Source organism: Mycobacteroides franklinii, from assembly GCF_001853795.1.
Taxonomy (GTDB): domain Bacteria; phylum Actinomycetota; class Actinomycetes; order Mycobacteriales; family Mycobacteriaceae; genus Mycobacterium; species Mycobacterium franklinii.
In genome coordinates this window covers 2,003,653-2,234,338 of the sequence record NZ_MLIK01000019.1, presented here as the reverse complement: position 1 = coordinate 2,234,338, position 230,686 = coordinate 2,003,653, and the positions used below count along the sequence as shown (strand labels likewise).

The following is a 230,686-nucleotide window of genomic DNA, read 5'->3' as shown; positions in this document are numbered from 1 at the left end:
CATCACGGCGAAGCAAACCAACAGTGCAGCAACCGTATGGGAATGCGTATCCATACCCGCCTGTGCCCGGTAGCTCAGTTCCTGGCGGCCACCGAGCGGTTATGCACCGCCTGTTGCTACCAGATGGCGCGAGTGGCCGACTGTGCAACCAGTTCGCCGATCTCAACGATGTTGCCCGTCTTTGTGTACGGGGCTTGGACGGTCATAGCAGCGCCTTCGCGGTGCTGTAAGTGGATCTCGATGGCATCAGATCCCAACGCGGCGACGCGGGTGTCGTATGCCAAGGCGTAGGCCACGAGATGATCCTTCTGCGAAGCCAGTTCGCGTTCCAGGGTCGCGATGGTCTCCTTCGCGTCCTCGCCCGCGCCGGAGAGTAAAGAATACTCCTGTTGAGCGTTGACGGTGACGGCGAACGGAATGAAGCTGTCGACGTTCTGCAGATTCTGGACAGCCAAGTCAATAGCGGTGCTCAGCAGAGTATCCAGCGCCTCCTGCGCGCCAGCAGTTGCGTTTTCCCGCCAACTCATCTTTCGCTCTCCCGCTTCGGTTCGCATTGCGCCAGTGCCCGTTTCACCCTATCGCGCATCCACGAATTCGGAGTGTCCGCCATAACTTTCAGCGGTGCGTAGAGCCGTGGGTCGCGCAGTTTCCCCGCAGCGCCGACGGCGATACCAGCGGCAACTGGCGCTGGGTCATCAGGATTGTCATTGTTGGCCAGAGCCGATTCCAGCACTTCCTTGATCAACAAGACGGCACGTTCGCGTTGCTTCTTGGTCCGGGCAACCGCTGTCAACAAGAAATCCGCATCCAGCTTGTTGGGAAGTGCGTCGATAAGACCGAAGATCTCCTCGATCTGCTTCTCACTTACCGGGCCGTCGATGGCATCGGAGATGTACCACTGCATCCGAGTACCGCCACGGTCGTGGGCACCCGCGAAATCTCGGTACGCCTTGATCAGCGCGTCGACAGAATCTGGCCGATACTGCTTCTTGCCGAGCACGGATAGGATCCCGCATTGGAGATTCCTGCTTGGTATCCGATAAAGATACGAAGCCAGAACCGGAACGGCCTCCCGAGATCCGCCAACCTGTAAATCGTCCAGGCTCCGGGCTTCAGCACCAGTCATCGAATTGATGGTGTCGAACATCAAACTAAGCCAGGCGTCCTGTACGGGTATCGCCTTTTCCAGGGGTTGGAAATCTAGACGCGTGTAGTACTCGTCGTCATCGACTCCTACACGTGTGTGGTCGAGCTCAGTCATCGTCATATCACCTTATGGAGCGTTATCGCCCCGGAGTCCACCAGCGCCTGCAGCGGTCCCGTCAATGTTGTGCCATCACCTTGACGGACAAACAAATGGAATGTGAGCCCATTAGCTTGCGCGTAGGCAAGGTAGTCGCGGAGCTGGGCGGTCAGTGCCTGCTTGCTGACATTCTTGACCTCACCAATCATCCTTGCCTGGCGATCGAGAACGTCTGGGACACGATACGTCGCCTTGGACGGTGTGACCGGCGTTATCCGGGTGGTGTTCTGTCCAAGCCCCACCGCGTTGATTCCTTGCTTGCCGAGCTCGCCCGCTGTGGCCTTTGGCACATTGACCGCATCCCCCGGCGCGACCTGAGGTACCAGCCATCCCTGCAGATGACCGGGGGCGGTGCGCACAACATCACCCGTGGTCCACTCCAGCACGGCATCTTGGCGGAAGTTGATCTCGTCACCGTCACTGACATTCGGCAACGTCAGATTGAAAATGTTTCCGGACTGGGTGATCAGCGGATCCCCGACCCTCTGACCGTTCACCCACACATTCGTGGTCTGGCTTAATACGTTGGTAGGCCCGGCTCCCTGGTATGTCCAAGTGAAAATCGCCGGGCCGGAGTCTGTCCCGAAAATCGGCACGAACCTGCCATCCCCGACCGCGAGCAGGTCCGGGTTCTGCAGGCTCACACCATCCTTGATGTTGATGGGCTGCCCTTCGATCAACGGGACCCGCACATCATCAATCGGCACATCAGGTGAAGGCGGATCAGCCGGCGCGGGAAGCCCCGGCTGCGGGCCGCCGAAGGTAGCTGGCCCGCTGCCAGCTGGGCCGCTTGCTGAAGTCGCCCACCCAACCATCTCGGCTGGCGCTTCACCCGCCGCGTCCGTCGGCACTCCGCCCGAACCCATGCTGCTCACCGAATTCACCACACCGGAGAGCTGGGAGACGCCGCTGGCCACCTGCCCGACACCTTCAGTGCCTTTCGACACGGTGTCGTTGAGTTGCGTGAATTGCTCCGTCTGCGGTTTCAGCTGTGGGTTGGCGTCCCCGACCGCCTGGGCGATCTGGTCCGCTTCTCCCTGAGCGGTTTTCACAATCTGACTACCCGCATTCACCGCGTCGGCGGTGCCTTGAATGCCTTGCGAGACACCCTGCACCACCGTGACAGCGTCTTGCGGATTCACCGCTCCGGATTGCGCCGACGAGGCCAGCGAGACACCAGCCTGCGCGGCCGAACCAAAGCCCTGCGCGGCCTGCCCCGACGACTGCCCGATCTGCTGACCGGACTGCACATAGGTCTGCACATCACCCGGAAGGCCTTGCACCGCTTGGGATGCATCCTGACCGAGCGCCTGGGTGTCTGGGCTTTGTTCCTGCTTGTCCTGCTTGCGGCGCCGTGTCGATGCTGCACCAAGCAACAGCGCGGTTAGATCGTTGTCACCGGACTGCTTGTCGCGATCCTGCTGATCGTCCTTCTTCTTGTCCTTAGACGGGAACTTAGGCAGCTTCTGATTGCCGTTCTGCTTCTGCTGCCCCTGCTGGTTTTGCAGCTGCCTAGTCATGTCGTCGATGCGCTGACGATCCTGCGTGGATTGCTGCTGTTGATGCTGCAGCTGGCGAGTCAGGTCATCGATCTTCTGCTGATCCGACGACTGGTTCGGCTGCTGCCCAGCATCTTGTTGCGACGGTTGTTCAGGTGCCTGCTGCGGTTGTTGCGCAGGCTGCTGCACACCCTGATTCGATTGACCGCCTTGCGATCCGGGGTTGGCCTGTCCGCCGTTGAAATCTGGGTTCGGCTTGCCCGGCCCTTGCGTATACGGGGTGGCATTTTGATAGTCAGGGATCTGGGTGCCGTGTGCGGGCTGATCCCAACCCTGCTGCGGCCCCTGCTGCCCACTGGACCCCTGAACACCGTTGTTACTGACCGACGGAGCCTGAGTGTTGTAGATCGAGATACCCGAATTTTGATCTAGCGGGGCTTGATTGGAGCCGTAGTTACCGCCCTGATAGTCCGGCATCTGGTTGGGCATCTGCGGCGGCTGAAACTGGGAGGCATCCGGACCGTACGAGTTCGATCCATTCGACCCGCCCCCGCAATCGGGCGGGCACTGCGCATGCGCCTGCGGCACCGTAGCCGGAGTGAACCAACCCAACCCCAACCCCCCGGCCGAGAACATCAACAGCGCGACAACACCCGAGGTTGCGGCCGCCTTATGCGAGGCATCGGTAGCCCATTTCCACAGACCCGCAAGACCTTTCCACCAACCCAGGTTCGACCCGATAGCCCACGTCAGGACCGCGGCGATAGCGGCGACAGCGGGCAATACCTCCGGGCCGGTGATCCACACATACAACCGCGGGGTGATCCCAGCGGTCAGCAACACCAAACCCAAACCACCGCCAACAAGGGCGGCCACCAGGCCCGGATGCCACAACCCTTCTGGCGTGCGGCGCTTGCCGACCGTGCGGTCGCGCTCGATGAGCAGACCGGAGTCAGTGAGGGCTTGCTTGACCAAGCCGGTCAGGTACTGGCCGCTGGTGAACAGCGCAGCGCCAGCCAGCACCGCCACCAGCATCTGGCCGATCCCCAGCGACAATGACCATTGGCTTTCACCGGTCAGGTCCCGCCACCAGCTGGCGTAACCGCCGCGGAACGTCCACCACATGCCCAGCGCCCCAACGATGACCGCCCCCGACGCGGCCACCGCCAACACCGGCTCCGTCAAACGTTCCTTCGCCCCATCAAACAGCGCCGCGATGACCGGCCGGGCACCCCACATCGCGAGCTTGATTCCGCCGCCGAGGGCCGTCATACCCAGCAGCAACAACCCAGCCCAGCTGATCAGGTCTGCGGCACCATCACCACTGCGGTACAGGTTGTGCAGTGCAGCCACCGCGCCTACCACCAGGACGCCCCCGACAGCGAAGGCTGCCATGCGGCGCCAGGTGTCGTGTTCGAGTCTGGATTCGTGAGCACCATCACGTACGGGCAACTCCTGCGTCAGTGCAGCGGAATGCGCCAGATCACGGCATTCCGATACCGCAGTCAGCTGTTCAGTTGATCGTTCGTTCCCCGACACGTCGCCTCCGTCAACTTCCGCAAAGCCCGCAGGGAAGTGACACTACGCCCAGCCAGGAACAGCTGTCCACGCGGATAGCAAACATTCACCTTGCGACATGGACGCCGGTGCGCAAGAATCGCACAGCAACGACGAACGTGTATCCCTAGATGAGAGCACACCGCCCGGCAACAGCCACACTTCGCAGCTCAACCGACAGGGAGTCTCAATGAACCCACTCATCGAACACCTAGCCGCGGCGCCGGGCGTCCGACTTCCGCTATGACGGTCGTGTTTCTCGCAGCGACGCTGTTCATCCTGACGTGTGTTGGTTCGGCGCTGGTCGTTCACGGCACCGTCAAGAAGAACGACTGGGGCATCTGCTTGTCTGCACCCCGGTGCCCGAAGTGCGGCGTGCCGATGCCACAGATCCGGGCACCGAGATCTTTCCGACAAACGATGTGGGGTGGAAGCACCTGCAGCCAGTGCGATATTGAAGTGGATAAGTGGGGACGGGAACGCTCCTAGAGGAGTTCACCCAATACGGGCCGGCTCGTTAGTTTGTCATCAACGTCGATGGCGAATTTGATGTGATCACCCTCGAGTATTGTCGCGGTGACATTCACGCAATAGACCTGGCCCCCACTGTCGCTTATCCAGCATCGCTGGGTTACGCCCTTCTCGCCGCGCAGGGGCCACCGCATTTCGAGGAGGTCGGAGTGATCCGACCTTGGTGGTGAGGGCATTTGAGACACCGCTAGCCAGCTCCTCTGTCGAGATCTCTTTTGTCGTGTCCACATTGGCCGAGGCCGAGCAGCTAGTTAATGCGGTCGTTCCCAGCAGTGACGCACCAATTATCAAGCTAGCCTTCGCCTTTCCCATCCTTCTAGGCTTCCCGCTTGCCGGCGGCGTGTTGCCCCGTTGCTGCCGTGTAGACCTCGCCGAATGCACCATCGACAAGGATTTCCAGGATTTGGGTATCAGGATTGATGCGGGTGATGCATTGCGCGGTGCCGCGGTGCCAGAAATAGGTGTTATGGCTGACCGTACCGCCGGGCGCATCGTAGGCCTGGCGTAGGGTCGCTGACGCGAGCAAGCTCACAGCCTCCCCCGGCGCTGCGGAACCAACCGCGTGCAGCAACAACACGCTTCGGTACGGCACCCCGAAGAGGACCCCGAGCGGTGCACGGCCACCGAGCACCGTGTCAATCAGATGCGGCATGTTCAAGGCCTTGGACGCAATGAAGAACGAGTCGCCGGTCAACGCGAACACCTCGTGATCGAGGCGATCAATGGTCGTTGGCTCGGCATCGGTGTTGCGTTGCCCGACCTCGTACAGGAAATCCAGGTCGCGACCGGCGACATCGCTGTCGCTGACGGTGCGGACAGCGGTCGGTAGGTCACGGCTCAACTCTGCGACAAGCCCGCCAAATGCCGGCCGGGCGTAGTTCATCGACAACATGCCGGAGGTATCCGGTTGTTGCAGGCGGGTGCGCACCTGCGCGAGGAACTCGACATAAGCCAGGTCGCCCACTCGCGGAGCCTCACGGGCCGCGAACTGCTGCCGGAAGTGAAACTCGACTGCCCCAGCCCATTCAGATTCGGGCAGCTTGGCGCATTGAAGCTGAAGGTTATGCAGCCAGTACTGGTGCCCGGCATCATCGACCAGCCGATCGTCGCCGGATGCATCGTGAGCGGCCGATTGCACGCTCAGGCCGCGGCGGTCCAGGTCCTGTACCGCCAGGGCGCGGATAGCCCTACGCCGTCGCTCGTCTGCGACGGCGACAATTCCATCGGCGGCCGGTTCGTTACTGTCGCTGTTCACTTGCTCTACCTCATACCGAGTCGCCGGGGCTGGTCCTGATGGAACATCTGTAATTCTGATTCGCGGGCGCTAATGCGGTTGCGGCCGAGTGTCATTGATGAGTGCCGACGTCGCCGCCAATGGCGTCAAGTCGGTACGGCTCAGATGGAAACCGATGTCTTTGCCGTATTCAACGCAGGTCAAGCCGCCGGTATCCATCCGGCATTCTGTGTCGTCCGTCAGCCTGATCGTTGAGCCGTACGCCAGCACGTTCGACACCGCGTAGACGACCGGATCTGGTGCGGCGATGCCGTTTTGCAGGCTTTCAAACCCGAACGTGGTGACCGAGTCTTGCCAATTGCCCAGCAAATCAACGGGTTTTGGTGTCCGTGGATATGTTCCGCGTGGGACATCGCAGACGAGTATGTATTTACGCCAGGTGCACATGATCGCGCCGGTAGGCGATCGGAAGTGCAGATAATCTGGCGAGCTGGCGGTCGGGGAATCCTCGGGCAGGTAGCCGCCCATGTGAAAAGGCCCCGGGTCAACCAGTGTGCCTTGCGCAACGCGGGCCAGCTTCACCGTCGCATCGGCAGTGGGTTGGGGGAATTTCACGTCGCCGGGCGCTGGCGCAGTCAGTTCGGAAGGAGTTGGCATCGAGTCGGGGCCGGTTGCTCGAGTCTCGAATTTGGCGTGCCGTAGGTTCTCGACGCTCTGGCGCATCAGCTGGGTGTCCTGTTGACTGAAAGCAGGTTCTGCGATCACCAGCAGCCCGCGAACCCGCAACAGCGATACTGTCCGGCCGTTTGTATCGGTCCGATCGCCGGGAATGTGAAAGCTAGTGATGTTGATGCCGTCGAGCTGGGGGGCGGGCACGCTCGCGAAGTGACATTGGTTGGCCCACTTGATTGTTTCGTCGATTACCGAAGATCCAGAATGCTCAAGTCCCAGAGTCACGGTGTCGGTCGAGTATGTGTCCTTATCGGCCTTACGTGACATGGACACCGAAGCGATCTTGCGGAAATTCCGATGTGAATCGGAGCGGTTGCCGACTTCGTCCGCGAAGGGCAATCGGCTGCAGCCCGTGGCGCTCTCGCCGTCCTCGGTGCTGTACGGCACGATCGGCGAGCTCTGCAAGACAGTCCAGCCCGGAGGTGCGTCGACAATTGAGGGCAGCAACTGCTCAAGGTCCTTGTCGGTGCGTGTGGTCAGGGCACTGGCATCGGCCTTGTCGGACAATGGTCTTGATGCTGGCCGGTCCGATGAGAGCCGCCGGATAGTGGTCGCCAGAATCGCGTCGGCTTCACCGGCACGATCATGCCGGTATCCAACGACGACAACACCGCGCACCCGCGCCAGCGAAATCACGCTTTCCCGGGTGCCTTCGCCCTGATCGCGGTGATCCCGGTTGTCGGTGAGATGAAGCCGTGTGACCTCAACACCTTCCAGATTTCGAGGCGGGAGCACGCTGACAGCAGTGGGACTTCCCATCGAAGGGTCGCCAGGTGTTGCACCGGAGTATGTCTCGCGGTACTGGTGGCAGCCTTTGGCCCAGGCCAACGAGTCGGAGATCAGATCCGTGCCAAGGCGGTCACGCATGATGCGCACTGCCGCCTCCCCGGCGTTGCCGGCGATCCCGTTCTGCACGACGCCGGCCGAGCTGGCCGCCACCAGGTCGCTGCGCTGGAAGGGGATATCGGCGCAGCCCGAAGGCTCGACAGTGGTGTTTGGGCCGATGTACGGGCCCGGGATCCAGTCAGACGCTCCGGCAGTCAATGTGACGTCCCATGACGGGCCGGGATAGTCGGCCAGGACCGGAAGGAACCGGGCCAGCTCCACGTTCGAAGGGCGAACCGGGCCCGGGTCGATCGGACGCGGCTCGCTCGCCTGTCCGCACCCACCCATGACGACCACCAGCGCCACACAGGGCAACCCTCGCCTCATCCAAAACCCCTCCCTACCCATGACCGCCAGTGTGCCAGGCGGTGGGCAGCGAACTACAAACAAAGCCCAAGTCCGAAGCACTGCCTTCCCTGGCGTGGTCGGGGCAACCTAGGGGTACGACGAATTGGCGCCACAGCGCAAGTCTGGCCCCATAGTCGGACACTCGCCGGCTTCGATCGAGTTTTGCATTGCGAGTAGCTACGGGCGGCGTCGCCCATCAAGCGTAAAATTCGACTAGACCGAATGCCGACAACAAAGTGGGCCAGGGAGTGTTCTCCCTGGCCCACTTTGCTACCCGAAAACTCTTACAGCATGCAGGAAACGCAACCCTCGACCTCGGTGCCTTCCAGCGCCATCTGCCGTAGCCGGATGTAGTACAGCGTCTTGATTCCCTTGCGCCAGGCGTAGATCTGCGCCTTGTTCACGTCACGCGTGCTGGCGGTGTCCTTGAAGAACAGTGTTAGCGACAGACCCTGATCCACGTGCTGGGTGGCCGCGGCGTAGGTGTCGATGATCTTCTCGTAGCCGATCTCGTACGCGTCCTGGTAGTACTCCAGATTGTCGTTCGTCAGGTAAGGCGCCGGGTAGTAGGCCCGTCCGATCTTGCCTTCCTTACGGATCTCAATCTTCGAGGCAACCGGGTGAATCGACGACGTCGAGTGGTTGATGTAGGAGATCGATCCCGTCGGCGGCACCGCCTGCAGGTTCTGGTTGTAGATGCCGTGCTGCTGCACCGACTCCTTCAACCGCAACCAATCGTCCTGTGTCGGAATGCGAATCCCGGCGTCGGCGAAGAGCTGACGCACCTTCTCGGTCGCCGGTTCCCATACCTGTTCGGTGTACTTGTCGAAGAACTCGCCGCTGGCGTACTTCGACTTCTCGAAGCCACCGAACTTCGCGCCGCGCTCGACGGCGATGCGGTTCGACGCCTTCAGCGCGTGGTACAGCACCGTGTAGAAGTAGATGTTGGTGAAGTCCACACCTTCTTCGGAACCGTAGAAGATCCGCTCGCGCGCCAGGTAGCCGTGCAGGTTCATCTGTCCCAGGCCGATGGCATGAGAGTCGTTGTTGCCCTGCTCGATCGACGGCACCGACCAGATGTGCGTCTGATCCGACACCGCCGTCAGCCCGCGGATCGCCACCTCGATGGTCTGCGCGAAATCCGGCGAATCCATCGTCTTGGCGATGTTGAGTGAGCCAAGGTTGCACGAAATGTCCTTGCCCACCTTGGCGTAGGACAGATCGTCATTGAACAGCGACGGCGTCGACACCTGCAGGATCTCCGAGCACAGGTTCGAGTGGGTGATCTTGCCGTCAATGGGGTTGGCGCGGTTCACGGTGTCCTCGTACATGATGTACGGGTAGCCCGACTCGAACTGCAGCTCGGCGAGGGTCTGGAAGAACTCGCGCGCCTTGATCTTCGTCTTACGAATCTGGCCGTTATCGACCATCTCGTAATACTTTTCGGTGACGTTGATATCGGCGAACGGCACTCCGTAAGTGCGCTCGACATCGTAGGGCGAGAACAGGTACATGTCCTCGTTCTTCTTGGCCAGCTCGAAGGTGATGTCCGGGATCACCACACCCAGCGAGAGGGTCTTGATGCGGATCTTCTCGTCGGCGTTCTCACGCTTGGTGTCCAAGAAACGATAGATGTCCGGGTGGTGCGCGTGCAGGTACACCGCACCGGCACCCTGGCGCGCACCGAGCTGGTTGGCGTAGGAGAAGGAGTCCTCCAGCAGCTTCATGATCGGGATGACACCCGAGCTCTGGTTCTCAATGTTCTTAATCGGGGCGCCGTGCTCACGAATGTTGGTGAGCAGCAAGGCAACACCGCCACCACGCTTGGACAGCTGCAGTGCCGAGTTGATGGAACGCCCGATGGACTCCATGTTGTCCTCGATACGCAGCAGGAAGCAGGACACCGGCTCGCCGCGCTGCTTCTTGCCCGAGTTGAGGAACGTCGGGGTGGCCGGCTGGAACCGTCCGTCGATAATCTCATCGACCAACTTCTCGGCCAGCTGCAGATCACCGGCGGCCAGGGTCAGCGCCACCATGACAACACGATCCTCGAAGCGCTCCAGGTAGCGCTTTCCGTCGAATGTCTTCAGCGTGTACGAGGTGTAGTACTTGAACGCGCCGAGGAAGGTCGGGAACCGAAACTTCTTGGCGTAGGCCCGATCCAGCAGCGACTTCACGAAGTTACGCGAGTACTGGTCGAGCACCTCGCGCTCGTAGTACTCCTTCTCGATCAGGTAATCGAGCTTCTCGTCCTGATTGTGGAAGAAGACCGTGTTCTGGTTGACGTGCTGCAGGAAGTACTGCCTCGCAGCCGCCGCATCCTTGTCGAACTGGATCTTGCCCTCTGCGTCATACAGATTGAGCATCGCGTTGAGGGCGTGATAGTCCAGCTCGCCGTGAGCCGAGCCGTGCGCAGAGGTCACTGGTTCTGCAGTTGTCGCGGTTGGCGCCACGGTGTGTCCTTCCAAAATTCGTCGAGTCCGGCGAGCACCTGCTCCACATCGTCAGCGGTGCCCATGAGTTCAAAGCGATACAGATACGGCACGTCGCACTTGGCCGAGATGACCTTGCCCGCGTAGCAGTACTCGGCGCCGAAATTGGTGTTCCCGGCGGCGATGACCCCGCGGATCAGGGATCGGTTGTTTTCGTTGTTGAGAAACTTGATGACTTGCTTGGGAACGTATCCCCCGGCCTTACCGGGCACCGGATGCCCGCCGCCATAGGTCGGCACGATCAGAACGTAGGGGTCGCCAACTTCGATATCGCCGCGCAGCGGGATCCGGGTGGCGGGAACACCCAGCTTCTGGACGAAGCGGTGGGTGTTCTCCGACACGCTGGAGAAATAGACCAGATGGGCCATGCCCGGCTCCCGCACTACTTGCTTACTACTTATTAGGCAGAGACGGCGACGGCGCCGGCGAGCGCCTTGATGCGGTCCGGACGGAAACCCGACCAGTGATCGTCACCGGCCACGACCACGGGCGCCTGCAGGTAGCCGAGCGCCATCACGTAGTCACGTGCCTCGGGCACCTCGGTGATGTCCACGATGTTGTACTCGATGCCCTGCTTGTCGAGGGCCTTGTACGTCGCGTTGCACTGTACGCAGGCGGGCTTGGTGTAGACGGTGATGCTCATGCGTAGCTCCTCAGCGAATCGATCGTAGACATCTCAACAAAGTTTTCAGCAGTCCAGCGCCCGGGAAAATTCCGCGCCGCCCGTGGTGGCTGAGCGCCGGGATTGGCCACAATATCTGGCGAAAATCCGGGCCGGGCGGCCCGGATTCGTTCCCGGCCTTTCGGTGTTCCAGACACTACACCTAGTGTCCGACAATCGGAACTCATACAAGATGTTCGGAACAACATTCATGAAATTCCCTGGTCGTGAGACCTGCCACCCATGAAATTCCGGCGTGTCGCAACCGCCGCGTGTTCGGGCGCGCGGCGGTGGCTGGAACATATGGGGTGTCTACCACCAGGTACCGACACCGGCTAGCAGACCACCCACCGCCGGGCAAACGATTTCGCCCGGCGAGTCTGTGGAAACTGTGAAGTTCTGTGGACGAATCTGGGGACAGATCCGGATTCCGCGGAAGAGCCCCTGGTTGTCGGCCACCCACGACACGAAAGTGGTACCGGGGTACCTGGTCAGCCCGGCCGCCACTTTGTTCGCCGACGCCCAGAAAGCGGGCCGGAGCAGTATCGGCGCTCCCTGAACGGCCGACGTGGGCAGGCTAAGCTCCCACGCCAAGGACTGCCGGTTTACCCAACGGCGCGACAATCACCATCACCGGAGGTAGTCCCACGATGACGTCATCCCCCGCAGGACCACCGCAGCGGATGACGCACACAGACGTCAGCCCGCGCAGAGTGTTCATGGCAAGCGCGGTCGGCTCAGCCATCGAGTTCTACGACTTCTATATCTACGGCACGGCGGCCGCACTGGTCTTCCCCGCCGTCTTCTTCCCGAATCTGAGCCATTCCCTGGCGCTCTTCGCCTCCATAGCCACCTTCAGCACCGCTTTTCTGGCCCGGCCAATCGGCGCCGCGATATTCGGCCACTACGGCGACCGCTTCAGCCGCAAAGGCACCTTGGTGGTCACCCTGATCACCATGGGGCTGGCCACCATGGCGGTCGGCATGGTTCCCGGCGCCGCCTCGATCGGGGCGGCCGCACCGGCGGCCATTGTCTTGTTGCGACTCGTGCAAGGCATTGCGGTCGGCGGCGAGTGGAGCGGCGCGGCACTACTCTCCGCCGAGTACTCGCCAAGCCACGATCGCGGCCGCGCCGCGACCGCCGTGCCGATCGGAACCTCAACGGGGCTGTTGCTCAGCAGCCTGGTCTTCCTCATCGTCAGCGTGACGGTCGGGGAAGAAAGCCCCGCATTCCTGTCGTGGGGATGGCGGGTGCCCTTCATCGCCAGCGGACTCCTGGTGGCGGTGGGCCTGTACATCCGGCTCCATATCGCAGAGACACCAGAGTTCGTCGACGCGAAGGCTCACCACCAACTGGTCAAATCGCCACTGCGACAGGTGATGAAAGAGAACCCGCGCACCCTGGTACTGACCAGCGGCACCATGCTGATCATCTTCACGCTGTCTTTCATGACCAACACGTACTTCCCGGGATTCGCCCGGTCCGAATTGCACTTCTCCCGCGCGGCCATACTCACCGCCGGCGCGCTCGGGGCGATCGTTCTCATGGTGTCGGCAGCGGCCGGCGGAATCCTCAGCGACCGACTGGGCCGGCGCAGAGTGATATTGACCAGCATGGGCCTGATGCTCCCGTGGACGCTACTGGTCACTCCCCTGATGATCAGCGGCCCGTTCTGGGCCTACCTCGCAGCCATGGTGCTCACCTATGTGCTGTTCGGGCTCGCCTTTGGGCCCATGGCGAGCTTCTTGCCGGAGTCCTATCCCGTCGGTACCCGCTACAGCGGCACCGGAGTGGCGTTCAACGTGGCCGGTGTATTCGGCGGTGCCATCCCCCCACTGATCGCCGGTCCATTGCAGAACACTCTGGGCAGCTGGGCCGTCGGCCTGATGCTGCTGACGATCTGCGCCATCAGCGTCGCGTCCGTCTCCGGCATGAAAGAAACATGGGCCGGAGCTGAGCACTGAACCGCCCGCCAACGAAACGCGATGGCGGGCAACCAGCTTCCGTCAGTTATCCGCCGTCAACGCGTCCAACGCCTTGGTCAGCTCGGCGACCGTCTCGGCATGCTCGCGCGGGTGCTTGCCATCGAAGGCCGAGGACGGCACGGCGAGCTTGACCTCTTCGAGCACGTTGGCAGTCGCGATCCCGGCAGCCTTGCGGGTCTCGTCGATCGCCCAGATACCGCCGTAGCGGCCCGCCGAGGTGCCGATCACCACAGTCGGCTTGCCCTTGAAGACGCTGGAGCCAAAGGGACGCGAGAGCCAGTCGATCGCGTTCTTCAGCGAGCTGGAAATGGTGCCGTTGTTCTCGGGGCTGACCAGCAGTACCGCGTCAGCGCCCGCAACAGCGGCGCGCAGGGCCTCGGCGGCAGCGGGCGCGCTGCCACCGTCGGTGTCCTCGTTGTAGTGCGGAAGATCGGCCAGACCCTCGTAGATGCTCACACTCACCCCAGCCGGCGCGTTCTCCGCTGCCGCCTCCGCAAGCTGCCGATTGATCGATGCTTTGCGCAGGCTTCCGACGATTGCCAGCACGTTCTTCTCTGCCATGGGGAACACCTTTCATCAGAGCGGCGCGTTTGTCGCACCAACATCCTGTTTCTTTGTCATCTTTTATAATACGGACCGTGGTCCGTTTGATTCCCAACGGCTACTATCAATGTGTTATGCCTGGTCAAGAAATCCCCCTGCTTTCTGTCGACTCTGCGCAAAATCCAGCACAAGGACCCGTTCGCGAGCGAGCCATCGCAACCCGAAACCGCGCGCTACTGCTGGACGCCGCCCGCCAGCTTCTCGACGAGGTCGGCCCGGACGGCATGTCGATGGATGCCGTCGCCAACGCGGCAGGCGTGGGCAAGGGCACGCTGTTTCGTCGTTTCGGCAGCCGCACCGGACTGTTACTGGCACTGCTCGACCACGAAGAGCACATCGAGCAGCAGGCATTCATGTTCGGACCGCCCCCTCTTGGCCCCGATGCCCCACCACTCACCCGACTCATCGCGTTCGGGCGGGCCCGGCTCGCCTTCCTGGAACGGCACCTCGACCTCGCACGAGCCACCACCGCCGATGCCGACGCCTGGCACAACGCCCCGCCCACCCTGCTCGTCCGCGCACATATCCGGATGCTGCTGGCCCAGCTCGAATGCACCGGAGACCTCGATACACAGACCCATGCCCTGATGTCGATCATCGATCCCGGCTACGTGCACTTCGCCACCAGCGCCAACGGCCAGACACTGACAGGGCTCGGCGACGCGTGGGAGGACCTGGTGTGCAAGGTGTGCGCACGCTGACCGAGCGTTCTACAGTCGGGCAATGAGCAGCCTTCGCGAAGAGATCCGGTCCGCCCTCGACGTCTCCCCCACGATCGATCCGGCCGCCGAGGTGTCGCGACGGGTGGGGTTCCTCAAGGACTATCTAAGAGTCAGCGGGACAGCGGGATTCGTCCTCGGAATCTCCGGCGGGCAAGACAGCGCCCTGGCCGGGCGGCTGTGCCAGTTGGCGGCGCAGGAGTCAAGGCTCGAGGGGACGGAGGCCGAGTTCATCGCGGTGCGGTTGCCCTACGGTGTACAGGCCGACGAGAACGATGCCCAAGTGGCTCTTAGGTTTATCGACCCCGACCGCTCCATCGTCATCAACGTCAAAGACACCTCCGATGCCGCGGTGGATGCGGTGGCCGATGCACTCGGCGAGACACCATCGGACTTCGTGCGCGGCAACATCAAGGCCCGGGAACGCATGGTCGTCCAATACGCCGTCGCCGGTCAGCACCGGCTACTCGTGGTCGGCACCGACCACGCCGCCGAGGCCGTCACAGGATTCTTCACCAAGTTCGGCGATGGTGGCGTCGACGTCACCCCGCTCACGGGACTCACCAAACGTCAAGGTGCACAACTTCTTTCCCACCTCGGTGCTCCGGAGAGCATCTCACACAAGGTGCCCACCGCCGATCTAGAAGATGACCGGCCCGCGCTTCCCGACGAGGTCGCACTCGGCGTCACGTACGCACAGATCGACGATTACCTGGAGGGCAAGGCGGTCACCGTCGAGGCCGCCGACCGTATCGAACGCTGGTACCTGCAGACCCGGCACAAGCGGACCGTGCCGGTCACCCCGTTCGACGGCTGGTGGCGCTAAGAATCCGTCGACGGCGGATTCGTCCCGGCCCTCTGAAATCCGGGACGCAGTGCGTTGGTGAAGGCGTGATTGACCAGCCGCATCGCGACGCTGTAGGGCCACCACAGCGTGCGCTTGAACAGGTACAGCGCGCGGATGTCGACCCCGGTGTAGACGAGGTAGCGGTTGTGGCGGATGCCGTGCAGGATCCGGTCGGCCACCTTCTCGGGCGAGGTGGCATGCCCCACGAACCGGTTCACCCACTTACTGACGTCGGGGTTGTCGCGGTCCACTCCGGCGATGTCGACGGTGCGCACCAGTGGAGTGTTGACGGCGCCCGGCACCACCACGGTGACGCCGATCTTGTAGCGCGCCAGATCGAAGCGCAGAACCTCCGAGACGCCACGCAGCCCGTACTTGCTGGCACTGTAAGCCGCATGCCAGGGCAGCGCGACCAGCCCGGCCGCCGAGGACACGTTGACGATCTGACCACCGCTGCGGGCCTTGATCATCGCCGGCACGAAGCTCTCGATGACGTGGATGGGTCCCATCAGGTTGATATCGACCACCGAGCGCCATTGCTCATGGCTGAGCCTGTCGACGGACCCCCACACGGATATGCCCGCGATATTGAGCACAACATCCATGCTCGGGTGCGTCGCGAGGATGTCCGAGGCGAAGGCGGCCACCGCGTCATAGTCGGAGATATCGAGCGCCCGGTAGGCGCTGACCTTCCCTCCGGCAGCCTTGATCTCCTCGACCACGGACTCGAGTCCGTCCACGGCACGGTCGGTCAAAAACAGGTCGGCGCCCTCGCGGCCCAGACGCAGCGCGGTGGCCCGTCCGATCCCGCTGGCGGCCCCGGTGACGAAGCATCGCTTACCGGTGAAGTCGTATGCCATTACTGAACCGTACCGGCCGTCATTCTTAAATTTCTGCGCGGTCCAATAGCAAACGGTACCTTCGGAATATGACGGTTGATAGCACGCAATCTCGCCGCAGTTGGTTACCGTGGGCAACTACAATTGCAGTAGTGGTGATAGCTACCACGGCATGCGCGGGCGGAACCTCCACCCACCTTTTGCGAGGCACAGACGACGCCCCCGCCGCCGCCTCCACGTACACCCAGGCCCCGGCGGCCCCCATGCGCGACTCGATGCAACAGGCCCCGCAACACGGGCCGCCGACGGACGCCAAACGGGACATCGTCAAGACCGGGACCATGACGATCATCGTGTCCAATCCGTCCGATGCCGCCGACAAGGCGGCCGGGTTGGCCGAATCGGCCAACGGCCGAGTGGAGAGCCGCTCGGAGGACGCGGGATCGAGATCGGGCCGTGCGCAGACGTCGATCGTGCTGCGGATCCCGGCGGCTAAGCTCGACGGCGTACTGCGCGACCTCAAAGAACTCGGAAAGGTCAAGTCGGCCGACACCAAAAGCGATGACGTAACGTCACAGCGGGTCGACCTGGACGCGAGGATCGCGGCCCTGCAGACATCCGTCGACCGGCTGCTCGGGATCATGCGCGACTCCAAGGACACCGATGCCTTGATCAAGGCCGAAACCGAGCTATCCAAGCGTCAGGCCGACCTCGACAGTCTGCGGGCGCAACGCAACCAGCTCGGAGAGCAAGTCGCCTATAGCTCGGTCACCGTTACGTTCCTCGCCGAAGAAGTGGGCCTGCCGCCGACACCACCCAAGTACCAAGGGTTCTTCGGGCAGATCGAGCGCGGCTGGGATGGGCTCGTCGCGGCGAGCAACAACGTGCTGCTGCTCTTCGGACTGCTACTGCCCTGGCTCGGCGCGTTGGCCGTTCTCGGCGGAATCGGCTACGGCGTCCGCCGTGCGGTACTGCAACGCCGATCCGATACGGCGCCGCTAGCGACCCAAAAGACTGACACGCCATAGGGTTTCGATAGTCGCGATCGCCCGGGCCGGGTCGGTGTCACGCCCGACGAACGAGCTGTCACCCGAGACGGTGGACGCGGTGAGCGCCACGAGGGACCGCACCAAGGCGGGTAGATCGTCCGAGATCGGTTGCGCGCCGCGTTCATTCACCTCGATCTCGGCGATCTTGAGGATCTTTTCGATGACAACGTCGGTGAGGTCGTCGAGCAGCCCGGCGATGGTCGGGTCGGTGATCCGCGCCTCCTGGCACGCCTTCATCAACGGGTCGTTGTGCGCGAATGACGCGGCGGCGCTGCCCACCATGCGGTTGGCGAACTGCTCGGGGGTCTCGTCTTCTCCGCGCGGCGCGAAGTAGTGGGTCAGCTCGTCGAGTTCCGCGAACGCATTGCCGACCATCTGCGCAAGCACCGAGTACTTGCTGTCGAAGTAGAAATAAAACCCCGACCGGCCCACGCCGGCGCGCTCGCTGATCGCGCTGACCGAGAGGTCCGCGAAGCTGGGGTTTTCCGCGATCAGCTCGGCAACGGCCGTCATGATCGCGTCCCGCTGGCGATCACCACGGGTCTGCGTGCCACTGCGCGCTGGACTGACCACCTGCACAGTTTGCACTGAAACACGGTATGAACAGAACTTGACACCCGTCAAGTTCTGCGGCGAAGATGAGCTGGAGCACATTGACGTGCTTGCCGCGAGCGAAGGAGCGACGCCCAATGGCGACGATCAACAGCACCGATTACCTCATCGACCAGGCCAAACGCCGTCTTCCCACGATGAACACCCTTCCGGGGATGGGTTACGTCGAGAACTACCTCAACAATCGCGAATGGCCGCTCAAAGAGTTGGCCGCGCCGCCACCCGGAAGCGGTTTGAAGCCGGTGATGGGCGATCAGGGGCTGCCGCTGCTCGGCCACATGGTCGAGATGTTCCGCGGGGGCATCGACTGGGTGCTCAACATGTACCAGGAGCGCGGCCCGGTCAGCTGGTCACAGACCCCGATCGGCAAGATCGTCGCCGCGCTGGGTCCCGACGCCACCCAGGCGGTGTTCAGCAACGCGAACAAAGACTTCTCCCAGCAGGGCTGGGTTCCGGTGATCGGCCCCTTCTTCAGCCGTGGGCTGATGCTGCTGGATTTCCAGGAGCACCGCGAGCACCGGCTGATCATGCAGCAGGCCTTCCTGCGCAGCCGGCTGGCGGGCTATGTGGAGCAGATCGATTCGGTCGCAAGTGAGATCGTCGCCGAGTGGCCGACGAACGACAGCCGGTTCCTGTTCTATCCGGCCATCAAGGAATTGACCTTGGATGTCGCGTCCGTGGTGTTCATGGGCAACGAGCCGCATGCTCAGCATGAGCGGTTGGAGAAGGTCAACAAGGCATTCGTGGCGACCACTCGCGCCGGTGGCGCCATCTTCCGGTTCGGCCTGCCGCCCTTCAAGTGGTGGCAGGGGTTACAGGGCCGCAAGCTGCTCGAAGAGTACTTCGCCGAGCGGGTGGGCATTGCCCGCCGCAAGGATTCGGGTGCCGACATGCTGACGGCGTTGTGCCACGCCGAAACTGACGAGGGCGACGCCTTCTCCGACACCGACATCGTCAACCACATGATCTTCTTGATGATGGCCGCGCACGACACCACCACGTCGACCACCACGACCATGGCGTACTACCTGGCCGCCAATCCCGAATGGCAGGAACGGGTTCGAGATGAGTCGGACCGCCTGGGCGACGGCCCGCTGGACATCGACGCATTGGAGAAGCTGGAGAGCCTGGACCTGGTGATGAACGAGGCGCTGCGCCTCGTCACCCCGCTCCCGTTCAATATCCGCTCCGCGGTGCGCGATACCGATCTGCTCGGATTCCACATCCCGGCCGGGACCATGATCAACATCTGGCCCGGCATGAACCACCGGTTGCCCGAGTTGTGGACGGATCCGGACACATTCGATCCCGACCGCTTCTCCGAACCGCGCAACGAGCACAAGCGTCACCGCTACGCGTTCTCACCGTTCGGCGGGGGTGCGCACAAGTGCATCGGCATGGTGTTCGGTCAGCTGGAGATCAAGGCCATCATGCATCGACTACTCCGGCGGTACCGGTTTGAGCTGGCGCACCCCGACTACCAGGCCAAGTGGGACTACGCCGGCATGCCGCTGCCCATCGACGGCATGCCAATAGTCCTGCGTCCCTTGCACTGAGCGCGTGGCTCGCTAGCAGGCCAGACGGTTGGCACAGGCGGTGACCGCCTTCAGCGAGGACGTGGTGGCGTCGTGGGCGCGGCCCATCGCCCACGCGGTGCCGCTGCCGTTGGTGCCGTAGACGAAGGTGCACGTCTCATCGCCGTCGTGCATCTGGTGAAAGCTGAGCGTTTCCATCTGTATCCCACGCTCGGACAGCATGGCGGTCAGTGCCGCCATGGGCCCGCAGGCGCTGACCGTTGATGATTCGATGCACTCGTCGATCGCCAGCGTCGCCTGGTAGGTGCCGTTGGCCTCGGACCACTGGCCCAGCTTCAACGCGCCGCCACTGCGCTCATAGGTCTGACAGAACGAGGCCCAGGACATATCGCTGGCCTCCTCGCGCAGTCCGCGTGGCAGCGGGACGCCGAAGCGGGCCGTGAACGGATCGATCTGCGGGGAAATTGTTGTGTGGGAGAACATGTTCCGGTCTTTCATCCGAGCTGGAGGTGACCGACAGGTAGTAGCTTCGACCCACAGCGAGGGGTCGGTCTGGATCAGACCCCGCTGCGGGTTGCTACTACGAGATGACCGGAGAAGTACAACACGTAAACAACAGTAGACGCGGCGTCTGATTAGCGCAAATACTTTCCCAGGACCAGCATCGATCGTTCGTGGTCGGGATCGGGAGGATCGTCGACGAGGACGCGCAGACGTTCGGTGATCGTGTCGCCGTCCAGGTGGGTGCCGATGAGCACCAGACTCGCCCCCGACGAGAAATCGGTTCGTTTGGACACCTTGTCGATACTGATGTGGTCTCCCACGGTGTGCACGGCCAGCATCTTGTCACCCAACCGCACTAGGCCCTTGATCCGATAGACACCGGCGGGCTGGCTGTCGAGGAACTCGATGAGCCGCCGCGGATGCAGCGGCTGCTCGGTGGCGAACTCCACCGTCTCGTAGTGGTGGTGCGCGTGGTGCTCATGACCGTGGTCCTCGCGAATGAGGTCCTCAAGCGAGAGCTGACCGACCGGCGCGGGGCGTTCCTTCTTGTCGAACAACAGCCGGGGGTCCACATCGGCCCCGGCGGTCTCCACGATCGACGCACGCGGGTTACGTTCCTTGACGACGGCACGCAGGTGAGTGCGATCTCCCGCGTCGGCCAGGTCAATCTTGTTGAGAACCACCAGATCTGCCAAGTCCAGGTGCTGGACGATCTCGGGATGCCGGGCCGCGACGTCCTCGTACTGGGCGGTGTCGACGACGGTGACCAGCCCTCCGTAACCGATCCGGCGGTCCTCGGCCGTCGCGGCGAGCACCATCCGCACCAAGGGCAGTGGCTCGGCGAGCCCACTCGCCTCGATGACGATGGCGTCGATATCCCGGCCGGCGAGGGTGGCCAGCATGGCGCCCAGTTCGTCGTCCTCGGCGGCGCAGCACAGGCATCCGTTGGACATCGTCATGGTCGAGTCGACCTGACCGGCGACCAGCATGGCATCAATGTTGATGGTACCGAAGTCATTGACTACCACGCCGATTCGCACGCCCAGGGTGTTGCGCAACAGGTTGTTCAGCAGCGTTGTCTTACCGGCGCCCAAGAAGCCGGAGACGATGGTGACCGGGATCAAGCTATGTTCTCGACACTTCTCCGCACAGTGCCAGTGTAAGTAAGCCCGTCAACTAGTTGATGGTGGAGATGATGCCGCCGTTGACGAAAATCGTCTGGGCCGTGGTCCACCCCGATTCCGGAAGCACCAGCAGCCTGGCCACCGGCAGGATGTCATCGCCGCGACCGATCTGGCCGTTGATGCTCATCGACTCCAGCCATCCGATGTTCGCGTCGGATTCGGCGGGATAGAAGAAGCTCGTCTGCAAGGGGCCGGGCGCTATGCAGTTGACGGTGATCCCCCTGCCACCAACCTCTTTGGCCAGCGCCTTGGTGAAATGCTCCACGGGGGCCTTGGATCCGGCATAGGCACTGTAGGTGGGCGCCAGCGCCCCCACCATGGTCGTGACGAAGCTCAGGATCCGCCCGTTGTCGGCCATCCGGCGCGCCGCCTCGCGCATCATGAAGAACACCGTCTTGGCGTTGGCATTGAAAACACCGTCATATTCGTCTTCGGTGATATCCGCCAAGGGTTTCCGCACGATCATCCCCGCGGTGTTGATCAGGATGTCCCAGCGGCCGAACGCCGCGAAGGTGGCGTCGGCGAGCTTGGTGCAGTTCTCCGGAACGGAAAGGTCGGCCTGGAAGCTGACCGCCTCGCCGCCGGACTCCTGGATCTGCTGAACGACGTGCGCGGCCTTCGCTGCCTTGTCATCGCTGCGGTAGTGCACCACGATGTGAGCGCCGTCGTAGGCCAGCGTCTGTGCGAGTGCCGCACCCATGTTGGCCGAAGCCCCGGTAACCACCGCGACCTTCCCCGCCAGCGGCCGCTCCTGCGGCCGATAGGGCCGAACCGGATCGATTGTCTGTGGGATGTCGACCATGTCTACTCCTCGTAGCAGTCCGTCGCCCGTGCCGGGCAAGCTTCAACGCTATGGGGTCGCCCTAACCAAAGCCAACAAAAGATGATTGACAGCTAACAAGTGCACCTTGTGAGACTCCCCCGCCCGGGAGTGCCCGAACTACCGTCGGAGTTGTCGCTCGAGGGCTCACGAAGGGAACACCATGCCGCAGAAGGTCGTCATCGCCGGTGGTCACGGTCAGATCGCCGCGCATCTCATCCGCCTGCTGGCGGCACGCGGCCATACTGCCGTCGCGTTGATCCGCAACCCCGATCACGCCGCCGATGTCCGGGCATGGGGTGCAGAGCCGCTGGTTCTAGACCTGGAATCGGCCGACACAGAAACAGTTGCCGCGGCGCTGGCGGGGGCCGATGCGGCGGTCTTCGCCGCCGGTGCCGGACCGGGCAGCGGGCCGGCCCGTAAGGACACCGTCGACCGGGCCGCTGCCGTTCTCTTGGCCAGCGCATCAGAACACGCGCAGGTGCGCCGGTTCATACAGATCAGTGCGTTCGGCGCCGGGGAGCCCGCGCCGACCGAGGGCGACGAATCGTGGATCGCCTACGTGATCGCGAAGACGGCCGCCGAGGAAGACCTGCGCACACGCGACGACTTGGACTGGACGATCCTGCGCCCGGGCCTACTCACCGACGCGGCACCGACCGGTTCAGTTACGTTGTCGTCCAGCACGATCGAACGTGGGTCCGTCTCGCGGGCCGATGTTGCGACGGTGGTGGCAGGGCTGCTGACAGCTCCGAACACAACACACCAGGTGCTGTTCCTCACCGAAGGGCCCACACCGATCACCAGCGCGGTGGCCTCGCTCTAGAGCAACGCGAATAGCCGATCGAGGGTGCGTAGCTGCTCGTCGTACGGAGTGTCCAACTTGACCAGCAGCGTCGAGATGCCTACCGCGCGATAGCGTTCCAGTCGTTCGGCGATCATCTCGTCGGTGCCGACGAGGTTGGTCAGCCGACCCAGGTCCTCGGGAACAGCGTCTCGTGCCGCTTCCCGATCTCCGGCACGCCACAGCGATTCCACCGTTCGCACGCCATCGCCGTATCCGAGCCGGGTGAATGCCTCGTTGTAGAAGTTTCGCCCGGACCCGCCCATGGCGCCGATGGTGAAGGCATATCCGGAAGCGTGACGCTTGATCGCGACTGCGGCATCGGTTGCGGTATCGGCGAATTCGAGGGCAACCGGTGCCACCAAATCGATATCGCTCAGCGAGCGTCCGGCGGCCACCGCTGCCTCCCTGATGGGGCCGAGGAACACCTCGGAGAGTTCCGGGATGAACGAGTTACCGAGCCAGCCGTCGGCAAGTTCGCCGGTGAGTGCCAGATTCGCCGGGCCCATGGCCGCGATGTAGATGGGCACGCCCTGCGGTGCCACCATGGGCCGCAAGGGTTTTCCGGAACTGCCCGGCAACGGCAACGTGTACACCTGCCCCTCGTACTGAAGCCGCTCCCCCCGGGCCACCATCCGGACGATGTCGATGGTTTCCCGGGTGGTCTGCACCGGCTTGGTGAAGCGCACCCCGTGCCAGCCCTCCATCACCTGCGGGCCCGAGGCACCCATCCCGAGGATGAAGCGCCCGCCGGAGAGCTGTTGGACGCTCAGCGCCGACGTCGCCAGCAGCGCCGGTGACCGCGAGCCCAGCTGAACCACGAAGGTCCCCAGGCCGATGGTCTCGGTGTGGGCGGCCAGGTAGGCAAGGCCGGTCAGGGCGTCATACCCCCACACCTCGGGCACCCACAGCGAGGCCACACCCAGCCGCTCAGCCCGCCGCGCGAAGTCGGCAGCACCCGGCAACCTCGGCTCGATCGTCACGCCAATTCGCATCCGACCCTCCATCGCAGACGTAGGATCAGCCTATGCGATACCGCGACTGTCCCACTGTCGAAGTGTCACAACGGATGTCGGGAACAGTCGCCGAAGCGTGGGCTCTGGTCACCGATATTTCCTTCCCCACCTACTGCACGGGAGAGCTCATCGCCGTCCAGTGGCTGGACGGCGCCGACAAGGTCGCGGTGGGCGCGCGATTCAAGGGCACCAACGGCGGGGATGGCAGCCGGTGGGAAACCGTCTCGGAGATCACCGAGGTCGAGCCCGAGTCTCGCTGGGTGTGGAATGTGCTCTCCGAGGGCGGGACGTATGCGGCGAGTTGGGGTTTCGAGGTAGAACCGGCCAGTGACGGAGTGATCGTGCGGCAATGGGGGCGCCTCGGTCCGGGCCCCTCGGGATTGACACCCGCGCTCAAGGCCATGCCCGAGAAGGAAGCGCGCATCGTGTCACGCCGCCTGCAGGAATGGCAGGTGGGAATGGAGTCCAACCTCCGCGAGATCGCCGAGCGTCTGTCGCGCTAGCCGGTCAAATTCTCGGGCTCGGACCAGCCGATCAGCTCATCGCGGGCCCGGGCCACACGCGACCGGATGGTGCCGATCGCGCAGCCGCAGACATCCGCCGTCTCCGCATAGGACAGGCCCACAACCTGCGTGAGCACCAACGCCTCACGCCGGTCGTCGTCGAGCGCGGCCAGCAGCGACTTGAGCTCCACCAACTCCTCGAACCGATGCGTCGGGCGGCGCAGCGACGCTTCCTCGAGGTCGGCACCGTGCGCAATACGCGGCCGGGACTTCAGGTGACGAATATGGTCGGCGACCACGCGGCGCGCGATCGACAGCAGCCAGGTGCGCACCGTCGAGCGTCCGGCGAACCGCGGCAGCGCGCCGAGGGCCCTCAGGTATGTCTCCTGGGTGAGGTCGTCGGCGACACCGGTATCGGCCAGGTAGGCGACGAATCGCCACACGTCACCCTGGGTCGCCTTGACCAAAGATTCGAGGGCGGATTGGTCACCACGACCGGCGGACAGCGCAAGCTCAAGCAGCTGCTCGTCGTCGGTGCCGGTGGCCACGAGTCCTACTCTATGTCGTAGACGTTCACAGGTGAACAGCGGGAACTCTTTAACCGGTTCATCCGACCAATATTTCGTGACTTATACCGAGGACCGACCCGATGCTCGCGAGTCCCAGACGAACACCGTGTGGGGACGATTCGCACCGATCGTACTGCGCCTGCACTTCTACGCGGGGCTCCTCGTCGGCCCGTTCCTGCTGATCGCGGCGCTGACCGGACTCGCGTACGCGCTGGTGGGACAGGTCGATGCCGTGGTGTACCGCCATGAGCTCAAGGTCGATTCCGTCGGATCCCAGCAGCTGCCGCTATCGCAACAGCTGGCGGTCGCGACCGCGGCGCAGCCGTCCGGCACGGTCACCTCGATTCGCCCGCCGGCGGCGCCGGACGATACGACCCGCGTGGTGCTGGCCGTTCCCGAAGACAACACCGTTCCCGCCGACTACTCGCGCACGGTGTTCGTCGATCCGTACAGCGGGGAGATCCGCGGCACCTTGACCACGTACGGCGAATGGCTGCCGGTACGTGCCTGGTTCGACGAGCTGCACCGGAACCTGCATCTGGGCGCGTTCGGGCGCAACTACAGCGAACTTGCGGCCAGCTGGCTGTGGGTGGTCGCCCTGGGTGGGCTGTTGCTGTGGATCGGCTACCGCCGCCGTACCGGACGGCTGAGCAGGATCGCGCTCCCCGATCGGGACGCCACCCCGCGGCGGCGCAGATTGACCTGGCACGGCGCGGTCGGGGTCTGGATTGTTCTTGGGCTGCTGGCGCTTTCGGTTACCGGGCTCACCTGGTCGCGCTATGCCGGCACCAATATCGGTGATCTCACCCAGGCCATCCGCCCGGCGCTGTCCACCGAGCTCAACCCGGCTGCCGCCACGCCGATGACCGGACATGAGCATCATGGCGCCGCCGCGATGTCAGGTGGCGAGCCGCTGGCGGGTGTCAACACGGTGCTGCAGACGGTGCGTGAGGCCGGGCTGCGTGGCCCGCTGTGGATGACACCGCCGCCCGAGCCCAACACGGCATGGCTGGTCTCCGAGCGCAAGCGCAACATCCCCACGTATCTGGACGCCATCACCGTGAACGCCGCCAACGGGGAGATCACCGGGCGCAGTAATTTCTCGGAGTGGTCGCTACTGCAGAAGTCGACCGAGTGGGCGATCGACGGCCACATGGGCGTCCTGTTCGGCATCCCGAATCAGATTCTGGTCGCGCTCATCGTGATTGGTCTCATCACCGTCATCACCCGCGGCTATCTGATGTGGTGGCGTAGGCGCCCGACCAAGAGTGGCCGCTGGTCCGCCCCGCCGCGGCGGGGCGGCCTACTCGCGCTCAAACCGCTGGAATTGGCCGGGGTGGCGGCAGTTGTGATCGGAACCGGCTGGTTCATGCCGCTGCTGGGAATCTCACTGGCGGCGTTCCTCGCCGTCGACCTTGTCTGGGGGTTCGTGGCGAACCGCCGCGCCGGGGCGTCAAGCGGCTGAGTTGTCGGTGGAGCGCAGATGCCGCTCCCCCGCAGCCACCTCGTCGAGGAACACGGCACGATGCTGGTTCGGCGGGGTACGTCCGGCACGGTAGTCACGCAGGACCAGCAGCGCGAAAATCAACCCGAGCAGTACCGGCGAGTGGCTGATGATGCGCGCCAATGTCACCTGATCATTGACGGCGTCGTTGATCACGTACCCGGTGAGCACGAGCGCGAATGCGCCCAGCACCGTTGCCATTCCGGCCGCGGCGGCCGGGCGCACACCGGCGATCACCATGGCCACGCCGAGGGCCACCACCCAGGCGGTGGATTCGTTCATGAGATGCTCGCCGGTCATCGCACCGTGGTGATGCGACGACACCATCCCGAAGTCGATTCCGGCGACTTGCATCCCGGCCACACCTAGCTGAAGCAGCCCGATGAGCACCAGTGCGCACCGGTTGATGTTCTGACGCGCCCAGTGCGCGTACCGGGCCATTGGCGTGAGGGGTTCGACGGCCGCGGCTGCCAGGATCTGTCCGGTGAGGTCGCGCGTCGGGGCCGAACGCGCGTAGGCGAACTGACGATCCAGTCCGCGCGCCCGTCCCAGCCATTCCCGGCAGGACGCGCAGGAGAGCACATGCTCATCCAGACGCTTGCGCGCGACGCTCGCCTGCTCACCGTCGACCCACGCCGACAGCTGCTCGCGCACTTCCTGACAGTTCACCCCTCTATGGTCGCCTATCGCGTGGACTTAGGTGTGAAGACCCCCTGATCTGCGGACCTCTACAGCGCCGAGAGCAGCTCATCCGAGTCCGCGACGGCACCGAACACCCCGCCCTGCATGGTCACCATCTTGAGCGCGGCAGCGTGGTTTCCGGGATCGGTCGCACCGGTGCAATCGGACAAGATGAGGCATTCAAAGCCTCGATCGTTGGCCTCGCGCATGGTGGTGTGCACGCAGACATCTGTCGTGATGCCCGTCAGCACGATGTACCGAATGCCGCGGGTACGCAGCACCAAATCGAGATCGGTCGCGTAGAAGGCCCCCTTGCCCGGCTTGTCGATGACGGGCTCGCCCGGCAGCGGGGCCACCTCCGGCACAATTTCCCAACCTGGTTCCCCCTGAACCAGGATCCGCCCGCAAGGCCCCGCCACGCCGATCTCGGCGCCAATCCGGGCAGACCGCCACCGTTTGTTGGCCGGCAAGTCCGAGAGATCCGGTCGATGGCCCTCGCGAGTGTGAATGATGGTCATCCCTGCGGCCCGTGTCGCCGCGAGCACACGTGCCGTCGGTGCCAAACCTGCACGCGTCAGCGATAGGTCATAACCCATGGTGTCGACGTACCCGCCGGGACCGCAGAAATCGACCTGCCAATCGATGCACAGCACGGCGGTGTGCGCGGGGTCCACGGGGCCGTCAAACGGCCACGGGTACGGCTGTGCGTCCACCTGCCCCGTCATGCCGACACCCCGCGCCGCGCGTGGCGTATCGCGACATAGACAAGTGCGGCGGTCACCATTCCCACCAGAGCATCGGAAAACTGCGGCGCCCACAGATGTGCGGCCAACGCCGACGCCGCGCCCACGACCCAGGCCCCGAAGGACTCCCAACGAATCGCCGCGTCACCCGTCGTGAATCCGAAACGCGGCAGCACTAACTGGTCAAGGATGAGCACCGTCCCGATGGGCGGAACCACCACACCCAAGAGGGTCAGCCACTGCTCGAACTGCGACCACACACCCAGCACCGCCAACAACACCCCGACCGAGCCGAGCAGCACGGCCAGCAGCCGCATCTTCTGACCGGTGAGTTGGCTCCAGCCGACCGCGCCGTTGTACAGGCAATGCGTGCAGACCGACCCCAGGTTGACGAAAACAAACGCTATGGAGACCGGCACCAGCCAACCGCCCGCACCGATCAGCGCGCCAAGGAAATTGCCGCCGTCCGTACCGGGTGAAGGTGCGGCACCCAAGGCAACGATCAGGCCGCCGATCACCATGGCAATGGCGTTGCCGAGCGGGAAGGCCGCAAAAGAGGCCCAAAAGCCTTGGCGCCCACTGCGAGACCAGCGGGTGAAGTCCGCGGTCATGGTCCCGGAATCGATGAAACAGGCGACCACCAGGGTCACCGCGGCGCCCATGCTCATCGCGGCCCCGCCCGCTCCTCCGCCATAGCCGAAGGCGTCCGCAAGCGTCGAATTATGCAGGGCCAGAGCAATAGCCACCGTACCCAGCAGCAGATACAGCGGTGCGGCAACCAGGCCGATCACCGACAGCGCCCTGATGCCGAGCAGCGTCACCGCCACATAGCCGATGCCCGCGGCCAGAGCCGTCCACCGCGCGTCCCATCCTGCACTGCTGGCCAACACCGATCCGGTAAGACCCGTCTGGAACGCGAACCAGCCGATCACCACGGTGGCCAGGAAGCCAGAGACCACCCGGTATCCGAGCGTCCCGAATGTCCCGATCGCGATGAGCGCGAAGTTCTTTCCCGTCTTGCCTGCCAGGTAACTCAATGCACCGACGTAACCGGTCAGCACGGCGTTGCCCAATGCGATCGCCAACATCCCGCGCCCAAAGCCCAACGAGTAGACGACGAGCCCGCCAAATACGGCGCAGGTCAGGATCATCGGGAACCCGAGCCACACCGCGCCAACGGAGATCAGGCTTCGTCGCGCGTGTTGCGGAACCGGTTCGTTCTCGTACTCGGAGCTCCCCAATTCGGGGGTGCCAACGGCAGTGGCATCTGACGAGGCAGCGACTTCTGTGGCCATCGACGCACAGGATCTCGGCACGATGTTGCACGCGCGGTCCAGACCGGTTACGTGTGCGTGACGACACCTCCCGGTTCGATACCGAAGGACCTAGACGTGCGCGCCCCAGCCAAACACCCGTGATGTCAGTAGAACCAAGCCCAGGGACACCGCCGCCACGACCACCAGACCGATCACCGCGACCACGAGCGGGCGCCAGCCACTGCGAGCGATCTCCCGGAAATTGGTGTTCAGCCCCACTCCGGCGAAGGTCAGCAGAAATGCCCACTTGGACACATTGACCAGGTTGTTGACCTGCCCCTTTGTCAGCCACCCCAGGGTCACGACGGCGGATACGGCCAAGAAGCCGAGAACGAACTTGGGGAACTTGTCCCACACGAACGCGGCCCTGGCCTTCAGCCCGGGAGCGACGTTGTCCGCCTCGCCGCGCGCCGCCCAGTACAGCGCGAAACCGAGCACCACGAACCCGATGAGCGCGTTGCGGGTGGATTTGACGACCGTTGCGATGTCACCGGCATGTTCGGAGTAGAGGCGCCCCGTGGCGACCGTCTCGGCGGTGTTGTCGACGGCCAGGCCCGCCCACAAGCCGAACTCGTAGTCGGTCAGGCCAAGCCCGTGCCCGATCGCCGGCAGAGTGAACAATGCCACCGCGCCGAGCGCCAGAATGGATGCGATGGCATAGCTGACATCGGAATTGCGGGCCCTGATGGCGCCCTTGGCCGCGATGATCGCCGATACCCCGCAGATCGAGGTGCCGATGGCCAGCAGCGATCCCAACTTTCCGCTCAGCCCAAACCATCTGGCCGCCAACAAGATGATGGCACCGGCCACGGTCATGTCCACCAGGATCTGCACCAGGCTGGTGCCACCCAATTTGAGGACGTCGCCCAGCACGAATCGCGCACCGAGCGCCACGATGCCGATCTTGAGCCAGAACTCGTAGGTCTGCACCCCGGGCCGGAAGATGCGATGTAGCCCGATGGTGTTGGTGATCAGCAGGCCGATCACGATGGCCCACAAGACATATTCGATGTCGGGCACCGTCCAGTGCTGCGCCTTGGCCAGATCTTTCCACCAAATCTGCGCGTACTTGCCCAGGAGACCCACCCCGATGAGCAGCAGGATGCCGGGCACGTAGTCGAGTGGGCGGTGCGAGGTGAAACTCGCCTCAGGGTCTTCGTATGCCTCGTCGGCGGTTTGTGTCTCGGTCTTTGAAGTCATCGGGTCACCACGGAATCTTCGGCAGCACATTGGCCACGGCCAGTAGGACGATCACACCGGCGATGATGGTTGCCCACCAGTCGACGCCTATGCGCGCGATGAGAGATGTTGTGGGCTGGTCCGCGGCGGGTGCCGAGGCGCCGGACTGTTCGTCGGTCACGGACGGAGATCTTTCTGGTGCGCCACCAGGCCCGCAAGACATCCGCTCGTATTGAGTTGAGGCCGGGCCCCGGATCAAACTTGACACCCTGTCAAGTACAGTCGACGACGCCCGTAGACAACGCCGTCGGAAGGTCCTCGTCCCGTGTATCCAGGCACCCACGCAGCCCAGTTCCCTGACAAGCCCGCCGTCGTGATGGCAGGCTCCGGGGCCACGCTCACCTACGGAGAGTTGGACGAGCAGTCCCGGCGGTTGGCCCGTCACTGGTATGACAGCGGTCTGCGCAGAGGCGATCACGTCGCGCTGCTCAGCGACAACGTTCCCGAAGTATTCGTCGTGTACTGGGCCGCACTGCGGTCCGGGCTGTACATCACGTCGGTCAACCATCACCTGGCGCCCACGGAAGTCAGCTACATCGTCAACGATTCCGGCGCCACGGCACTCGTGGTCGCCGCCGGTGTGCGAGAGCAGGCCGAGGCGATCCTCGACGACATTCCGGCAGTCACGCTGCGCCTGGCATTCGGCGGCGAGGTGCCCGGGTACGACTCATACGAAGAGGCGCTCGAAAATGCCGCCGACGAGCCGCTCCCCTCACAGCCTGCCGGGTCGGACATGCTGTACTCCTCGGGAACGACCGGTCGGCCCAAGGGAATCAAGGTTCCGCTCATGGACCGGCAGATCGATGAGCCAAGTCCATTCGCGATGCTTTTTGCCCATCTGTACGGATTCAACGCCGACACCGTGTATCTGTCGCCGGCACCGATCTATCACGCTGCACCGCTGCGGTTTTGCGGCTTTGTGCAGTCGATGGGTGGCACCGCGGTGGTCATGGAACGCTTCGGCGCCGAAGAGGCGCTGGCGGCCATCGAGAGACACCGGATCACCCACAGCCAATGGGTGCCGACGATGTTTGTGCGAATGCTGAAGCTGCCCAAAGAAATCCGGGACCGATACGACGTTTCCTCACTCAAGGTCGCCGTGCATGCCGCCGCGCCATGCCCCATCGAGGTGAAACAGTCGATGATCGATTGGTGGGGCCCGATCCTGTACGAGTACTACTCCTCCACCGAGGGCAATGGTGTCACCTTCATCGACTGCGAGACCTGGCTCAAGCGGCCGGGTTCGGTCGGCAGCCCCGCACTCGGGGTACTGCACATCTGCGACGAAGAAGGCGTCGAGCTCCCCACCGGCGAGGCCGGGCTGGTGTATTTCGAGCGAGACGAGTTGCCGTTCGCCTATCACAACGACGATGAAAAGACGCGTAGCGCTTGCCATCCCAATCATGGGACGTGGACGACGACGGGCGATATCGGCTACGTCGACGACGAGGGCTTCCTGTTCTTGACCGACCGCAAGGCGTTCATGATTATTTCCGGGGGCGTGAACATCTACCCCCAGGAGATCGAAAATGCGCTGGCGCTGCACCCTGCCGTGTTGGATGTCGCCGTCATCGGGGTGCCCGATGCCGAGATGGGTGAATTGGCAAAGGCGGTGGTACAGCCCGAGGATCCCTCGGTGGATCGGGAGGCTCTCGCCGCCGAGCTCGCCGAATTTCTGCGTGAGCGCATCGCCCGGTACAAGGTGCCCCGTAGCTTTGACTTCACCGATACCCTTCCGCGCACCCCCACCGGTAAGCTCGCCAAAGGACTGGTGCGCCAGAAATATTGGGAGGGGGCTCAATGAGGACGGTGGCCGCGATCTGCGTTGCCGCGGGGTTACTGGCAGGGTGTTCGACATCCGCCACACAGGAGGGGCCATCGAGCGCGCCGAGTGTCACGGTGCCCACAGTTCAACCGGGTGTCATGCCCGATCTGGCCGGACTGCAGTGGAGTGACGTGAAGCCCCTGCTGCGCAAGTTGGGCAGGGTCAACGTGGCCACCAAGGAAGTTCCCGTCGACGACCCGAGTAAGAAATCCCGGATCTTCGCACAGGACCCCGCGGCAGGGGCTCACCTCGAACCGGGCGCGAAGATCACCCTGACTTTCGGAACCTAAGGCGCAGCAGCACCTTTCGAGCATTACCAGGCATTCTTTTCGCGAGGCCGCACCTGCGGACATCACCGCACAGCCGTCTTCCTGGCACGGACGCGGCGCGAATTCGATCGACTTGACCCAGGCCGGCTCCCCATGTCCCGGTCCGGCCTCGCGCCGCCATTCGCCCCCTCTTGACACGGCGACACTCCATTGAGATGCTCACAGCATTCGCATGTCAATAGAATTTGAATGCACCGAGTTCACTCATTGAGGAGGGTCATGGCCACGTATCCAGATCGCCCTATCGCCGGTTCCCGGATCGTCATCACCGGCGCGACCAACGGAATCGGGAAAGAGATTGCCCGGGCTCTGGTGCGGCGCGGGGCGCTGCTGACGCTGCTGGCCCGGGATCCCGACAAGGCCACCGAGACGGTCCGTGAACTGGCGGCCGAGAACGGCGCGATCACGGCGCCGGAGTACATCCAGGCCGACCTTGCCGACCTGGACTCGGTGCGGGCCGCAGCACGCGAGATCGCCGCGACACACTCCCGGATCGACACGCTGGTGAACAACGCCGGCATGCACTCCCTCACGGGCAAGCCCAGTGCGGACGGCTTTGACCTGATGACCGCGACCAATCACCTCGGGCCGTTTCTGCTGACCAACCTGCTGCTTGAGCCGATCATCGCCGCGGATCGTGCGCGCATCGTCATCACCGCTTCCGAGGCGCATCGGTCGTGGCCGCGTATCGACTTGGAGCGATTCGCAGAACCACGCCGCTACAACGCGATCCGCTCGGAGGTTCGGTACGGCCAGTCAAAGCTGATGAACATCTTGTTCACCCAGGAACTCGCGCGGCGCCTGGAGGGCACCGGCGTGACGGTCAACTGCTTCTGCCCCGGCATGGTGTCGACCGGACTGGTTCGGGACAGCCTCGTGCTCACCGCAGCGGCGGGCCTTGCCTCGCGCACACCATTCGTGCGACGGCCCGATCAGGGCGCCAAGATGGGAATCCGGTTGGTGCTCGATGAGGATCTCGCAAGTATCACCGGGCAGTTCTTCACCTCCACCCCGGGACTGGGCCTCTTGCCTGCCGTACGAATCCGTTCCAACCAGCAGGCGCAAGAAGAACTGTGGCGGCGCTCCGGCGAGCTGGTGAATCTGTAACACCGTGATCCGGATCTACTCGCGGCAGAAAACCCCCGCAGACTGCGCCCGCATCCCATCTTCCGGCCGGTTCACGGAGAGATCGAAGGCTGGGAGAAGGTGCTGCCGGATTACCCGGCGTGAGGTCTGACTACCCGGCCAATGTGGCCGCGTAGAGCGCGAGTTCGTCACCGACGTTGGCGATGGTCGCGGCACCGTCGGTCTCCATCGCTGCCCCGAATGTGTCGCGCACCTCTTCGATGGTGAGCTGAGCCGAGGTAACACCCTGCGCCTCGCCGAGGAAGACCCGCGCGAATCGCCCGCCGCCGGCGCTGAAGCTGACGCCCGAACACGGCACGTCATCGGATACCAGGAAGGCCGCCACCGGTGCCACAGCTGCGGCGGGGAAGGTATCGCGAAGCCAGCTGAGCGCCGGTTCGGGCATGTTCTCCACCATTCGGGTGAACCCCACCGGGAGCAGCGCGTTCACCTTGATGCCGTACGCCGGTCCCGCGAGGCCCAGATTGGTTGTCATGCCGATCATTCCGGCCTTTGCGGTCGGATAGGTGCAGGCCTCCCCCTGCCCGAACATGCTGCCCGACGAAATGTTCAGGATTCGCCCGTATCCCTGGTCAACCATCGCCTTCCACGCCGGGCGCAGCACGTTGAACGGCCCGCGCAGCTGAACACCGAGGACGGTGTCCACGTCCTCATCGGTGAGTTCGGCGAAAGCCTTGATGGGCCCGACGATTCCCGCATTGTTGATGACGATGTCGACCCGCCCCCAGGTGTCCAATGCGGCGCCGACGATGGCGCGTCCGCCGTCTCCGGTGGCGACGGTGTGCGTATCGGCGATGGCTTCACCGCCCAGCGCCAGAATTTCGGCCACCACCGAGCTGGCCGGGGCATCGGAGCTGCCGGTGCCCAGCAGCTCGTCCGGCGATCCGATGTCGTTGACCACGACCTTGGCGCCCCGGCTGGCCAGCAGCAGCGCGTACTCACGCCCGAGCCCGCCTCCCGCACCGGTGACGATGGCCACCCGCCCATCGAATCGGATGTCATTCATTGACTGCTCCCATCGGCTCGATCACTTCACGTGCGAATCGCTCCAAGAGCGAGACAATCTGCGCTGCCGAAAGATTCGACAGGGCAAGCATGGTGGCGTCGATGATCAGCTCGTCCACACCGGCGTCGGCGAATCGCTGCGCCTGCTGACGGCGTTCGTCCTGATTGCCGCTGAACGGCCATGCGTCGATGTCGACGGTCGGGTACCCCGCCATGTACCGCACCTGAACGTGCCCCCGTGGCCGTCCGGCGTCGCGGCAGGCCTGTTCGTACTGCGAAATCTCCGGTGGCGGTTCGGGGGTGCCCAGCACGATGGGATGCCAACCGTCGGCGTGCGCTGCCCGGCGGATGGCGCGCGGACCACCCCCGCCGAAGTAGACCGGTGGCCCATTTCTTCCGCCGTGTCCCGTGGGGAACATCCGCACATCGTGATAGCTGGTCCATCGACCGTCGAAGTTCGAGGTATCGGTGGTCCACAGGTCGTGCCATACGCGCAGGTCCTCATCGGTCCGCGACCACTTGTCCGCGAAAGCGACTCCCAGCGCCTCGAATTCGGGCTCCAGCCGCCCCACCCCGACCGCAACGGCGAGTCGCCCCTCGGCGAGAACGTCCAGTGTTGAGAGGTATTTGGCAGTGAACAGCGCGGGCCGGTAGGGGGCGACGAGAACGCTGGTCCCCAGCGTGAGCCGCGTGGTCTTACCCGCGAGATAGGCCAGGGTGGCCAGAATTTCGGTCAGCTCATCGGGCAGGAAGGGCGTTCCCGCAGGCACGATCACGTGATCGCTCGCCCACACCGAGTGGTACCCGTTGCCCTCTGCGGCACGGGTGATCTCGGTGATCGGACCGGGCGCGGCCAAATGCGCGAAGTGTGGCAGCGCGATACCGAAGCGCATGGATTCTCCGATCAGTCGAGGAAGCGGCGCAGGACGCCGAAGGAGTCGAGTGAGGTGACGGCGGCGACGGCTCGCTGCACACCGACACGGGCAATATCCCCCGCCTGCAGACGATCTCCGAAGGCTGCGGTGACGACGGCGCCGATGTAGAAATGGGTGGCGGCCGCTCGGTACATGTCCCACAACTCTCGGCTCTCGAGATCCGGACCGCCGCACTGGACCAGTCGGTGTTGATACTCGTCGAGCAACTCGCGTTCATGGGAGCGTGCGGCATCCGGGGACAGCGAGGAGATCAGGAAATAGGCGACGTCTCGTATCGCGGGACCGCGAGTGGCCACCTGCCAGTCGAAGAAACCGGCGCTGCCGTCCGGATTGAAGAAGATGTTGCCCAGGTGAGTGTCGCCGTGTGTCAAAGTGCCTGGCAGGCTTCCCCAGAAGGTGTCGACTGCGTCGCTACGGCGGTCCAGCACCCGGGCCGCACGGTGAACATCCTGCGGTACACCGTCTATGGAGCGTTTGAGCGCCGCAGCCTTCACCCGCTCGGCGATAGCGCGCTGGCCGCTTGAGTTGACGAGACATCGCAGGTCACCCTGAAAGCGGGGACTGTTCCAGTAGCGGGCATGCACCATCGCGAGGGTGGCAAGGACCCCACTGGCATCCTGCGGTGGGCAGGCGGAGCGAACATCGTTGAGCCGGCATCCGCGCGCGGTGAGATCCTCGATGACCAGAACTCCCCGGCCGTGCTGCCGATCCCACTGCGCAACATAGCCTTTCGGAGCAATGTGCGGAAGCTCGCCGAGCACCTTCCGGTAGACGCCGATTTCCCGCTCGCCGAGCCCGAGGGCATTCAGGAACAGCCGACCGACGAACGCGGTGGGCGCGAACTTGAGAAAGACCGTCTCCGGACCGAGGGCGGGCGTTCGGTAACCCAGGGAAAGGCGGGCGCGGCTCGCGGTGCCGTGATGCTCATCGGCGACCGTGACACGTTCGACGTCTCCGGAGCGCAGACCCAGCGCCGTCGCCATCCACTCCGGGGTGACATCGTGGGCCGTCTTTGGCATCGCGCGGTCGGGAAGCATGCGGTCCACGACGTACCGGGCGGTCTGGTGCACCAGCAAGCCCGCAGCATGGACAGCCTCAAACACGCACGCCTCCATCCGAATTCATCTCGACGTTGAGTTGAATCCTCGCCTCGTCAGATACGTTATCGGAAATAACGGATGTGGCGCAAGGGTGATCTTGGATGAGCGCGCGGGTAGCGCCGAGCGCCCGACCTAGGACAGCGCAAGCGCCTCGACGAGCGCCGGCAGTGCGTTGGCCGCGGTGGCCCGCCAGACCAGGTCCGCGCGATCGGACAGATCGGTCTCATGCGGGTTGATCTCGACGACGGTGGCGCCACGGCTCAATGCCAACTGCGGGAGTCCCGCCGCCGGGTACACGATCCCGGACGTGCCGATGAGCAGCATCAGGTCGCAGTTCTGCGAATGCGCGACGGCATGACCGAATTCGACCTCAGGAAGCATCTCCCCAAACCACACAATGCTGGGTCGGACCTTTCCGCCACAGCCGCATTCGGGCGGCGCGACCCGCTCGGACTCGGGGGCGGCGACCGTCGCCTCGAAACCGGTCTGGCAGGTGTCACAATGCGATTTGAGCAGGCTGCCGTGAACGTGAGTCACATCCGTGCTGCCCGCGCGCTCGTGAAGGTCATCGACATTCTGAGTGACGATCCGGATGTCGCGGTGAGATCCCCACCGCGCCAGCGCACGATGTCCGTCGTTCGGCTGCACGTCCAGCAGCTGGATACGCCGATTCTGGTACCAGGCCCAGACAAGCCCCGGGTCCTCGTTCCAGGCTTCCGGTGTCGCCAGCGTCATCGGGTCGTATTTCGACCACAGTCCCGTCTGAACATCACGGAATGTGGGCAGCCCACTCTCGGCGGACATGCCCGCGCCCGTGAGTACCGCGACGGTACGCGCCGTCGACGCGGCGGCGACGAGTTCCTCGGGGACCTTGGTCATGTGTCTCACCTTCCCACGGATTTGCCCCGCATTCGACCGACCTCAAGGTGCTCGTCAGACCTACGATGGAACGAGGCCCGCAGCTTCAGCGAGGAGAAACGATGATCGAAGTACTGTCCGATCTGCCTCAGGGAGTGGTTGGGTTCCGGGTGTCCGGCAAGGTGGCCGGCGATGAGCTACGCGAGCTCGCTCCGACCATAAAAGAGTCCCTGACGGGCGATGAGCTGCGGATCGTCGAGGTGATCGCGAGCGACTACGAGGGCTTTGGACCCGGCGGGCTCGCCGCAGACCTGAAACTGGGCTTCGGAATGCTATTCCAGCACCATTCGGCCTTCAAGAAGATCGCAGTGGTGACCGACAAGGAATGGGTGGCGCACACCCTGCACGCGCTCGCGTGGATGGTGCCCGGTGAGATCTCGTTGTTCGGTCTCGACGAGCTGGACCGCGCGAAAGCCTGGGCCGCCGATTAGGTGATCAATACTCCTGTCCCGGAATGACATCCATCAGGCGACGCGTACGATTCACACCGGCCGCGGGTCTGCGGCCCCCGCCAGAAATGCCTGTTCCAATAGCGCAAACAGCTCACATCGCTGTGTCGCACTCAGGGCGGACAGCACCCGACCCTCCGCTCCCCTGAGCGCCTCTACTAGCTCGGCGTTCCGGCGTTTACCGACCGGCGTCATAACCACATCGTGACGGCGACGGTCCTCCGGGGACCGCTGCCGCTCGACGAAGCCAACGGCTTCCAGGTCGTTCAAAAGCCCGACCATGGTGGTCTTGTCCACACGCAGGGCTTCCGCGAGGTCCGCCTGCGACTGCTTGCCGGCAGCAGTCAAGACGTTGAGCACACCCATATGCAGCAGCCGCAGTTCGTGCTTACCCAATACGGCAGCTACTTCGACATGCATGCGTCGCAGGAGGATCTCGAACAGAGGTCCGAATAACCCCGCTGGGCTGGGGTGATCCTCAGGCGGAAACTCGCTCATGGCCCCAATAGTACATACATCCGTATCATCTGCTTTAATCAAATCGTTAGTTCTACTCAAACTATTTGATTGGAGGAACCCACTGTGAACAGATCGAACCGGCCCGGCTTGATCGCCGGAGCAACCGTGGTGGCGATCGGCTTGGCCCTCACCACATCGGCAACCAGCTGGGCCGAGCCCGTCGAAATGGCTCCGCAATCCAGCCAACGCACCACCATCGATGGCTGGCACCTGTCGGTTGCCCTCTCGGGCGAGGTGATCAACGCGGTCCCCAATCTGGCCGGTGCGCAGAACTCTCGCGAGGCGTTCATGACGCTGTCCGCGCAAGCGAATATCGGTGGCAGCGGCAGCAATCCCGTCACCGCGGCCAATTTCGTCGCGGGCTACCAAGTCGGCTGCCAGGTCGACGTGTCACAGGGTCTTCAGATTGGCGGCACCGGTCAGCTGGCGGGATCGGTCGGCGCGACCATCAGCGGCCAGCCGGGGGTTCAGGTGGGCGGCACCGGCGCGATCGGCGGCTTTGTGCAGACCGACCTGCAGCCGGGCGTGATCACCACCATCGCGATGGGCACCATGCCCGTGACGGCAGGCATGGGGCGACTGGATATGCAAGACGTTCATGTGAAGGTGGATGCCTGTGGCGGACCGGTGACCGTGCGCTCTTACGCGACATTCGCCGTTGCCAGCGCCGTACAGCAGACGCAGTTGTCCGTATACGGCGATCCCTACGTCCTCAACTAGGAGCGACAAATGTTGCTGTTCAACAGAATTCCCCGATATCACGGTGCCGCCCTGCTCGTAGCCTCCATCCTGGCATTGTCCGTGGGTACGGGTATCGCACACGCCGACCCCGGCCCCGTAACACCCCCACCCCCGCCGGTGATCGGGCCATTGCAGTACGGGCCACCGGGATACCCCGCGGCGATCGGGGTTCCGCTGCTTCCCCCGGCACGCTCGGGCGTATCCGTATCGGCCGACGCACTGAGCCCCGTGGCACCACCTCCGGCTCCGCCCAACGCTCCCGGCGGCATCTCGGGAGTACGGACTTCGGCGGACGCCCTCAGTCCTGTCGCAGGGTCAGCGAGTCGGCCGTAGCACCACAATCCCCGGGACCGTAGCGAGGTACTCCCTCAGCGGTGTGTCCACAACTTGGTTGTTCACCTTCAACGACGAGGCGTTGCGCAATACCGGCCCGGTTGGCGTGTGCAAGAAAATCCCTACGTGCGTGACGTCGAGCCCGCCGGCCGTCGCGTAGGCGCCCAGGTAATCACCGTCGCGAAGATTCGCGATGACACCGTCGGAGACACGGGCACTCGGCACATAGACGATTGTGCGTGGCCGCGGCACAAGCCCAGGCAGGTAACTGCCACCGGAATCCTTCAGGTTGAGCATCTTGGCTACCTGCTCCGTGGGCGCCCCAAGACTCGCCGTCACGTCGGTGGCGTTGATGGGCGCATCGGCGGCCCAGTCGGTGAAAAAGTGGCGGCGCTGTGTGAAGCTGACTTCTCCTGCGCGATAACGGATCTGGGTCAGCTGCGCCAGGAAATCGGCACGGTTACTGGACCGCTTCAGTGCTTCGACATAGTCGGCGAATGTGAAGCAGTCCACGCGTGTGAGCTCGACAACCAATTGTTCCGGGACGGAAGAGGATCCAACCAGGGTGTCGGCTCCGTAGGGCACCTGCAGAAAGAAGGCCGATATCCCGGCGCTCAGCTGCGCGGGGTTCTCGGCCGCGAGGCGGTTTCGTTCGGTCAGCAGCTCTTGAAGCCGACGTTCATTCGCCGGGGAGATCTGAACGGTGTCCGCGGACGCGACAGGTGAAGCGCATAGCGCACATATCAGCGCCAGGACGACGAATAGGCCGTAGCGGGGTCGTTCCAGAACTCGACGCATCGTCGTGATGCCTTTCCCGTGCGATCCCAAATAGCCCATCAACCAACGCTACCGATTCGGTGCTCAAGCCCTAAGCCACTCATGCCCTGTCGTTTTGATCGCGGCCTCCTGGTCGCTGCCTCGTGTTGGTTGCACTACGACGACCGCACTGCCGGTCAGCTCGAGGAAGTACGCGAATGCGGCGTACTCCCTCGGATGACGTGCGAGCGCCTCCGGGTCCACATCGACAGGGCCATCGGGATACGTGAACGCGGCAATGTCGTAGATCGCATTGCGCTGCTCGATGCGCCATACCCCGTCGCGCCGCGAGATCCGATCAAAGAAGCGAGCGTGCGACACACAGCCCAGTCTCGCCTCTGGACTGTCGGCCACGATCATGATGTTCGTCTCGGCGAGCGCGCGATCCCCATGAAAGGTGACATACGGGCTAGCGATGAGATGCTTGTTGCGCGCATTGCCGGCGCCGTGATCACGCGAGGCAGCGACGAAATCCCGTGCCGCTCCGGAGAACCATGTCACCGATATTGTCGCGTCTTCGTGGAACAGTGCGGCGAGCTCATCCCACTGGCCATTGTCGCGGTGCAACCAGCCCGTCAACAGGTCGGCGATAGCGAGACGATCCTCTACGCGAGACATGGGGAGCTCCTTCACGAATACGCAGCGACTGAGCCTGACCATAACCTTCAGCGTGGGGAGTTAAGAGTGCCCGCGATCTACCAGGCGAGACGAAGACAAGGGTCTTGGCCCGAGTAACAAATAATCCCAGGCCCTCTCACCTGGGATTATTGTGGAGCTAAGGGGATTTGAACCCCTGACCGCGTCTGAGACGAGCTCGAGCGTATGTGCCGCAACATCATTCGCATCGTCAACCGACCCGCCCGAGCCCATGATCATCGGGCCATGCATCACTCACCCGGCACCCGACTCGGTGCTCGCTGAGCGGGGACGCCAGGGCGACAACGCGACCCGGTGCGGACACGCGCTCATGGCACCGAGTCACAGGCTACTGCTGCGCCTCAGTGCACACTGTGAACCGACGCTGCGGATGCTTATAGCCGCCGCTCGGACAACCATCAAGGCTTGTGGTGTCCAGAATGATCTTGAGCGGCTTGATCCGTTTGGGCGCGTTGGTGTCGGTACAGGCAACCTTCGATACAGGCTGCCCCAGACTGATGCAAGAGTCCTTGACCCACGCCAAGTCCAGGCACGCGGTGTACTGCCCGGTGGCTTCGGAGTCGTGGTAGAAGGATCGATCGGTGTCGCCGCATTCTTTCGGAACATTCACACGCTGAACGATCCGGTAGGTATTTCGGTCCGAGCCACAATCCACCACCGTCAACGACGCATTCACCAGCTCGCCGCCCAAATTCACACATCCACCCACCGGAGCCTCGGCCTGACCATTAGCCGTCAGCGACCCCGGCGACGGGAACTGGCCGGGAATGTTCGCAAAATCAGTCGACTCCTGGTGTGCGGCAGGTGACTTCGGTTGCGGCGTATCAGCGGCACTAGCGCATCCGGTGGCCACAAAAATGCACAAGCTTGCGACAACCCCGACCGTCTTTAGCAAAGAAGTTCCCCTGTTTTCAGACGCGGCGTGTTGCGGCGATACTTGTGTACCGCAGCACCTCGCACCGTTGCACTTTTCATCCATCTTCGGTTAGAAAGAAAATGACCCGGAGGGCTGCAACACAAACCCATTCTCGCCTATAGATCTATCGATACAGGCCACCGATCCACCGTCGCCGACCCCGCAGGTCTGATCGCCGTAGGAAATCTTCTGCCCCGGATTAAGCAGTTTTGACGAAGGTGGATACTTTTTGCATTCGTCCTTCTTATGGGATATGCCGTACGTGTTATCGCCATATTTGTTTACAAGACCCGTATCGCAGGGTCCCGAGCCGATGGCGTGAATATCTTGAAGCCCCGGCAACGGGCCCCAACAGCTGATGAGCTGATTCTGGCCAGCTGGATGCGGTGGGTGACTCATACTGCAGCTAACACCCTCCGCCGTCGAGAAACCGATGGCCGACGCTCCTCTGCTGGCCGCCTGGACATAGGAGTCCACTGACACTTGAGCGTACGTGTTTAGGTCGGGGAAGCCGGGGGGTTCGGCGGCCGCGGTAGTGGTTTGTTGGCATGCGGCTATTAGTGCGGCGCCGCACATTACCTGGGCTATACGGGTCCTTCGTGTTTGAGTCATCGCGGGCTCCTCCTATTGGATGGTGCAGGTGGTGTTGTAGACACGGGGGTCGTATGCGTGGGTGGCGTCTCCGGTTTTCCAGAACTGACTGACCCTGAGTCCGAAGTCGCCCGTACCGGTAGTTGAATTGAGGGCTTGGCTGGTGATAGTTGGCCCGTAGGGCCCAACGGCAGGGGCTGGACCGTGCTGGACCTGCATACTTCGGCGTCGCGCGAATTAGTGTCCCTTTGGGGTCCCCTTGGGGACATCTTGGCCCGAGCAACAAAAAATCCCAGGTCGTCTGACCTGGGATTATTGTGGAGCTAAGGGGATTCGAACCCCTGACCCCCACACTGCCAGTGTGGTGCGCTACCAACTGCGCCATAGCCCCATGTTTAGTTCTGCGTGCCCGCACGAAGTTACACCACGGCGACGGGCTCTCAAAATCTCAGCGCTCGGGACCGCCGACATCCTCTGCTACTTCCTGCATACTCCTAACCTGCGGTGACGCAAGTCTCCCCAGCGTCTCGGGGGCGAATACCCACGCCACGGCCGCGATCAGCGGCATCGCGCCGCCCACCACGAACGCCCACCCGTAGGACGTCTGCTCGGCGATAACCCCGGCCACGACGGGCCCGATCACCAGCCCGATATCGGAGGTCATCTGGAAGGTGGCCAGCGCCGTCCCCGCCCTGCCCCTGCTGCCCACCACATCGGCCACGGCGGCCTGCTGCGGAGACGCATACAAGCCCGCACCGATCCCGCCGATGAGCGAGAGCACGATGAGTACCGGCAGCGACGACACGAAGCCCATCGCGACCACGGTGGAACCGCACACCAGCAGCCCGGCGACCACCAGCGGCTTACGACCGATGTCATCGGACCACGACCCGGCCAGGAAGGCCGTGGACACATCCCCTGCCGCGAATGCGGCGAACACCAGCCCGGCCGCACCCGGCCGCTGATGCAGCACCTCGACCACCAGCAGCGGCAGCAGCGCCCCACGGATCCCGAAGATCGCCCATCCCGCACTGAAATTCGACATCAACGCGGCCAGGAATGTCCGGTGATGCAGCGCCGACGTCAACGTCACCGGGGTGATGTGATGCTCGTCGGCAACCTCCAGCAGTGTGGAGCGCCGCAGCCCGAAGTAGACCAGTGCCGCGACGATCACCAGCGCCGCCGAATAGATGATGAAGGGAGCAGAAAGACTCAGGCCCACAACAGCACTGCCCACCGCGGGCCCGGCCACCATCCCCAGCAGAAAGCTCGAGCCGTACAGCCCCTGGGCGCGGCCCCGGATCTGCTCGGGCGCGATGCGCACCAGCAGCGCGGCCGCGGACACGGTGAACATGGTCGAACCGATCCCACCGAGTGACCGGAACACCAACAGCTGCCAATAGCTGTGCACAAAGGCGCAGATGCCGGTGGACGTGGCGACGATCAGCAGGCCGGTCATGTAGACCCAGCGCTCCCCCAGTCGCTGCACCAGCGCTCCGGCCGCGGGTGCGAACACCAGCCGGAAGGCCGCGAAGGAACTGACTACCGCGGTCGCCGCGGTCACGCTCACCCCGAAGCTGCGGGCGTACTGCGGCAGCGCCGGCGCCACCACGCCGAATCCGAGCGCGATCACCAGGCTCGCGACAACCAGAACCCAGATCTCCCACGGCAGACGTGGCGTTACCGCCGCGTTGACCTCGTTGTAGTCGGGACAGCCACTCAACCGATCACCGCGGAGACAACCTCCCGTGCGGCGTCCTGTACCTGGCTCAAGTGCTCGGCACCCTTGAATGATTCTGCATAGATCTTGTATACATCCTCGGTGCCCGACGGCCGGGCCGCGAACCAGGCATTTTCGGTGACAACCTTGAGCCCACCGATCGGCGCCTCATTACCGGGCGCGTTGGTCAGCTTGGCGACGATGGGTTCGCCGGCCAGCTCGGTGGCGCTCACCTGCTCGGGTGAGAGCTTGCTCAGCACGGCCTTTTGCTCACGGCTCGCCGGCACATCAACGCGCGCATATGTTGGGGCGCCGTACTTCTCGGTCAGCTGCGCGTACCGCTGCGACGGCGTCAACCCGGTGACTGCCAGAATCTCCGAGGCCAGCAGGGCGGCGATGATGCCGTCCTTGTCGGTGGTCCACACCGAGCCGTCGCGACGTAAGAAGGATGCCCCGGCGCTCTCCTCACCACCGAAACCGATTGTCCCGTCGATCAACCCGTTCACAAACCATTTGAAGCCGACCGGCACCTCGATCAGGGTCCGGCCCAGCCCCGCCACCACCCGATCGATGATCGAGGAGCTCACCAGCGTCTTACCGACCGCCGTCTGCGCCGCCCAGCCATCGCGGTGACTGAACAAGTAATCGATGGCCACTGCCAGGTAGTGGTTGGGATTCATCAGTCCCGCATCGGGAGTCACGATGCCGTGCCGATCGGAGTCTGCGTCGTTCCCGGTCGCTATCTGGTACTTATCGCGCGACGCCACCAACGAGGCCATCGCATCCGGCGAGGAGCAGTCCATCCGGATCTTGCCGTCGTGATCGAGGGTCATGAACCGCCAGGTGGCATCCACCAGCGGGTTCACCACGGTCAGCTCCAGCGACCACCGGTCGGCGATCGCGGCCCAGTAGTCGACGCTGGCTCCACCGAGCGGATCGGCGCCGATCCGGATTCCGGCACCCGAGATGGCGTCCAGATCGACCACGTTGGCCAGATCGTCCACGTAGGTCTGCTGGAAGTCGTAGCGCTGCACCGATTTGAGTGCCTGCACCAACGGGATCCGCTTCACCGAACCCCAGCCCGAACGCAGAATCTCGTTGGCGCGCGCGGCGATCGCACCCGTGGCATCGGTGTCGGCGGGCCCGCCATGTGGTGGGTTGTACTTGAACCCACCATCCCGGGGCGGGTTGTGCGAGGGAGTCACCACGATCCCATCCGCCAACCCCGTCGTCTTACCGTGGTTGTGCCGCAGGATGGCGTGGCTCACCGCCGGAGTCGGCGTGTATCGGTCCCGCGAATCCACCGCGACCACAACACCGTTGGCCACCAACACCTCCAGCGCGCTGGTCCACGCAGGCTCGGAGAGCGCATGAGTATCACGACCGATGAACAGCGGACCGTCGATGCCCTGCGAGGCCCGATACTCGACGATCGCCGTGGTGGTCGCCAGGATATGCGCCTCGTTGAAGGCACCGTCGAGGCTGGACCCGCGGTGCCCGGAGGTCCCGAACACGACCTGCTGCGCCACATCCCCCGGATCGGGCTCTATCGCGTAGTAGGCGGTCACCACGTGGGCGATGTCGATGAGATCTTCCGGCTGGGCAGGCTGTCCGGCGCGCGCGTTGCTCACGCACCTGATTCTGCCTGGATCAGATGAACCGTGTCTTACTGAATGGCCGCTATTGGATCGGTTGAATGCCGACGGCCGTCCCGTACGCGCACACTTCGACACCCGTGTTGGCGTACTCGGTGGTCTCGAAACGGAACGCGACGACGGCATTGGCGCCCCTCGATTCCGCCTCGGCCGCCAGCCGGGACAGTGCCTCGCGGCGGCTCTCGTGCAGCAACTGGGTGATGCCCTTGAGCTCGCCACCGGCGATCGACTTGAACGAGGCCGCGAGGTTGGAGCCGATGTGCCGCGACCGCACGGTGAGGCCAAAGACCTCACCGAAAACCGCGCCGATCTTGTATCCGGGGATGTCGTTGCTCGTCACGATGATCATGACCCCAACGTACCGCCGCGGGTCGGCTAGGCGATGGAGGCGACGTCCTGCCACAGCGGGCGCCGATCCCCATCAGGATCGGCCTCCAAACGGGACGGGTTGTCGATGATCAACACCTGACGATCGGGCACCGTATGGGTGGGCCAACCGTCACCGGGCACCCCGGTGCGCGCGAATGACAGCCAGCGGCTTTGCATCTCATCGCTGACAGCGCGCGCTGTCGCCCGGTCCTTGCGGCCGGCGAGGAACGGCGCGGCGATAGTCCGGTACGTGCCGAAGACTGCGAGCAGTTCGATGGCATGGGTGGGTCCCAACCCGTAACGGCGCAATGCCTGCGTCGTGTAGTCGTACCGGTAGAAGTACGTGGGCGCGTGACGGCTATGTGCCTCGGCCACGCGCCACGCCGCCGAACCGAACGCCAGATCCCCTGCCAGCTTCAGCAGCGCCTTCGGCGCCGGATACCCGTCGTAGCCCGCGACAATGCGCTGGACGAAATCAGGTCCGCCCTTGGACAGCGAGTGCTCGAGGGCCTGCGGGGTGATCGGCAGAATCTTGAGGATCTTCGTGAACAGGGTCGCCTCTTCGGCGTTGTACCCGATGATGAGCGGAATACGATGCGCCTCACCGCGTTCCATGGCCTCGTTGGGATCCAGCGGCAGCACATCGCCGTCGATACTGGGCCCGATCCGCAACGACAGTCCCGGCACATGCTTGGCCGACCCAATCAGACGGAACAGCGCCTTCACCAAATCCTTCGGCTTCGCCGACAGCACAGTTTCGGCGGCGTTCGCGTCGGTAGCGCCCAGGTATTTCGCGAACTGACGAGCATTGATCGCGGCATCCTCGGGGTTGACCACCAGCCCGGTGGCGGTGCTCTGGCAGATCGCCCGGTGGAACAAGCCCCCCGCCGAAGGCACGGCGAGCAGCGTGTTCACCGCGTGTGATCCGGCGCTCTCCCCGAAAATCGTCACGTTGTTGGGATCGCCTCCGAAGGCACCGATGTTGTCGTGCACCCACTGCAACGCCAACACCAAGTCGCGCAGGTACAAGTTGCTGTCGATGGTGTGCTTGTCATCCGACAGCGACGAAAGATCTACGCAGCCAAGGGCACCCAGCCGGTAGTTGACGGAGACATACACGCAGCCCCGCCGCGCCAGGCTCGCCCCGTCGTAGAGCGGGGTGGCCGAGCTGCCCAAGAAATACCCGCCGCCGTGGATGAAGAACATGACCGGCAGCGGCCCGCTGATCGGCCCCTCGGGGGCGACGACGTTCAGGGTCAGGCAATCTTCGCTGAGCTTCTGCGGCTTGCCGGGCAGGATGATCGCGTAGCGCTGCTGCTGAATGGAGGCAGCGCCCCACGTACGGCACTTGCGCACCCCCGTCCACGGCTGAGCCGGGCGAGGTGCACGCAGGCGAAGCAGACCCACCGGCGGCTCGGCATAGGGAATCCCACGGAAACGATGTACACCGCCCCGGGTGAATCCTTCGACGGTGCCGTTGGCGGTATTGATGCGGATGGGCTTCTTTGCCATCGGCACATCCTAGGCAACCAACCGGTTGGCCCACAATGCCTGATTAGAGAGTGAGGCTGAATCCTTCCCATGCCGCGCGCCGGGTGGCCTCCGGGTCCAGCTCCACGCGGGTGGCGTGATCGAACACCATCACCGCACGATCCGGCGATTCATAGGTGGGCCAACCGTCACCGGGAATCCCGCTGCGCGCGAAGGCAAGCCATCGTCGTTGCACGTCATTGCTCACCCGCACGGCATCACGACGACCGATGGCGCCCGCCATCATGGTGCCCATGGCGCCACGATAACTATCGAACACGGCGAGCAGTTCTGTGGCGTGGGTGGCGCCCATCCCGGCCATCCGCAGCGCCCCGGGCGCGTAGTCGTAGCGATAGAAATACACCGGCGCATAGCGATGGTGAGCCTCGGCCATTTGCCAGGCGGCCGTGGAAAAGTTCATGTCACCGGCCAGCTTCACGCGAGCGGAGCGCTCCGGATACCCGGGATATGCCGCCACGATGCGATCGCGATGACCCGGTCCGCCTCGTGCCAGCATGCCTTCCAGCGCCGACTCGGACAGCGGCATCATCTTCAGTACCCGGGTGAAAAGCTTGGCCTCATCGGCATTGTGACCGACGATCAATGGGACCCGATGTGCCTCACCATGTTCCATTGCCTCGACGGGATGGCGTGGCAGGTAGTGCCCGTCGATGCATGGGCCTATCGCGAATGAGCCGCCCGGCATGTTGGTCACGATGTCGGCGATCAGCGCGTCCAGCGCCGCGCCGAGTTCGGCGGGGGTCGCCCGCAGCACCGCATCCGCAGCTGACTCCGTTGTCGCACCAAGAATTTCCGCGAACTTCTGGGCATACAGGGCAGCCGACTCGGCCGGCACTGCCATGCCACTGGCGGTGCTTTGGCAGATCGCACGGTGAAACAGACCCGCGGCAGCAGGGGTGGCCATCAGCGTCTCGACGCAGTGGGCCCCCGCGCTTTCCCCGAAGATCGTCACGTTGCCCGGGTCGCCGCCGAATGTCCTGATGTTCTCGCGCACCCACTGCAATGCCAGCACCACATCGCGCAGGAACAGATTCCCGTCGATGGTGTGATCGCGATCGGACAGCGACGACAAGTCCAGGGCGCCCAGTGCACCCACGCGGTAATTCACCGACACATAGACGCATCCACGCCGAGCCAGGGAGGCACCGTCGTACAGCGGGGTCGCCGAGCTGCCCAGCAGATAGCCGCCGCCGTAGATGAAGAACATGACGGGCAGCGGATCGTTGGATGGACGATCGGGTGTCACGACGTTGACCGTCAGGCAGTCCTCGCTTGCGCGCTGAACACGACCCGGTCCCAGCACGCGGTAGCGGCGTCGTTGTGGGGCCGCTGCGCCGAATTCGGTGCAGTCGCGCACTCCGTCCCACGGCAACACCGGCTGTGGTGCACGCAGACGCAGCAACCCGATCGGCGGACGGGCATAGGGAATGGACCGGAAGCGGCGCACACCTCCGCGCACGAATCCCTCGACGGTCCCGTTGGGAGTGGTGACACGGACAGTGGGCGTCTTCGACCCTGAAGCCATGGGAGTCAAGATAGCTGTCATCGACCTCAGATGCGGCGCCGATGCGGCAGATCCAGGTAATTCGCCAGCACCCGCACCATCAACAAGAGATAACTGATCATCACATCCAGAAATCGGACGGCGCCGACGCCCTCGGTTTCGGCCCGGTCACGGGAACGTACCTATCGATGCACCAATAGCCACATTGGCCTCACCTGCCACTATTGTCACGGGAGTCAATTGCTGACGTCGATGTGACGTCCTGCCCCGGGAAGGTCTGACATGTCGACGCGCCGCCGGATCTCCGTGGTTTTGATGACCTCGGCCGTTATCGGATCAAGCGTTGCGGTCGATATCGCCCCCTTGGCGTACGCCGACCCCTGCACCGGTCCCGCCGCAGGACTTCAGCCACCGACTCCGGTCCCCGACGACGGCATACCCGGTCAGGCTCCCCCGATCGGCCGCAGGCCCGCCGGCGCCAACGACAAGGCCCCACTACCAGAGCTGGGCAAGCTGCCCCTGGCAATCCTCAAACAGGTCCTGCCTCAACAGGGCGCGAAGAAGGCGTCCGGGTGGGCGCAGGAACTGGCGCACCCGGGCTTGCCCAACCCGCCGGAGCCGGGCTCTCCGAACGACCTGCAAGACCGGCAGGCCGCCGCCGTCGCTCCCGCTCCTCCGGCACCGGCCGTCGGCCCGGCCCCCGCAGCCGCCGTCTCCCCCTCGACATCAGTGGTCGGCTGGGTGACCGGTGTGGACACCGGCGCCAACACACTTCAAAAGTTCAGCATCTCCGGCACCGACCTCGGAATCATGTGGGACAACGGCGATAACGCCGGCCGCCAGGTATTGATGGCCTTCGGCGACACCTACGGATACTGCGGGATGCGCAGCCAACAGTGGCGCTACAACACCCTGCTGCGCACCCAGGACAAGTCGCTCTCCCACGGCCTTGCGGTGGCGGAGGGATCGACATCCAACCCGTACGCCGGTTCCCCGCAGTCCCGCCCGGGTTACTCCAAGCAGATCATCCCGCCCATCAAATGGGCCGCCCAAGAACGCGGCATCATCCCCACCGCCGCCATCTCCGTCGGCCGGTCCCAGTACATGAACTACATGTCCATCAAGAGCTGGGATAGCGCCGGCGAGTGGACCACCAACTACTCGGCTACCGCGGTGTCCAACGACAACGGCCAGAACTGGAAGACCTTCCCGCAGAGCATCCGCCCGGCATCTCCGGACGCCATCAGCCAGGTGCCGTTCACCCCCGGGAACGAAAACTTCCAACAGGCCGCCTACGTCAAGGGCAACGACGGATACATCTACATCTTCGGAACCCCTGCCGGGCGAAGCGGATCCGGCTTCGTGTCGCGCGCGCTGCCCGGAAACCTGCCCGACGCCCGCCAGCACGAGTTCTGGAACACCGACCGGGGAACCTGGGTGCCGGGAGATCCCAATGCCGCGACACCGATCCTCTCGGGTCCGGTGGGTGAGATGTCCGCGCAGTACAACACCTATCTGAAGAAGTATCTGGTGATGTATGGCGACAAGCAGGGAGACGTGCTGCTCTCCACCTCCCCCGCACCCCAAGGCCCCTGGAGCCCGCCGCAGGTCATCGTCACCGAGTCCCAAATGCCGGGCGGGCCTTACGCGCCGTACCTGCATCCGTGGACCACCGGCAAGGAGCTCTACTTCAACCTCTCACTGTGGTCTGCGTACAACGTGATGTTGATGCGCACGACCCTTCCGTGATCGGTTCCGCCCCCTACCTACAACCGCTCGATGATGGTGGCGTTGGCCAAACCGCCTGCCTCGCACATCGTTTGTAGGCCGTAGCGTCCGCCAGTCTGTTCCAACACCGACACCAGCGTCGTCATGAGCCGTCCGCCGCTGGCCCCCAGCGGATGCCCGATCGCGGTGGCTCCGCCGTTGATGTTGACCCTGGACAGGTCCGCGCCGGTCTCGGCCTGCCACGCCAGGACCACCGAGGCGAAGGCCTCGTTGACCTCGAAGGCATCGATATCTGCCAACGACAACCCGGCACGATCAAGGACTTTCGCGGTCGCCGGGATGATTCCGGTCAGCATGTACAACGGGTCGTCGCCCACTACCGCGACCGAATGCACGCGGGCGCGGGGTGTCAGGCCAAGACGTTGCGCGGTCTCACTGGACGTGATGAGCACAGCAGACGCACCGTCGTTGATCGGCGAGGAGTTGCCTGCCGTGACCTTCCAATCGATCTGTGGAAAGCGCTGCTCCCACAATTCATTACGGAACGCGGGCTTGAGGCCGGCCAGAACATCGACGGTGGTTGATGGCCGTACGGATTCGTCGGTGGTTACCTCGATCAGTTCACCATTCACGTTAGGGGCCTTGATCGGCGCCACATCACGCGCGAACCGCCCCTCGTCCCACGCCCGCGCGGCGCGGTGGTGGCTCTCGGCGGCGAAGGCATCCAACTGCTCGCGCGACAGCCCCCACTTCGCCGCGATCAACTCGGCGCTGATGCCCTGCGGGACAAGCCCATCCGGGTAGCGGGCGGCCACCTCGGTACCAAAGAAATCCTTACCCAGGCTCTGACTACCCATGGGCACCCGGCTCATCGACTCGATGCCAGAGGCAATCACCACATCATAGGCGCCGGCGATAACTCCTTGCGCGGCAAAGTGGATGGCCTGTTGACTACTGCCGCATTGGCGGTCGACGGTCACCGCGGGAACCGTCTCCGGAAGTCCGGCGGCCAAGGCCGCCCAGCGTGCCGTGTTGGAGCTCTGCTCGCCCACCTGTCCCACGGCACCGCTGATCACATCGTCGACAAGGGCAGGGTCAATTCCCGTCCGCTCGACGAGCGCCCGGATGGCATGCGCATGCAGATCGACGGGATGTACGCCCGAGAGTGACCCGCCCGGCTTGCCCTTGCCGACGGGTGTGCGCACCGCGTCGACGATCACTGCATCTCTCATGACCTACCTCCTGGATTCGCCGTTGAACTCCTGTTCTTCCGGTATACGCCCAGTTAGTTGGAAATCACAACTAACTGTGATCGACCGCATACCGTGCTAAGTTGGGTTTCACGACTATGAGAACCTGCTCAATAGCCAATGCCCTCGACGTCGTCGGGGAACGCTGGACCCTAGTGGCCCTGCGGGAGATCATGCTGGGCAATCGGCGCTTCGACGAGATCGTCCGCAATACCGGCGCCAGCCGCGACATCCTGGCGACTCGACTGCGCAAGCTCGTGGACGCGGGCGTTCTGGAGAAACGTCAGTACGAACAGCGCCCTCCCCGCTACGAATACCTGCTGACCGAATCGGGGCGCGCTCTTCGACCTGTGCTGTTCGCACTGATGGAGTGGGGTGACAAGTTCGTGACGCAGGGGCCCCCACCCAGCGTTTGGGAACACCAATGCGGATCGGCGCTGCATGTCCAGCCGACTTGCCAAAGTTGTGCAGAGCCAGTGACATTCGATGACCTCACCCCCCGCCGCATTGGACAGGTTCCATGAGTTCCGACGTATTGACCTACGAACCCGCAGGCGCGACACGCCCGGGTCACGAGAGGTGGCCCGCCACTCCCCCCGGGCTACGACGATTCGAACAGACCATCACCATCGGCCGCGGCGATGACTTCTGGCGTGCGGCCACCCATGCGGTTCTGAACTGGGAAGTCAAACAGCGCAGCGGGTTCCGCGTTGTCCCCGACATCGCGGTGAGCGACGGCGCCGAGTTCCAGATCAGCTTCGGCTGGGGGCCGCTCGCCGTCCACGAGCCCGTGCGCATTGTTGCCGTCGCGGACACCGACGTCCGGTGCGGATTCGCCTATGGCACCTTGCCGGGACACCCGGTGTCGGGCGAGGAGGCGTTCATCGTCCACCGCGACGCTGACGGCACCGTGTTTCTCACGCTTCGATCCCTGACGCAGGCCGCGCCATCCGGTCTCTGGCGGCAAGCGTTCCCGGTACTTCTAGTGGCACAGAAGGCCTTCCGCCGTCGCTACCTACGGTCACTGCAGTCCTAATCCGTCAGCGCCGCAAGGTCCACCAATGCCCGCGCCGGTCCCGTTGGCGGAGTGCCCGGCAGCCATACGGCACGGAATTGGCGGGTGAAGACGGTGCCGTCGGCAGGCGTGACCTCGATGAGTGTTCCTGCCGACAATTCAGGCGCCGCGATGAGGCGGCTGAGTACCGCCGGCGCCAATCCTGTTGCCGCGGCGGCCTTGATCGCGGCCGCGGAGCCCAGCTCGGCCGCCGGTGCCGCGGGCTGACACACCTCACTCAACACCTCCCACACGGTGTCGCGGGTGCCGGATCCGGGCTCGCGCATGAGCAGCGGGGTGATCGCAAGCTCGCGCAGCGTCACCGGCTTGCGCCGACGGGCCCATTTGTGTGTGGGTCCGACCACGATGACCAGTTCGTCAGCACCCAGCACTTCCCCGCCCAGGCCTGGCGGTGCATGCGGTCCCTCGATGAACCCCAGCGTCGCCCCGCCGCCCCGCACCAGCTCACACACCTGCTGTGTGTTTCCAACCTCGAGGGATACCGCGACATCGGCATGCCGTGCCCGAAGAGCGGTGAGCCACAACGGCATCCGATGGTCGGCAATGGTGCGCGACGCGGCGACAACCAAGCGCGGCGCTTGATCGGAGTGCAGCGCAGCCACCCCGGTGACGAACTCGCGTGCCGCGGCAAGCACCGGCGTGGCATAACCCACCACCGCCAGCCCAGCGTCCGTGAGCCGTGAACCTGTGGGGCCGCGTTCCAGCAGCACCAGCCGCAGGCGGCGTTCAAGCGCCCGGATTCGCATACTGGCGGCGGGCTGTGAAATACCGTGCTGACGTGCCGCCGCACCCAGGCTGCCCGCCTCGGCCACGGATACCAACAGGTCCAGCACACCGAGGTCGGGGGTGCCCGGAGGAAGAGCCATAAGACCAGTTTATGACGAACCGCCGAAATGCCTGCTACCGGGCTTAATCACCGGCGGGTAGTGAGGCCACCGGAGCTACGATGGGAAGATCATGGACGACAACGACATCCGACATCTGCGTCGCTGCGTCGAGCTTGCCGCCGAGGCGCTCGACGCCGGAGACGAGCCCTTCGGGTCGCTACTCACCGGGCCCGACGGAGCCGTACTGGCCGAGGATCGCAATCGTGTCGGCGCGGGAGACTCCACCCGTCACCCCGAATTCGAACTTGCTCGATGGTCCGCCGGGAATCTGTCGCCCACCGACCGCGCATCCTCCACGGTCTACACCTCCGGAGAGCATTGCCCCATGTGCTCGGCAGCGCACGCATGGGTGGGACTGGGGCGCATTGTGTACGCCAGTTCCTCTGCCCAGCTGACACAGTGGCTCACCGAGCTCGGCGCGCCCTCGAGCCCGGTTGCCTCGTTGTCCATCAATGAGGTGGCACCCGGCATCGAGACCGACGGTCCCGCACCGGATCTCGCCGACGACGTGCGCGCCTTGCACGTCCGGTTTCGTACGCAGCCGTGATCCGCACGCGAATCACTTAACGCATGGAACGCCGTTCGCGGTGAGCTGACTCAGGTCGGTAGGGGTGGGTGCCTGAATGCCGGTGCCCGTGGCGGCAACTGCGGTCATCTTGTCGGCGGGACTGGCGTCTGCCGACGAGCCACTCTTCGCCCCGGCGCTGTGATGCGCGATGTAGTCGTCCACGGGGAGTTGCGACCCCACGGTCAGTTGGACGGTTCCGGGTGCGACCGCACCGGATTCCGCCATCGGCAGGTGTAGTTGATCGGCGAGGGCCTGCGCTCCCTCTTGCGCATCCGATCCGTAGACAATGGAGCTCTCCGTTGACTGGGTTTCCGCCGTGGAGGCACGGCCACGGGTGAATCCACGCGCCGTGAAGGCATCCTCGACCGCGGCTGCCAGTCCGTCGCGCGATGTCGCGTTGACAACATTGAGCACCACGGGCGCCGCAAGCGGTGGCGGCGGGGAAGCCGCGCCGGCACTGGGCGCCTCGGGCGCGGCATCGGAAGAGAAGCGGTCGTGCACGATCTGCCGGACCGTCGGGAGATCGACGATGTTGACGTCCGAACCGTTCGAATCCTCGCCGAAGTCGGAGATGGGCAGCGTGTAGAAGGACGTCGGCCTCTTGGTCAATTCCGAGGCGCGCGCGGCGAAATCGACAATGTTCAGGCCGGAATCGATCGCGACATTGTCGTGTGCGACGTTCACGATGTTCCGTATCGCGCCGGGGTCCGACATCGCCCCGCCCTTGCGCACTGCGGCCAGAAGCGATACCAGGAATGCCTGCTGACGACGGGTTCGGTCCATATCAGTGAATGACCCGTCGTTTTCATCCCGTCGCTGCCTGACGAAGGCCATCGCCTGAGATGCGTCGATCTGTTGAACGCCTTCGTGGAAGTTGGCGCCGGAAAACTCATCGATCGTGTCGTGGTTGAGGCACACCGTGATCGGCTGCACAGTCTTGGCAATCTGAAAGAACGCGGCGAGTGTCACTTCAATGAAGTGATCGATCTGCACACCCAGGAAGTCACTCACGGTGTCGATCTCGGCCTTGCGCCCCGCCTCACGGGCGGCCTGTTCACGCGCGGTCAAATCTTTGGCGCCCGCGGCATCTGAGTTGCCGTTCGCCTGCGCATCCAGCGCCTGCTGGTAGGCAAATCCGTAGGCCTGCTTGACCTTGCCTTTGCAGACCGACCCGGGGCAGCCCGACAGATTCACATAGTCATCACGCGGGATCGATACCGCGCTGATGGGACCGCCGTTGCCGGGAATGTGCACCACAATCAGCACATTCGCGTTGTACCCACCCGATGTCTCGTCACCGGCGTGCAGTGCGTCGTACATTTCCTGTGGCAGCGGCTGCCCGTTCTGGTCAAGCCTGCTATCGAGCCCCATGAGCAGAATGTTCTGGTCCTGGCCGACGGGAGTGAGCACTCCAGGCAGCACATGCGAAGTGATGATCTGCCCCACCGTCGTGTTGTACCCAGCCCAGCCAAAACCCGTGATGGCCATGACAAATGCGGCAGCCGTACCGACAACCAGGCGGCCCTTCGACAGCACCCAGCGCTGCGACTGGTCAGACTGTAGCTTGCCCATAACAATTGACCATTGTTCTGCAATAGTCGTCCAAAACCCGACAACCGGGCATCGGATTCTCCGGCGAGTCCTCTAACTGTGAGGTGGTTGTGGATCCGGTACGGCCGCCCGCTAATCCGTGCGGGTGAGTCCCAGCACCCGGATTCACTCGGCTGGTCGTGCGTTCGTATTCGGTGGTACTACAACACGCCGGCAATGATATTGGCGTGAAATGTGAGTCTTATCGACATCATTTCAATCGACGCACGAAATCCCCGACCAGGCCGTCGAGGAAGGCGTCATCCACCGCTTCGCCAGTCACAATGACGCGGTAGTACAACGGCGCCACCAGCTGTTCAGCCAGGCGAGCAACATCCACGTCGGCAGGCAATTCCCCTCGCGCCACCGCACGGGCGAGCGGAATCTGGTCGCGAGCCTGCTGTTCGCGCAGATAGCGAGCCCGGAATGTATCCGCGAGCTGTGCGTCATGCTGTGACTGACCAATCAGGGCGCGGAACACCGCACCCGCATCGTCGGTCGTCAGAAATTGCGCGGTGGCGCCCAGATGGTGCCGCAGATCGGTAGCCAGGCCGCCAAGATCCGGTGGGTCCAGCTGGGACGCGGCGTCTTCGAGGAAGACATCCATCAGCACCTCGGCCTTTGAACTCCACCATCGGTAGACGGTCTGTTTGGCCACGCCCGCCGCCTTGGCGATGCCCTCCATGGTGACCCCGGCGTAGCCCTTGGCGACCAGCAGATCGTCGGCGGCGTGAATGACCGCCTCGCGTGCGGTCTCACTACGGCCATGCCGGTTGCCGAAGTGACGGCGCGAGTCGTCTACCCCCTGGGGCCTCGCCATCTCATTCACAACATCCATCGAATCACCACCCTAGACTAGACGATACGTTGCGTCTATTCTAGGAATCATGACCACAACACTTCACGAACCCGAATTCGCCACGATCGTCGACCGGCTCTTCCAGAACGCTTCGCACGATGCGGTTCCCGTGGACCGCGACACCTTCCACAAGAAGTCCGTCGAAGAACGTGCCGAGCTCTTCCAGAACGTCTACGTTCCGATCGCACCCGATGCCGGACGACTCCTCTACAGCCTGATCCGTGCCACCAAGCCGAAGACCATCGTCGAGTACGGACTCTCCTATGGGATCTCGACTCTGCATTCGGCCGCAGCCGTTCGCGACAACGGTTTTGGCCGCGTCATCACGACCGAGCTCAACAGGGCGAAAATCGCCGCTTCACGTGCGACCTTCGCCGACGCCGGGGTGTCCGACCTCATCACCATCTTGGAAGGCGACGCTCGTGAAACCCTGAAAGCCGTTGACGGACCGATCGAATTTCTGCTGCTGGATGGCTGGCCGGATCTTGACCTGCCGATCCTGAAGATCCTGGAAGACAAGTTGGCCCCGGGCGCGCTGGTGATCGCCGACAACGTTGGATTCGAAAGCAGCAAACCATATTTGGAGTACATCCGGACGCCGGAAAACGGCTATGTGAGCGTGGCCTCGCCGATCGGGGAATGCATGGAGCTCAGCTGCCGTTGTGCGTAGCGGTGAAATCTCACAGAAGCGTTGGCGGCGGTCGTCTCGCCAAAGTCTCCCGCCGCCAACGCCTTCAGAACCACTCCAGGAAGGTGTGGCATGTTCCAATCTACCCTCGGCTTGTCGGCCGCGGCGTGTACTTCTCTCGCGTTGCTGTGCGCGCCGCCCGCCTCCGCAGGACCTCAATCTCCTCAGAAACCCAGCGAACTCGGTGCTGAGCTCCAATCGCAGGGCTATAAAGTTCAGTACGAGCGAATTGGCAACTGCGCCTTGGATGCCGGATCGGTGGTCGGCACTCGGATAGGTCCGGCGGTATGGGCGGACACCACCACACAGACCAAGGCCGGTGGCGGCGTTGGTGATGGTCCCGGCACCCGCGGAGGCGTCACCTGGTCCCATGACATCGACCACCAGATCGCCTACATCACGGTGGCATGCAAGCGCGCAGCGAAATGAGCCACACGCACTGGAAACTCCGGGTGGCGAAGATCTTGCCGGAGGCCCGCAGGTAATCAGATGCGCCAGCTACCCTAGGCAAGTAGGGTGCGTTAAATCGGCAGTGACGCAAGGTAGCTGGCGATGCTCGATACACAGGACTTCACGTTCGGGATCCCGGCGGGATGGATGTCGCCGACGACGCCTTCGTGGCGGCGGCATTTGAGGTCTGACGGTTTCTATGCTGGCAACGTGAGCAGGAGCGAAACCATGCCGACCATACGGGTCAGTGCCGTCATACTGCGCGACGATCGAGGAGCGGTTCTGACCGTCCGTAAACGCGGGAGTAGTCGGTTCATGTTGCCCGGCGGGAAGCCCGACCCTGGTGAAAGCGCCGCGGAGACTGCCGTGCGCGAGGTCCGTGAAGAGCTCTCGATAGATCTGGAACCCGCCGCACTGCAACCGATTGGAGTCTTTCGGGCCGCGGCCGCGAACGAACCCGGATTCGATGTTGAGTCAACGGTGTTCGCGCATCCGCCGGTACCGGTCAGTCAACCCGCCGCCGAAATCGAAGAACTGCGCTGGCAGTTGCTCGACGAGCCATACCCGACAGATCTGGCGCCGCTGCTCACAGAACACGTGCTTCCCATCCTGTCCGGGAAGCAACCGCGACCATAGCCGCGACAGTTACTACAGCGTCGCGTCCAGTTGCCCCAGCCGGTCGGTAAGTCTCAGATTCTCTGAGTAGTCAACCGGGCAGGCGATCAGTGAAACGCCATCATCGTCAAGAGCGGCTTGCAACGTCGGCTGTAATTGGTCCGCGGCGGTAATGCGATAGCCCTTGGCTCCGAAGCTCTCCGCGTAGGAAACGATGTCGGGGTTGGTGAACGAGACATGATGGTGTTCGCCAAGTTCGAGGTCCATCTTCCATTCGATGAGCCCGTAGCCCCCGTCCTCCCAGATCAGCACCACCAGCGGAATCCGCTCGCGTACGGCAGTCTCGATTTCCTGCGAGTTCATCAGGAATGCCCCGTCACCCGCGACGGCGAGCACCTTCGCGTCGGGACGGGCCAGCTTGACACCGAGTGCTCCGGGCAACGCGAAACCCATGGTGGACAAGCCATTGGACACAAGACAGGTGTTGGGTTCGTAGGTCGGGTAAAGACGCGCCATCCACATCTTGGTGGCGCCGGTATCGACAAGCACGATGTCACTGCGCCCCAGGGTGGCCCGGATATCGGCCACGATCCGCTGTGGCGCCATGGGAAATCGTGAATCCTGCTGTCCCCGAGCGAATTCCTCGACCAGCAAGGCGGATCCGGGAGCGGACTTGCAGTCGAACCGATGTCCGGCGAGGTCGTCGGTGAGCGCGTTGACCGACGCGCTGATATCGCCGATGATTCCCACCGACACCGAGTAGTGTGCATCGACTTCGGCCGGGAACCTATGGATGTGGATGATCTCCTTGTCACCGAGCGGGTTGATACGGACGGGGTCGAACTCTTGCAGCTCATACCCCACCGCGACAATCACATCGGCGTGCTCAAAGCCGAAATTGGCGTAGTCGCGCCGCATGAAACCAACTGTCCCCATGCTATTGGGGTGATCATCGGGCATCGCGCCCTTACCGTGGAAGGTGTTGGCCACCGGCACGCCGAGCTCCTCGGAGAACCGGATGAGTGCTGCGGTCGCATTGCCACGGGCGGCGCCGTGACCGGCCAGCACCACCGGCCGATGCGCCCGCCGCAGGATATCGACCGCCCGTTGCACCTGGCCGGCCATCGGCGCCTCGGCGTGTACCACATTGCGCGGCAGCGGATTCAGTTCATAATCGGCGCCATCAGCGTCGATATTTTCCGGCACCGCCAGAAAGACGGCCGCCGGCCGTTCGGTCTCCGCGAGTTTGAAGGCCTTGCGGAACATTTCCGGAATCGCGCGGGCGGTGGGAACACCGTCCGCCCAGCGGGTAATCGGGCGGAACATCGCCACCAGGTCCACATACTGATGAGATTCCTTATAAGCCCGGTCCTGCCCCACCTGGGCTGAGATCGCGACTAGGGGCGTGCTGTTTGTCGATGCGTCGGCGACTCCCAGCTGCAGGTTGATTGCCCCGGGACCCAACGTGGCGGATACCACCCCGGCACGCCCGGTGACCCTGCCATACATTTCCGCCATGAATGCCGCGCCCTGCTCATGACGGGTAAGGATGTAGCGGATGTCCGATGCCGCGAGTGCCTGGATAAACCGGATGTTCTCCTCCCCCGGTATCCCGAAGACCACGGAGACACCCTCGTTTTCCAAACACTTCACCATTAATTGGGCAGCTGTGCTCATCTTTCCTACGGTAGTGGCACGCTAGAGACATGCCTATCGCAACGATCAACCCGGCCACCGGAGAGACGATCAAAACCTTCGTACCAGCGTCCGATGTGGAAATCGACGCTGCCATCGGACGCGCACACGAGCGGTTCAGGCAGTACCGCACAACAAGTTTCGCCGAACGCACGGCCTGGGCGGTAGCTACCGCCGGTCTCCTGGAGGCGGAGGCCGATGATGTTGCCGCCCTGATGACGCTGGAAATGGGCAAGACTTTGGCCTCGGCTAAGGCCGAGGTACTCAAGTGCGCCAAGGGATTCCGGTTCTACGCACAGCACGCGCAATCCATGCTCGCTCCGGAATCGGCAGACGCGTTTGCCGTCAAAGCATCACAAGCCTACGCCCAGTACCAACCCCTTGGGGTGGTACTGGCGGTGATGCCGTGGAACTTCCCCCTCTGGCAGGCGGTGAGGTTCGCGGCTCCGGCACTCATGGCGGGCAATGTGGGCCTGCTCAAACATGCGTCGAATGTGCCGCAGTCCGCGCTGTACCTCGCCGATGTGATCGCTCGCGGCGGTTTCCCCGACGGCTGCTTCCAGACGCTTCTGGTGCCGGCCGGTGCGGTTGAACGGATTCTGCGTGATCCGCGAGTGGCGGCCGCCACGCTCACCGGAAGCGAACCAGCGGGGCGCTCAGTGGCCGCGATTGCCGGCGATGAAGTGAAACCCACCGTGCTGGAACTGGGCGGCAGCGACCCGTTCATCGTGATGCCGTCGGCGGACCTTGAGCAGGCGGTATCGACCGCGGTCACGGCCAGAGTCCAAAACAACGGCCAATCCTGTATCTCCGCGAAGAGATTCATCGTCCATCGCGATATCTACGATGACTTCCTGTCGCGCTTTGTCGAGAAGATGGCTGCCTTACGCGTCGGCGACCCCACGGACCCGGCCACCGACGTCGGGCCCCTGGCCACCGAGCAGGGACGCGACGAGGTCGACAAGCAGGTCCAGCAGGCCGTCGCGGCCGGCGCCACCGTCCGCTGCGGCGGCGTACGCCCGGACGGCCCAGGGTGGTACTACCCACCGACCGTCATCACCGATATCACCCAGGACATGCCAATATTCGGCGAAGAGGTGTTCGGTCCGGTCGCCTCGGTCTACCGCGCAACCGACATCGACGAAGCGATCGAGATCGCCAACGCCACATCTTTCGGCCTGGGCTCCAACGCCTGGACACGCGAAGAAGCCGAGCAACAACGCTTCATCAACGAGCTCGACGCCGGACAGGTCTTCATCAACGGTATGACGGTGTCCTACCCGGAGGTCCCCTTCGGCGGCATCAAACGCTCGGGGTACGGCCGCGAACTCTCGGCCCATGGCATCCGCGAGTTCTGCAATATCAAGACGGTCTGGATCGCCTGAATCTGCCCGACGCTAAACAGAAGACCCCCCGAACATTCGGGGGGTCTTCTCCGAAGTACTTGAATTCGAATACATTTAGCGGCACGCCGACGGATCGACGATGAGGCCATCCGATCGAAGTCCGGCCGCACTCCAGACCGGTGCTACCAGCAGTTGAACCGGATCCTTGACGGCGGCGACGCGTTGAAAGATGACCCAATCACCGTCAAGAGGCCGCGCAGAATCGAGCTGCGAAACGGCCGTGAGTGATCTTCAAGTCATGTACATTCCCCTGGTCATTTCAAGATCGCGGGGAGGCGGGGGACATGAAGCCCACCATCTATGCAGTAGTCGAGACTCTGGCCACGGGAGTAACCCTCTCTGTGGCAACGCCTTTCGCCGCAAGCGCGGCGAAATTTGGCCACCGCGCCGCCAATCCTCGAGCCAGATGCGGGCGCTCAGTCCGACGATGTCACCTACCGCCAAGACATGCGCGCACCGAAGAAAGGGAACTGATGTGACCATCGGTATCAACCAGAGCAATCTGTGCCAGTTGTCGGCATCCAATCTGGCGACCACACTGGACGGCATTGCCGCGATGGGCTTTACCACGGTGCGATTCGCGGTCGACTGGGGTTATCTGAGCAACTTCCTCGGCCAGACCAACTACGCCCCCGTCCAGAATGTGAAGAACGCGCTGACCGCCCGCGGCCTGACCCCCATGCCTTGCCTGGGCATCCACTATCCGTTCACTCACAGCGCCAGCGCGTTCGGAAACTTCGTGAACAAATGCACGCAAATCTTCGGCAGCATTCCGTACTACGAGGTGTGGAACGAACCCAACCTCATCGCGTTCAACATCGGCAGCCCGGCGACCTACGTGGCGTACCTCAAGGCCGCGGCGCCGAAGATCAGGGCCGTTGGGGCACAGGTCATCTCAGGAGGTATGGCGGCCTACCCGACCTTCCAGTCGAACCGGTCCCCGGTGGACTGGCTCAACGGCATGTACGCGGGCGGCGAGAGCGGCGACTACGACCTGCTGGGCTACCACCCGTACAGCATCAAGGACGACCAGAACGCCACCTTCGTGGACCCGCGGACAACGCCGTTCGGCATCGCGCAGATCAGCGCGCTCAAGGCTGCGCAGGCGTCCAAGGGAGACTCCCGGCCGATGGCCTTCACCGAGGTCGGCTACATCACACCCGCCAAAGTCAGCCTGGCGGACGCGTCCGACTGGCTGACATGGCAACTGGCCAATGAGGATCCCACCAACCCGCCCACGTGGTTCTTCTGCTACCAGGACACGGCCGGCGATGGCGGTGGCTACGGGATCAGGGACAGCTCAGGCGCAGCCAAAGGCGTGTACTTCGACACGGTCGCTGCCATGGTGTAGCCCGGCCCGAGACGAGCGGGCATTGCGGCCGCCGTCGGACCCCTGAAAACAGAAGACCCCCCGAATATTCGGGGGGTCTTCTCTTGTGGAGCTGCCGGGAATTGAACCCGGGTCCAACGGCCGTTCATTAAGGCTTCTCCGTGCGCAGTTCGCTGTGTCTCTACTCGGATCTCTCAGTCACGCGAACAAGCCGAGATGACGATCCCAGCCGCTGTTTGATGTCCCGGTGACTTCCGCGGCCGAAGCCACCGGTTGATCCCGCTAGCTGATGCCAGGGTCCGGGCCGCGGGAGGTCCCGGTCTGACAGACACGCAGTCGCTTAGGCAGCGAGTGCGTAGTCGCGCTGATGAGAATCGGCGCTTAATTGGTTGCAATGACGCTTACGGTGGTCTCTTGCCTGCACCGGCACGCTTCCCTTAAGTCGAGACTCGCTGTCGAAACCTTTCAGCCCCGTCACCCCACCGACCTTCGGTGGGACACTCCATCGTACCGCCGTATATCCACGAAGCCACCGAATTACCCGCCCACCCCACGGTAGCGTCAGCCAAACGTCGCCAACTTCGGGAGTCATCACCATGCGCATGCTGCTGATCACCTGTGTCTCCGTTACGGCGGGCGCAACCGTATTCGCTGGTCAAGCCTCCGCGGATCCGCCGGTGCCCAACCTTGACGGCTACGCACCGGTCGAGGCCACCGCCTTTGAGACCTACTCCGCCTATGCGACCTCGGGTGTGCAGTTCCTCACTCCGGACGGACTGCACTGCCGCATCACCGCCAACTCCCGCGCCACCGGCGTCGACGGAGCCTGCTGGGGCAAGCTCCCCGGTGTGACGGGCGACGAGAACTTCGCCACGGTGTCGCTCAATACCTCTACCGCGAGCCTGAGCCACATGCCGGACCTGGGCCAGCAGGAGATCATCGCCCGACCCGACGCCTCCCCCGCCGGCCCGGCATCCATCGACCCCAGCGTCTATCGGCCGCTGGCGCCCGGACAGAAAATCACCTACGGCCTCAAGGGCACCGACAAGGTGATCACATGCGGCATCAGCGAGCAGCACGAGACGATCTGCGTACTGCCCAACAATTTCTCCGGCGGCGGTCCGCACGGATTCGTGCTGTCCCCCGCCGTCAGTCGCGCCTTCTAGCCTCGTCGTCGAAACCGACGTTGTGGCGACAAAATGCGAGACGAATCCGCCACAACGTCGGTCTCGACGAGAACGGAGAGGGCACGCAGGGAGCTAGCGCGCGTCCGCCAACACTTCCACCGCCGCGTTGTATCCGGGGATGAAGGAAATTGCCGGTCCTCCATGACATCCCGCGCTCCCCAGGTACAGGCCGCCGACAGGCAACGGTTGGTCGCGGTATCCGCGCGGCCCCGGCCTGTTGATACCGATCTGGTCCGCGTGCACCAGCCCGAAGCAATAGTCACCGCCCGGCGCACCGAACATGGCGCCCATGTGCCGCGGCGTGAACGTGGTGTGCCGCAGCACAACGTCCTCGAAATTGGGGGCCAGCCGGGAGATCTTATCGATCACCCGCTGCCCCATCTCCGCCTTCATCTCGCCATAGCTGGCATGCCCGGCCTCCACCGGAAACCACAGCGCGAATGCCGAGGCCGCGTACTTGCCCTCCGGCGCCAGCTGTACGTCATGCAAGGACGGAATCTGAAACACCACCGCAGGATCAGCGGGCACGATCCCCCGTCGACAGTCTTCCCATTGCGCCTGCAGCTCTTCCGGCGTGCTGTACATCCCTACCGTCGACAGCAACCCCGGATCGTTCAGGATCTCGTAGGGCGCGACGAACTCCGGTAGCGCGTCGAGCGCGAAGTGCATTTGTAGATAACTGCCACGGTGATCCACCCGCGCGAATCGGTCACGCTGATCTGATGGGACAGCCGAAGAATCCAACATCTCCACGACGGTGAGATCGGGTGCGACACACGAAACAACCACCGGCGCGGTAATTGTCGATCCATCTTCCAAGGCGACGCCGGTCACCCGACCGCCCGACGTGAGGATCTGGGTCACCTTGCTACGGAGTCGAACCTCACCGCCGTGCGCAACCAATCGAGCATGCAGATGCGATGTCAGTGCACCTATGCCACCACGCAGCTTCTTCATCTGCAGCGCGGTCGCGTCCGGCATGGCCAACCCGAACGCGAGCGCCGCGGCGCTACCCGGGGTTTCCGGGCCGCGGTAGGTCATGTTCAGCGCCAGGAACGCCAACATGCCGCGCAGCACACCGTGCTTCTCTTTGTCGGGGAAGTAACGGTCCAGCACGTCGGTCACCGATCCGAACAGCATCTCGTTGATGCTTGACCGCTCGAATTCGTTTGTCGCGCAGGCATACATCTCATCAAAAGTCTTTGGGGGCTGCCCCACCTCGAAACGCCCCAGCGCCCTGGTCGGCGCCTGACTCCAGGCCATGATCCCCGCCATGCCGTTGACCGCCTCGGCCCCGTGCACGTCATTGAGATGGGTCAACAACTTCATCGGGTCGCTGTAGTAGATCAGCGGATCGTCGCCAATCCCCCTGAGCGCCACCGAAACGACATCCAGGTCGACCGCCGGCAGGGTATCGAGGCCAAGGTCGCGACTCAAAACGGCGGACGTCGGAAACTGAACCGATCCGGCAATCTCGAATCGGTATCCGTCGAACAGCTCCACCGTCGAGGCCATACCGCCGGCATACAGCTTGGCGTCCAGGCACACCGTGTGTAGCCCTGACTGCTGCAGTTTCGCCGCGGCAGTCAGACCGTTGTGTCCGGCACCGATCACGATCGCTTCGAAGTCCGCCATCACCCCACGCTGGCACGGCTCGTCAAGTTTTGTCAATAGTGACAAAACTTGACGTCAGGAAATATCGCCGATTCCTGCCTTCAACGAGTCCAGCGCGGTGCGACTCAGCCGCGCAAGCTCATCGGGCGAGCGATCCTCGCCCAGCATCCACGCGTCCATGGCACCGAAAACCGCCGCCGCGATACAGCGCGCTGTCACGGTATTGCGCAGCCGCACATCAGGATCCGTATCGCCGCCACCATCACGCACGAGATGCTCCTCGATCACCTCGGCGAACTCGGCCTCCACCTGCCGGATGTGCCGCACGATGCGCGCCCGATCGAGTTCCTGGTTACGCAGCGTCGCGATCTTGACCACCGCATCGACGTCATAGGGAGCACTGAAGATCGCGGACTCCACCGATTCGAGGATGGGCTCACCCGGCGACCGCGCATCCAAGGCGTTGCGGAACCATTCCAGACCGAGGTCGTAGTCCATGAAGAGCAGATCGTGTTTGGACTCGAAATGGCGATAGAAGGTTCGCATCGAGACGCCCGCGTCCGCGGCGATCTGCTCCACCGAGGTGCCCTCTATGCCCTGGCCGAGAAAGCGAACCACCGCGGCCTGCCGAAGCGCCGCACGAGTCCGTTCGCTACGCACAGTCTGGGCAGGTCTGGCCATCCTCGAAAGGTACCCCACGTACGACCAGCCACAAGTTATGTCACTATTGACAAAACTTGATGCCACTGCGAGGCTCCCGACATGGTGTCGCTCATCGTCCACGCGATCCTGGGAATCGCCGTCATCGCGTTCATCGTTGCCGCGAACCGGTCGATATTCGCCCGGCCCGCAACGGGTCCCGCCGTATCGCTGCTGGAGGTCGTCTACTACGTCGTCGGCATCGCGTCGGTTGTGCTGGGGTGGTACTTCAACATCCGATACGTCGCCGAGTACCACGTGTCCAACCCCATAACGGGCTGGGTCGACTACATCAAATTGATGTTCGCCAATCCCGCGGCAGGCTCGGCCGGGCAGGATTACACGATCGGCAACGTGATCCTGTTGCCGCTCATGACGATCATCGACGGATATCGCCGCGGCATTCGGCGCCCATGGCTCTATTTCGTATCCAGTCTGTTCACCAGCTTTGCCTTTGCGTGGGCTTTCTACCTGGTCACGGTGGAACGGCAACGCAGACACCAGATGACGCGCGCCGTAGCCGCGTAATCCGTTCGGGTCACATGCCCTTGGCGCGCCGCCCCAGCTCACGGGTGATCTCGCGCGAGGCGTCCCGCTTGGCGATGTCCTGGCGTTTGTCGTGTGCCTGTTTACCGCGCGCCAAGGCCAGCTCCACCTTGACCTTGCCGTCCAGGAAGTACAGCGATAGCGGCACGAGCGTGAGGTTGCCGTCGCGGACCTTGCCGACCAGCTGATCGATCTGCGCCCTGTGCAGCAACAGCTTCCGGTTCCGCAGCGGTGCGTGGTTGGTCCAGGTTCCGTGGTCGTACTGCGGGATGTGTAGCGCGCGCAGCCAGACCTCGCCGTCATCGATGGTGGCGAAGGCGTCTACCAGGGATGCCTTGCCCTCACGAAGAGTCTTGACCTCGGTGCCCACCAGCTGCACCCCGGCCTCATAGACGTCGAGGATCGAATAGTTGTGCCGCGCCTTGCGATTGGACGCGATGATCTGGCGCCCGTCGGTCGGTTTCTTACTCATCGCCGGACATACAAACGAAGCGTCACATAGGCGGTCACACCGGCGAGCAGGATGCCCAGAGCCGCCATCTGGATGGCCGCGAGGAACACGTCACCGTAGGTGATCGGTGCCACCAGGTTGGCCTGAATGAACTGCTGCAGAGCCCCATTGAGAATGGTCACCCGTGCGATGATCAGGCCGATGACCGCAAGCGCCACGCCGGCGAGCGCCGCGATGACCGCCTCCAACAGGAACGGCAACTGGGTGTACCAGCGGGTGGCACCCACCAAACGCATGATGCCCACCTCCGTACGCCGGGTGTACGCGGCCACCTGAACCATGTTGGCAATCAACAAGACCGCACCCACGGCCTGAATCAGCGCGATCATGAACGCCGCGTCACGCAGGCTGTCCAGGACGGCGAACAGCCGGTCGATCAGGTCCTTCTGGTTGAGTACACCGCGGACACCGGGCTTGCCCACGAATGCCTCGTCGAAGTCGGCATGCTTCTCGGGGTCCTTGAGCTTGACGATGAACGAGGCCGGGAACGCGTCCTTGCTGACATCCTTCATCAGATCCTGGAACTGCGGCAGCCGCCGTCCCGCGTCCGCGTAGGCATCCTCACGGTTCACGAAGCGCACCGACTTGATATCGGAACGCTTTTCGATCTCGTCACGCAGACCCTTGCAGATATCACTGCTGCAATTGGTGTCGCTGGCCGACAGATCTTCGGTAAGGAAGATCTGCGTCTCGACGCGGTCCAGGTAGATGGCCTTCGAGTTTTTGGCCAGCGATATCACCAACAGACCACCGCCGAACAACCCGATCGCGATGGCAGTCGTGATGATCATCGCCACCGTCATCGTCACATTGCGGCGCAGGCCGGTGAGGACCTCGTTGAACAGGAATCCAAAACGCATTTATCGATCCACTCCGTAGACACCGCGCTGCTCGTCGCGGATCAGCTTGCCCAGTTCCAACTCGATCACACGCTGCCGCATCGAGTCGACGATGTGATGGTCGTGTGTCGCCATCAGCACGGTGGTGCCGGTGCGGTTGATCCGCTCCAGCAGCGCCATGATGTCCTCACTGGTCTCGGGGTCCAGGTTTCCGGTCGGCTCGTCGGCCAGCAGCACCAGCGGACGGTTCACGAAGGCCCGCGCGATACCGACGCGCTGCTGCTCACCACCGGAGAGCTCCGACGGCAGGCGGCTCGCCTTGCCGGTCAGGTTCACCATCTCCAGTACCTCGGGCACGATCCGGTTGATGATGTCGGTCTGCTTGCCGATCACCTCAAGTGCGAAGGCGACGTTTTCGTACACCGTCTTCTGCTGCAGCAGCCGGAAGTCCTGGAACACGCAGCCGATGGTCTGCCGCAGGTGCGGGATCTCCCGGCCCCGCAGCTTGTTGACGTGGAACTTGGAGACCCGGACCTCGCCCTTGGTCGGCAGCTCCTCACCCAGCAGCAGACGCATGAATGTCGACTTGCCTGAACCCGAAGGACCGATGAGGAACACAAACTCACCCTTGTCGATCTCGAGGCTCACGTTGTCCAACGCGGGCCGAGCCGACGATTTGTAGAGCTTGGTTACCTTTTCGAGGCTGATCACGGCACGCCAGTGTAGCCGGGAAAACCGTGATCACCGTGAGGACGCACTAGGGCACGGGGTTCGGAGCAGGCGGCGGAGGTGCGCCCGGCAGCGGCGGAAGCTGCGGCGGGACCAGCCAGGGCGGCAATATGCCCGGCGGCGGAGGCGTTGTCGTCGTCGGGGGTGTCGGCGGCGCGCCGCTGGGCGTCGACGTCGGGAACGTCGTCACGATCGTGTTCGTCTGCTCGGTCGACGTGGTGGTGGTCGGTGTGGTCGTCGTCGGACGCCTCGTGGTGGTCTGCACCGGCCTCGGCGTGGACGTCGTGACGCTGGGCGTCGGCACCCAGGTGTACCCCGGCGGCGGCTGCGGCGGCGCAGGCTCAGGCCGCGTGATGTCGTAGAGCCAGCTCGCGGCGATGAAAGCGAGGATCAGCACAACGGTCGACGTCCTGACCCGCACCTTCTCGCGGAGCTTTTTGGCGCGGGACAGCACCTTCTCCCAGAACGGCTCCTGGCGGGATTCGCTCATGTGAGCTCCTCCGCCTTCACAATCGGCTGCGGCTTGGTATCGACACCCTCTTTGTCGTTCTTGGCTTCGTCGCGCTTGGCGTCGCGTTTGAGCTCGCCCGAACTCGACGACGACATCGTCCGCACCGTCGGGCGGCTATCCCCTACCAGTGCGACACCTGCCTTCGCCAGCGCGGCGATCACCTTGGCCCGCATCCGGCGCCCCACCTCGAACTGCTTGCCCGGCAGTGTTCGCGCCACCATGCGCACGTTGACCCGGTCCACCTCGATGCTCTCCACACCCATGAGTGACGGGGCATCGAGCAGCAGCTGCGAAAGGTCGCGGTCCACCAGCGCCTGCTGGCACACGTCGTACAGCACATCATTGACCCGAGCCAGGTCGACGCTCGTCGGCACCGGGATGTCGACGACCGCGCGGGCCCAGTCCTTGGAGAGGTTGACCGCCTTGACGATCAACCCGTTGGGAATGGTGATCACCTCGCCGTCGCCCGAGCGCAATTTGGTGACCCGCAGCGTGACCTCCTCGACGGTCCCCCGCGACTCCGTGGTTTGCCCCTGCACGTACAACTCCACCAAATCACCAAAGCCGTACTGCTTTTCGGTGATGAGAAAGAATCCACTCAAGAGGTCCTGGACCACGCGCTGCGCACCGAAACCCAGTGCACCACCGAGCACCGCGGCCGGACCTGCCAAGCCGCCGATCGAAATACCCAGCACCCCAACGACGTGCACGGTCGTGATGACGACGACCAGCACCACAACGATCCAGGAAACCACCGAGGCCAGCGCCTGACGGTGCTTGCTGGCCTCCGAACGCACCAGCGCGTCGCTTTGCGTGAACGAGCGATCCAACCGTCGGGTGATCTTCTGAGCACCCCAATTGATGAAGCGGACCAGGATCATCGCACCGAGGATGGCGATGACGATGCGCAGCCCATTGTCGAGCAGCCAGCGTCCAATCTGGCTGGACCAGAAGGAATTCCAGCGTTCTGCTAGGCGAAGGCTCGCCGCACTGAATTCGGCGGCTTTAATCATCGCGCCTGTTGCGCCACCGGATCCCCGCCTCGAGGAATCCGTCGATGTCCCCGTCGAGCACTGCCGCGGGATTGCCCACCTCGTACTCAGTGCGGAGGTCCTTGACCATCTGATACGGCTGCAGCACGTAGGAGCGCATCTGCGTACCCCATGAGCTGCCGCCATCGCCCTTGAGCGCATCCATCTCGGCGCGCTCTTCCTGCCGTTTGCGCTCCAGCAGCCTGGCCTGCAGCACGCGCATCGCGGCGACCTTGTTCTGCAGCTGCGACTTCTCGTTCTGGCAGGTGACGACGATGCCAGTCGGGATGTGCGTGAGGCGAACCGCGGAGTCGGTGGTGTTCACCGACTGGCCGCCCGGGCCGCTCGATCGGTACACGTCAACGCGTAGATCGCCTTCGGGGATCTCGATGTGATCGGTCGTCTCCACCACCGGGAGTACCTCGACATCGGCGAACGAGGTCTGTCGCCGGCTTTGGTTATCGAACGGACTGATGCGCACCAGGCGGTGTGTGCCCTGCTCCACCGACAAGGTGCCGTAGGCGAAGGGGGCATGCACGGCGAAGGTCGCGCTCTTGATGCCCGCTTCTTCGGCATAGGAGGTGTCGAACACCTCGACCGGGTATTTGTGCGCCTCGGCCCAGCGGATGTACATGCGCATGAGCATTTCGGCCCAGTCCGCGGCGTCCACACCGCCGGCGCCAGACCGGATGGTGACCACGGCCTCACGCTCGTCGTACTCGCCGGACAGCAGGGTCCGGACCTCCATGGCCTCGATGTCCTCGCGCAGCTTGGCGCGGTCGGCATCGGCCTCCGCGACAACGGACGCGTCTTCGGATTCCTCCGCGAGCTCGTAGAGCACCGGCAGATCGTCGAGCCGCTGCCGCAGGGCCTCGACGCGCCGCAGCTCACCCTGTGCGTGCGAGAGCTGACTCGTCACCTGCTGGGCGCGCGCCTGGTCATCCCACAGGTTGGGGTCGGCGGCGGCTTCTTCGAGCGTCTTGATCCGGGCACGCAGGCCATCGACGTCGAGCACCCGCTCCACCGTGGTGAGAGTCGTGTCGAGGTCGGCGATGTCGGCTTGGCAGTCCAGATCCACAACTGTTCAGGCTACCGGGCAGAGCGTGGGTCCTATTGCCACCCGATGGCTAGGTGCCGGAGCCCTGCCTGCCGTGGGTGATCGAGGTGATGTGGTCGGCACAGAATCGCAGCTGATTTCCCGCGTCCGCGACCTCGGCTTCAGTGAGGTGGCTTGGTGTTCCCAGCACACTAAGCATCACCGCGACCTCGCCATTGCCGTCGAAGACGGGCGCGCCCAGAAAGCCGATGCGTCGCGGCTCACTGAAATCGATCGGCTCACCCATACGGGCGAGCAAGGCTGCCAACATGGATTGAATGGTGTCGAGTCGCTGGCCGACGGTGCCGTGGCCGGCCGGCTCACTGAGCTGCATATAGAACTTGTCGACACGGTCGCTCTGCACGGACGCGAAGTAGCCCCGCTCGCGGACCCCGGCCAGCATGGCCTGCATCCCGTCCCAGAGCTCATCGGTGATCGTCGGAGTCGCCCGCAGCAGCCAGCGCCGCACGTCCTCGTCCTGCGCCCATGCCATGAACACCAGACCAGCCGGCGCAGTGAGCCTGATCCGCTGACCCACCTGATAACTGCCGCCTGTCGGCGACCGACCGTGTGACGCGATGACCGCGACGTCCTCTCCCGCGATCATCGAGGCGGTGCATGCCGTTCCGAACCGGGTCGCGAGTCGCTTCACCTCGGTGTCCACCACCTCGGCGATCTCAAATCGCTGCCGCGCCGCATGCCCGGTAATCAGCATGGACGGGCCGATCGAGTACGTCTTGTGCCGGGGGTGCCGAACGAGGTAGCCCGCCTCGGTGAGTGCCTGAAGTATCGCGAGCGTGGATGCCGGATTGACCCCGACGGCCTCGGCGATTTCGGTCATCGACAACGGTTGAGTCGGTCGGCCCGCCAGATGGTCGAGGATCTGCGCGGCGCGCACCACAGCGGGTGCGGGCTTCGTCATTTACCCCCCAATCCAAACGTCTGGCTGCTAATATTTCAGTGAATTTGATATATCGAATTCGAACAAGAAATACAATACTTAACTACCTGGCTACCGGGGGTCCCGCTCGACATGTACTCCTTTGGCAAGCAGCTAGCCGCGCTACCAAGATCACGGTACGGCCCATGGGCGGTCATTGCCGCCGGAGAGACCGAAACCGCAACCGCATTCGCGCGCCACATCGCGGCAAACGGCATCAACATCGTCCTGGCGGCGCATGGCGGACGGGCCGACGCGTACACGTTGACCATGACTGCCGGCGTGAGCGTCCGGACCACCTCACCCGACGTCTTTACCGGTGAACTCGCCGCGGCGACAGACGATATCGAGGTGGGCCTACTGGTGTGCATCACCGACGAAGATGCCACCGGCGGCCGCTGTGGTGAATCTGCCCTGAATCGGTTGCGCACGCTCTACCTGACCCACCGATTCGGGCAACGAATCGCCGATCGCGGCGAGGGAGCCGTAATCATGGTGAAATCACTGGCCGCACAATCGATCTCCCAGGGCACACCACTACACCGCGCCGACTCGACATTCACGGCCGGCCTCCGCGACGGCCTGCTTCGGCAGGATGTCGAGGTTGCCCTGTTGGACGACTTTGTTCCACACCGCCCTGCGATGGACGCCGACGACCTCGCGCTCATGGCGCTGGCCCGCCTCGGGCGACAGCGTCACCGCCATTGCCTCCACGACGGAGACGTATCCGCCGTCCCACCGGCGCTCCGGGCCAACTGACGCGACCCGAACCGCTTGTGCACGTGGTGTTCAAATCCCCGTCCCTCCCTATCCAAACTGACGCGGTGGTAGGTTCCTGACCGTGAGTCAGGATACGAACGCCGCCCCCAAGACCGAACTGCTTCACCCCACTGCGGACGACTTCGCCGAATTCGACGGCGAAACGCGTCGGCTCCTCAAGGCAACCGTCGATTGGTTCGAGGAACGTGGAAAGACACGGCTGCTCCAGGACTACGTCGACAAGGTCTTCTACCAGGACTTCCTGGACTTCGCGGCGCGCGAAAAACTGTTCGCCACCTTCCTGACCCCCGCTGCCGACGGCGCCGGGAACGCCGAAAAGCGCTGGGACACCGCGCGAGTGGCCAAGCTCTCGGAGATCCTCGGCTTCTACGGCCTGAACTACTGGTATCCGTGGCAGGTCACCGTGCTGGGCCTGGGCCCGGTATGGCAGAGCGCCAACGCCGACCCGCGCAAGCGGGCCGCCGATCTGCTCGACGGTGGTGCCGTCGCCGCGTTTGGCCTGTCCGAGCAGGCCCATGGTGCCGACATCTACTCCTCCGACATGGTGCTGACCCCACTCGAAGGTGGCGGCTACAAGGCCTCGGGCCCCAAGTACTACATCGGCAACGGCAACTGTGCCCGCATCGTCTCGGTGTTCGGCCGGGTCCAGGGCCGTGACGGACTCGATCAGTACGTCTTCTTCCTCGCCGACAGCGAGCACCCGAATTACAAGGTGATCAAGAACGTCGTGCCGTCGCAGATGTACGTCGCCGAGTTCGCGCTCGATGAGTATCCGGTCAGCGAAGACGACATCCTGCACGTGGGCGCGGATGCCTTCAGCGCGGCACTGAACACCGTCAACATCGGCAAGTTCAACCTGTGCTTCGGCGGCATCGGCCTGTCCACTCACGCCTTCTACGAATCAATCACCCACGCCCACAACAGGATTCTCTACGGCAACCCGGTGACCAAGTTCGACCATGTGCGCCGCGAGTTCGTCGACGCGTACGCCCGCCTGCTGGCAATGAAGCTCTTCAGCGAGCGTGCGGTCGACTACTTCCGCACCGCCAATGCCGAGGACCGGCGCTACCTGCTGTTCAACCCCGTCACCAAGATGAAGGCCACCACCGAAGCCGAGAAGGTGCTGGCACTGCTCGCCGACGTCATGTCGGCCAAGGCCTTCGAGGCAGAGAGCTACACGACTGCCGCTCGCATCGATGTGGCCGGTCTGCCCAAGCTCGAAGGCACCGTCGCGGTGAACCTGGCACTGATCCTCAAGTTCATGCCCGCCTACCTGCATGATGCGCAGGACCTTCCGGTGCCCGGCGTCCAGCTGCAGCCCGGCGACGACGAGTTCCTGTTCCGTCAGGGACCGGCCAGCGGCCTGGGCAAAGTCCGCTTCCACGACTGGCGCAAGCCCTTCGCGGACAATGCCGGCATCCCGAACGTCGCGGCCTTCACCCAGCGTGCCGAGGCGTTGGCCACGCTTGTCGCCAGCGAGCGGGACGCGATCAAGAACGCCGGCCTGGACCTGCAGCTGAGCATCGGCGAGCTGTTCACCCTGGTGGTGTACGGCGGTCTGATCTTGGAGCAGGCGAAGCTGCGCGGCACCGACTCGGTGCTGATCGACCAGATCTTCGAGTTCCTCAACCGGGACTTCTCCACCTACGCGGTCGATCTACTGGGCAAGCGCGAGGCCACGGCCACCCAACGGCAGTGGGCCAAGGACGTCATTTCAGAACCGGTATTCAATTCCGAACGCTTCGATGAGATTTGGAATCGGATCGAGGCGCTCTCCGGTGCGTACGAAATGCGGGCCTAGTCCGCAGGTCTACCCGCGCACACTCGTTTCCGTCGCTAGCATCGGTGGGGTAACCCGTCCGGACAGGACCGCGGCCAGCCCCCTGTCGGCCAGCCCATAGCCGACGACAGCCGCTGCCCTGTCGGGCAGATAAGGATGTACGAGGGTGCGCGCCGTTCACGTCGCCATCGTCGGTGCGGGCCCCTCGGGGTTCTTTGCCGCCGGATCGCTGCTCAAACACACCGATTTCGACGTCCACGTGGACATGCTCGAAATGCTGCCGACTCCTTGGGGTTTGGTTCGGTCCGGGGTGGCCCCCGACCACCCCAAGATCAAGTCGGTCAGCGCGGTGTTCGAGAAGACGGCCACGCATCCGCGGTTCCGATTCTTCGGCAACATCGAGGTGGGAGTGCAGATCACCGCCGAGGAGCTGGCATCTCGCTACGACGCGGTGATCTACGCGGTCGGCGCCCAGTCCGACAAACCACTGGGCATCCCGGGTGATCAGCTGCCCGGCTGTATCGCCGCCGTCGACGTCGTGGGTTGGTATAACGCGAACCCCACCTACCAGAAGGTGGCGGTCGACCTGTCCGGTCAACGCGCCGTGGTCGTCGGCAACGGCAACGTCGCACTGGACGTCGCACGCATCCTCGGCATGGATCCGGAGTCGCTACACACCACCGATATTGCCGATCGGGCATTGGATTCCTTGGACCACAACGCGATCCGTGAGGTGGTAATCATCGGGCGGCGCGGACCACTACAGGCGACCTTCACTCCGCTGGAGCTGCGCGAGATGGGCGAGCTGCCCGGCGTCGACGTGGTGGTGGACCCCGAGGACTTGGCCGGCATCACCGACGAGCAGCTAGCGGCGGCCCCCAAGCCCACCCGCACCAACATCGACACCTTGCGCAAGTTCTCGGAGCGGCCGCATACCGATGGCCATCGCAGAGTGGTGTTCCGGTTCCGCACCTCCCCCATTGAATTGCACAGCAACGGTACTGGCGAGAACCAAGTCGAATCAATCACTGTGGGCCGTAACGAATTAGTCGAAGAAGACGGGTACCTGGTTGCCCGCGACACCGGCGAACGCGAAACACTGCCCACCCATCTGGTGGTGCGCGCCATCGGATATCGCGGGGTTCCGGTGCCGGGATTACCTTTCGACTCCCGGCGCGGGGTCATCCTCAATGATGCGGGGCGTATCGAGGGCCGCGACAACGAGTACGTGGTCGGCTGGATCAAGCGTGGCCCGGTTGGCGTTATCGGAACCAACAAGAGCGACTCGCAGGAGACGGTCGACACCCTGCTCGCCGATCTGGCAACCGCAGCACTGCGGGCCGCGCCCGATGTTGCGGCCCTTGAGGAATGGCTGTTGGGGCACGAGCCGCACATCGTGTCCCAATCCGATTGGCTCACCATCGATTCGCACGAACGGGCGACCGGTGAACCACAAGGACGCCCCCGGGTGAAGCTCGAAACGGTGCCCGAATTGTTGGCCGCGACGGGACGGCACGATCAGCCGTGACGTTGAGCTAGGCCGCAGACTCGGCACAGTTCAGCGAGTTGTTCATCTGCATCCAGCTATACACCGCAACCGGAATTCCGAACGCCGCACCGCCGACGATGGCTCCGACCGCACCTGCGGGCGCAGCACCTACGAGGCACCCGGCGGTGGCACCGAGACCGAGGCCGACGAGCCCGCCGACCACCGAACCAACACCTACGGCAAGTTCGAATCGGGTCAATGCAATGGACAGTTCGGTGTTGTAGTCGCTGCGCGGTGCCGCAACGGTGGTCACCTTCTCCGGAACACGGTTGCCGAAGTCGAGAAGGGACGTAGGGAAAGTCAATACGTTTGCCATGACGGAACTCCTTGATGGCTCAGGCTGTCCCGGTCAAACATGCACTCCCCTAGGGGTGCGCGCGTTGGCCAGAAGACGATGTACGAGGACTTCGATAAGGGCTACTGTCGCCAGTTCCCATGTGGTCCTCACCTCCTCCTAGCCAGGGCGCACACGCGCCACAACACCGTCATCAAGCGCTGGGAAGAAGAGCACACGTCGAATCACACGTGAGCCGCATCCCCTCGTCAAAGCTTTGGCACCACACGGCGTATCAGACTCGCTGAAGCCACTTGGGCTCAACCCTTAATCCGGGAAGAGCTGTCCTGACCCGGGGCGTCTCTCGACGTTCGGGGTCAGTGGCCTATATCCGTGCAGACGCCTCACCTATCGAGATGCTTGCAATAACAAGCGTGACACAGATTCACGGAACCGGTCAACCCGAAACCCGTTAAGAGAACGTCAGCGCCGGCAGTCCTTCACCACCCTCAGATCGCCGAGAGGGTACTGCCGCTGCCAGATACGGAGCGATTTCATGCCGAGAGACCAGGCAACCCGCACAACAGGCGTGCCGAATTGAATGGTGTGAATTGACTGTGTATTTGCTGTGCGCATTAAGCGGGCGATACGCGCCGGCACACGGCCAATATATCTGCGAAATCGCTTCCTAGTGATCCATACATGAACATCCCATGACCGGATGCTGCACAATTTAGGAAGAATCGAAGGAAATCTGTCAACTAGGGCTGGAGTGGTCGTGAGTTTTATCGGTCGCGTGGCGAAGAGCGTGGGCAAGGCCGCGGAGGCCACAACATCGGTGGCGGGTGCCATTGGCGGAGCGGCCATCAGCGGCACCATCGGTGCGGTTGCCGGTGCAGCCGCAGGGGTCCGTCGCGGTCTTAGCGAGGGTAGCCACTCAACACCGGCAGCAGCAGCCGTCATCGGGGCGCTCGCCGTCACCGGGCTCATCGAATGGCCGGTAGTTCTCGTAGTGGGCGGTGCCGCTCTCATATTGCGCCAGTTGAACAGCGATTCCGAAGTGGCACAGGCCTCCACGGAGCCGTCTACGGTTGTTCCCCTCGCACGACCTGCCGCGAAGCCCGCGAAGCCCGCGACATCCACGCCCACCACGTCGGCCGCCACGAAGGCAGCACGACCAAGGAAGTCTGCGGCGAAACAGCCCGCACGCCAGCCCCGGCCACACTCGTAATCGATTCAATTGACACCGCGAAAACCTGTACCTTCTCCCCTGCGTGCCGTCGCACTAGGGATCAAAACTGCTGCCACGCTTGCAGAAGCCTCAGCTCAATTCGTAGCTTCCGCCGCCGTCACGGCGACGAACGTCGGTATCAAGACCATCACGGCCCCGCTTCACGAGAGCGCACGGGCGGCCAACCGTCAGTGGTCCGAACTCGTGCTCGGCCGACAGTGCTCCTCCAACGACCGGCGCGTATGGATCGAAATCCGGGATCTGGACGGACCGCACGCGCCCCGACTCAGCACCGAAATACTCAAGGCGGCCCGCACGCACCCTGGAGTGATATCGGCGGTGCTCAACTACCCGCTGTCACGCCTGGTCGTGGAACTGGAAACAGATCCAGGTTCGGCTCCGACGCCACTTCGCACGCTCTGCGGAGTCCTCGACCAACTCGAGTCACGCTATGGCGGCGGCAAGACATCGCACCACCCGCTCACCGAAATACCTGGTGACGGAAAGCTGCTCGCTCAGAAGATCTTGACGACGGCAGCCAACGCGGCCGGCCTTGGGATTGCCACCGTCGGGCAGACACTCCTGTTCCCCCGACTGCCCGCGAGCCTCGTCGGAGTAGTGGTGGCGGTCGACTACCAGCCCTGGTTCAGGCGACTCCTCGAAGACAGACTCGGACAAACAACCGCAGACACCGTGATCGGTCTGCTGACCACCACCGCCAACACCGTCACGTTCTCCCAGCCCTCTCTGGCCGTAGATCTGGCGATGAACCTCCTGAAGTCCGCGGAATCTCTTGCCGGGGCTCGCGAATGGTCACGACGCGAGGAAGTGTTGGCACGCCACGCGGACTGCCCAGACAGCCACCAACGGGCGGCCCCGCGCCGCAAGGGATCGGTCGACCGACACGCCGAAGGTTCCGCGTGGGTACAGGCCCTGGGCTCGGCCACGCTGGGTGCGCTAACCCAGAATCCGGCGATAGCCGGCACTGCCGCCTCCGTCACGGCGCCGAAAGGTGCACGCGCTGCCCGCGAATCGTTCGCGGCCACGCTTGGCCGCGGGCTTGCCGATAGCCACTCGGCGTTACCGTTGCGTCCCGAGGGTCTACGCCGCCTCGACCAGATAGACACGCTAGTTCTCGATCCACGTGTGTTGTGCTCAAGCAACTTACGGCTGTCCCGGATTCGCGGAGTCGAGGGACCCGATATCGCGGCAGCGTGGCATGTCGCCCAGGAACGACTCGCTCGAGAAGATCTGGCACCCGGCTGGCACCGAGTCGGCGCACCACACAACCCTGCCGAGGTGCTGGTGCAGTACGCACACCTGCCCATGGCCGCTGCGGTGATCGCCGAAGCACGCAGCTCAGGGTTGGCAATTGTGTCCGTCGACGATTCCAGACTGGGCGAACTGCGTTCGGCCATGGACGAAATACTTCCGGTAGACGGTTCCGTGGATGACGCCATCGCACAGGCCACCGAAGATCTGCAACGTGACGGCAAATCAGTGGCCGTCCTGTCGTCGTCGGCAGCGAAAGCCCTGTCGATCGCGGACCTAGCACTCGGCATCATGCCCAGCACGGGCGAACTTCGGCCGCCCTGGAACAGCGACCTCATTCTCGACGATCTATCTGCCGCATGGCGGGTACTCCACGCTATGCCTGCCGCCCGTACCGCCAGTCGCCGTGGCATCGAAATAGCCACGGGCGCCTCCGCGTTGGGCGCCTTACTCATGCTTCCCGGAGTTCGCGGACGCGGCCCGGAGGCCGTGACCGCCGGTGCCGGAACCGGGTTGTTCACCGGGTACTGGTTGGCGCGCAAGGCTGTTCGCTCGGACGCACCGGAGCCGGAGATCGTCCACGAATGGCATGCCATGTCTGCCGACCAGGTGCGCGCACTCCTGCCGCAGCAGGACCTCGCCGCCCCGTCGCCCGGACTGTTCGAACGCGTGCCGAGTTTGGCGGCGGCTCCGGGCCGGGGACTTTGGCAGTTTGCGCAGGCGATCGGAACCGAGCTGGCCGATCCGCTGACACCCGTTCTTTCTGTCGGTGCCGCGGCGAGCGCCGTACTGGGCTCACCCGTTGATGCTGTGCTCGTGAGCTCGGTTTTGGTGGGCAACGCGCTGCTGGCCGCGGTGCAACGTCTGCACTCCGAGCAACTGCTGGATCGTCTTCTACACCAACAAGTTCCACCTGCTCGAACGGTCTCCGAGACGGATAGCGGGACACGCAAGTATCGCAGCGTCGACGCGAAGTCATTGCGTCCGGGTGATGTCATCGAGGTGCGGCCCGACGAGGTCGTGCCCGCCGACGCCAGGCTCATCGAGGTCTACGACGTGGAGGTTGATGAATCGTCCTTAACGGGTGAATCACTGCCCGTCGAGAAGCAGCTCAGTGCGACTCCCGGTACCGAACTGGCCGATCGGCGCTGCATGCTCTATGCGGGCACCACGGTGATGGCAGGGACCGCATTGGCGATCGTGACGGCCGTCGAGGACAAGACCGAGGCCCGGCGTGCCGCCGCGCTGGCCGGCGATGCCCACCAGAGCCTCGGCCTGCAGCACCAGCTGAGCAAGCTGACCAATCGGGCTTTGCCTGTCAGCTTGATCGGTGGCGGATTGGTCAGTGGTCTCGCGCTGTTCCGGCGTACAGGAATTCGCGAGGCCGTGTCCAGTGGAGTAGCGGTCGCGGTGGCGGCCGTCCCCGAAGGCCTGCCACTGGTGGCTACCCTCGCGCAGCAGGCCTCGGCCCGAAGACTCACGCGCACAGGGGTTCTAGTGCGTACACCACGATCGGTCGAGGCTCTTGGCCGAGTTGATGTGGTCTGTTTTGACAAGACCGGCACGTTGAGCGAGAACCGACTCAGAGTCACACAGGTCTACACGGCCACGGGCGTGTCCCGGGAGGCCGTGCTCCTGTATGCCGGGAACGCGACCCCGGCCGCCCACGACGGACGGCACGCCCACGCCACGGACGCCGCGATCGCCGAAGCCGCACATACCGCGGCCGACCACACCCCGACACCGTTGGTACATCTGCCCTTCCGGCCAGGCCGTCCATTCTCCGCTTCCGTCATCGGAGATGAACTGACCGTGAAAGGCGCACCGGAAGTCCTGCTGGCGGCGTGTCCCGATCCGGACTCAAGCATCGAACCAACTGTCGCGGAACTGGCCGCCAACGGTTTACGTGTCATCGCAGTCGCGCGCCGAAGCCTGACGCCGGAACAAGTGCGGGCGGTTCAAGAGGATTCGGACGCTGTCGCCGAATTGTGCACGGAGCAACTACAAGTCGCCGGACTGCTCGGGCTCTCCGACACTCCGCGTCCGGAGGCCGCGCGAATGCTCGCGGAGCTCACACAGCAGGACATCGCGGTACGCCTCATCACCGGTGACCACCCGATCACGGCGGCCGCCATCGCCCGTGAACTCGGCCTGCCCGTGACCCTGGACCAGGTGATCAGCGGAGCTCAGTGGGAAGCGTTGTCGCGCAAGGACCAGGAACAAGCCGTCGCCGATCGCATTGTTTTCGCCCGTATGTCGCCGGAGAACAAGGTGCAGATCGTACAAACGCTGGAGCGCACCGGCCGAGTCTGCGCCATGGTCGGCGACGGGGCCAACGACGCCGCCGCGATACGCGCCGCGACCGTCGGAATCGGTGTGGTCTCACGGGGTAGCGATCCCGCGCACTCCGCCGCGGATGTCGTCCTGCTCGACGGGCAGGTTCATTGCTTACTGGATGCGCTCGAAGAAGGGCGCCAGCTGTGGCAGCGGGTGCAGGCCGCGGTTTCGGTGCTGCTGGGAGGCAACGCCGGAGAGGTGCTGTTCGCAATCGCCGGGAGCGCGATCAGTGGTCGCGCACCACTGAACGCCCGACAGTTGTTGTTGGTCAACATGCTTACCGATGCCTTGCCGGCCGCTGCGCTGGCGGTGAGCCGACCACGGGTTACCGACAACGGTGGTATGCGCGGTCCGGACGAAGAAGCCTTGTGGCAAACCGTCGCCGTTCGGGGCGGCATTACCGCGACCGCCGCGACATCCGCGTGGTTGGCCGGCCGCTTCACCGGACGGCCGACGCGGGCCTCCACCGTGGGACTGGTCGCCCTGGTGTCTACGCAGTTGGGCCAAACCTTGCTTGATTCGCACAGCCCGCTGGTCATCGCAACCGCTGCCGGGTCCCTGGGAACGTTGGCGGTGCTGGTCAGTACGCCCGGGGTCAGTCAGCTGCTCGGCTGCACACCGCTGGGACCAGTCGGATGGTTCCAAGCGTTGGGCGCCGCCGCCGGTGCGACTGCCCTGGCGGCCTTTGCACCCGACTCGATCTCACGGTGGATACCGGTGGCCAAATTGTTGCCACTGCAGGAAGACCGCCCATCACCAGATCAATCGACGATTTTCACCACACCTACACGCCACAACAATGCGTACAACTGGCGAAATGGTGGAGTCAAGACTTCCGCGGCCAATCCGGTCAGTGGGTCAACAGCCGGAACATCGTTGCTCGACACGGTAACCACTGTGACAGGTGTGTCCGGCGAGACGGAGAACTGAAAGTTACGGAGAGGCAACCCATGGCTGAAAAGACGCGACACTCGACCACTCATCGCGAGGCCGTCGAACGGGTACAAGCGGCAAAGGATTTCGCGGTCGAGCTGCCCCTCGTAGGCCGAGTGCGCATCCCCCGCCCCGATCAGGTGGCGTACTTCGGCGGTTTGGTGGTTTTGGTCGCCTTGGAGATCATCGAATGGCCGGTAGCCGCTGCCATCGCCGCGGGACACATTTTGGCGAGCAATCACCACAACAAGGTCCTGGAGGAGATCGGCGAAGTCATCGAAGTCGCCGAGGGGTAGTCCACCTCTCGAGCATCTTGATTCCGCATTTCCACGGCGCCACGAGACACGTAGATGGGCTCGAAACAGTCTCGGGTTGACCGTGATACGTGGGTGGCTTACAGTTCGGCTGTTAGCACCTCGCTAGGCGAGGCTCCTGCGCGAACATAGGCCACTGATCCGACGACGTCGAGAGACGCCCAGGGTTAGGACAGATCTCCCCGGCCTAAGGGGTGATCCGAAGTGGCTTCCGGTGTAGCCGGATTACGTCGTGTAGTGCCGAAGCTCTGACGAGAGGGGTGTGAGCCGGTTCTTGATCACAAGATCGGTTTTCCTTCTTGTCGTGGGCGCACCTGGTGGTGTGGTGAAGATGACGCGATGCGTCCTGGCGTGAAGGAGGTGAGGGGACGATATGACGTCCGGCGGAAGTCCATATCACAGTACGTATTCCCTAACAGCCTCCTGGACCAGGCGTAGTTCGTAATCGGTTTCGTCGTCGAACGAACCGAGTGAGAGCTGCATGCCCGGTGTGCCTTGCGAGGCTGAATTTCCGTTTGAGAAAGCAGCTTCGCTATGAGCCTTGCCATGTCTCGTCACATCGTGATCACTCCACGGCGCCCCGCAGCGTCTGACGCGTTGCGGCGCGCGATCGGCTGGGTGGCGGCCCGCGTCAACGCCACACCCGAAGCACGCCTCAAGAGGCAGATCGCGAACAACCCACTGGCAGTTATCTGCGACCTGTAACGGTTCGCACCAAAGACTTTCCGAAAGGCAATACCCAAAGATGGCGTTCTTCAACGGCGTTCCACGCCTGTACTCAATGGTTGGCCGCGGCGCATCCGCGCCAGCCCCCGATCACATCACCGCATCCGGTGGCGCCGCCGCGGCTCATCCGCCGGGGGCAGTCATGGACAGCGCTCATGTTGGTGACATCGTGGGAGCCCTCGGCACTATTCGCCACGACGAAACGACGGCCGGCCGTACCCGCTGGCAGCGATTCCGAATGCTCCTGACCATCCTCGGCCCTGGCTTGATCGTCATGGTCGGCGACAATGACGCCGGCGGCGTCGCGACCTACGCCCAGGCCGGACAGAACTACGGCATGGCGCTGTTATGGACACTCGCACTGCTGATTCCGGTGCTGTACGTCAATCAGGAGATGGTGGTGAGGCTGGGCGCGGTGGCCGGCGTCGGCCACGCGCGCCTCATCTTCGCCCGGTTCGGAAAATTCTGGGGTGCGTTCAGCGTGGGCGATCTGTTCATCGTCAACGCTCTGACCATCGTCACCGAATTCATCGGAGTTGCACTGGCATTGAGCTACTTCGGACTTCCGAAATCGATCTCGGTGCCGCTGGCCGCCGTCTTGTTGTTCGCCGTGGTTGCCGGTGGGTCATTCCGTCGATGGGAACGATTCCTGTTCGCACTCATCGCAATCAACATCGTGATGATCCCGATGGCAATCATGGTGCACCCGTCCATCAGTGAAACCGCCAAGGGTGTGATCCCCTCATTCCCGGGCGGTCTGAACTCTGAGCTGCTGCTGCTGATCGTTGCGATCGTGGGCACCACTGTCGCGCCATGGCAACTGTTCTTCCAGCAGTCCAACATCGTGGACAAGCGGCTGACCCCGCGATGGATCCGGTACGAGCGCATCGACCTGTGGGTGGGAATCGTCGTCGTCATGATTGGCGCTGTCGCGATCATGGCGGCTGCGGCGTTCGGCCTGGCCGGTACCGACGCCGTCGGCCAGTTCACAGATGCCGGTGCGGTTGCCCAGCTCTTGCATGACCGCATGGGACCAACCGTCGGCGCACTGTTCGCGATTCTGCTGCTCGACGCGTCCCTCATCGGCGCCAACGCAGTGGGTTTGGCCACCACCTATGCCCTCGGCGATACCTTCCGCAGGCGGCACTCGCTGCACTGGAAGATCGGTGAGGCCCCCGCCTTCTACGTCGGCTACGCGTTGTTGTTGGCAGTGGCCGCCGCCGTGTCCTTCAGCCCTGACAATGTGCTGGGGTTGCTCACCCAAGGTGTCCAGGCACTGGCCGGCGTACTGCTGCCCTCGGCAACCGTGTTCCTGGTGTTGCTCTGCAATGACAGGGCAGTACTTGGGCCGTGGGTCAACACCACTCGTCAGAACATCGTTGCGGGCGTGATTGTTTGGTCGTTGGTGTTGTTGTCGCTGGCACTGACCGGCGCGACGTTCTTCCCCGACCTCACTACCGAGCAGCTCGAGATGTTCTTCGGTATCGGGGCGCTGGTCGGAATAGCGGGCGGATTCGTGATCGCGGGTGCCAAATCCCGGGCGGATCGCAAGACAGCGGCAGCGGTAGCCGCCGAGCTGGGTGGGCTCGATCCCGGTCAGGTAAAGGATTTGGATGCTCGGCCCCACGACCGTGCATTGCGACGCGCGGTACTGGAAGAGGAACGGGATACCTGGCGAACCCCCGCACTGGACACACTGGACCGTCCGGCATGGTCACCTCTGCGGACCGCCGGAATGGTCGCGCTGCGCGGGTATCTGCTGATCGCGGTGGTGTTGGTGGTCGTCAAGATCACACAAAGCATCACGGGCTGATTCGTCATCACCAGTCACTTCAGCGGCCGGTTCGGCGTTGGCCCGAACCGGCTTCTGAAGCGCTGCGCTGCAAAGGATTAATGGTGAAGACCAGAAACGACCAGGCTCAGGCCACCGACGCAATGGGACAGTCCTGGCAGCTCGACGCACGTTGCCGCGGCATGCCCACCGATATCTTCTTCGCCCCCGATTATCAAAGGGGGCATGCCAAGAAACTCCACGACATGCGGGCCAAACGCATCTGTCGCAGTTGCCCCGTACAGCAGCCATGCGGGACGTACGCGCTCGTGAACGATGAGTCACACGGCGTCTGGGGCGCGCTCACCCCGAGTGAGCGTCGCGAACATGCCGAACGCGCGCAACGGCCATCGCAGAGGCACACACCCTTAGAGTTACCTTAGAAATCTCTTATTTTTCTTATCTTTCGGGTACCGTCGAGCTGGTCCGGGTTGGCCGAGCCCCGAGGAGTGTGACGAGTGACCGAACATGACGTGGTGGTTGTCGGCGGCGGCCCAACCGGACTCATGCTCGCCGGCGAGCTGGCCCTCGCCGGCGCCGATGTAGCCATCGTCGAGCGGCGCGCAACCCACGACCTGGACGGTTCGCGCGCGGGCGGCATGACGTCACGCACCCTCGAAGTGCTCGATCAACGCGGGATCGTCGACCGGTTCCTGCCCCAGGGACTCACCGCACCCATCGCGCATTTTTCCGCGCTCCTGCTGGATATGACCGACCAGCCGACCAGACACGCCTTTGGGTTGATGTTGTTGCAGTACCGCATCGAACGCACCCTGTGCGAATGGGTCGCCGAACATGGGGTACCGATCTACCGAGGGCGTGAAGTCAACGGGTTCAAAGCATCCGATGACGCCGTCGATGTCGATCTTTCCGATGGCTCGGCGCTGCGGGCGCAGTATCTGGTTGGCTGCGACGGCGGACGCAGCCTGGTGCGCAAGACCGCCGGCATCGATTTCCCCGGATGTGATCCGTCCACCAGCTGCCTGGTCGCGGATGTCGAACTGACCGAGGAACCACAGTGGGGCATCCACCGCCACGGCGCGCTGCATTCGATCTTCAGATTCGAGGAGGACGGCCCCGTTCGGGTCTTGGTGACCGAGCCCGAGATCGGACGCACCGGTGAGCCGACCCTGGGTGATTTGAGTACGGCGCTGATCGCGGCACGCGGGACCGATTATGGAATGCACAGTCCCACATGGATTTCCCGGTTCACCGACGTGACACGGCAGGCGGCGACGTACCGCAAGGGGCGGGTGCTGCTGGCGGGAGACGCGGCGCATGTGCACTTCCCCATCGGCGGGCAGGGTCTCAACACCGGAATCCAGGATGCCGTGAATCTCGGCTGGAAACTCGCCCAAGTCGTCAATGGCACCTCACCCCAGGAACTGCTGGACACCTATCACGCCGAACGGCACCCTGTCGCGGAGCGGGTACTGCACAACACGATGGCACAGACCGCACTGAGCCGCGCCGGCGAGCGGGTTGACGCATTGCGCGACATCATCGCTGAGCTGCTCGCTCTTGACGCGCCACGTCAGCGCATCGCGGCGATGATGAGCGGACTGGACATCCATTACTGCCTAGGCCCGCAGACCGGCCCCGACCATCCCCTGCTCGGGCGACGTATGCCGGACCTCGATGTGCGCACCGGCGATCGCATCGTGCGCGTGTTCACCCTGCTGCACGATGCCCGCGGCGTGCTCCTGAACCTGGGCACACCCATGACCGGCACCTCGGGTTGGTCACATCGGGTCGATTCCGTCGACGCCGAATACGTTCACACAGAAGACGCCTTCGAGCTTCCCGTCATCGGTGCCGTCAAAGCGCCCAATGCGGTGCTGATCCGACCCGACGGGTACGTCGCCTGGGTCGGCGACGGTACGACAACCGGGCTCAACGACGCGCTACACGCCTGGTTCGGACCGCCTCGTTCATAGCGGCGGCGGTTCGTAATACCTCGGCGGCGGCTCGTGCTTCTTGGCCGGATCCTCCGTTGACGATGGCCCCTCGACCGGCCCCGGTCGAGGCGGAGGTGTGGACGGCGGTGGCGGCACCGGATCGATGTTTTCGATCGACGGCGGCCCACTCGGATACTGCTGCGGACCGGCCGGCGGCGCCAGCAGCACACCCCAGCGATCGGGATTCTTCGGCGGGTACAGCACCGGGATCAGGTCACCGATGCGCGGCCAGTCATTGACATCGCGCACGATCTGTCGGTAGGTGACATATTCGGCGACCGTAGGACCGTTGAGCGCACCTGTGATTGTGACCAGCTGCTCCCCCGTGACCCCCTCGGGACGAGGGCTGACACCCGTCACCAACAGGGTCCCTTGCACGGCGTTCATACCCGGTTGCGCCTGCCTGCCACGGCGCATCTGCATGATCAGGAGAGCCAGCGAGCCGCCGACCAGAAGTAGCACCAAGAATTCCCACACACTGTCATGGTAGGACTGCAGGCATGACGCCCACCGTGTCCTTGCGCGAAGATCGTCGGCTCGCACTCGAATTAGCCGATGCCGCCGACGAAATCACCACGTCCCGGTTCGGCGCACTCGATCTACGGGTGGACACTAAACCCGACCTGACACCGGTGACCGACGCGGACACCTCGGTGGAATCGGTCCTGCGTTCGTTGTTGCATCGATCGCGCCCGGCGGACTCGGTGGTCGGCGAGGAGTACGGCGGCGAGGCCGTATTTAGCGGTAGACAGTGGGTTATCGATCCCATCGACGGCACCAAGAACTTCGCGCGGGGCGTCCCCATCTGGGCCACACTCATCGCACTGCTTGAGGACGGCGTACCCGTCGTGGGTGTCATCAGCGCTCCGGCCCTGTCCCGTCGTTGGTGGGCGGCCGAGGGGCTCGGCGCTCACACCCGGGTCGGGTCCGGCGAGGATCGGCTCATCCATGTCTCCCGAGTGGATCAGCTGACGTCGGCAAGCCTGTCGTTCTCCAGCTTGTCGGGCTGGGCGGACCGCGGGAAACGCGATCGGTTCATCGCGCTGACCGACGAGATCTGGCGCGTTCGGGGGTTCGGAGACTTCTTCTCCTACTGCCTGGTGGCCGAGGGCGCGGTCGACATCGCCGCCGAACCCGAGGTCTCACTGTGGGATCTGGCCCCGCTGGACATCCTGGTTCGCGAAGCGGGCGGCCGGTTCACGAATCTGGCCGGCGAGCCCGGCCCGCACGGCGGTAGTGCGGTGGCGACCAATGGGTTGCTGCACGACGAGGTACTCAAGACCCTCGACTAGCGCCCCCTACACAGCCCCACTCCCCGCGAGCGGACACGTATTGCAGGCCCAACCTGGGGTTTCGCTCTAACAATCGTCTGCTCACCGGGCGACGACGGGTGTGACATACACCTCGTTTTCTGAGGATCTTACCGCTTAGTAAGATACGGTTCTTACTTCGGAGTAAGGTAACGGCCAGATACTCCGGCAGAACCCCTTTAACCCCAGAAACGGCTGGTGACATGACCAACACGTTGACTCCGCGCGACGAGAAGAAGGCCGCCAAGAGCAAGAGCCCGGCACGGCACGAGACCGGCGTCGGCCTTCAGAAGCACAAGCGCGGCGCGATCGACATCCTCATCGCGGTGCTGACCCCGATCGCAGGTTCGGAGCTGCTGGACAAGTACAACCTGCGCGGAGCCTTCAACAAGGGCATCTTCGAGACCACGAAGGGCCTGTTCACCACCCTCGGCGTTGCCAACCGGACCTTCAAGAAGGTCACCGGCAGCAAGGGTGCACCCAAGCGCCTCGACAAGGCCAACGCCGACTACTTCGACCTCAACCCCGAGGACGAGCAGAAGATGATCGCCGACACGGTGAAGGAATTCGCCGTCGAGGTCATCCGCCCGGCCGCCTACGAGTCGGACAAGAACAAGAACTACCCCGCCGATCTGCTGGGCAAGGTCGCCGAGCTGGGCGTCACCGCCATCAACATCCCCGAGGATTTCGACGGCATCGCCTCGCAGCGCTCGACTGTCACCAACTCCCTTGTCGCCGAAGCTCTCTCGTACGGTGACATGGGTCTGGCCCTGCCGATCCTGGCCCCCTCCGGGGTGGCCTCCGCGCTGACCAACTGGGGCAGCGCCGATCAGCAGGCCACCTACCTCAAGGAGTTCGCGGGCGAGAACGTGCCGCAGGCTTCGGTGGTCGTCGCCGAGCCGCAGGCGCTGTTCGACCCGTTCAGCCTCAAGACCACCGCCACCCGCACCCCCAGCGGCTTCCGCCTCAACGGTGTGAAGTCGTTGGTTCCGGCCGCCGCGCAGGCTGAGCTGTTCATCGTGGCCGCCAACTACAACGGCCGCCCGACGCTGTTCATCGTCGAGTCCGGTACCGAGGGCATCACCGTCGAAGAGGACCCGAGCATGGGTATCCGCGGCGCGGCACTGGGCCGGCTGAACCTCAACAACGTCGCGGTTCCCGCCTCCGGCCTGCTCGGTGAGGACGGTGTCGCGGATTCCGATTACTCCGAGGCCATCGCGCTGGCCCGCCTCGGCTGGGCGTCCCTCGCGGTCGGTACCGGCCAAGCGGTGCTCGACTACGTGATTCCCTACGTCAAGCAGCGCGAGGCGTTCGGCGAGCCCATCGCCCGTCGCCAGGCCGTTGCCTTCATGTGCGCCAACATCGCCATCGAGCTCGACGGCCTGCGCCTGGTGACGCTGCGCGGCGCCTCACGTGCCGAGCAGGGCCTGCCCTTCATCCGCGAGGCCGCACTGGCCCGCAAGCTCGCCACCGACAAGGGCATGCAGATCGGCCTCGACGGTGTGCAGTTGCTCGGCGGACACGGCTTCACCAAGGAGCACCCGGTGGAGCGCTGGTACCGCAACCTGCGCGCAATCGGTGTCGCCGAAGGCGTTGTGGTCCTGTAGCCGTCCCCTCCCCATAGTCTTATCTACTAAACGAAAGTCTTTCCATGGCAATCAATTTGGAACTCCCCAAGAAGTTGCAGGCTGTTCAGGAGAAGGGGCATCAGGGCGCTGCCGAGCTGGTACGGCCCATCTCCCGCAAGTATGACCTGGCCGAGCACACCTACCCCGTCGAGCTGGAGACCCTGGAGACGCTGTTCGCGGGCGTCTCCGCGGCCGGCACCTTCGCCTTCGCCGGCGCCGAGGCCTTCCGCGCCGAGGAGAACACCAAGAAACAGAACGTCAACGGCGCCAACATGTCCGCGCTGCTGAACGCCCTCGAGATGAGCTGGGGCGACTGCGGCCTGCTGCTCACCATCCCCTTCCAGGGGCTGGGCAACGCCGCCGTGTCCAGCGTGACCAGCAAGGAAGATGCCGACAAGTTCGGCAAGGTGTGGGCCGCCATGGCCATCACCGAACCCGGCTTCGGTTCCGACTCGGCGGCGGTCACCACCACCGCCAAGCTCGACGGTGACGAGTACGTCATCAATGGCGAGAAGATCTTCGTCACCGCCGGTTCGCGTGCCACCCACATCGTGGTGTGGGCAACCCTGGACAAGACCAAGGGCCGCCCCGCCATCAAGTCCTTCCTGGTGCCGCGTGAACACCCCGGCGTGACGATCGAGCGTCTCGAGGAGAAGCTCGGCATCAAGGCCTCCGATACCGCGGTCATCCGCTTCGACAACGCCCGGATCCCGAAGGACTACATCCTTTCCGATCCGGAAATCAACACGGAAAAGGGTTTCGGCGGTGTGATGAGCACCTTCGACAACACCCGCCCGATCGTGGCCGCCATGGCCGTGGGTGTGTCGCGCGCGTCGCTGGAGGAACTGCGCAAGATCCTCGAGGACGCAGGCATCGAGATCTCCTACGACCGACCGGCACACGCCCAGCACGCCGCCGCCGCCGAGTTCCTGCGGATGGAGGCCGACTGGGAGTCGTCGTACCTGCTGACACTGCGTAGCGCATGGCAGGCCGACAACAACATCCCCAACTCGATGGAAGCGTCGATGGCCAAGGCCAAGGCCGGCCGCGTCGGCAGCGACGTCACCCTCAAGGCCGTCGAAATGGCCGGTACCACCGGCTACTCCGAGCGCACCCTGTTGGAGAAGTGGGGCCGGGACTCGAAGATCCTGGACATCTTCGAGGGCACCCAGCAGATCCAGCAACTGGTGGTGGCACGCCGCCTGCTGGGGCTGAGCTCCGCAGAGCTCAAGTGATGCGCTGACCAAGATCCATTGCGGCCCTTCCGGGACTCCCCCGGAGGGGCCGCACCCTTTTCGTCGAGCCACTTGAGCGCGAAGCGACGAAGCCAGCTAAGCTGCCGTTTCGATCGGTGCAGCGCATCACTTCAGGGAGGACAACCATGTGGGTTCGGTCAGGTCTGCTCGCTCGGCTCGTCCTGGTGAGCTGTGCCCTCGTTCCGTTCGGAGCCGGCCTTCCGGTTGCCAACGCGGATGAGTCGACCTGCGCTGCGATCGATCAGATGTCGAAGACGATCGACGACCCGGCCAACAACGGGCCGATCGTCACCGAGGCACTGATGTATCTGCGCGCCGACAATCCCGCCTACTCCGGCCTGGACCGACAGGTCGAGGCCATCGGCCAGGCGCGGGACATGTGGGGACGCAACAACGATGCGGTGCGTGCCAACCTGGATGGTGTCACCGAGCCGGGAGCGCGCCAGCAGCTCACTGCCTACGCCGACGGCCTCAGCGGCGCCTACGACCTGGCGGGAACGTGGCTAGCCGCTACCCCCGAGGTGCGTTCCTCCCCCGACATCGTCGATCGCGGCGGGGCGGTCGGCGGCCTATTGTTCGACGGCGCCAACAACTTCCACGTACTGGCGAACATCTGTAATGGGGGTCGGCACTAGGCGTGCGCCTCAACCCTGCCGAGGCACGTGGCCGCTTCCGGGCGGCGGCGGTGGCACGGCTGGCGACGGTAAACGAATCCGGTGCGCCGCATCTGGTTCCGGTGACCTTCGCCATCGCCGACGATGTCATCTGCTGGGCCGTCGATCACAAACCGAAGTCACGCAACGACCTACAGCGCGTGCGCAATATCGCCGCGAACCCTGCGGTCAGCTTTCTAGTGGATCGCTACGACGAGGACTGGGCTGCGTTGTGGTGGGTGCGCGCCGACGGCATCGCGCGCGTTCTGGATACGCCCGACGCCGGCTGGATCACGTTGCTGGCCAACAAATACCGGCAGTATCGAGAGACACCACCAACCGGCCCGATGGTACTGACCGACGTTTCCCACTGGAGCGGATGGGCAGCCTCGGCTACTGAGGCCTGATCCCGTCGCGCTCACAATCGGCGAGCAACAGCCGCTTGATGACCTTGCCGGTCGACGTGCGCGGAAGTGCCTTGACGAAGTACACGTCACGCGGCACGTGGAACTTGCTGAGCCGGTTTTTGATGAAGGCGCGCACCATATCGCCGTCGAGGCCGGCGTCCTTGTGCAGCACGACAAACGCCGACAGTCGCTGCCCGAAGCTGTCATCGGAGGTCCCGACGACGGCGACATCGGCAACCTGCGGCAGGAAGGACAATGCGTCCTCCACCGGCCGCGGGAAGACGTTCTCACCGCCGGAGATGATCATCTCGTCATCGCGACCGTCGATGTACAGGCGGCCATCGGCGTCCAGGTGGCCCAGATCGCCGGTATCGAGCAGACCGTTCACCGACGCCGGTGACGGATCTGCCACATATCCCTCGAACAACATCTCATTGCCGACGAAGATCCGGCCCGTGACACCGCGCGGCACCGGTCGCCGGTCGGCATCCAGAATCGCGATGGTGGTGCCCAGCGGCGGCCGTCCGACGGTGGTGGGCGCGATCGCAAGATCCTCGGGATCGGCGATGGTGGCCCATGACACCTCGGTGGATCCGTAGAAGTTGTAGAGCACCTCGCCAAACGCGTTGGTAAACCTTTGTACCAGTGAGGCATTCAGCGGCGAACCGCTACAGGCGACCAATCGCAGGCTCGATGTGTCGTACTTTTGACGCACCTTTGCGGGCAGGTCGACGATGCGCTGCAGCATGACAGGCACGGCGATCATCGTGGTGACCTTGCGGGTGGCGATGGCGCGCAGGCACTCTTCCGGATCGAACTTCTCTTGCAGGATCACCGTCGCACGCAGCGGTGTGCTGATCTGCAGGCAGCCCAACCCCCAGGCGTGGAAGATGGGCGCCGAGATGAGCATGGTCTCGTTCATCTTCATGGGCATCCGCGAAAGCATTGCCGCGATGACGGCGAACCCGCGTGGCGTGGGCCGCAACGCCCCCTTGGGTGTTCCGGAGGTTCCTGAGGTTTGCACCACCTGGTGGCCGGGGCGGGTAGGTGGCAACACTCCGGGCTTGTCGGCTACCACGAAGTCATCGAGTCCACGGCGGCCGTTGATGGCACTGCGCCGGCCGGTGCTGACGAGCTCGACCTCCCACGGCACGTACCTGACGAGCTCATCGAGCTCATCGTCGACGAACACCCTGGTGAGGTTGTTGCGGGCGACAGCAATCTGGATCTGAGTTGCTGCGAGCGCGTTGTTGAGCAGCATCACGTCCACGCCGAGCATGCCGAAGGCAATGAGGCACTCGACCATGGCAATGTTGTTGCGGGCCAGCAGGCCAATCTTCGAGGTTTCGTTGATGCCGGCACGCATCAACCCGGTGGCCAGCCCTTCTGCGCGTCGATCAAGTTGCTCGAAGGTCAGTTGTCCGGCGTCGTCGGCGACCGCGAGCTGTTTGGGGGCGCGCGCCGCGGCGGCCGCATAGCCACCCTGGAGGGTGAATCCCCACCGGGCCAGTGAACTCAACTGGCGAAGTCCACGGTCGGGGCGCGGAATCCGCACCACACCGACGCCGACCATCAGCCGGGCGATGCTGACTTGAAGATTTCCGTTGTCACCGGAGTTGGACACGGTGGAAGTAGGCGCGCCGGAGAGATAGTCATCGATTCTGTCCAGTCCGTCCATCAACCATTGGTTGACGGCCACACTCGGCTTCTTGATGCCGGAGGGCAATACCGATGCCGCCCGCAACACCGTGATACGGACTCGGGTCTGCGCAGACCGTTCCTCGAACAATCGCACGGAAATCAGCCCGTCGTTATCGACGCCCTCGATCGCAAGACTTTCCTTGGTGTTGCTGAGAATCAGCCGAACGCGAGCCTTCGCCTTGGCGGACAACACCAGGTATTCGGGATCCGGGCCCGCCTCGGTGCTCTCGATCAAGGTCTCGCAGGAACCAACCCCGGTAAAGAACATGGGGTACGTATCGGGTGAGCTGATCAGCTCCCACACCAGCCCGCGTGGGTGCCTGAGCAACTTGTCGCAACTAATTACATCAGCGACCATAATACTAGTCCTACCTGCGGTTTTCGGTCATGCATCGCGCGAGCGTACCCGATGACGCGCATCACTGCCGAAGAACGATTGTGGCTCTTGTCACTACCGTGACCAGATTGCCGAACGCAGGCCAGAGCGAATTACCCACCACCTCGGCACCACGCCGCCGAGTGGCAAATCATCAACCGTACGGACCCCCGGAGACGCGACTGAGTTCGCTTCCCCTGCGCGGACGCCCCACCACGGGCTACCCATCGCCGGTAGACCCCGGCAATCCACCTCGCGCCCAAGATGATTCGAGTCTTCGGCAGGCATGCGGCGCCGACCGCGCGGCCCTCCCTAGATGTGGGGCGCCTCGCGAATCTTGCTGTTGTCGTTCCCAAGTGTCTTGCAGTACATCGTGACCGAGGTACGCGTCGCAGAGATCTCCAGGTTCGACGCGTCGCGCCCGCGTTCGTCCTTGACCATCTTGCTCACCGCGTCGTTCTGCTTCTGCTCCTCGGCGGCGATGAAGTCCTTGCACTTGGTGTCGCCACCCATGTTGACGATGCCCGAGCACCCCGCCAGCAGCGCGACTGCCGCGAAACCTGTTCCAGCCAACACCTTCAGAGCGGTCATGCCGTGACAGTAGCTCATCGTCGCACTCACTCCGGCAAGATGTACGTTGACGCAGAGATAGGGAGGGTCATGTTCCATCTGTTCAATGAGCGCTCACGGCAGGTCATCGTGATCGCACAAGAGGAAGCGCGCGAACGGCAGCACAACTACCTCGGAGCAGAACATCTCCTGCTGGGCCTGGTGGGCGAAGGAACCGGGCTTGGTGCCCGCCTACTTGCGACCGCGGGGGTCCGATTCGAGAACGCGACACGGGTGATTCAGCAGCTCGTCCCGTTGGGGCAGGAGCCGCCCGGCGAGAAGATTGCCTTCACTCCGGGCGCCCAACGGACACTTGAGCTCGCCATGACGGCGTCGGAGAGCCGCCGGCATACGGAAATCTGCACGGGGCATCTACTCCTGGGTCTCGTCGATGCGGCGGATCCCATCATCATCCAGATTTGGGAGAGGCTCAGCGTCGATGTTCTCGACCTCTGGGACAACGTCCGGGCGCACTTGGACGAGAACCTAGGCGATTAGGCGGACACCGCTTGCGACTGCACCGCGATACTCTGCTCACCTGCGCGGGCAGTCCGTCGCAGGGCTCCGTATTCACCGATGTATCCGGCCAGGCTGCCCAACACAGGCAACATGCCGAGATACCGGAAAATCGACTTGGGCTGCGGACGCTTTTCCAGTTCGTCGCCGACGGCCCGCAGGATGCCCGCGAGATGCCACAGTGTGCGCGCCAAGGCGAACGGCGACCAGCTGCGCGGGCTCTCCGGCTCCCGATCGTCGGCACCCGCCAACGCCTCATCACTGAGCGTGCGATGACACAGCACCTGCGCAAGCAGACGGACCTGCTCCCGATGATCGTCGATTCCGAGTTCCCGGGCGATGGCAACCAACACGATGGCCTGGTTGGAAAACCCGAGCAGGTCCTGCACGGGTAACCGCGCCGCGAGGGCACCGAAAACACCTGGGAAAGCAACGAATACGGTGTTGATGGCCCCGACGCGCTGCACCCACCAATGCGCCTTCCCACGGGCGTCCAGCATGTCCCACGCCTTTGTGCCGGGCGTCGTCGCCGCATTCAACGCACAAGCCAAGGCGTCCAGTGCCTTATCGGCGACCCCCTCGCCGGCGCCCAAGTCGTAGGTGCGTTCCTTGAGGCCGAACGGATCGGACTCCGCCAGCACCGTGAGCACCGGGTTGATTATCCGGACCGCACGGCTCAACACGTCGGCGATATCGGCGTCGGACAGCACGGCGGTAGGCAGCGAGATGAGACCCATGTACAGATCATTGCCTAGCCACCGACCGAGCGCGACAGCGTCCGCCCCGGTAACCCGCGCGGGCAAATCTCCTACTTCCCAACCGTTGACTTCGTAATAGTTTCGATATAGCTTCTGCGTAATAGTTTCGTAGGCATGGGAGGCGGGTCGCCTTGGCTGACTTTTTCTGGCACAACAACGCACGTAGGGGACGTATCTAGTGGCGCGGTTCTTCCGTCACGGTGAACTACCGCTGGTGCTCCTGGCAATACTCGCCCAGCGGCCAATGCACGGTTACGAGCTGATGTCCGAGCTATCACGCCTTTTCAGCACCGGTGGCTATCGCCCCTCACCCGGGACCGTCTATCCCGCGGTGGATGCACTGGCCGCAGAGGGCCTGCTCACCGGACACACGCACGAGGGCCGGACCGTCTACAGCGCATCCGAAGAAGGCGAGCAGGCGCTGGGCAGCCGAATCGATGTACTCGCTGGAGTGGAGCTGCGCACGGGCGTGCGCTTCGGCGGCGGCGACTCACTGGAGAAGGTCCTCGCCCGTTTCGCCGCCCGGGTCACGCCGTTGGCCGGCCGGGTGGACCCAGCGGCGGTCGAGGCGATCCTGGACCACGCCGCTACGGAGATAACAGAGCTTGATCACACCAAAAACCCAGGGAAGGAACCAAATAATGGACGGTGACGCCTTCGATCGAGCAGTAGAACGCGCCGAACGCCGAGCCGAGGAAGAGCATCGTCGCCTTCAGCGTGAACGGTACGAACGCACGCGGACGCTCAACCGCACCGCGTTCCGCATCCATGCCAGCGTTTTCGTCGCCGCCCAAGTGCTCTTGATCGCCATCTGGGCCCTGACATGGCAGTTCGACCACGGCACTGCCTATCCGTGGTTCATATACCCACTACTCGGATGGGGAATTGGCCTCATCGCGCACTACGTCTTCGTCAGGAGCATGTGGCTGCAGCCTGCCCCGTCAACACACCCAGAGGAGTCCCAATGAACACCGTCGACACCAACATCGACGCCAGGCCCATCACCGTCCGGCGCATCACATTTCGCTACCCCACAGGGTCTTTGGACCGCCACTACGTGCAAGGCGATCTCATGATGAGTCACATCGTCGCGATGATGTCCGCGGTGTTCCCCGAAGGGGAGGACTACTTCATCCGTTCTGTCAGGCACTTTTCCGACCAGATCACCGACCCGGCGCTCAAGAGGCAAGTAGCGGGATTCATCGGCCAGGAAGTGACACATGGACGCGAACACCGTGAACTCAACGTGCGCCTACAGGAGATGGGTTACCCGACAGCGTTCTTCGACAGACTGACTTCCCGCACGCTGAACTGGTTGACACGACACTTCCCACCGCACCTCAACCTCGCCGTCACCGCCGCGATGGAGCATTACACCGCCGTGATCGCCGAAACGCTACTCACCGATCCCCGAGCACAGGATCTGTTAGGCGAGAATGAAGTTCGGTCAACGCTGCTCTGGCACGCGTTGGAGGAATCTGAACACCGCGCCGTAGCCTTCGATGTCTACCGAACTGTCGGCGGTACCGAGCGCCTCCGCATCTGGGCCATGCGGTTGACCACAGCCGACTTCGTCATCGGCGCCTTCATCAACATTCTGGCCTCCCTGGCTCGCGACCGGGCCGCCTACAACCCACGGCGGTTATTCAGGAGCATCGCCGCGCTGCGCCATTCACCGTTCGCAAGCCGCGAGCTGATCGCACGTATCCGCGCCTACAACCGCCCGGGATTCCACCCCAATGACGTCCCCAACGCCGAGCTGATCGAGCAGTGGAACACCCGGCTGTTCGGCGAACAAGGACAGCTCGCCGACAACCTTCGCTAACAGCGGCGAACCCCGGCCGGCAGGCACCGGGCCCCGCGCCCGACTCCTTTGCTCCCATATTCATGAACACCGTGTTCGGAAATGTGTCGAGGCGTGCGAGGCGCGCACCACGGGAACCAATTCCGTCGGACAAAAACTGCCAAACCACCACGAACGGAGGCTGATTCGGCGTACCGTGCCCTCAGCACAACAAGACAAGAAGGATGGGCAATGCAGCTCATGGTTTCGATCCCGCAGAGTTGCGAGGGCTGACCTGTGGCACTCACGGCAACTCTGATTACTGCCGCAGTCGGCGCGACCGCATTCGGCGCTTCACTCGCCATTGCTCCGCAGACTCCGGACACTGTCCTCTACGTCATCAGCTCAGATCGTCCGATCACGGCAATCACGTGGAGAGACAGCCTTGGGCACATGCGTGATCAGCCTGTCGACGGCACTCAGCGCACCTGGGCCTGGACTTTCACCAGTGACGTCACCGATCCGCCGTACTTCGTCAGTGCCCAATCCGGCGGGGCTGCCTTGACGTGCCGCTTGATCATCAACGGCAAGGTCAAGGTCGAGAACACCACTACGGGCCAGACGGCGGCCACCTGCCACGGATAGCCCGCCGCTCACCGCGCGGTTCAGCGATGCTTCGCGACAGTGAGCAGCACCGCTGAATCGGCCAACGCCTGTAGCGAGTGCCGGGCATCGGGAATCTCGATCAGGTCACCTGCACGACCGTCCCAATGTTCGTCGCCGACGACCAGGCGTACCAAACCCTGAACGACGTAAATGGTGGCCTCGCCCGGATTCTCGTGCTCACCAAGTTCAGCCCCCTCGCGCAGGGCGATCACCGTCTGGCGCAATACCCGTTCATGACCGCCGACCACCGTGTCCGCGGCATTGTGCCCGTCATTGGCGCGCTCGAACAGCTGACGTATCAATGCATCAATCGAGCGTTTCTGCATCATCCCATTCCATGCCTCGGCAGCAGGCCCGTCAACCCTCCGCGCCACGCATTCACGTCGCCCAACCGGCGCAGCCCGTTGCGCTGCCATACCCTGGCACCGTATGGCAATGTGGCCAACGGCGATGTAAACCAATACAGGGTCAGTTACTCACGAATAGGAGTCGGCATGTCGTCCATACCAAGATTTGTGGCTTACGCAGGAATTGCCCTCGCCGCCCTGGGGGTGTCCACTCTCGGCGCGCCACTGGCCGCAGCGGAAGATCCCCCAAATTGCACACCCGCGGATCTGCTGGGCGTGACATCCGGCGTGGCGGCTTCGGAATCGGTCTATCTGCACACGCACCCCGACGTGAACGACTTCTTCAACGGCTTCAAGGGCAAATCGAGAAGCGAAATACGTTCGGCGATTGACGGATACATGGCCGCGAACCCGGACGTCAAGGCCGACCTCGACGGTATCCGCCAGCCGGTCACCGACTTCAAGGAACGCTGCGGTGTCGCGGTAAGTCCCATCAATTGAATCTAGGAAGTGGGGTGCAATCGCAATGAGCACACAGTCCGCCTTTGCGCGGTTACTAATCTTCGCCTTTTTAGGCGTGACCACCGCTGTTGGCGTGAACCTTGTGGACGACGGAAATGTCCAGAGCGGCACGGCGCCCGCGATTACCTACAGCGCGGACCCTTGGGACGATGAGACGGAGTTCCTGACCGGAAACGACGCGATGAACATTTACACGCCGGATTCGCGGCAGATCAACGGTCAGCCGCAGAACATCGGCGGCGGCAGAAACAGCAACGGGATCGGCAAGTCCTGCAACAACCCCGGGGTTCAGTGCCGGTAGCTTCGGCATTCTTGCCTCTGCAAGTACCGCGGGCCAGAGACTGACATTGTCTCTGGCCCGCGGTATTCCATGACCTTGCCTCCGCTCGGCCGCATAGTGAGTCCGCGAGATTTGACCGAGCTCCGTTCGAGTCAAACCCGCCTATGTCACGATTACCGACGAATCAAGGATCGTGGCGGCCGAGGACAGTAACTACCTCGGTGCGAGCAGTGGAGGGGTGCCCGGCGAATGTCTCTTGTTGATCCATCACGCTTCGCTCCGTGGTACTGCCCACCTCCCCTGTTCCGGAACATCGAACTGGGCCGGATCGAAGTTTCATCGGGGCGCCTGGCGATTCGCGACGTCTACGATCTCGACTACCCGCAAGTGGTTCTGAATGTCGACCCAGGGAACTATCGCGTGTGGTCCACCGAGCTCAATATTCGAACGAAGCCCGGGGCTCCAATGTTTCGGCCGGCGTATCTGTCGATTCAACTCTCTGATGCTCCCCGCACGCGGATCGACTTCCCCGAAGACCTCTACGGAAAACCAGCTCCCCCATACGGAATCAGCGTTTCCACCGATCTGGGCATGATTCTGGTCCACGACGCCGAGTCTGTTTCTGCCAAAGAATTTGAGGCACTGGATCGCAGCTGGGAGCGCGCATGGGAAAGCGACAGGGATTATTCGGATGTCTACACCTCAGCAGGTGCGACAGTCATCACCTGCAAAACGGTGATCGACAAGTCCCGCCACCCGATCGTGGCCAGTTATGACGCCAAGAACCTGCCCGTGGGAATTCATGTCGACTTCGGCGTACTCAACGCTTCGCAAGCAGCACTGCACCATTCACGCGGCCGCTTTCGGCGATGGGGCGCGGCCGCCGGCCGGATGTTCCGCCGGCGATAGGCCGGTACCCATGCCGCGAGCCCGGCTTGCCGCCTCCGCCGACGAACGGTTTGACGTCTCCGTGGGGACAGTGTGCCTTGACTACTACTGGGGACGCGGCAGCTGCCTGAGCATCGGCAAGTACGAAGCCACCCGCCTCACCTGCGACGACCGATCGCACCTGAACCGAGAGAAGCCAATGAATCTCATCGTGAACACCACCACAAATGTTGGATATCCGACCGGGGGTTTCCCGCATGCGGTGCGCACGTTCACAATCTGCACCGAAACACAGAAGTTAGGAGCGAACCCGTGACCGAAAGGCCGGCGTTGAAGCCGGTGATCGATTGGTCTTGCCTGGATTGCGGGATCGATACCGACAACGTCGACGGACACGGTCATGACGAGTACTACATGCTCCACCACGACCTATGGCTAGAAATCAATCCCCATACGACGGGGCACCTGTGCATCGGTTGCGCCGAGAGGCGCCTGGGCCGACGTCTGATCGCGTCAGACTTCACAGATGCTCCGGTCAACACGAACCCACGAAGAGCGAGCGCACGTTTGATGTCACGACTCGCACATCCCGATTAGGGCGTACCCCACGCAGCCACAAGCGTCGAAACACACTCGCCCAATGCTTTCGCGCGACCCAGAAGCGAGTCCAAAAAAATACCCCAGGCCAGAAGCAATTAATGCCTCTGGCCTGGGGACCTAGTAGCGGGGACAGGATTTGAACCTGCGACCTCTGGGTTATGAGCCCAGCGAGCTACCGAGCTGCTCCACCCCGCGGTGGTGAATATCAGGTTACCGGGCGCAGTGCGCTGGCGCCAAATCGTTTACCTGGCCTGCACGTTCTCGACATCCGTCGGCGTCTTTGTCCCTGCCACTTGCGCTTTCACACAGTGGCAGGGACCAGCCTTCCTACTTGGCCTGTGTGAACTTCGTCATCGCGTCGTCGAGGCTCTTGAGAGCCTGCCCGTACCGCGCGAAGTCCCCACTCTTCTGAGCGTCCTTCACCTCGCCAATGGCCCGCTGAACCTCCTGCAGCGCGCCCGCCTTCGCCGCGGACAGCTCCGACGACCCGCCCACTGGCGGCAGCGCCACCGGAGGCACCACAGGGACGTTCTGGCCACTCGGTGGCGGCGGCACGACGGAGCCGGGCTCCACGGCCGGCGCAGTCGCCGTCGCGCCCGCACCGGGCCCGAACACCATGTCCAAGGCATCCCTGACCGTGGTCGCGTAGCCGACCTTGCCGTTGTAGTACATGCCCACACGGATCAGACGGGGGTACGAGGACTGATCACCCTGGCCCGGAGAGGCATACAGCGGTTCGACGAACAACAGTCCGCCGTTGGCCACCGGCAGGGTCAACAGGTTGCCCCACCGCAGGATGTTCTGGTTCTTGATGATGCCGACATGCGAGGACACCTGGTTGTCGGTGGTGATCGCATTGTTGACCAGCTTGGGGCCCTGCACCGTTCCGGGAACCGTCAAAACAGTGATCTTGCCGTAGGTTTCGGGATCGGAACTGGCGCTGACATAGGCCGCCAAGAAGTCACGCTGGAACCTGTTGAGCGCGCTGGTCAGCTGGAATGACGCCGAATTATCGTTCTTCGTAATGTCTTTCGCGACGATGTAGTACGGCGGCTGCGACCCGGTGGGCGCATTCGGGTCATCGGGCACCTGCCAGAAATCACTGGTCGAGAAGAACGTCACCGGGTCATTGACGTGGTAACGCGCCAGCAGCGTCCGCTGCACCTTGAACAGATCCTCCGGGTAGCGCAGGTGCCGGGCGAGATCGGGCGAGATGTCGCTCTTGGGCTTCACCGTTCCCGGGAAGATCTTCATCCACGCCTTGAGTACGGGGTCCTTCTCGTCCTGCTGGTACAGGGTTACGGTGCCGTCATACGCGTCTACGGTCGCCTTGACCGAGTTCCGAATGTAGGACACCTGCTGGTTGGGCAGCGCTCCCCCGGTCTTGCCTACCTGGCTGTCAAAGGTGGCTTCCGACAACGATGTCTGCTGCGAGTACGGGTAGTTGTCCAGCGTGGTGTAGCCGTCCACAACCCACACCATGCGCTTGTCCACGATGGCCGGGTAGGTCCCGCTGTCGACGGTGAGCCACGGGGCCACCGCCTCCACCCGTCGGCTCGGATCGCGGTTGAACAGGATCTTGCTGTTGTCCCCAATCACATTGGAGAACAGGAAGTTCCGCTCGGCGTACTTGAGGCCGAAAACCGTACGTGCCAGCGCACCGCCGACCGGAACCCCGCCGGTACCGGTGTAGGTGCTGTTCTTGGTTCCGGCGTTGTTCTCGTAGTCGTACTCACGGTCGTTGCCGTTCTTGCCGACGATCGCGTAGTCGTTGGTATCGCTGGCGATGATCGGGCCGTAGTAGACACGCGGCTGAGCCAGCGGCGCCGGGCCGTCGGACAGAATCTTGCCGTTGTCGTCGACGGCATTCACCAGGAACTCCGGGTACCCGCCGTTCTCGTCCGGTTTATCGGCCACCCCGCGGACGGTGTTGGCCGGGGCGGCGATGAATCCGTTGCCGTGCGTGTACACGGTGTGCCGGTTGATCCAGTCCCGCTGGTTGTCACGGAGTTTGGCCGGATCGAGCTCGCGGGCGGCGACCACATAGTCGCGCAGCGAACCGCCCTTGTCCTGATACCGGTCGATCGACAACGAATCGGGGAAGGCGTAGAAGTTCTTGCCCTGCTGCAACTGTGTGAAGGCGGGGCTGATGATGTTCGGGTCCAGGACCCGGATGTTGGCGATGGTGGAGCGGTCGGCGGCGACCTGCTTGGCCAGCTGTTCGCTGCCGGTGGGCGCCGAGGCCGTACCGCTGTAGTCCCGATAAGTCACGACGTCGTCAGTCAAGCCATACGCGTCGCGCGTCGCCTTGATGCTGCGCGCGATGTATTCGCTCTCTTTCTGCGCCGCATTGGGTTTGACGCTGAACTGTTCGACGATGAGCGGCCACCCGGCGCCGACCACCAGTGAGGACAGCAGCAGCAGCGCCAGTCCGATGGCGGGAATCCGCAGATCCTTCAACACCAGTGCCGAGAACACCGCGACCGCGCAGATCACCGCGATGGCCAGCAGGATGAGCTTGGCCGGCAGCACCGCGTTGATATCGGTGTAGCCGGCGCCGGTGAACGGCTTGCCGGCCCGCGTGTGCGAGAGCAGCTCGTAGCGATCGAGCCAATACGCGGCAACCTTGAGCAGCACCAGGATTCCGGCGAAGGTCACGAGCTGGATGCGGGCCGGGCGAGACAGGGTGCCGGAGCGCCCGGACAGCCGGATACCACCAAAGATGTAGTGCACCAAGCCGTTGACGATCAGCGCGATGGACGCCGCGATGAACAGGTAGGTCAACACGAATCGGTAGAACGGCAAATCGAAGGCGAAGAAGCCAAGATCCAATCCGAACTGCGGATCCTTGATGCCGAAGTCCCCGCCCTCCAGGAACAGCTGCACAGGCATCCAATAGCTTTGGGCCACAACGCCGGCCAGCACTCCGATGAGCACGGGAACACCAATGAGGAAGAGCCGCACCCGCGACAGGATCAGTGCCCGGTACTGCGCCAGCGCGTCGCCCGGCCCCTTGGCGGGCACGAACACGGGCCGAGCCCGGTAAGCCAGCCCGAAGCCCGCGAAAACCACGGCACCGACCAGGGTTCCAACGATCAGGAACAACGCGAGCCGCGTGAGCAGCACGGTGGTGAATACGCCGCGGAATCCGAGCTCACCGAACCACAGCCAGTTGATGTACGTGTCGACCAGGCGCGGCCCGATCAACAACAACACCACGATGACCAACGATGCGGCGACCAGTCGCCGGCTTCGTCGGGTCAGTCGTGGCAGAGCCCCATTTGGCCGCATTCCCACGTCGCTACGCTCCTCGTCGAGTGTCTACTGAGAGTGTCGAACCGCTCAATATTCGCTAAAGAAAACCCAGGCCCCACTGTAGCCGCAGAAGGGCCGGGCCTGTCTTGCATCAATTGTGCTGAGGTTCGCTAACAACTGGGCGGTTGATCACCGCGATTAAGCGCGTTGAGTCCGTCAACCGCCTCGGTCAAGGTGCCGACCTTCACCAGCGTGAGCCCCTGCCCACCGTCGGTCTTGGCTTCGGCGCAGTTGGCCGCGGGCACCAAAAACACCGTCGCTCCAGCGTCTTTGGCGGCAAACATCTTGTGCGTGATGCCCCCGATGGGACCCACCTTGCCTTCGGCGTCGATTGTTCCCGTTCCGGCGACGAACTTTCCGCCATCAAGCTCACCGGGTGTCAGCTTGTCGATCACCGCGAGGCTGAACATCAAGCCGGCAGAAGGGCCGCCGATGTTGGCCAGATTGAAGTCGATGGTGAACGGCGCCCACGGCGCCTGCACCACGCCCACACCCAGGAATCCGTAGTCACGATCCCCGTTCTTGCCGAGCGTGATTTTCACCGTTTCCGTCTTGTCGCTCCCCTGAGGATTCTTGCGCTTGTAGTCCAGCGTGACCACATCGCCCGGCTTGGTCTGCTTGAGCTGTCCGGTGAATTCGTCCAGTGTCGCCACCGGGTGCCCGTTCACGGCGGTGACGGCGTCGTTCTCCTGCAGCTTGCCCTTCGATGGCCCGTCATCACTGATGGTCAGGACGGTCACCGCGGTGGGATATTTGAGGTACCCGAGCGCCGCGAACTCCGCGCTCTCCTCCGACTTCTTGAATTCAAGGTCGTTGTCCTTGTCCACCTGATCCTTGGACCGATCCGGCGGATACACCACATCCCGCGGCACCAGCTGCTCGCTGCCGCTGGCCCACAACCGCAGCGCATCGGCCAACGTCAGCCCGTCCCGCTGCGAGACCGTCGTCATGTTGAGATGACCGGACACCGGATCGACCTTGGTGCCCTTGATATCCACCACTTCCTTGCCCTGGACCTGCCCGAGGGTGTTGAAGGTGGGGCCCGGCCCCAGGGATACGAACGGCACGGCGATCACCGACATCAACAGCCCGAAGACAACAATCGGGATCAGCGCGACCAGCAACGTCGCAACGCGGCGATTCATGCCTGCACCTTATGGCAACCGGCGATCAACACCCCGCCGGTAGTCTCCAGGGCGGAGGTTCGATGAGCGAGCAAGCCCCTGTCCTGCTGTACGACGGCGTGTGTGCGCTGTGCAACGGAGCGGTCAAGAAGATCCTGCGCGACGACCAGATCGGGACCATGCGGTTCGCAGCGCTCGACAGCGAGTACGGCGCCCACGTGATCGAGCGGCACCCCGAACTCGCCGGCGTCGATTCGTTCGTGATCGTCGACAACCCGGGCGGGCCCGACGAACGAATTCACATCCGCTCCGATGCAGTGCTCCGCGTCATCGACTACTTGGGCGGGCCCCGACGGGCCGCCCTCATCGCGCGGCTGGTGCCGCGTCCGGTGCGCGATGGGCTGTACCGGCTGGTGGCGCGCACCCGATACCGGATCTTCGGCCGCTACGACACCTGCCCGGTGCCACCGCCCGAGGTCCGCGCGCGCTTCCTGGCCTGATCCACACCGCAGTGCCGCGTTCGGCCGATTACGCCGTCAGCGTGATCCGGCCGCCTCTACCAGCGGTACCGTGGAGATATGGCCGACCTACCCTTTGGTTTCGCTGCTGGCGACGACCCCGACCGTGAGCGGGGCGATGCCGGTCGCGGCTCGTCGGGCTCAGGTCCGTCTGGCGCAGACCCCTTCGGCTTCGGATCTGGTGGATTCAATCCCGCCGATCTGGGCCAGATCTTTACGCAGCTAGGACAGATGTTCAGCGGTGCCGCCGCCAGCGCGTCCAGCGGCCAGCCCGCGGGCCCGGTCAACTACGACATTGCCCGGCAACTGGCCTCAAGTTCAATCGGTTTCGTCGCCCCCATCACCGAGGGCACCACATCGGCCATCACCGACGCGGTGCACCTGGCCGACACGTGGCTCGACGGTGCCACTGCATTGCCCGCCGGCGCCATCCGAACCGCGGCCTGGACCGCGACGGACTGGGTGGACAACACCCTGGAAAACTGGAAGCGGCTCGTTGACCCTGTGGCCGAACAGATTTCGGGTATGTGGGCGGAGAACCTCCCGGACGAGGCCAAGGGTATGGCCGGTCCGCTGCTGGGCATGATGACCCAGATGGGTGGCATGGCCTTCGGATCTCAGCTCGGCCAAGCCCTCGGTCAGCTGTCTCGAGAGGTGTTGACCTCCACCGATATCGGGCTGCCCTTGGGCCCGCGCGGAACTGCGGCGCTATTGCCGGGCGCCATCGAGACATTCTCCGAGGGCCTGGAGCAGTCCAAGGCAGAGATCATGACATTCCTGGCCGCTCGGGAAGCCGCACACCATCGGCTGTTCAGCGGCGTGGGCTGGCTGACCATCCGGCTGATGGACACCGTTGAGCAGTACGCCAAGGGCATCTCGATCGACATGAGCGCCATCGAGGAGGCCGCGCGCGGTTTCAATCCCGCCGCACTGGGCGATCCGTCCGATATGGAACAGATTCTGTCCCAAGGCATTTTCGAACCTAAGACCACACCGCAGCAGGAGCAGGCCCTGGAGCGCCTGGAAACACTGCTGGCTCTGGTCGAGGGTTGGGTGCAGACCGTGGTGACCGATGCGCTCGGCGAACGCATCCCGGCGACCGCGGCCCTCAGCGAGACATTGCGCCGTCGCCGCGCCACCGGCGGGCCGGCCGAACAGACCTTCGCCACCCTGGTAGGCCTGGAGCTGCGGCCACGCAAGCTGCGTGAGGCGGCGGATCTGTGGCGCAGGCTGACCGACGCCGTCGGCATCGACAAGCGCGACGCGGTCTGGGCACACCCCGATCTGATGCCCGACGCCAGCGATCTGGACAATCCGGCGGCGTTCATCGACCGGATCATCGGCGGTGACTCCGATGCCGTCGACGACCCGATCGCGCAGATCGAGAAGCTCGATTCGGACGCTGACAACAAGCGGGAAAACCCAGAAGACTGAGAAACCCGCCGCGCGTGCACTAGGCGCTGGTCACAGCCCGAACCGGGGTGTGGATAAACGGTTTTCAGAGGCCTGCCGCGCGCGCTCGATGTGCCACAGTGGGTCATGTCCAGCGAGCCGACGTTCACCCTCGACCCGGCTCGTCCCGTGCTGCCCCGGCCCGACGACGGGGTTCAGATCGGCTGGATGCCGCGCCACGCGGTAATCGTGCGCCCCGGAGCGGGCGCCCCTGCCCACGCGGTGCGGGAGCTACTGACTTCCCTGAGCGATGAACTCACCTGGGGGCAAATCCTTAATCTCCAGTGTGCCAAGGATTTTCGCGATACCGATGAGATCCGATCGCTGCTGGACGAATTGGTCGACGCCGGAGCCGTCATCCGTCGCACCCGGCCTGCGGCACATGCATCACCGATGATTCGGCTCGTCGGCCGCGGCCCGCTGTCCGACGCCCTCGCTGAAGCACTGCGGCATACGTCCGCACGCATCCAGCACACGACCCATTCGACGCATGGAAAATCCTGGCACCACGTGGATTTGGCCATCCTGGCCGATGACCTGATCGCCGATACCCGCTTGCTGCGGATGTTGACCGACGCCGAGGTGCCGCACCTGTCGGTCCGTGCGCGCGACGGCACCGGCCTCATTGGGCCCATGGTCCTGCCGGGCGTCACCAGCTGTCTGGAATGCGCCGACCGCCATCGCCACGACCGCGACGAGCAGTGGCCCGCGGTCGCCGCGCAGCTCACCGGAACCGTCGGCGTCGCCGCTCCGGCCACCGTGTTGGGCACCGTCGCGGTGGCGCTGGCACAGATCGATCGGGTGCTGTCGGCGATGCGCGGGCAAGCGCCCGGACCGCTGGTCACACTCAACACAACGCTCGAACTCGACCTGGCCACCCACGCGTTGACCGCACGCCACTGGACGGCTCACCCGCTGTGCCCATGTGGCGCCTACTTCACCTGAAATTGACGAAGCACCACCTTTTGTTAACTTCATCACGACCGGGCATGATGTGTACATGGCAGAGATCCGTCGTGGCCGCGCCGCGCGCGCCGCAAAACTCGCATCGCTCCCGGCCGGAATAGCGGGCCGCGCCGCACTCGGTGTCGGGAAACGGTTGGCCGGGAAGTCCAAAGACGAAGTCAATGCCGAACTCGTCGAGAAGGCCGCCGAACAGCTGTTCCAGGTACTCGGCGAACTCAAGGGCGCGGCCATGAAGATCGGCCAGATGCTCTCGGTGATGGAAGCAGCCATTCCGCCCGAATTCGGCGAGCCCTACCGCGAAGCGCTCACCAAACTGCAAAGCGACGCTCCCCCGCTGGCGGCCGACAAGGTCCACCGCGTCCTCGATGCCCAACTGGGCACCAAATGGCGGGAACGCTTCCAGTCCTTCGACGACAAGCCCGTCGCCTCGGCCAGCATCGGCCAGGTGCACAAGGCCGTCTGGAAGGACGGACGCGTCGTCGCGGTCAAGGTGCAATATCCGGGCGCCGATGAGGCCGTGCGCTCCGATCTCAAGACCATTCAGCGGCTCTCGTCGTTGTTCAAACAGGTGGCGCCGGGTGCCGATATCAAAGGCATCGTCGACGAACTCATCGAGCGCACCGAGGAAGAACTCGACTACCGCATCGAGGCCACCAACCAGCGCACCTTCGTCAAAGCCTTCAAGGATGACCCCGAGTTCTACGTGCCCTCGGTCATCGCCTCCTCCCCCAAGGTGATCATCACCGAATGGATGCAAGGCCGGAAGCTCTCGGAAATCATCGCCGGCGGCACGGAGGAAGAGCGCAGTAGATGCGCTCATTTCCTGCTGGAGTTCAGCATCAGCTCCCCCTACCGCTGCGGACTGCTGCACGCCGACACCCACCCCGGAAACTTCATGTTGTTGGAGGACGGCCGGTTCGGCGTCATGGACTTCGGTGCCTGCGCCTCGCACGAGGGCGGCCTGCCCGCGGGCTTCGGACCGATCCTGCGTCTGGCCCGCGACGAGAAGTGGGAAGAGCTGACCGAGGTGCTGCGCTCGGAGGGCTTCATTCCGCCCAGCGCCACCTCCGTCTCGCACGAGGAGGTCAACTCGTACCTGGAGCCGTACATCGAGCCGCTCAACTACGACACATTCCACTTCAGCCGTAAGTGGCTGCAGCGTCTGACCGCCAAGGCCACCGATTTCCGTAGCGACGAGTTCCTCGAGTCCTTCAAGACCAGCCGCCAGATGAACCTGCCGCCGAACTACCTGATGTTCTTCCGGGTCCTCGGTGGCCTGATCGGTATCGCCGCGCAGCTCGATGCCCCGGTCGATTACGCGGCCATCATCGACAAATGGGTTCCCGGTTTCCATGAGGACAGCAAGGCCCCGGCGGCCACCTAGCCCGACAGGAAAACCTGCGTTGTCAGAATCGCGCGGCCCCCGGCATGATGTAACGCATGGCTGAGATCCGCCGCGGCCGCGCCGCCCGCGCCGCAAAACTCGCATCGCTACCGGCAGGCATCGCCGGTCGCGCCGCACTCGGCGTCGGGAAACGTCTGACCGGCAAGTCCAAGGACGAGGTCAACGCCGAGATGATGGAAAAGGCCGCCGAACAGCTGTTCCAGGTGCTCGGCGAGCTGAAGGGCGCGGCCATGAAACTCGGGCAGGCGCTGTCGGTGTTCGAAGCCGCCATTCCCCCGGCCTTCGCCGAACCCTTCCGAGACGCCCTGACCAAACTGCAAAGCGATGCCCCGCCGCTGGCCGCCGACAAGGTGCACCGCGTCCTCGATGCGCAACTCGGCACCAAATGGCGGGAACGCTTCCAGTCCTTCGACGACAAGCCCGTCGCGTCGGCCAGCATCGGCCAGGTGCACCGCGCTGTATGGAGCGACGGTCGCGTGGTCGCGGTCAAGGTGCAGTACCCGGGCGCCGACGAGGCCGTGCGCTCCGATCTCAAGACCATGCAGCGGCTGGCCTCGCTGTTCAAACAGATCGTCCCCGGCGCGGACGTCAAAAGCATCATCGACGAACTCATCGAACGCACCGAGGAAGAACTCGATTACCGCATCGAGGCCACCAACCAACGCGCCTTCGCCAAGGCCTTCAAGGGCGACCCCGAGTTCTGCGTGTCACCCGTCGTCGCCTCCGCTCCCAAGGTCGTCATCAGCGAATGGATGGAGGGCCGCAAGCTCTCCGAAATCATCAGCGGCGGAACCGAAGACGAACGCAACGAGTGCGGACGCCTGTTGCTGAAATTCACCGTCAGCTCCCCCTACCGCTGCGGGCTGCTACATGCCGACACCCACCCCGGAAACTTCATGCTGCTGCCGGATGGGCGGCTCGGCGTCATGGACTTCGGCGCCTGCGCCACTCACGAGGGCGGATTCCCTCCCAACCTGGGACCCATCTGGCGTCTGGAGCGGGACGGAATGTGGGATGAGCTCATCCCCCTCATGCGCGAGGAAGGATTCATCCCGCCGCGCACCGACGTGTCGCCCGAGGACATCGACGAATATCTCAAGCCGTTCATCGATCCGCTCAAATCCGACGAGTTCCATTTCACCCGGAAATGGATGCAGCGCGTCGCCGCCAAATCCAGTGACGTGCGCGGAGCCCAATTCCAAACCGGCCGCCATCTTGACCTGCCACCGGTGTACCTCATGATGTTCCGGGTGCTCGGTAGCCTGTCCGGAATCCTGGCCCAGCTGGACGCGACGGTGCCCTACGCGCGAATCATCGGCGACTGGGTTCCCGGTTTTCGGATGGACGAGCCCGTCGCCGCCAGCTAGCGACGGCTAGCATTCCGAGAAGACGTGGGGGCAACGGCGCCACACTCAAAGATATGAGGTGACATGGCAGATATTCGCCGCGGCGGACTCAGCCGAATGACCAAACTGGCAAGCCTGCCCGCAGGCATGGCCGGGCGCGCGGTTCTGGGGGTCGGCAAACGGTTGACCGGAACATCGGCCGACGAGGTCAACGCCGAACTCCTGGAGAAGGCAGCCGACGAGCTGTTCAATGTGCTCGGAGAGCTCAAGGGCGGCGCCATGAAGGTGGGTCAGGCCCTCTCGGTGATGGAGGCGGCGATACCGCCGCAGTTCGCCGATCCGTTCCGCGAGGCCCTGGTCAAGCTGCAGAGCGAGGCCCCGCCGCTGCCTGCGGCGAAGGTACATCGTGTGCTCGACGCGCAGCTCGGCACCAAATGGCGGGAACGCTTTCAGTTCTTCGATGACGCCCCCGTCGCCTCGGCCAGCATCGGTCAGGTACACAAAGGCATCTGGAAGGACGGCCGCGAGGTCGCCGTCAAAATCCAGTACCCCGGCGCCGACGACGCGCTGCGCGCCGACCTCAAGCTCATTCAACGGATGACGCCGTTGGCCAAACAGATTGCGCCCAAAGCAGATATCGACAGGCTCGTGGCCGAGATCAGCGACCGTATCGAGGCCGAACTGGACTACCGCCAGGAGGCGGCCAACCAGCGCGCCTTCGCGAAGGCATTCACCAACGACCCGAAATTCTTCGTACCGGCGGTTGTCGCCAGCGCACCCAAGGTCATCATCGCCGAGTGGATGGAGGGGCGTCGGATCTCGAAGATCATCTCCGAGGGCACCCGCGAGGAGCGGGACTCCGCGGGCGCTCTGATGCTCGAATTCACGGTCAAGTCACCGGAAATGGTTGGTCTGGTACACGCCGACCCGCACCCGGGAAACTTCATGCTGCTGCCCGACGGCCGTTTCGGCATCATCGATTTCGGCGCGGTCTCCGAGCACCCCGGCGGCATTCCGCCGGAATTCGGTGAAGTGCTGTGCTGGGCGCGGGACGAGCAGTGGGATCAGGTGATCCGGCTGATCAAACAGCTCGGGTTCATGCCGACAGAGGTAGAGCTGTCCGGGAATCAAGTGATGGATTACATCAGGCCGCTGTGGCCCTATGTGGATCCGTTGCGCTCCGGCGAATTCCACTTCACCCGTGAATGGTTCCAGCAGGCCGCGGTGGCCTCAACCGATCTGTTGGATGAGGGATTCGCGGACCGGTTCAAGTTGGCACGCCAGATGACGGTGCCGCCGGGTTATGTCATGCTGCTGCGCACACTCGGCGGAATGATCGGCGTGCTGGTGCAACTCGGTGCCCACGTGAACTATGCGGCGATCGCCGAGGAATGGATGCCGGGCTTCTTCGCACCCCACGCGAAAACTGTCTAAACACAATGCTCCCCATCGCACCGTGGCGATGGGGAGCATTGGTTATCGAGGCCTGCGGCATCCGCGATATGCCGCGTCATGCCGCGGCGGTGTCTGCGTCAGGCAGTGAGTCCTTGCGCGGACGTCCACGGGGCCGCTTGCGCGCCACGATGGAACCCTGCTCCAAGATCTCGCCACCCCACACGCCCCACGGCTCTGCGCGATCCAGCGCAGCGGCCAGGCACTGCGACCGGATCGGGCAGTCCGCGCACAGCGCCTTCGCCCGCTCCAGGTCGGCGGGGCTTTCCGCGAACCACAGGTCCGCATCCGCGACATGGCACGGCAGCGCGAGTCTTCGGGCCTCCACTTCGACGGTCATCATGTGTCCGTTCACCTGCTTCCTCTTCGGTTCCTGTAAAACTGCTGGTCTCGTATCGGTGTCTTATCGATCGAGATCCGGAACCACGTCTGAGGTTTTGAGGCTCAAACAAATGTGGCCACGGATCCCGGTGGTGTCGGGTCCGTGGCCTGGGAGGCAGTTGTGGGGCTACCTAGATGTATCCCCTATTCACGGACGCGACATACGCGGCGGCTGCGGCGGCAGCGGCACGGTGCTTAATCGCAGGAGCCGAGCCAGCCAGCGACATGGCAGCTACCGCCGGCTTAACGGCGGTAGGCGTCTGGAGCGACGGCGGAGCGATCGGCAACACGACAAAGGCACCATGGGCATCACGCCACAAGGTGTCTCCGTAATTCATGGGTGTGTTCATTTCGCTCCTCCTTCCGTCTACTCGCACGTGAACAGGTCTGTGTGGAATCCTCACGAATTCCTGACGCCCAGAGTAAAAGGTCGCCTATTCGGTTGACAAGTTATTTTTGACCTGCGGCAATACTTCGAAACCAGTTTCGTCGAACTGGCATCTTTTTCGGTCTACACGGATGTCAGCAGTCGCGAGCGGAACAGGTCCAACACCTGATCCAGCGCAGCGCGCGTGGGCTGGCCGGGCTCATCGATGAGATGTTCGGTGACCACCGAGTGCGGCGGCATCGGTGAATCCGGGTTGGCGACTTTGCCGGACAATTCAATGCCGATGAACGCATCGCCCAGCTCATCCCTGAGGAACTGGAACCGCTCGGCCGGCACCAGCTTGTCGCTGGTGAAACGCATGCCGAGCACCTTGAGCCCGTCGTGTTGACAGCGATGCTTGACCTTGGCCAGGTCCGACGGCGAGATATCGATGTTGTACCGGGCCTTCTTGCTGAGGCCGACGGGCATCGACGGCTGCGACAGCACGGGTGCCAGCAGGCGGTCGTCGGCGGCCATGGCCAGCGCGTATCCACCCGTAAAACACATGCCGATGGCGCCCACCCCGGGGCCGCCGTTGCGCTCATGTTCGTTCTGGGCCAGCGCGCGCAGCCAGTTGATCACCGGCGAGGTCTTCCCTGTCGCCAGCACCGTGAATTCGCGGCTCACACAGCCACGGAACATCGAGGACGCCATGTAGGTGGCGGTGCGCAACCAGCCGCCGTCCTTGGGGTCGGGGTTCTGCCCCGGATTCCCGAAGAGATGCGGCATGACGGCGGTGCAGCCGATATCGGCGACCTTGCGCGCGAAGTCGGCGACCTTGGGAGTTATCCCGGGCATCTCGGCGATGACGATCACCGCCGGTCCGCTGCCCTTTCGCAACACGATCTTGGTCTCGCCCTCATGAGTGAAGGTGCCTGCTTCGAAATCGCGGAGGTCATCGTCGGCCATGGGGCGAGCCTAGGACGAGATCACGATCCGCGCTAGACACGTGTTGAACAAGGGCTCACGAGGATCGAGCACGCACCAAACGCAGCACGTCAGGGCCGTATTGCTCCAGCTTGCGCGCACCGATCCCGGGAATCGCAACGAGGGCGGCATCGTCGCCGGGAAGCAGTTCGGCGATGGCGATCAAGGTGTTGTCGGTGAACACCACGAACGCCGGCACCTTCATCTCCTTGGCCGTCTGGAGCCGCCAGTCCTTCAGTACGGCAAGAAGTTCCTCATCGATATCGGATGGGCAGCTCTCGCAGCGCCGCAGCAGCACCGCGGCCGGAGTGCTGAGCGACGCATTGCAGATGCGGCAGCGTGCACCATTTCCCCGGCGGCGCGGCGTGGCCGCCGCGGGAAGTTGTGCACTCGGGGCGATTCCGTTGAGGAATCGGGAGTGCTTGCGCGACTTGCGACCACCGGCCGCCCGCGCGAGTGCCCAGCTGAGGTTCACATGCACACGCGCGCGGGTGATTCCGACGTACAGCAGGCGGCGCTCTTCCTCCACCGGTTCGATATCGCCGGACCGCGACAGGGCATGGGAGATGGGCAGGGTGCCGTCGGCCAGCCCGACCAGGAACACCGCATCCCATTCCAGACCCTTGGCCGCATGCAGCGAGGCCAGCGTCACGCCTTGCACCGTGGGTGGGTGGCGCGCCTCGGCCCGTACCCGTAATTCACGGACCAGACCGGGCAGATCCAGTTCCGGCTGACGGACGCACTCCTCCTCGGCGAGCTCGACAAGGGCACGCAGCGATTCCCAGCGCTCACGCGCCTGGGTACCGTGTGGCTCCTCCGCGGACAATCCCAGCGGTTCCAAGACTTCCCGAACCTGTTGCGGTACAGGTGATTCTGCAGATTCGCGGTCCGCCGCACGCTGCAGGGCGACCAGCGACTGGCGCACCTCCTGGCGCGTGAAGAAACCTTCGCCGCCACGCACCTGGAACGGTATGCCGGCCTCGGTGAGCGCCTCTTCATACACCTCGGACTGCGCATTGATGCGGTACAGCACCGCGATCTCCGATGCCGGGGTTCCGGATTCGATCAATCCCGCAATGGATTTCGCCGCGGACTTGGCCTCCGCGGCCTCGTCGTCATGCTCGGAGAACCGTGGGGCGGGCCCCGCCGGCCGCTGACCGATAAGCTGGAGCTTGCTGCCCGCGACCCGGCCCTGCGCCGCGGAGATCAGCCGGTTGGCCAGCGAAACCACCTGCGGTGTCGAGCGGTAGTCACGTTCCAGACGAACCACCGTCGCATCGGGAAAACGGCGGGAGAAGCCGAGTAAGTACTGCGGAGTGGCCCCGGTGAACGAATAGATGGTCTGGTTGGCATCGCCCACCACCGTCAGGTCATCGCGAGGGCCCAGCCACGCGTCGAGCACCCGCTGCTGCAGCGGGGTGACATCCTGATATTCGTCGACAACGAAACAGCGGTAGCGGTCCCGGAACTCGTCGGCGACAGCCTCCGAGTTCTCGATGGCCGCAGCGGTATGCAGCAGTAAGTCGTCAAAATCGAGCAGCGTGGACCCGTCGGGCCGCGCCTTGAGTTTCTCGTAGCCCGCGTAGACCTTGGCGACCTGTTCAGCCGGAACCGGCGTGTCCCTGCCGAACTTGGCCGCGGCCGCCGGGTAGGCCTCCGGGCTGATCAAAGACGCCTTGGCCCACTCTATTTCACCGGCGAGGTCACGCACGGTATCGGTGGTGGTGCTCAGTTTCGCGCGATTCGCGGCCTGGGCGACCAGGGTGAACTTGCTGTCGATCAACTCCCAACGGGTGTCGCCGACCAGCAGCGGCCAGAAGTACCGGAGCTGACGCAGCCCGGCGGCGTGGAAGGTGACGGCCTGCGCGGACCCGACGCCCAGGTCGCGTAGACGGCCCCGCATCTCCCCCGCCGCCCGCTGCGTGAACGTGACCGCCAGGATCTGACCGGCCGCGACATGGCCGGATTCGACCAGGTGGGCGATGCGATGGGTGATGGTGCGTGTCTTACCGGTTCCAGCGCCCGCGAGCACACAGACCGGGCCGCGCGGCGCGGTGACGGCGGCGCGCTGCTCGTCGTCGAGACCATCAAGGAGAGAGCGCGCCACCGGGCCATCCTCTCAGCAACCGCCGACAACACCCGGCCCCCACCCCGCTGTTGACAGATCTCACACCCCGAAGGAACACCCCGGCGGGGTATGACGTTGAATGCCGATGTGACTACCGCGAGCGATTCCGGCCTGACCATGTACTCCACCACGTGGTGCGGCTACTGCCGTCGACTTGAGACGCAGCTGAAGGCAGCCGGTATCGACTACACCAAGGTCGACATCGAAGAGGATCCGACAGCGGCCGACTATGTCAGAGGAGTCAACGGAGGCAACCAGACGGTACCGACCGTGAAGTTCCCGGATGGCAGCGCACTGACCAATCCGTCGCTGGCCCAGGTGAAGGCCAAGCTCGGCGGGGGGCACCTCCCACCTGTGGGGGACTAGTCCTCGCCTACGGTCTTCCCGCAGGCGGCTCGTCCCCGGCGTACGCCCAGGATTCGACGATCTCCCGGGCGATGGAAATCGACCCCGGCAACATCAGCCGGGAGTCGGATGGCGTGGTCCAATCCCCCAACTCGAGCGCCGCGCGCACCTCATCGCGGGTGAACCAGTCGGCCTCGGCGATCTCACCGTCGTTGAACGAGAACGGCTGCGACGGGTCACCGATCGCATGGAAGCCCAACATGATGGACCGCGGGAAGGGCCAGGGCTGGCTGCCCAGGTACTGCACATCGGTGACCTCGAGGCCGACTTCTTCGGCGATCTCGCGGGCCACACACGCCTCCAGCGATTCGCCGGCCTCGACGAACCCTGCCAGCAGCGAGAACATCCGCTCCGGCCAGAACTTCTGACGGCCAAGCACCGCGCGATCGCCGCCGTCGTGCACCAGGCAGATGACGGCAGGATCCGTACGCGGGAACTCCTCTTGCCCGGTGGTTGCGTTGACCCGAACCCAACCGCCCTTGGCGGGGGTGGTGGGCGATCCGTCGACGGGGCTGTAGCCGGCACTGTCATGCCAGGAGAGCATGGCCATCGCCGTAGCCAGCAGGGCCGCACTGGTGTCGTCGAACAACTGACCGGAACGGCGCAAATCCAGCAGCGGTGCACTGTCGTCATCGAGCTCGGCGCGCACCGCCCACACGTGGCGGCCGCCCGGTATGCGCCCAAGAAACACGGCGTGCTCAGGCGGCTGATCCCCGGAGCGGGCGGCATCCTCGAGGACCACCTGCCCGTCGACGATGTTCACGCGGCCGCGAACGTCCAGGGTGATCAAACCCGCCTCGGACCAGCCCTTGGCCAATTCCTCTGGGTTTGAACGTAATTCGTCGGCGCGATCCAGCCCGACGCGCGAGAGCAAGGGGATGTTGCGAAGACGGAAGGTCATGTCACGCTCCGGCGTTGCGGACGTAGAGCAGACGATCGGTTGCCTCGATGGAATCCACCTCCGGGGCGTCCACCCGGTGCAGGGTGCCGTCACGCACCACCCCCAGGACGATGTCCGAGAGGTGGCGTGGTGAGCCGCCCACCTCGCTGCGCTCCACCTCGCGTTCGGCGATCGCGAATCCTGCCTCCGGGGTCAACAAGTCCTCGATCATCTCGACGACCCGCGGTGTGGTGGTGGCGATGCCCAGGAGCCGACCCGCTGTTTCGGAGGACACCACGACCGAGTCGGCGCCCGATTGGCGCAGCAGGTGCACATTCTCGGCCTCGCGGATCGCGGCGACGATCTTGGCGTTGGGGGCAAGTTCACGAGCGGTGAGCGTGACGAGCACCGAGGTGTCGTCGCGGTTGGCGGCCACGATGATCGACTTGGCGTTCTGCACACCCGCGAGTCGCAGCACATCGGATTTGGTGGCGCTGCCTCGCACCGTCACCAGGTCGGCAGAGGCCGCGGCATCCAGGGCCATCTGGTCTTCATCGACGACCACGATTTCGGACGGAGCGGCGCCGTCGGAGAGCATCGCCTGCACGGCGGTCTTCCCCTTGGTGCCGTATCCGACGACAACGGTGTGGTTGCGCACGCGGGCCCTCCATCGCTGGATCTTCAGTGCTTGACGCGAACGTTCGGTGAGCGCTTCCACCGTGGTGCCGACCAGAACAATCAGGAACAGCAGCCGCAGCGGCGTGATCACCAGGATGTTCACCAGCCGCGCACCCTCGGTATACGGAGTGATATCGCCGTAACCGGTGGTCGAAAGCGAGACGGTGGCGTAGTAGAAGCAGTCCAGGAAGCTGAGCGGGTCGCTCTCCTCCGGGGTGGACGCGACATCGCGGTAGCCGCTGCGATCCGCGTACACCACGAGCACGGCCGCGAAGAGTGTTCCCAGCGCTATCAGGATGCGCTTGCCGATCGCTCGCCATGGGCTGGCCGTATTTTCGGGGATACGCAGAACACCGACCAACGCATGGTCTGGCTGTGCGGTCAGCGTCTCATCCAGGCCGCGAAACCGCTGGCGGAACTTACCTGCCATACGCCGATCGCGTCCGACTCACCGGTTGCACGGGTGTCAATCTACTCATATGGCGCCCGTGGTTCGCGTTGGCTGGCGACATACCGGCAAAAGTTTGGGCAGATATCAATCTCGAGTCAGCTCTGCGAGCTCCTCCGCGTGCGGCAATTCGGGCAGTTCGCCCGGGGCCACCGTGCGACCCGTACGCACGTAGTGGAACACCGCATTCACCCGTGAGGGATCGATTCCCTGCAATGCCGCCCACGCGTGCCGGTACACGGCCAGCTGCACCGCGGCGGCCTCCATCTCGGCGCCCGACGGCTCGTGACCGGTCTTCCAGTCGACGACTGTCCAGGTGCCCTCTGTACTGCCATCGGGTCCGAACACCGCATCGATCCGTCCACGCACGACAGTCCCGGCGACAGAAATCTCGAACGGCACCTCCAGTTCGGCGGGGGTTCGGTCCGCCCACTCCGAATCGAGGAAGGCCGACTGCAGCGCCGCCAAATCCTCGGCATCCTCGAAACTCCCGTAGCCGTCGCCCGGCAGATCTTCGAAATCGATGAGCCGCACCGACCCATAGTGACGCTGCACCCAGGAGTGGAAGGCGGTGCCGCGACGAGCTTCCAGGTCCGGACGGGTGGGTCTCGGGCGCGCCAGCCGGCGCGCGAGGGACTGCGGATCGCGACGCAGCTCCACCAGGCTTGTCACCGAAAGGTGCTGAGGAAGAGTCAAATCCGGACGTCGATGGGCCAGCTCGCGTTCGCGCAGCAGCGCGTCGACGTCGGCGCCCCACCCGTCCGGATCGTCCTCGTCGGCTTCGGTCAGCGGGGCCCTACCGGCGAGCGCTTCCCGCACCAGCTGCGCACCCGCCTCAAGTCCACCGCGTCTGCCCGCAAGCGGGTCGGCGGGCCATTGCGCTTCGACTGTCTGATCGAGCATGGGATTGCGTTCGCCCGCCGCCGGCTCGGTAGCCCACTGCTCGACAGTTCCACACGGAATGCCTTCGGCAGCGGCGGCTTCGATGACATCGCGCAGTTCGATCAGAAAGTCCGACGGGCCCTTCGGTTTGAGTCCGGTTTGGCCCCAATGGTGTCCCGAGACGAAAAGCTGTTCGGCCGAACGGGTCACCGCCACGTACAGCAGCCTGCGCTCCTCATCGATCCGGCGAGTGGCCAGGCTGTCCTTGTGGCGCGCGATGGCGTCGGAGAGCTGTTTGCGGTTCGTGATGCCCTCGGTGTCCAGCTGCGGAACTCCGAAACGATCCCCCTGGGTGGCACGATCACCGCGCACCAACGGCGGAAGTTCCGTGGCACTCGTCAACCAGGTCGATGCGGCCACACCCGACGGAAACACTCCGGCGCTCAGATGCGGAACGGCGACGACGTCCCATTCCAGCCCCTTGGCCGAATGTACGGTCAGAATTTGGACTCGCCCCGGGCTTGTCGCCACTTCCACAGGTGCGAGGCCCTTTTCGATCTCCCACGCGGCGTCCAGGTATTGCAGGAACGCGGCGACTACCCCCACCGGATCGCTCTGATCGGCGGCCTCGGCGAATCCTGCGGCCACGTCGGTGAAGGCACGCAGTTGGTCCAAGCCGCCGCTGCGTTGCGCCGCGACGAGTTCGACATCCAGTGCCAGCACCCGCTGCACCTCGGAGATCAGGTCGGTGAGCGGCATACCGAGGCGCGCGCGCAACGCGGACAATTCCCGTCGCAGCGCGCCCAGGCGCGCCCAGCCTTCCGGCGAGTACTCATCGGCTGTGCCGGGATCGCTGATGGCGTCGGCCAAGCAGGGAACGTCGGCCTCTTCCCCGATGTCCTCCCCGGCCTTCCCTGATCCGCCGCGACCGAATCCCGTAGCCCGTCGCCACAGCACCACCAGATCGTGGGCGCCGAGGCGCCACCGGGGGCCGGTCAACACTCGTAGGGCGGCCGGGCCGGCCGTCGGGTCGGCGACAAGGCGCAGCATCGCCACGGTGTCGGCGACCTCCGGAAGACCAAGCAGTCCGGTCAATCCGATTACTTCAACTGGAACACCTTGTGCAACAAGGGCTTCTGCCATGGGAGCGGCATCACTGTTGCGCCTGACCAGCACCGCCGATGCTGGTGGGCGATTTCCCTCGCGGTGCGCCTGCTGGTACACCGAGGCAAGTTGTGTCGCAACCCATTCCCGTTCCGCGGCGACGTCACCGAGCAGTGCACAGGCGATGTGCCCGGAGGTGGCGTCCGGCCGGGGCCGCAGCGGTCGCACCGCTACCGAACGCCGACGCGCCTCCTCCGACACGGCGTTGGCCAGGTGCAGGGCTTCGGGCGGATTGCGCCAGCTGGTACGCAGTTCCTTTGTCGGCGCTGGCGATCCGTCCGGCAAGGGAAAGTCGGTGGTGAAACGGGGCAGATTAGTCGCCGATGCGCCACGCCAGCCGTAGATGGATTGGATCGGATCGCCCACGGCGGTCAACGCCAATTCGGGGTCGACACCCCGACCGAACAAGGACGACAACAAGATGCGCTGGGCATGCCCGGTGTCTTGGTACTCATCGAGCAGCACCACCCGATAGCGATCCCGCTGAGTCTGTCCGACCACAGGATGATCCGCGGCTAGGCGAGCCGACAACGACATCTGTGCACCAAAATCGAGAACCCCGCGGGCACGCATCAGCGCAATCAGCTGCTCCACGATCGCGAGGAGCTGCGTGCGCTCATGCTGTGTTTCCACCAATCGCAGCAGCCACGCGCTCGGGCCGCCCTCGCGCTGACGCGGGCCCGGAGGCAGGGTGTGAATCAACTGTTCCAATTCGTCATGCGAGGACAGCAGGTCGGTGGTGTCTACCAAATGCTCGGACAGCTGGCCGGCCAGCACCAGCACCTGAGCGGTGACGGCGCCGGGCGTCTTCTCGGTATCCAGATCCCCATCGAAATCGCAGACCAATCGGAAAGCCATCTGCCACAACTGTGTTTCGGTCAGCAGACGCGCATTGGGCTCCATGGGCAGCAACAGCCCATGCTCGCGGAGCAACGTTCCGGCATAGGCGTGATAGGTGGCGATGACGGGATCGGGTTCGTCGGCGCTGACCGGTGCCATGATCCCGCTGCCCGCCAATCGGGCGAGCCGCGACCTGACGCGTCGCAACAACTGACCCGCTGCCTTACGGGTGAAGGTGAGCCCGAGCACCTGGGCGGGCGCGGCATAGCCGTTGGCCACCAACCACACCACCCGAGCGGCCATGGTCTCGGTCTTGCCCGCACCAGCACCCGCGATCACCACCATCGGACCGGGGGGCGCCCCGATGACGGCAGCCTGCTCATCGGTCGGCTCGAACAGCCCCAGGGCCTTCGACAATTCGGCTGGCGAGTAAGCGCTCACGACTGACACACTGCCTGCCCATCGGTCTGTGCGGGGCAGCAGGTCCGCAGCGGGCAATGCCCGCAGCCATCGTTGACTCGTGCGACGAACACCGGACCTTGTGTGTTGGCCGCGGCGTGGTGGATGGTCTCACGCCAGGTGTCCTGGACCTCCGGGGTCAACGGATCCTGATGGCGTTGGGTGGCACCGACATCGAGGTTGGGCTTGGCGATGTACACCAAGCGGCCGCCACCGGGTTCACCCGCGGGTTGACCGTCGATAAGCCCCTCGGCGGCAGCGACCTGATATGCGGCGAGCTGAGCGTGTTGTTGCGCATCGTCTTTGGTGGCGGGACTCTTCCCGGTCTTGATGTCGATGACGACGGGGCGCCCCTCGGCATCCCGTTCCAACCGGTCGATGCGGCCGACCAGTCGCACCTGCGGGTGACCAGCGCGCGAGAGAATTCCATCGACACCGATCTCGCGGCCGACCTCGGTGAGTTCACCACGGGTCGACGCACGCCAGGTGGTGAATGCCTCCAAAAGCTCCTGATGCCGTGCCAGCTCGTTGCGCGCGTACCACTGCGAGTCGAACGGCATTGATTCCCAGGCCTTGTCGAGCTCGCGACGCATCGTGTCCGGATCTGCGGAGTGCACGCCGACAAGCTCATGCACCAATGTGCCCAGCGCCCGGCGCGGATCGGTGAGGTCGGTGCCACCGTGCCGTTCCAGCAGCCAGCGCAGCGGACACGCTATGAGTGTCTCGACATTGGAAGGCGACAAACGGACCGGACCGTCCTCGGCTTGCCACAGCGGCTGCTCGCTGCTGACATCGGCAAGTCCGTACCAGGTTTCCGGATTCGCACCGGGCACTCCGGCGTCCGCGAGCCGGGCCAGTTGTCGGGCCGCGCTGCGGCGGCGAGTTTCACTCACCTCTCCGTGTGCGGCAGTGACGACGGCGCGCAGTTCGCCGACGAGGCTCGCGGCGGTCAGCGCCCGTGATTCCGGTGTGCCCGGACGGTATTCGGGCATCACCCATTCCGGATGGGCCACCATGAGTTCGGTGAGGAAACGTGACGCCATCGCGGGTCCGCCGCCCATATCGGCGTTCTCATTGTCGACGGCCGTAATCAGAACTCGGCGGGCCGCCCGGCCCACGGCCAGCAGCAGCAGGCGGCGTTCCTCGGCGAGTGCGACGGCCGCTCCGTCGACGTGTGCGGCGTGATCAATGCCGGCCAACACATCCATCAGCTGCTGAGTACGCAGCACCCCACCCCGCACCGCGGTGTTGGGCCACAGTCCTTCCTGGACGCCGGGGATCGCGACCACATCCCACTGCCTGCCCACGGCAGCATGCGCGCTGACGATGGCGACGGCATCGGGTTCGAGTCGCGTCGCGCGCCGACCGGCCAGCGCCAATGACCGGATGTGGTCGATCAGACCCGTCACGCCGATACCGGGTGTGCGCGCCACATGCTCGGAGGCAAGGTCAAATAGCGCCGACACGGCATCGAGATCCCGATCGGCCTGGGCAGCCAGCGGACCTCCGCGTTGCGATAACCCATCCCAGCGCCGCTGCAGACCGGACCGAGTCCACGCCGACCACAGCACGTCCAGAACGCTGGCCCCGGCGGCGATGGCCTCACGAGCGGCCGCGATCACTGCGCGCACGCGTCGCAGCGGAGCAGCCTGGATATCCGTGAGTGCCGCCAGGTGTGCGTCATCGGCGTCGACGAGAACCACACGCAGCAGCTCCGCGCTGCTGCGTTCACCGCCCCGGGCCTCCTCGGCACGCAGCAGTTGGCGTCGTAACCGCCTCAGCGCCACGGGATCAACCCGCCCGAACGGACCGGTTACCAGTGTCGCCGCGTCCTCGTCGTGCACATCCCCCTGAGCGGCAGAGACCGCGAGCAGCAGCGCATGCACGGCGGGAACCGCAGCCACCGGCCCGTCGTGCGACTCCGCGTGCACGGGAACTCCTGCCGATTGCAGGGCACGGCGCAGGGCCGCACCGCTGCGCGGGACCGACCGGACAATCACCGCCATCTGCGACCACGGCACACCGTCGATCAAATGCGATCGGCGCAGGAGGTCGACGATCAGCGACGCTTCGACGGTTTCGGTGAGCACCGCGGCAAGACGAACAGCGGCCGCGGGGTTCTCTGCCCCGTGGATGACCCGTGCCGGAGAGCTGCCGGGGAGCCGCTGGGCTACCGCGTTGGCAAGTTCGGCGACGGGTGCGGCGCAGCGGTGCGAACCCTGGAGTTCGATCATCGTGGCGCTGCTGTCGGCACCAATCTGCAACAGCTGTGTATCGGCACCACGGAACCCGAACACAGTTTGATTGGGGTCGCCGGCGATGACACAGACGCCTGCCCTTTCGGCCAGCAGCCGCACCAGCAGCGCCGCCTGTGGGTCGAGATGCTGGGAATCGTCCACCAGGAGAAGATCGATGCGATCGCGTTCCATCGCAAGAATTTCCGGCTCGATGGCGAAGGTCTCCAATGCCGATCCGACAAGCTCGGCGGCACCGAGTGCGGGCACCGTGGCCTGCGGAGCCGCCATACCGACCGCGGACCGCAGCAGCATGACCTGCTCGTACTCTCGCGCGAGATCGGCGATCCCGACCCACTCCGGACGACTGTGCCGCCGTCCGATCGCACGTAGCTCCCTGGCATCCACGCCACGCTCGGTGCACCGTGCCATCAGATCGCGCACACCGGTGGCGAAACCGGCCGTCGTCAGCACCGGCCGGAGCGACGCGGGCCATGAGCCACTGTTGTCTTCAGCGTTGCCGCACAACAATTCCCGCACAATGCTGTCTTGCTCTGCTGCGGTGATCAAGCGCGGTGGCGGATTGCCCTGACGGGCAGCGTGCGCAGCGAGCACGGCGAAGGCATACGAATGCACGGTGCGGACCATGGGTTCACGAATCGCGACGGCGGCACCGCGTTCAAACACCGCGGCCGAGACCCGGTTACGCAGATCGGCACTCGCCCGGTTGGAACCGGTGAGCACAAGAATGGACCCCGGGCTCACGCCGGCAGCGGTGTGAGCGGCCACGATATCGACCAGCAGGCTCGTCTTGCCGGTTCCGCTGCCACCGACCACCACGAATCGGCCTCTACCAGCGGGGTCCAGCAGCTCTGCCGCCGCGCCGCCCCAGGATCGGGTCGAAGGGTGCGGCGTCGGCATGTGCAGATCACAGCACGAGGGTCCGACAAGTGGATCTGAGCTGGCGATCCCGCGCAACGATCGCACGAGGATCGTGGCAGGATTCCGCGAGTGACACCGACGCTGACGACCCACCGATACGGACCCGATGAACCCGCACGCCTGCTGGCGTTGCATGGACTCACCGGGCATGGCAGACGCTGGGCGCCGCTGTTCGATGAACACCTCACCGATGTGTCCGCCGTGGCACCGGACCTGCTGGGGCACGGACACTCTCCCGCGACCGCGCCGTGGTCCTTGGAAGCACACGCCGATGCGGTCGCGGCCGTGCTCGACGAAGCGCAGACCGGGCCCATCGTGGTGGTGGCGCACTCGTTTGGCGGCGCCACCGCGTTGCACCTCGCGGCACGCAGGCCCGACCTAGTGAAGTCGCTGGTACTGCTGGACCCGGCAATCGGATTGGACGGCGACTGGATGCGGCAGATTGCCGACCAGATGGTGGCCTACCCGGACTACACCGACCGTGCCGAGGCCAAGTCGGACAAGGTCGCAGGGGCGTGGTCGGACGTACCGGATCACGTCATCGAAGCCGAACTGGACGAGCACCTGATCCCGTTGCCAAACGGCCGATGGGGCTGGCGGATGAATCTGCCCGCCGTGGTCACCGCGTGGAGCGAGCTGGCCCGCGATATTTCGCTACCCGCCAACATCATTCGTGTCACCCTGCTACGCGCCACGCGCACCTCGCCCGCCTACGTGACATCCGAACTTCTGGATGCTCTGCGGGCCACGCTCGGCGACCGGTTCGAACTGATTGACATCGACTGCGATCACATGGTGTCGCAATCCCGACCCACCGAGACCGCCGCCGCGATACGGTCACACCTGGAGTAATCATGGCGACCGTCACCGAGGAACAAGTCGAGCTCGTGCGCTCATTGGTCGCGTCCATACCGGCCGGGCGAGTGGCCACATACGGTGATATCGCAGACGCCGCAGGACTTTCCAGTGCACGGATCGTGGGCTGGATTATGCGCACCGACTCGGCGGATCTGCCCTGGCATCGCGTCATCGGCGCGAGCGGGCGCCCCGCACCACATATCCGGACCCGCCAGCTCGAACTGCTCAGGGCCGAGGGCGTACTGGCCGTGGACGGACGGATCGCGCTACGCGATGTCCGCCACGGCTTCTAGCGCACCCGCCACCACCGCGGCCGAGGCGAAGCGCCGCACCATCAGATTCACGATCTCGGGATGCACACCCAGCGGTTGCGCGACACCATCGGCACCGGCTTCGGTGAGGCGTTCCTGAAACAGCCCATGCGCCAGCAGGTACGACGCGATGAAGACGCGCCGGCCCGTCGCGCGCAGTTCCGCGACCACGTCGGACACTCGCGGCTCCCCCGTCGCGATGTAGCCCACCTTTACCGGGCCGGTGTGGCGTGCCAACATGCTGGCCGCGGTGTGGACCTCATGGCGGGCACCGGGATCCGAAGATCCTGCCGCAGCGAGCACTACCGCATCACCACGGCACCACCCGGCCTCGCGCAACCGCTCCGTCATGACCATGGCCAACACCGGATCGGGCCCCAACGTTTGCGTGACGGCCACGTCGGGATGCCCACTCAGCTCAATGTGCTGCGGAATATCGTGGTGCACATGGTATCCCGATGCCAGAAAGGCCGGAAGCAACACCGCGGGGCCATCGATCGTCGAGAGCACCTCTGATGGCGTCGGACCCAGCACATCGACGAAGGCGGTCCGGACCGAACCGACACGTCCCGACACCGCCTCCGCGAGAGCGGCGATGTTCTCCACACCGGCGACAGAGCGGGTTCCGTGGGCGACCAGTACCAGCTCAGCCATGACATTCCCCAATCGTGGTCGGATCGATCGCCAACCGGTAACCCCGCTTCACCACTGTCTGAATCACTTTCGGCGCACCGAGGGCAGCCCGCAGACGGGTCATCGCCGTCTCGACGGCATGGGTGTCGTCTCCGCCTCCGGGCAGCGCGGCCAACAGGTCCTCGCGGGACACCACCTGGCCGGGACGCACCATCAGCCGCTTCATCAGCGCCATACCCGCCGGGGAGATCTGTCGTGTTTCACCGTCGATCGCGATCCCGCAGCTGCGCACACTGACGATATGCCCGCCCGCGTGGAAACGTGGCGCCCGCCTGGTCAATTCGTCGGCGATGTGCCTGGCCAACGCGCCCAGTCGCGCACGTTCAGGCTGCGTCGTCGGGACGGCCAGTACCTCCAGCGGCGCAGCCGTCACCGGCCCGACACACAGCGGTGCGACCCTGGCCCGCAGCGCGGCCAACAACTCATCCAATCGACCAGTTGCCTTGGCACGGCCAAGCATTGAGGCCACTGCGGGAGCGCTCGTGAAACTGATCCCGTCCAGCTCCGCGTTGATCGCCATGGAGATCATCCGGTCCATCGGCCGCTGATCCTCCGGAGGTTCCCAGCGGTACACCGGCACCCGGATCACCTGTGCACCAGCGATTGTCAGCGCCTCGCACAGATCGGCGATGGGTTCCCATTCGGTAGCGGCACCATGGAGTTGCACGGCGATACGCCGACCCTCGACACCCTCTTCGAGCAGGCGATCCAGAACTTCCGCCGACGACTCCGATGCGGGCGACCACTCTTCACGGAGCCCCGCTTGACGGATCGCTCCGGTGGCCTTGGGTCCGCGCGCCACCAAACGCCCGGACTCCAACGCAGACCTGAGACTGTCGGCCACACCCCATTCGTCGGCGGCCTCGATCCAGCCGCGGAAGCCGATTCCGGTGGTAGCCACCGTCACATCGGGCGGGTTGGCAATGACCAGTTCCGTGGCCTGCCGAAGCTCGGCATCGTCGGCCAACGGGATGATGCGGATGGCCGCGGCATACACAATGGCAGCCCCGCGGCGCTCCAAAAGCGCGATCAGCTCCTCCGAACGGCGCGCAGCAGTGACACCGATCGTGAACCCGTCGAGCCGACGCTCTTGCTCGTTACGCGGCGACCGCGTTCCGGTGTCGGCTCCTGAGCATTCCGATTTCGACGTTTCCATTGATCACCCGCACCTCGAAGACTGGCAACCGGCGCGACGCATCATCGAGGCAACGCCCGTCAATAAGCGAGAACACCTGCTTGAGCAGTGGCGATGCCACTGTCGGCTCCCCGCCACGGTCACCGGTCAAACCGCGCGACATGACGGCGGCCTGACCGTATGGATCGATGTTACCGACTGCGTAAAGCTCCCCACTGGGCAGCAGAAACAAGGCAGCCTGCACATCATCCGGAAGGAGAACCGCAGCACCCCTGCCCGGGGTGAGCGAATCCACCGCACAGACCGTCGACCACACGTATTGGTACCGCCTCAGTCGAGGGCGAGCGTCCACGATTGTCATCTCCGGCCTTTCTACTCGGTGTTTCTACCTGATATGTCATGTGTACCGGGCTTGTGTTACCCGGGTATTACCGCGGTCCGGGCGTCATGTTGCGGACTCGGTGACGGACCGGAATCCGGGGGTACCCAGCAACACCGGAACCTTCCGAGGCCCGCTCTCGTCGAACGCAATCGTCGAATCCAGCGCATCGGGCGCGTTCACGAACGACACGAAGCGACGCAGCTTGTCCGGGTCGGCCAGAACCGCCGCCCACTCGTCCTCATACCCCTCGACATGGCGCGCCATCGCGGCTTCCAGCTCGTCGGCGATGCCGAGCGAGTCCTCGCACACCACGGCCCGGATATGGTCCAGGCCGCCCTCAATGGCCTCCTGCCAGGGCGCGGTGCGCTGCAGCCGGTCCGCGGTACGAATGTAGAACATCAAGTACCTGTCGATATACTTGATCAACGTCTCCGAATCCAGGTCGCCGGCAAGCAACTTCGCGTGCACAGGAGTCGCTCCGCCGTTGCCGCCGACGTACAGGTTCCAGCCGTTCTCGGTGGCGATGACGCCGATATCCTTACCACGTGCCTCGGCGCATTCCCGCGCGCACCCGGATACACCCATCTTCAGCTTGTGCGGGGAACGCAAACCACGGTAACGCAATTCGAGTTCGACGGCCATGCCCACCGAATCCTGGACCCCGTACCGGCACCACGTCGATCCCACGCAGCTCTTCACCGTGCGCAGCGACTTGCCGTACGCCTGACCGGATTCCATGCCCGCGTCGATGAGGCGCTTCCAGATCAGCGGGAGCTGCTCAACACGGGCACCGAACAGATCGATGCGCTGCCCACCGGTGATTTTGGTGTACAGCCCGAATTCCTGGGCCACCTCACCGATCACGATGAGCTTCTCCGGCGTCACCTCACCGCCCGGGAGGCGCGGCACCACCGAATAGGTACCGTTCTTCTGCATATTGGCCAGGAAGTGATCGTTGGTGTCCTGCAGCGCCGCCTGCTCCCCTTCCAGGATGTGATCGCTGGATGTGGAGGCCAGAATGGACGCGACGGTGGGCTTGCAGATATCGCAGCCGGTTCCGGTGCCGTGCTTGGCGATCAGCTCGGAGAAGGTCCGAATGCCGGTCACCTGCACCACCTGGAACAGCTCGGCGCGCGACTGCGTGAAGTGCTCGCATAGCGCCTTGGACTGCTCGACGCCCTGGGCGGCAAGAATCTGCTTGAGCATGGGAATGCAGCTACCGCAGGAGGTTCCGGCACAGGTCGCGGCCTTGAGGGCGGGCACATCGGTGGCGCCGTCACAGATGGCTCCGCAGATCGCACCCTTGGTGACCGCGTTGCACGAGCAGATCTGGGCATCGTCGGGCAGCGCGCCCACCCCGATTTCCGCTCCGGCGGGCGCGATGAGCGAGGCCGGGTCTGCCGGCAGTTCCCGGCCGAGCATGGGCCGCAAGGTGCCGTAGGCACTGGCGTCACCGACGAGGATGCCGCCCAACAGGGTTCGCGCATCATCGGACACCACGAGCTTGGCATAAGTGCCCTTGGTGGCGTCGTTGAACACGACCTCCAGTGCGCCGTCGGCGGCGGCGTGGGCGTCACCGAAGCTGGCGACGTCCACCCCGAGCAGCTTGAGCTTGGTGGACAGGTCGGCGCCCGGGAACTCGGCGTCGCCGCCGAGCAGCCGGTCCGCGACGATCTCGGCCGTGGTGTATCCGGGCGCGACGAGTCCGTAGCAGCGGCCCTCGATGGCCGCGACCTCACCGATAGCGTAGATGTGCAGATCGCTTGTCTGGCAGCCATGGTCGGTGAAAATGCCGCCGCGTTCAGCCAGTTCTAGTCCGCACTCGCGGGCCAGCTCGTCGCGCGGTCGGATGCCGGCCGAGAACACCAGAACCGAAGCCTCGATCGCCGATCCGTCCGACAGCTGAATGGAGAGCGTCCCGTCCTCCGCCCTCTCGATGGCCTGCGTGGAGACACTGGTGTGCACCGTAAGCCCCAGATCGGTCACCAGCCGGGTCAACAGGGCGCCACCGCCCTCGTCGACCTGCAAGTGCATGAGTCGCGGATTCAGCTCCACAACATGCGGTGCCAAACCCATGAGGCGCAAAGCATTCGCCGCCTCCAGTCCCAGCAGCCCGCCGCCGATGACGACACCCGCGCTGCCCGGAGACCTGTCCGCGGCGGCCTTGATGGCGTCGAGGTCATCCATGGTGCGGTAGACGAAGCAGCCGTCGGCGTCGCCGCCCGGTACCGGCGGCACAAACGGGTAGGACCCGGTGGCCATGACGAGGGCGTCATAGTCCAGCACGGTGCCCGCTGCTGTGGTGACGGTCTGGTTCACCCGGTCGATACCGACCACCCGGTCCCCGAGGTGCAGTGTCACCATCGGATCGTCGGCGTAGTCATTTCCGGTGAGCGCCAGCGTGTCCCGGTTCCAGCTGTCGATGTACGAGGACAGCGCCACCCGGTCGTAGGCTGCGTCGGTTTCCTCGCCGAGAACGGTGATCTGCCACTGATCGGTGGCATCGCGCTCACGCAGGACCTGGACGAATCGGTGACCGACCATGCCGTGGCCGATGACAACAGCTTTCTTGTTCATAAGTTTCACACCGCCACTTCGTTTTTCGCACCGATACTGGGCGTCGCCACCACACCCTCGCCGACGGGTCGACGCACGTACGCGTACCAGGTGACCAGGGCGCAGACGACATAGAAGGCGAGGAACACCCAAAAGGCCATGGTCGCCGACTTGGCGGCGCTGAGGTACGAGGCGCGGAGCACCAGGTTGATGGCGACACCACCCAGTGCGCCGATCGCTCCGGCCACCCCGATCAACGCCCCCGACATGGTCCGAGACCAGGTCTCGTCGTGCCCGGCACTGCGCGCCTTGGCCGCGAAAACCGACGGAATCATCTTGTAGACCGAGCCATTGCCGATTCCGGAGACGATGAACAAGACGATGAATCCGGTGACGTAGGCGGTCATGATGGCTCCGGAGGGCGCACCGCCCGCGCGGTCGCTCACCGTTCCCGCCGCCACCAGGATCCCGGCACCGAAAATCATCGCGACGAATGCGTACAGCGAGATCGTGCCGCCGCCGGTGCGGTCCGACAGCCAACCACCAAACGGACGGGCGAGTGAGCCGAGCAGCGGTCCGATGAAGGCGATCTGGGCGGCGTGCAGTGAGGCCTGCGCCGCGGCCTGAGCCGGGGTCAAGCCACTGTGCGCCAGCCCGGCAAGGAAGTTGAGCTGCAGCACCTGACCGAACGCGAAGCTGAACCCGATGAAGGAACCGAATGTGCCGATATAGAGGAAGGCGATGATCCACGAGTCGCGGAACTTCATCACGTCGATCAGCGAGCGGCCATCGGTCTTCTGGTTGGCCAGGTTGTCCATGAACAGTGCGGCACCCACAGCAGCGAATGCGATCAACACGAGGTAGATGGCGGCCACCCAATGCGGTGAGCGGTTCCCGACGGTGGCGATGACCAGCAGGCCGATGACCTGGATCACCGGCACTCCGATGTTCCCGCCGCCGGCGTTGAGGCCAAGGGCCCAGCCCTTGAACCGTTGCGGGTAGAAGGCGTTGATATTGGTCATCGAGGAGGCGAAGTTTCCGCCACCTAATCCAGCGACCGCGGCCACGATCATGAAGGTGGTGTACGAGGTCTCGGGGTGCGCCATGAAATACAGCGTCAGCGAGGTGGGGACCGCCAGGACCAGGGCGCTGAAGACGGTCCAGTTGCGACCGCCGAACCATGCGGTGGCGAAGGTGTACGGCAAGCGCAATACCGCGCCTACCAGGGTCGGCATGGCCACCAGGAAGAACTTTCCCGCAGCGTCGATGTGATAGACGTTCTGCGGCATGAACAGGACCATCACCGACCAGATGGACCACACCGAGAATCCGACGTGTTCGGCCACCACCGACCAGATCAGGTTGCGTCGCGCGACTTTCGCGCCACCGTTGTCCCAGGCGACGACGTCCTCGGGATCCCAGTTCTCAATCCAGCGTCCGCGCCGTGCAATTGGGGCTGCTGCCGTTTTGTTCGCCATGCAAGCAAGGTAGGAAAATCTTGTTGCGGCGGCGCTGCTGGCGATGACCGAGCCATCACATCTCGCTCACATCAGTCTGTCATGTGAGCGTGAGCAGGGTGTGCTCTACGTCACGAAGATGCTCGCACTCGCCGAAGAGCTAGAGGGTCAGACGCACCAAAGCCGCGGTCCGTGCCAGCCCCGGGAAGGACTGCGACGAGGAACGCGGATGCAGTGCGTGAACGGCCAACCGGAAGATCAACGCCCGCAACAGCATCTGAGGCCACTCCGGCAGCGTCGCCCAACGTTCGATGAGACCGTCATCGGCATCACCCCACGACAGCGCATCCACCACGGCAACACCGGCCGCCCAGGAGGCGGGACGCCAGTACGGCGTGATGTCGGTGATGCCAGGTGCGGCAGCACCCGCGAAAAGCACAGTGCCGTAAAGGTCTCCGTGCACCAGCTGCGGCGGGCTCTTGGTGGGCCGGCGCAGGCTCGCCAATTGGTTGATCAGGTCGATGGATCGCTGACCGTCGGGCGAACCGGGCGATACCCGTGCCGCCGAAGGCCACGACTGCAGCGGCCGGTCTTCCCAGGCTGCGCGATCGGCGGCAATGAACACATCGACATCAGCCCACGGCGCCACCGGAGGCTGGGTCAGGAATCGGGGACGCTCCAGCTTGGAGGTGGCCTCATGGAGACGCACCGACAGCGATACGACCTCGTCATGCCGGGGCTCGGGCGCACCGGCGACGAATGTGTCCGCGCGCCAACCCGATACGACATACCGTCCATCGGTGGAGCGGACCGGCCGCGCCAGCCGCACCCCGTCGACGAACAGAGTGTCGCGTACCTTGGCCGACCACGCAGCACGCGCATGGTCCGCTACCAGGGACAACACCACTTCACCGCAGCGCCAGCCGCCCTCCCAAGTGGGGCCGAGCTGGACTGGCTTGACGCCGCTGAGCCCGTAAGTCGCGAGCACGTGCTCGGGTGGGCGGTCCACTGTCACGCGGGATACGTTACCGCCTGCAATGAACTGGGTTGTGTTCGCTCGGTGTTCGTGTCGGCAGTCACAGAGAGTTAGTCCTGCGATATGTGACTGTTGCTGTCCTCGAATCGATCAGTACATGACCATGTCGGGGTCCACCTGCTTGGCCCAGGCGGCGATGCCGCCCTGCAGGTGCACCGCGTCCGCGAAACCAGCCTTCTTCACGGCCACAAGCGCCTCTGCCGACCTAATGCCCGTCTTGCAGTACAGCACCGCCTGACGGTCCTGCGGCAGCTTGGCGAGCCCGTCGCCAGACTCAAGGGTCGACTTGGGAACCAGCTCGGCACCGTCGATGTGGACGATGTCCCACTCGACCGGTTCACGCACGTCGATCAACGCCACCTTCTTATCGGCGTCGAGCAATTCGCGCAGCTCACGGGGGGTGATGGTGGAATCGGCGACGGCGGCGGAGGCCTCATCGCTGATCACGCCGCAGAACGCGTCGTAGTCGATGAGCTCGGTGATCTCGGGCGTCGCCGGATCCTTGCGGATCTTGATGGTGCGGTACGTCATGTCGAGCGCGTCGTACACCATGAGCCGGCCGAGCAGCGAGTCACCGATTCCGGTGATCAGCTTGATGGCCTCGGTGCCCATCACCGAAGCGATAGAGGCGCACAGGATGCCCAGCACGCCACCCTCCGCGCAGGAAGGCACCATGCCCGGAGGCGGCGGCTCGGGGTACAGATCGCGGTAATTCAGGCCGAGCCCGTCGGGCGCGTCCTCCCAGAAAACCGACACCTGACCCTCGAAGCGGTAGATAGAACCCCACACATACGGCTTGTGGGCGAGCACCGCGGCGTCATTGACCAGGTAGCGCGTGGCGAAGTTGTCGGTACCGTCCAGGATCAGGTCGTACTGCTGGAACAGGTCGACCGCGTTATCCGGCTCCAACCGCAGCTCATGGAGCCGCACCTCAACGAGCGGGTTGATCTCCAACACCGAATCTCGCGCGCTCTGAGCCTTGGACCGGCCGATATCGGACTGGCCGTGGATGATCTGGCGCTGCAGGTTGGACTCGTCGACCACGTCGAACTCGACGATGCCGATGGTGCCGACGCCTGCGGCGGCCAGGTAGAGCAGCGTCGGGGATCCAAGGCCACCGGCGCCGATGACGAGCACCTTGGCGTTCTTGAGGCGTTTCTGCCCGTCCACGCCAAGGTCGGGAATGATGAGATGCCGGCTGTACCGGGCGACTTCTTCGCGGGTCAGTTCCGCGGCGGGACTTACCAACGGCGGCAATGTGGGCACCGTGACTCCTGGGGTGGTGTGAGGGCTACAGCTGCATCAACAGTATCGGGATGCCAACCCTTCCCGGAGTCAGGACCGGGACCGCTACGGAATCGGATACGGCCAGGGGTTGGTGCGGCAGGTCTTGCCGTCGGGCTTGATCGAGTCGGGATCGAATTTCGCCGCGACGTCATTGCTGGTGCTGAACGTCTGCTGCATCATCACCGGCGCCAGCTGCTGGTCCTGCTCGCAGGGCTCGTGGCTGCGGTAGCCGATGGCGTGGCCGACCTCGTGGTTGATGACGTACTGGCGATAGGAGGTGATGTCGCCCTGGAACGGGACCGCGCCGCGCACCCAGCGTGCCTCGTTGATGAAAACACGATGATCGCCGTTCTCACCATATCGTGGGTTGTAGCAAGAGGATTCGAGTTGAATCTCGTATCCACAACCTTCGCGGACGGTGTCCGGCGAGGTCAGCGAGATACGAAAATCGGGCGTGCCGGAATCAACTCGAATGAACGCGAATTGGGGATTGTGCGTCCAGCTCTTCTGGCTGGCCAAGGTCTGCGTAGCCATCCGCGCGAATGCCTCATCGCCACCGAAACTCATTGTGTCGATGCCGTCCTCGACCTCGATGGTGTACGAGAAGACCTTTGCGGCGCCCTGTCCGACCTGGGGCGTGGTACCCGGCACAATGTGCCACGTCCTTGCACCCTGCGCAGTGAAGGGTTCCCCTTCCGGCAGCACCCCGTCGGGCAGGCTCGCATCGAATTGCGTGAGCCCCTTCGGCGGCGCGCCGATGATGGCGTCACCCAGTGCTCCGATAGAGGGCGGATCAGCCACCGGCTCGTTGGGGCCGTCGGCACCGCCGTGGACATGTTCACGCTGTGTGACGGTTTGGTAGCCAACGAAAACGGTCAGCGCGACCAGCAGCGGGATGGCGTAGGCGCGCCACCCATACGTGGAGATGAAACGCCCGAGCCAGGTCTGCTTGCGCCACCGTTCGCGGTCGCGCCGATCAGAGCGGACTCGTCCACTGCCCTCGGCGAGCGGATCGCGCTGGGCGCGCAGCGGCTCATAGCGTTCGGCGGACTCCTGTACCGACAGTCGACCCATTGATGAGCCGACTGGGCGCAGGGAGTCGTCCAAGGTTTCTGGCATGGACCTACGATTATGCGCCCATTGGTGCCGGTCGTAGGTCACGCAGCAAGAATGGCATAGCGACAGGCCATCCTGCCTCGGGCACGCCGCCAGGCGCCAGGAGTACTGTCTGTAGTTCGGGTTTAAGCGGATTGAATTGCCGCTTGAGTGAGATGGCGTAGGCGACCATGTAGTCGTGTGCGCGCAGAGGATAAGGACATGCGTGATCTTGCGAATCTGGCCGGGCGTCGGGGCGCGGTGAACTCGACGGTGGCGACGCAGGATTCAACTCAGGGAAACACACGTCGTGGTGGGCGGCTGCCCCGCGACGAGCGGCGCGGCCAATTGGTCGGGTCTGCCAGCGAGATATTCGTCGACCGCGGCTATCACGCCGCCGGCATGGACGAGATCGCCGAACGCGCGGGCGTAAGTAAACCCGTTCTCTACCAACACTTTCCGAGCAAGCTGGAGCTGTATCTGGCCGTGCTGAACAAGCATGCCGACAATCTGGTCTCCAGCGTGCGACAGGCGCTGCGCACCACCACCGACAACCGTCAGCGGCTACGCGCGGCCGTGATGGCATTCTTCGATTTCGTCGAGCACGACAGCCAGGGCTACCGCCTGATCTTCGAGAACGATCTCGTGGGTGTCCCTCAGGTCACCGAGCGGGTCGAGGGCGCCATCAGCGCCTGCACCGATGCGGTGTTCGACCTGGTTAGCCACGATTCCGGGTTGGATCCCCACCATGCCCGCATGGTGGCCGTCGGCCTGGTGGGGATCAGCCAGGTCAGCGCCCGGTACTGGCTGGACAATGAGAAGCCCATCTCCAAGGACGACGCCGTCAACGCGACCGTCGGATTCGCCTGGGGCGGGCTCTCACACGTGCCGCTTCAGCCGCTGGGCTAGCCGCTGAAGCCGACGCGACGCGCGTCAGCCACACCGATTTCCACGTAGGCGATCCGGGCTGCCGCGATCAGGTACTTGCGCCCCTTCTGGTCGGTGAGCTGCAACACATCCGACTCCTTGGCCAGCGCCGCCGATACGACCTTCTCGACGTCAGCCGGGGCCTGATCGCTAGAAATGACCAGCTCGCGCGGGCTATCTGTGACACCGATCTTGATCTCCACCAGGGTACCTTCCAGGTCATTGAGCGTGTACTGCAGAGGTTAGCCGACGCCGTCTGGGCCGACACACCTCGCATGATCGCAGCCGACCGTTAGTCACAGCAGTAACATCCGTACCAGGTTTAACATTGAGAAGAGGCGCTGATCATGGTCGGTTATCGCGGAGATTCTCGGTACTCGCACGACTACGAGCCCCACGACGATCCGTACAACTCCGAGACTGCCCCGCAGTACACGGAGTACTCGGGTCTTGACGAGGACTTCGAGTACAGGCCGCCGGGTTCCAACGAGAACTGGAAATGGGTCGCGTCGATAGCCGGGGCCGTGTTCGCCATCGCCGTGATCGCGACGGCGGTCGTGCTCAGCGGCGGCAACGACAAACCACCCGCCGCTGCGGTCACCACGCCCGTGCCCTCGCTGACACCGGTGACGACCACTCCCCCTCCGCCGCCCCCGTCCGCGACGTCGTCCGCGAAACCCTCCACGACCACCGTGACGAGCACGCCCGTGCAGGAAACACCGACTGTGGAACCCTCCACGGAGGCACCCCCGCCCGAGCCGCCGCCGTCCAACCCGATGCTGCCGCCGGAAGGCCAGCGGCCCATCACACCTGCTGCGTTCGCGTACTACGTGACGGGCAACCAGACCCCGGGCGATCTGCTGACGATCACCTACACCGATGGCAACGGTGTGACCCGCACGGTGCTCGGCGCCTCCCTGCCATGGACGATGATCGTCACCCCGAGTCCCGGGATCACCGGTGGTTCGATCACCGCGACAAGCTTCGCCAGCCAGGTCAACTGCTCGATCACTAACAGCGCGAACCAGATGCTGGCGGTGCAGAGCAACAACGGCATCATCGCCCGCTGCGCCAAGTAACTCCCCGACTACCTCATAAACATGGACGACGGCAGCGAGTTGTTCGGCAATCTGCCAAAGGCCTCGCCAGGCGTTATCGGCGACTGGTCCGAGCATGACGAAGTCGAGAAGCGCCGCGAGGAAGCCGAAATCAAGCGCTACAAGTCGATGGGCTGGAACGTCAAGTGGCAGTAGGCATCAGCCGGTAGACGGCCACGCCTGTTTCACGAATCTGACTCCGCGGTCCCACAATCGATGTGGCTCCCAATGTAGGGGTACTGCGAATGCTCGCCCCAATGTTGAAGCGCGGCCGGTGTCCCGGCGCGAGCATCGGTGACCTCCTGCGGATCGACAGCCCACCCGAAGGGAAATGGGTGGCTGCTGAAGGTGTAGCCCGCGATGTACCGACACATCGCCGCGTCATCACCGACCGGCAACACGTTCTCGTAGTTCTCGCCCTTACCGTGTCGACGGCGACTCCACTCACCGGTGTCCGCGTCCCGGCTGATGTGCTCGGAATAGTCACTGTCATACCAGTCCCAGCTCGTGGGCGTGAACGTCGCGGAATGACTGAGCAACCCCACGTCGACAAGCAGCGCCGACAGACCGTGCGGGGTCCAGTCGACGGGGAATCGGGCGAAAAGCACGACCCGCAGCACCGTCCGGCACGGGTACGGCTGCGTGCATGATGAACACCGCGCACCGTCTCGATCCGGGGCATGTTCATCGATCGTCATCGCCAGCAGGAAATGGTGGAGCGACACAGACTCACCGGGACGCTTCGCCTGGTGCAAGAACAACAACAGCAACCGCCAGAACCGGCGCGCAGACGCGCCATCCGCGAACGGCGGTATCGGCACGTCGCCCATTCCCAGCCCCTACCCCAGCCCGAGGACAGCCATCCGCTCGGCGTGGGCGCTCTGCAGCCGCTCAAAGAACTCGTTGAGGTTCCCCAGACCGGCGCCGCCGGACAGCACAAGGTCCGCGAGTTCGTCGTGCTGGGCCAGCACATGCTGGGCCTGGGTGATGGCCTCGCCGAGCAGCCGGCGCCCCCACAGGGTGAGCCGGTTGCGCTGCTGCGAGTTGTCCTTGACCGCGCCGCGCACCTGCGCGATGACGAACTCCGAGTGCCCCGTCGTGCCCAACACCGACTTGAGTACAGCCGCTGACTCGCCCGGCAGCGAGTCGACAACCTCGCCATAGAAATCGGCGGCCAACGAGTCGCCGATGTAGGTCTTGACCATGGCCTCCAACCAGGTGCGCGGCAGGGTCAGCGAGTGGTAGTTCTCGAGCGTCTTGACGTACGGCTCCATGGCCGCCAGTACGTCAACCCCCTTGGCCTCCATCGCATCCCGAAGCACCTCGTAGTGACGCATCTGCGAGGCGGCCATGCTGGCGATGGCGATCTTGCTCGCCAAGTCGGGTGCCATCTTGGACTCGTCGGTCAACCGGTAGAAGGCCGCGACCTCGCCGTACGCGATCACCGCGAACAGCTGATTGACACCAGGAGGATCGACGTCCGTCGATGATGCCCCCGCAGGCGGGAGGGAACCCCAGCTTGCGCCAAGTGAATCGGGCTCAGTCATGCCTGGAACTCTAGTCGGGCCCCCGGTCGAGGACACCGATCCGCGCGGCAAACCATGGCGAATCGGAAAATCGCAGCTCACCCGCTACCATGGAGGCGGGACTACCGCCCTGACCATGAAGTACACAGGAGTTCTCCCACAGGAAATGTGCGTGCACGTGCCGCCTTCGCCGATTAACGCGAGCCCGGCCCCTTGGAATCTTTAGGAATCCGACCTACCGATCGTGCGCGCTGAGCGAAAACACGAAAGGCACGTACCCAAAACCATGAGTCATATCGAACACACCTTTGCCCAACTCGGCGTCCGCGACGAGATAGTCCGGGCCCTCAGCGAGGTCGGGATCGAGCATCCGTTCGCCATCCAGGAACTCACCCTCCCGCTCGCTCTCGCCGGATCGGACCTCATCGGCCAGGCACGTACCGGTATGGGCAAGACCTACGCATTCGGCGTACCGCTGCTGCACCGCATCGCCACCGGTGTCGAGGACCGGCCGCTCAACGGCACCCCCCGCGCCCTGGTCGTCGTGCCTACGCGCGAGCTGTGCATCCAGGTCTTCGACGACCTCACCAAGGCTGCCAAGTACCTGTCTGCGGGCGACCGTGACTTCAGCGTCGTCTCCATCTACGGCGGCCGGCCGTACGAGGCACAGATCGCATCGCTTCGTGCCGGTGCTGACGTCGTCATCGGCACCCCCGGACGTCTGCTGGATCTCGCCCAACAGGGACACCTGCAATTGGGCGGTCTGGCCATGCTGGTTCTGGATGAGGCCGACGAGATGCTGGATCTGGGCTTCCTCCCCGATATCGAGCGGATTCTGGCGCTGGCACCATCCGCAGAGTCGGGTCGCCAGTCGATGCTGTTCTCGGCGACCATGCCCGATGCGATCATCACGCTGGCCCGCACCTTCATGAATCGCCCGACCCATATCCGGGCCGAGGCTCCTCATTCATCGTCGGTGCACGACTCGACCGAGCAGTTCGTGTACCGGGCACACGCCCTGGACAAGATCGAGTTGGTCAGCCGCATCCTGCAGGCGGATGGCCGCGGCGCCACCATGGTGTTCACCCGTACCAAGCGGACCGCACAGAAGGTCTCCGACGAGCTGGCCGAGCGCGGTTTCGCCGTCGGTGCCGTGCACGGCGACCTTGGTCAGATCGCCCGCGAGAAGGCCTTGACCTCCTTCCGCTCCGGTGAGATCAGCGTGCTGGTCGCCACCGACGTGGCCGCGCGCGGTATCGACATCGACGATGTCACCCACGTCATCAACTACCAGTGCCCCGAGGACGACAAGACCTACGTGCACCGTATTGGACGCACGGGGCGCGCCGGGCGCACCGGTATCGCGGTCACTCTCGTCGACTGGGACGACATCGCACGCTGGCAGCTGATCGACAAGGCGCTCGGCCTCGGCGTGCCCGATCCTGACGAAACCTATTCCACCTCACCGCATTTGTTCACCGAGCTGAACATCCCCACCGATGTCACCGGTTCCATCGGTGAGAAGTTCTCCGGTGGCCCGAAGCGCCGCGCACCGCGGGCCGAGCGCGGCGAGCGCGCCGAGGGCGACAAGCCCAAGCGCACCCGCACCCGTCGGCGCACGCGCGCCGGTGAGCCCGCCGAGGGGTCAGCCACCGAAGCACCAGCTCCGGTGGCCACCGCTGATGGAGACCAGGCCGCTCCTGCCCGCCGTCGTAGGCGGCGGCGCCCGGCCGCGACCACCGCCTCGGCGTGATCGCACCGGAGCGGCGCACCCGGGCCGACATCATTGCCGCGGCGGTGATTGCCGTCGTGGTCGCCGTCACCGGTACAACGATCTGGTGGACCAGCGATGCCCGCGCCACCGTCAGCCACCCCGCCGCCGGGGACATCAAACGTCCGATGAGCGCTAGCCGGGTTCCCGACTCCGTGCGCGAGCTGTGGTCGACCGCGAGCGCGGCCACCAAGGGCCCCGTCATCGCCAGTGGTGCGATCGTCAGCGCCGACGGGCACGATGTGGTGGCCCACGATCCGGTGACCGGTGCGCAGCTGTGGTCGTACGCCCGCCGCAACCGCGATCTGTGCGGCGCGATCGGTTTCATCGACGACGCCGTTGCGGTCTACCGCGACGCACGCGGATGCGGTCAGGTCACCATGATCGACGGGCAGACCGGCCGCCGAGGCCCGTTGCGCAGCAGTCCCAATGACCCGAAGGTGTCGCTGTCGACCGACGGCACCTATGTGTTGGCGCTCGGCAGCACCCGGCTCGAACTGTGGCGTTCGGACATGGTGCGCACCCTCGAGTACGGGCGGGTCGTCGCACCCTTGAATCCCAACAGTCAGCCGCGGGTGGACTGCACACTGAAGTCTGGCGCGGTCGGGGCGAGCGTGCTCGCGGTGCTGGAAACCTGCCCTCAGGACCCCACGTTGCGGCTGACATTGCAGAAGCCGACGCCCAAGGACAACGACAAGCCGGAGGAGCTCTACTCGGCGGTCCTGCCCGGGGTGGAACGCGGTTCCGCGGCCAAGGTGCTCGCGGTCGCGGACACCCGCTCGGCCGTCTATCTGCCGGGGACCCGCAACGAGCTGGTGGTGTTCGACGACCGCGGGACGCGTGTCGGCGCGACAGCGCTGCCGGGCGAGATTGCCCAGACCAATGCCGCCGCCCAAGCCGGTGATGTCATCACATGGTGGACGGGCAATCAGGTGCTGGTGCTCAGCGCTTCCGATCTGTCCTACAGATTCGTGCTGCCCACCACCAAAAGGCCCCTGGGGCCGGGCACGAACATGGCGGGTGAGCTCGTAGTCCCCGTCGAGGGCGGCATCGACGTCTTCAACATGACCACCGGCGAGTTCCGCAAGTCCATTGCGGTGCAACGTGACCCGGCCGACGAGAAGAGCCCCGTCATCAGCGCCGTCGTCGGCAACACAGTGGTGGAGCAGCGCGGTTCACGAATCTTCGCGCTGGGCTGACAGGGCACCCCGACCCGACTGCGCCACCGCATCCGCGAACGCCTTGAAGGGCGCCTGCTGAAGATGTTTGGGCACTCCCGGAGCCTCCGGGTGCCACTGGATCGCAAAAACCCATCCGGTCTCGGCTTCGAACGCCTCGATGACGCCGTCGTCCGCCCATGCCGTCGTCACCAGGCCCGCTCCAAGGGATGCCACTGCTTGATGGTGCGCGGACGCGACGACGAGTTCGTCGGCGCCGTGCGCGGCACGAACGCGGGTACCAGGCGCGAGATGTACCGGGTGCCAGGAGAACACCGCTGCGCCGTGGTCCACTGACCCCGCAGCCAGATCCACCTGCAGATCTCCGCCGTAGGCGACGTTGAGCACTTGGGCACCACGGCAGATGCCCAGTATCGGCAGCTGCGCTTCGCGCGCCCTGGCGGTCAGCGTGAAGTCCAGGTGATCCTGCTCCTCGTTGACGTCATACACGGCGGCCGTCGATGTGCAGCCGTACCGACGCGGATTGACGTCTCCCCCGCCGGGTAACAGCACACCGCCGACACCTTCTAGTGGGTAGTCCGGATCGTCCGTGACGATCGGTGTGAGCCCGACATCCTCGGCCAGCGCCACGATCAGGTCGAACAGGCGGTTCGCCGCCACGATCCGTGGGTCCGCGCCGGTCGACAGTCTCCGGGGCACCACGACGGCCAAAGGATCGGTCATCGTCAGAAGTATCCACTGTTAGGCGGGAGTGTGCCGTTCACGACGTAATCGCCCGTCGCCCATGCCTTGTAGGCAAGGGGGTTGTGGCTGGCTACGGTCCGCACGTTGCGCCAATGCCGATCGAGATTGAGCGCACGTGACGTGGCGGAGGCGCCTCCGGTATCGAACAGTCGTTGCGCGGCGTCCAAGGTGAGACGCTCGGCAACCAACTGCGCCTTGGCCACCTCTATCGCGGCGGCGCCGATCGCCGTCTGGTCATCGATCCGGCCGTCATCGACCACGCCGTCGAGCGTGCGTGCGGCATCCACGGTCACGGCACTGGCCGCCGACGTCCATGCCGCGATCTCCCCTACCGCCTGCAGCACGAACGGATCTTCGGCGGCGACTCGTCCCAGCGAGTGCGCGGCGGGACGCGCCTTGTTACGCACATACCAAATCGCATCGCGGAGCACGCCTTTGGCTATTCCCACCGCCACGGCCGTGAGGTACAGCTGAAGAAATGTCTGGCTGTGCGCCAAACGGTGCTCTTCGGGTACCAGCGAAATCTCATCCTCGTACACCAGAACCGACTCGAAAGTCGTTGCACCGCTGGCTGTCAAGCGCTGACCGAACCCATCCCAATCGTCGTGCAGACCCACTCCTTCGCGGTCCGCCGGGATGATCGCATGCACCTCGCGTCCGTCCTCGCGTTTCGCCGATACCGCGATCAGATCCGAGTACAGGGTTCCCGTCGAGTAGAACTTCTTGCCATCCAGGCGATACCCGCCCCCGCCGCTGGATTGCAAGGTGGTTCCCAATGACGCCGGACTAGGGCCCACCGTCTCGGTGATCGCATTCCCGACGACCTTCCCGGCAAGGATCTCCGGGAACCATCGGGTCCGGGTGGCGTCGTCTCCACGATTGCCCAGCAGACGCTCCACGAACCCGAAATGAGCACGCAGCGCCTGTGCCACATTCGAACTCGAGGAAGCGATGTCGATCACGGTCTCGATGACATCCACGATGGAGCCACCCGGGCCGCCGTATTCAACCGGCACCCGCAAGGCAAGCACACCGGTGTCCGCGATCGCCCGCACCGATTCGTGGTGCAGCGTCCTGTCCCGCTCGTACGACGCGTCCTCGTTGCCGAGGTCTGATAGGACCGGGCGTAGTTGGTTGCGCCGGTCGACGGTGGTTCCACCCACCAATTCCGTTGCAGTCATTGACTTCCTCTTTTTCCGCGTTATTTGAGCAGCGGCAGGACATGCGCGGCGAACCGCTCCATTTCCGCCTCCAGCGGCTGGAACTGCAGCATGAACAAATTGATGCCGGCCTGCGCGAACTGATCGATCCTGTGTGCCACGCCCTCGTAACTACCGACCAGGCCCGCCAACGTGCCACCGTTGGTGCCCACCCGGGACTGCCCCTCATGCACTTTCAGCATCGCGGTCGCGGGATCGGCACCCGTGGTGCGATCCCGCTGACCCGATCCACTGACGAGACCCTGCAGGTAATCGAGCTCCCGCTGCGCCTCCTGCGTGGTCGGCCGTGCGATGACGAACGCAGAGAGGCCGAACTCCAAGGGTGCCCTGCCGTTCCGGTCGCGTGCGCGCATGTCGGCGATGATCTTCTCGGCATCGGCCAATGGACGACCGTTGAGGAAGAACACATCCGAGTGGGAGGCCGCGAGCTGGCGCGCGGGCTCCGACTCGCCCCCGAGATACACGCGAGGGCGACGTTCCGGAACGGGGCGCAGCCGGGCGCCCGCACCCACAAGTTCGGCCCCGACAGCGGCCGGTGCACCCTCCCAGAGTGAGCCGACGGCCTCGAGCCACTCTCGCGAATACGCATAACGTTCGTCGTGATCGGCCTCCGCACCGATGGCCTGCAGCTCCGGGAGGAACCAGCCGCTGACGAGGTTGACCGCCAAGCGCTGCGCGGCGATGTCCTGGATATTGGCGGCCACCTTCGCGAACACCAACGGGTTGAACAGCAGGGGTTTGATGGCCCCGATCAGCTCGATGTGGCTGGTCGCCTCGGCCACTCCGGCCAGTGTCGACCACGTCTCCAGCACATCGTGTTCCATATCACCGGGATGGAGCACATGTTGCGCGACGAGTGTCGAGTCGAAGCCCAGCTCCTCGGCACGCACCACCAGATCCCGCGTACGCCGATAGCTGGCATCGGGCTTCTCGTCGGGATGTGTTCTGGCGCCCCAGGTTCCGTATACCGGTGCCCAGACACCGAACCGCGGTCGGGCGATCGTGGTCATGAGTTGGTGAGGTAGCGACGGAGTTCCCAGTTACTGACCGTGCCCGAGTACTCATCCCATTCGCTTTGCGCGATCTCGGCGAAATCGTGCACCGAGTCGGCACCGAGGATCTCAAGGATCGTGTCATCGCTCTTGGCCAACGCGATGGCCACGCTCAACGACTGTGGCAGGCGCACTCCCACCTCGTAGAGATTGCCGGTAAGTGGCTCCGGGGGCTCCTGCCGCGCTTCCAGACCGGCGATCACCGCGGCCAGCGCCGAGGCGACGAGCCAGTAGGGGTTTGCATCCGAGGCGCCGGTCCGCAGTTCGATACGGGTCGCATCCGGGGAAGCTTCGAGTAGCGAACGCACCGAGGACGTGCGGTTGTCCCGGCTCCACGTCAACGTCGCCGGAGCGAACGATCCGGGAGCATAGCGCCGGTAGGCGTTCACCGAATGTGCGCCGAACAACGTGATCGACGGAAGGTGTTCCAGCAGGCCGGCAATGGCGTATCGGCCGATCTCAGTTTCGGCTCCGGTCTCCGCCGCGAAGGCCGGCTCGCCGTCGCGCCACAAGGAGATGTGCAGGTGCGCCGAACTGCCGGAGTGCTCGGAGAACGGCTTGGGCATGAAACTCGCGATCTTGCCGTTGCGGCGCGCGACTTCCTTGGCCGCGTACTTCAGGCGCGCGCTGTCGTCGGCCGCGGACAACGCATCGGTGTAGATCAGATTTGCCTCGACCTGGCCCGGACCGTATTCCGTCTGAATTCCCTCCAGCCTGGTGAAAGCCCGCAATGTCGAATACAGCTCACCCATAACGGGTTCCAAGGTGTTGGCGTTCTCCAGGGAATAGGTCTGAATGGCGTCCTGGAAGGTCGACCCGTCGGGGTTCAGCAGATAGAACTCCAGTTCAACGCCGATCTTCGCGGTGTATCCCAGCTCGCCGAGCCTGCCGATCACACGCCGAAGAACAGCGCGGGGATCCAGTCGTGACGGCGAACGATCGTGGGTGACGATATCGGAGATCACGTGTCCCACACCGGGACGCCAGGGGATCTCCTTGAACGTCGACAGATCGGGCAACGCGAAGACATCCGGATAGCCGCTGTCCCAATTGGTGAGCCGCAGGCTCTCGATGACGCGTGCGTCGGCATTCCAGGCGAGCGCACCGTCGCAGAAGCCGAAACCGGTTGTCAGCGCGCGCTGCAGGAACAGATCCGCGGGAATGCGCTTACCGAGCGCATGGCCGAACTGATCGCTCCACGCAACCTCGATCTCGGTTATCTCGCCGGCGCCGATACGCCCTGCCAACTCGGATTGATGCGTGCTCGCTTCGAGCTCACTTGTCAGTGACATCGGTTTCCTCCGTTTGAATACCAGGTGTCTGTGCCGATGCCGGAACCCCGCGGCGCACACGTGTGTAGCCGAGCAGCGCACCCGCCGCGAAACTCACTGCCAGGACGGACACCACCGCGACCGCGAGTATCGAGGAGCCGCCCACCAGATCCGGCAGGTTCGTGATGATCAGCGCAAAGAAGACAATCAGACCTACGAGTCCCAGCGCGGGCGCAATCCGTATGCGCCACAATGAGTATCCGTGCCGATCACGTGCGAAGTAGCTCAGCACCGCGGCACTGGTGAGTACCAGCAGCGCAAGCACTCCGACGGTGGTGATGCCGGAGAGCCAGGTGTAGTACTGGGCACCGGGGTCGAGGCCGATCAGTGCCGCCACCAGCACCACCGCCAGGATCGCCCCCGAAAGCCACAGCGATGCGATGTGCGGTGAGCCGAACCGATGATGCGGACGACCAAATCTCGTTGGTAGTAGGCCGCGTACCGACAATGCGAAGAGATACCGCGACACCACGTTGTGGAACGACAGGATGCAGGCGAACAGGCTCGTCACGAAGAGCACCTGGATGGTGTCGGCGCCCAGCACCCCCAGATACCGATGTGCGGTGTCAACCAACATGGTGTCACCGGAGCTCGTCGCTCGCGCCACGGCTTCCCTGTCACCCCACGCCGATATCAGCGCCCAGCTGGACACCGTATAGAACAGCCCAATGACCGCGAGGGCGATGTACGTCGCGTAGGGAATGGTCCGGTCCGGGTCCCTGGCCTCGTCCCGGAATATCGCCGTCGCCTCGAACCCGAGGAAGGAGATGATGGCGAAAAGAAGCCCGATTCCCGGTGCCCCCGAGAAGATCTCAGCTGGATCGAACACCCCTGTCGACAATCCGTGATCACCACCACGCCAGACCACGACAGCGTCGAGAACCGCCACGACCACGATCTCGGCGACCAACAGGACACCGAGTACCCGACTCGACAGTTCGATGTTTCGGTAACCGAGAAATGTGACGACGGCGAGGGCCGCGAGCGCCCATGCCCCCCACGGAAGGTGCGGCCCGCCGATGAGTTCGACCAGACTGCCCAGTTGCGGACCCAGCAGACCATAAACGGCGGCTTCCATGGACGCGTAGGTCACGACCGCCACGAAAGCTGCTCCGATCGCCGGTGGTATCCCCAGGCCCAGCTGCACATAGGAGAAGAACGCGCCCGCCTCACGCACATACGGGGTCATGGCGGTGAATCCGAGTGCGAAGAGCAGCAGCACCACCGTCGCGATGACGAACGTGGCCGGAAAGCCTGCGCCATTGCCGGTGGAGATGCCCAGAGGTACGGGTCCGCCGATCACTCCCAGGGGTGCGGCGGCGGCAAGCACCATGAAGACCACCGCGAGTATCCCGAGATTACCGCGCAGGCGCCGGCCCGACTCATCGCGCGCCTCGGCCGCGCCCACCGGCAATTCGTGTTGTGCCGTCACTGACAGATCCCAACGTCGACCTAATTATCTTGAACAGAAACGATATTGGGAGTGACCACAGCAGCCCAGCGGGTAGTACTCATGGGCTCACCGGAAGTAACATTCGGTAACAGAAGCGGTGCCCGGCCCTATCCCCGATCGGTACGCTGAGCCCATGGCGACAGTCCGATCACTTCGCGGTGCGGGAACCGTGCTTCGCGTAGGAGCAACTCCGGTTCCGCACGCGGAAATCCTCGACCATGTTCGCGATGATCTTGCCCGCGTGGACGTCGACCTGCATATCGAAGTATTCGAGACGTTCGACGAGCCGAATCGTGCGCTGGTGCGCAAGAATATCGACGCCAACTTCTTTCAATATCTGCCATTTCTGCAGGAGTTCAACCGATCGACCGGAAACGATCTGGTCGCGGTAACCGCCGTGCACATCGAACCGTTTGCGCTCTATTCGCAGTCCATCGACACCATCGACGCAATCCCCGAATACGCCGAGGTGGCGCTGCCGGGTGATCCGGTCAATGCGGCGCGGGCTCTGCGCATTCTGCACGATCAGCATCTCATCACCTTGGAGCACGATGAGATGCGAACGCCCACAATCGAATCAATTGCAGACAATCCCAGGCAACTGCTGTTCAAACAGATCGCCAGCGCGCATCTCACCGACGTACTCAACGACTTCGACGTGGTGTTCCTGTTCGGCAACTACGCGATGGACCGACAGATCGACCTCACGTCAGCTCTGCATTGCGACACGGCGAATCCGGATTTCGCCGAGTACCTTGTCGCCCGGCCCGACAACGCCGACAGTCGCCCCATTTCGCTGTTGGCTTCGGCCCTCAACTCGGACGCCGTCAGGACGTTTCTGTCGCGCGCATATGGCACTCGTGTGGCCGCAGCGTTCTGATCGTTATGCCGAGCGGATCGGGCGCTGGCCGCGGAACCGTGTCGACGGATGCGGATCGAATCGATAGCCCTTGCCACGCACCGTCGTCAATGTCATCGCGTGCCGGCCCAGCTTTACCCGAATGCGACGAACGTGAGTATCGATGGTCCGCAGCGAGGCGAACTCGTTATCCCAGACATTCTCGATGAGCTCGCCGCGCGAGACAATCCGCCGCGGATGCTGGGCCAGGTAGGCAAGAAGTTCGAACTCCTTGTACGCCAGCCCTATCAGCTCACCATCGACCTTGACCTGGCGGGTGAGCCGGTCGATACTCAGGCCCACTGTCGGTACCGGGGCCGGACCGGCAGCAGCGCCCGCGATGACGGTCTTGGCGACCTTTATCTCGGGCATCCGGTACCGCAGGTATTCACCGAATTCGTCCATCAGCGCGACGGCGCGATCACGCATGTCCGCCGGAAATTCGGGAATCTCCACCACCAGGATCGCTCTCGTCGCCGCATCGCTCCGGCCTTGATACATCTGCGCTCCTCGTAACTCTCCGCGGCAGCAAGCTTGCGGAATGAGGCGATTCAGATCCACGGTTAGCGTCAATCTGAATCGAACGCGCAGTGAAATCAGTCGACGGGCGGGGTGAAGGTCGGCATGGCCTTGCCGCTCTTCCAGTGCTTCACCAGGCTCTGCGCCAGCTCGCGATAGGCCAGCGCCCCCTTGTTCTTGCGGCCCGCCAGCACCGAAGCACCCGAGGCACTCGCCTCGGCGAACCGCACAGTCCTGGGGATCGGCGGAGCCAGCACCGGGAGCTCGTAGCGATCGGCTACGTCCAACAGCACATCGCGACTGTGCGTGGTCCGTGAGTCGTACAGCGTGGGCAGCGCGCCCAGCAGCGTCAGCCCGGGATTGGTGATCTGCTGAACATCGGTGACCGTCCGTAGGAACTGGCCGACACCACGATGTGCCAGTGTCTCGCACTGCAGTGGCACCATCACCGAGTCGGCCGCCGTCAAACCATTCAGTGTCAGCACGCCCAGCGAGGGCGGGCAGTCGATGATCACGACGTCGAACTCGTCGCCCAGCGATTCCAGCGCTCGTTTCAGCGCGTATTCGCGGCCCGCGCGCATCAACAGCATCGCCTCGGCACCGGCCAGGTCGATATTCGCGGGCAGTAGCGTCAGATCTTCACTGGTAGTTAGCAGCGCTTCCTTGATATCGGCCTGCCCCAGCAGCACCTCGTGCACCGAAAGCCCCAGCCGGTCCGGATCCTGTCCCAGCGAGAACGTCAGGCAGCCCTGCGGATCGAGGTCGACCAGCAGAACCTTCTTACCGGCCTGCGCCAACGCCGCACCCAGCGACGCGACCGTCGTGGTCTTGGCCACCCCACCCTTTTGATTGGCTACCGCCAGCACCCGCGATGAGCCGCTTGGGCGAAGATCGTCCCGGTTAGTCACGCCCACATACTGGCATGCCGAACACAATCACGACGGAAGTCGGTACGGCACAATCAACCTGTGTCTGCCCCCATTCCCGAAGGTCTTCGCGCGAGCGGCTCATCCCAGCACCGAATGTTGTTGCTACGTCACGGCGAAACCGAGTGGTCAAAAATCGGCAGACATACCGGGCGCACCGACCTTGATCTCACCGAAATCGGTCGCGCCCAGGCTGTGGCGGCCCGCGAGGTGCTCAAGGATCTCGATCTGAATGACCCGCTGGTGCTGAGCAGCCCACGCCGGCGCGCGATTCAGACGGCCGAATTGGCCGGACTGAACGTCGCCGAGGTCTGGGACGATCTGGCCGAATGGGATTACGGCGACTACGAGGGCCTAACCACGCCACAGATCCGCGTGGACGACCCGGGCTGGCTGGTCTGGACGCACGGCTGCCCCGGCGGCGAGTCCGTGGCACAGGTACAGGCCCGAGCCGATCGGGTGATCGCGAAGATCACCACTGACCTCGCTCAACGCGATGTGCTGCTGGTGGGCCATGGCCACTTCTCGCGCGCTCTGATGACCCGGTGGATCGATCTGCCTCTCGAAGAGGGCACTCGACTCGGCATGGCCACGGCCTCCGTCGCCGTAGGCGGTCATGAGCACGGTCAGCGCCAGGTGGCCGCGCTTGGCCTGACCGGGTATCAGCACCCGGTACCGTCAAGCTGACATGACGGCCACCAACTCCCCCGAGCACCCACATTTCGTGATGTCGCGGGCGGCCGATGCGCTGTACGCGTATGGCCGGGACATCACCTACGACGACGTCTCCAACGCGGCGGAGGCCTTACGCAGCGGTCGTCATCCCATGTTGGTTGGCGCCCTTCCTTTTGACACCACCGAACCCGCCGCGCTGACGGTTCCGGTCACGGTTCAACGCGGACAGCCGCGAGAGTTCTACGGCACTATGCCGAATATCCATGTGACACAACAGATACCGGAGCCCTCCGAACATCTGCGGCGGGTCACCGAAGCGGTCGAGGTGCTCCGCGACAGCGGCGCAGGACTATCCAAGGTTGTCCTGGCACGTGTGCTGGAACTGCGGGCCGACGCACCCGTGGACCCGTTGGTACTGACACATCGGTTGATCCGAAACGACCCCGATGCCAACAGCTTTTGTGTGGAGCTCTCCGCGGCCGGTGACCGATTCCGCGGGCACACCATGGTGGGCTGCAGTCCAGAATTGTTGGTGGAACGCCGCGGGGACATGGTGATCTGTCATCCCTTCGCCGGTTCCGCCCCGCGATCCAACGACCCGTCTCTGGATCGGCAGACAGGCGAAGACCTGGCGGGCTCACACAAGAACCGCCACGAGCACTCCGTGGTGATCGATCAGCTGCGTGAGGATCTCGCATCCTTGTGCGTCGACGTGCAGGTGCCGCCGGAACCGACGCTGAGCCGTACCGCCGCGCTCTGGCATCTCAGCACCGCCATCAGCGCCCGCCTACGTCAAAGCTCAACCACGGCACTTGATTTGGCCCTGGCCTTGCATCCCACTCCCGCGGTGTGCGGCACCCCCACCAAGGCGGCGGCCGACCTGATCGCGCGCATCGAGGGCGATCGCGGATTCTATGCGGGCGCGGTCGGCTGGTGCGACGGCAACGGAGACGGTCGGTGGGCCGTCTCGATCCGTTGTGCCGAACTGTCCGCCGACCGCACCGCGATCCGCGCCTACGCCGGCGGCGGACTCGTCGCAGAATCGGATCCCCAGGACGAACTATCCGAGACCACCGTCAAATTCCGGACCGTATTGGCAGGGTTAGGAGCCGAAATTGAGTAACACCCAGATTCGCCGCGCTACCGAAGCCGACGTGCCCGCCATCGTCGGACTCATCGAAGATCTCGCGGAGTACGAGAACGCACGCGAAGAGTGCCGTATCACCCCCGAACAGCTGCGCACGGCGCTATTCGGCTCGAATCCAGCCCTTTTCGCACACGTTGCCGAGGCCGATGGCGCGGTCTGCGGTACCGCGGTGTGGTTCCTGAATTTCTCGACCTGGACCGGACACCATGGCATCTACCTTGAGGATCTGTACGTCAAGCCCGAGCAGCGCGGCACCGGGCTAGGCAAGGCGTTGTTGTCGGCACTGGCCGCCGAATGCGTAGCCAACGGCTATACCCGGCTGGATTGGGCTGTGCTGGACTGGAATACACCGTCCATCAAGTTCTACGACTCGATCGGCGCCAATCCACAATCGGATTGGATTACCTACCGGCTGCAAGGCCCGGCATTGGTGGAGCTGGCCTCGGACCGCTGACGCTAGTCCGATTGGTCGGTATCGACCTCGTCACCACTGGCCCACATCTGAGCGGTGGGACTGAACAAGAACACCAGCGCGGCGACCGCGACAATCGCAATCGGTACGCCCAGAGCGAGCCGATGCGATCCCACGGCCGCGTACCAGGCCACGGGTAGCAGCAACAGCTGCATCATCACCGCGATACCCCGGCCCCAGCGCTTCCCCGCGACAAGCGCGAGGCCCGCCGCAAGCACGGCGGTGCCGAATATCGCGAACCACGCGGCCGTGCCGTACCCGTTGACCACATGCTGATCGGCGCCGCTGGCCGCCCGCACCACCAGGACCAGCGCGATCACCAATCCCACCGCACCTTCACCGGCAACGATCATTCCGGCGCGGCGAACGGTGTTCGGAACAGCTGTGGTCACCGGGCAAGCCTATGTGGCCTCATCCCGGCGGTGATGAGCAGCTTGCGTGACGAACATCCGACTAGGCTCATGCCCCGTGCGTGCGGTCCTCATCGTGAATCCCAATGCCACCTCGACAACGGCGGCCGGGCGTGACCTGTTGGCTCATGCGCTGGAAAGTCGTGTCCACCTACAGGTTCTGCACACCGACCATCGCGGACACGCCAGCGAGCTGGCCCGTCGCGCTGCCGACGAGGGGGCGGCGGTCATCGTTGTGCACGGTGGCGACGGCACGGTCAGCGAAGTGGTGAACGGGCTACTTGGCCAGCCGGGTCACCCAGCGCCGGGTCCACTGCCCGCGATCGCGGTGGTGCCGGGCGGTTCTGCCAATGTGTTCGCCCGCACGCTGGGCATGTCCGCCGACCCCGCTCAGGCCACCAATCAAGTGGTCGATCTGCTCGACGAACATCGCCGCGAGCAGCGGCGATGGCGCCGTATCGCCCTTGGGCACTGCGGCGAGCGCTGGTTCATCTTCAACGCGGGGATGGGCCTGGACGGCGAGGTGGTCGCCGCGATGGAGGCCCACCGCAACAAGGGCAAGCAAGTCACCGCGGGGCGTTATGTGACGCGCGCGGTATTGAGTTTCTTTCGCGCCGCCCGGCGCCAGCCGACGCTGACCGTCGAGCTGCCCGGCCATGAGCCGCAGTCGGGTGTCCACTTCGCCTTCATCAGCAATTCCAACCCCTGGACGTACGCCAACGAGCGGGCCATTTGGACCAATCCGGGCACGGGATTCGAGAGCGGCCTGGGCGTCTTCGCGGCCAAGAGCATGAACGTGCTCGCGAACCTCCGCCTGGTGCGCCACATGGTGGGAGCACCGCGTCCCGACCGGCCGGCGGGCAAGCACCTGCTGCGCGAGGACGACATCGCCTGGGTCCATGTGCACGCATCGGCGCCGATCGCCACGCAGGTCGACGGCGATTTCCTCGGGATGCGCAGTGATCTGACCTTCACCGCCGTACCCGACGTTCTGGACGTGGTAGCCCCGGCAAAACCCGCCGGCGCCCCATCCTGAGACTTATCCGAAGCGCAATAGTGTTGAGCGCCAGCCCGTTCCAGGTACAGCCGACTCACAGCCGCAGCGCGGCGCACGTCACATTCTGATCAAATCGGATGTACTACTTCACGTAGTTGAGTCTCGCCGGGCGGTGATGTTACTCACGGGTAGCACCATGCCACCTGGGAAAACGAGGGAATCTCGCCAGATTCAAGGCGCAGATCGGTTAAGTGTAGTACAAACGAATGTGGCGTCTGCAGACACCACCCCCGAGTGAGATTGACCACGTGTTAACTCACGCTATTGACTTCTGCTGAGCTTGTGAAACGATCGGAAGCAACAGTGCAGAAACATTTGGTACGCACGCGTTAACAGCCGAAAAACATTAATCTCGTGCGCTTGTGGCGCGCGCGATGAAAAAGGAGTGCACAACTATGGATTGGCGCCATAAGGCGGTCTGTCGCGACGAGGATCCCGAACTGTTCTTCCCCGTAGGGAACAGCGGACCGGCCCTTGCCCAGATCGCTGACGCAAAGCTCGTCTGTAACCGCTGTCCCGTGACGACCGAATGCCTTACCTGGGCGCTCGAGTCGGGCCAGGACGCCGGTGTGTGGGGTGGCCTCAGTGAAGATGAGCGCCGCGCCCTCAAGCGTCGCAACGCCCGCGCTCGCGCCCGCAGCGCCGTCTAAACGCCGCAGCAAGCAGAACCCGGCACAAATTGGTGCCGGGTTCTTTGCTGTGCAAGGGCTTTCGCCCCGAGTGTGTAACTAGGCCATCAAGCGGGCACGTCGACCCAACGGAACCCGCAGCACCGCATTTGTTCCGCCCTCCGGATCGCTCCGCATATCCAGCGATCCGTCGATCTCCGCCGATACCAACGTCCTGACGATCTGCAATCCCAGCCGATCCGAGGTCTCCACGCTGAATCCGTCGGGTAGTCCGCGCCCGTCGTCATGCACCACGACGTCGAGCCAGCGTGCCGACCGTTCCGCCCTGATGATCACCTGGCCCTGAGCGCCCTCCTCGAAGGCATGCTCGATGGCGTTTTGCACCAGCTCGGTGATCACCATGATCAGCGGTGTCGCGCGGTCGGAGTCGAGCACGCCGAGCGCGCCCTCCCGTGAGACACGCACCTTGGTGTCGACGGTCGCGACGTCGGTCATGATCGGCATGATCCGGTCGATCACCTCGTCGAGGTTGACTTCCTCATCCACCGACATCGACAAGGCGTCGTGAACCAGCGCGATGGACGACACCCGGCGCACCGATTCGAAAAGTGCTTCGCGGGCTTCGTCATTGGGGGTGCGGCGAGCCTGTAAGCGCAGCAGGGCCGCCACGGTCTGCAGATTGTTCTTCACCCGGTGATGGATCTCGCGAATCGTGGCGTCCTTGGACAGCAGCGCCCGGTCGCGGCGTTTGACCTCGGTCACATCGCGGGTGAGCAGCAGTGCCCCCTCGGAGGTACCGCGCGCGATGAGCGGCAACGTGCGGATCAACACCGCGGCACCGCCCGCATCGACCTCCATACGCATGCTGGGGCCGCCGGCGAGCACGTCACGGATGTGCGCCGCCAGCTCCTGGCCCTCAAAGGAGTCGGAGATCAGTGGTTTGGTGACATCCATGAGGTTGTGGCCCTGCAAATCGCTGGCCAGACCCATGCGGTGGTAGGCCGACAGGGCGTTGGGGCTGGCATACCTGACCCCACCGGAGACGTCGAGGCGAATGAACCCGTCCCCCACGCGCGGGCTGGACCGAGACATCGCCTGGTCCGCCACGTTCGGGAAGGTGCCCTCGGTGAGCATCAGCAGCAGGTCGCCCGCGCATTCCAGATAGGCCCGTTCGAGCGTGCCCTTCTTGAGCCTGGAGGCCAAGGCTGTCTGGTGAGTCAACACCGCCACCGTCCGGTCGCCGCAGCGCACCGGGACCGCTTCCACGTTCAGTTCGGAGGCATACTCGGTCAGATCCGAGTCGCTCTCGCGCTCAATGGCACCCGAGGTGAACGCCGCCTCCACCAACGGAACGTCCGCAATTTTGGCAATAGTGCCGACTGCGTCGTTATCGATGATGGTGGGCGCGGTGTTGGGCCGGCACTGCGCGACGCAGACGAAGGCGTCGTCCTCACGGTGCACCCACATCAGATAATCGGCGAAGGAAAGGTCGGCCAGCAGCTGCCATTCGGCCACTACCGCGTGCAGGTGATCAACGGCATCACCCGGCAGCATGGTGTGCTCGGCAAGGAGATCACCGAGAGTGGACATCCGGTGGCGATCTAGTCGTCGATGACGGCGATTAAGTCGCCGGCCTGGATGACGTCGCCGACCGAAACACTCACGTCGCCGATGGTTCCCGCCACCTCGGCCAGCACCGGAATCTCCATCTTCATGGACTCCAGCAGCACGATGGTGTCTCCTGCGGCGATCGCGTCACCCTTCTTGACGAGTACTTCCAGCACGCTGGCCACGATCTCGGCGTGTACTTCCTCGGCCACCTGCGCGCCACCTCGCTCTCGTCAACATCCGGTACCGGTCCTCAGTATCGAACCACACGTAGGGCATCCACGCTTTCAAGCACCCTTACCGGCATGAGAGACTGGATACACACACCAGCGCGCACCACGCGCAGCTGGGCTGTCAGCCGGGTTCAGACCCGGAACCCATTAGATCGCTAAGGAGATTCCCATGGCCAAGCGTGGTCGTAAGAAGCGCAGCCGCAAGCACAACGCCGCCAACCACGGCAAGCGTCCCAACAGCTAGTCGCTAGGAGTTTTCAGCCCGCTGCTCGATGACAGTGGTCTGGCTGATCTTCAACTTAAGACGCTCACGTAGCCCGTCAGGTGCCTTTTCTCCACCGCACTTGCGGGCTACGAGTGTTTTGATCTGCTCTTCAATGCCGTAATGCTGCAGGCAGCCCGGGCACTCTTCGAGGTGATGCCGCAGTCGAGCACTGCTCTCCGGGCTGCACTCACCGTCGAGGAGGGTCCACACCTCCGCAATCACCTCAGCGCAACCCGATACCTCGCAGTTGCCGCTCTTCTTGAGTCCACCGTCGCTCATGCCCGGCCCTCCGCCAACTCATTGTTGCGCAGGAAGCCACGGTCTTTGGCCACTTCAGACAGCAATTCGCGCAGCTGACGGCGGCCGCGGTGCAAACGCGACATGACCGTGCCGATCGGGGTGTCCATGATCTCGGCGATCTCCTTGTACGGGAAGCCTTCGACGTCCGCGTAGTACACGGCCATCCGGAATTCTTCCGGCAGCTTATTCAACGCCTCTTTGATTTCATCGTCAGGCAGTCCATCGAGCGCCTCGATCTCCGCTGACCGCAGCCCCGTCGAGGTGTGCTCTGCGTTCGCGGCCAGCTGCCAGTCGGTGATTTCCTCGGTCGGATACTCCGCCGGCTGACGCTGCTTCTTGCGATAGATGTTGATGTACGTGTTGGTCAGAATGCGGTACAGCCACGCCTTCAGATTGGTGCCTTCTTTGAAGGTCCCGAATCCGGCATATGCCTTGACCATCGTCTCCTGTACCAGGTCCTCAGCGTCTGCGGGATTTCTCGTCATCCGCAAGGCGGCACCATAGAGCTGGTCCAGCAGGGGCAGCGCATCACGTTCGAACCGCGCGACCCGCTCGGCCTCAGTCTCCACGTGAATCGGCTGATTGGCGGGATCTGCAATCTCTGTCACGGCGGTCCTTTCGGTAGCGACACCGACCATACGGATCGGCACCGACATCGGACGTTCGAGGCACGCCATTGTCACCTGCAATACCCCTTCCGTGTTGAGGACCATAGTCCGCTCGCTGCGGACAGACATCTCAACACCGATACATGCCGGGGTATTTCCCAAAGTATCTCGACTGTCAACTCGAAATTCACCGGACCCGGCCCGATGCTCTTCGCGCAAGCGGCTCATCGCCGCCCACTACTGTCCCAGTTGTGGGTTCCAAGGCCGTCAAAGCTGCCACTCCGGCAGTCGCCGCATTGATCGCTGCCGCAGTCGACTACGAACTGCTGCCCTATGAACACCGCCCCGGGGAGCACGCTTTCGGTGACGAGGCGGTACGCGCGCTGACGGGCTCCGGATTGGTTCCCGAACAGATCTTCAAGACACTGCTGATCTCGCTGGATCGCGGATCTGATCTGGCGGTCGCGGTCATTCCGGTACCCGCGACACTATCGCTCAAGGCCGCTGCGGCCGCCCTCGGCCGGGCCAAGGCCACCATGGCCGATCCTGCGGCCGCCGAACGCAGTTCTGGTTACGTGGTCGGCGGGATCTCGCCCCTCGGACAGCGCAAGCGGCTGCCCACCGTGATCGATTCGTCTGCCCTGACATGGGAACGCATCCTGTGCAGCGCCGGAAAGCGCGGACTGCAGATGGCGCTGGCACCGGGCGATCTGATCGGGCTCACGAACGCGGTGACAGCACCCATCACAGCAGGGTGATCTGTTGCCCCACGGCCGGGGATCCGTCGTCCGGCACGAGCAGCTCCGGACCATTGTTCGCGACGCTGTTGACCAGCGATGACACCTGTCGAGTGTCGATACCGGTTGCCGTGCCCGGGACCCGCAGAAGGCTTTGATCCAGCTCACGATCGGGGTCCAGCCAGCGGTCCCAGGTATCGGCACCGAGCATCAACGGCATGCGGTCGTGGATCTCCTGCAACGGGCCGACCGCGTCGGTGGTGACGATCGTGCAGCTGAGCAGAGGAGCCGCATCGCGCCCTTGCTGACCGGCGGGTTTCCACACGGACCACAGTCCCGCCGCGAACAACCGCTTCCCGTCGTGCGCATTCATATAGAAGGCGGTCTTGGCGCCTTCTTCTTTGCGCCACTCGTACCAGCCGTCCATCGGCACCAGACACCGCTTGGACTGGGCCGCGACCCGGAAGGTAGCGGCCGTGGTGAGAGTTTCCGCCCGGGCGTTGATCAGCGGGGCCCCCTTGGACTCTGGTCGGCCGTCCTCGCGGGCCTTGGTCCAGTTGGGCACCAGCCCCCAGCGCATCGCGCGCACTCGACGGGTGGGAACGTCGCCGGGCTCGCGATGCCGTGCCACCACCGTGAGCACCGGGTCGGTGGGTGCGACGTTGTAGTTCGGGATGGTGGGGAGCTGCTGCGCGGAACCCGGGGCCTGATTCCTGGTGCTTATCTCGTCGACCGCGTCGATCTCCGCGGCAAGCAGCGCCGGGTCGATCGTCACCGCGTACCGTCCGCACATATGGCCATCGTGCCACCCGGGGCCGACACCGCAGGTGGTCGTCCGGGACAATGAGTCGGTGACGAGCGGACTCTGGCAGGCACCGACGATCGACGGTTCCATCAGCGCGACCATCACCATGCCCGGCTCAAAATCCCAGACCAATCGCGCGCTCGTGCTCGCAGCGCTGGCAGCGCGCGAGGGTGGCACGTCGACGGTGTCTGGTGCATTGCGCAGCCGCGACACCGATCTCATGATCGGCGCGCTGCACGCGCTCGGGTTCGATGTCACCGGCGATGGCACCGATCTGACCGTCTCGCCGGGAGCCGGAGACGGCCATCCGACGACGGTTGACTGTGGGCTCGCCGGTACCGTGCTGCGATTCCTGCCACCCGTAGCCGCACTTCGCGCCGCCCCCACCGTTTTTGACGGAGACGAGCAGGCACGTGCCCGACCCATCGCTCCCCTTTTGGACGCGCTGCGGTCCATCGGAGTGGGTATCGACAGGCAGCATCTGCCATTCACGGTGGCCGGTGCCGGCCAGGTTCGCGGCGGCGAGGTGGGCGTCGACGCATCGGGATCATCCCAATTCGTATCCGGTCTACTGCTTTCCGGCGCCGCGTTCGCCCATGGCTTGACGGCGGTGAACACCGCGGACGTGCTGCCGTCGGGTCCGCATGTGGTCATGACGGTGACAATGCTGCGCGAGGCGGGTATCGCGGTGGACGATTCCACCCCCGGGCGCTGGCATATCGATCCACAACTGATTCCCGCGCACCAGTGGGCAATCGAGCCGGATCTGTCCAATGCACTGGCCTTCATCGCGCCCGCGTTGGCTACCGGTGGCACTGTGCGCATCACCGGCTGGCCGAGGCAATCCACCCAGCCCGCGCGCCAGATCGAGGATGTGGTGCGCCAATTCGCCCAGACGGTCTCGCTGACGGACGACTACCTCGAAGTTACCGGCCAGACCGGTTACGGCGCTGTCGATCTGGACCTTGGCGAGGTGGGCGAGCTCACCCCCACGGTCGCCGCGCTGGCCGCCCTTGCCGAACCGGGCAGCGTCTCGATACTGCGCGGGATTGCGCATCTGCGCGGACACGAGACCGATCGACTCAAGGCACTCGCCCACGAGATCAATGCCCTCGGTGGGCAATGCGAGGAGACCGAAGACGGATTGCGCATTGTCGCCGCCGGTCTGCACGGCGGGGTGTGGGGTTCGTATGCGGATCACCGGATGGCCACGGCCGGAGCACTTGTCGGCCTGAAAGTACCCGGGGTGTCCGTAGACGACATCGCGACCACCAGCAAGACACTGCCCGACTTCCCCGGAATGTGGGCCGACATGCTCGCGCAATCGGGCGGTCGCGCCTCTTGAGTCCACGCGAGTACGACGAGTCCGACGCCCGCATCCGGCCGGGCCGACGCTCGCGGCCTCGCACCAAGAATCGTCCCGAGCATGCCGATGCGGTGCCCGCGATGGTCACTACCGTGGACCGCGGCCGCTGGGGCTGTGTGTTGCAGGATGGTTCAACGCCGGATCCCACCCAGCAGGTGACCGCGATGCGGGCACGAGAGCTCGGCCGCACTCCGATTGTGGTGGGCGATACCGTGAGCCTGGTCGGCGATCTGTCCGGGCGCCCCGACGCACTTGCCCGCATCGTTCGCCTGGAAGATCGCCGAACGGTGTTGCGCCGCACCGCCGATGACACCGACCCCTTCGAGCGCATCTTTGTGGCCAACGCCGACCAATTGCTGATCGTGGTGGCAGTCGCCGATCCCCCACCACGCACCGGCCTGGTGGAACGGACACTCATTGCCGCCTACGCGGGCGGCCTCACCCCAATCCTGGCACTCACCAAAACCGATCTGGCAGATCCTGATGAGTTCGCCGCGCAGTTCGCCGATCTCGACTTGCAGGTCATCAAGGCTGGACGCGATGCGCCGCTAGAACCCATCATGGACATACTGGCGAACCGTCTCACCGCGCTACTCGGCCATTCCGGAGTGGGCAAGTCCACATTGGTGAATCGCCTTGTTCCCGAGGCTCATCGCGCGACCGGCGAGGTGACGGGTGTGGGCAAGGGGCGCCACACCTCCACCCAGTCGATAGCACTTCCGCTACACCCGTCGGGCTGGGTCATCGATACCCCGGGCATCAGGTCCTTCGGCCTGGCCCATATCCAGCCCGCCGACGTGCTGGCCGCGTTCAGCGACCTGTCCGAGGCCATCGAAGACTGCCCACGCGGTTGCCAGCACCTGGGCCCGCCCGCTGATCCCGAATGTGCTCTTGATGAGCTGACCGGGTCATCAGCCAAACGGGTAACCGCTGTTCGCCAGTTACTTTCTGCGTTAACAACGGCCTAACTCTTGGTTGCGGGGGTCTTCCCGAATCGCGATATCGGCACACGCCTATTAGCGTTTCCATTAGTGGCTGCAACGGAGACAGCCAACGAAGGGTCAGGGGTTAAAGATGACGAGCTACGTTCGTAGAATCGCCAGTGTGGCAGCCATTTTCGCCTGCGGCGTCGCCGCCTGGGCCACCATGTGGGTCTCCGTATCCGGCCGGGGATAATTCCTCGCCGCTACTGAACGCAAAAGCCCCCGACGCACTGAGCGTTCGGGGGCTTTTGCGTTTCCTCGTCAGACCTTGACGCCGCGACGACCCTTTCGCCGCGCACGCACGGCGGCAAACGCGGACTTCAGCCCGCGCCGCTCGCGCGGCTCCAACTCGTCGAACATCTTGACGCTGCGCGTCTCTGGTGCGTTATCGGCGGTATAGGTCAGGTACTTGTCCGGCAACGACAGCTTGGCGATGGTCCGCCACGCCTTCGCGTACTGCACCAGGAACGGCCCGGAGGTGTACGGCAGGTCGTACTTGTCGCACAGCTCGCGCACCCGTACCGATACGGCGGCCAAGCGGTTACTCGGCAGATCCGGGAACAGGTGGTGCTCGATCTGGTGGCACAGGTTGCCGCTCATGAATGCCATCGCCGGGCCGGCGTCAAAGTTGGCGCTGCCCAACATCTGTCGCAGATACCATTGTCCCTGCGTCTCGTTCTTCAGATCTTGCTTGGTGAACTTCTCCGCACCGTCCGGAAAGTGCCCACAGAAGATGACCGCGTTGGACCAGATGTTGCGAATCACGTTGGCCAACAGGTTGGCGGTGACCGTCTTGCGATAACTTCCCGCGGGCGAGAGGGCGCTCAGCGCGGGGTACGCCACATAGTCCTTGGCGACCTGCTTGCCCATCTTGGCCAGCGCTTCATTCCGCTTGGCGTGGAACTCCGCCTTGTCCGCACGGCCCTGGGCTACTTTTCCGAGCTCCAAATGCTGTGCGCCAACGCCCCATTCGAACAACAGCATCAGCAGCGTGTTGTAGACCAGGTTGCCCAGGTTGAACGGGGTCCACTTCTTATCGCGGGTAATGCGCAGCAGTCCGTAGCCCACATCGTCATCCATGCCAAGCACATTCGTGTACTTGTGGTGGATGTAGTTGTGGGTCTGCTTCCAGTGCGAGGACGGATCCACCATGTCCCACTCCCAGCTGGAGGAGTGGATCTCGGGATCATTCATCCAGTCCCACTGGCCGTGCATGACGTTGTGACCGATCTCCATGTTCTCAACGATCTTGGCCACACCGAGCGTCACCGCCCCCGCCCACCAGGCGGACCGCTTCTTGCTCGCCGCGAGCAGCACACGGCCACTCAGCTCCAGGGTGCGCTGCGCAGCGATGGTGCGACGGATATAGCGGGCGTCAGCGGCTCCGAGCGATTCCTCGACATCACGACGAATCGCATCCAACTCATGTCCGAGTGCCTCGACATCAGCCTCAGTGAGGTGCGCGAATTCCTGGATATCCGAAATCGCCATCCGTGAGCTCCCTTCGCCGGTTCGTGCCTACGATAGCGTAACTTACGGCACCGTAGGTTACTAGGCCGTTAACCTCACACGTCGAGAACGCAATCCCCCGATGCCGCGGACACGCATGTCTGAATGCGCGTCCCAGGTTCGTACTCGGCGCCGTTTCGCAGGTCCCGCGCGTGCCCCTCCACCAGCGACACCACACAGGTCTGGCAGATCCCCATCCGGCATCCGAAGGGCATCTGCACGCCGGCGTCCTCCCCGGCTTCCATCAGCGAGGTGGCCGCATCAGCCTCGCGCTGCTTACCGCTGCGCGCGAAAGTCACCACGCCGCCCTGTCCGTGCGGCGCGGCACGGGAAACCGCGAACCTCTCCAGATGCAGCAGCTCGCCAAGACCGGCGTCCGTCCACACCCGCTGGGCATCGTCGAGCATGCCTTCCGGCCCACACGCCCATGTCTGGCGCTGCGCCCAGTCCGGCACCTCGGTGGCCAGCGCGGAGAGATCCAGCCGCCCCTGGGTCTTCGTGGTCCGCAACCGGTAGTGATAGGACGGGTGCGCCTCGGAAAACGCCGCCAGCTCTCCGGCGAACATCACGTCCCCCTCGGTAGGTGCCGAGTGCAGATGCACCACGTCGGGCAGCGGCAAGCCCGCCGCGGCCGAGCGTCGCACCAACGTGCGCAACATCGACATGATCGGGGTGACGCCGCTGCCTGCGGTAAGGAACAAGATCGCGGGCGGTGCGGGATCGTCGAGCACGAAGTTGCCCTGCGGGGCGGCGAGCCGCACGATCGTGCCCGGCTCCAGGCCGTTGACCAGATGGGTCGAGAGGAATCCCTCGGGCATCGCCTTGACGGTGATGGTGATGGTGCGCCCCGAGCCGCCGGCATGCAGCGCCCGACGCTCTTCGCGCGAGCCGCTCATCGCAGGCGCGGAGGTCAGCGAGTACGACCGCCAGCGCCAGCGACCATCCATGAGCACGCCGATGCCGACGTACTGACCGGGGTGATAGTCGAAGTGAAAGCCCCAGCCCGGCTTGATCTCCAGGGTGGCGGAGTCACTCGTCTCCTTGCGCACGCTGACCACCCGGCCGCGTAGCTCGCGGGCCGACCACAGCGGGTTGGCCAGGCTCAGATAGTCGTCCGGCAGCAGTGGCGTCGTGATGCGGGAAGCCAAGCCACGCAAGATGTTTACCGCCGGATGACGTGACTTGGGGGCGCCCGAGGCGGACGCGTCTAGCCAGGAAGCCAGTTTCACAGCCGATGACCTTCCATTCATGACGGAGATGCCCAGCGAGGCGTAACCTACGCTACCGTAGGTTACTGGCCAGAAACAGGCCAATCGGCCACGTCCTGCCGCCTACAGCAGGTCGAGCAGGAACGGCAGCTCTTGGGTGGCGTACCAGGCCAGATCGTGATCCTGCGCATCGCCGACCACCAGTTCGGCATCCTCATCACCCAGGTCCGCGGCGTCGATCACCTCGGCCGCGCGCACCACGTCCGGTTCGGCCTGCGCCAGATCCACGTGCGCGGCCACCACCGCCGATATCGGCACCGCGGCCGCCAACCGCACCACGGCGTCGTCCAGATCGGGCCGCAGCTTCGCATCGTCGGCATCGGCGACCAGCACCGCCCGTCGGGCCGGTAACCCGTCGTCACCGTCCTCATTGGCCAGCAGCCGCAGCGAGGCCAGTGCCGCCTCACGCATCGCCACCTCGGACAGCTCGTCCTCATCACCCGCGGAGTACGCCTCGCGCAGCGCCGGTGTCACCGCGAAGGCGGTGCCGTTCACCGGCCACAACTCACCGTCGGCCACCAGTGTGCGCAGCATCGACAGCGTCACCGGGATATAGACCTGCATGGGCATTACTGGGCAGCCTCCAACAATTCGTCGAGCGCCTCGGTGATGAGCACCGGGAGCATGTCAGCATCGGGCATCGCTTCACGATCGGCGTTGATTCCGTAATACACAGCGCCGTTGTAGGACGTCAGTCCGATCGACAACACCTGATTACGCAGCAGCGGCGGCACCGGGTAGATCTCCGCCAGCCGCGCCCCGCCCAGATACATCGGGGACTGCGGCCCAGGCACATTCGTGACCAACAGATTGAACAGGCGGCTCGGCAGTGTCGTCGCGACGCGGGCCGCCAACGCATGCAAGGTCGGCGGCACGAACCCGGAAAGCGCCGCCATGTTCGGGACATCGACCAAACTAAATGCCGCGGAATGTGATTCGGTGGCATGCGCGATCTGAGACAGCCGCACCACGGTGTTGCCCTCACCGACGGGAAGATCGACGAGGAACGGCGACACCTCGGTGGTCGCAGCTCCCTCTCCATCCACATCCAGATCGCCGTCCCGGTACACCGACATCGGCACCATGGCCCGGATGGTGGAGGCGGTAGTGACCGGCTCTCCCCTGCTCATCAACCAGTTACGCAGTGCCCCAGCGATTGTCGCCAACACCACATCGTTGACGTCACAGTCGTACTTGGCACGCACCCGACGGTAGTCGGACAGCTTCGTGGTCACCACGCCGAACCGCCGACTGCGCGATACGCGTTGATTGAGGGGCCCGCGTGGCGCGGCACCGCGAGCCGCCGTGCGCACCACCTTGACCATACGGTCGCCCAAATCGCCGATCTCGCCCGTCAGCGACGCGACGTCGGCGACGGTGTTACGCACCGCCTCCAACCGGGCACCGGGACGTGCCAACCATTCCGAGACGGCCCCGGCAATGAGCTCACTGGAGCTCGGTTCATGCTCCGGCACCCAGATGTCTTCCTCGAAATCCGGTGTGCGCGCGGTCCCGTCGAACAGGACCTGGCCAAGACTGAGCGCGGAGTGCCCGTCCACCAGGGCCTGATGCGCCTTGGTGTAGATGGCCAGCCGGTTCTTGGACAGCCCCTCGACCAAGTACATCTCCCACAGCGGTCGCGACCGATCCAGCGGGCGAGATGTCAAGCGGGCCACCAGATCTTGCAGCTGCCCGTCACTTCCCGGGGACGGCAACGCCGAGCGCCTGATGTGGTAGGTGATATCGAAGTCGACATCGTCGAGCCATACCGGACGGGCCAGCCCGAACCCGATCTCCTTCACCCGCTGCCGGTAGCGGGGAACCTGCGGTAGGCGCCTTTCCACCAGCGCCAGCAGGTCCTCGTAGGTCAAGCCGCCGCGGGGCTTACGAATGATCGCCAGCGAGCCGACATGCATCGGCGTCGAACTGTCCTCGCTGGAGTAGAAAGATGCGTCAAGCGCGGACAACCTGCTCACCACAATCCGCGCCGCCTTCCCCTAAAACCTCGCCACTTGTACCGAGCGGCGCCGCTGTGTCGAACGTTCTGCCAACCGTACCCTGGCGCCCTGGACATCGGCTGTGCGATCATGATCGGCAATGATCTGCGACTCTCCAGCAGAGCAAATGAGGGGGCTCATTCACTGGAGGGGAACATGTCTCATCGCTACATCACCCGGGTTGCCGACTATGAACCGGCGCCTGTGCTGGCCAGCCTGCCGGCGGCCTGCCATTCACCGCGGCCCGCGAGGTTGCACCAATCCCGGACTCGGCCAGCGGGTATCGAACGTCAGGCACATCTGCGCGAACAATCTCCGCCGCCGCAGGCGGTTGCGTTCGCCGATGCCGCAATGCGCCGTGTCCTGGAAGTCATGGACCGGCGCCGGCCCATCGTCCAGCTGCGCCCGCTGCTTGCCGACGGACCGCTGAGCGCGGTGATGGCGCGCTCAGCGCGCGCCCCGGCCACCACCGCGGCGCGGCTCAGCAAGGTCCGGGTGCGTCGCTGCGCAGACGACACCGCGGAGATCTTCGGGACATTCGAACGCGGTGGGCGCGTCAAGGCATTCGCCGGACGGATCCAATCCGTGCGCGGCAACTGGCTTGTGGTCGCGTTGCAGCTCGGCTGACGCCTAGCGTTTGCGGCGCGACCGTGCCGGCTTGGCGGTGCGGCCGGTGTTACGTGCCGCTTCCCGACGCTCACGGCGTGTGCCGCCGCCCGAGGCCGCGGCCGAGCCGCCCTCATGCCGGGACTGCGCCGAGCCGTCCTCTGCCGGACCCGAGTAGGTCAGCTCCGGGGTGGACTCGTCAAGGCCCTTGGCCCGCAGCTCTCCCTGCGCGGCTTGCGCTGCGGCAGAAGCAAACTCGGCCAGACCCTCGGGTGCCGCCTGCGGGACGACCGCTCCCTCTGCCGGCTGTTGAACCTCGACGTTGATGTTGAACAGGAAGCCGACCGACTCCTCCTTGAGGCCGTCGAGCATCGCGGTGAACATGTCGAAGCCCTCGCGCTGGTACTCGACCAGCGGATCGCGCTGCGCCATGGCCCGCAACCCGATGCCCTCCTTGAGGTAGTCCATCTCGTAGAGGTGCTCGCGCCACTTGCGGTCGATCACACTGAGCAGGATGTTGCGCTCCAGCTGACGCATCGAGCCCTCACCGGCCAGGCCGTCGATCTCGACTTCCCTTGCTTTGTAAGCATTCTTGGCGTCATCGAGCAGGGCCGCCTTGAGGTCCTCGGGGCTCAGCTCGTCGGCCTCACCGTACTTGTCGGACGCGATGAGTTCCTCGGGCTTCAGGCTCACCGGGTACAGCGTCTTGAGGGCTGTCCACAAAGCGTCGAAGTCCCAATCCTCGTGATAGCCATCGGCGGTGGCACCATCGACGTAGGCGGAAACAGTGTCGGTGATCATCTCCTGAATCTGCGGCTGCAGATCCTCGCCCTCCAGGATGCGGCGACGTTCGGCGTAGATGACCTTGCGCTGCTGGTTCATCACCTCGTCGTACTTGAGGACGTTCTTGCGGACCTCGAAGTTCTGTTGTTCAACCTGCGTCTGCGCGCTCTTGATGGCGCTGGTCACCATCTTGGCTTCGATCGGCACGTCGTCCGGGACGTTCATGCGCGTCAGAATCGTCTCCAGCGCAGCACCATTGAAGCGCCGCATCAATTCGTCGCCCAGCGACAGGTAGAAGCGGGATTCGCCCGGGTCGCCCTGACGTCCGGACCGTCCACGCAGCTGGTTGTCGATACGCCGGGACTCGTGACGCTCGGTACCGAGCACGTACAGACCGCCGGCCTCCTGGACCTCCTTGGCCTCGGTTTCGGCCGCGTCCTTGAACTTCTGCAGCGTCTCGTCCCAGGCCTGCTGGTATTCGTCCGGGGTTTCTACCGGATCCAGGCCCTGGTCACGAAGATGCTTGTCCGCCAAGAAGTCCGGGTTGCCACCGAGCACGATGTCGGTACCACGGCCGGCCATGTTGGTGGCCACCGTGATCGCGCCGCGGCGCCCGGCCTCGGCGATGATGCCGGCTTCCTGCTCGTGGTACTTGGCGTTCAGCACGTTGTGCGGCACGCGCCGCTTGGTGAACTGCCGCGAAAGGTACTCGGAGCGCTCCACGCTGGTGGTACCGATCAGCACCGGCTGACCGGCCTCGTAGCGCTCCACCACATCGTCGACGACGGCGATGTACTTGGCTTCCTCGGTCTTGTAGATGAGGTCCGACTGATCCTTACGCACCATCGGCCGGTTGGTCGGGATGGAGACCACACCGAGCTTGTAGATCTCGTTGAGCTCGGCCGCCTCGGTCTGGGCGGTACCGGTCATGCCGGCGAGCTTGTCGTAGAGACGGAAGTAGTTCTGCAGGGTGATGGTGGCCAGTGTCTGGTTCTCGGCCTTGATCTCCACCCGCTCCTTGGCCTCGATGGCCTGGTGCATGCCCTCGTTGTAGCGGCGGCCCATCAGCACGCGGCCGGTGAACTCGTCGACGATGAGCACCTCACCGTCGCGGACGATGTAGTCCTTGTCGCGGTTGAACAGCTCCTTGGCCTTGATGGCGTTGTTGAGGTAGCTCACCAGTGGGGAGTTGGCCGCCTCGTACAGGTTGTCGATGCCCAGCTGGTCCTCGACGAATTCCACCCCGACCTCGTGGATACCGATGGTGCGTTTGCGGATGTCGACCTCGTAATGGGTGTCCTTCTCCATGAGCGGGACAAGCCGCGCGAACTCGGGATACCAGTTGGAGGCGCCGTCGGCCGGACCCGAGATGATCAGCGGGGTGCGGGCCTCGTCGATGAGGATCGAGTCGACCTCGTCGACGATGGCGAATGCGTGACCGCGCTGCACCAGCTCGTCGAGTGAGTGGGTCATGTTGTCGCGTAGGTAGTCGAAGCCGAACTCGTTGTTGGTGCCGTAGGTGATGTCGGCGTTGTAGGCCTCGCGCCGCTCCTGGGGGTTCATCTGCGACAGGATCACGTCAACGTTCAGGCCGAGGAAGCGGTGTACGCGGCCCATCCACTCCGAGTCACGTTTGGCCAGGTAGTCGTTGACGGTGACGACGTGCGTGCCCTTACCGGCGAGAGCATTCAGATACGCGGGAAGCACACACGTCAGCGTCTTGCCCTCACCGGTCTTCATCTCGGCGACGTTCCCGGCATGCAGCGCGGCACCACCCATGATCTGCACATCGAAGTGACGCTGGCTCAGCACCCGCCAGGAGGCTTCGCGGGCGACGGCGAATGCCTCGGGCATCAGGTCATCGAGGGTTTCGCCCTTTTCCAGGCGCCCCTTGAACTCGCCGGTCTTGGCCTGCAGCTCGCTATCGGAGAGCTTCTCGACGTCATCGGACAGGGTGTTGACGTAATCGGCCACGCCCTTGAGACGCTTGACCATGCGACCTTCACCAAGGCGCAGCAACTTCGACAGCACGTCAATATCCCCTGTACTCGTTAGGACTTGTCAGATTCAGCGAGTCCCATCGTAGGCGTCGCCCCAAGCTGCACCGCCCAATGTCTGCCCAGTAGGGGTTCACTGTCCGATTCTGGCCGTCACGAGCCGGAACAACAGACCCCGCCCAATGCTCTCCACTCCGCGTGACCGGACGGCGGGAATTGACCCGCAACGGAGCGTCGACGGGGTCCGGGAGGGCGATTTCCGCGCCGCTGATGGATGCGCAGTGCCCTGGACGCGCTGGACCGGGTACGGCCCCATCCCAGCCCCCTGTCGCACGGCCGTCCGGTCGCCACGCAGCGTCATGGTGCTGGTCACGGTGGCCACCGCCTTGCCGTCAGCTCACCGGCAGGGCGAAAACGTAGCGGCTGCACATATGAGAATCCCCGCACCGGTTGCGGTCCGGTGCGGGGATTCTCTGCGCGGTGACCGCGCGCCCTACTCCCCGAGGCGTATCAGGCCGTAGTCATACGCGTGCCTGCGGTACACCACCGACGGGCGACCAGACGACTCGTCGTGGAAGAGGAAAAAGTCGTGACCGACCAATTCCATCTCGTACAGCGCGTCGTCGACCGTCATCGGCTTGGCCGGGTGTTCCTTGGTTCGCACGATGTGACCCGGGCCGTGCCCGTCCTCGATCACAGCGCCGTTGTGACTGTGCGCGCCATTCACCGCCGCGGGCGGCGTGAAGGCATCGGCCGGCAGGACCTTAGTGGCCTCGGCAAGTGATACCGGCGTCTTGTCTCCGTAATGAACCTTGCGGCGATCACGACCTCGCCGCAGCCGGCTTTCCAGCTTGGCGACGGCAGCTTCGAGCGCGCTGTGGAACGTGTCGGCACATGCCTCGCCCCGGACAACCGGTCCGCGGCCCCGCGCGGTGATCTCCACGCGCTGACAGCTCTTCTTCTGGCGACGATTGCGTTCGTGTTCGAGTTCTACATCAAAAAGGTAAAGGGTCTTGTCGTAACGTTCCAGACGGGACAGTTTGTCGTTCACAAAGATTCGGAAGTGATCGGGGATTTCTACGTTTCGGCCCTTGACGACGATATCGGCTTGGGCCGTTCGCTCATCGTCCTCGAGTGCAACGGATGCCTTTGATGTGCTTGACAAGTCATACCTCCGATACTGAGAGTGCGCTTGCGCTCAACCCGCCCGCTAGGGACTAAAGATGTTGACGGCGCCCATGTTTGATATCTGAAGTACGCCGGAGTCGCCTGAAACGCTGAGACGGCAGCCCGCCGGCGCTGGGGTTGGCAACCACCTCCTCCGCCCTACGGGAAGCAGGCGTTCCGTATTTGGAGAGCAGTTTGACCGCCCAAACTCGGAACGTTCATAGCTTGTTGGCCCCGACGGTAGTCCGTGTTCACTCCCCTTGCCACCGATTCGTGAGAGTCGTTTCGAGATCGTCACACTCACGATGAGCCGATCAGGCGAAGAGCATCGAACATGTGTTTAGGAATAGGTCAGCGTGAGCACGGCCGCGACGTGAAATCCCGCGTATTTCAACACTCTGACCGATTCGGCAACAGTGGCCCCGGTGGTCACGACGTCGTCAACCAGCACCAATTCCGTGCCCGGCCGCGCGGTTCGGCGCAGCGCGATACGCCCGGCGACGTTGCGCTGCCGGGCAGAAATTGACAGCCCGACCGAATCTCGCGCACCCATCTTCATACGCAGCAGGGATGCGACGCGCACGCCCGGAATCCGGGTGGCGACGGTAGCGACGGCGGTCACCGGGTCTCCACCTCGGCTACGTGCGGCGGTCCATCGAGTCGGAGCCGGCACCAGCGTTACCGGGCGCTCGATCACGTGCCAGCGCAGTAGTTGATCCACTCCCCGCGCGAGTGCCACCCCCAACGGAACGGTGAGATCGCGGCGACCGCGGTCCTTCATCGTCACGATCGCCTGTCGCCGCGCGCCCGCATACCGTCCGAGCGACAGGACAGGAACTCCGGGATCGACCCGGGTGGTCACCACCACGGGCTCCGCCGTGAACGCACACGCGCAGGCCGCGCACCAACGGACCGATGGTGCCCCGCAACCACCGCAGGCCAGTGGCAGCACCAGATCGAGCATGCGACCACTGTGCGCGCGGGGTCCGACATCTCAACGCGGTTTCCCGGCGCTAGAGCGCGGCGACCAGCCTGTCGATCTGAGTGCGATCCAGCACCTCGACAGTTCCGTCGGGCAGCCCCAGAATGCGATCGGTGGCCATGCCGTAGAGCCGCTGACGCAGCACGGCAGCGTCGATCGCCTCCGCGCGCGCCCGCGCATCCGGGGCGACCATGATCCGGTGCACCGTGGCGCCCATGGTGGCCGCCAGGCTCTGAATCATGTCACCGACGCCCTCAGGATCGAAGGTCTCGAACACTCCTTCGGCGACTCCTTGGGTGATCAACTCGGTGAGCACCGGGCGGAACTTGTCCTCCCAAATCGCCGAGATCCTGCGCAGCAGCGATTGGTTTTCCGGTCGCAGCATCGACGCCATCGCCGCGATGCTCTCTGGTGCACCGAGCGCCATTTTGACCTCGTAGCTGGCCCTCAGACCAGTATTCAGCCGTTCCAAGGCGCCCTTCCCCGGTTCTGCGAAGACGGGGCTCAACGCCTCGAAGGCCTGGTCAGCGCTACGTTTGGCCAGCGCGGACATCAGAGCCTCTTTGGACGGAAAGTAGTGGTAGAAAGCACCTTTCGACATCCCCGAGGTCGCGATCAGATCATTGAGACTGACCTTTTCGTAGCCGCGCTCCAGGAATAGGGCCATCGCCAGATCGAGTAATTCGGCCCGGCGCACCTCCGGATGCTTCACCACACGCGGCACGGCTCAGCGCTTCCTGATCCAGCCGACGTAAGTCAGGTACAGACCGACAGCCGCCATGAACAGGAAGAAGACCCGGACCGGCCCGACTGCCGGTATCGAGGCGTCGACGCCCTTCTGCATCAGCTGGGGAAACGCCAACAGTACGAATCCCCGCAGTGCCAGAAACCAGCCGAACAGCGAAATGATTGCCGGCGCGAGCCCGCGCCAGAACTGGTGAAACGCGATGATCATCAGCCCGCAGAAGAACAGCAGCGCGCCGAACAGCCACGACCACATCGGGTCCTTGAAGAAGCTCTCGCCCAGGAAGCTCAAGTCCCCCGCACGCACGGCGATGATGCCGGTAACGGTGGCGACAAAGGGGCCGATGACCCGTGCGAATGCACGCGTGCGCGGGGCCGGATCGATCGTGGTGAACGCGGTATCCATGTCGCGATATCCTCTCGGACGGCCTGAACAGACCACTGGTCGGTATACTAGACCAATGGTCGGTAAAGGCAAGTGGCGACCGCAAGAACGCCGAGCAGTGGAGCCGATTTGACTAGGCTCGGATTCATGGAGACCCGGACAGCACCCGCCGATCCCGAAGTTCTCACCTCAAACCTGCGCGTCGCGCTCGACGGACGATTCGGTCCGATCCGCGATGCCGCGCGTGAGTATCTGAACCGAGCCGACCTGCTCCCCGACCCGGCACTGACCCTTGAGCAGGCGCGCGCACGATCACTGCAGATCATGCGCGAGCTGGTGCCACATGGCTTGCCACACGCCGGATTCCGCAAGGAACACGGTGGCACCGGCGATGTCGGGGCCGCGATCGTCGGCATCGAGATGCTCGGTTACGCCGACCTCTCGCTGATGGTCAAGGCCGGCGTGCAGTGGGGCCTGTTCGGTGGCGCCATCGAAAACCTGGGCACCGCAACCCATCACGAGCAGTACGTGGTCCCGTTGATCAATCTCGATGTGCTCGGCTGTTTCGGCATGACCGAGACCGGTCACGGTTCCAATGTGCAGGCGCTGCAGACCGTCGCCACCTATGACAGCAAGACCGGCGACTTCATCCTCAACTCCGAGGGCTCGCTGGCCCGCAAGGACTACATCGGCGGTGCCGCCGAGCATGCCACCGTGTCCGCGGTATTCGCACAGCTCGTCACGGGCGGGCCCGGCGAGGAGGCGAGCGGGCGCGGCGTGCACTGCTTCGTGGTGCCGATCCGCGACGCCGACGGCAACGATCTGCCCGGCATCACCACCAGCGACTGCGGGTACAAGGGTGGGCTCGCCGGCGTAGACAACGGGCGCATCGTGTTCGACAACGTGCGGGTCCCGCGCGCCAATCTGCTGAACAAGTACGCGGACGTCGCCGAGGACGGTACCTACAGCTCACCGATCGAGAACGAGAACAAGCGGTTCTTCACCATGCTGGGCACCCTTATCCGCGGCCGGGTGAGCGTCGCCGCCACCTCCGGCGCAGCCGCCCGTAAGGCATTGACCATCGCCTCGCGTTATGCCTTGGTACGCAAGCAATTCGACACACCGGACAGTAGCGACGAGGTGATCATCGCCGACTATCTGGTGCATCAGCGCAAGCTGTTGCCCCTGATCGCCCGCTCCTATGCACTGGCATTCGCGCAGAATGAATTGACCGAAGAGCTCCATGAGGTACAGACCGCCGACGAGGTGGACGCGGACCGGCAACGCCAGCTGGAAAGTGCCGCAGCGGGTTTGAAGGCGATGACCAGCTGGCATGCCCAGAACACCATCACGGTGTGCCGCGAGGCGTGCGGTGGCGCAGGCTACCTGGACGCCAACCAGCTCACGATCCTGCGCCGCGATATAGACGTGTTCACCACCTTCGAGGGCGACAACACCGTGCTCACCCAGCTGGTGGCCAAGGAGCTCCTGTCGGCCTACGCCGAGGACGTGCGCGGCCTCAATGCCGTGGGCTGGACCCGATTCATCGCCGGAATGGCCCGGGACGTGATCCTGGAACGTTCCGCGGTACGGCAGGTCATCCAGACCATCCTGGACTCCTCTGACGAGGACGTCGAGGAATCCGATCTGAGCAACCGGGGCACCCAGCTGCGGCTGCTGCGTAACCGCGAAGACCATCTGTTGCGCACCGCGGCCACCCGAATGCAGCGCGCTCAATCCGATGATGAGGATCCGTTTGAGGTCTTCAACTCCGCCCAGGACCACATCCTCAAGGTCGGCTCGGCACACACCGAGCGGGTGGTGCTGGAAGCCTTCATCGAGGCAATCGACAGCTGCGACAGCAAGTCGGCACAGGAACTGCTGGAGAAGCTGTGCGATCTGTTCGTCTACAGCGTCCTCGAGGCCGACCTGTCATGGTTCCTCATGCACCGGCATGTCTCGACCGAACGTGCGAAGGCGATCCGGCGCGGCGTCAACCAGCTCTGTGAGGAGCTGCGCCCGCACCTGGGAACCCTGGTGGACGCCTTCGGGATTCCCGAGGCGCTACTCGCCACGGAGATGATCCCCGACAACTAGCCCGTGAGCACCGGAATCGTTTGGGGCATCATGAGCGGGCGCACCTCGATCCACCGCTCCTCCGGAGTGCCCAGTCCCGTCAGCTGCAGCACTCCGCGTGCGTCGGCGATGTAGATGATCGCCGGCGAGGCGACGATCGTGGACACCGGGGTCAACAGGTTGCGATCATCCAGGTCGGAGTTCACGCCGTCCAGGTTCACGTTGGCCACCAAGTGCGATCCGTCGTTGCGGGCCACCGCGATATCGTCACCGGTGCGCCAGGCCAGCGAGACCGCCGAGTTTCCCAGGCCATAGCCCAGCCGCCGCGGTTGCACCAACGCGTAGTCACCACTGTCGGTCTGCACGACCGTCGCCAGGATGACCTGGCCGTCGATGATCATCGCCGCTCGGGTGCCATCGCGCGACAACGCCAGTTCGGTGATCAGTCCCTTGTATTTCTGTGCCACCGCCGAGGATTCGACCGGCAGCACCGCCACCATGGACGTGGTGGCCTCCTGGATCACTCTGACCACTCGGCCGCCGTCGATGACCACCCACACCGCGTCGTCGAGCGCCCAGGTCGGGCGGGTCAGGGTCTTGCCGCCCACCGCCTCACTGCCGTTTGCGCCATTGGCACCCACCCACATCGACATCTGCGGGTCATCGCCTGCCTGCACCCGCACCACGGACGCCACCTGACGGCCGCTGCGTGACAGCGCCGCGGAAACCTGGTTTCCCACTTGACCGAAAGAACCCCGCACCGGCGCCGCAGTGTCGCGATCAACCGATACCAGCGAACCGTTGAGCAGCCCGTACAGACCCACCCCTGCGCCCTCCGACGCGCCAGGGTCCGTCGATGCGACATTCTGAGTGCTCCAGCCCTGCGCCAGCTGCTCATCGAGTGGAGCACCATTGACCTGCAGCACATACGGTCCAGCAACACCGGCCCGCGACAACGTCCAAATCACCTGCGCGGCAAGGAACTGCCGGGTCCGCTGATCCGGTGTCAGATCGCCCTCCAGTTCCACCCGCACGCCGCCATATCCGCGCCCCACATCGACCCTGCTGCCATCGACGCGGGTCACCGGGCCGCGTAACCGCAGACCGCTGAGGTGATTACGCACCGCCCCACCAAGTTCCGGGCGCGGGCCGGCCAGCAGTTTGTATACGAGCTCGGTGGCCAACAGTTCGGGATCAGCGACCGCCAGATACCGCGGGTCGGGCACCACCGTACGGCCGGCGGGATCCGCGAAGTACACGGTGTATCGCCGATAGGTGGTCTGGAACTGTGCCCAGTCCAGGAACACCCCGTTGGGCAGGGTATCGATTCGCCACTCGCCGTTGACTTTTACCAACGTGAACTGCGGAGCTTGGACGTCGCCCTGCGAAGTCTCGAACACCCCGATATCGGACAGGGTGCCCAGTTTGTTGGCGCGGACATTGATGGTCCACCGGTCGACACCGCGCTGGTCGGCGAACACCGGCGACTCGATCAGCACCGCGTCACCCGCGTCATCCCATGTCCGCGAGCCGGATTCGGTGAGGAATTGGCGGGCCGCCCGGTGTCTGTTGGACGGCTCAGCCGTGGCTTTCAGAAATTCACGGAGCACCGTCTCCGGCTCCATGCCCGGCGTGGGTGCCGGCACCCCAGGAGGCAGCGGGCGCTGCACCGTGCCGATGGCCTGCGGCGAGGACGAGGACGGCACCCCGGCACAGCCGGAGACCCCGAGTGTTATCGCAGCCAAGGCGGCGGCCACCTTGCGGCGCATCACGATGCATCTCCCCCACGGCCGCCCGACGACTCCCGCACGCGCTCGATCTTGGCACCCGAGGTACGCATGGGTGTGGTCTCTTGCTCACCGGGATGAGGTCCGCGCGAAGTCGCCCGGCGCACAGCCGAACTCGGACGGCTGGTCGGATTCAACGGAAGAGGGCTCGTCGTCACCTTATGCCCGCGTACCAACGGCACCGTCAGGCGGAACAACGCACCATTGCCCGGTTCGCCCCACGCCTCCAGGCGTCCCTGATGCAACCGGGCGTCCTCGACGCTGATGGCCAACCCCAACCCGGTGCCCCCGGAATGACGCTTACGCGACGGGTCGGCACGCCAGAACCTGTTGAACACCAGCTTTTCCTCGCCGGGTCGCAAGCCGACTCCGCGGTCACGGACCGTGACGGCGACGCTGTCGATATCGGCGGCCATCCGGATGGTGACCGGCTTGTGCTCGCTGTGGTCGATGGCATTGGCCACCAGGTTGCGCAGGATGCGTTCCACGCGACGGGGATCCACCTCGGCGATGATCTCTTTGTCGGGCATGTCGAGTTCGACCGTGGTGTCCAACTCGTCGGCCAGGTGCTTGACCGAGGCCACCACCGCCTTGACGGTGTCGCGCAGATCCACCTGCTCCACGGTGAGCTCGGCGACACCGGCATCGTGCCGCGAGATTTCCAGCAGGTCACTGAGCAGCGTTTCAAATCGATCGAGCTCGTTGACCATCAACTCGGCGGAGCGCTGCAGCGCCGGATCCAGCTCTTCGCGGTTGTCATAGATGAGGTCGGCCGCCATCCGCACCGTGGTCAGCGGTGTGCGTAGTTCGTGGCTCACGTCAGAGGTGAAGCGGCGCTGCAGATTTCCGAACTCTTCCAGTTGGGTGATCTCACGCGACAGGCTTTCGGCCATGTCGTTGAATGACACCGCGAGCCGCGCCATATCGTCGACGCCGCGCACCGGCATGCGTTCGGACAGATGCCCTTCGGCGAATCGTTCGGCGATACGCGACGCCGACCGCACCGGCAGCACCACCTGACGAGCGACCAGCAGCGCCACCGCGGCCAGCAGCACCAGCAGCACCACCCCACCGGTCACGATGGTGCCCCTCACCAGCGAAATGGTGCTTTCCTCGTTCGAGAGCGGGAAGACCAGATACAGCTCGAGGGCGGTCACCTTCGAGGAGGTAGTCGGCGAACCGATGACCAGAGCCTTCCCCGAGAAGCTCTCGGTGTGCACTGTCGAGTACTGGTAACTGACCTGTCCGGCCTTGACGAATTCGCGCAAGGGGCCCGGAATTTGGGTGGCCGGCCCCGCCGAAGTTGCCTCGCGGGGGCCATCACCGGGAACCAGCAGGACCGCGTCAAACGCGCCGGCGCCTCCGCCGTCAGAACCCTTGCTGCCGTTCAGCAGTTGGTTACGAGCCAGCTCCAGGCTGCTTTGTACCGAACGGGTCTCCTCGCCGCCGACATCGTCGCTGACGATGACGCGCGCACGTTCCATCTCTTCGGTCGCGACCCGGATCTTCGATTCCAGGATGCGGTCGGTGACCTGGCTGGTGAGCACAAATCCCAGGATCAGAATGACCAGTGAGGACAGCGCCAGGTTGGACACCACCACCCGCACCTGCAGGGAACGGCGCCAGGTGAACCCGACCGCTCGACTCAGTGCCTTCAGTCCGCGTATCAGTGGTGCCGATCGCCGCTGAATGCGCCGCTTCGAGCTGAAGATCACGGGGGTCCGGCCTTATATCCCACTCCTCGAACGGTCAACACCACGGTCGGATTCTCCGGGTCCTTCTCGACCTTCGCCCGCAGACGCTGCACGTGGACGTTCACCAGCCTGGTATCGGCCGGGTGACGATAACCCCACACCTGTTCGAGCAGCACATCACGAGTAAACACCTGGCGCGGTTTACGTGCCAGCGCCACCAGCAGGTCGAACTCCAGCGGGGTCAGCGAGATCTGTTCGCCCTCGCGCGTCACCTTGTGCGCGGGCACATCGATCTCGATACCCGCGATGTTCAGCAGCTCGGCGGGCTCGTCGTCGTTACGGCGCAGCCGGGCACGAATGCGGGCGACGAGCTCCTTGGGCTTGAACGGTTTCATGATGTAGTCATCTGCGCCGGACTCCAGGCCCAACACCACGTCAACGGTGTCGGTCTTGGCGGTGAGCATGACAATCGGCACACCGGAGTCGGAGCGCAGCACGCGGCAGACATCGATACCGTTCATCCCGGGCAGCATGAGGTCCAGCAGGACCAGATCGGGCCGCAGCTCCCGAACGGCGGTGAGCGCCTGGGTGCCATCGCTCACAACTGCCGTCTCGAAGCCCTCCCCGCGCAACACGATGGTGAGCATCTCCGCCAATGACGCGTCATCGTCGACAACAAGGATCCTTTGCCTCATAGATCCCATCGTGTCACTAGATCGTGACAAAACCGGGGTACCCAAGGGGCGAGTTGCGAATCTATCTGGCAGTTAGACGAGCTGCTGACGGATCTTGAACTTCTGGATCTTGCCGGTGGCCGTTCTGGGCAGGGCTTCGACGAACTCGACTCGCTTGGGGCACTTGTACCCGGCCAATCTGTCCCGACAGTGCGCGATGAGTTCGGACCCGGTCGGCGGGTCGGCCGGGGTGACCACCACTACGACCGCCGTGACCAGTTCTCCCCATTTCTCGTCGGGGATCCCGACGACAGCGGCCTCACGAACGGCGGGATGCGATATCAACGCGTCCTCAACCTCGATGGAGGTGACATTCTCCCCGCCCGTGATGATGACGTCCTTCTTGCGATCCGAGATGGTGAGATATCCGTCGTCCACCGATCCGCGATCACCGGTGTGAAACCAATTGCCCGCCAATGCCTCCGCGGTGGCCTCCGGCTGATCCCAATATCCGTCGAGATTCGTGTTCGACTGGGTGAGCACCTCACCGTCTTCGGCGACGGAAACGCGCACCCCGATCGCCGGGGCACCCGCACGTCCCAGCATGCGGGCCTGCTCCTGCTCGTCGAGACCGGCCCATTCGGAGCGAAAACGATTCATGGTGATCAGCGGTGCGGTTTCGGTAAGCCCATAGATCTGAATGAATTCCCAGCCGAGTTCGGCCCGCACCCGCGCGATGGTGCGTGTTGGTGGCGGCGCCCCCGCGACGATGATGCGGACCCGGTCCCGGCCTGGAATGGGCCCTTGCCAGCGTGCGGCCGCATCCAGCACGGCGTCGACGACCGTTGGTGCCGCGCACATCACAGTGACGCCATGCGACGCGACGCGTCGCAGAATCTCGTCGCCGTCGACCTTGCGCAGCACAATGTGGCGCCCACCCATTCCGGTGGCCGCGTACGGCCAACCCCATCCGTTGCAGTGAAACATCGGCAATGTGTGTAGCAGCACATCGTCATCGCGCAAGGTCGCGTGCAGCCCGAAGACGACGGCGTTGATCCAGATATTGCGATGTGTGAGCTGCACGCCCTTGGGTCTGCTGGTGGTGCCTGAGGTGTAATTCAGTGTGGCTGTGTCCGATTCGGTACACGACCACGGGTTGGGATTCGCGGAGTTCAGCGACTCACCCTCTCCCATCTCCCCGAAGATCGCCGCATCGTCTTCGCCCAGTACGAAGTTGTGGGTCGCGCGCACGGTGTCCAGCAGGCCCCGTACCTCCGGGTCGACGATCAGCACCGACGCGCCCGAATGCCCGACGATGTACTCGATCTCGGCGGGGGCCAACCGAAAATTGATGGGCACCAGGATGCGTCCCCATCCGGACACCCCGAAAAAGGAGGCGAGCAGGCGCGCGCTGTTCTGCGAAACGATGGCCACCCGCTCCCCCGGTGCGACTCCGAGAGCATCGAGCACCGCGGCCTGTCCACGAGCCCGCGCGGCGAGCTGCCGGTAGGTCAACTCGCCCCAAGACGGCGCCGGTTGCACCGGTTCGTCGACAACCCCGATGCGGTCGGGGTAGACCAACTCGGCACGGTCCAGGAAATCTCGTACGCTTAGATCGAAGTACACGTACCAATCCTGCCGTCCCGCGCCCAGTGCGGTGTACATATCACCGAACGACGCGGTACCTTGCCGGTCGCCGGTGGCGGGGTGTTTAATGATGACGCTTTGTTCAGCAGTGATTCATGTGCGCTTTGCGCCCACGACTAGGAGGTGACGCGACTATGTCCGATAGTCAACCTCCGAGTATTCACAGCGCCTTCTAACGCAGACCCGGTTCACGCTCGAAGGCGCTCTTGTTGCACCGATTTTTGTGCACCTGGAAATCACTGCGAGAGAACAGGACCCGTTATGAGCCATTGGGATGTCATCATCCGCATAGCACTCGGATTTGGCCTGGGTTGCGCCATCGGAGTAGAACGGCAGTGGCGCGCCAAGAATGCCGGCCTACGCACCAACGCCCTGGTGTGCCTGGGCGCAACACTATTCGTCATCATGGGCGCCTACAGCTTCCACGGACCCGGCGCCGATCCCACTCGCGTTGCGGCACAGATTGTTTCAGGCATCGGCTTCCTCGGCGCCGGCGTGATCATGAAGCAAGGCGCCACCATCACCGGGCTGAACACCGCTGCCACCATGTGGGCAACTGCCGCTGTCGGCGCCCTGGCCGGTGGCGGAATGTACGAGGTGGCAGTCCTCGGTGCGGCGGCAATTGTGCTGGCCAACCTGCTGTTACGCCCGGTGGGCCACCTACTGGACCGTCAGCCCGCAATCGGTCGCGAATCCGCGCCCGCCGCGTATCTCTTCGAGGTCACCACCACCGATGAGACCGAGGCGCATATCCGGGCGCTCACCGTGCAAGCGGTCAACCGGCCGGAATTCGCATTGCAATCGGTGCGATCCTACGACGTCGAGGACGGCAAGCACGTTCGGGTGGTCGCGAAGCTGAGCACCGAGGAGCGCAACGACTCCCTGCTGGAGTCCGCGGTGAGCCGGTTGTCCATGGAACCCGCGGTCTCATCGGTGCGTTGGCACGTCGGCCGTGAGGAAGAAGTCGAATCCAGCGAGTGGTAGCGGCTGGCCGAGCGTGAAGCTACTGCGCAATTTCTATCGATTTCCCGCAGTAGCTTCACGCTCGCCGAAGGAGCTCCGCCGCCAGCGTTTCCGGTTCGGCACCATCGGTGACCACCCAGGGTCCACCCCAGTTGCGTTGCGCCAGATCGGCGTACGCCGCGGATACCCGCGACTGCAGATCCGCGTCACGCTCGTAGGTATCGCGGGTGCGGTCACTGTCCTGCTGCTCGCGGCCGCGGGCCCGCTCCCCCGCCAGCTCGGGCGAAACATCAAGGAATACTTGCCAATCCGGCCGGGGTAGCCCGAAGCGCTCGAACTCCAGCGCGTACACCCAGTGCGCCATGTCGCCATCACCATCCTGATGCAGCCGCGCCGCACCGTATGCGGCGTTGGAGGCCACCCACCGATCCAGGATCACCAGATCGTGAGCGCGCGTCAGCTCCGTCAACTCCGCAAGCGCATCACGGCGATCCAGCGCGAACAGCAGCCCCATCGCGTACGCCGAGGACACCACATCACCGTGCCCCCCTTTGAGCGACTCGGCAGCGAGATCGGCATGCACCGACTGTCCGTAACGCGGAAAGGCCAGCGTCGCAACGGATAACCCGTCGGACACGCAGCGCTTGGTCAGCGCCTCGGTGAGTGTGCGCTTACCCGCGCCGTCGACACCCTCGATCGCAATCAGTTGGCCCACGGCTGGTCAGCCTACGCAAAAGCCCCCCGCACCGGAGTGCAAGGGGCCTCTACGTCGCCCAGCGACGATCAGTAGCGGTAGTGCTCCGGCTTGTACGGGCCCTCCACGTCCACGCCGATGTACTCGGCCTGGTCCTTGGTGAGCTTGGTCAGCGAGCCGCCGAGAGCCTCGACGTGGATGCGCGCCACCTTCTCATCGAGGTGCTTGGCAAGCCGGTAAACCTCGTTGTCGTACTCGTCGTTCTTGGTCCACAGCTCGATCTGCGCGATGACCTGGTTCGAGAAGCTGTTGCTCATCACGAACGACGGGTGTCCGGTGGCGTTACCCAGGTTGAGCAGACGGCCCTCGGACAGCACGATGATCGACTTGCCCGAGTCGCCGAACGTCCACTGATCGACCTGCGGCTTGATGTTGAGCCGGACCGCGCCCGACTTCTCCAGCGCCGCCATGTCGATCTCGTTGTCGAAGTGGCCGATGTTGCCCAGGATCGCGTGATCCTTCATCGCCTTCATGTGGTCAAGCAGGATGATGTCGAAGTTGCCGGTCGCGGTCACGACGATGTCGGCGTTGCCGATCGCCTCCTCGACGGTCACCACGTCGTAGCCGTCCATCAGCGCCTGCAGGGCGTTGATGGGGTCGATCTCGGTGACCTGCACGCGCGCACCCTGACCGGCCAGCGACTCGGCACAGCCCTTGCCCACGTCGCCGTAGCCGCAGATCAGCACCTTCTTGCCGCCAATGAGCGCATCGGTGCCGCGGTTGATGCCGTCGACCAGCGAGTGCCGGGTGCCGTACTTGTTGTCGAACTTGCTCTTGGTCACCGAGTCGTTGACGTTGATGGCCGGGAACGCCAGCTCGCCGGCGGCGGCGAACTGGTAGAGGCGCAGCACGCCGGTGGTGGTCTCCTCGGTGACACCCTGCACCGATTCGGCGATCTTGGTCCACTTGTCCTTGTCGGTCTCGAACCGCTCACGCAGCAGGTTCAGGAAGACCTTGTACTCGGCCGAGTCATTCTCGTCCGCGGGCGGCACCACACCGGCCTGCTCGAACTGCGCACCGCGCAGCACCAGCATGGTGGCGTCGCCACCGTCGTCCAGGATCATGTTGGCCGGCTCGTTGGGCCAGGTGAGCATCTGCTCGGCAGCCCACCAGTACTCCTCCAGCGTCTCGCCCTTCCAGGCGAAGACCGGGGTGCCCTGGGGCTCTTCCGGGGTGCCGTGCGGGCCGACGACGACAGCCGCCGCCGCGTGGTCCTGGGTGGAGAAGATGTTGCACGACGCCCAGCGCACCTCGGCACCGAGCGCGACAAGCGTCTCGATCAGCACCGCGGTCTGAATCGTCATGTGCAGCGAGCCAGAGATGCGAGCGCCCTTGAGCGGCAACACATCTGCGTACTCACGGCGCAGCGTCATCAGGCCCGGCATCTCGTGCTCGGCGAGACGGATCTCCTTGCGGCCGAACTCGGCCTCGGAAAGATCGGCCACCTTGTAATCAATGCCGTTGCGTACGTCGGCCACCAGCTCGGTCATCGCCACCTCAATCAAGTCTCTGAAGTATGTCAATCCCCATGACATACACGGGTCCGTCACCAGGTTAGCGCGTGAGAGCGACTGATAGTTAGATCAGGTACCGAGATTTACGCAGGTGCAGGTCACGCCCTGTCGGCAAGCGCGTTGGTCTCGACGAACGGCGACAACAACCGCGCCATATCGAGCGCCACGTCATGATCCGATTCCGGCGGCATCGATACGTAACTAATCGCCAGCCGCACAATCGACCTCGCGAGGATCGCAGCGTCTTCCTCGCTGGCGGCCACCCAGCTGTTCGCGAACGACTCGGTCAGCCGCGCCGAGGCCGGCAGCACGATCAGCGCGCTGTCGACCGTCACGAGGCGCATGAGCTCAGGCTTGGCCTCACCCGTCAACAGCGAGATCACCATGGGGTCTGCGGCACTCTCGGCGAAGAAGGCCGCGAATCCCTGGTGCAACGCGCCGTGGATGTCGCCGACGTTGGCGTAGATCGCATCATTGACGGAGTCGGCCAGACGCAAGGCCAGCCGCAGGGCGTACCCCTGAGCCAACCCCTGCCGGGAACCGAACTCGTTGTAGAGCGTTTGACGGCTGACCCCGGCCCGGCGGGACACATCGGACATCGTGACCGCCGACCAGTCCCGCTGGCGCAACAGATCGCCAAGGGCATCGAGGACCGATTCGCGAAGCAGCGCCCGCGCGGCCTCGGCATACGGCACTCGAGGCGTCACCCCGGGCAGCCTGACAGCGGTGCTGGCCGACGTCAATGCGTCCCTGCCGGGCAGGACGTCCGTCATGGCCGCGCGATCTCTACCATCACGAAGTCAGCTTTGGCCGCTCCGCAATCCGGGCAGCTCCAGTCGTCGGGAATGTCCTCCCAGCGGGTGCCCGGCTCGAGTCCGTCCTCCGGCCAACCAAGGGCCTCGTCGTACTGGAAGCCGCACTGCATGCATTCGTACAGCTTGTAGTCGTCGCTCATGAGTCCGCTCCTACTACTTCCTCAAAATCGATCTTCTCGCGCACTCCGCAGTCGGGGCAGCACCAGTCGTCGGGAATCGCCGACCACGCCGTCCCGGCCGGAAACCCCTCGCGAGGGGCTCCCGTGCTCTCGTCGTACACGTACTGACATACAGGGCAACGGTACTGCGACATGTCAGGCCGCCTCGTCCGTCACGCCGTACTTGGCCAGAATCTTTGTGCGCTTGCTCGGCTGAACATTCACCTTGGTGATATCGCCGTCGTAGTGATCCAGCACCCGGTGGTCCATGACCTTGCGCCACAGCGGCGGGAAATAGGCCAGGGTCAGCATCGTGGCGTACCCACTGGGCAGGTTGGGCGCGCCATCCATGCTGCGCAGCGTCTGGTAACGCCGAGTCGGGTTGGCGTGGTGATCGCTGTGCCGCTGCAGGTGGTACAGGAAAATATTGGTCACCAGGTGATCGGAGTTCCAGCTGTGCTTGGGTGTGCAGCGCTCGTACCGACCGCCCGCAACCTTCTGGCGCAGCAGACCGTAGTGCTCGAGATAGTTCACCGTCTCCAGGAAGGTGAATCCATAGATCGCCTGAATGATCAGGTACGGGATGACCGCGGTGCCGAAGATCGCGATGGTGACCCCGAACAGCACCACCGACATCAGCCAGGCATTGACCACATCGTTGCTCGGGTGCAACACAAAGCGGTTCAGCCGCTTCATGCGCGTGGCCTCCAGGTTCCAGGAGGACTTCAGGCTGCCCCACACGCTGCGCGGCCAGAATCCCCAGAAGGTCTCGCCGAAGCGTGAGCTGGCCGGATCCTCTGGCGTCGCGACGCGCACGTGGTGGCCGCGGTTGTGCTCGATATAGAAGTGACCGTAGAACGTCTGCGCCAGCGTGATCTTCGAGAGCCAGCGTTCCAGCTCGTCCTTCTTGTGTCCCATTTCGTGGGCGGTGTTGATACCCACGCCACCCAGCACGCCGATCGACGCCGCGATACCCAGCTTGGAAATCCAGCTGATGCCGTGATCGAACCCGATCCAGCTCAGATCGGTGGCGGTGAAGTAGTACGCGCCCACGAAGAAGCTGGCGTACTGGAGCGGAATGAAGATGTAGGTGCAGTAGCGGTAGTACTTGTCGTTCTCCAGCGCCTCCATCACCTCATCGGGCGCGTTCTCGCCATCGGCCCCGAAATTCAGGTCCAGCAGCGGCAGGATCACGTAGACCAACAGCGGGCCGATCCAGAAGAAGATCGGCGAGAACTGCTGCCAGCCGAGCTGGTTCATCGCGTAGACCAAAGCCGTCGCGATGAAGATCGCCGTGGGCGGGATCATGCCGTACAGCCACATGTAGCGCTTGCGGTCGCGCCACTGGACGGGCTGCGCCGGGCTGGTTTCAAGGTTTGACGTCATCGTCACTTCTCCTCGTCGATATCTGCGTGAGGTACGTCACCGAACAGATTTGACGATAGGACATGTTTCGTCGCATGTCTAGACAAATCGACATGTTTTGTAAAGCACCTGGTGGCGCGCGTCACCCACAGTCACCAAGACCACGGTTTTCGACGCAACGGCCGAGACGGGCGCGCACGACACGGCGTGTCGGCACGGAAGGAAACGCGAAAGAAGAGTTACTTCTCGACGGCCACGCGCTGCCCCAGCACGGAGTGCCGGCGGCTGTAGACGAAGTAGACGATCACGCCGACGGCCATCCAGCCCAATGCGAACATCCAGGTACGCACCGCGAGGTTGAGCATCAACCACCCACACGCCACGATCGCGACAACCGGCAGCCAAGGCACACCCGGCGTCCGGAAACTGCGAGGCAGATCCGGCCGGGACCGCCGCAGCACGACAACGCCGGCCGAAACCAGCACAAACGCGAACAGTGTGCCGACGTTGACGATCTCCTCCAAACCCTCGATCGGAGTAAGAGAGGCAGCTATCGCCACAAGAAAGCCCACGATCAGGGTGATCCGTATCGGCGTGCCGTGCGATCCGGTTCGCGCCAGCTCGCGCGGCAGCAGCCCGTCGCGGCACATCGCGAAGATGACCCGGATCTGCCCGAGCATCAGCACCATGACGACGGTGGTCAGCCCGGCCAGCGCACCGATCGCGATCACCTTCGCCGCCCAGTCGACACCGTTGAGGTGGAATGCCGTGGACAGGTTCGGGTGCGAGTCCGCGGCCCGCAGATCGCTGTACTTGACCATCCCGGAAAGCACCACCGTCACCGCGACGTACAGGACCGTCACGATGACCAGCGAGGCGATGATGCCGCGCGGCACATCCTTTTGCGGATTCCGCGTTTCCTCGGCAGTAGTGGCGACGACATCGAAACCGATGAATGCGAAGAACACGATCGATGCACCCGCCAGCACACCGAACCAGCCGTACTGACTGCCGGTACCGCCGGCAATGAAGGAGAACAGGGACTGATCCAATCCCTGTCTGCTGGAACTTCCCGCCTCGGCCGGAGGGATGAACGGTGTGTAGTTGGACGTCTTGATGAAGAACGCGCCGACGATGATCACCAACAACACCACCAGAACTTTGATGGTCGTGATGACGAGCGACACCCGCGAAGACAGCTTGGTACCGACGGCGAGCAGCACCGTCAACACCGAAACAATGAGCAGCGCACCCCAGTCGATCTTGACCGACCCGAGATGAACTGTGCCGCTGGAGAACCCAAATACGGTACTTAAATAGCTGGACCAGCCCTTGGCGACAGTGGCCGCACCGACCGAGAACTCCAGGATCAGATCCCAGCCCAGAATCCAGGCGGCGAACTCACCGAACGTCGCGTACGAGAACGTATAGGCGCTGCCGGCAACGGGGATGGTGGAGGCGAATTCGGCATAACACATCGCCGCCAGCCCGCACCCGATCGCGGCCATGATGAAGGAGAGCGAGATCGCGGGCCCGGTGACATTGGCCGCCGTCGATGCGGTGACGGTGAAGATACCGGCTCCGATGACCACCGAGACCCCGAAAACGGTGAGATCCCACCACGTTAGGTCCCTACGAAGCTTCGTTTCCGGCTCATCGGTATCCGCGATCGACTGCTCGACAGACTTGGTTCGCCACAATCCGCTACCTGGCATTACGGCAGTCTCGCACAACCCCCATGCTCACGACTGTTGATCACACCGGCTAGCTAAGAAATCGCGGCCGAACGGTCCAGATCGGGTTCTAGGTAGATCACCTGCGCTATCGGCACCGCCTCGCGCACCCGCCGCTCGGCGGCGTCGATGGTGGCAGCGACCCGCGGCAAATCCGCAGACGGTGCGATGGCGATCTTGGCCGCGACCAACAACTCCTCCGGACCCAGATACTGGGTCCGGCAATGGATTACCCGCTCGACGTCTTCGGTACCCGCCAGTGCGCCCAGAATGGCCTGCTCCTGTGCCGCCGTCGCGCCCTCGCCGATCAGCAGGCTCTTCATCTCGACCATGAGGACGATCGCGATGATGCCCAACAGCACACCGATTGCCATCGTGCCGATCCCGTCCCACACCGGATCACCGGTGACGATCGTCATACCAACGCCGAACAATGCGAAGGCCAACCCCAGTAGCGCGCCGGTGTCTTCGAGTAGTACGACGGGAAGCTCGGGGTTACGCGAGTTCCGGATGAACTGCCACCAGCTGGCGCCGCCCTTCAGCGGCGTGGACTCGACGAATGCGGTACGGAAGCTGTAACCCTCCAACACGATCGCCACCGCCAGGATGACGATCGCCACGATCGGTGACTGCAGATGCTCGGGCGCATGGATCTTGTGATAGCCCTCGTACAGGGCGAAGACCGAGCCAAGCGTGAACAACACCAGCGCGACCACAAAGGAGTAGAAGAATCGGCTGCGTCCATATCCGAACGGGTGCAGGCGATCTGCTTCCCTGCTCGCGGCGCGTTGTCCGTAGAGCAGCAGACCCTGGTTGGAGGTGTCCGCTATCGAGTGCACGGACTCGGCGAGCATCGACGAACTGCCGGTGATCGCGAAGCCGACGAACTTGGCCACGGCGATACCGGCGTTGGCGGCCAGCGCCGCGATGATCGCTCTCTTACTGCCGCCTGCCGACATCGACTCTCCTTCTGTTTCCGCCCGGTCGACCGCTACGCGTCCGCGTCGACGGTTGCCATGAACACCCGGGCATCGGACCGCCCGGTCAGCGTGACACTCCCGCCATCGGCGGGCACCCACACCGACTGTCCGGCATGCACCTCGAGGTCGGTCCCCGAACCGTCCAGGCTCACGCTGCCCTGGGTGCACAGCAGTATCCGCGGCCCCTTGATCCCTACCGCAGTGGGCTCGCCGTCCACGAGATCGAAGCGCGAGAGCGCGAACTCCCTGGCAGGCGTGCGGTACCGAGTCTCGGCACCATCGGTGACCGTCTCGACGTGTAAGTGCTTCTCGGCCGCGGGTGAAAAATCCAGCACCCGAAGCAATTCGGGGACGTCGACGTGTTTCGGCGTCAGCCCGCCCCGCAGCACGTTGTCGGAGTTGGCCATGATCTCCACCGCCAGGCCACGCAGGTAGGCGTGCAGGTTTCCGGCAGGCAGGTAGATCCCCTCCCCCGGTTCCAGCGTGAGCCGATTCAACAACAGCGAGGCGAGCACTCCCGCATCGGCGGGATAGCGCTCACCCAACTCCAGGAGTGTGCGCGCCTCGCCGACGAAGCGTCCGTCATCGGAGGACAGGTAGCGCACCGCTCCGTCGAGGACGGCCGGCACCAACACATCCAGACTCGGCTGCGGAAGGGTGATCCAGGTGGTGAACAAGGCCCGTAGCCCGTCGGCGTCGGATTGACCGGCCAGCAGGTTCACGTATGGGGTCAGCGCGTCGACATCCAGTGCACGGAACAGTTCCACGGTGTCGCCGGGATCACGGAAGCCGGCCAGCGCCTCGAAACGGTCCAGGGCCACAACGAGTTCCGGCTTGTGGTTGCGATCGCGGTAGTTGCGCACCGGAGAGTTCAGCGGTACACCGGCCGCCTCTTCGCGTGCGTACCCGTCGGCCGCCTGCTGTGCGCTGGGGTGCGCCTGCAGGGAAAGCGGCTCGTCGGCCGCCAGCACCTTCAACAGGAAGGGCAGCTGATCCCCGAACTCTGCCACCGACGCCGGCCCCAACTGACCGGCCGGGTCGGCTGCCACCACATCGAGCAATGACTTTGCGCCGCTGGATGTTTCCAGGTACGCCGGGTCGGCCGGATGCGCGCCCAGCCACAGCTCGGCTTCCGGATGCGGTGTAGGCGTGGGGCGTCCGGTGAACTCGGCGATGGCCGTCCGCGAACCCCAGGCGTACGTCCTGATCGCCCCCCTGAGCAGATTCACAGCCCGGATCTCCCCCCACCAAGCCGGGCATACACCGAGGCCATTTCGAACCGGGTCGAGAGCATCAGCAACTGCGCGAGCTCCGACGGTCGGGCCGCCTCCAGGCCGAGGTCCGTGGTGCTCACCAACTCGGCTTCGTCGACACCCTCGATCCTGGCGGCAACCGATTGGAAGTCGGTGTCGGTCGCAAGCGCCAGTATTCGCGGCGGACCATCGCTACGCGGACCGTCGATGAACTCATCGTGAAACAACGAGCTCTCACCAGAACTCCTACCCGACAAGGCATCCCGCATCGCGGCCAGCGCCTGCGGCAGGCCGCAGGCGGTGACGGTGCGCTGGGTAAGTCGTAGCAGCGTCGCCGCGGCGTGCCCCGCCAGCGCCACGGTGACCGACCGATCCCCGCACAACACCGCGGGGCCACCGGTCAAGCGCGCGGCGATCGTTTTCGCGGCATTGGTGAAAACCTCGCGTCCCACGGTGTTCCGGGACACCTCACCGTCTATCTCGTCGGCGATGGTCATCACGTCGGGTGTGATGGCCCTGTCCAGCGCGCCGAGCACGGCGGCGCCCACCGCAAGATTGTGGGCAAGACTGAAGGTGTCGGGTACGCGCAATCGAGGCGCCAGCGAAATCGCCCGGCCGGCACCGGAATCCGCTAGAGGTCCCTCATCCGGGGCGGCAATGACCACCCGCGCTCCCCGGCGAGTACCCACCGATACCGCGGCACTGAGGGCCGGGTCACCGGCATCGTCACCGGCAATCACCATCACATCGAGCGGGCCCACCCAAACCGGCGCCCGGGTGGCAGTCACGAATGGCAGGCTCACCGTATCTGCCAGCGCCCCAGCCAGAATCGCTCCCGCAGTGGCGGCGGTACCGCGCCCGGAGACCCACACGACCGCGCGCGATCGATCCTCCGACCGCAATGGTTCCAGCGCGCCCTCGGCGATGGCAGTGCCCACGGCACGCACCTGCGATCCGGCCATCGACGCTGCCTGCAGCGCCCCATCGCGGTCCGCCGCCAAGAGACCCTCGGCGTCGTCCAGATCGATGGTGGCGTTCATCAGGTGGCAGCCTCTGTGTGGTCCACCAAATCGGTGACACGCGCGACTACGGCGGCCACGTCCTCATCGGTGCGCGCCTCGACATTGAGCCGCAGCAGGGGCTCGGTGTTGGACGTGCGCAGGTTGAACCAGGTTCCCGCACCGATATCGACGGTGACACCGTCGAGGTGATCGATCGAAACTATCTGGGTGCCAAATGACTTCAGCACTTCGTCGACACAGGCCTTGGCATTCGAGACGCGGAAGTTGATCTCGCCGGAGGACGCGTAGCGCTCGTAGTCCGACATGAGATCCGACAGCGGCCGATCTTGCTCGCTGAGAGCCGCCAGTACATGCAGAGCCGCCAGCATGCCGGAGTCGGCGCCCCAGAAATCCCGGAAGTAATAGTGCGCGGAGTGCTCACCGCCGAAGATCGCGCCGGTCTCGGCCATCAACGCCTTGATGAACGAGTGGCCAACCCGGGATCGCACCGGGGTTCCACCATGCTCGATGACGAGCTCCGGGACGGCGCGCGAGGTGATCAAGTTATGGATGACCGTGCCGCCGATCTCCCGCTCCAACTCCCGACGCGCCACCAAAGCGGTTACGGCGGAGGGTGATACGGCGCGTCCGCGCTCATCGACCACGAAACAACGGTCGGCGTCGCCATCGAAGGCAAGACCGATATCGGCACTCTCGGCACCCACGAAGGCCTGCAGGTCCCTGAGGTTCTCGGGATCGAGCGGGTTGGCCTCGTGGTTGGGGAAGTTGCCGTCCAACTCGAAATACAACGGCGCGACCGTGATCGACGAAATCGAACCCAACACCGCGGGTGTCGTGTGCCCGGCCATGCCATTACCGGCGTCCACCGCCACCCGAAGCGGGCGCGCCGCGCTCAACTGAACCAGTGACCGCAGGAACTCGCCATACTCGCCGAGCACATCGCGCTCGGTGACGGCACCCGCGGGACCGTCGTAACCGGGCACTCCGCCGATGAGCTCATCGCTGATGACGGACAGGCCGCTGTCCTTGCCCACGGGCTTGGCCCCGGCGCGGCACAGCTTGATTCCGTTGTATGCGGCCGGATTGTGGCTGGCGGTGAACATCGCGCCCGGGCAGTCCAACAATCCGGACGCGAAGTACAGCTGGTCGGTGGATGCCAGGCCAATCTGCACCACGTCGACACCCTGGGCGGTGACGCCGTCCGTGAACGCCTGCGCCAGGGAGGGCGACGAGTCACGCATATCGCGGCCCACGACGATCCGTAGTGGCCTGGACTGGTCGTCTCGCTCGGCCTTGACCAGACGTGCGAACGAGGAACCCACGTCGAAGACGAAGGACTCGTCGATCTGCTCGCCCAGTAGGCCACGAACGTCGTACGCCTTGATGACAGCGTGGACAGCGTCGGCAGACCGGGCCATGACGAGAGCACTCCTATTGATCTGTTGAAAGCCGGACGTTAGGTATCGCTGGCCAGCCTAGTGGTCGGCGAGTGCCCAACGTGAACGTCCGGCGAGAGGCTACAGAATGTAATCAGGCCGCGCCGAAACTGCCTAATCAGAGCTACCCGATATCGGCATTCGCGCGAACCAGCCTCATTCCGGGACAAGTACTCGTTCGGACCGGCCTCACTCGGCAGGATCAGGCAGAACCCGCAGATGTCCACGGCGCCGCCCCACCGGAGCCGGATGGACGGGCCGCGGGGCGGCATTGGGCGCGGGGCTGCTGACATCGAACGCCGGCTCGCTGAATCCGGCCGCGGCCACCCGGACACCGGCGGGCTCGCGCACCGCGTCTGCCAGGGCAACCAGGTCGTCGTCCTCTGGATTGGACGGTAAAGGACCGTTGTAGCGGACCAGCTCCCATCCGCGGGGCGCGGTGATCCGGCTCGCGTGTTGCGCGCACAGATCCCACGAATGCGGCTCGCTGGACGTGGCCAGCGGCCCAACCACGGCCGTCGAATCCGCGTAGACGAACGTCAACGTCGCCACGGCGGTACTCGGGCACCCGGGTCGACAGCAGCGACGGGGGGCTCTCACAAACGTTGAGGCTAGCGTGCGCAAACACGTTCCGACCCGCAGACACGCGCTGTGCACCGACCGAGACCGTCCGGTGATCGGCTCGTTGTGATTCGTCAATCACAGGAGTCACACCGTTACCATCTTTCGTATGTCACGTGACGGACGGCGCGGCGGGACCTCTGGGGGATCGAGCTCGCAGGGCTCGCGCAGGGGGCGCGATTTCCGCGGGCCCCTGCTGCCGCCGACCGTTCCCGGCTGGCGCTCACGCGCCGAGCGTTTCGATATGGCGGTGCTGGAGGCCTACGAGCCGATTGAGCGGGCCTGGCAGTCGCGGCTAGCGGGTTTGGACGTCGCGGTCGATGAGATTCCGCGCATCCAGCCCAAGGACCCGGATTCGGTGCAGTGGCCGCCGGAGGTGATCGCGGACGGACCGATACCGCTGGCGAGGCTGATTCCTGCTGGCGTCGACACCCGGGGCAACACCACCCGGGCGCGAATTGTCTTGTTCCGCAAGCCGATCGAATTGCGCGCGAAGAAATCTGGAGATTTGTCGGATCTGCTGCACGATCTGTTGGTCGCGCAGGTTGCCACCCACCTGGGGGTGGAGCCGTCGGTGATCGACCCAACCATCACCGACGAGGGCGACTGACTCCGCCCTGGTCGAACGCGGAGTTAGATGATGCCCCGCTTCAGGCGGCGACGCTCACGCTCGGAGAGGCCGCCCCAGATACCGAACCGCTCGTCATTGGCCAGTGCGTACTCAAGGCACTCGTCCTTGACCTCGCAGCCCTGGCAGATGCGCTTGGCTTCACGAGTCGACCCACCCTTTTCAGGGAAGAAGGCCTCGGGATCGGTCTGTGCGCACAGCGCCTTTTCCTGCCACTGATCGTCAGTGACACCAGCAATCGCGTCAAAATCGTTCTGCACCAACGTTAGATGTGGACGTGCGGGCGGCAAGCCCGTCGCACCCGTGCCAACGCCGGAACTCAGCTCGTCGTGTACGCCGAATTCATTGCGCCCGAACAGCATCGTCCCGCCTCCTCACTGTTCCTCTTGCATCCAAATACAGCCCGTATTGCCCGGTTTCGTGCCCACATCTTCGTTTCCCGGCCATTCCATTCGAACACTTGATCGAATCCCGGTCTGCGCCTGCGACTTACAAACTCAGCCCGAGGAATGACACTGGTGTGATTACACACGTGTTCGCTGCCGGGGTCAAGCGAAGGACGAAAATTCATACCATCTGCGACCGACAAAAACGGCGTGGCGCCCTCGTGGCGTGTCGCGCCATTGCCGGCGCACTAGTCTCGGTCAACGTGAAAGTCACCGTCCTCGTCGGCGGCGTCGGCGGAGCGCGCTTCCTGCTCGGCGTCCAGCGCTTGCTCGGATCAGATTCCAGCAAGCATCAAATTAACGCCATCGTGAACATTGGCGACGACGCCTGGATGCACGGTGTCAGGATCTGTCCTGACCTGGACACCTGCATGTACACCCTGGGCGGCGGAGTCGATCCGGATCGCGGCTGGGGGCACCGCGACGAGACGTGGAATGCCATGGAGGAACTGGCCGCCTACGGCGCCCAGCCCGACTGGTTCTCACTCGGCGACAGGGACCTGGCCACTCACCTCATACGCAGCCAAATGCTGCGAGCCGGTTATCCGCTATCGGCGGTCACCGAAGCGTTATGCAATCGATGGCAGCCCGGAGTCCGGCTGTTACCCGCCAGCGACGACCGCTGCGAGACCCACGTGGTGATCACCGACCCGGCCGACGGCGAGCAGCGCGCCATCCATTTCCAGCAGTGGTGGGTGCAGCACCGCGCGCAGGTTCCGACGCACAGCTTCGCCTTTGTCGGCGCCGACGAAGCAAAGTCCGGCCCGGGAGTTGCCGAGGCCATCGGCGAGGCCGATGTGGTCTTGCTGGCGCCGTCCAATCCGGTGGTGAGCGTCGGGGCCATCCTGGCGGTCGGCGGAGTTCGCGGGGCGCTCCGCACGACCTCCGCTCCGGTCATCGGGTACTCGCCGATCGTGTCGGGCAAGCCGCTACGCGGAATGGCCGACGAATGTTTGCGCGTGATCGGTGTCGAGGTCAGCTCCCAAGGTGTGGGAGAACACTTCGGCGCCCGCTCACAGACCGGCATCCTCGACGGCTGGCTTGTCGACGAGGGTGACGCCGCTCACATTGCGGGAGTTCAGGTACGGTCGGTTCCGCTGCTCATGACCGACCCCGACGCAACGGCCGCGATGGTACGTGCGGGACTAGACCTGGCCGGAGTTACTTTATGACCCCACCTGCGGATTCTCCTGCACCGGAACATGGTTCGGCGGCTCCCGTCGAAATCCTACCCGTAACGGGACTACCCGAATTCCGCCCGGGCGACGACGTGGCCGCAGCCGTAGCGGAGGCGGCATCGTGGATGCGCGACGGCGATGTGATCGTCATCACTAGCAAGATCGTTTCCAAGGCCGAGGGCCGGATCGTCGCCGCACCCGCCGACCCCGAGGCACGGGACGCCCTGCGGCGCAAGCTGATCGATTCGGAGTCGGTACGCGTGCTGGCCCGCAAGGGCAAGACGCTGATCACCGAGAACACCATCGGCATCGTGCAGGCCGCCGCGGGCATCGACGCATCAAACGTCGACACCGCCGAACTGGTTCTGCTTCCCACCGACCCCGACGCCAGTGCGGCGGCGATCCGGGCAGCGCTCTCGCGACGGCTGGGCGTGAATGTCGCGGTGGTCATCACCGACACCATGGGTCGGGCCTGGCGCAACGGCCAGACCGATGCGGCCATCGGCTCCGCGGGCATACCCGTCCTCTACGGCTATGCCGGTGCAAAAGATAAGCACGGCAACGAACTTCAGGTTACCGAAGTCGCCATCGCCGACGAGATCTCGGCCGCCGCCGACCTGGTCAAGGGCAAGCTCACCGATGTACCGGTCGCAGTGGTGCGTGGCCTGACCTTGCCCGATGACGGCAGCGCCGCCCAGGATCTGCTGCGCTCGGGGCCGGACGACCTGTTCTGGCTGGGCACCAACGAGGCCCTGGCGCAGGGACGCCGCGAGGCGGTACTCGTGCGCCGCTCCATCCGGCAATTCGCCGACACCGCAGTCGATCCCGATCTACTACGCGAAGCGATCGGCGAGGCCCTGACGGCCCCCGCCCCGCATCACACCCATCCGGTCCGATTCGTATGGGTGCGCGATCTCACGATGCGCCGTGCACTGTTGGACGCCTTGAAGCAGGCCTGGGCGACCGACCTCGCCGCCGACGGGCGCAGCCCGGAGTCCGTCGAGAAGCGGGTGGCGCGCGGCCAAATCCTCTATGACGCACCGGAAATGGTGATCCCATTCCTGGTGCCAGACGGCGCCCACGACTATCCGGACGAGCGGCGAACCGCCGCGGAGCGCACCATGTTCACCGTTGCGGTCGGCGCGGCCGTGCAGGCACTGTTGGTCGCACTCGCCGCACGAGAAGTGGGGAGCTGCTGGATCGGATCCACCATTTTCGCGGGGGACGTCGTGCGCCGCCAGCTGAAATTGGATGCGTCATGGGAACCCATGGGCGCCATCGCCATTGGCTATCCCTACGGTTACCCGGAGGAAGGACTGGACCCGCGCACTCCCCTGCCGCCGGGCCAGATGTTGGTGGAGCTGTGATGAGCCAGATGAGCGAAGAACATCAGGCGGTCTCGGGTCTACGAGCTTCCACCGTCGAACTGCTCTCCTCATGGGAGGCCCCCGACGCCGAGCAAGACAGTCTGCGGCACTCGGTGCTGGCATTTCTCGACGCCAACCCCGATGCCTGCCGTCGCCGCAGCGCCGCCGGTCATATCACCGCCTCGGCACTGGTGGTCAACCACGACGGATCGCAGGCGTTACTGACCCTGCACCCCCGGGTGGGCAAGTGGCTACAGCTCGGTGGCCACTGCGAGGAAGAGGACTCCACCATCTGGGACGCCGCCCTGCGAGAGGCGACCGAGGAGTCCGGGATAGCCAACCTCATCCTGGAGCCGAATCTACTTGGGATACATGTACATCCGATCACTTGCTCACTCGGTGTACCAACCCGCCATCTCGATCTGCAGTTCTTGGCGCGCGCACCGGAAGGCGCACAGATCTCCGTCAGCGAGGAATCACTCGACCTGCGCTGGTGGCCCATCGAGCACATCCCCGAGGAAGATCACTCAGTGGCGGTGTTGGCCCAGCGGGCACGTACCCGCCTGCGCTAGTGCCCCTCGACGCGCAGATAGATGCGTGACTTACCGGAGGGCAGCTCGCCGGTGAACACGCTGATGCCGTACATGCTGTCGGCGACGCCATAGCGGCCGTTGGGCATGTCACAGTTGAATCCGGCCTTCAACCAGTCAGGGTCGGTCCGTTGCGGTATGCGGTCGCAGGCTACGGGTTCGGTTCGGATTGGATTACCGCGCAGGAGTATTGGTGCCGGCGGCGAGGTCGGCGACTCGAAGGCTCCGGAGCGCCAGCCTTGACCCACGAACGGCTCGGGGAAGTACGTCATCGAGACCAGACTGTAGGAGTCGGGAATGGTGAGCTCGACCTTCTTGAGGTTGTCCCGAGCACGTTGCAGATCCCGCACCTGCTGCTCGTGATCAACCTTGCCCGAGCAGCCGATCAGCGCGAGAGCGGTTGCCCCGCACGCCAACAGTCGCACACCGCGCATGGTCTACACGTCCGATGAGTACCTGATGCCGCCATCCGGAATGGTGACTCCGGGCCACACCCGGGCACCGCGAAGCAGCTCGCATCGTGCGCCGATGTCGGCGCCGTCGCCGATCACCCCGTCGCGCACCAACGCGCGCGGCCCGATCCGGGCGCCGAATCCGATGATGGAGCGTTCCACCACCGCACCCGCTTCGATGCGCGCACCGTCGAACACAACCGCACCGTCAAGCCGTGCACCGGGCCCGATTTCGGCACCCCGACCCACCACGGTGCCACCGATGACCACCGCCCCCGGTGCCACCGAGGCACCGTCATGCACCAGCGCCTCGCCCGGGTGCTCGGGGATCGCTGGTGACGGCGCGATGCCGCGAACCAGGTCGGCCGATCCACGCACGAAGTCCTCGGGCGTTCCCATATCGCGCCAGTAACTGGTGTCCACGTAGCCGCACACCTTGGCTCCACTGCTGAGCAGTCCTGGAAAGACCTCCCGCTCAACCGAAACCGGACGACCCGACGGAATCTGCTCGATCAGCTCACGCCGGAACACGTAGCACCCGGCGTTGATCTGATCGGTGGGTGGGTCCTCGGTCTTCTCCAGGAACGCGGTGACTCGGCCGTCGGAATCGGTAGGCACACAACCGAACGCACGCGGGTCGCCGACCCGAACCAGGTGCAATGTCAAATCGGCCTGGGTCTGTTCGTGTTGCGCCAGCAGATCTTTCAGATCCAGACCGGACAGCACATCACCGTTGAAGACCAGGGCGGTGTCGTAGCGCAGGTGTTCCAGCACATTCCGGATGGCACCGCCGGTTCCCAGCGGCTCCTCCTCATACACATAGGTGATCTGCAGACCCAGCTTGGACCCGTCGCCGAACTCGGACTCGAACACCTCGGCCCGGTAGGACGTCCCGAGCACCACATGATCGATCCCGGCCGCGGCGACCCGCGACAGCACATGGGTCAGAAACGGGAAACCCGCGATCGGCAGCATGGGTTTGGGCGCCGACAGGGTCAGCGGACGCAACCGGGTGCCCTGCCCACCCACCAAGATGACCGCATCGGCTTTCACATGGTCAGACATATCACCCTCCTTGCTTGTCTCGGCGCCGATTGGCGCGGATGGCCGCGCTCACCACGATGGCGGAACGGGCCGCCAGCGCGCCCCGGATACTCCAGCGCAATGGCGCCTGCCACCAGTGTGGATGCCGATCGGATTGGAAAATATAGACGCTGTCGTGGTGTGCGCCCAGGCTGCGCGCCGGATCGCGTCCGGCCGCATGACCTTTCGCATGCACAACCTCCGCGGTAGGCGCATACACGTTCTGCCAGCCCGCACGCGCGAGCCGGTCCCCCAGGTCGACGTCCTCCATGTACATGAAGTAACGAGGATCGAATCCGCCGATGGCATCGAATGCCGTGCGTCGGAGCAGCAAGCAGGAACCCGACAGCCATCCGACGATGCGTTCCGACGGTTCCATCCGGTCCTGACGGTAGGCCGCGGTCCAGGGGTTGGCCGGCCACACCGAGCCCAGCAGCGCGTGGAGCGCGCCCCCGGTCAAGGTCGGCACCACTCGCGCCGACGGGTACACGGTTCCATCGGGCTCACGAATCAGCGGTCCGAGTGCGCCCGCGGCAGGCCACCGCTGCGCGACCTCCAGGAGGGCGTCGATGCTTCCGGGGCCCCACTGCACATCGGGGTTCGCGATCACAATCCATTCGGCAGCGAGGTCAACCTGGGCGACCCCCAGGTTGGCGGCCTTCCCGTAACCGACGTTGCCGCCGGTATGGAGCAGTTCCACATCGGGCTCCTCGGCGGCGGCCTCGGGTGCACCGTCGGTCGAGCCGTTGTCGGCCAGGATCACCCGCAGCGGCCGATCCGTGGCATGGCGCAGCGTTCGGAGGAAGCGGTGTAGGTGCTCGCCGGGCGAGTACGTCACCGTCACCACGGCGACCTGATCGGTCACCGAAGAGTCGCTCGCGCGATGAGGATCCAGCACGGTGCTAGAGGGTACCTACCCCTAGTGTGTGGCCAACGCCTCAGCCAGCGCCTCCCGCCAAGGACGCAGCGGCGGCAGACCCGCATCGGTCCACTGGGTGCCATCGAGCGCCGAGTAGGGCGGGCGCGGAGCCGGCCTCGGCATATCGGCGGAAAGGCACGGCTGGACCCGCGAACTATCGGCCCCGACCAGGTCGAATACCGCCTTCGCCCAGTCGAAGCGATTCACCACCCCGCCCCCGGTCGCGTGCAGGATCGGGGCGTCGACTTCTGCCGCCGTCAAGTCCAGCAGTCCCTCGGCGAGATCGGCGGCATACGTCGGAGACCCCGTCTGGTCGGTGACCACCCGCACCGGCCCGTCGCCCCCGGCGAGCCTGCGCATGACCCCGACGAAATCGCCGCCGACACCGGTGTACACCCAGGCCGTACGCACCACATGCGCAGACGGCAACGTTTCGTGCACTGCCTGCTCCCCGGCAAGTTTGGTCCGGCCGTATACGCCCTCCGGGGCGGTAGCGGCATCGGTGCGGTACGGGGCCGGCGAGGAATCCGCGAAGTAACCGCTGAACACGTAGTCGGTGGAGATATGGATGAGCCTGGCGCCGACATCTCGGCACACCCGCGCAACGTTGGCTGCGCCGGTGGCATTGACCGCATATGCCCTGGCCTCATCGGATTCCGCGGCATCGACGGCGGTGTAGGCCGCGCAGTTGATGACGGTGTCTCCCTCAGCAACCACACCGTCGGGCGCATCACCAGCGGTGATATCCCAATCAGAGGACTTCAGCGCCCTGATCGGCAGACCGCGCCGCGCCGCGCGGGCGATAAGATGAGAGCCCAATTGGCCACCCGCTCCGGTGATAACAAGCACATCTAGAGTCTGGCACGCCGAGTTCGCTTCCGAGGGATGGGCATCACCCCGACGTAGCCTGGACCAGGCTTGCGACTCGTTGCCCGGCGAAATGCCCGGCCGGAAGGAATGGACCGACATCGTGACTGACCCGCACGCTCTACGCGCGAGCGGCTCATCGCAGACGGAGCCACCGCGCCCCTTGTGGCGGGGTATTGCAACGCTGGCAGCGGTAGCCGTCATGGTGATCACCGGCGCGGCCTGGGGAAAGATCGGCAACATCGATCCGAACATCGCCCGGTTCGACCTTCCCGGTCTGTTCGGCAACGCCGGGAAGCCCAATGACGGCGCGATCGACATTCTGATGGTAGGTGTCGACAGCCGTAGCGATGCGCACGGCAACCCGCTCTCGCAGGAAGAACTGTCGATGTTGCGCGCCGGGGACGAAACCGCCACCAACACCGACACCATCATCCTCATCCGCATCCCCAACAACGGGAAGTCGGCGACGGCGATCTCCATCCCGCGTGACTCGTACGTCACCATTCCCGACGGCACCAAGGGGAAGATCAACGGCGTCTACGGCGAGGCCAAGGAAAACGACAGAAGGAAGCGTGTCGAATCCGGCGAGACGCTGGAGGCCGCCGAGCGTGAATCAGTCGATGCCGGGCGTTCGGCGCTCATCCAGACCGTCGGCAAGCTGACGGGTGTCACCGTCGATCGCTACGCCGAGGTCAGCATGCTCGGGTTCGTGCTGATGACCGATGCGCTGGGCGGCGTCAACGTGTGCCTCAACGAGGCCGTCAACGAGCCGATGTCGGGTGCGGACTTCCCTGCCGGCCCGCAGACGCTCGACGGCCCGAACGCACTGAGCTTCGTGCGACAGCGCCACGACCTGCCCCGCGGCGACCTCGATCGGGTGGTGCGGCAGCAGGTCGTGATGTCGTCGTTGGCGCATTCGGCGCTCTCCGGCGGCACCCTGACAAACACCACCACGCTGGGCAAGTTGCGCGACGCGATCACCCGCACCGTGGTGCTCAGCCAGGGCTGGGATGTCATGGACTTCATCCAGCAGCTCCAGGGACTGTCCGGGGGCAACATGGCATTCGCGACGATCCCGATCCTGCGCGAGGACGGCTGGACCGAGGACGGCTCGCAGAGCGTCGTCAAGGTGGACCCCGACCAGGTACGTAGCTGGGTGTCCGGGCTGTTGGACCAACAGGCGCAGGGCAAGGCCGAGGAAGCCACCTATTCCAAGGATCAGACGACCGCCGACGTGGTGAACGAGACCCAGATCAACGGGCTCGCCGCCGCCGTGTCGGAACTCTTGTCGGGCAAGGGATTCACCGCAGGCAAGGTCGGCAACAACGACCGTGATCACGCGGGTAGCAGCCAGGTTCAGGCCGCCTCACAGGATGACCCCGGCGCCAAGGCGGTCGGCGAGGCGCTGGGGCTACCCGTGGTGGAAAAGCAGGGCCTGCCCGAACGCACCGTCCGGGTGGTGCTGTCCAACGACTACCACGGTCCCGGGTCCGGTCGTGAGACCACGCCTGCCGCCTCGGAAACCGGTTCCACCGAACAAGACTCACCCCCTCCGCCCCCGTCGCCGATTTTCACGGCGGCCAACGGACCGCGTTGCGTCAACTGATGACAACGCTGACCGCACTCCTGCTGGGCGATGTGAACAATCCCGCCCCACGGATCACCTACTACGACGATGCCACCGGCGAACGCATCGAACTCTCGACGGTGACGTTGGCCAACTGGGCGGCCAAGACGGCCAATATGCTTCGTGACGAGTTGGGCGCGGGGCCGGGGTCCACGGTGGCGGTGCGCCTGCCGGCGCATTGGCAGACTGCGGGCGTGCTTCTCGGAATCTGGTGGGCCGGTGCCGAAGTGGTTTTTCGTGACGACACCACCGATGTGGCATTCTGCGCAGCCGGCGACGAACCGGACGCGGACGAGATCTGCGTGCTATCCCTGGATGCATTCGGGCGCCCCGTGCTCAATTTGCCGCTCGGGCTGACCGACTACTCGACGGCGGTCCGGGTGCACGGCGACCGGTTCTCTCCTGCCGGCGCGGGACCCGCGCTGGATGGCCGAAGCGTCGACGAGGTGGCCGCTTCCGCACGAGAAAGTGCTGTAGCACAAGGCATCACGACGCAGGACCGAGTGTTGAGCTCGGGCCCCTGGAACACCCCCGAGACGCTGATCGACAATCTGCTGGCGGTACTCGTCGCCGGGGCATCGCTGGTTCAGGTGGCCAATCCCGATGCCGCCGCACAGAAACGGCGGGTTGTGTCCGAGAAGGTCACGAAGACCCTCCCTTAGCACCCTCCTCTGAGCGCGAGCATGGACACCTGGCAATCAACTGGCGACACATTTTGGATCAGGCAAGTTAAACTGTGATGACGCGCGTGATCTAACAGTGTGATTGGGGGAATCTATGCCAACAAATCCCTTCGCATGGAGGGTCGTCGTTCCAACTCTATGCGTCGCATTAGCAGCCACAGGAGTTGCATTAGCTACCGGATATGCCACTGCGCATTCGTCCACCTTGGTTTGGAGCGCAGTTGCGTTCGCAACGATCGCAAGCTTTGGCGCCACACTCTGGCTGGCACACAAGCAAAACGTTGAAACCGGGGCACTTGACCAATCAAATCCGCCAAGCCCCCGAGTAACAATAAATGACATAAGCGGACAAAATATCAAAATCGAAGACATAAGTTCCATCGGGAACGATGTATCCATCCGGGCAGCTCATGCAGATGACGAATTAGTAATCCGGGAGATAAAGGCACGTCGGGATGGCGACAGCCTCCCTTTTTAGAAGAGGCGCGCATTGCAAAGGATGTTGCGCCTGCGGTCGAAACTATAAAGCAAACCCTCAGCCTGGGCCAGGTCCATGCGAGAGATATAATAATTACGAATATCATTGGTAAGCCGTTAATACAACCAAGACAGATCGTCTCTGGAGAAATCCCGCAAACTCCAATTAACCCTATTGAACGAGCTGAATACAGCCGGCTGGTCGACATAATATGCAGTGATAGAATTGCCGCCCTAACGGGAATGCCCGGCGTAGGGAAAACACAACTCGCCGGTGCAGTCGCTAGGCTAGAGATCGAGTCTGGCTCGAATATCGTAGCCTGGATAAACTCGGAATCACCAGAAAAATTAGCGTCCGGACTTTCAGAAGTCGCAGAAAGACTAGGGGTCGCGGATCCTCACGGAAACCCCGAAATATCCGCAGCGAGGCTTCGCGATTACTTTTCTAGCATGACAGATTCTGCACTGATAGTTCTCGACAATGCAAAGAATCCAGACGCCATCAGGCCGTTTCTTCCTTCCACTGGGTCAGTCCGGATTATCATCACGAGTACAGATCGATCGTTTCATTCACTGGGTAGAGAGATTCATCTTGGCCCATTGGACCGTAAAGACTCAAAGCAATATTTGTGCAGCTCGACAGGTTTAGATGATAGCGACGGTGCAGGCCTTGTCGCGGAGGACCTAGGGGACCTTCCACTCGCCCTATCGGCAGCAGCGTCTACGATTGTAAATCGCCATTTAAATTTCGAAACATACCGATCGTTTTTTTTGAATTACAAGCTCCCGGATACCCTCTCACGAACGCCCGGACATGACTATCCGATCTCATTGCGCCGCGCACTGACACTGTCAGTTGAAGCGTTGGAGAATTCCATTGGATATCGGCCAGGAAATTCAGTTCTATCGATAATCGCTATGCTTTCTCCGACCGGTATAAAACACTCATATCTGCCAGATATAGACGGAAATCTAGGCGCGATACTGACAAAATGTGCAGCTTCGTCACTTATTTCCTGGTCGAGACTTGGCGATTCTATTATCATGCATCGGCTTGTTGCCCGCACGCTACGTGAACGAACAACAAGCCCAGGTGATCGCTCCCATTTAATTGAGCATAGCCTGAAAGTAATTGAACCCCATTTGTTTAGCACGGACGATGCGTGGAAAAACCGCCACGAGGTGGCTTACAACGCCGATCAGATTGAAGCCATCTGGAATACAAAACTGATTGATCGAAGCATCAACGATGAAATACTCCAGCGGGCGTTCGCGGCACGCCTATGGGCAGTCGCCAAACTAACCGAAATTGCACAAACTGAGCAATCAATCGCCGCTGGCAGGATAAACTTAGAAACAAGTCAGAATTTACTCGGCGTGAACCATCGAATAAGTCGGGTAGCACGCAACAACCTGGCATCGGCCCTTGAGCGGGCCGGCAAGCCCGCCGAGGCCATTCCGCTGCATACAAAGAATGTTATCTCTTGGACCAACTGGGCCAGCTTAGATGACATTGAGACTCTCATATCAAGAAACAATTTGGCAAATGCATATAGGCTGACCGGGCAACTAAGGTTGTCTATATGGCTACATGAAAAGAACCTCGACTATGCCCGAAAATATGCAAATACTCATCCCAACCACATTGTAATATTTCAAAGCAGTCTAGCCACCGCATATGAAGATTCTGGACAACTCGAGAGAGCGATATTATTTTATAGATCGACTCTTGACTTCATCAACCAGATGCCAGTCCCGACGGATTCCTATACACTAGCTATCAAAAGTAATCTTGCTGGATCGCTGTGGCTCAACAATCGACATCAAGACGCCATCTCAATGTACGAAGAAATACTGGGCACTTCTGAAGCAGATCTAGAACACGATCACCCCATCAGACTGCTTATTCGAAACAATCTAGCAAGAGTGCACGCTTCTCTAGGCAACTACGGGAAAGCAATTGAAGACTTGAACAAAATAAAAACTTGCTGCGAAGAATCCCTCGATCCGGCGCATCCTCTCGCTGGAATGGTAATTAACAGTATAGGAATCGTGTACATACAGTCAGGGGATCTCGAGAAAGCCATCGAAGTGCTCACCAATAATTTATTATTTAGGGAGCGCGTATTTGGCCTAGATCATCTTGACACTATTGCGTCCAGGGCAAATCTCGCATGGGCACTGGAAATCTATGGAAACGTCCAACGCGCAGTAAACCTACATGAGACGAATCTTTATCATGCGATGCAGAGCCTGACCTACGACCATCCAACCTCCATGTCAATCAGGCACAATCTGGCGAGCGCCTACACTAAAGCGGGCCAAGCGGGTATCGCGATACCGCAACTAGCCAGGGTCCTATCCGATCGAACGAGAACGCTTGGGCCACGACACGCCGATACGCTGTGCTCGCTCAACAATCTGGGTAATGCCTACATGTTCGCCGGGTATGCAGATATCGCGATTCGCTTCCTCGTTCGCGCTCAAGCCGAATACAAGCGGAGCCTAGGAGAACAACACCCAGATACGCTTACGGCCAATCAAAACGTTGCGATCGCGTATACCTTTGCCAAGCATTACGACCGCGCAATACCGATTTTTGAGGAAAACCTCTCGCTACGCGAGTCAACTCAAGGTCTTGACCATCTCGACACTCTTACGTCACGGAACCATCTCGCCGAGGCCTACCTACTTGTTAACCAGTCGATCGATGCATTTGTCTTGTACAAGGAGAACCTCGATATATGCCGACGACGATTCGGAAATAGTCATCGATGGACATCTGCAGCAGCCAGCAACCTCTCACACGCACTAGCTGCGCGGCAATGAGGAATGAACCGCAAGTTTAGGAGGTGAGCAACGCGCGGCTCATCACGACGCGCTGAATCTGGTTGGTGCCTTCGTAGATCTGGGTGATCTTGGCGTCGCGCATCATCCGCTCCACGGGGAAGTCGGTGGTGTATCCGGCGCCACCGAACAGCTGCACGGCATCGGTGGTGACCTCCATGGCCACATCGCTGGCGAAGCACTTGGACGCCGACGAGATGAAACCCAGGTTCTTTTCGCCACGCTCGGCGCGGGCGGCGGCGGTGTAGACCATGAGGCGCGCGGCCTCGACCTTCATCGCCATATCGGCCAGCATGAACTGCACGCCCTGGAAGTCGCTGATGGACTTGCCGAACTGCTTGCGGTCCTTGGTGTACGCGATGGCCTGGTCCAGTGCACCTTGGGCGATACCGAGCGCCTGGGCGCCGATGGTCGGGCGGGTGTGGTCCAGCGTCTGCAGCGCGGTCTTGAACCCGGTGCCGGGCTCACCGATGATCCGGTCGCCCGGGATGCGGCAGTTCTCGAAGTACAGCTCGGCGGTCGGCGAGCCCTTGATGCCGAGCTTGTGCTCCAGCGGTCCGACGGTGAATCCCTCGTCGTCCTTGTGCACCATGAACGCCGAGATGCCGTTGGCCTTCTTCTCGGGGTCGGTCACCGCCATGACGGTGTACCAGGACGACTTTCCGCCGTTGGTGATCCAGCACTTGGAACCGTTGATGACCCAGTCGTCGCCGTCTGCCTTCGCGCGGGTGCGCATGCTCGCGGCGTCACTGCCTGCCTCACGCTCGGACAGCGCGTAGGAGGCCATGGCCTCGCCGCTGGCGATCGAGGGCAGCACCTGCTTCTTGAGCTCATCGGAGCCGTTGAGGATCAGACCCATGGTGCCGAGCTTGTTGACGGCGGGGATCAGCGAGGACGAGGCGCAGACCCGGGCCACCTCTTCGATGACGATGCAGGCGGCCACGCTATCGGCGCCCTGACCGTCGTACTCCTCGGGCACGTGCACGGCGTTGAAGCCCGAGGCGACCAGCGCGTCGAGGGCCTCTTGCGGGAATCGTGCCTTTTCGTCGACGTCCTTGGCGTGCGGTGCGATCTCTTTTTCGGCCAGTCCCCGGATGGCCGCACGCAGCTCGTCGTGCTCCTCGCCCAACTTGAACAGGTCAAACGACGGGTTCCCAGCCATCACAGCCTCCAGAGTCGATCAAAGTTAGTCGCCGTTAACTGTACGTCACGCTCAAATCTAGTCCTCCAACAGTCTGCGCCGCAGGGCCTCGTCTTTCTCCAAAACGGTGGCTTCCATGCTCGCCTGGAAGGCAACGACCTTGTCCCGCAGTGCGGTATCGGACACCCCGAGGATTCGCGCGGCAAGCAGTCCGGCGTTGCGGGCGCCGCCGATGGACACCGTCGCGACCGGCACGCCCGCGGGCATCTGCACGATCGACAGCAGCGAGTCCAGGCCGTCCAGCCGCGCCAGCGGCACCGGAACACCGATCACCGGCAGCGGCGTGGCAGAGGCCACCATGCCGGGCAGATGCGCCGCGCCGCCGGCGCCGGCGATGATCACCTCGATACCCCGCCCGGCCGCCGACTGCGCGTACTCCAGCATGCGTCCCGGTGTGCGGTGCGCGGAGACAACTCCCACCTCAAAGGGAATCTCGAACTCCGCCAAGGCGTTCGCGGCATCCGACATCACCGACCAGTCGCTGTCGCTGCCCATGATCAGGCCGACCCGTGCGCTCACGTTCTAGTGTCCTTCCCATCCATCGGTCCATACCGCGTGCGACAACCAGTGCGCCGCCCGCTCGGCGCGCTCACGCACCTCCGCCACGTACTGCGGATCCGCCAGCGAACCATCCACGCGGCCTTGAATATTCACATGCCCGAGCTTGCGGCCCGGACGCTCGCCCTTGCCGTACAGGTGCACCTTCGCCTCCGGGATGCGGCCCATCAGATGGTGCATCCGTTCGTCGAGCGACATCGCGGGCGTCTCGCGCGCACCGAGCACGTTCGCCATGACGGTGACCGGGGCCAGCGGTTCGGTGGATCCGAGCGGGTAATCGAGCACGGCACGCAGGTGCTGCTCGAACTGCCCCGTGCGCGCACCGTCCATGCTCCAATGTCCCGAGTTGTGCGGCCGCATCGCCAATTCATTGACCAGCAGCCGGCCGTCATTGGTTTCGAACAGCTCCACCGCCAGGCACCCCGTCACGCCAAGCTCGCTGGCGATCCGCAGTGCGAGCTGTTCGGCCTGCAGGGCCAGTTCCTCGGGCAGCTCCGGCGCCGGAGCGATCACCACAGCGCAAATGCCATCGCGCTGAACGGTTTCCACCACCGGCCAGGCGGCCCCCTGCCCGAAGGGTGAGCGGGCGACCATGGCCGACAGCTCACGGCGCATGTCGACGCGCTCCTCGGCGAGAAGCTCGACACCCGCAGCCAGCTGCTCGGCGGCCACCGTGCGCGCCTCGTCCAGGTTGTCGGTGATCCACACGCCCCGGCCGTCGTATCCGCCGCGGACCGCCTTCAGTACGACCTGGCCTCCCGTTTCCGCGGCGAATCGCTCGACATCGGAGACGGTCCGGATGTCGGCGAATCCCGGCACCGGCGCACCGATGTCCCGCAGCTTGCGCCGCATGAACGTCTTGTCCTGTGCGTAGATGAGCGCCGACGGCGGCGGCTGCACGTTGACGCCCTCGTCCTGCAGGGTTTCCAGGAACGCGGTGGGGACATGCTCGTGATCGAAGGTGACCACGGTGGCGTCCTTGGCCGCGCGGCGTAGGTCGTCCAGATCGGTATGCGAACCAAGGACTACATCGGGGGTTACTTGGGCCGCCGGTTCGTCGGCGGCGTGGGCCAGAACCCGCAGGGTCTGACCGAGTGCGATCGACGCCTGATGGGTCATCCGGGCCAGCTGACCGCCACCGATCATGGTGACCACCGGAGTCGCGGACACGGATGAGCCGCTTGCGCGAAGACGATCAGACACAGACATATGGTGTCATGCTGGCCGCCGTGCCCAGCTAGAACGGTCTGTCTCCGCACATTCCGGCGCGTTCCATCTTGCGTACGGCGGGCCAATAGTCCTGAACCGCATAGTGTTGCGTTGACCGGTTGTCCCAGATGGCGACGCTGTTCGGTGTCCAACGCCATCGCACCTGGAATTCCGGGACGGAGGCCTGACGCACCAGGTACTGCAGCAGTTCCGAGGCGCCGGGCGCGTAGTCGAAGCCGAAGCGCACGTTCTCCGGACGGTGATAGTTCACCAGGTGCGTGGTGAAGGAATTCACGAAAAGGATCTCCTCCCTCGTTTCCGGGTGGGTACGTACCACCGGATGCTCAGCGTCCGGGTATCGCTCATGCAGTTCATGGCGCCGGTGCGTCGACATGGCGGCACCGAAGCTGGCTTCGATCGAATGCCGGGCGCGCAGGCCACGGATCTGATCGCGCACCGCCGTGGGTAGCCGCCGGTAGGCCTCCGCCATGTTGACCCAGATGGTGTCGCCACCGACGGGCGGTGTTTCGACGCAGCGCAACACGCATCCCATGGGCGGGTTCTCCCGCCAGGTCGCATCGCAGTGAAAGGAGTTCTCGTAATGCTCCGGGGCGCTGTCGATCTCCTTGTAGATCCGCACAAGGCCAGGGTGGTCAGGATCACTATCGGCGACCGGATGGTCCTCGAGTGGCCCAAATCGCTGCGCCAGTGCCACATGCTCGGCGCGGGTCATGTTCTGGTCGCGTACGAACAGCACCTTGTGCTCCAGCAGCAGCTTCCTGAGCTCGCCGAAGAGCTCATCGCTGCGTGATGCCTCGGCCAGATCGACATCGAACAGCTCGGCGCCAATGGTGCACGTCAAAGGCTCCACACGGACTTTACTCAGCGGGGCAACACTATTCATGACAGCTTCCTTTCCCTACAGCTCACAGCGAGAAGATGGATTGACCGATGGACGTGCCGGATTCCAGATCGCGATGGGCCGCCACCGCGTCCTGAAGTTGGTAGCGGCGCCCGATATCGACGCGGATCCGGCCTGCGGCGATATGCCCGAAAAGCTCGCCGGCCAGCTCCGCGCGCTCCGCCGGGTCCGCGATGTAATCGGCCAGCGCCGGTCTGGTCACGAACAGAGATCCCTTGGCCGCCAACTGCATCGCGTCGATCGGTGGCACCGGGCCCGATGCCGTGCCGAAACACACCAGCAGCCCGCGCCGGGCCAGTGAGTCCAGCGAGGATCGAAACGTGGTCTTGCCGATGCCGTCGTAGACGACGGGGACACCCGCTCCACCGGTGATGTCGCGCACTCGCCGGGCCACGTCCTCACGCGGGTAGACGAGCACATGGGCACAGCCGTTCGCCCGGGCGATCTCGGCCTTTTTCTCACTCGACACGGTGCCAATGACGTTGACGCCCAGTAGGTTCGCCCATTGCAGGAACAACAGCCCGACTCCTCCCGCAGCGGCGTGGAGCAGCACGGTGTCACCCGCCCGCAGCGGATGGATCCGTCGCAGCAGGTACGCGGTAGTCAGCCCCCGCATGGTGATGGCCGATGCGGTGTCGAAGGCGATACCGTCCGGCAGACGGATGAGATGTTCGGCGGGCATGACGCGTTCGGTGCTGTAGGCGCCCAGCGGGCTGCCCGTATAGGTGACGCGGTCGCCCACGCCGAAATCCGATACGCCGGGCCCGGTGGCTTCGATGACACCGGAGGCCTCCACACCCATGCCTGCGGGTAGGGCGACGGGATACACGCCCGTGCGGAAGTACGTATCCGCGAAGTTCAGCCCCACGGCGCGATGCCGGATTCTCACCTCGCCGGGACCGGGTTCACCAACCTCGACGTTCTGCCCGCGAAGGACCTCGGGTCCGCCGGTCTCGTGGATCCGCACTGCGTAGGCCATGGCCCGCCTTTCGTCTGATCTCTGGGTACATCTCCGACGTTAGGCAGGCGACATCCTGCATACTTATCTTTGCGGGACTGATTTCTATTCTTTTGGGGACACCATGGACAGCCGACAGGTACGGTTCGCTGCGCTGAGCGGGTACGTCGAGGTGGCCAGGGCATCCGGGCTGGATCCGGCGCAGTTGATGCGGGAGCACGGGGTTGACCCAGCGGGCATAACGCAACCCGACCGTTGGGTGAGCGCCAGCACCGTCGCCGCACTCCTGGAGGCCTCCGCCGATGCCGGCGGGCTGGACGACTTCGGCCTCAGACTGGCCGAACGGCGCAGACTGTCCAGCCTGGGTCCGCTCAGCTTGGTGCTGCGGGAGCAACCCACAGTGCGCGATGTCGTCACGATGTTGTGCCGGCACGAGTCCATGTACAACGAGTCCCTGCGGATCCGTGTCGTGGAACGCGACGGAATCGCCGCCATCCGGCTGGTTCTCGACGTGGGCGAAGCAACAGCCGGCACGCAGTCCACCGACTTGGCGCTGGCGGTGCTTGTCGGGGTGCTGCGCACGTTCCTGGGAAACACATGGCACCCGGTGAGGGTCAATCTTCGCCGCGCGAATCCCTCCGACCCCGCGATACATCACCGGGCCTTCGGACCGAGCATCGAGTTCATGCGGCAGCGCGACGAGATCGTCGTATATACGTCCGATCTTGATCGTCGAAACGACCGTTTCGACCCGCTACTGCATCAGTACAGCCAGGCGGTCCTGGAGTCATCGGAACGGCCGCGAGACGCGACGACCGTCGATCGTGTCCGAGATCTCATCGAGCTGCTGCTGCCCGTCGGTCGCTGCTCGGTCGATCATGTCGCCCGGAGCCTTGGAGTCGACCGGCGCACCGTTCATCGGCAGCTGGCCAGCGAGGGCACCAGTTTCACCGCTCTACTCGATGCCACCCGGCTCGATTTGGCCGACCACCTCGTGACACGCGGTCGGCACAACCTCACCGAGGTCTCCGAGATGCTGGGGTTTTCCTCACCGAGCAACTTCAGCCGGTGGTTCCGCGCGCATCGTGGGATGAGTCCCCGCACGTGGCGCAACCTGCGCGGCGGCGCGACCCGTAGCGGCAACTGAACGAGGGGCCAATACTCGACGAGCTCGGCCGACCGCTTCGCACTGCCCTGCCATCTTCCGTACACTCGCCATTTGTGTCTTTCGCCGATGCCACCATCGCCCGGCTGCCCCGGTTCATCCGGCCTGTCGCTGAGCGGCACCATGAGCTGATCAAGTTCGGCATTGTCGGCGCCACCACATTCATCATCGACTCCGGCATCTTCTATGCGCTCAAGCTGACGATCCTGGAACCCAAGCCCCTCACCGCCAAGATCATTTCCGGCATCATCGCTGTCATCGCCTCGTACATCCTTAATAGGGAGTGGAGTTTCCGGGACCGCGGCGGCCGGGAGCGCCACCACGAAGCACTGCTGTTCTTCGCGGTCAGCGGCATGGGCGTGATCCTCGCCATGATCCCGCTGTGGGTGTCGAGTTACGTCTTTGAACTGCGCGTACCAAACGTGAGCCTGACGATGGAGAACATCGCCGACTTCATCAGCGCCTACATCATCGGCAACCTGCTGCAGATGGCCTTCCGGTTCTGGGCCTTCCGCCGCTGGGTGTTCCCCGACGAGTTCGGGCGTCAGGGCGAGGACCCGATTGCTCTCGTCGCCACAGAGGCGGACGAGGAATCGGACGCTGACCCGGAAAATGTCACCCCGCTACACCCGCACACGGGGCTGCCCAGCAGCACCACCGCACATCACGGCACCGAGGTGGGACGCGGCTTGTACGGCTCAGCGCATCACGTGGCGGGCGGCCGTTCCCGGCCGCGCCCGGTGGAGCGGCTGTCGCCCTCTTCCGAACCGAGGGTGTCGAAGACTTCGTGATACAGCAGCGAGTGGACGTACTCCACTCGCGGTATCTCATGGAATTCCAGCGGGTCCTGTGACGCCGATTCGATGATCAGCGTGCCGGTGCGCAGAATTCTGTCCACCAGGCCATGCCGAAATTCGACGCTGTTGATCCGCGCCAGTGGGATATCGATCCCCGAGCGGCTCAACAATCCGTGACGGAACATCACCCGCCGGTCGGTGATGACGAAGTGCGTGGTCAACCAGTTCAGGAACGGCCATACGCTGAGCCAGCCGACCAACACCAGCCAGACCACCCCGATGGCGATCATCACCACCTGCTTCGCGGTAGTTTGCCAGTCGGTGTTGTCGACCATCGCGGCCACAAAGGCGGCCACGCCCGTGGACAGCATCAACACCACCGTCGGGCCGATCAGCCGCTTCCAGTGCGGGTGGCGGTGTAACACCACCTGTTCGTCATCGGCGAGCACGTTCTCCGGATACCCCACGTGCAGCGACTTTACTGGTCGTTCAGCGGGCGTAGATGGGTGATGTCGCCCGCCGTGACCGCGGTGACGGTGCCGTCGGCACCCTCGATGCACAGTTGTCCGTCGTTGCCGAGCCCAACGGCAACACCCACCAGTTCGCGGTCGCCCGGTAGCTCCGCACGCACCCGGGAACCCAGGGTGACACTGCGCTCCCGGTAGTCCTCCAACAACCGCTCGTCGACACCCCGCGCCGTCCGCCAGTGCTCAACACGGCCGCCCAGCTCACGAAGCACCGCGCGTGCCAACTCATCGCGGTCCGGGTTGGCCCAACCGACGATCGTCAGAGATGTCGCATTGGGGTCGGGCAATTCGTGTTGGGTGAAGGTGGCATTGAGTCCGAGACCAAGCACGATGGCCGAATGGGGCGTCGCGACCTCGGCCAGGATTCCGCATAACTTGCGCCCGTCGACAAGCACATCGTTGGGCCATTTGAGCCCCGCTTGAATTCCGCTGACCTCGGCGACCGCGTCGACAATCGCCACCCCGGCCAGTAGCGGCACCAGCCCCCACCGATCCGGCGGTACCTCGCCCACTCCGATGCCGACCGACATCGACAACTGCGTGTGCGCGGGCGCACCCCAGTTGCGGCCGTGGCGGCCACGGCCGGCGGTCTGGTGCTCGGCGAGCAGCACGACGCCGTCGATGTCCTCCCCTGCCGCCGCGCGCGCCACCAGATCGGCATTGGTGGATCCGGTTTCGTCGACGATGTCGATGCGCCGCCAGTGTCCGCCGGGGCTGTCGGTGAGGGTCAGTCTGTCCGAAGTCACGACCCCAGCCTAAAGCTCTGACGCCGCCACGCGGCGTGAACGCCCCTGAGTGCCAACCGGTCACTCGCTGCTGAGCAGACCCCACAGTCGTTGCCCATACTTGGCGGCCGAGCCGTTGGTCAACATCTCGTCGTGTGTGCAGTCGACCGACTCGATGACAATGCTGCCCGAGAAGTGCGGTGCCCACGACCGCGTGAGGAACGAGGCGCGGTCGTCTTGGTCGCGCTCGGCAGAGAACAGGGTTACATCACCGTCGAACACGCCCGGAAGGTGCTGCCGATATCTCGTGATGTTGTCGTTGATGTTCTCCATGAATAAGGCGAAGACTCGCTTGTATCGAGCCAAGTCGGCTAGTCCTGCTTCGCGCAGCAGCTGCGCCATCTGCTCGTCGTTTCCAGGCTGAGGCCGGGCGGAAACCCCGGATAACAAGGTCTCGTCGATGGCCGGCTGCGCATCGAGCAGCACAAGACGCGAAATCGTGCGTCCACGCCGCTGCAGCTCGACGGCGACCTCATGCGCAACCACTCCACCAAAGGACCAGCCGAGCAGGTTGTAAGGCCCTGTGGGATAAAGCTCTTCCATTCTGTTCGCGTAGTCGATCGCCATATCGCGGATGGACGACGGCTGGTCCGATGGCGCTTGCTGAATTCCGATGATCGGGCAGTCCAGGTAGCTGCCAAAGACGTGATAGGGCCAGCTCACCCCGCCGGCGGGATGTATGCAGAACAGCGGAACGCCGGACGCGTCGTGCAGGGTCTGGACGGGCGCTATCGTCGGCGCATCGCCGGTGGCCACACCCAGCCGTTGGCTCAAGCCCCTGACGGTGGGTGTCTCAAACACAACGGGCACCGGAAGGTCGGCGTCCAGCGCCGTATTGATCGCGGCGATCAAGCGCATCGCCGAAATGCTGTCTCCCCCAAGGTCGAAGAAGGAGTCGTCGACACCTACCCGGTCAACGCCGAGAATCTGGGCGTAGATACCCACCAGGATTTCCTCGGTAGGTCCTTCGGGCGCACGGTACTGGCCAACGACGTATTCGGGCGCCGGCAGCGCACCTGTGTCGAGCTTGCCATTGGCGGTCAGCGGCAATGCGCCGAGTACCACCACCGCCGCCGGAACCATGTATGCGGGCAACCGTGTCCCCAGCAGCGAGCGGATCTCCGCCGGATCGGCAGTGCCGGTGACATACCCCACCAACCGTGTACTCAGTGGGTTCTCGTCACGAGCGACCACGACCGCTTGCTCGACTCCCTCCAATTCGGCCAGCGCGGACTGGATTTCGCCGAGCTCTATGCGATATCCACGAATCTTGACCTGCTCATCGGCGCGTCCCACATAGTGCAGCTGCCCGTCGGCTCGCCAGCGGACCAGGTCTCCGGTGCGATACATCCGCGACGCGGGTTCTCCGAATGGGCAGGCCACATACCGCGAGGCGGTCAATCCGGCACGACGCAGATACCCGGGCCCGACACCGTCGCCGGCCACATACAACTCACCGACAACACCGGGCGGCACCGGCCGTAACCACCCGTCCAAGACAAACAGCGCCGCGCCCGGTACCGGCGATCCGATGGGCACCACACCGGATCCCGCAGTCAAGCCTGCAATCACCGAGGCGCAGATTGTGGTCTCGGTCGGACCGTAGGCATTGATCATCACCCGCCCCGTCGCCCAGCGGTCCACCAGATCGGCTGGGCACGACTCCGCCCCGAGAACCAGTGCCACCGACTCCAAGCCCTCGGGTGAGAGGGCACCGGCTGCCGATGGGGTCTGGCACAGGACGTCGATCTTTTCGGCGATAACCAAGGCGCGGAGATCTTCTGGTGAATGCACGACAGCATCCGGCACCACCACCAGCCGTCCACCGTCCAGCAGCGCGCCCCAGATCTCCCACACCGAGAAGTCGAAAGAATACGAGTGGCTCTGCGACCACACACCCGCCTTCGGCAGTCCAGCCTCAAGGGAACCCAACAGCTGCGTGAGATTGTGATGAGTAATGGCAACACCTTTGGGTATACCGGTGGTGCCTGAGGTGTAGATCACGTAAGCGACACCCGCCGCATCCGGCCACGGCAGCGGCGCCGGGGACTGCACATACACCGCGAGATCGTCGACATCGATAACAGCGAGATCGTGGCCCAGCAGCCGAGCCCGCAGATCCGACGAGGTCAGCACCGCCACCGGCGCGGCGTCGGCGAGCATGAACTCCATCCGATCCGTCGGCAACGCCAGGTCGATCGGCAGATAGGCGGCTCCGGTTTTCAGCACCGCCAACATGGCCGCAATCGCGTTTGTCGAGCGCGACAACAACAGCGCCACAGTCTGCCCCGGACCGACTCCGTTGGCTATGAGTATGTGCGCCAACCGGTTCGACAGTCGGTCGAGCTCGCGGTAGGTCGTGGACCGGCCCGCATCGACGACCGCTACTGCATTCGGGATGCGCGCCACGTGTCGAGCGAACAGCTCCGGTATGGAGATGCGTGCGCTTTCGGGGCAAGTCAGAGTTGCCCGGTTTCCGAAGTCCGCCAACCGCACATGCTCGCCGGCATCAAGCAGATCGACAGACGACAACTGCCGCGCCGGATCGGCGGTCATCACCGTGAGCGCTCGCTGTAGTCGGCCGATCACCGCTTCGATGGTGTCCGCACTGAATACTTCGGTGTCGTACTCTACGCGCAGTCCCAGCTCGCGCCCGGGCTGTGCTTGCACCGTCAATGGGTAGTGGGTGGATTCCCTGCTGACAACATCGGAGATGGCCAGCTCCCTGTCGGCCAGCGCCACCCCGGTGTCGGTCGGATAGTTCTCGAACGCGAAGAGCGTGTCGAAGAGTTGATCGTGGCCGGTAACTCGATGAATCTCGTTGAGCGTGAGGTGCTGATGGTCCAGCGTGAGGTTATGTGCATCTTGTAGCTGCGCCAGCAGGTCACTGACGGTGGTTGTCGCGGTGAGGTTGGCACGCACCGGGACGGTGTTGATCAGCAGTCCCACCATGGATTCCGCGCCGTGCACCTCCGGTGGCCTACCGGAGACGGTGGTACCGAACGTGATGTCGCGCTGCCCTGTCAGCGAGGCCATCACCACAGCCCAGGCCGCCTGCAGCACGGTGTTGACGGTCGTCCGGGACGATCGGGCCAATGCGGATAGCGCGTGAACGGTGTCGGCCGGTACTTCGCAGGATCGACTGCCACGCAAGCCTCGTCCCAGCCGGTGTCCCGGACTCACCAGAGTGGGAGTGTCGAGGTTCGCGAACACCTCGCGCCAGGCCGCGCGCGCAGCCTCGGTGTCGCGTGCCGCGAGCCAGCTCACGTAGCCGCGGTAGGGCGCCGCCTCCGGCAGCGCATGACCGTAATAGCCGGCGAAAATCTCACCCAACAGAATCGGCATCGACCAACCATCGAGAACAATGTGGTGGTTGGTGAGCACCAGCCGATGCTGGTGCTCACCGGTACGGATCAACGCCACCCGGAAAACCGGTTCGTTGGCGAGGTCACATACCGCCGCACGCTCGGTCGCGCATACCTGGAAAACCTGGGCATCGATGTCATGAATGGTCTCGCCACCAAGATCGACAAAACGCCAGGCGATTACGGGATCGGCGGGAATGACCTGCACCGGTTCCTCGAACTGGCCATAGAACCGGGCGACCAGATTCGGATGGCGAACGATGACCGCCTGCATCGCGGCGCGGAGGCGGAGCTGGTCGAGCGGACCGCGCAGACCGATGTCCATCTGCATCGCGTACAGATCTTCAGCACCACGAATGGCATTGGCGTGGAAGAACAATCCCTGTTGCAGGGGTGTCAGCGGCAGCACATCATCGATGCGATACAGGCGCGCAAGTTGGTCGATATCGTGCTGACTCAGGCGGGCCGGTGCGATATCCGACGGAGTGAACCCGCCGCCACCGGAGCGCACCAGGGCGCAGATGCCGGCGAGGGCCTCGAACCAGAGTCGGCTCAGCCGACGTACCTGGCCTTCGGTGAGAGCCGAAGGCGCCCAAGTCCAGTCGGCGTGCAGGCGCGGACCGTCGCCGGTGTCGATGGTGACGGCGTTGAGCTCCACGGTGTGCATCAGCGGCATGGGTATTGCCGTGGCCACGCGGGTGGCCGACGATCCGTCCTGGCATATCCGCCAGCCATCGGCGGCCATATCGGTTCCCGGGCCGCCCTGGCGCCCGAAGTAGTTGAACCCGAGCACCGGGTCGGCCCCGTTCACGTCGACATCGGTGTTCAGGTAGCGCAGCGCGCCATAGGTCATCCCGTCCGGATGCCGGCGCAACTGCTCCTTGGCGTCCTTGACGACGGCGGCGAGCGCGGCCTCCCCCGCACCAACCTGTGACCAATCGAGACCGGACACCGACAGAGCCACTGGGTATTTCGCGGTAAACCAGCCCACGGTGCGGGACAGGTCGACGGTTGGATCGAGTTCTTCTTGGCGCCCGTGGGCTTCGACATCGATGCCCACGGTGTCACTGCCGGTGAATTCGGTAGTGGCGAGAGCGAAGGCAATGAGCAGGATTTCGTGGATCCGGGTGTGGAATGCCGCGGGCACCTCCGCCAGCAGCACCTTGACGGTCTCGGCGTCATCGAAGGTGAGCGACAGCCGGCCCGCATTGGCGTAGGTGTCTTGTTCCGGGTGCACCGCCGGGAAAACCGCCGGGGTATCGGTCACCTGCCGCCAGGCTTGTGCCTGGGCAACAACTTCCGCCTCATGGGCATGTTCATCGAGCAGCTGCGCCCACCGCGAGAATGAGGTGCGGGGCGCGGACAGAACGATCGGATGACCCGCATGGTGCTGGGCCCAGGCGATGTTGAGGTCTTCCAACAGAACCAGCCAGGACACCGCATCGATGGCCAGGTGATGGATGATTACCACCAGCTGTCCGGTGGCCGGTACCCACAACGCGCTGAGCATGACACCGGCATGAGGATTCAGGTGTGCGCGTGCTTCGCGCACTGCCTCGTCCGTGAGTTCATCCACCGATTGCACATGCTCCGCGACAGCCACGGTCCCCGGCTCGGTTACCGTCAACGACCAACCGTCCCCGCCATCGCGGCCATCCTGACTGTCCTCGATACGCAGCCGCAGCATGGCGTGACGATCCAACAAGGCCTGCAACACAATCGCCACATCGGCCTCGGTGACCCCCGACGGGGCCTGCACCACCATGGTCTGGTTGAACTCATCGATCGGGCCGTCCACGTTCTGCAGCCACGCCATGATCGGGGTCGGGCGCAAAGGTCCGACGCCGTCGTCCGCCGCAACATTCACGCCGTCATCAACCACCACGACGCGGGCCAGCCGTGCCACCGACTGCTCGACGAATACATCTCGGGGCCTGCACATCAAACCCGCAGCCCGCGCCCGTGCCACCACCTGCATCGACAGGATGCTGTCCCCACCCAACTCGAAAAACGACTCGTCGGCGCCGACCCGCTCCAACCCCAGAACCTGGGCGTAGATACCGGCCAACAGCTCCTCGACCGGGCTTACCGGGGCCCGATACTGGCCTCCCTGGTACTCCGGAACGGGCAACGCTCGCTTATCGAGCTTTCCGTTGGGCGTCAGCGGCAACGCGTCCAGCCACATGACCGCGGCCGGCACCATGTAGCCCGGCAACTGCTCCGAAAGCGCCGCACGCGCCGCGCCGGGATCGGCGGTTCCGGTGATGTAGCCGACCAAACGTTTGTCGCCCGCACGATCCTCCCGTGCCACCACAACCGCCTGCTCCACACCATCCAGATCGGCCAGCGCAGACTGGATTTCACCAAGTTCTATCCGATATCCACGGATCTTGACCTGCTCGTCGGCGCGGCCCAAATAGTCCAGCTGCCCATCGGCGCGCCAGCGCACCAGATCCCCCGTGCGGTACATGCGCATCCCCGCACCACCGAACGGGCACGCCACAAACCGTGACCCCGTCAACGCCGAACGGTGCCAATACCCAACCCCGACTCCGGCACCCGCGACATACAGCTCACCCACAACTCCGGACGGCACCGGCTTCATCGATCCGTCCAGCACGAACAGTGCCGCTCCCGGAACCGGCGAACCGATCGGCACACCGCGCGATCCCGCCTTCAGCGGCGCACTCACCGCCGCATAGATCGCGGCCTCCGTCGGGCCATAGGCGTTGAGCATCAGCCGGTCCGGACCCCAGCGGTCCACCAGTTCGGCCGGGCATGCCTCACCGGCGACCACCAATGCCACCGACTCCAGACCGACCATCGGGAGCATGCCGGCGGCCGAGGGTGTTTGGCTCAGTACGGTGACCTGTTCGGACACGAGCAGCGCGTGGAAGTCCTGGGGAGACCACTCCATCTCCTCGGGCACCACCACCAGCCGTCCGCCACGCAGCAGGGCACCGAAGATCTCGGACACCGAGACATCGAAGGCCAGGGAATGCCATTGCGACCAGACTCCAGCAGACGGCAGCCCAAGACCGGTCGATGCCACCAGCTGTGTCACGTTCTGATGCGTGACCGCAACGCCTTTGGGAACTCCGGTGGTACCCGAGGTATAGATGAGGTAGGCGATGTCGCTCGGCGACGGCACCGGCAGGGCCGTGGCCGGTTGCGTCTGCATGAGGGGGCCGTCGATATCGATGACCTCCGGCGCATGGCCGTTGAGCCGCCCGGCCAGTTCGGCGGTGCTGATCACCACCGAGGGCGCCGCGTCCTCAAGCATGAATCCGACACGGGTGCCCGGTAGCGCCGGATCGATCGGCAGGTACGCCGCGCCGGCTTTCAGCACCGCGAGGATGGCGACGATGGCCTGTGCCGAACGCGGAGTCAGCAGACCCACGCACTGACCCGGGCCCGCTCCGCGATCGACGAGTAAGTGCGCCAGCCGGTTCGACGCCTCGTCCAGCTCCCGATACGTCATCGAACGTCCCGCGCAGGTCAATGCCACCGCCGACGGGATACGCATCACCTGTTCGGCGAACAGCGCCGGAATCGACATTGATATCGAGGGTTGGGCCAGCACGGACCGGTTCCCGATCTCATCCAGCCGCGCATGTTCGACATCGTCGAGCAGATTCACCGAGGACAACGTCCGATTCGGGTCTGCGGTCAGGGCAGTCAGCACCCGCTGCAGCCGGTCGGTCAGCTTCGTGACGGTGTCCGAGTCGAAAACGTCGGTGCGGTACTCGACTCTGCCGCTGATTCCGGCGGGATCGCCTGCCTCACTCCATTGTTCGGAGAGCGAGAAGGTAAGGTCCATCCGCGCCGACTGGGTGTCCGACGGTAGCGGCGTGACCTCAACATCTCCGAGGGAGAGCCCGACCCCCGAGTCGAAGGAGTTTCCGGGGAGGTTCTGCCAGGCCAGCATGACCTGAACCAATGGATGATGGCTCAGCGACCGGACCGGATTGAGCCGCTCCACCAGCAATTCGAAAGGCACATCCTGGTTCTCGAAGGCGGCCAGACTGCGTCTGCGTACCTGGGCGAGCAGTTCGGCGAAGGTGGGATCCCCGGCCACATCGACCCGCAGCACCAGGGTGTTGACGAAGAAGCCCACCAGCTCGTCCAGCGCGGGGTCGCGCCGCCCGGCGATCGGGAAGCCCACTGCGACATCGTCGCCGGCGGTGATCTTCGCGAGGAGCACCGCCAAGGCGGCCTGCATCACCATGAAGCTTGTCGCGTTGTACTCACGCCCCACCCGCCGAACATGCTGCTGCAGTTCGGCCGGCCAATTGATCTCGACCGTGGCTCCGCGCTGATCTGCCATGAGCGGATAGGGACGATCGGTGGGCAACTGCAATCGCTCGGGCATCCCCGCCAGCGCGTCTTCCCAATAGGCCAGCTGTGTCGCGAGACGGCCGTCGCTGTCGTCGAGATCACCGAACTGTGCGCGCTGCCATAGGGTGTAATCCACGTATTGCACGGCCAGCGGCTCCCAGTCCGGAGCCTGTCCCGCGCACCGGCCGGCGTATGCCACTCCCATATCACGCATCAGAGGGGTGATAGACCAGCCATCGGCGGCAATATGGTGCACCACCGCCGCCAGCACATGTTCGTCCTCGGCCGTCCGGAACAGGCATGCCCGCAACGGGATCTCCGACTCCAGATTGAACGCGTGGGACGCCACCGCGCCGACTGCGTCGGTCAATCTGTCCGCCGACCACCCGCTGGCATCAACAGCCTCCCAACCGAAATCGACCCGCTCGACCGGCACCACCACCTGTTGCGGCGTTCCGCCGGGCGCCGCAAACAAGGTACGCAGACTCTCGTGGCGGGCGACCACATCGACAAGCGCGGCACCCAACGCCTCGGCATCAAGCGGACCATTCAGCCGCAACGCGGCGGCGATGTTGTAAACCGGTGAGGGCCCCTGCAATTGGTCGATAAACCACAGTCGATTCTGGGAGAACGACAGCGGCACCACGTCGGGCCGCGCGCCCGCAACCAACGGCTCGGCACTTCCCGCGCACTCCCCGACACGTGGCGCCAGCTGGGCTACCGTGGGGGCCTCGAAGATCGCGCGGACGGGAAGATCCGCGTCCAGCGCGGTATTGATCGCCGCGATCAGGCGCATCGCCGAAATACTGTCGCCGCCAAGGTCAAAGAATGATTCGTCCACTCCGACACGTGTGACCCCGAGCACCCGGGCGTAGATGCCGGCAAGGATCTCTTCCGTCGGATTGGCAGGGCCGCGGTATTCACCCGCAGCGTATTCGGGAGCCGGTAGTGCCCGTTTGTCCAGCTTCCCGTTGGGTGTCACCGGCAGCTCGGTCAAGACCACCACCGCGGCAGGAACCATGTACGCCGGCAGGCGGTCGCCCAATGCGGCGCGCGCCACAGCCGGATCGGCGGTCCCGGTGACGTAGCCGATCAGGCGCTTCTCACCCGGCCGGTCTTCCCTGACGATCACCTCCGCGGCCTGCACCCCGTCCAGATCGGCAAGGGCGGACTGGATTTCGCCGAGTTCGATGCGGTACCCGCGGATCTTGACCTGCTCATCGGCACGGCCCACATACTGCAGCTGACCATCGCCGCCCCAGCGCACCAGATCGCCGGTGCGATACATGCGAGTGCCGGGCTCGCCGAACGGGCAGGCGACAAACCGGGACGCGGTGAGCGCGGACCGGTTCACATAACCACAACCCACACCGTGACCGGCGACATACAACTCACCGACCACCCCGGCAGGCACGGTGCGCATCCACCCGTCCAGCACGAACAGGGCCGCACCCGGTACCGGGGAGCCTATCGGCGGCGTACCCGATCCCGCCGTCAGGGGCACACTGATCGACGCGAATATCGTTGTTTCCGTGGGACCGTAGGCGTCGAACATCGTCCTGCCCACAGCCCATCGGTCCACCAGGTCGGGTGAGACGGGCTCGGCGCCCAACACCAACGCCGCCGCTTCCAATCCCTCCGGCGACAGCATCCGCACCGCTGACGGAGTCTGGCTGAACACTGTCACCTTCTCCGCGATCAGCAGCGCGTGGAAGTCTTTGGGCGAGCGTGCCACCGCGTCGGGCACCACCACCAAACGGCCGCCGTGCAGCAGCGCGCCCCATATCTCCCATACCGAGAAATCGAAGGCATAGGAATGGAACTGCGCCCACACCTGGTGTGGTGCCAATTCCACGCCGACGGCTGCCGCGTCGAACATCCGGGTCACATTGCGGTGGGTGACTGCCATCCCCTTAGGGATTCCGGTCGTACCCGACGTGTAAATGATGTGGGCCAGGTCATCGGCGGCAGGAATCGTTGGCGCCAGGCATGATTGAGACCGCGCTGCGGGATCGTCGACATCGACGACGGGCAGCTTCAACCCCGCGAACCGGTCCATCAGTGTCGCCACGGTGATGGCCACGACCGGCTCCGAGTCCGCCACCATGAACTCGATGCGTTGGGGCGGATGTGCGGGATCGATCGGCAGATAGGCCGCGCCGGTCTTCAGGACGGCAAGAATCGCCACGATGGCCTGAGCCGAGCGGGGAAACAGCAGTGCCACACATCGTCCAGGGCCGGCTCCGTGCAATTCCAGCAGGTGCGCCAGCCGGTTCGCTTCCTCGTCGAGCTCGCGATAGGTCATCGAGCCGCTCTCGAAGGTGACCGCCACCGCGTGCGGGGTCCGGGCCACCTGCTCACCGAACAGGGCCGGTAGCGAGGCCTCCCTCGCCCCCTGACGCAATACCGCCCTGTCACCCCACACATCTAGCTGCCGATGATCCGTGTCATCCAGTACGTCGAACGACGACAACCTGCGCCGCGGGTGGGCGGTCATTGTCGCCAACACCCGTTGGAAGCGCTCCACCCATGTGGCGATGCTGTCCGGATCGAATACCTCGGTGTCGTACTCGATGCGCAGGCCGAGCTGCTGACCCGGCTGCGCTTGGACCGTCAGCGGATAGTGAGTGGATTCCCTGCTGGTGATATCGGTGATGGCCAGCTCATGTTCGCCGGCCAGGGCGGCGGCATCGATCGGATAGTTCTCGAACGCGAAGAGCGTGTCGAACAGCTTGTCCTGTCCGGTGATTCGGTGGATCTCACCCAGTGCCAGATGCTCATGCTCGAGGGTGTCATTGTGATCGTTCTGCAACTGCGCCAACAGGTCCACGGTGGTGGATGACGCGGCGATGTTGGCGCGTACCGGCACCGTGTTGATCATCAGGCCCACCATCGATTCGGCGCCGGGCACCTCGGCCGGTCTGCCGGACACCGTGGTGCCGAAGACGACATCGCGCTGACCGGTCAGCCAGCACAGCAGCTGCGCGAACGCGGCCTGCAGCACGACATTCACGGTCGTGTGGCACGCGCGCGCCAATTCGCCCACGGACCGTGAAAGATCGGCGGGTAGCTGAACCAGCTCGGCTCGTTGTGCTCCGACCCTGGACCGATCCTGCGGGCCGACCAATGTCGGATTGTCAAAGCCCCCCAGCACTCGGTGCCACGCCGCACGCGCGGCATCGCGATCCCTGCCGCCGAGCCAGGTGACGAAGCCCCGGTACGGCACGGGCGCGGACAACCGCTGCCCGTAGTAGCCGGCGAATATCTCCCCCAACAGGATTGGCAGCGACCATCCGTCAAGCACGATGTGGTGGTTGGTCAACACGAGACGGTGACGCTGCGCCGAAGTGCGGATCAACGAGACCCTGAAGGCCGGCCGATTGCCCAGATCGCATACCGCAGCGCGCTCGTCAGCACACAGCCGCCGAATCTCGGCGTCCACCTCCACGTCCACGTCGCCGTCGAGTTCGAGGTATTGCCACGGCACAACGGGGGCGGCCGGAATGATCTGCACGGGCTCGTCGAACTGCCCGCAGAAGCGCGCCAGCAGATGCGGATGCCGGGTGATCATGGTCTGCACCGCATCACGCAGACGGTCGGCGTCAAGGGGCCCGGTCAGGGTGAAATCCAACTGTCCCGCGTACAGATCGTCGCTTCCGGCCACCGTGTTGGCGTGGAACAGCAGCCCCTGTTGCACGGGGGTCAGTGTCAGTATGTCGGCAATCCGGTGTTGGTCCGCCAGCTCATCGATCTGTCGTTGGCTCAGGCGCGCGGGGGCGATATCCGATGGCGTCAGTCCGCCGCCGCCCGTGCGCACGTGGGCGCAGATTCCGGTCAGCGCCTCGAACCATAGACGGTTCAGCCGGCTGATCTGCTCGCGCTCGAGAACCGATGGCGCCCACGTCCAGTTGGCGTGCAACCGCGGACCGGCATCGGTGTCGATGGTGACCGCGTTGAGTTCCACGGTGTGCGGCAGCGGCATGGGTATCGCTGCCGCCACACCGGCGCCCGTCCAGCGTTGCGGCCCCGGCCGCCACAGGGCTTCGGAAAGCTCGGCCGCGCGGCCTTGGCGTCCCAAGTAGTTGAACCCGATCGTCGGGTCGGCTCCCGCTAAATCGACGTTTGGATTCAGGTAGCGCAGCAGCCCGTAGGTGAGCGGCTCCGGCAGGGCGCGCAGCTGCTCCTTGGCGTCCTTGATCACCGCCCCCAGCACCCCGTGTCCGGAAACCACGTGCGCCCAGTCCAGACCTGAAACTGATAGTGAGACCGGGTATTTGGCGGTGAACCAGCCGACGGTGCGGGACAGGTCGACATCGCGCGGGGCTGCGCCACCGAGGTCTTCAAGGCGCCCGTGCCCCTCGACATCGATGCCGACCGCCTCGCCGCTGCCCACGAATTCCGCTGTGGCCAAAGCGAAGGCAATCAACAGTATCTCGTGGATTCCGGCCTTGAATGCCGTCGGAACCTCACCGATCAGCATGCTGGTGGTATCGGCGTCCAGCTCGGCGGCGTGATGTCCGGCGGTGGCGAAGGTGTCCGCGTCGGGACGCACGGCGGGCAACGCCGCGGGGGCTGCCGTCACCGCCTTCCAGGTGTCCACGCAGTCCACGACTTCCGGATGGGTTGCCCGCTCCGATAGCCGGGTCGCCCATTGGGCGAATGAAGTTCCGGTGACAGGCAGCACCACCGGTTGGCCAGCGCGATGCCGAACCCACGCGACGTTCAAGTCCTCCAACAAGATCCGCCAGGACACGGCGTCGACCGCAAGGTGATGGATGATGACCACCAATTGTCCGGTGCCTGCCGCCCATATCGCACTGAGCATCGCACCCGTTTGTGGGTTCAACCGCGAACGCGCTTGCACTATCAGGTCATCGGTCAGCTCGTCCACGGATTGCAGGCAGTCCCGGGCATCCACCGTCCCCTTCTCGGGCGCCGTCAACGACCAACCGTCTGCCTCGGGGTCAACACGCAGACGCAACATGGCGTGTCGGTCCAGCAGGGCCTGCAACACAATTGCCACGTCGGACTCGTCGGCTCCCACCGGGGCCTGCACCAGCATCGTCTGATTGAACTCATCGATCGGCCCCTCGGAGGCCTGCAGCCAGCGCATGATCGGGGTGGTCGGCACCGGCCCGACTCCCTCGTCCGTCAGGCCTGTCGACCCATCGGACGCCTCGACCACGCGGGCCAGCCGTGCGACCGTCTGTTCGACGAAAATGTCGCGCGGCCGGCAGGTCAGACCCGCGGCACGTGCCCGCGTCACCACCTGCATCGACGAAATGCTATCCCCGCCAAGCTCGAAGAAGGACTCGTCGATGCCCACGCGGTCGAGTCCCAGGACCTGCGCGTAGATGCCCGCCAATATCTCCTCGATCGCGGTATCGGGCGCGCGATACCGATCAAGGCTCTGGTATGTCGGTGCGGGCAGGGCACGCGCATCCAGCTTGCCGTTCGCGGTGAGTGGTAGCGCGTCGAGCACCACCACCGCCGCCGGAATCATGTAAGGCGGTAGCTGCTCGGCCAGTGCGGAACGTGCGGCAGCGGGATCGGCGGTTCCGGTGATGTATCCGACCAGACGCTTGTCTCCGGGACGATCCTCTCGGGCGATCACCACCGCCTGATCCACACCGTCGAGCATGGCCAGCGCCGCACCGACATCGCCCAATTCGATGCGGTAGCCGCGGATCTTGACCTGCTCGTCCGCGCGGCCAAGGTAGTCGAGCTGGCTATCGGAACGCCATCGCACCAAATCCCCGGTCCGGTACATGCGTGCGCCGGTACCGTCGAACGGGCAGGCCACGAAACGTGATGCCGTCAACCCGGCGCGGCCGAGATACCCGGCGGCCACACCGGCTCCCGCGACGTACAACTCACCGACCACCCCGGCGGGCACCCGTCGCAGCGCCTCGTCGAGCACGAACAGCGCCGCCCCGGGTACCGGGGAGCCGATCGGCGGTGCTCCCGAACCGGCGGTCAACGGTGTGCTGATCGCCACGCACATCGTGGTCTCGGTGGGCCCGTAGGCATTGACCATCACCCGGCCCGGAGCCCAGCGATCCACGACCTCCGCGGGACACGC

General features: G+C 64.1%; 210 protein-coding genes, 2 tRNA genes, 1 other RNA gene, 5 pseudogenes and 2 riboswitches (1 of these 220 cut by a window edge). Of the genes and pseudogenes, 89 read left to right on the top strand and 129 right to left on the bottom strand.

The features are described 5' to 3' along the window. Window positions 1–116: 116 nt before the first annotated feature. The 8 genes from BKG76_RS18305 to BKG76_RS18265 all read right to left on the bottom strand — a co-directional run bounded on the left by BKG76_RS18305 (window position 117) and on the right by BKG76_RS18265 (window position 11,224). Window positions 117–527, bottom strand: coding sequence for a hypothetical protein (locus BKG76_RS18305; RefSeq protein WP_070938848.1), 411 nt, complete (start codon window positions 525–527; stop codon window positions 117–119). Beyond that, window positions 524–1,261 (bottom strand): hypothetical protein, encoded by a 738-nt coding sequence (locus BKG76_RS18300; RefSeq protein WP_070938847.1) that lies wholly within the window; start codon window positions 1,259–1,261, stop codon window positions 524–526. The genes BKG76_RS18305 and BKG76_RS18300 overlap by 4 nt, the downstream gene beginning before the upstream one ends. Window positions 1,262–1,263: 2 nt before the next feature. Continuing rightward, entirely contained in the window at window positions 1,264–4,341 is a 3,078-nt protein-coding gene (locus BKG76_RS18295) for a putative toxin (protein ID WP_070938846.1), read from the bottom strand. Window positions 4,342–5,206: 865 nt separating this feature from the next. Then, window positions 5,207–6,145, bottom strand: a complete 939-nt coding sequence (locus BKG76_RS18285; protein ID WP_070938844.1) for a hypothetical protein — start codon at window positions 6,143–6,145, stop codon at window positions 5,207–5,209. 69 nt (window positions 6,146–6,214) lie between these two features. Further along, entirely contained in the window at window positions 6,215–8,068 is a 1,854-nt protein-coding gene (locus tag BKG76_RS18280; RefSeq protein ID WP_070938843.1) for a hypothetical protein, read from the bottom strand. A 305-nt stretch (window positions 8,069–8,373) separates the two neighbouring features. Then, complete coding sequence (gene nrdE, locus BKG76_RS18275; RefSeq protein WP_232783616.1) at window positions 8,374–10,455, bottom strand: class 1b ribonucleoside-diphosphate reductase subunit alpha; 2,082 nt, start codon at window positions 10,453–10,455, stop codon at window positions 8,374–8,376. Between the two features lie 53 nt (window positions 10,456–10,508). Further along, on the bottom strand, window positions 10,509–10,949 hold the full coding sequence (nrdI, locus tag BKG76_RS18270) for a class Ib ribonucleoside-diphosphate reductase assembly flavoprotein NrdI (protein WP_070939353.1): 441 nt from the start codon (window positions 10,947–10,949) through the stop codon (window positions 10,509–10,511). 32 nt (window positions 10,950–10,981) lie between these two features. Further along, window positions 10,982–11,224 (bottom strand): redoxin NrdH, encoded by a 243-nt coding sequence (locus tag BKG76_RS18265; RefSeq protein WP_046254347.1) that lies wholly within the window; start codon window positions 11,222–11,224, stop codon window positions 10,982–10,984. 668 nt (window positions 11,225–11,892) lie between these two features. Here BKG76_RS18265 and BKG76_RS18260 point away from each other — a divergent pair. After that, a complete protein-coding gene (locus BKG76_RS18260; protein ID WP_070938841.1) occupies window positions 11,893–13,206 on the top strand; it encodes an MFS transporter in 1,314 nt (437 codons plus the stop codon). A 42-nt stretch (window positions 13,207–13,248) separates the two neighbouring features. On the opposite strand, the gene BKG76_RS18255 is transcribed toward BKG76_RS18260, so the two are convergent. Beyond that, window positions 13,249–13,773 (bottom strand): NADPH-dependent FMN reductase, encoded by a 525-nt coding sequence (locus BKG76_RS18255; protein ID WP_070939352.1) that lies wholly within the window; start codon window positions 13,771–13,773, stop codon window positions 13,249–13,251. Between the two features lie 131 nt (window positions 13,774–13,904). On the opposite strand from BKG76_RS18255, the gene BKG76_RS18250 reads away from it, so the two are divergent. Together BKG76_RS18250 and nadE are read left to right on the top strand one after the other, a co-directional pair. Beyond that, complete coding sequence (locus BKG76_RS18250) at window positions 13,905–14,531, top strand: TetR/AcrR family transcriptional regulator (RefSeq protein WP_070938840.1); 627 nt, start codon at window positions 13,905–13,907, stop codon at window positions 14,529–14,531. A 22-nt stretch (window positions 14,532–14,553) separates the two neighbouring features. After that, window positions 14,554–15,375: an ammonia-dependent NAD(+) synthetase gene (gene nadE / locus BKG76_RS18245; protein WP_070938839.1), complete on the top strand. Its 822-nt coding sequence runs from the start codon at window positions 14,554–14,556 to the stop codon at window positions 15,373–15,375. On the opposite strand, the gene BKG76_RS18240 is transcribed toward nadE, so the two are convergent. Continuing rightward, window positions 15,372–16,256, bottom strand: coding sequence for an SDR family oxidoreductase (locus BKG76_RS18240; RefSeq protein WP_070938838.1), 885 nt, complete (start codon window positions 16,254–16,256; stop codon window positions 15,372–15,374). The genes nadE and BKG76_RS18240 overlap by 4 nt on opposite strands. A gap of 137 nt (window positions 16,257–16,393) precedes the next feature. On the opposite strand from BKG76_RS18240, the gene BKG76_RS18235 reads away from it, so the two are divergent. After that, on the top strand, window positions 16,394–17,263 hold the full coding sequence (locus BKG76_RS18235) for a DUF4349 domain-containing protein (protein ID WP_070939351.1): 870 nt from the start codon (window positions 16,394–16,396) through the stop codon (window positions 17,261–17,263). On the opposite strand, the gene BKG76_RS18230 is transcribed toward BKG76_RS18235, so the two are convergent. Beyond that, complete coding sequence (locus BKG76_RS18230; protein ID WP_070939350.1) at window positions 17,234–17,857, bottom strand: TetR/AcrR family transcriptional regulator; 624 nt, start codon at window positions 17,855–17,857, stop codon at window positions 17,234–17,236. The two genes, BKG76_RS18235 and BKG76_RS18230, sit on opposite strands and share 30 nt — an antisense overlap. 116 nt (window positions 17,858–17,973) lie before the next feature. Here BKG76_RS18230 and BKG76_RS18225 point away from each other — a divergent pair, with 116 nt between their 5' ends. Next, on the top strand, window positions 17,974–19,452 hold the full coding sequence (locus tag BKG76_RS18225; protein ID WP_070938837.1) for a cytochrome P450: 1,479 nt from the start codon (window positions 17,974–17,976) through the stop codon (window positions 19,450–19,452). 12 nt (window positions 19,453–19,464) lie between these two features. On the opposite strand, the gene BKG76_RS18220 is transcribed toward BKG76_RS18225, so the two are convergent. The 3 genes from BKG76_RS18220 to BKG76_RS18210 all read right to left on the bottom strand — a co-directional run bounded on the left by BKG76_RS18220 (window position 19,465) and on the right by BKG76_RS18210 (window position 21,921). After that, on the bottom strand, window positions 19,465–19,914 hold the full coding sequence (locus BKG76_RS18220) for a 2-isopropylmalate synthase (RefSeq protein WP_070939349.1): 450 nt from the start codon (window positions 19,912–19,914) through the stop codon (window positions 19,465–19,467). A gap of 152 nt (window positions 19,915–20,066) precedes the next feature. Beyond that, on the bottom strand, window positions 20,067–21,059 hold the full coding sequence (locus BKG76_RS18215; protein ID WP_070938836.1) for a CobW family GTP-binding protein: 993 nt from the start codon (window positions 21,057–21,059) through the stop codon (window positions 20,067–20,069). A gap of 52 nt (window positions 21,060–21,111) precedes the next feature. Continuing rightward, window positions 21,112–21,921, bottom strand: a complete 810-nt coding sequence (locus BKG76_RS18210; RefSeq protein ID WP_070938835.1) for an SDR family oxidoreductase — start codon at window positions 21,919–21,921, stop codon at window positions 21,112–21,114. 181 nt (window positions 21,922–22,102) lie between these two features. Here BKG76_RS18210 and BKG76_RS18205 point away from each other — a divergent pair, with 181 nt between their 5' ends. Beyond that, a complete protein-coding gene (locus BKG76_RS18205) occupies window positions 22,103–22,765 on the top strand; it encodes an NAD(P)H-binding protein (RefSeq protein ID WP_070938834.1) in 663 nt (220 codons plus the stop codon). Here the strand turns inward: BKG76_RS18205 and BKG76_RS18200 are convergent. After that, window positions 22,762–23,778, bottom strand: a complete 1,017-nt coding sequence (locus BKG76_RS18200; RefSeq protein WP_070939348.1) for an LLM class flavin-dependent oxidoreductase — start codon at window positions 23,776–23,778, stop codon at window positions 22,762–22,764. The genes BKG76_RS18205 and BKG76_RS18200 overlap by 4 nt on opposite strands. 32 nt (window positions 23,779–23,810) lie before the next feature. On the opposite strand from BKG76_RS18200, the gene BKG76_RS18195 reads away from it, so the two are divergent. Then, complete coding sequence (locus tag BKG76_RS18195; RefSeq protein ID WP_070938833.1) at window positions 23,811–24,302, top strand: SRPBCC family protein; 492 nt, start codon at window positions 23,811–23,813, stop codon at window positions 24,300–24,302. Here BKG76_RS18195 and sigC read toward each other — a convergent pair. Beyond that, a complete protein-coding gene (gene sigC, locus BKG76_RS18190) occupies window positions 24,299–24,850 on the bottom strand; it encodes an RNA polymerase sigma factor SigC (RefSeq protein ID WP_070938832.1) in 552 nt (183 codons plus the stop codon). The genes BKG76_RS18195 and sigC overlap by 4 nt on opposite strands. Window positions 24,851–24,926: 76 nt before the next feature. Here sigC and BKG76_RS18185 point away from each other — a divergent pair, with 76 nt between their 5' ends. Beyond that, complete coding sequence (locus BKG76_RS18185; RefSeq protein WP_070938831.1) at window positions 24,927–26,336, top strand: PepSY-associated TM helix domain-containing protein; 1,410 nt, start codon at window positions 24,927–24,929, stop codon at window positions 26,334–26,336. Here the strand turns inward: BKG76_RS18185 and BKG76_RS18180 are convergent. The 5 genes from BKG76_RS18180 to BKG76_RS24915 form a co-directional block, all read right to left on the bottom strand. Beyond that, the gene (locus BKG76_RS18180; protein WP_070938830.1) at window positions 26,325–27,044 is read right to left on the bottom strand and encodes a DUF2275 domain-containing protein; all 720 of its coding nucleotides are present in this window, start codon (window positions 27,042–27,044) and stop codon (window positions 26,325–26,327) included. The genes BKG76_RS18185 and BKG76_RS18180 overlap by 12 nt on opposite strands. A gap of 59 nt (window positions 27,045–27,103) precedes the next feature. Next, complete coding sequence (biuH, locus tag BKG76_RS18175) at window positions 27,104–27,781, bottom strand: biuret amidohydrolase (protein WP_070938829.1); 678 nt, start codon at window positions 27,779–27,781, stop codon at window positions 27,104–27,106. Then, window positions 27,778–29,094: a cytosine permease gene (locus BKG76_RS18170; RefSeq protein WP_070938828.1), complete on the bottom strand. Its 1,317-nt coding sequence runs from the start codon at window positions 29,092–29,094 to the stop codon at window positions 27,778–27,780. Before BKG76_RS18170 ends, biuH begins: the two co-directional genes overlap by 4 nt. Window positions 29,095–29,184: 90 nt before the next feature. Next, window positions 29,185–30,315 carry a YeiH family protein gene (locus BKG76_RS18165; protein ID WP_070938827.1) on the bottom strand — a complete coding sequence of 377 codons (1,131 nt, stop codon included), beginning with the start codon at window positions 30,313–30,315 and terminating at the stop codon, window positions 29,185–29,187. 4 nt (window positions 30,316–30,319) lie between these two features. Then, on the bottom strand, window positions 30,320–30,475 hold the full coding sequence (locus BKG76_RS24915; RefSeq protein ID WP_109420794.1) for a hypothetical protein: 156 nt from the start codon (window positions 30,473–30,475) through the stop codon (window positions 30,320–30,322). A 144-nt stretch (window positions 30,476–30,619) separates the two neighbouring features. On the opposite strand from BKG76_RS24915, the gene BKG76_RS18160 reads away from it, so the two are divergent. The 4 genes and pseudogenes from BKG76_RS18160 to BKG76_RS24560 all read left to right on the top strand — a co-directional run. Then, window positions 30,620–32,158, top strand: a complete 1,539-nt coding sequence (locus BKG76_RS18160) for an acyl-CoA synthetase (RefSeq protein WP_070938826.1) — start codon at window positions 30,620–30,622, stop codon at window positions 32,156–32,158. 119 nt (window positions 32,159–32,277) lie between these two features. After that, entirely contained in the window at window positions 32,278–32,469 is a 192-nt protein-coding gene (locus BKG76_RS25180) for a PASTA domain-containing protein (protein ID WP_070939347.1), read from the top strand. A 258-nt stretch (window positions 32,470–32,727) separates the two neighbouring features. Beyond that, window positions 32,728–33,615 carry an SDR family NAD(P)-dependent oxidoreductase gene (locus BKG76_RS18150; protein WP_070938825.1) on the top strand — a complete coding sequence of 296 codons (888 nt, stop codon included), beginning with the start codon at window positions 32,728–32,730 and terminating at the stop codon, window positions 33,613–33,615. A gap of 3 nt (window positions 33,616–33,618) precedes the next feature. Beyond that, window positions 33,619–33,738 (top strand): annotated as a pseudogene (locus tag BKG76_RS24560) (pyrimidine dimer DNA glycosylase/endonuclease V); the annotation flags it as partial. 7 nt (window positions 33,739–33,745) lie between these two features. Here the strand turns inward: BKG76_RS24560 and BKG76_RS18145 are convergent. The 4 genes from BKG76_RS18145 to BKG76_RS18130 form a co-directional block, all read right to left on the bottom strand. Then, complete coding sequence (locus BKG76_RS18145) at window positions 33,746–34,660, bottom strand: SDR family NAD(P)-dependent oxidoreductase (RefSeq protein ID WP_070938824.1); 915 nt, start codon at window positions 34,658–34,660, stop codon at window positions 33,746–33,748. Next, the gene (locus BKG76_RS18140) at window positions 34,653–35,552 is read right to left on the bottom strand and encodes a TIGR03619 family F420-dependent LLM class oxidoreductase (protein ID WP_070938823.1); all 900 of its coding nucleotides are present in this window, start codon (window positions 35,550–35,552) and stop codon (window positions 34,653–34,655) included. The genes BKG76_RS18145 and BKG76_RS18140 overlap by 8 nt, the downstream gene beginning before the upstream one ends. A gap of 11 nt (window positions 35,553–35,563) precedes the next feature. Continuing rightward, window positions 35,564–36,697, bottom strand: a complete 1,134-nt coding sequence (locus tag BKG76_RS18135) for a phosphotransferase (protein WP_165611528.1) — start codon at window positions 36,695–36,697, stop codon at window positions 35,564–35,566. Window positions 36,698–36,826: 129 nt separating this feature from the next. Beyond that, on the bottom strand, window positions 36,827–37,573 hold the full coding sequence (locus BKG76_RS18130) for an SIR2 family NAD-dependent protein deacylase (protein WP_070938821.1): 747 nt from the start codon (window positions 37,571–37,573) through the stop codon (window positions 36,827–36,829). A 101-nt stretch (window positions 37,574–37,674) separates the two neighbouring features. Between BKG76_RS18130 and BKG76_RS18125 the strand changes: the two genes are divergently transcribed. After that, window positions 37,675–38,043, top strand: a complete 369-nt coding sequence (locus BKG76_RS18125) for a SpoIIAA family protein (RefSeq protein ID WP_070938820.1) — start codon at window positions 37,675–37,677, stop codon at window positions 38,041–38,043. 51 nt (window positions 38,044–38,094) lie between these two features. On the opposite strand, the gene BKG76_RS18120 is transcribed toward BKG76_RS18125, so the two are convergent. Continuing rightward, on the bottom strand, window positions 38,095–38,559 hold the full coding sequence (locus BKG76_RS18120; protein ID WP_070938819.1) for a MarR family winged helix-turn-helix transcriptional regulator: 465 nt from the start codon (window positions 38,557–38,559) through the stop codon (window positions 38,095–38,097). Between the two features lie 84 nt (window positions 38,560–38,643). Between BKG76_RS18120 and BKG76_RS18115 the strand changes: the two genes are divergently transcribed. Together BKG76_RS18115 and BKG76_RS25025 are read left to right on the top strand one after the other, a co-directional pair. Beyond that, window positions 38,644–39,300 carry an MspA family porin gene (locus BKG76_RS18115; protein ID WP_407937655.1) on the top strand — a complete coding sequence of 219 codons (657 nt, stop codon included), beginning with the start codon at window positions 38,644–38,646 and terminating at the stop codon, window positions 39,298–39,300. A 9-nt stretch (window positions 39,301–39,309) separates the two neighbouring features. Then, complete coding sequence (locus tag BKG76_RS25025) at window positions 39,310–39,654, top strand: hypothetical protein (protein WP_131815825.1); 345 nt, start codon at window positions 39,310–39,312, stop codon at window positions 39,652–39,654. Here the strand turns inward: BKG76_RS25025 and BKG76_RS18110 are convergent. The 9 genes from BKG76_RS18110 to BKG76_RS18070 form a co-directional block, all read right to left on the bottom strand. Further along, window positions 39,637–40,491, bottom strand: coding sequence for an N-acetylmuramoyl-L-alanine amidase-like domain-containing protein (locus BKG76_RS18110; RefSeq protein WP_070938818.1), 855 nt, complete (start codon window positions 40,489–40,491; stop codon window positions 39,637–39,639). The two genes, BKG76_RS25025 and BKG76_RS18110, sit on opposite strands and share 18 nt — an antisense overlap. A 24-nt stretch (window positions 40,492–40,515) precedes the next feature. After that, window positions 40,516–41,088, bottom strand: a complete 573-nt coding sequence (locus tag BKG76_RS18105) for a nuclear transport factor 2 family protein (RefSeq protein ID WP_070938817.1) — start codon at window positions 41,086–41,088, stop codon at window positions 40,516–40,518. 367 nt (window positions 41,089–41,455) lie between these two features. Continuing rightward, complete coding sequence (locus BKG76_RS18100; protein ID WP_109420792.1) at window positions 41,456–42,022, bottom strand: LppU/SCO3897 family protein; 567 nt, start codon at window positions 42,020–42,022, stop codon at window positions 41,456–41,458. 930 nt (window positions 42,023–42,952) lie between these two features. Beyond that, window positions 42,953–43,025, bottom strand: a tRNA-Ala gene (locus BKG76_RS18095). A gap of 57 nt (window positions 43,026–43,082) precedes the next feature. Next, a complete protein-coding gene (locus tag BKG76_RS18090) occupies window positions 43,083–44,357 on the bottom strand; it encodes an MFS transporter (protein WP_070938815.1) in 1,275 nt (424 codons plus the stop codon). Beyond that, the gene (pgm, locus tag BKG76_RS18085) at window positions 44,354–45,985 is read right to left on the bottom strand and encodes a phosphoglucomutase (alpha-D-glucose-1,6-bisphosphate-dependent) (RefSeq protein WP_070938814.1); all 1,632 of its coding nucleotides are present in this window, start codon (window positions 45,983–45,985) and stop codon (window positions 44,354–44,356) included. The genes BKG76_RS18090 and pgm overlap by 4 nt, the downstream gene beginning before the upstream one ends. Before the next feature lie 49 nt (window positions 45,986–46,034). Next, on the bottom strand, window positions 46,035–46,358 hold the full coding sequence (locus tag BKG76_RS18080) for a YbjQ family protein (RefSeq protein WP_070938813.1): 324 nt from the start codon (window positions 46,356–46,358) through the stop codon (window positions 46,035–46,037). 26 nt (window positions 46,359–46,384) lie between these two features. Then, window positions 46,385–47,890 carry a carboxylesterase/lipase family protein gene (locus tag BKG76_RS18075; RefSeq protein ID WP_070938812.1) on the bottom strand — a complete coding sequence of 502 codons (1,506 nt, stop codon included), beginning with the start codon at window positions 47,888–47,890 and terminating at the stop codon, window positions 46,385–46,387. A 43-nt stretch (window positions 47,891–47,933) separates the two neighbouring features. Beyond that, the gene (locus tag BKG76_RS18070; RefSeq protein ID WP_070938811.1) at window positions 47,934–49,454 is read right to left on the bottom strand and encodes a carboxylesterase/lipase family protein; all 1,521 of its coding nucleotides are present in this window, start codon (window positions 49,452–49,454) and stop codon (window positions 47,934–47,936) included. Window positions 49,455–49,715: 261 nt separating this feature from the next. Between BKG76_RS18070 and BKG76_RS18065 the strand changes: the two genes are divergently transcribed. Continuing rightward, complete coding sequence (locus BKG76_RS18065) at window positions 49,716–51,182, top strand: DUF4185 domain-containing protein (protein ID WP_070938810.1); 1,467 nt, start codon at window positions 49,716–49,718, stop codon at window positions 51,180–51,182. Window positions 51,183–51,199: 17 nt separating this feature from the next. Here BKG76_RS18065 and BKG76_RS18060 read toward each other — a convergent pair whose 3' ends face one another. Further along, window positions 51,200–52,393, bottom strand: a complete 1,194-nt coding sequence (locus tag BKG76_RS18060; RefSeq protein WP_070938809.1) for a thiolase family protein — start codon at window positions 52,391–52,393, stop codon at window positions 51,200–51,202. A gap of 116 nt (window positions 52,394–52,509) precedes the next feature. Here BKG76_RS18060 and BKG76_RS18055 point away from each other — a divergent pair, with 116 nt between their 5' ends. After that, window positions 52,510–52,935, top strand: coding sequence for a winged helix-turn-helix transcriptional regulator (locus BKG76_RS18055; RefSeq protein ID WP_070938808.1), 426 nt, complete (start codon window positions 52,510–52,512; stop codon window positions 52,933–52,935). Continuing rightward, window positions 52,932–53,447: a DUF1990 family protein gene (locus tag BKG76_RS18050; protein ID WP_070938807.1), complete on the top strand. Its 516-nt coding sequence runs from the start codon at window positions 52,932–52,934 to the stop codon at window positions 53,445–53,447. Before BKG76_RS18055 ends, BKG76_RS18050 begins: the two co-directional genes overlap by 4 nt. Here the strand turns inward: BKG76_RS18050 and BKG76_RS18045 are convergent. Beyond that, complete coding sequence (locus tag BKG76_RS18045) at window positions 53,444–54,352, bottom strand: LysR family transcriptional regulator (protein ID WP_070938806.1); 909 nt, start codon at window positions 54,350–54,352, stop codon at window positions 53,444–53,446. The genes BKG76_RS18050 and BKG76_RS18045 overlap by 4 nt on opposite strands. A gap of 91 nt (window positions 54,353–54,443) precedes the next feature. Between BKG76_RS18045 and BKG76_RS18040 the strand changes: the two genes are divergently transcribed. Then, complete coding sequence (locus tag BKG76_RS18040; RefSeq protein WP_070938805.1) at window positions 54,444–54,920, top strand: nucleoside deaminase; 477 nt, start codon at window positions 54,444–54,446, stop codon at window positions 54,918–54,920. A 12-nt stretch (window positions 54,921–54,932) separates the two neighbouring features. Here BKG76_RS18040 and BKG76_RS18035 read toward each other — a convergent pair whose 3' ends face one another. Both BKG76_RS18035 and BKG76_RS18030 read right to left on the bottom strand, forming a co-directional pair. Then, a complete protein-coding gene (locus tag BKG76_RS18035) occupies window positions 54,933–56,513 on the bottom strand; it encodes an LCP family protein (protein ID WP_070938804.1) in 1,581 nt (526 codons plus the stop codon). Between the two features lie 229 nt (window positions 56,514–56,742). After that, complete coding sequence (locus BKG76_RS18030) at window positions 56,743–57,351, bottom strand: TetR/AcrR family transcriptional regulator (protein WP_109420898.1); 609 nt, start codon at window positions 57,349–57,351, stop codon at window positions 56,743–56,745. Window positions 57,352–57,418: 67 nt separating this feature from the next. On the opposite strand from BKG76_RS18030, the gene BKG76_RS18025 reads away from it, so the two are divergent. The 3 genes from BKG76_RS18025 (at window position 57,419) to BKG76_RS18015 (ending at window position 59,164) form a co-directional block, all read left to right on the top strand. Next, window positions 57,419–58,060 (top strand): O-methyltransferase, encoded by a 642-nt coding sequence (locus tag BKG76_RS18025; protein WP_070938802.1) that lies wholly within the window; start codon window positions 57,419–57,421, stop codon window positions 58,058–58,060. Between the two features lie 90 nt (window positions 58,061–58,150). Further along, on the top strand, window positions 58,151–58,507 hold the full coding sequence (locus BKG76_RS24905) for a hypothetical protein (RefSeq protein WP_109420790.1): 357 nt from the start codon (window positions 58,151–58,153) through the stop codon (window positions 58,505–58,507). Window positions 58,508–58,810: 303 nt separating this feature from the next. Further along, window positions 58,811–59,164, top strand: coding sequence for an NUDIX hydrolase (locus tag BKG76_RS18015; protein ID WP_236737608.1), 354 nt, complete (start codon window positions 58,811–58,813; stop codon window positions 59,162–59,164). A gap of 12 nt (window positions 59,165–59,176) precedes the next feature. Here the strand turns inward: BKG76_RS18015 and BKG76_RS18010 are convergent, their stop codons facing one another. After that, on the bottom strand, window positions 59,177–60,820 hold the full coding sequence (locus BKG76_RS18010) for an acetolactate synthase large subunit (protein ID WP_070938800.1): 1,644 nt from the start codon (window positions 60,818–60,820) through the stop codon (window positions 59,177–59,179). A 29-nt stretch (window positions 60,821–60,849) separates the two neighbouring features. Between BKG76_RS18010 and BKG76_RS18005 the strand changes: the two genes are divergently transcribed. The 3 genes from BKG76_RS18005 (at window position 60,850) to BKG76_RS18000 (ending at window position 63,595) form a co-directional block, all read left to right on the top strand. After that, entirely contained in the window at window positions 60,850–62,223 is a 1,374-nt protein-coding gene (locus tag BKG76_RS18005; protein WP_070938799.1) for an NADP-dependent succinic semialdehyde dehydrogenase, read from the top strand. 63 nt (window positions 62,224–62,286) lie between these two features. Then, window positions 62,287–62,472, top strand: coding sequence for a DUF3263 domain-containing protein (locus tag BKG76_RS25560; RefSeq protein WP_407937663.1), 186 nt, complete (start codon window positions 62,287–62,289; stop codon window positions 62,470–62,472). A gap of 247 nt (window positions 62,473–62,719) precedes the next feature. Then, window positions 62,720–63,595 carry a cellulase family glycosylhydrolase gene (locus tag BKG76_RS18000; protein WP_070938798.1) on the top strand — a complete coding sequence of 292 codons (876 nt, stop codon included), beginning with the start codon at window positions 62,720–62,722 and terminating at the stop codon, window positions 63,593–63,595. Between the two features lie 83 nt (window positions 63,596–63,678). Here the strand turns inward: BKG76_RS18000 and ssrA are convergent. Continuing rightward, window positions 63,679–64,047: a transfer-messenger RNA gene (ssrA, locus tag BKG76_RS17995) on the bottom strand. Window positions 64,048–64,170: 123 nt separating this feature from the next. Between ssrA and BKG76_RS17990 the strand changes: the two genes are divergently transcribed. Continuing rightward, window positions 64,171–64,740 carry a hypothetical protein gene (locus tag BKG76_RS17990; RefSeq protein ID WP_070938797.1) on the top strand — a complete coding sequence of 190 codons (570 nt, stop codon included), beginning with the start codon at window positions 64,171–64,173 and terminating at the stop codon, window positions 64,738–64,740. Between the two features lie 93 nt (window positions 64,741–64,833). Here the strand turns inward: BKG76_RS17990 and BKG76_RS17985 are convergent, their stop codons facing one another. Beyond that, window positions 64,834–66,396, bottom strand: a complete 1,563-nt coding sequence (locus BKG76_RS17985) for a phytoene desaturase family protein (RefSeq protein ID WP_070938796.1) — start codon at window positions 66,394–66,396, stop codon at window positions 64,834–64,836. 54 nt (window positions 66,397–66,450) lie between these two features. Next, a complete protein-coding gene (locus BKG76_RS17980) occupies window positions 66,451–67,056 on the bottom strand; it encodes a TetR/AcrR family transcriptional regulator (RefSeq protein WP_070938795.1) in 606 nt (201 codons plus the stop codon). Between the two features lie 81 nt (window positions 67,057–67,137). On the opposite strand from BKG76_RS17980, the gene BKG76_RS17975 reads away from it, so the two are divergent. Then, window positions 67,138–67,602, top strand: coding sequence for a DUF2834 domain-containing protein (locus tag BKG76_RS17975; protein ID WP_070938794.1), 465 nt, complete (start codon window positions 67,138–67,140; stop codon window positions 67,600–67,602). A gap of 10 nt (window positions 67,603–67,612) precedes the next feature. Here BKG76_RS17975 and smpB read toward each other — a convergent pair whose 3' ends face one another. The 3 genes from smpB to ftsE are packed head-to-tail and all read right to left on the bottom strand — an operon-like array spanning window position 67,613 to window position 69,681. Next, a complete protein-coding gene (smpB, locus tag BKG76_RS17970) occupies window positions 67,613–68,092 on the bottom strand; it encodes an SsrA-binding protein SmpB (RefSeq protein WP_070938793.1) in 480 nt (159 codons plus the stop codon). Then, window positions 68,089–68,991: a permease-like cell division protein FtsX gene (gene ftsX / locus BKG76_RS17965; protein WP_070938792.1), complete on the bottom strand. Its 903-nt coding sequence runs from the start codon at window positions 68,989–68,991 to the stop codon at window positions 68,089–68,091. Before ftsX ends, smpB begins: the two co-directional genes overlap by 4 nt. Then, window positions 68,992–69,681, bottom strand: a complete 690-nt coding sequence (ftsE, locus tag BKG76_RS17960; protein WP_070938791.1) for a cell division ATP-binding protein FtsE — start codon at window positions 69,679–69,681, stop codon at window positions 68,992–68,994. A 128-nt stretch (window positions 69,682–69,809) separates the two neighbouring features. Between ftsE and BKG76_RS25175 the strand changes: the two genes are divergently transcribed. Further along, complete coding sequence (locus BKG76_RS25175) at window positions 69,810–70,061, top strand: hypothetical protein (protein WP_070938790.1); 252 nt, start codon at window positions 69,810–69,812, stop codon at window positions 70,059–70,061. Between the two features lie 124 nt (window positions 70,062–70,185). On the opposite strand, the gene BKG76_RS17950 is transcribed toward BKG76_RS25175, so the two are convergent. The 3 genes from BKG76_RS17950 to BKG76_RS17940 are packed head-to-tail and all read right to left on the bottom strand — an operon-like array spanning window position 70,186 to window position 73,259. Then, window positions 70,186–71,223: a mechanosensitive ion channel family protein gene (locus BKG76_RS17950; RefSeq protein WP_070938789.1), complete on the bottom strand. Its 1,038-nt coding sequence runs from the start codon at window positions 71,221–71,223 to the stop codon at window positions 70,186–70,188. Next, entirely contained in the window at window positions 71,216–72,319 is a 1,104-nt protein-coding gene (prfB, locus tag BKG76_RS17945; RefSeq protein WP_070938788.1) for a peptide chain release factor 2, read from the bottom strand. Before prfB ends, BKG76_RS17950 begins: the two co-directional genes overlap by 8 nt. A 49-nt stretch (window positions 72,320–72,368) precedes the next feature. Next, the gene (locus BKG76_RS17940) at window positions 72,369–73,259 is read right to left on the bottom strand and encodes an IclR family transcriptional regulator (protein WP_070938787.1); all 891 of its coding nucleotides are present in this window, start codon (window positions 73,257–73,259) and stop codon (window positions 72,369–72,371) included. Window positions 73,260–73,370: 111 nt separating this feature from the next. Between BKG76_RS17940 and BKG76_RS17935 the strand changes: the two genes are divergently transcribed. The 3 genes from BKG76_RS17935 (at window position 73,371) to BKG76_RS17925 (ending at window position 77,365) form a co-directional block, all read left to right on the top strand. Then, a complete protein-coding gene (locus tag BKG76_RS17935) occupies window positions 73,371–74,036 on the top strand; it encodes a short-chain dehydrogenase (RefSeq protein WP_070938786.1) in 666 nt (221 codons plus the stop codon). An 82-nt stretch (window positions 74,037–74,118) separates the two neighbouring features. Continuing rightward, window positions 74,119–75,858, top strand: coding sequence for an acyl-CoA dehydrogenase family protein (locus BKG76_RS17930; RefSeq protein ID WP_070938785.1), 1,740 nt, complete (start codon window positions 74,119–74,121; stop codon window positions 75,856–75,858). A 145-nt stretch (window positions 75,859–76,003) separates the two neighbouring features. After that, window positions 76,004–77,365: an FAD-dependent oxidoreductase gene (locus BKG76_RS17925; RefSeq protein ID WP_070938784.1), complete on the top strand. Its 1,362-nt coding sequence runs from the start codon at window positions 76,004–76,006 to the stop codon at window positions 77,363–77,365. 7 nt (window positions 77,366–77,372) lie between these two features. On the opposite strand, the gene BKG76_RS25425 is transcribed toward BKG76_RS17925, so the two are convergent. Then, window positions 77,373–77,702, bottom strand: a complete 330-nt coding sequence (locus BKG76_RS25425; protein ID WP_070938783.1) for a hypothetical protein — start codon at window positions 77,700–77,702, stop codon at window positions 77,373–77,375. A gap of 213 nt (window positions 77,703–77,915) precedes the next feature. After that, a riboswitch (M-box (ykoK) riboswitch) is annotated at window positions 77,916–78,083 on the bottom strand. 373 nt (window positions 78,084–78,456) lie between these two features. On the opposite strand from BKG76_RS25425, the gene BKG76_RS17915 reads away from it, so the two are divergent. After that, entirely contained in the window at window positions 78,457–78,891 is a 435-nt protein-coding gene (locus BKG76_RS17915; RefSeq protein ID WP_083338130.1) for a hypothetical protein, read from the top strand. Between the two features lie 489 nt (window positions 78,892–79,380). After that, window positions 79,381–83,184: pseudogene (locus tag BKG76_RS17910) on the top strand (HAD-IC family P-type ATPase); the annotation flags it as partial. A gap of 77 nt (window positions 83,185–83,261) precedes the next feature. Here BKG76_RS17910 and BKG76_RS25555 read toward each other — a convergent pair. Then, window positions 83,262–83,483 carry an Rv1535 domain-containing protein gene (locus tag BKG76_RS25555; protein ID WP_407937654.1) on the bottom strand — a complete coding sequence of 74 codons (222 nt, stop codon included), beginning with the start codon at window positions 83,481–83,483 and terminating at the stop codon, window positions 83,262–83,264. Here BKG76_RS25555 and BKG76_RS17905 point away from each other — a divergent pair. The 5 genes from BKG76_RS17905 to BKG76_RS17890 all read left to right on the top strand — a co-directional run bounded on the left by BKG76_RS17905 (window position 83,451) and on the right by BKG76_RS17890 (window position 88,241). Then, window positions 83,451–83,729, top strand: a complete 279-nt coding sequence (locus BKG76_RS17905; RefSeq protein ID WP_070938780.1) for a hypothetical protein — start codon at window positions 83,451–83,453, stop codon at window positions 83,727–83,729. The genes BKG76_RS25555 and BKG76_RS17905 overlap by 33 nt on opposite strands. A gap of 112 nt (window positions 83,730–83,841) precedes the next feature. Beyond that, window positions 83,842–84,014: riboswitch (M-box (ykoK) riboswitch) on the top strand. Window positions 84,015–84,293: 279 nt separating this feature from the next. Then, window positions 84,294–84,452 carry a hypothetical protein gene (locus BKG76_RS25170; RefSeq protein WP_207543770.1) on the top strand — a complete coding sequence of 53 codons (159 nt, stop codon included), beginning with the start codon at window positions 84,294–84,296 and terminating at the stop codon, window positions 84,450–84,452. A gap of 163 nt (window positions 84,453–84,615) precedes the next feature. Next, the gene (locus BKG76_RS17900; protein WP_083338128.1) at window positions 84,616–86,286 is read left to right on the top strand and encodes an NRAMP family divalent metal transporter; all 1,671 of its coding nucleotides are present in this window, start codon (window positions 84,616–84,618) and stop codon (window positions 86,284–86,286) included. Beyond that, window positions 86,184–86,687 (top strand): WhiB family transcriptional regulator, encoded by a 504-nt coding sequence (locus BKG76_RS25550; protein WP_407937653.1) that lies wholly within the window; start codon window positions 86,184–86,186, stop codon window positions 86,685–86,687. The genes BKG76_RS17900 and BKG76_RS25550 overlap by 103 nt, the downstream gene beginning before the upstream one ends. A gap of 75 nt (window positions 86,688–86,762) precedes the next feature. Next, window positions 86,763–88,241, top strand: a complete 1,479-nt coding sequence (locus BKG76_RS17890; RefSeq protein WP_070938779.1) for an FAD-dependent monooxygenase — start codon at window positions 86,763–86,765, stop codon at window positions 88,239–88,241. Here the strand turns inward: BKG76_RS17890 and BKG76_RS25590 are convergent. Beyond that, on the bottom strand, window positions 88,236–88,739 hold the full coding sequence (locus tag BKG76_RS25590; protein ID WP_109420788.1) for a hypothetical protein: 504 nt from the start codon (window positions 88,737–88,739) through the stop codon (window positions 88,236–88,238). The genes BKG76_RS17890 and BKG76_RS25590 overlap by 6 nt on opposite strands. Before the next feature lie 23 nt (window positions 88,740–88,762). On the opposite strand from BKG76_RS25590, the gene hisN reads away from it, so the two are divergent. The 5 genes from hisN to BKG76_RS17860 all read left to right on the top strand — a co-directional run bounded on the left by hisN (window position 88,763) and on the right by BKG76_RS17860 (window position 93,516). Continuing rightward, window positions 88,763–89,554 carry a histidinol-phosphatase gene (gene hisN, locus BKG76_RS17880; protein ID WP_070938778.1) on the top strand — a complete coding sequence of 264 codons (792 nt, stop codon included), beginning with the start codon at window positions 88,763–88,765 and terminating at the stop codon, window positions 89,552–89,554. A gap of 221 nt (window positions 89,555–89,775) precedes the next feature. Further along, on the top strand, window positions 89,776–91,179 hold the full coding sequence (locus BKG76_RS17875; protein ID WP_070938777.1) for an acyl-CoA dehydrogenase family protein: 1,404 nt from the start codon (window positions 89,776–89,778) through the stop codon (window positions 91,177–91,179). 44 nt (window positions 91,180–91,223) lie between these two features. Beyond that, window positions 91,224–92,435 (top strand): acyl-CoA dehydrogenase family protein, encoded by a 1,212-nt coding sequence (locus BKG76_RS17870; RefSeq protein ID WP_070938776.1) that lies wholly within the window; start codon window positions 91,224–91,226, stop codon window positions 92,433–92,435. 146 nt (window positions 92,436–92,581) lie between these two features. Next, complete coding sequence (locus BKG76_RS17865) at window positions 92,582–93,091, top strand: hypothetical protein (protein WP_070938775.1); 510 nt, start codon at window positions 92,582–92,584, stop codon at window positions 93,089–93,091. A 2-nt stretch (window positions 93,092–93,093) separates the two neighbouring features. Further along, entirely contained in the window at window positions 93,094–93,516 is a 423-nt protein-coding gene (locus BKG76_RS17860) for a TIGR03668 family PPOX class F420-dependent oxidoreductase (protein ID WP_070938774.1), read from the top strand. Here the strand turns inward: BKG76_RS17860 and BKG76_RS17855 are convergent. Both BKG76_RS17855 and BKG76_RS17850 read right to left on the bottom strand, forming a co-directional pair. Further along, window positions 93,503–95,575, bottom strand: coding sequence for an acyl-CoA synthetase (locus BKG76_RS17855; RefSeq protein WP_070938773.1), 2,073 nt, complete (start codon window positions 95,573–95,575; stop codon window positions 93,503–93,505). The genes BKG76_RS17860 and BKG76_RS17855 overlap by 14 nt on opposite strands. Window positions 95,576–95,905: 330 nt before the next feature. Continuing rightward, entirely contained in the window at window positions 95,906–96,202 is a 297-nt protein-coding gene (locus BKG76_RS17850; protein WP_083338084.1) for a hypothetical protein, read from the bottom strand. A gap of 21 nt (window positions 96,203–96,223) precedes the next feature. Here BKG76_RS17850 and BKG76_RS17845 point away from each other — a divergent pair, with 21 nt between their 5' ends. Next, window positions 96,224–96,700 carry a Clp protease N-terminal domain-containing protein gene (locus BKG76_RS17845; protein WP_070938771.1) on the top strand — a complete coding sequence of 159 codons (477 nt, stop codon included), beginning with the start codon at window positions 96,224–96,226 and terminating at the stop codon, window positions 96,698–96,700. On the opposite strand, the gene BKG76_RS17840 is transcribed toward BKG76_RS17845, so the two are convergent. Then, window positions 96,697–97,455, bottom strand: coding sequence for a hypothetical protein (locus BKG76_RS17840; RefSeq protein WP_070938770.1), 759 nt, complete (start codon window positions 97,453–97,455; stop codon window positions 96,697–96,699). The genes BKG76_RS17845 and BKG76_RS17840 overlap by 4 nt on opposite strands. 199 nt (window positions 97,456–97,654) lie before the next feature. Here BKG76_RS17840 and BKG76_RS17835 point away from each other — a divergent pair. The 4 genes and pseudogenes from BKG76_RS17835 (at window position 97,655) to BKG76_RS17820 (ending at window position 99,904) form a co-directional block, all read left to right on the top strand. After that, window positions 97,655–98,118, top strand: a pseudogene (locus BKG76_RS17835) (PadR family transcriptional regulator). Next, window positions 98,118–98,444 carry a 2TM domain-containing protein gene (locus tag BKG76_RS17830; protein ID WP_070938768.1) on the top strand — a complete coding sequence of 109 codons (327 nt, stop codon included), beginning with the start codon at window positions 98,118–98,120 and terminating at the stop codon, window positions 98,442–98,444. Before BKG76_RS17835 ends, BKG76_RS17830 begins: the two are co-directional and overlap by 1 nt. Continuing rightward, on the top strand, window positions 98,441–99,301 hold the full coding sequence (locus tag BKG76_RS17825) for a metal-dependent hydrolase (protein ID WP_070938767.1): 861 nt from the start codon (window positions 98,441–98,443) through the stop codon (window positions 99,299–99,301). Before BKG76_RS17830 ends, BKG76_RS17825 begins: the two co-directional genes overlap by 4 nt. A 255-nt stretch (window positions 99,302–99,556) precedes the next feature. Further along, window positions 99,557–99,904, top strand: coding sequence for an MmpS family transport accessory protein (locus BKG76_RS17820; protein WP_070938766.1), 348 nt, complete (start codon window positions 99,557–99,559; stop codon window positions 99,902–99,904). A gap of 20 nt (window positions 99,905–99,924) precedes the next feature. Here the strand turns inward: BKG76_RS17820 and BKG76_RS17815 are convergent, their stop codons facing one another. Continuing rightward, entirely contained in the window at window positions 99,925–100,251 is a 327-nt protein-coding gene (locus BKG76_RS17815) for a cupin domain-containing protein (protein WP_070939341.1), read from the bottom strand. 168 nt (window positions 100,252–100,419) lie between these two features. Between BKG76_RS17815 and BKG76_RS17810 the strand changes: the two genes are divergently transcribed. The 4 genes and pseudogenes from BKG76_RS17810 to BKG76_RS17795 all read left to right on the top strand — a co-directional run bounded on the left by BKG76_RS17810 (window position 100,420) and on the right by BKG76_RS17795 (window position 102,278). After that, on the top strand, window positions 100,420–100,773 hold the full coding sequence (locus tag BKG76_RS17810; protein ID WP_070938765.1) for a heme-binding protein: 354 nt from the start codon (window positions 100,420–100,422) through the stop codon (window positions 100,771–100,773). A gap of 25 nt (window positions 100,774–100,798) precedes the next feature. After that, window positions 100,799–101,095, top strand: a complete 297-nt coding sequence (locus tag BKG76_RS17805) for a hypothetical protein (protein ID WP_070938764.1) — start codon at window positions 100,799–100,801, stop codon at window positions 101,093–101,095. Window positions 101,096–101,267: 172 nt separating this feature from the next. Next, a pseudogene (locus BKG76_RS17800) lies at window positions 101,268–101,983 on the top strand (DUF4241 domain-containing protein). A gap of 10 nt (window positions 101,984–101,993) precedes the next feature. Beyond that, the gene (locus tag BKG76_RS17795; RefSeq protein ID WP_070938763.1) at window positions 101,994–102,278 is read left to right on the top strand and encodes a hypothetical protein; all 285 of its coding nucleotides are present in this window, start codon (window positions 101,994–101,996) and stop codon (window positions 102,276–102,278) included. A gap of 405 nt (window positions 102,279–102,683) precedes the next feature. Here the strand turns inward: BKG76_RS17795 and BKG76_RS17785 are convergent. The 3 genes from BKG76_RS17785 to BKG76_RS17775 form a co-directional block, all read right to left on the bottom strand. After that, window positions 102,684–102,757: transfer RNA gene (locus BKG76_RS17785), tRNA-Met, on the bottom strand. A gap of 132 nt (window positions 102,758–102,889) precedes the next feature. Then, the gene (locus tag BKG76_RS17780; protein WP_070938762.1) at window positions 102,890–105,859 is read right to left on the bottom strand and encodes a UPF0182 family protein; all 2,970 of its coding nucleotides are present in this window, start codon (window positions 105,857–105,859) and stop codon (window positions 102,890–102,892) included. Between the two features lie 128 nt (window positions 105,860–105,987). Then, window positions 105,988–107,022 (bottom strand): YlbL family protein, encoded by a 1,035-nt coding sequence (locus BKG76_RS17775; RefSeq protein ID WP_070938761.1) that lies wholly within the window; start codon window positions 107,020–107,022, stop codon window positions 105,988–105,990. 62 nt (window positions 107,023–107,084) lie between these two features. Here BKG76_RS17775 and BKG76_RS17770 point away from each other — a divergent pair, with 62 nt between their 5' ends. The 6 genes from BKG76_RS17770 (at window position 107,085) to BKG76_RS17745 (ending at window position 114,122) form a co-directional block, all read left to right on the top strand. Then, on the top strand, window positions 107,085–107,501 hold the full coding sequence (locus BKG76_RS17770; protein WP_070939339.1) for a thiol-disulfide oxidoreductase DCC family protein: 417 nt from the start codon (window positions 107,085–107,087) through the stop codon (window positions 107,499–107,501). A 78-nt stretch (window positions 107,502–107,579) separates the two neighbouring features. Continuing rightward, a complete protein-coding gene (locus BKG76_RS17765) occupies window positions 107,580–108,953 on the top strand; it encodes a zinc-dependent metalloprotease (RefSeq protein WP_070938760.1) in 1,374 nt (457 codons plus the stop codon). A gap of 90 nt (window positions 108,954–109,043) precedes the next feature. Continuing rightward, entirely contained in the window at window positions 109,044–109,916 is an 873-nt protein-coding gene (locus BKG76_RS17760) for a hypothetical protein (protein ID WP_083338082.1), read from the top strand. A gap of 55 nt (window positions 109,917–109,971) precedes the next feature. After that, window positions 109,972–111,321, top strand: coding sequence for an ABC1 kinase family protein (locus BKG76_RS17755; RefSeq protein ID WP_070938758.1), 1,350 nt, complete (start codon window positions 109,972–109,974; stop codon window positions 111,319–111,321). A 56-nt stretch (window positions 111,322–111,377) separates the two neighbouring features. Beyond that, window positions 111,378–112,709, top strand: a complete 1,332-nt coding sequence (locus BKG76_RS17750; protein WP_070938757.1) for an ABC1 kinase family protein — start codon at window positions 111,378–111,380, stop codon at window positions 112,707–112,709. 63 nt (window positions 112,710–112,772) lie between these two features. Beyond that, window positions 112,773–114,122: an ABC1 kinase family protein gene (locus BKG76_RS17745; protein WP_070938756.1), complete on the top strand. Its 1,350-nt coding sequence runs from the start codon at window positions 112,773–112,775 to the stop codon at window positions 114,120–114,122. A gap of 76 nt (window positions 114,123–114,198) precedes the next feature. Here BKG76_RS17745 and BKG76_RS17740 read toward each other — a convergent pair whose 3' ends face one another. The 4 genes from BKG76_RS17740 to BKG76_RS17730 form a co-directional block, all read right to left on the bottom strand. Continuing rightward, window positions 114,199–114,483: a WhiB family transcriptional regulator gene (locus BKG76_RS17740; RefSeq protein WP_070938755.1), complete on the bottom strand. Its 285-nt coding sequence runs from the start codon at window positions 114,481–114,483 to the stop codon at window positions 114,199–114,201. A 169-nt stretch (window positions 114,484–114,652) separates the two neighbouring features. Continuing rightward, complete coding sequence (locus tag BKG76_RS24535; RefSeq protein WP_083338081.1) at window positions 114,653–114,871, bottom strand: hypothetical protein; 219 nt, start codon at window positions 114,869–114,871, stop codon at window positions 114,653–114,655. 161 nt (window positions 114,872–115,032) lie between these two features. Then, on the bottom strand, window positions 115,033–115,857 hold the full coding sequence (locus BKG76_RS17735) for a dienelactone hydrolase family protein (RefSeq protein ID WP_070938754.1): 825 nt from the start codon (window positions 115,855–115,857) through the stop codon (window positions 115,033–115,035). Between the two features lie 55 nt (window positions 115,858–115,912). Continuing rightward, window positions 115,913–117,982 carry an ATP-dependent DNA helicase UvrD2 gene (locus BKG76_RS17730; RefSeq protein WP_070938753.1) on the bottom strand — a complete coding sequence of 690 codons (2,070 nt, stop codon included), beginning with the start codon at window positions 117,980–117,982 and terminating at the stop codon, window positions 115,913–115,915. Between the two features lie 90 nt (window positions 117,983–118,072). Here BKG76_RS17730 and BKG76_RS17725 point away from each other — a divergent pair, with 90 nt between their 5' ends. Then, on the top strand, window positions 118,073–118,369 hold the full coding sequence (locus tag BKG76_RS17725; protein WP_070938752.1) for a mycoredoxin: 297 nt from the start codon (window positions 118,073–118,075) through the stop codon (window positions 118,367–118,369). Window positions 118,370–118,376: 7 nt separating this feature from the next. Here BKG76_RS17725 and nudC read toward each other — a convergent pair whose 3' ends face one another. The 4 genes from nudC to BKG76_RS17705 form a co-directional block, all read right to left on the bottom strand. Next, window positions 118,377–119,309 (bottom strand): NAD(+) diphosphatase, encoded by a 933-nt coding sequence (gene nudC, locus BKG76_RS17720; RefSeq protein WP_070938751.1) that lies wholly within the window; start codon window positions 119,307–119,309, stop codon window positions 118,377–118,379. A 1-nt stretch (window position 119,310) separates the two neighbouring features. Further along, window positions 119,311–120,396 carry a potassium channel family protein gene (locus tag BKG76_RS17715; protein ID WP_070938750.1) on the bottom strand — a complete coding sequence of 362 codons (1,086 nt, stop codon included), beginning with the start codon at window positions 120,394–120,396 and terminating at the stop codon, window positions 119,311–119,313. A gap of 105 nt (window positions 120,397–120,501) precedes the next feature. Next, a complete protein-coding gene (locus tag BKG76_RS17710) occupies window positions 120,502–123,741 on the bottom strand; it encodes an ATP-dependent helicase (protein WP_070938749.1) in 3,240 nt (1,079 codons plus the stop codon). Beyond that, entirely contained in the window at window positions 123,738–126,914 is a 3,177-nt protein-coding gene (locus BKG76_RS17705) for an ATP-dependent DNA helicase (protein ID WP_070938748.1), read from the bottom strand. The genes BKG76_RS17710 and BKG76_RS17705 overlap by 4 nt, the downstream gene beginning before the upstream one ends. Before the next feature lie 90 nt (window positions 126,915–127,004). Here BKG76_RS17705 and BKG76_RS17700 point away from each other — a divergent pair, with 90 nt between their 5' ends. Both BKG76_RS17700 and BKG76_RS17695 read left to right on the top strand, forming a co-directional pair. Then, entirely contained in the window at window positions 127,005–127,787 is a 783-nt protein-coding gene (locus BKG76_RS17700) for an alpha/beta fold hydrolase (protein WP_070938747.1), read from the top strand. Between the two features lie 2 nt (window positions 127,788–127,789). Then, entirely contained in the window at window positions 127,790–128,086 is a 297-nt protein-coding gene (locus BKG76_RS17695; protein WP_070938746.1) for an MGMT family protein, read from the top strand. Here BKG76_RS17695 and BKG76_RS17690 read toward each other — a convergent pair. The 8 genes from BKG76_RS17690 to BKG76_RS17655 form a co-directional block, all read right to left on the bottom strand. Continuing rightward, window positions 128,060–128,758, bottom strand: coding sequence for a sirohydrochlorin chelatase (locus tag BKG76_RS17690; protein WP_070938745.1), 699 nt, complete (start codon window positions 128,756–128,758; stop codon window positions 128,060–128,062). The genes BKG76_RS17695 and BKG76_RS17690 overlap by 27 nt on opposite strands. After that, the gene (locus BKG76_RS17685; protein ID WP_070938744.1) at window positions 128,751–129,953 is read right to left on the bottom strand and encodes a uroporphyrinogen-III synthase; all 1,203 of its coding nucleotides are present in this window, start codon (window positions 129,951–129,953) and stop codon (window positions 128,751–128,753) included. The genes BKG76_RS17690 and BKG76_RS17685 overlap by 8 nt, the downstream gene beginning before the upstream one ends. Further along, a complete protein-coding gene (gene nirD / locus BKG76_RS17680; RefSeq protein WP_070938743.1) occupies window positions 129,895–130,248 on the bottom strand; it encodes a nitrite reductase small subunit NirD in 354 nt (117 codons plus the stop codon). The genes BKG76_RS17685 and nirD overlap by 59 nt, the downstream gene beginning before the upstream one ends. Before the next feature lie 129 nt (window positions 130,249–130,377). After that, a complete protein-coding gene (nirB, locus tag BKG76_RS17675) occupies window positions 130,378–132,891 on the bottom strand; it encodes a nitrite reductase large subunit NirB (RefSeq protein WP_070938742.1) in 2,514 nt (837 codons plus the stop codon). Window positions 132,892–132,896: 5 nt separating this feature from the next. Further along, the gene (locus BKG76_RS17670; RefSeq protein WP_070938741.1) at window positions 132,897–134,348 is read right to left on the bottom strand and encodes a nitrate/nitrite transporter; all 1,452 of its coding nucleotides are present in this window, start codon (window positions 134,346–134,348) and stop codon (window positions 132,897–132,899) included. Window positions 134,349–134,487: 139 nt separating this feature from the next. Next, window positions 134,488–135,342, bottom strand: a complete 855-nt coding sequence (locus tag BKG76_RS17665; protein ID WP_070938740.1) for a TIGR02569 family protein — start codon at window positions 135,340–135,342, stop codon at window positions 134,488–134,490. A gap of 111 nt (window positions 135,343–135,453) precedes the next feature. Continuing rightward, the gene (gene moeZ, locus BKG76_RS17660) at window positions 135,454–136,620 is read right to left on the bottom strand and encodes an adenylyltransferase/sulfurtransferase MoeZ (RefSeq protein WP_207543788.1); all 1,167 of its coding nucleotides are present in this window, start codon (window positions 136,618–136,620) and stop codon (window positions 135,454–135,456) included. A 93-nt stretch (window positions 136,621–136,713) separates the two neighbouring features. After that, the gene (locus BKG76_RS17655) at window positions 136,714–137,757 is read right to left on the bottom strand and encodes a DUF3152 domain-containing protein (RefSeq protein WP_070939338.1); all 1,044 of its coding nucleotides are present in this window, start codon (window positions 137,755–137,757) and stop codon (window positions 136,714–136,716) included. 210 nt (window positions 137,758–137,967) lie between these two features. Here BKG76_RS17655 and BKG76_RS17650 point away from each other — a divergent pair, with 210 nt between their 5' ends. Next, a complete protein-coding gene (locus BKG76_RS17650) occupies window positions 137,968–138,654 on the top strand; it encodes a TetR/AcrR family transcriptional regulator (protein WP_070938738.1) in 687 nt (228 codons plus the stop codon). Here BKG76_RS17650 and BKG76_RS17645 read toward each other — a convergent pair. After that, the gene (locus BKG76_RS17645; protein WP_070938737.1) at window positions 138,651–138,875 is read right to left on the bottom strand and encodes a DUF3107 domain-containing protein; all 225 of its coding nucleotides are present in this window, start codon (window positions 138,873–138,875) and stop codon (window positions 138,651–138,653) included. The two genes, BKG76_RS17650 and BKG76_RS17645, sit on opposite strands and share 4 nt — an antisense overlap. Before the next feature lie 144 nt (window positions 138,876–139,019). Here BKG76_RS17645 and BKG76_RS17640 point away from each other — a divergent pair, with 144 nt between their 5' ends. Together BKG76_RS17640 and BKG76_RS25165 are read left to right on the top strand one after the other, a co-directional pair. After that, window positions 139,020–139,751, top strand: coding sequence for an MmpS family transport accessory protein (locus BKG76_RS17640; RefSeq protein ID WP_070938736.1), 732 nt, complete (start codon window positions 139,020–139,022; stop codon window positions 139,749–139,751). A 21-nt stretch (window positions 139,752–139,772) separates the two neighbouring features. After that, window positions 139,773–139,925: a hypothetical protein gene (locus BKG76_RS25165; RefSeq protein WP_165611526.1), complete on the top strand. Its 153-nt coding sequence runs from the start codon at window positions 139,773–139,775 to the stop codon at window positions 139,923–139,925. 29 nt (window positions 139,926–139,954) lie between these two features. On the opposite strand, the gene BKG76_RS17635 is transcribed toward BKG76_RS25165, so the two are convergent. Beyond that, window positions 139,955–140,599 carry a hypothetical protein gene (locus BKG76_RS17635; RefSeq protein ID WP_070938735.1) on the bottom strand — a complete coding sequence of 215 codons (645 nt, stop codon included), beginning with the start codon at window positions 140,597–140,599 and terminating at the stop codon, window positions 139,955–139,957. A gap of 9 nt (window positions 140,600–140,608) precedes the next feature. Beyond that, window positions 140,609–141,316, bottom strand: coding sequence for a ferritin-like fold-containing protein (locus tag BKG76_RS17630; RefSeq protein ID WP_070938734.1), 708 nt, complete (start codon window positions 141,314–141,316; stop codon window positions 140,609–140,611). A gap of 265 nt (window positions 141,317–141,581) precedes the next feature. Here BKG76_RS17630 and BKG76_RS17625 point away from each other — a divergent pair, with 265 nt between their 5' ends. Both BKG76_RS17625 and BKG76_RS17620 read left to right on the top strand, forming a co-directional pair. Continuing rightward, on the top strand, window positions 141,582–143,048 hold the full coding sequence (locus BKG76_RS17625; protein WP_070938733.1) for a DEAD/DEAH box helicase: 1,467 nt from the start codon (window positions 141,582–141,584) through the stop codon (window positions 143,046–143,048). Beyond that, window positions 143,045–144,265: an Rv3212 family protein gene (locus tag BKG76_RS17620; RefSeq protein WP_070938732.1), complete on the top strand. Its 1,221-nt coding sequence runs from the start codon at window positions 143,045–143,047 to the stop codon at window positions 144,263–144,265. The genes BKG76_RS17625 and BKG76_RS17620 overlap by 4 nt, the downstream gene beginning before the upstream one ends. Here BKG76_RS17620 and BKG76_RS17615 read toward each other — a convergent pair. Genes BKG76_RS17615 through BKG76_RS17595 form a run of 5 tightly spaced genes read right to left on the bottom strand, consistent with a single transcriptional unit; the run spans window position 144,242 to window position 150,023 of the window. After that, window positions 144,242–144,967, bottom strand: a complete 726-nt coding sequence (locus BKG76_RS17615; protein WP_070938731.1) for a gamma-glutamyl-gamma-aminobutyrate hydrolase family protein — start codon at window positions 144,965–144,967, stop codon at window positions 144,242–144,244. The two genes, BKG76_RS17620 and BKG76_RS17615, sit on opposite strands and share 24 nt — an antisense overlap. 2 nt (window positions 144,968–144,969) lie before the next feature. After that, window positions 144,970–146,169, bottom strand: coding sequence for an acyl-CoA dehydrogenase family protein (locus BKG76_RS17610; protein WP_070938730.1), 1,200 nt, complete (start codon window positions 146,167–146,169; stop codon window positions 144,970–144,972). Between the two features lie 20 nt (window positions 146,170–146,189). Then, entirely contained in the window at window positions 146,190–147,218 is a 1,029-nt protein-coding gene (locus tag BKG76_RS17605; RefSeq protein WP_330220044.1) for an LLM class flavin-dependent oxidoreductase, read from the bottom strand. Beyond that, window positions 147,215–148,552, bottom strand: coding sequence for a glutamine synthetase family protein (locus tag BKG76_RS17600; protein WP_070939336.1), 1,338 nt, complete (start codon window positions 148,550–148,552; stop codon window positions 147,215–147,217). Before BKG76_RS17600 ends, BKG76_RS17605 begins: the two co-directional genes overlap by 4 nt. After that, a complete protein-coding gene (locus BKG76_RS17595; RefSeq protein ID WP_236737579.1) occupies window positions 148,536–150,023 on the bottom strand; it encodes an APC family permease in 1,488 nt (495 codons plus the stop codon). Before BKG76_RS17595 ends, BKG76_RS17600 begins: the two co-directional genes overlap by 17 nt. A 154-nt stretch (window positions 150,024–150,177) precedes the next feature. Here BKG76_RS17595 and BKG76_RS17590 point away from each other — a divergent pair, with 154 nt between their 5' ends. Further along, window positions 150,178–150,924, top strand: a complete 747-nt coding sequence (locus tag BKG76_RS17590; protein WP_070938729.1) for a MetQ/NlpA family ABC transporter substrate-binding protein — start codon at window positions 150,178–150,180, stop codon at window positions 150,922–150,924. Window positions 150,925–150,927: 3 nt separating this feature from the next. Here the strand turns inward: BKG76_RS17590 and BKG76_RS17585 are convergent, their stop codons facing one another. Both BKG76_RS17585 and BKG76_RS17580 read right to left on the bottom strand, forming a co-directional pair. Then, window positions 150,928–151,443, bottom strand: coding sequence for a winged helix-turn-helix domain-containing protein (locus BKG76_RS17585; protein WP_070938728.1), 516 nt, complete (start codon window positions 151,441–151,443; stop codon window positions 150,928–150,930). Between the two features lie 95 nt (window positions 151,444–151,538). Continuing rightward, window positions 151,539–152,327: a ParA family protein gene (locus tag BKG76_RS17580; protein ID WP_070938727.1), complete on the bottom strand. Its 789-nt coding sequence runs from the start codon at window positions 152,325–152,327 to the stop codon at window positions 151,539–151,541. A gap of 156 nt (window positions 152,328–152,483) precedes the next feature. Between BKG76_RS17580 and BKG76_RS17575 the strand changes: the two genes are divergently transcribed. The 3 genes from BKG76_RS17575 to BKG76_RS17565 are packed head-to-tail and all read left to right on the top strand — an operon-like array spanning window position 152,484 to window position 154,663. Continuing rightward, window positions 152,484–153,074, top strand: coding sequence for an acid phosphatase (locus BKG76_RS17575; RefSeq protein ID WP_070938726.1), 591 nt, complete (start codon window positions 152,484–152,486; stop codon window positions 153,072–153,074). A 1-nt stretch (window position 153,075) separates the two neighbouring features. Continuing rightward, the gene (locus BKG76_RS17570; RefSeq protein WP_070938725.1) at window positions 153,076–154,185 is read left to right on the top strand and encodes an isochorismate synthase; all 1,110 of its coding nucleotides are present in this window, start codon (window positions 153,076–153,078) and stop codon (window positions 154,183–154,185) included. Beyond that, window positions 154,178–154,663 (top strand): GNAT family N-acetyltransferase, encoded by a 486-nt coding sequence (locus tag BKG76_RS17565; RefSeq protein WP_070938724.1) that lies wholly within the window; start codon window positions 154,178–154,180, stop codon window positions 154,661–154,663. Before BKG76_RS17570 ends, BKG76_RS17565 begins: the two co-directional genes overlap by 8 nt. Window positions 154,664–154,665: 2 nt before the next feature. Here BKG76_RS17565 and BKG76_RS17560 read toward each other — a convergent pair whose 3' ends face one another. Continuing rightward, the gene (locus tag BKG76_RS17560; protein ID WP_078336387.1) at window positions 154,666–155,073 is read right to left on the bottom strand and encodes a hypothetical protein; all 408 of its coding nucleotides are present in this window, start codon (window positions 155,071–155,073) and stop codon (window positions 154,666–154,668) included. 76 nt (window positions 155,074–155,149) lie between these two features. Between BKG76_RS17560 and BKG76_RS17555 the strand changes: the two genes are divergently transcribed. Continuing rightward, window positions 155,150–156,127 (top strand): diacylglycerol/lipid kinase family protein, encoded by a 978-nt coding sequence (locus BKG76_RS17555; RefSeq protein ID WP_070938722.1) that lies wholly within the window; start codon window positions 155,150–155,152, stop codon window positions 156,125–156,127. 416 nt (window positions 156,128–156,543) lie between these two features. Then, a complete protein-coding gene (locus BKG76_RS17550; protein WP_005056343.1) occupies window positions 156,544–156,798 on the top strand; it encodes a WhiB family transcriptional regulator in 255 nt (84 codons plus the stop codon). Window positions 156,799–156,876: 78 nt separating this feature from the next. On the opposite strand, the gene BKG76_RS17545 is transcribed toward BKG76_RS17550, so the two are convergent. Next, window positions 156,877–158,367: a sensor histidine kinase gene (locus BKG76_RS17545; RefSeq protein WP_070938721.1), complete on the bottom strand. Its 1,491-nt coding sequence runs from the start codon at window positions 158,365–158,367 to the stop codon at window positions 156,877–156,879. Between the two features lie 11 nt (window positions 158,368–158,378). Further along, window positions 158,379–158,597: a biotin/lipoyl-binding carrier protein gene (locus BKG76_RS17540; protein ID WP_070938720.1), complete on the bottom strand. Its 219-nt coding sequence runs from the start codon at window positions 158,595–158,597 to the stop codon at window positions 158,379–158,381. On the opposite strand from BKG76_RS17540, the pseudogene BKG76_RS25470 reads away from it, so the two are divergent. Together BKG76_RS25470 and BKG76_RS25545 are read left to right on the top strand one after the other, a co-directional pair. Then, window positions 158,580–158,767 (top strand): annotated as a pseudogene (locus BKG76_RS25470) (hypothetical protein); the annotation flags it as partial. The gene BKG76_RS17540 and the pseudogene BKG76_RS25470 overlap by 18 nt on opposite strands. A gap of 20 nt (window positions 158,768–158,787) precedes the next feature. Further along, window positions 158,788–158,862 carry a 50S ribosomal protein bL37 gene (locus tag BKG76_RS25545; RefSeq protein ID WP_085988129.1) on the top strand — a complete coding sequence of 25 codons (75 nt, stop codon included), beginning with the start codon at window positions 158,788–158,790 and terminating at the stop codon, window positions 158,860–158,862. Window positions 158,863–158,865: 3 nt separating this feature from the next. On the opposite strand, the gene rsrA is transcribed toward BKG76_RS25545, so the two are convergent. Both rsrA and BKG76_RS17530 read right to left on the bottom strand, forming a co-directional pair. Next, a complete protein-coding gene (gene rsrA, locus BKG76_RS17535; RefSeq protein WP_070938719.1) occupies window positions 158,866–159,162 on the bottom strand; it encodes a mycothiol system anti-sigma-R factor in 297 nt (98 codons plus the stop codon). Continuing rightward, on the bottom strand, window positions 159,159–159,860 hold the full coding sequence (locus BKG76_RS17530; protein ID WP_070939334.1) for a sigma-70 family RNA polymerase sigma factor: 702 nt from the start codon (window positions 159,858–159,860) through the stop codon (window positions 159,159–159,161). Before BKG76_RS17530 ends, rsrA begins: the two co-directional genes overlap by 4 nt. Before the next feature lie 182 nt (window positions 159,861–160,042). Here BKG76_RS17530 and BKG76_RS17525 point away from each other — a divergent pair, with 182 nt between their 5' ends. Then, on the top strand, window positions 160,043–160,549 hold the full coding sequence (locus BKG76_RS17525) for an aminoacyl-tRNA deacylase (RefSeq protein WP_070938718.1): 507 nt from the start codon (window positions 160,043–160,045) through the stop codon (window positions 160,547–160,549). Here BKG76_RS17525 and BKG76_RS17520 read toward each other — a convergent pair. Beyond that, window positions 160,536–161,321, bottom strand: coding sequence for an SOS response-associated peptidase (locus tag BKG76_RS17520; RefSeq protein WP_070939333.1), 786 nt, complete (start codon window positions 161,319–161,321; stop codon window positions 160,536–160,538). The genes BKG76_RS17525 and BKG76_RS17520 overlap by 14 nt on opposite strands. A 58-nt stretch (window positions 161,322–161,379) precedes the next feature. Here BKG76_RS17520 and aroA point away from each other — a divergent pair, with 58 nt between their 5' ends. Together aroA and rsgA are read left to right on the top strand one after the other, a co-directional pair. Further along, on the top strand, window positions 161,380–162,678 hold the full coding sequence (gene aroA / locus BKG76_RS17515; protein ID WP_070938717.1) for a 3-phosphoshikimate 1-carboxyvinyltransferase: 1,299 nt from the start codon (window positions 161,380–161,382) through the stop codon (window positions 162,676–162,678). Further along, window positions 162,675–163,667 (top strand): ribosome small subunit-dependent GTPase A, encoded by a 993-nt coding sequence (gene rsgA, locus BKG76_RS17510; RefSeq protein ID WP_070938716.1) that lies wholly within the window; start codon window positions 162,675–162,677, stop codon window positions 163,665–163,667. The genes aroA and rsgA overlap by 4 nt, the downstream gene beginning before the upstream one ends. 276 nt (window positions 163,668–163,943) lie before the next feature. Here rsgA and BKG76_RS17505 read toward each other — a convergent pair whose 3' ends face one another. From BKG76_RS17505 to BKG76_RS17490, 4 genes are all read right to left on the bottom strand, one after another. Continuing rightward, window positions 163,944–165,173, bottom strand: coding sequence for a fatty acid desaturase family protein (locus tag BKG76_RS17505; protein WP_070938715.1), 1,230 nt, complete (start codon window positions 165,171–165,173; stop codon window positions 163,944–163,946). Window positions 165,174–165,247: 74 nt separating this feature from the next. Continuing rightward, entirely contained in the window at window positions 165,248–166,420 is a 1,173-nt protein-coding gene (locus tag BKG76_RS17500) for a ferredoxin reductase (protein ID WP_070938714.1), read from the bottom strand. A 102-nt stretch (window positions 166,421–166,522) separates the two neighbouring features. Continuing rightward, complete coding sequence (locus BKG76_RS17495; protein ID WP_070939332.1) at window positions 166,523–167,023, bottom strand: DUF6912 family protein; 501 nt, start codon at window positions 167,021–167,023, stop codon at window positions 166,523–166,525. A 5-nt stretch (window positions 167,024–167,028) separates the two neighbouring features. Continuing rightward, complete coding sequence (locus tag BKG76_RS17490; RefSeq protein ID WP_070938713.1) at window positions 167,029–168,438, bottom strand: WS/DGAT/MGAT family O-acyltransferase; 1,410 nt, start codon at window positions 168,436–168,438, stop codon at window positions 167,029–167,031. A gap of 174 nt (window positions 168,439–168,612) precedes the next feature. Here BKG76_RS17490 and BKG76_RS17485 point away from each other — a divergent pair, with 174 nt between their 5' ends. Then, on the top strand, window positions 168,613–169,083 hold the full coding sequence (locus BKG76_RS17485) for an Rv3235 family protein (RefSeq protein ID WP_070939331.1): 471 nt from the start codon (window positions 168,613–168,615) through the stop codon (window positions 169,081–169,083). Window positions 169,084–169,086: 3 nt separating this feature from the next. On the opposite strand, the gene secA is transcribed toward BKG76_RS17485, so the two are convergent. From secA to BKG76_RS17460, 5 genes are all read right to left on the bottom strand, one after another. After that, window positions 169,087–171,876, bottom strand: coding sequence for a preprotein translocase subunit SecA (gene secA / locus BKG76_RS17480; protein ID WP_070938712.1), 2,790 nt, complete (start codon window positions 171,874–171,876; stop codon window positions 169,087–169,089). 459 nt (window positions 171,877–172,335) lie between these two features. Then, entirely contained in the window at window positions 172,336–173,007 is a 672-nt protein-coding gene (hpf, locus tag BKG76_RS17475) for a ribosome hibernation-promoting factor, HPF/YfiA family (RefSeq protein WP_070938711.1), read from the bottom strand. A 342-nt stretch (window positions 173,008–173,349) separates the two neighbouring features. Then, complete coding sequence (locus BKG76_RS17470) at window positions 173,350–173,973, bottom strand: ComF family protein (RefSeq protein ID WP_070938710.1); 624 nt, start codon at window positions 173,971–173,973, stop codon at window positions 173,350–173,352. Window positions 173,974–174,022: 49 nt separating this feature from the next. Continuing rightward, window positions 174,023–174,715, bottom strand: a complete 693-nt coding sequence (locus tag BKG76_RS17465; protein ID WP_070938709.1) for a TetR/AcrR family transcriptional regulator — start codon at window positions 174,713–174,715, stop codon at window positions 174,023–174,025. Window positions 174,716–174,718: 3 nt separating this feature from the next. Continuing rightward, a complete protein-coding gene (locus tag BKG76_RS17460; RefSeq protein WP_070938708.1) occupies window positions 174,719–175,141 on the bottom strand; it encodes a hypothetical protein in 423 nt (140 codons plus the stop codon). Between the two features lie 126 nt (window positions 175,142–175,267). On the opposite strand from BKG76_RS17460, the gene BKG76_RS17455 reads away from it, so the two are divergent. After that, window positions 175,268–177,217, top strand: a complete 1,950-nt coding sequence (locus BKG76_RS17455) for an acyl-CoA dehydrogenase family protein (protein WP_070938707.1) — start codon at window positions 175,268–175,270, stop codon at window positions 177,215–177,217. Here BKG76_RS17455 and lpqB read toward each other — a convergent pair. From lpqB to BKG76_RS17435, 4 genes are all read right to left on the bottom strand, one after another. Beyond that, window positions 177,214–178,968: an MtrAB system accessory lipoprotein LpqB gene (gene lpqB / locus BKG76_RS17450; RefSeq protein WP_109420784.1), complete on the bottom strand. Its 1,755-nt coding sequence runs from the start codon at window positions 178,966–178,968 to the stop codon at window positions 177,214–177,216. The genes BKG76_RS17455 and lpqB overlap by 4 nt on opposite strands. After that, complete coding sequence (gene mtrB / locus BKG76_RS17445) at window positions 178,965–180,698, bottom strand: MtrAB system histidine kinase MtrB (protein WP_070938705.1); 1,734 nt, start codon at window positions 180,696–180,698, stop codon at window positions 178,965–178,967. The genes lpqB and mtrB overlap by 4 nt, the downstream gene beginning before the upstream one ends. Continuing rightward, window positions 180,695–181,381 carry a two-component system response regulator MtrA gene (gene mtrA / locus BKG76_RS17440; RefSeq protein ID WP_070909563.1) on the bottom strand — a complete coding sequence of 229 codons (687 nt, stop codon included), beginning with the start codon at window positions 181,379–181,381 and terminating at the stop codon, window positions 180,695–180,697. Before mtrA ends, mtrB begins: the two co-directional genes overlap by 4 nt. 63 nt (window positions 181,382–181,444) lie before the next feature. Next, on the bottom strand, window positions 181,445–182,977 hold the full coding sequence (locus tag BKG76_RS17435) for an AMP-binding protein (RefSeq protein WP_070939330.1): 1,533 nt from the start codon (window positions 182,975–182,977) through the stop codon (window positions 181,445–181,447). Window positions 182,978–183,259: 282 nt separating this feature from the next. On the opposite strand from BKG76_RS17435, the gene BKG76_RS17430 reads away from it, so the two are divergent. Then, window positions 183,260–183,982, top strand: coding sequence for an MgtC/SapB family protein (locus BKG76_RS17430; RefSeq protein ID WP_070938704.1), 723 nt, complete (start codon window positions 183,260–183,262; stop codon window positions 183,980–183,982). Between the two features lie 55 nt (window positions 183,983–184,037). Here BKG76_RS17430 and BKG76_RS17425 read toward each other — a convergent pair whose 3' ends face one another. The 12 genes from BKG76_RS17425 to BKG76_RS17375 form a co-directional block, all read right to left on the bottom strand. Continuing rightward, window positions 184,038–184,676, bottom strand: coding sequence for a dTMP kinase (locus BKG76_RS17425; protein ID WP_070938703.1), 639 nt, complete (start codon window positions 184,674–184,676; stop codon window positions 184,038–184,040). Window positions 184,677–184,744: 68 nt separating this feature from the next. Beyond that, window positions 184,745–186,205, bottom strand: a complete 1,461-nt coding sequence (gene ahcY / locus BKG76_RS17420; protein ID WP_070938702.1) for an adenosylhomocysteinase — start codon at window positions 186,203–186,205, stop codon at window positions 184,745–184,747. A 122-nt stretch (window positions 186,206–186,327) separates the two neighbouring features. Then, a complete protein-coding gene (locus BKG76_RS17415) occupies window positions 186,328–186,924 on the bottom strand; it encodes a TetR/AcrR family transcriptional regulator (RefSeq protein WP_070939329.1) in 597 nt (198 codons plus the stop codon). Window positions 186,925–186,998: 74 nt separating this feature from the next. After that, window positions 186,999–187,184 (bottom strand): rubredoxin, encoded by a 186-nt coding sequence (locus BKG76_RS17410; protein ID WP_070938701.1) that lies wholly within the window; start codon window positions 187,182–187,184, stop codon window positions 186,999–187,001. After that, the gene (locus tag BKG76_RS24525) at window positions 187,181–187,357 is read right to left on the bottom strand and encodes a rubredoxin (RefSeq protein WP_083338080.1); all 177 of its coding nucleotides are present in this window, start codon (window positions 187,355–187,357) and stop codon (window positions 187,181–187,183) included. Before BKG76_RS24525 ends, BKG76_RS17410 begins: the two co-directional genes overlap by 4 nt. Before the next feature lies 1 nt (window position 187,358). After that, a complete protein-coding gene (locus BKG76_RS17405) occupies window positions 187,359–188,588 on the bottom strand; it encodes an alkane 1-monooxygenase (protein WP_070938700.1) in 1,230 nt (409 codons plus the stop codon). Window positions 188,589–188,806: 218 nt separating this feature from the next. Then, window positions 188,807–190,282, bottom strand: a complete 1,476-nt coding sequence (locus BKG76_RS17400) for an amino acid permease (RefSeq protein ID WP_070938699.1) — start codon at window positions 190,280–190,282, stop codon at window positions 188,807–188,809. A gap of 53 nt (window positions 190,283–190,335) precedes the next feature. After that, window positions 190,336–191,259: a cation diffusion facilitator family transporter gene (locus BKG76_RS17395; RefSeq protein WP_070938698.1), complete on the bottom strand. Its 924-nt coding sequence runs from the start codon at window positions 191,257–191,259 to the stop codon at window positions 190,336–190,338. Window positions 191,260–191,291: 32 nt separating this feature from the next. Beyond that, on the bottom strand, window positions 191,292–192,509 hold the full coding sequence (gene manA / locus BKG76_RS17390; RefSeq protein WP_070938697.1) for a mannose-6-phosphate isomerase, class I: 1,218 nt from the start codon (window positions 192,507–192,509) through the stop codon (window positions 191,292–191,294). After that, a complete protein-coding gene (locus BKG76_RS17385) occupies window positions 192,506–193,573 on the bottom strand; it encodes a TobH protein (RefSeq protein ID WP_070938696.1) in 1,068 nt (355 codons plus the stop codon). Before BKG76_RS17385 ends, manA begins: the two co-directional genes overlap by 4 nt. Continuing rightward, window positions 193,573–194,973 carry a phosphomannomutase/phosphoglucomutase gene (locus BKG76_RS17380; RefSeq protein WP_070938695.1) on the bottom strand — a complete coding sequence of 467 codons (1,401 nt, stop codon included), beginning with the start codon at window positions 194,971–194,973 and terminating at the stop codon, window positions 193,573–193,575. Before BKG76_RS17380 ends, BKG76_RS17385 begins: the two co-directional genes overlap by 1 nt. Before the next feature lie 207 nt (window positions 194,974–195,180). After that, the gene (locus BKG76_RS17375) at window positions 195,181–195,591 is read right to left on the bottom strand and encodes a DUF3499 domain-containing protein (protein WP_083338079.1); all 411 of its coding nucleotides are present in this window, start codon (window positions 195,589–195,591) and stop codon (window positions 195,181–195,183) included. A 130-nt stretch (window positions 195,592–195,721) separates the two neighbouring features. On the opposite strand from BKG76_RS17375, the gene BKG76_RS17370 reads away from it, so the two are divergent. Next, complete coding sequence (locus tag BKG76_RS17370; RefSeq protein ID WP_078279973.1) at window positions 195,722–196,222, top strand: metallopeptidase family protein; 501 nt, start codon at window positions 195,722–195,724, stop codon at window positions 196,220–196,222. 23 nt (window positions 196,223–196,245) lie between these two features. Here the strand turns inward: BKG76_RS17370 and BKG76_RS17365 are convergent, their stop codons facing one another. Then, window positions 196,246–196,500 (bottom strand): WhiB family transcriptional regulator, encoded by a 255-nt coding sequence (locus tag BKG76_RS17365; protein WP_070939326.1) that lies wholly within the window; start codon window positions 196,498–196,500, stop codon window positions 196,246–196,248. A gap of 389 nt (window positions 196,501–196,889) precedes the next feature. Between BKG76_RS17365 and cofD the strand changes: the two genes are divergently transcribed. The 3 genes from cofD to BKG76_RS17350 are packed head-to-tail and all read left to right on the top strand — an operon-like array spanning window position 196,890 to window position 199,803. Continuing rightward, entirely contained in the window at window positions 196,890–197,858 is a 969-nt protein-coding gene (gene cofD, locus BKG76_RS17360) for a 2-phospho-L-lactate transferase (protein WP_070939327.1), read from the top strand. After that, window positions 197,855–199,231: a coenzyme F420-0:L-glutamate ligase gene (locus BKG76_RS17355; protein WP_070938693.1), complete on the top strand. Its 1,377-nt coding sequence runs from the start codon at window positions 197,855–197,857 to the stop codon at window positions 199,229–199,231. The genes cofD and BKG76_RS17355 overlap by 4 nt, the downstream gene beginning before the upstream one ends. 8 nt (window positions 199,232–199,239) lie before the next feature. Next, a complete protein-coding gene (locus BKG76_RS17350; RefSeq protein ID WP_070939325.1) occupies window positions 199,240–199,803 on the top strand; it encodes an NUDIX hydrolase in 564 nt (187 codons plus the stop codon). Here BKG76_RS17350 and BKG76_RS17345 read toward each other — a convergent pair. The 4 genes from BKG76_RS17345 to rfbD all read right to left on the bottom strand — a co-directional run bounded on the left by BKG76_RS17345 (window position 199,800) and on the right by rfbD (window position 203,124). Further along, complete coding sequence (locus BKG76_RS17345) at window positions 199,800–200,255, bottom strand: hypothetical protein (protein WP_070938692.1); 456 nt, start codon at window positions 200,253–200,255, stop codon at window positions 199,800–199,802. The genes BKG76_RS17350 and BKG76_RS17345 overlap by 4 nt on opposite strands. A 3-nt stretch (window positions 200,256–200,258) precedes the next feature. After that, complete coding sequence (gene manB, locus BKG76_RS17340; protein WP_070938691.1) at window positions 200,259–201,338, bottom strand: mannose-1-phosphate guanylyltransferase; 1,080 nt, start codon at window positions 201,336–201,338, stop codon at window positions 200,259–200,261. Window position 201,339: 1 nt separating this feature from the next. Then, complete coding sequence (locus tag BKG76_RS17335) at window positions 201,340–202,203, bottom strand: glycosyltransferase family 2 protein (RefSeq protein ID WP_083338126.1); 864 nt, start codon at window positions 202,201–202,203, stop codon at window positions 201,340–201,342. A 72-nt stretch (window positions 202,204–202,275) separates the two neighbouring features. After that, window positions 202,276–203,124 carry a dTDP-4-dehydrorhamnose reductase gene (rfbD, locus tag BKG76_RS17330; RefSeq protein WP_070938690.1) on the bottom strand — a complete coding sequence of 283 codons (849 nt, stop codon included), beginning with the start codon at window positions 203,122–203,124 and terminating at the stop codon, window positions 202,276–202,278. 121 nt (window positions 203,125–203,245) lie between these two features. Between rfbD and BKG76_RS17325 the strand changes: the two genes are divergently transcribed. The 3 genes from BKG76_RS17325 to BKG76_RS24520 all read left to right on the top strand — a co-directional run bounded on the left by BKG76_RS17325 (window position 203,246) and on the right by BKG76_RS24520 (window position 208,761). Further along, complete coding sequence (locus BKG76_RS17325) at window positions 203,246–204,751, top strand: LCP family protein (RefSeq protein WP_070939323.1); 1,506 nt, start codon at window positions 203,246–203,248, stop codon at window positions 204,749–204,751. Beyond that, window positions 204,751–205,434 carry a TIGR03089 family protein gene (locus BKG76_RS17320; RefSeq protein WP_070938689.1) on the top strand — a complete coding sequence of 228 codons (684 nt, stop codon included), beginning with the start codon at window positions 204,751–204,753 and terminating at the stop codon, window positions 205,432–205,434. Before BKG76_RS17325 ends, BKG76_RS17320 begins: the two co-directional genes overlap by 1 nt. A gap of 948 nt (window positions 205,435–206,382) precedes the next feature. Further along, window positions 206,383–208,761, top strand: a complete 2,379-nt coding sequence (locus tag BKG76_RS24520) for a tetratricopeptide repeat protein (protein WP_165611525.1) — start codon at window positions 206,383–206,385, stop codon at window positions 208,759–208,761. Window positions 208,762–208,777: 16 nt separating this feature from the next. Here BKG76_RS24520 and BKG76_RS17310 read toward each other — a convergent pair whose 3' ends face one another. The 5 genes from BKG76_RS17310 to BKG76_RS17290 all read right to left on the bottom strand — a co-directional run bounded on the left by BKG76_RS17310 (window position 208,778) and on the right by BKG76_RS17290 (window position 213,648). Then, window positions 208,778–209,941 (bottom strand): acyl-CoA dehydrogenase, encoded by a 1,164-nt coding sequence (locus tag BKG76_RS17310; RefSeq protein WP_070938687.1) that lies wholly within the window; start codon window positions 209,939–209,941, stop codon window positions 208,778–208,780. Between the two features lie 57 nt (window positions 209,942–209,998). Then, window positions 209,999–210,499, bottom strand: a complete 501-nt coding sequence (gene purE / locus BKG76_RS17305; RefSeq protein ID WP_078343963.1) for a 5-(carboxyamino)imidazole ribonucleotide mutase — start codon at window positions 210,497–210,499, stop codon at window positions 209,999–210,001. 3 nt (window positions 210,500–210,502) lie between these two features. Further along, window positions 210,503–211,708 carry a 5-(carboxyamino)imidazole ribonucleotide synthase gene (locus BKG76_RS17300; RefSeq protein WP_109420778.1) on the bottom strand — a complete coding sequence of 402 codons (1,206 nt, stop codon included), beginning with the start codon at window positions 211,706–211,708 and terminating at the stop codon, window positions 210,503–210,505. A 67-nt stretch (window positions 211,709–211,775) separates the two neighbouring features. Further along, window positions 211,776–212,651 (bottom strand): TauD/TfdA dioxygenase family protein, encoded by an 876-nt coding sequence (locus BKG76_RS17295; protein WP_070938686.1) that lies wholly within the window; start codon window positions 212,649–212,651, stop codon window positions 211,776–211,778. 22 nt (window positions 212,652–212,673) lie between these two features. Beyond that, entirely contained in the window at window positions 212,674–213,648 is a 975-nt protein-coding gene (locus tag BKG76_RS17290) for a quinone oxidoreductase family protein (RefSeq protein WP_070938685.1), read from the bottom strand. Between the two features lie 103 nt (window positions 213,649–213,751). Between BKG76_RS17290 and BKG76_RS17285 the strand changes: the two genes are divergently transcribed. Both BKG76_RS17285 and BKG76_RS17280 read left to right on the top strand, forming a co-directional pair. Next, the gene (locus tag BKG76_RS17285) at window positions 213,752–214,774 is read left to right on the top strand and encodes an AraC family transcriptional regulator (RefSeq protein ID WP_070938684.1); all 1,023 of its coding nucleotides are present in this window, start codon (window positions 213,752–213,754) and stop codon (window positions 214,772–214,774) included. A 74-nt stretch (window positions 214,775–214,848) separates the two neighbouring features. Next, the gene (locus BKG76_RS17280) at window positions 214,849–215,583 is read left to right on the top strand and encodes a GtrA family protein (protein ID WP_070938683.1); all 735 of its coding nucleotides are present in this window, start codon (window positions 214,849–214,851) and stop codon (window positions 215,581–215,583) included. On the opposite strand, the gene BKG76_RS24515 is transcribed toward BKG76_RS17280, so the two are convergent. The 3 genes in view from BKG76_RS24515 to BKG76_RS17260 are tightly spaced (at most 60 nt apart) and all read right to left on the bottom strand, a layout consistent with a single transcriptional unit that may run on beyond the window. After that, window positions 215,499–216,056 (bottom strand): PH domain-containing protein, encoded by a 558-nt coding sequence (locus BKG76_RS24515; RefSeq protein WP_083338076.1) that lies wholly within the window; start codon window positions 216,054–216,056, stop codon window positions 215,499–215,501. The two genes, BKG76_RS17280 and BKG76_RS24515, sit on opposite strands and share 85 nt — an antisense overlap. A gap of 11 nt (window positions 216,057–216,067) precedes the next feature. Then, window positions 216,068–216,862, bottom strand: a complete 795-nt coding sequence (locus BKG76_RS17265; RefSeq protein WP_070938681.1) for a biotin--[acetyl-CoA-carboxylase] ligase — start codon at window positions 216,860–216,862, stop codon at window positions 216,068–216,070. A gap of 60 nt (window positions 216,863–216,922) precedes the next feature. After that, window positions 216,923–230,686, bottom strand: partial view of a non-ribosomal peptide synthetase gene (locus BKG76_RS17260; RefSeq protein ID WP_083338075.1) — the final stretch only. The gene runs 17,334 nt beyond the window's last position; 13,764 of the gene's 31,098 nt are visible here — the last part of the coding sequence; the start codon falls outside the window, past its right edge; it ends in the stop codon at window positions 216,923–216,925.

Bases quoted from the DNA above. Each gene is read 5' to 3' on its own strand.
- BKG76_RS18305 (WP_070938848.1), bottom strand. From the start codon at position 527: ATGAGTTGGCGGGAAAACGCAACTGCTGGCGCGCAGGAGGCGCTGGAT.
- BKG76_RS18300 (WP_070938847.1), bottom strand. From the start codon at position 1,261: ATGACTGAGCTCGACCACACACGTGTAGGAGTCGATGACGACGAGTAC.
- BKG76_RS18280 (WP_070938843.1), bottom strand. From the start codon at position 8,068: ATGAGGCGAGGGTTGCCCTGTGTGGCGCTGGTGGTCGTCATGGGTGGG.
- nrdE (WP_232783616.1), bottom strand. From the start codon at position 10,455: ATGCTCAATCTGTATGACGCAGAGGGCAAGATCCAGTTCGACAAGGAT.
- nrdI (WP_070939353.1), bottom strand. From the start codon at position 10,949: ATGGCCCATCTGGTCTATTTCTCCAGCGTGTCGGAGAACACCCACCGC.
- BKG76_RS18265 (WP_046254347.1), bottom strand. From the start codon at position 11,224: ATGAGCATCACCGTCTACACCAAGCCCGCCTGCGTACAGTGCAACGCG.
- BKG76_RS18260 (WP_070938841.1), top strand. From the start codon at position 11,893: ATGACGTCATCCCCCGCAGGACCACCGCAGCGGATGACGCACACAGAC.
- BKG76_RS18250 (WP_070938840.1), top strand. From the start codon at position 13,905: ATGCCTGGTCAAGAAATCCCCCTGCTTTCTGTCGACTCTGCGCAAAAT.
- nadE (WP_070938839.1), top strand. From the start codon at position 14,554: ATGAGCAGCCTTCGCGAAGAGATCCGGTCCGCCCTCGACGTCTCCCCC.
- BKG76_RS18240 (WP_070938838.1), bottom strand. From the start codon at position 16,256: ATGGCATACGACTTCACCGGTAAGCGATGCTTCGTCACCGGGGCCGCC.
- BKG76_RS18225 (WP_070938837.1), top strand. From the start codon at position 17,974: ATGGCGACGATCAACAGCACCGATTACCTCATCGACCAGGCCAAACGC.
- BKG76_RS18220 (WP_070939349.1), bottom strand. From the start codon at position 19,914: ATGTTCTCCCACACAACAATTTCCCCGCAGATCGATCCGTTCACGGCC.
- BKG76_RS18210 (WP_070938835.1), bottom strand. From the start codon at position 21,921: ATGGTCGACATCCCACAGACAATCGATCCGGTTCGGCCCTATCGGCCG.
- BKG76_RS18205 (WP_070938834.1), top strand. From the start codon at position 22,103: ATGCCGCAGAAGGTCGTCATCGCCGGTGGTCACGGTCAGATCGCCGCG.
- BKG76_RS18200 (WP_070939348.1), bottom strand. From the start codon at position 23,778: ATGCGAATTGGCGTGACGATCGAGCCGAGGTTGCCGGGTGCTGCCGAC.
- BKG76_RS18195 (WP_070938833.1), top strand. From the start codon at position 23,811: ATGCGATACCGCGACTGTCCCACTGTCGAAGTGTCACAACGGATGTCG.
- biuH (WP_070938829.1), bottom strand. From the start codon at position 27,781: ATGACGGGGCAGGTGGACGCACAGCCGTACCCGTGGCCGTTTGACGGC.
- BKG76_RS18170 (WP_070938828.1), bottom strand. From the start codon at position 29,094: ATGGCCACAGAAGTCGCTGCCTCGTCAGATGCCACTGCCGTTGGCACC.
- BKG76_RS18165 (WP_070938827.1), bottom strand. From the start codon at position 30,315: ATGACTTCAAAGACCGAGACACAAACCGCCGACGAGGCATACGAAGAC.
- BKG76_RS25180 (WP_070939347.1), top strand. From the start codon at position 32,278: ATGCCCGATCTGGCCGGACTGCAGTGGAGTGACGTGAAGCCCCTGCTG.
- BKG76_RS18150 (WP_070938825.1), top strand. From the start codon at position 32,728: ATGGCCACGTATCCAGATCGCCCTATCGCCGGTTCCCGGATCGTCATC.
- BKG76_RS18145 (WP_070938824.1), bottom strand. From the start codon at position 34,660: ATGAATGACATCCGATTCGATGGGCGGGTGGCCATCGTCACCGGTGCG.
- BKG76_RS18140 (WP_070938823.1), bottom strand. From the start codon at position 35,552: ATGCGCTTCGGTATCGCGCTGCCACACTTCGCGCATTTGGCCGCGCCC.
- BKG76_RS18130 (WP_070938821.1), bottom strand. From the start codon at position 37,573: ATGACCAAGGTCCCCGAGGAACTCGTCGCCGCCGCGTCGACGGCGCGT.
- BKG76_RS18125 (WP_070938820.1), top strand. From the start codon at position 37,675: ATGATCGAAGTACTGTCCGATCTGCCTCAGGGAGTGGTTGGGTTCCGG.
- BKG76_RS18120 (WP_070938819.1), bottom strand. From the start codon at position 38,559: ATGAGCGAGTTTCCGCCTGAGGATCACCCCAGCCCAGCGGGGTTATTC.
- BKG76_RS25025 (WP_131815825.1), top strand. From the start codon at position 39,310: ATGTTGCTGTTCAACAGAATTCCCCGATATCACGGTGCCGCCCTGCTC.
- BKG76_RS18110 (WP_070938818.1), bottom strand. From the start codon at position 40,491: ATGGGCTATTTGGGATCGCACGGGAAAGGCATCACGACGATGCGTCGA.
- BKG76_RS18105 (WP_070938817.1), bottom strand. From the start codon at position 41,088: ATGTCTCGCGTAGAGGATCGTCTCGCTATCGCCGACCTGTTGACGGGC.
- BKG76_RS18080 (WP_070938813.1), bottom strand. From the start codon at position 46,358: ATGATCATCGTGACGAGCAACGACATCCCCGGATACAAGATCGGCGCG.
- BKG76_RS18075 (WP_070938812.1), bottom strand. From the start codon at position 47,890: ATGGCAAAGAAGCCCATCCGCATCAATACCGCCAACGGCACCGTCGAA.
- BKG76_RS18070 (WP_070938811.1), bottom strand. From the start codon at position 49,454: ATGGCTTCAGGGTCGAAGACGCCCACTGTCCGTGTCACCACTCCCAAC.
- BKG76_RS18065 (WP_070938810.1), top strand. From the start codon at position 49,716: ATGTCGACGCGCCGCCGGATCTCCGTGGTTTTGATGACCTCGGCCGTT.
- BKG76_RS18060 (WP_070938809.1), bottom strand. From the start codon at position 52,393: ATGAGAGATGCAGTGATCGTCGACGCGGTGCGCACACCCGTCGGCAAG.
- BKG76_RS18055 (WP_070938808.1), top strand. From the start codon at position 52,510: ATGAGAACCTGCTCAATAGCCAATGCCCTCGACGTCGTCGGGGAACGC.
- BKG76_RS18050 (WP_070938807.1), top strand. From the start codon at position 52,932: ATGAGTTCCGACGTATTGACCTACGAACCCGCAGGCGCGACACGCCCG.
- BKG76_RS18045 (WP_070938806.1), bottom strand. From the start codon at position 54,352: ATGGCTCTTCCTCCGGGCACCCCCGACCTCGGTGTGCTGGACCTGTTG.
- BKG76_RS18040 (WP_070938805.1), top strand. From the start codon at position 54,444: ATGGACGACAACGACATCCGACATCTGCGTCGCTGCGTCGAGCTTGCC.
- BKG76_RS18035 (WP_070938804.1), bottom strand. From the start codon at position 56,513: ATGGGCAAGCTACAGTCTGACCAGTCGCAGCGCTGGGTGCTGTCGAAG.
- BKG76_RS18030 (WP_109420898.1), bottom strand. From the start codon at position 57,351: ATGGCGAGGCCCCAGGGGGTAGACGACTCGCGCCGTCACTTCGGCAAC.
- BKG76_RS18025 (WP_070938802.1), top strand. From the start codon at position 57,419: ATGACCACAACACTTCACGAACCCGAATTCGCCACGATCGTCGACCGG.
- BKG76_RS24905 (WP_109420790.1), top strand. From the start codon at position 58,151: ATGTTCCAATCTACCCTCGGCTTGTCGGCCGCGGCGTGTACTTCTCTC.
- BKG76_RS18010 (WP_070938800.1), bottom strand. From the start codon at position 60,820: ATGAGCACAGCTGCCCAATTAATGGTGAAGTGTTTGGAAAACGAGGGT.
- BKG76_RS18005 (WP_070938799.1), top strand. From the start codon at position 60,850: ATGCCTATCGCAACGATCAACCCGGCCACCGGAGAGACGATCAAAACC.
- BKG76_RS17990 (WP_070938797.1), top strand. From the start codon at position 64,171: ATGCGCATGCTGCTGATCACCTGTGTCTCCGTTACGGCGGGCGCAACC.
- BKG76_RS17985 (WP_070938796.1), bottom strand. From the start codon at position 66,396: ATGGCGGACTTCGAAGCGATCGTGATCGGTGCCGGACACAACGGTCTG.
- BKG76_RS17980 (WP_070938795.1), bottom strand. From the start codon at position 67,056: ATGGCCAGACCTGCCCAGACTGTGCGTAGCGAACGGACTCGTGCGGCG.
- BKG76_RS17975 (WP_070938794.1), top strand. From the start codon at position 67,138: ATGGTGTCGCTCATCGTCCACGCGATCCTGGGAATCGCCGTCATCGCG.
- smpB (WP_070938793.1), bottom strand. From the start codon at position 68,092: ATGAGTAAGAAACCGACCGACGGGCGCCAGATCATCGCGTCCAATCGC.
- ftsX (WP_070938792.1), bottom strand. From the start codon at position 68,991: ATGCGTTTTGGATTCCTGTTCAACGAGGTCCTCACCGGCCTGCGCCGC.
- BKG76_RS25175 (WP_070938790.1), top strand. From the start codon at position 69,810: ATGCCCGGCGGCGGAGGCGTTGTCGTCGTCGGGGGTGTCGGCGGCGCG.
- BKG76_RS17950 (WP_070938789.1), bottom strand. From the start codon at position 71,223: ATGATTAAAGCCGCCGAATTCAGTGCGGCGAGCCTTCGCCTAGCAGAA.
- BKG76_RS17940 (WP_070938787.1), bottom strand. From the start codon at position 73,259: ATGACGAAGCCCGCACCCGCTGTGGTGCGCGCCGCGCAGATCCTCGAC.
- BKG76_RS17935 (WP_070938786.1), top strand. From the start codon at position 73,371: ATGTACTCCTTTGGCAAGCAGCTAGCCGCGCTACCAAGATCACGGTAC.
- BKG76_RS25425 (WP_070938783.1), bottom strand. From the start codon at position 77,702: ATGGCAAACGTATTGACTTTCCCTACGTCCCTTCTCGACTTCGGCAAC.
- BKG76_RS17905 (WP_070938780.1), top strand. From the start codon at position 83,451: ATGGCTGAAAAGACGCGACACTCGACCACTCATCGCGAGGCCGTCGAA.
- BKG76_RS25555 (WP_407937654.1), bottom strand. From the start codon at position 83,483: ATGAGTGGTCGAGTGTCGCGTCTTTTCAGCCATGGGTTGCCTCTCCGT.
- BKG76_RS25170 (WP_207543770.1), top strand. From the start codon at position 84,294: ATGTCTCGTCACATCGTGATCACTCCACGGCGCCCCGCAGCGTCTGAC.
- BKG76_RS17900 (WP_083338128.1), top strand. From the start codon at position 84,616: ATGGACAGCGCTCATGTTGGTGACATCGTGGGAGCCCTCGGCACTATT.
- BKG76_RS25550 (WP_407937653.1), top strand. From the start codon at position 86,184: ATGGTCACCTCTGCGGACCGCCGGAATGGTCGCGCTGCGCGGGTATCT.
- hisN (WP_070938778.1), top strand. From the start codon at position 88,763: ATGACGCCCACCGTGTCCTTGCGCGAAGATCGTCGGCTCGCACTCGAA.
- BKG76_RS17875 (WP_070938777.1), top strand. From the start codon at position 89,776: ATGACCAACACGTTGACTCCGCGCGACGAGAAGAAGGCCGCCAAGAGC.
- BKG76_RS17870 (WP_070938776.1), top strand. From the start codon at position 91,224: ATGGCAATCAATTTGGAACTCCCCAAGAAGTTGCAGGCTGTTCAGGAG.
- BKG76_RS17865 (WP_070938775.1), top strand. From the start codon at position 92,582: ATGTGGGTTCGGTCAGGTCTGCTCGCTCGGCTCGTCCTGGTGAGCTGT.
- BKG76_RS17855 (WP_070938773.1), bottom strand. From the start codon at position 95,575: ATGGTCGCTGATGTAATTAGTTGCGACAAGTTGCTCAGGCACCCACGC.
- BKG76_RS17850 (WP_083338084.1), bottom strand. From the start codon at position 96,202: ATGAGCTACTGTCACGGCATGACCGCTCTGAAGGTGTTGGCTGGAACA.
- BKG76_RS17845 (WP_070938771.1), top strand. From the start codon at position 96,224: ATGTACGTTGACGCAGAGATAGGGAGGGTCATGTTCCATCTGTTCAAT.
- BKG76_RS17840 (WP_070938770.1), bottom strand. From the start codon at position 97,455: ATGGGTCTCATCTCGCTGCCTACCGCCGTGCTGTCCGACGCCGATATC.
- BKG76_RS17830 (WP_070938768.1), top strand. From the start codon at position 98,118: ATGGACGGTGACGCCTTCGATCGAGCAGTAGAACGCGCCGAACGCCGA.
- BKG76_RS17825 (WP_070938767.1), top strand. From the start codon at position 98,441: ATGAACACCGTCGACACCAACATCGACGCCAGGCCCATCACCGTCCGG.
- BKG76_RS17815 (WP_070939341.1), bottom strand. From the start codon at position 100,251: ATGCAGAAACGCTCGATTGATGCATTGATACGTCAGCTGTTCGAGCGC.
- BKG76_RS17810 (WP_070938765.1), top strand. From the start codon at position 100,420: ATGTCGTCCATACCAAGATTTGTGGCTTACGCAGGAATTGCCCTCGCC.
- BKG76_RS17805 (WP_070938764.1), top strand. From the start codon at position 100,799: ATGAGCACACAGTCCGCCTTTGCGCGGTTACTAATCTTCGCCTTTTTA.
- BKG76_RS17795 (WP_070938763.1), top strand. From the start codon at position 101,994: ATGCCGCGAGCCCGGCTTGCCGCCTCCGCCGACGAACGGTTTGACGTC.
- BKG76_RS17775 (WP_070938761.1), bottom strand. From the start codon at position 107,022: ATGAATCGCCGCGTTGCGACGTTGCTGGTCGCGCTGATCCCGATTGTT.
- BKG76_RS17770 (WP_070939339.1), top strand. From the start codon at position 107,085: ATGAGCGAGCAAGCCCCTGTCCTGCTGTACGACGGCGTGTGTGCGCTG.
- BKG76_RS17765 (WP_070938760.1), top strand. From the start codon at position 107,580: ATGGCCGACCTACCCTTTGGTTTCGCTGCTGGCGACGACCCCGACCGT.
- BKG76_RS17755 (WP_070938758.1), top strand. From the start codon at position 109,972: ATGGCAGAGATCCGTCGTGGCCGCGCCGCGCGCGCCGCAAAACTCGCA.
- BKG76_RS17750 (WP_070938757.1), top strand. From the start codon at position 111,378: ATGGCTGAGATCCGCCGCGGCCGCGCCGCCCGCGCCGCAAAACTCGCA.
- BKG76_RS17745 (WP_070938756.1), top strand. From the start codon at position 112,773: ATGGCAGATATTCGCCGCGGCGGACTCAGCCGAATGACCAAACTGGCA.
- BKG76_RS17740 (WP_070938755.1), bottom strand. From the start codon at position 114,483: ATGATGACCGTCGAAGTGGAGGCCCGAAGACTCGCGCTGCCGTGCCAT.
- BKG76_RS24535 (WP_083338081.1), bottom strand. From the start codon at position 114,871: ATGAACACACCCATGAATTACGGAGACACCTTGTGGCGTGATGCCCAT.
- BKG76_RS17735 (WP_070938754.1), bottom strand. From the start codon at position 115,857: ATGGCCGACGATGACCTCCGCGATTTCGAAGCAGGCACCTTCACTCAT.
- BKG76_RS17725 (WP_070938752.1), top strand. From the start codon at position 118,073: ATGACGTTGAATGCCGATGTGACTACCGCGAGCGATTCCGGCCTGACC.
- nudC (WP_070938751.1), bottom strand. From the start codon at position 119,309: ATGACCTTCCGTCTTCGCAACATCCCCTTGCTCTCGCGCGTCGGGCTG.
- BKG76_RS17715 (WP_070938750.1), bottom strand. From the start codon at position 120,396: ATGGCAGGTAAGTTCCGCCAGCGGTTTCGCGGCCTGGATGAGACGCTG.
- BKG76_RS17705 (WP_070938748.1), bottom strand. From the start codon at position 126,914: ATGCCGACGCCGCACCCTTCGACCCGATCCTGGGGCGGCGCGGCGGCA.
- BKG76_RS17695 (WP_070938746.1), top strand. From the start codon at position 127,790: ATGGCGACCGTCACCGAGGAACAAGTCGAGCTCGTGCGCTCATTGGTC.
- BKG76_RS17690 (WP_070938745.1), bottom strand. From the start codon at position 128,758: ATGGCTGAGCTGGTACTGGTCGCCCACGGAACCCGCTCTGTCGCCGGT.
- BKG76_RS17685 (WP_070938744.1), bottom strand. From the start codon at position 129,953: ATGGAAACGTCGAAATCGGAATGCTCAGGAGCCGACACCGGAACGCGG.
- nirB (WP_070938742.1), bottom strand. From the start codon at position 132,891: ATGAACAAGAAAGCTGTTGTCATCGGCCACGGCATGGTCGGTCACCGA.
- BKG76_RS17670 (WP_070938741.1), bottom strand. From the start codon at position 134,348: ATGGCGAACAAAACGGCAGCAGCCCCAATTGCACGGCGCGGACGCTGG.
- BKG76_RS17650 (WP_070938738.1), top strand. From the start codon at position 137,968: ATGCGTGATCTTGCGAATCTGGCCGGGCGTCGGGGCGCGGTGAACTCG.
- BKG76_RS17640 (WP_070938736.1), top strand. From the start codon at position 139,020: ATGGTCGGTTATCGCGGAGATTCTCGGTACTCGCACGACTACGAGCCC.
- BKG76_RS25165 (WP_165611526.1), top strand. From the start codon at position 139,773: ATGGACGACGGCAGCGAGTTGTTCGGCAATCTGCCAAAGGCCTCGCCA.
- BKG76_RS17635 (WP_070938735.1), bottom strand. From the start codon at position 140,599: ATGGGCGACGTGCCGATACCGCCGTTCGCGGATGGCGCGTCTGCGCGC.
- BKG76_RS17630 (WP_070938734.1), bottom strand. From the start codon at position 141,316: ATGACTGAGCCCGATTCACTTGGCGCAAGCTGGGGTTCCCTCCCGCCT.
- BKG76_RS17625 (WP_070938733.1), top strand. From the start codon at position 141,582: ATGAGTCATATCGAACACACCTTTGCCCAACTCGGCGTCCGCGACGAG.
- BKG76_RS17615 (WP_070938731.1), bottom strand. From the start codon at position 144,967: ATGACCGATCCTTTGGCCGTCGTGGTGCCCCGGAGACTGTCGACCGGC.
- BKG76_RS17610 (WP_070938730.1), bottom strand. From the start codon at position 146,169: ATGACTGCAACGGAATTGGTGGGTGGAACCACCGTCGACCGGCGCAAC.
- BKG76_RS17605 (WP_330220044.1), bottom strand. From the start codon at position 147,218: ATGACCACGATCGCCCGACCGCGGTTCGGTGTCTGGGCACCGGTATAC.
- BKG76_RS17600 (WP_070939336.1), bottom strand. From the start codon at position 148,552: ATGTCACTGACAAGTGAGCTCGAAGCGAGCACGCATCAATCCGAGTTG.
- BKG76_RS17590 (WP_070938729.1), top strand. From the start codon at position 150,178: ATGGCGACAGTCCGATCACTTCGCGGTGCGGGAACCGTGCTTCGCGTA.
- BKG76_RS17585 (WP_070938728.1), bottom strand. From the start codon at position 151,443: ATGTATCAAGGCCGGAGCGATGCGGCGACGAGAGCGATCCTGGTGGTG.
- BKG76_RS17575 (WP_070938726.1), top strand. From the start codon at position 152,484: ATGTTGTTGCTACGTCACGGCGAAACCGAGTGGTCAAAAATCGGCAGA.
- BKG76_RS17570 (WP_070938725.1), top strand. From the start codon at position 153,076: ATGACGGCCACCAACTCCCCCGAGCACCCACATTTCGTGATGTCGCGG.
- BKG76_RS17550 (WP_005056343.1), top strand. From the start codon at position 156,544: ATGGATTGGCGCCATAAGGCGGTCTGTCGCGACGAGGATCCCGAACTG.
- BKG76_RS17545 (WP_070938721.1), bottom strand. From the start codon at position 158,367: ATGTCCACTCTCGGTGATCTCCTTGCCGAGCACACCATGCTGCCGGGT.
- rsrA (WP_070938719.1), bottom strand. From the start codon at position 159,162: ATGAGCGACGGTGGACTCAAGAAGAGCGGCAACTGCGAGGTATCGGGT.
- BKG76_RS17530 (WP_070939334.1), bottom strand. From the start codon at position 159,860: ATGGCGTGCCTCGAACGTCCGATGTCGGTGCCGATCCGTATGGTCGGT.
- BKG76_RS17520 (WP_070939333.1), bottom strand. From the start codon at position 161,321: ATGTGCGGACGGTACGCGGTGACGATCGACCCGGCGCTGCTTGCCGCG.
- BKG76_RS17505 (WP_070938715.1), bottom strand. From the start codon at position 165,173: ATGGCGATTTCGGATATCCAGGAATTCGCGCACCTCACTGAGGCTGAT.
- BKG76_RS17495 (WP_070939332.1), bottom strand. From the start codon at position 167,023: ATGCAGGTCTATATCCCGGTGACGCTGTCGATGCTGCGCACACTGGTG.
- BKG76_RS17485 (WP_070939331.1), top strand. From the start codon at position 168,613: ATGTCTCATCGCTACATCACCCGGGTTGCCGACTATGAACCGGCGCCT.
- BKG76_RS17470 (WP_070938710.1), bottom strand. From the start codon at position 173,973: ATGCTCGATCTGGTGCTGCCACTGGCCTGCGGTGGTTGCGGGGCACCA.
- BKG76_RS17460 (WP_070938708.1), bottom strand. From the start codon at position 175,141: ATGGATACCGCGTTCACCACGATCGATCCGGCCCCGCGCACGCGTGCA.
- BKG76_RS17455 (WP_070938707.1), top strand. From the start codon at position 175,268: ATGGAGACCCGGACAGCACCCGCCGATCCCGAAGTTCTCACCTCAAAC.
- mtrA (WP_070909563.1), bottom strand. From the start codon at position 181,381: ATGGGATCTATGAGGCAAAGGATCCTTGTTGTCGACGATGACGCGTCA.
- BKG76_RS17430 (WP_070938704.1), top strand. From the start codon at position 183,260: ATGAGCCATTGGGATGTCATCATCCGCATAGCACTCGGATTTGGCCTG.
- ahcY (WP_070938702.1), bottom strand. From the start codon at position 186,205: ATGACCGAGCTGGTGGCCGACGTACGCAACGGCATTGATTACAAGGTG.
- BKG76_RS17410 (WP_070938701.1), bottom strand. From the start codon at position 187,184: ATGAGCGACGACTACAAGCTGTACGAATGCATGCAGTGCGGCTTCCAG.
- BKG76_RS24525 (WP_083338080.1), bottom strand. From the start codon at position 187,357: ATGTCGCAGTACCGTTGCCCTGTATGTCAGTACGTGTACGACGAGAGC.
- BKG76_RS17405 (WP_070938700.1), bottom strand. From the start codon at position 188,588: ATGACGTCAAACCTTGAAACCAGCCCGGCGCAGCCCGTCCAGTGGCGC.
- BKG76_RS17400 (WP_070938699.1), bottom strand. From the start codon at position 190,282: ATGCCAGGTAGCGGATTGTGGCGAACCAAGTCTGTCGAGCAGTCGATC.
- BKG76_RS17395 (WP_070938698.1), bottom strand. From the start codon at position 191,259: ATGTCGGCAGGCGGCAGTAAGAGAGCGATCATCGCGGCGCTGGCCGCC.
- BKG76_RS17385 (WP_070938696.1), bottom strand. From the start codon at position 193,573: ATGAACGCCACCATCGATCTGGACGACGCCGAGGGTCTCTTGGCGGCG.
- BKG76_RS17380 (WP_070938695.1), bottom strand. From the start codon at position 194,973: ATGGCCCGGTCTGCCGACGCTGTCCACGCTGTCATCAAGGCGTACGAC.
- BKG76_RS17370 (WP_078279973.1), top strand. From the start codon at position 195,722: ATGTCACGTGACGGACGGCGCGGCGGGACCTCTGGGGGATCGAGCTCG.
- BKG76_RS17355 (WP_070938693.1), top strand. From the start codon at position 197,855: ATGACCCCACCTGCGGATTCTCCTGCACCGGAACATGGTTCGGCGGCT.
- BKG76_RS17350 (WP_070939325.1), top strand. From the start codon at position 199,240: ATGAGCGAAGAACATCAGGCGGTCTCGGGTCTACGAGCTTCCACCGTC.
- BKG76_RS17345 (WP_070938692.1), bottom strand. From the start codon at position 200,255: ATGCGCGGTGTGCGACTGTTGGCGTGCGGGGCAACCGCTCTCGCGCTG.
- manB (WP_070938691.1), bottom strand. From the start codon at position 201,338: ATGTCTGACCATGTGAAAGCCGATGCGGTCATCTTGGTGGGTGGGCAG.
- BKG76_RS17320 (WP_070938689.1), top strand. From the start codon at position 204,751: ATGACAACGCTGACCGCACTCCTGCTGGGCGATGTGAACAATCCCGCC.
- BKG76_RS24520 (WP_165611525.1), top strand. From the start codon at position 206,383: ATGACAGATTCTGCACTGATAGTTCTCGACAATGCAAAGAATCCAGAC.
- BKG76_RS17310 (WP_070938687.1), bottom strand. From the start codon at position 209,941: ATGGCTGGGAACCCGTCGTTTGACCTGTTCAAGTTGGGCGAGGAGCAC.
- BKG76_RS17295 (WP_070938686.1), bottom strand. From the start codon at position 212,651: ATGAATAGTGTTGCCCCGCTGAGTAAAGTCCGTGTGGAGCCTTTGACG.
- BKG76_RS17290 (WP_070938685.1), bottom strand. From the start codon at position 213,648: ATGGCCTACGCAGTGCGGATCCACGAGACCGGCGGACCCGAGGTCCTT.
- BKG76_RS17285 (WP_070938684.1), top strand. From the start codon at position 213,752: ATGGACAGCCGACAGGTACGGTTCGCTGCGCTGAGCGGGTACGTCGAG.